The sequence below is a fragment of the Corynebacterium sp. 335C genome (assembly GCF_053525695.1).
Map to the genome: position 1 here is coordinate 1,370,726 of NZ_JASTTB010000001.1, position 230,686 is coordinate 1,601,411.

Sequence of the window (230,686 nt, forward strand, 5' to 3'; positions counted from 1 at the left end):
CGGGCTTCCTGATCACCTTCATCCTCATGCTGGTCATCGCCGGCATCCTGGCCCTCATCGGCCTGAAGAAGGTCAAGTCCGTGAAGAAGCCGGAGAAGACCATCGAGTCCGTCCAGGAGCTGAAGACGGTCATCCCGTCCAAGGACGGCTCCGCCCGCGGCGTCGCGCACCGCGACACCGACTACGGCATGTACACCTAAGCCGGATTCCTCCGGTTCTGACGCGCACCTGACCAGGTGAAGGCCCCGCACGTCGACGACCTGCTGCTCGAGGGACCCTGGCGCCACCGCATGGCGCACTCCCGCGGGCAGCGGTACCACGTCGCCGAGTGCGGGGCCCCGTCGTCTCCGCTGGTCCTCCTGCTGCACGGGGCGACCGGCGGCTGGTTCGACTGGCGCCACCAGCTCGAGCCGCTCGCCGACGCGGGCTTCCACGCCGTGGCCGCGTCGCTGCGCGGCTGGGGCACCTCCGACCGCACGCCGACCGGCTACCGCCAAGACGTCGCGGCCGACGACATGGCGGGGCTCATCCGCGCGCTGGGCCACGGGTCGGCGGTCGTCGCCGGCACGGGCCTCGGGTCGTTCGTCGCGTGGACGATGTCGATGCGCCAGCCCCGCATGGTCCGGGGCCTGGCGACGGTCGCCGGCGCCCACCCGCTGCTGTGGGCGCCGCGCTCCGCGAAGCGCAGGCAGCCGACGGCGGAGCTGTGGCGCCTCGGCCGCCGCGCCTGCCGGCGCCGCACCGTCGCCGCCGCGCTGCGCCGCCCCGGGCCGGGCGCGGAGACCTACGCCGACACGCTGCTCGCCCACGCCGGGGCGGGCTACCTGGACACCGACGACGGGCGGCTGACCCGCCGCCTGCACGTCACCTCGCTGGCGACCGGGGCGCTGGAGCCGATGCTCGCGCACGGGCGCTGGCTGACCGGCACCGTCGCCGCCCGCCGGACCCGCTGGCGCGACGCGATGGCGGAGGCCGCCCACGTCAACAGCACCGTCGGCGGCGCCCCACCCGTGCTCATGGTCCACGGCGCCGACGACCGGCTGCTGCCGCCGTCGCTGGCGCAGTCGACGCTCGACCTCACCGGCCGGGCGAACTGCCGCGGCATCATGACCGTCGACGGCGCGGGGCACTTCCCGCAGCTCGAGGCCCCGGACGCGGTGACGGAGGCGCTGGTGCGCTTCGCCGCGGCCCCGGGCCGGTAGCGCGGCCGGGCCTTTCCGCGCCGCCGCGCCGCCCGCGCCACGCCGCCGCACCGCCCGCGCTCGCTCCCCATCGGCACCCGTGCGCAACTGGCCAGCGAACCACCGCGCCGCGCAACGTTTCCCCAGGTCGGATCCGGCCGAACCGGTGACACGCTGACCACGAAGCGCAGTGTGCCCCGCCGACCCGGCAGCCGGGCGCCGGCGACCGGGCAATCCCGCCCCACGGGAAAGACGGCAGGGCACCCGTGCACAAGTGGCCAGAAATCCGCCGCGACAGCCCGCAAAACCCCAGGTCGCGTATCGGCCCGCGGCGACAGGATGGCACACAACGCACGAGTACCGCGCCCGGGCAGCTCCGGGCCGGCCTCGACCGCCCCAGACCGCCGGCCAACGTCGCGCCGTTCTTGCCGGACCGCCGTTAAGGCCGCCCCGGCCCGCAACGCGAGGGGCGCCGGGACCGTCATGGTCCCGGCGCCCTTGCCGCCGCCGCAGCCGCTACCGCACCACGCACTCCCCCGTGCCGACGGCCGCGCCGCCCGTCTGCGCCGCCGCGTCGAGGTGTCCGCGCAGCTCCTCGAGCGTCAGGGCGTAGCCGGTCAGGTCGACGCCGACGCCGGCGCCGAACACCAGGCCGAGCAGCCGCCCGCCGGTGTCGACGAACGGGCCGCCGGAGTTGCCCTGGCGCACGTCGGCGCGCAGGACGTAGACCTCGCGGTCGACGGACGACTGCGAGTAGATGTCGAAGCCGCGCAACATGACGCGGTTCTCGACGCGCGCCGGCACCGACGTGTACGGGCCGGCGCCGGGGAAGCCGAGCACGACGCCGCCGTCGCCCGGGTACGCCGGCTCGGGCGCGAACTCGAGGGCCGGCAGCGGCAGGCCGGGCGACCGCAGGATGGCGACGTCCTCGCCCGGGTCGAAGTGGACGACCTCGGCGTCGACGGTGCCCGCGACGGTGTCGAGGCGGACGGTGTCCGCGCCGGCGACGACGTGCGCGTTCGTGACGACGGTGTCCGGCGCGACGACGAAGCCCGATCCCTGCTGCAGGCGCTCGCAGCGCTGGGCCTCGCCGATGACCTGGACGACGGAGGGGCGGATGCGGTCGACCATCGCCGCGTCGACGAGCGACGGATCGGCGGCGGTCGTGTCCTCGACGCGGCGCTCCTGCTCGAACGGGGAGATGACCTGGGGGATGCCGGTCTCGTCGAGGCGGCGGACCAGCAGGCCGGGGACGCGGGTGAGCTCCGACGGGGCGAGGGCGTCGACGGTGCCCAGCACCTTGGAGCCGCGGATGGTGGCGCCGATCTGGCCGGGGACGGCGGCGGCGAGGGGCATGGCGATGATCCACACGACGATGAGGGGCATCAGCGCCTGGAACACTGAGCCGAGGCCGGAGTCGAGGCCGACGCCCATCGGCGATCGGATGGCGTTGCGCAGCGACTGGCCGGCCATGCCGCCGACGGCCTGGCCGATGACGATGAGGACGACGATCGTCGCGACGCCCACGAACAGCCGCAGGATGGGCTGATCGACGAGGTCCATGGTGGGCGGGGCCAGGAAGTAGCCGACGATGCCGCCGGCGACGACGCCGACGAACGACATGAGCGAGCTGGCGATGCCCTGCTTCCAGCCGGACCACATCGCCATGAGGGCGATGGCGACCAGCACCAGGTCGAGGATCACGGTCGGGGTCAACGCAGGGTGCCTCCCATCCCGAAGGACTCTCGGTTGGCGGACGCGGCGAGCGTCGCGCGGAGATCATGGACCGTCGCATCGTCCCACGGCTCGGACCATCCGGCGGCATCCAGCAGGAGGGCGAGTACGCCGCCGGTGAAGCCCCACACGATGAAGTCGCCGACACGGAAGGCGGGCCCGGACCACGGGCCGAAGCCGACGGTGAGCCGGTTCGACGGGTCGATGAGGTCGGCGAGCGGCACCTGCAGGACGGCGTCGGTCTCGGCGGGGTCGACGACGCGCAGGGGGTGCGGGTCGTGCCAGTACGCGAGGACGGGGTGGACGGCGAAGCCGGTGCGGGAGATGTCGATGGAGTCGAGGACGCGCAGCGGGGTCACGGAGGGGCGGGCGAGGCCCGTCTCCTCCTCCGCCTCCCGCAGGGCCGTGTCGACGGGGCCGTCGTCGCCGGGGTCGACCTTGCCGCCGGGGAAGGACATCTGGCCGGCGTGGCTGCGCAGCTCGGGCGAGCGGTGGGTGAGGACGACGAGGGAGTCCTCGGGCCGGTCGAGCGCCGCGGCGTCGCCGCCGAGCAGGACCAGCACCGCGGAGGCGCGGCCGGCGGGGTCGCCGGGCCGGCGGGTGGACGCGGCGCGGCGCAGGGCCTCGAGTCCGGGGTCGTCGCCGTCGCCGAGGACGGGCGCGAGCCACGGCGGGACGCGGTCGATGCCCCCGCTCATGCCAGGGCCTCGCGGACGGCGGCGTCGAGGTCGGCGGCCGACTCGAAGACGCGGGGCAGGACGGCGCGGACCTGTCCGCGTTCGTCGAGGACGACGGTGACGGGCTGGACGCGGGGCAGTTCGAGGGCGGGGCCGGCGACGTCGTCGGTGTCCTGGAAGCTCCAGCGGCCGATGCCGACGTCCTCCAGGAACACGGCGCCGCGGGCGGCGGACAGCGACTGGTGCACCAGCGCCAGCCCGATGTCCGGGTTGGCGGCGGCCCATTCCTCCAGCACGGGCATCTCCTCGCGGCAGGGTGCGCAGGACCAGGCCCAGAAGTTCACGACGGCGGGGCGGCCGTGCAGCGCGGCGCCGACGTCGATGCTCCCCTGCCCGCCGGAGCCGAGGCAGGGCAGTTCGACGCCGGCGAGGGGCCCGCCGTCGGCGGCCGCGGCCCCGGCGGCGCCGGGGGCGGGTTCGGGGCAGGCGGGGCGGGCGGCGACCTGCTCGGCCGGCGGCTCACCTGCGCCGACCGGCCCGCCGGCCCCGCCGCCGGCCCCGTCCGCGCCCGAGCCGGAGCCCGCGCCCGTCGTCTGCGCCACCGCGAACCACACGAGCGCGACGGTGCCCAGGACGGCGACGACGATCATCGCCCAGCGCGACGGGGAGAGGTTCACAGGTCCTCCTCCCCCAGTCCGGCCATGGCGAGCAGGTGCTCCCTGTTCTCCGCCTTGACCAGGCGCGCGGCCTCGGCGGGCTCCTCCGGCCCGGCGACGCCGTAGGAGGGGCAGTCGAAGGCGAGGAAGCACGCCCCGCAGGCTGCGCGGCGGGAGTGGCAGATGCGGCGGCCGTGGAAGATGAGCCGGTGGGAGAACCAGGTCCATTCGGGGCGTTCGATGACGTCCATCATCTCGCGCTCGACCTTCACGGGGTCGGTCTCCTCCGTGAGGCCGAGGCGCCGCACGAGCCGCCCGAAGTGCGTGTCGACGGTCAGGCCGGGCACGCCGAACGCGTTGCCGAGCACGACGTTGGCGGTCTTCCGCCCGACGCCGGGCAGCTTCACCAGGTCCTCGAGCCGCCCGGGGACCTCGCCGCCGTGGTCCTGGGTGACGCCGGTGGCGAAGCCGATGAGGTTGTTCGCCTTGGCGCGGTAGAAGCCGGTGGAGCGGATGACCTCCTCCAGCTCGGTGACGTCGGCGCCGGCGAGGGAGGGGGCGTCGGGCCAGCGGCGGAACAGCTCGGGCGTGACCATGTTGACGCGGGCGTCGGTGCACTGCGCCGACAGGATCGTCGCGACGCACAGCTGGTACGGGTCGCGGAAGTCGAGCTCGCAGTGCGCGTCGGGGTACGCGGCGGCGAGCGATCGGTTGACGCGGCGGGCGCGGCGGACCATGCCCAGGTGCGTCTCGGTGCCGCGGGCGGCCGGGTGCGCGCCGGGTCGCCGGCGCCGCGCGGGGGTGATGGAGCCCTCCGGCGCGGTCGGCGTCGGCAGGCCCATCCCGTTGCGGGCGGCGGGGGCTGGGGCGGCGGCGGGTGCGGGCATGTCCGCAATCCTAGCGGCCGCCCCGACATCGCCCGTCCGCGTGACGACGCGCCCCGCTTCGCATGTGGCCCGGGCCGCGCGCGGCGCGCGGCCGGCGCGGGGTCCCCGCCCTCCGCGTGACGACGTCCCCCGCGCCGCGTCCGGCCCCCTCCGGGCGAGGGCGGCGCGCGTGCAACAAAGGGGGAAAAGTGACCTGGATAACCCGGTGACGCATGTCCCTATGTAGACTCGCTCACATCGACAGCGCGGGCGCCGACCACGGCGCCGACGTCCGCCCGAACCGACGCGAAAACGGTGTTGTACCGTGGAAACCCCACAAGGGGTGACGTGTCCCCCAGACCGAACGGAGCAGTCGTGGATGATGTGAAGGATATTCTCTCGCGCGCAGGCGTGTTCCAGGGCGTCGATCCGGAGGCCGTGAACAGCCTCCTCGGCGAGCTGGAGACGGTGCGCTTCCCGCGCGGGACGACGATCTTCAACGAGGGCGAGCCCGGCGATCGCCTGTACATCATCATCAGCGGCAAGGTGAAGCTGGCCCGCCATTCGGCGGACGGCCGCGAGAACCTGCTGACCATCATGGGCCCGTCGGACATGTTCGGCGAGCTGTCCATCTTCGACCCGGGCCCGCGCACGTCGTCGGCGGTGTGCGTCACCGAGGTGACGGCGGCGTCGATGAACTCCGAGCTGCTGCACCAGTGGGTCGCGGATCACCCGGACATCACGTCGCAGCTGCTGCGCATGCTGGCCCGCCGCCTGCGCCGGACGAACAACTCGCTGGCGGACCTCATCTTCACGGACGTCCCGGGCCGCGTGGCGAAGGCGCTGCTGGGCCTGGCCAACCGCTTCGGCGCCCCGGAGGGCCCGAACCTGCGCGTCACCCACGACCTGACGCAGGAGGAGATCGCCCAGCTGGTCGGCGCGTCCCGCGAGACCGTGAACAAGGCGCTGGCGGAGTTCGCCCACCGCGGCTGGATCCGCCTGGAGGGCAAGTCCGTCCTCATCACCGACGCCGAGCGCCTGGCCAAGCGCGCCCGCTAGGCCGGGCCCGCTAGGCCGAGCCCGCGACACGGTCCCGCGCAGCTGGCGCCGGCCCGCACCGCGTCGCGGCACCTCCCCGCGCGCGCGGGCGGCGGGGCGCCGCCGCCCCGGCCGGGCCGCACGCCGTCGGCCCGCACCGCGTCGCGGACGCGACGGAGCCCCCGGACCACGTGGTCCGGGGGCTCCGTCGTCGCCGGGGCGGATCCCGTCGCAAAGAAAACGACGGGGACCGCGGGGCTACTCGCCCTGGCTCTCCAGGTAGCGCAGCGCGACGCGCGTCGACTGCTCCGCCGCGTGGCGCAGCACCGGGTCGACGTCGGTGTAGATCTCGTCGACGATGTCGCCCACCGTCGTATCCGGACCGAGCTTCGCCTTCGCCTCGCGCACCTGCTCCAGGCGCTGCTCGCGGCGCTCGATGTACTTCCGCGTCATCACGGTGATGTCCGGCAGATCCTCGCCGTGGCCCGGCAGCAGGCGGACGCCCTTGCCGCGCTCGTCGAGCATGCGCAGGGTCTCCATGTACTGGCCGAGGTCGCCGTCGGTCTCGGAGATCATCGTCGTGTGGCGGCCCGCGATGGTGTCGCCGGTCATGATGCCCTCCACGTCCTCGTCGCCGCCGTCGCCGGTGTGGACGAACAGGCAGGCGGAGTCCGCGGTGTGGCCCGGGGTCAGCACGACCTCGACCTGCGGCGTCACGCCCTCGACGACGACGCGCTCGCCGTCGGTCAGCGGCTCCGCGCCGGTGGAGCAGTAGCGCTTGTCGACGGCGCGGACCGGCGCCCCCGTCAGCTGGCGGAAGCGGCGCGCGCCGTCCGCGTGATCCATGTGGCGGTGCGTCAGCAGGATGAGGGCGACGTCGCCGGCGTTGCGGTGCAGGACGTTCAGGTGGCCCTCGTCCTCCGGACCCGGATCCACGACGATGCTGCGGGCATCGCCCTCCGCCCGGATGATGTAGGAGTTGGTGCCCTCCAGCGCGGCGTAGCTGGGGTTGGGGCACAGGACCACTCCGACGGAGGTCGTGATGGGTCGCAGCTGGCTGTACGCGGGATGCTCCATGCCGCCCATCCTACGACGCCGCGCGGGGGACGCGGCCACCCCCGGGGGCCGGGGCGCCCCACCCCCGCGCCGCGTGGGGCGCGGAGGGGGCGCCGGAGGCGCTCCGGCGGGGCGACTGCGAGTCGCCGTCGGGGCGCCGCGGCCGCCCGGGGCGCGCCCGTCAGGAGCGGACGCGGCAGACGATCTCCACCTCGACCGGGGAGTTCAGCGGCAGCTCGGCGACGCCGACGGCGGAGCGGGCGTGGACGCCCGCGTCGCCGAGGACCTCGCCCAGCAGCTCGGAGGCGCCGTTGACGACGCCGGGCTGGCCGTGGAAGCCGGGGGCCGACGACACGAAGCCGACGACCTTCACCACCTGGACGATGTCGTCCAGCGACGCGACGGAGTCGACGGCGGCGAGGGCGTTGAGCGCCGCGACGCGGGCGAGCTCCTTCGCCTTCTCCGGGTCGACCTCCGCGCCGACGTGGCCGGCGGCCGGCAGCTCGCCGTCGACGAACGGCAGCTGGCCGGAGGTGTGGACGAGGTCGCCGTCGCGCAGCGCCGGCACGTAGGCGGCGACGGGGGCGGCGACGGCGGGCAGCTCGATGCCGAGCTCCTTCAGCCTCTCGGAGTGGGACGTCATCTACTCGCCGTCCTTCTGCAGCGGGCGCTTGAGGTAGGCGAGGTGCTGCTCGCCGGTCGGGCCCGGCAGGACGGAGACGAGCTCCCAGCCGTCGATGCCCCAGCTGTCGAGGATCTGCTTGGTGGCGTGGGTCAGGAGGGGGACGGTGGAGTATTCCCAGGCGGTCTTCTCGGTGCTCATGCCAGCCGAGCCTAATGGCCCGGCGGCCCGCGCGGGAGGGTCCGGCCGATGCGGGGCGGCGGGGCCGGTGCGCGGACGGGAGCGGACCGGCGGGGGCCGCCGTGCACGACGGCCCGCGCCGCCGCACGCCGAAGCCGCCTCCGCGCGCGGCGGGCGTGGTCTACGGTGGGACCCGTGCATCAGGAGGCGCGGGGAAGCGCGATGGCGGGGCCGAGGGTCCACGTCGTGACGGGCAAGGGCGGCACCGGGAAGTCCACGGTGGCCGCCGCGCTGGCCGTGGGGCTGGCCGCCGGCGGGGGCCGCGTGCTGCTGGTCGACGTGGAGGCCCGGCATTCGGCGGCGGCGCCGCTCGGGCTGGCCTCGCTGCCGGCGACGCCGGGCCGCATCGCCGCCGCGGAGGGCGGCGGCGAGGTCCACGGCTGCGCGCCGACGGGCGAGGCGGTGCTGGAGGACTACCTGCGCACGAACTTCGCAGGCGCCGTCGCCGGGTCGGCGATGCGCCGGCTGGGGGTGCCGGAGTTCGTCACCGCCATCGCGCCCGGCCTGAAGGACGTGCTGCTCAGCGGCTTCCTGGTGGAGGAGGCGCGGCGCGGCGGCTGGGACGCCGTCGTCGCCGACGCGCCGCCGACGGGCCGCATCGCCCGCTTCCTCGACGTCACGCGGGCGCTGACGGACATCGCCGCGGCGGGTCCCGTGCACCGGCAGGCGCGGGAGACGGCGGCGTACCTGCGCTCCGGCGAGGTGGCGGTGCACGTCACGGCGCTGGCGGAGCCGCTGCCGGTCACCGAGTCGCTGGAGGCGATCGGCGAGCTGCTGGGCATGGGCCTCACGGTCGGCACGATCGCGGTGAACAAGGTGCTGGACGCGGACGTCGCGGCTGCGGCGGAGCGCGTCGCGATGCGTGACGACGCCCCGGGCGCGGCCCCCGTGCCGGGGCTCGGCGCGGAGGCCGGCGCGGCGCTGGTGGAGGAGGCCCGCGACGCCGCGGCGCGCGCGGCGGTGCAGCGGGAGGCGCTGGCGGAGCTGGAGTCCGGCTGGGACGGCCGCCTGGTGCGGCTGCCGGCGATCCCGGGCGGCGTGCGCGTCGAGGGGATCTACCGCATCGCGGAGCTGCTGATGGGCGGCGAGGACGGCGCGGCCGACGCAGCCGGCTCCGCGGATGCCGAGGGCGGCTCGGACGACGCGACCCGGGAGGAGCGGCAATGACGCGCGTGGTGGTGCTGACGGGCTCGGGCGGCGTCGGCAAGACGACGACGGCGGCGGCGATCGCGGTCGGCCTCGCGGACGCGGGGCTGCGCACGGCGGTACTGACCATCGACCCGGCGCTGCGGCTCGCGCAGGCCCTCGGCGTCGGCGAGCTGGGCGGCGCCCCGGCGGAGGTGACGGAGGTGCCGGGCCTGTCGGCGCTGATGCTGGATCAGTCGGAGCGGTTCGGCGCGATGCTGGCGGAGGCCGGCGCCCCGGAGCTCGCCGGCAACGCCGTGACACGGGCGATGGCCCGCAGCTTCGGCGGCCTGCAGGAGTACCTGGCCATGGATCTGCTGGGGGCGCTGCACGACTCCGGGGAGTGGGACGCGATCGTCGTCGACACGCCGCCGGCGCTGTCGGCGCTGGAGTTACTCGACTCCGCGGAGCGGATGGGCCGGCTGCTGGATCACCCGCTGATGCGGCTGCTGACGTCGTCGTCGGCGCTGGTCGGCGCGGGCGTCACCGTGGTCGGCAAGGTCATCGGCAGCGCGATGCTGGCGCAGGTGGCGGCGTTCGCGAAGGGCGCCCGCCCCGTGATGACGTCGGTGCTGGACCGGTCGCGGCGCATGCGCGCGACGCTGGAGTCCTCCGGCGAGTTCCTCGTCGTCGGCGCGCCCGCGGCGGAGGCGCTGCGGGAGGCCCGCGGCTTCGCCCGCACCCTCGGCGACCAGGGGCTCGCGCCGAAGGCCCTGGTGGTCAACCGCGTCCATCCGGTCGCGGAGGTGCTTGACGACGTCCCCCTGCCCGATCTGGAGGCCGCCGACCCGGATGCCGCGGCCGTCCACCGCTCGCGCGTCGAGCTGGCGGAGGCGGAGGAGAAGCAGATCTGCCGCTTCGCCCGCCGGGTGCCGGGCGTGCCGGTGACGCGGGTGCCGTCGCTGCGCGGCGGCGTCGACGGCGTCGGCGACCTGCGGCGGATGGCGGCGCTGGTGCTGCCGGCCCTCGGCGGCGCGGGCGAGTAGGCGGCCCCGGACGCGACGACGGCCCGGTCCCCGGACGGGGATCGGGCCGTCGTCACGCATCATCCGCGCGGAACCCCGCGCGGACCGTGCGACGCGCGCCTAGCGGGCGTCGAACTGGCGGGCGGCGTAGAAGTCCGCCCAGCTGGTGATCTCCGGATGCTCCTTCAGCAGCGCGCGGCGCTGGCGCTCCGTCATGCCGCCCCACACGCCGTACTCCACGCGGTTGTCCAGCGCGTCCGCGCGGCACTGCAGCGCGACCGGGCAGTGGCGGCAGATGACCGCGGCCTGGCGCTGGGCGGCGCCGCGGACGAACAGCTCGTCCGGGTCGATGTCGCGGCACTTCGCCTGCGGCACCCACTCGTGCCGGTTGCGGAAGCTCTCCGGGCCGAGCTCGCGTACGGGCGCGGTGGCCGTGGCCTGCGTTCCGGCGGTGGTCGGCTGGGAGATGGTCGCGGTCATTGTCGCTCCTCGTAAACCGTGGCGTACGGGGTGGTCGGCATCACTATTGAGCGGTAAGTGTAATCACATAGTCTTCGGACTGTCTACTGCGTCACATTTCGGGCAGGCGTACGCGGCCCGTCACGGCGTGCGATAGGCTCCCCGCCCCTCCGGCGCGACACGTCCACCATCCCCGGCCATCCCCCGATCCACCCCCGGATCCGCGCACGTCACGCGGCCGAGCCGCCCGACGGCGCCCTCCGTCCCGGGGCCTCCCCCGGCCGATCCCCGGCGCTCCCCCCGCATGAGGGAATGCCGGACGATTCCGGGTGCACGCCGCGCACCTATATCGTGGAGCGCGTGAACACAGGAAGGCACCTCGCAGCCCTGGTGGCCGCCACCGTCGTCGGCGGGCTCCTCGTCGCCCTGGCGCTGTTCCCCGTCGTCGGCGGGACCGGCGCCGTGCTCGCCCGCACCTCCGACGAGCTGGCCTCCTCGACCGAGTCGATCACCTCCGGCCGCGCCCCCGGCGTGACCACCATCAACGACGCCTCCGGCAAGCCGATGGCCTGGCTCTACGAGCAGCGCCGGTTCCCCGTCCCCTCCGACCGGATCTCCCCGGCCATGAAGGACGCGATCGTCGCCATCGAGGACCGCCGCTTCTGGGAGCACTCCGGCGTCGACTGGAAGGGCACCGCCCGCGCGGCGCTCACCAACTTCACCGCCGGCTCCGTCCAGCAGGGCGCGTCCACCATCGAGCAGCAGCTGATCAAGAACCACGCGTTCCTCGTGGAGGCGGAGAACGAGGCCGAGCGCCGCGCCGCCGTCGCCACCGACTACGGCCGCAAGCTCCGCGAGATCCGCCTGGCCCAGGACCTCGAGGGCCGCATGAGCAAAGACCAGATCCTCGCCGCGTACCTCAACCTCGTGCCCTTCGGCAACGGCGCCTTCGGCATCGAGGCCGCCGCCCAGACCTACTTCGGCATCCCCGCCGCCGACCTCACCGTCGCCCAGTCCGCCCTGCTGGCGGGCATGGTGCAGCAGACCTCCGGCCTGAACCCCTACACCAACCCGGAGGGCGCCCGCGCCCGGCGCGACGACGTGCTGAACGCCATGGCCGACGTCGGCGCCGTCAGCCACGCCGAGGCCGACGCCGCGAAGGCCACCGAGCTCGGCGTCCTGCCGCAGCCGAACATCCTGCCGGAGGGCTGCATCGCCGCCGGCGACAACGGCTTCTTCTGCGACTACGTCATCCAGTGGCTCGAGGGCCACGGCCTGCCCGCCGAGGAGCTGACCCGCGGCACCTACACCGTCAACACGACCCTCGACCCGGAGGTCCAGGCCTCCGCCGAGGCGGCGCTGGAGAAGAACGCCTCCCCCACCGCCGACGGCGTCGCCGAGGTCATGAACGTCGTCCAGCCCGGCGAGGACTCCCGCCGCGTCCTGGCCATGGCGTCGTCCCGCCACTACGGCCTCGATCCCGCCGCCGGCCAGACCGTCCAGCCGCAGCCGTACACCATGGTCGGCAACGGCGCCGGCTCCGTGTTCAAGGTCTTCGCCGCCGCCGCGGCCGTCGAGCGCGGCATGGGCATCGACACCACCCTCCAGGTCCCCCGCCGCTACGAGGCGCAGGGTCTCGGCGACGGCGGCGCCGAGGGCTGCCCCGCCGGCATGTACTGCGTGGAGAACGTCACCTCCTACAAGCCGTCGATGACGCTGTCGGAGGCACTGGCCCACTCCCCCAACACGACGTTCGTGATGCTCGCCGAGCAGCTCGGCGTCCCCGCCATCGCCGACATGGCCGTCCGCCTGGGCCTGCGCTCCTACGCCGAGCCCGGCACCTGGGACGCCGACACCTCCATCAAGGACTACGTCTCCGAGGCCACCCTCGGCTCCTTCGTCCTCGGCCCCACGCCGATCAACGCCCTCGAGCTGTCCAACGTCGGCGCGACGCTGGCGTCCAAGGGCCGCTGGTGCGAGCCGTCGCCCGTCGACGCCGTGCTCGACCACGCCGGCAACCCGGTCGAGCTGGACCTGAAGCCCTGCGAGGACGCCATGGACCCGGGCGCCGCCTCCGCCGTCGCCAACGCCATGGGCCTCGACCACGTCGAGGGCACCGCGGAGGGCGCCGCCGAGGCCGCCGGCTGGTCCGGCCCGATGGCCGGCAAGACCGGCACCACCGAGTCCCACCAGTCCGCCGCGTTCCTGGGCTTCACCTCCGGCCTGTCCTCCGCCGTGTACGCCTACAACGACGGCCCGACGACCAGCGAGCTGTGCACCTCGCCGCTGCGCCAGTGCGGCTCCGGCGACCTGTACGGCGGCCGCGAGCCCGCCCGCACCTGGTACGACGCCGTCAACCCGGTCATCGGCCGCTTCGACGGCGCCACGCTGCCGGAGATGGACCCGAAGTACCGCTCCAACCACACGGCCATCCCGTACGTCGCGGGCCTCAAGGAGGACGAGGCGCGGAAGAAGCTCGAGGAGGCCGGCTTCAAGGTCACCACGACGACCGCGTCCGGCACCGGCCGCCCGGCCGGGGAGGTCACCGGCGTCACCAACGCCAACACCGTCCTGAAGGGCGGCCTGGTGGTCATCGCCGTCTCCGACGGCTCCCGCCCGGCGCCGCCCCCGCCGCCGGCGCCGGCGCCCGGCCCGGCTCCGGCCCCGGATGAGGCGCCGCGGCCGGACAACCCGTCGAACAACGAGCCGCCGCCGGTCGCGCCGCTGCCGGACTCGATCGACATCCCGGGCATCGGCACCATCCCGCTGCCGGGCTAGGCGCGGGGCCGGATGCCAGCCGGCCTCCCCGCCCCTCCCGCCAAACGGAGCGGACAACGCGAAAGGGACCCAGGTAGACCTGGGTCCCTTTCGCCGTAACGGGGTCCCGCCGCGGCCCCGGCGACGGGGCCCGCAGCGGCGCGGCCGGCGGCGCCGCGACGAGGCGAGGGCCCCGTCGTCACGCACCGCGCACGCGCCCGCGCGCTACCCCTGCAGCTTCGCCTTGACGGCGTCGGACAGGCGGCGGCCGTCGACGGCGGCGCCGGCCTTCTCCTTGGCGGCCTTCATGACCTGGCCCATGTGCTTCATGGACGGGGCGTCGTCGCCGCAGACGTCGGCGACGACGCCGTCGACGAGGGCGCCGAGCTCGGCGTCGTCGAGCTGCGCGGGCTGGTACCGGGCGAAGACCTCGGCCTCGCCCTCCTCCTTCTCCGCCAGCTCGGGACGGCCGGCGTCGCGGTAGGTCTCCGCGGACTCGCGGCGCTTCTTCACCTCGCGCTCGATGACGCGGAGGATGTCGTCGTCGGTCAGCTCGTGCTTGGCGCCGGTGGCCTCCTCCGCCTGGATGGCGGCCTTGAGCTGGCGCAGCGCGGCGAGGGTGTCCTTGTCGCGGGCCTTCATGGCGGTCTTCATGTCGGCCAGGATGGTGTCCTTCAGTTCGCTCATGCGGCCAGCGTAGTGCGGCGGCCGCCCGCGGCGAGGGAGCCGCGGCGGGGGAACCGCCCGGCCGGGCTGCCGTATCGTGGCCATGTGATGGACGGGAATGCGCGACGAGGCGATGACGGGCGGGCCCGCGGGGCCCTGGCGACGGCGGCGCGGTGGGCGCTCGGGACGATGGCGGCGGGCGCCGCGGCGGGCGCGGCGACCGCGTACTACGCCAACCAGGTGGAGCTGACGGATTTCCGGCTGCACCGGGTGACGGTGCCGTCGGATCCGTCGCGGCCGGGCCCGCGGGGCGCGGCGCCGCTGCGGATCCTGCACGTGTCGGATCTGCACATGACGCCGACGCAGCCGGAGAAGGTCCGGTGGGTGCGGGCGCTGGCGGATCTGGAGCCGGATCTGGTGGTGAACACGGGCGACAACCTGGGCGGCGAGGCGGTGCCGCAGGTGCTGGAGGCGCTGGAGCCGCTGCTGCGGTTCCCGGGGGCGTTCGTGTTCGGCACGAACGACTACTTCGCGCCGAAGAAGGTGAACCCGTTCATCTACCTGACCGGGAAGAAGCGGAAGCCGTCGGAGGTGGAGCTGCCGTGGCGGGGAATGCGGGCGGCGTTCATCGAGCACGGGTGGCAGGACGCGACGCACCGGCGGCTGGGGTTCACGGCCGGCGGGTGGCGCGTGGCGATGGCGGGCGTCGACGATCCGCACCATCACCTCGACGACTACGACCGCATCGCGGGCGCGCCGGAGGACGGCGCGGACGTGGCGATCGGCCTGTCGCATTCGCCGGAGCCGCATGTGCTGGACTGGTTCGCGGCGGACGGCTACCGGCTGGTGATGTCGGGGCACACGCACGGCGGACAGGTGTGCCTGCCGGGCGGGCATGCGCTGGTGACGAACTGCGGCATCGACCGGTCGCGGGTGAAGGGCCTGTCGCGGTGGACGGAGGGCACGTGGCTGCACGTGTCCAATGGGCTGGGGACGTCGCCGTATGCGCCGGTGCGGTTGTTCTGCGCGCCGTCGGCGACGCTGATCGAGGTGCTGCCGTAGGCCCCCGGAACGGGCGTTGACCCGGCGTTTTGCCTTTATCGGGCGGGCCGGGTTAATGTGTACGACGTTGCCGACAGGGTTCGGCACGGACCGGGGTATGGCGCAGCTTGGTAGCGCGCTTCGTTCGGGACGAAGAGGCCGTGGGTTCAAATCCCGCTACCCCGACCAGAACACGAGGACCCGCCGCTCATCTGAGCGGCGGGTCCTCCGTCGTGCGCGGGGTTGCGGTGCGCAGGTGGTGCTTTGCGACGGTCACCGCCGCGGCTCCCCGCCGCCCCGGCGCCGGGGTCCGGGCCGGGTGCGGCGGGGCGGGCGTCAGCCGTCCGTGCGACCGGGGGCGGGGTCGGTGCCGGCGTCGGGGGCGTCGGCCGTGTCGGCGTCGGCGGCGGTGTCCGCCTCGTCGGCCTTGTCGGCGGTATCCGCCTCATTCGCCCGCGCCTCGACGGCGTCGAACTCCGCGGTGTCCGCCGCCTCGGTCTCGTCCACGGCGTCGTATTCGGCCGGCTCGTACTCGGCCGGCGCATGCTCCGCGGGCGCGTACTCCGCCTCCGCGTAGCCGGCTCCGGCCCCGCCGGCCGCCACGGCGGCCAGCTCGCGCCGGTCCCCCGCCCCGGCGGCGAACGCCAGCAGGAGGCCGAGGATCAGGACGGCGCCGAGCACGGCGGCGGCGAGCAGCAGGCCGGGGGCCATGGCCCCGCCGCCGGAGCCGAGGGAGGCGAAGGCGGTCATCGGGTAGTGCAGCGGCATGACGCCGGACAGGACGGCCATCCAGGCGGGGACGGGCTCGCCGCCGTCGAGGGCGGTGCGCCAGACCCAGCCGACGACGCCGACCTGCGCGGCCAGGCCCAGCAGCACGGCGACGGATCCGACGGCCCGGCCGAACAGCCGCACGGCGGCGGCGGTGGCGGCGGCCGTCGCGGCGACGGCGAGGACGAGGATGCCGCCGGCCAGGGCGATCGCCCCGGCGGGCACGCCCGCGGCGTCCGCGGCCGCGTCCGCGCCGGCCGCGGCGCCCGGCCCGGTCTCGCCGGCCAGCAGCAGGCCCAGCAGGGCGGCCGCGGCGACGGCGACGACGCCGCCGGCGGTCAGCAGCGTGCGGGAGACGCGGCCCGCCCCCGCGGCGACGGCGGCGGCGCGGACGCCCAGCCGCATGCCGGCGGGCAGGAGCATGAGGGCGGCGCCGGCGACGGCGGCCAGGGCGGCGGCGAGGAACGCCGCGGCCGGGGAGACGCCGAGCTCCGCGAAGCCGCCGGCCGTCCCGGCGTCGTCGGCGGACGGGGCGAGGCCGGCGGCCTCCAGCTGCGCCATGGTCGGGGCGGGAGCGGTGGTGCGGGCGGCGGCGACCTCCCGGTCGATGGTGGCGGCCATGCCCTCGATGCGGCCGTGGCCGTCGCGCAGCTCGCCGAGGCCCTCGTGGAGCTTCCGGGAGCCCTCGGTCGCCTGCCAGACGCCGTTGCGGAAGTCGCCGTTCGGGCTGTTCAGCTGGGTGGCCATGTCGTTGACGCCGGTCTTCAGCTCGTTGAGCTTCCCGTCCAGCGCGGCGAAGTCGACGGTGTCGAGCTGGCGCTGCAGGCTGTCGAGGTCGGCGATGATGCCGGCGGCCGCCGGGTCGTTCGACGCTCGCAGGGATTCGCGGGTGCGGTCGATGGCGCCGTCGACCTGGCCGGCGGCGACGGCGGCGACGCTGATGTTGCCGACGGTGGCGTTGACGCCGTCGGCCAGCGCCTGGGCGCCGCGGCCGAGCTCCCTGGTGCCGTTCTGGATGAGGATCATGCCGTCGGCCAGCTCCTTCGAGCCGTCGTGCAGCCGGTTGATGCCGTCGCGCTCCTGCGCCAGGCCCATGGTGAGGAAGCCGGTCTGCCCCGCCGCGGCGTTGACGTGGCCGCGCGCGGTCTGCAGCGCGGCGACGTCGACGCCCGCGGCGGACGACGTGCCCGTCCAGCCGCCCGGCACCGCCGGGGCCGACGCGCCCTCTCCCCCGGCGCCCGCGCCGCCCGCGGCACCCCTGGCGGCGCCCTCCGGCGCACCCGCCGCGCCCGCCGCGTCCGCGACGGCCGGGCCGCCGGGCTCCCCCGCGACGCGGGCGCCGGCGAGGATCCCGCCCGCCAGGAGCGGGAGGAGGACCAGCAGGGCGATGACCGCGGTGAGCGGCCGTGGGCGGTGTCCGGTGCGGGGTTCCATGCCCGGAAAATACCCCGGTCAGCGCCGGTGCCCGGCCGCGCCTCGCCGGGGGGCGCCTTGGTAAAGTCGTGGGGAAAGCGTCGGCGCCCGATCGGCGGCGCTTTGCGCGCCCCGCCACCCCCGGCACGACGCCGAGGCGGGCCGTCGCCTCACCGGCCCCGGCCGGGTCGCGCGGCCCCGTCGGAGGCTCCCCGGCGCCGGACGGCCCTCACCCGGGCCGCGGGTCGCGTGACCGACAACCGACCGCGACAACGGAAAGCGACCCAGCCGTGACACTGCTCAGCGTCCCCGCTCTGGTTGCGTGCGGTCTCGTCCTCACCCCCCTGTTCGTCAAGCTGCTGGGCCGGCATGCCGGCTGGCCGCTGACGGCGTTCTTCGTCGCGGCCGGCGTGCAGCTGGCCCGCCTGGCGCCGGAGGTCTTCGGCGCCGGCGGCGCGGACGGGGCGGGCTCCACGACCGCGGGCGGCGCGCCGCCCGGCGGGGTGCTGTGGAGCGTCGACTGGACGGGGCCCCTGCTCCCCGGCGGGCAGGGCGTGGACTTCGCCCTGCGCCTCGACCCCCTCTCGTTCGTCTTCGCCATGCTCCCGCTGGTGATCGGCTCCGTGGTGTTCATCTACTCCACCGCCTACCTGCCGCCGAAGCGCGGGAACATGAGCTTCTACGTGCTCATGACCGCGTTCATGCTGGCGGTGCTGCTGCTGGTGCTGGCCGATGACGTGGTGCTGCTGTTCGTCGGCTGGGAGCTGGTCTCCCTGGCGTCGTTCATGCTCATCGCCCGGTCGGGCCGCTCCGGCTGGGCCGGCTCGCTGCGCACGCTGTTCCTGACGTTCACCGGCGGCCTGCTGCTGCTGGCGGCGCTGGGCGTGGCCGTGTGGGCGACGGGCACGACGCGGGTGTCCGAGCTGCTGGTCCACCCGGTGTGGGCGGAGCGGCCGGGCGTCGCGGCGACGGCGGCGGCGCTGACGGCGTTCGCGGCGTTCTCGAAGGCGGCGCAGATCCCGTTCCACCCGTGGCTGCCGGAGGCGATGGCGGCGATCACGCCGGTGTCGGCGTTCCTGCACGCGGCGGCCGTCGTCAAGGCGGGCGTCTACCTGCTGCTGCGCTTCTCGACGGCGTTCGCGGACGTCCCGGCGTGGCAGCTCATCCTCATCGTCGTGGGCATGGCGACGGCGGTGTCGACGGCGTTCTTCGCCATCGCGCAGACCGACATCAAGCGCCTGACGGCGTACTCGACGGTGTCGCAGCTGGGCTGGATCGTCGCGACGATCGGCGTCGGCACGCACTTCGCCATCATGGCGGCGGTCGTGCACACGCTGGCCCACGCGCTGTTCAAGTCCTCGCTGTTCATGCTCGCCGGCGTCGTCGACCACGAGTCGGGCTCGCGCGACATCCGCCAGCTCGGCGGGCTGGCGAAGAAGATGCCGTGGACCTGCGGCTCCATGGTGCTGGGCGCGGCGTCGATGGCCGCGGTGCCGCCGACGCTGGGCTTCCTGTCCAAGGAGGGCATGCTGACGGCCTTCGAGGAGGCGCCGCTGCCCTCGTGGGGCGTCGTGGTGCTGCTCGCGGCCGCCGGCGTCGGCGCGCTGGCGACGTTCACGTACTCCGCGCGCCTGGTGTTCGGCATCTTCGTCGACCGCCACGACACGGACCGCTGGGGCGTGGAGCCCCACGACCTGTCGCACGCGCACGAGGCGCCGGTGCCGCTGTGGCTGCCGGCGGCGCTGCCGGGCGTGCTGTCCCTGCCGCTGGCGTTCGCCGCCGGCGTCATGGACGGCCCGCTGGACCGGGTGGCGCAGTCCGTGCTGGGCGGCGACTGGGCGGAGACGCACCTGACGCTGTGGCACGGCTTCACGGTGCCGTTCATCATCTCGCTGGTCGTGCTGGTGCTCGGCGTCGTGCTCATCGTGGTGCGCCGCCCGCTGTACGACTGGTTCACGGCCCGTGACCTCACCCCGTTCACCGGCGTCGACGCGCTGGAGGCGGTGCAGGCCGGCGCCGATCGGTTCGGCCGCGTCCTGGGCGCCCCGGCGAAGTCGCATTCGCCGAGCCGCCACATGGCCCCGATCCTCATCGTCCTGGCCGTCTACGCCCTCGTCGTCACGCTCGCGCCGGGTCTCGGCGGCGTGCCGGCGGCACCGAAGGTGGAGGGCATCGACAACCTCATGGACCTCATCCCGCTGGCCGTCGTCCTCGTCGGCACATGGGCGACGATCCAGGCGCGCAACCGCCTGCAGGCGGCGGTGCTGCTGGGCGTCACCGGCACGGGCGTGACCATGCAGGTGCTCCTGCTGGGCGCGCCGGACGTGGCGATGACGCAGTTCCTGGTGGAGATCCTCACCGTCGTGCTCATCATGCTGGTGCTGCGCCACCAGCCGCGCTCCTTCCCGGAGACCACGAGGAAGCGCCGCATCGGCGCCGCGGCCGTCGCGATCGCGGCGGGCCTGGCGACGTTCGGCGCCGTGTGGATGCTGACCGGCCGCCGGGGGAAGACGGACCTGGCGCACTGGTACCTGACGCAGGGCCCGGAGATCACCAGCGAGAACAACGTGGTGAACACCATCCTCGTCGAGTTCCGCGCCTTCGACACCATGGGCGAGCTGGCCGTGCTGGGCATGGCGGGCATCGCGATGGCGGCGGTCGTGAACTCTGTGCCGCGCTGGCCGCACGTGGCGGGCCGGCCGGGTCCGCTGCCGCAGCCGCAGCTGGCGTCGGATCCGATGACGGGCCTGAACAAGTGGATGATCCCGATCCTGTGCGTCATCTCGTTCCTCGTGCTGTGGCGCGGCGGCAACGAGCCGGGCGGCGGCTTCAACTCCGCCCTCATCGGCGCCTCGATCCTCATGCTCGTCTACCTGGCCCGGCCCACGGACGCCCCGGTGCTGCCGAAGAACGTGCCGTACTACCTGTCGGGCCTGGGCATCGTCATCGCGATCGTCACGGGCTACGTCGGCTACGCGAAGGGCTCGTTCCTCGCGCCGCTGTACGGCTACGTCGGCGACAAGCACCTGACGACGGCGCTCATCTTCGACGTGGGCGTCTACCTGGCGGTGCTGGGCATCATCGCCGCGTCCCTCAACCACCTGGGCGGCCCGTCGCGGCCGGGCTCCCCGAAGGAGCGGGAGCAGCTGGCGGACGGGATCGTGCACCGCACGGGCCTGCACGTTCCGCCGCCGCAGCGCGAGGCCCGCGCGGCGCTGGCGCACCGGGACTCCGGTGGCGCGGGCGGCGCGCACGGCGACCACGGCCCCGGGGCGCACGGCACGGACGCCGGCGGCCCCGACGATTCCGGACGGAAGGAGGTGCGGGCGTGATCATCGCGATTCTCGCGGGAGTGCTGGTCGCGGGCGGCGCCTACCTGGTGATGCAGCGCGGCATGGTCCGCATCATCATCGGCATGACGCTCATCTCGCACGCGGCGAACCTGATCCTGCTGTCGACGGGCGTCGGCGCGTGGCGCGCCGAGCCGCTGATGCAGTACTCGGACGCGGCGGAGGCGGCGGACGCCCTTCCGCAGGCGTTCGTGCTGACGGCCATCGTGATCACGATGGCGGTCACCGCGCTCATGCTCGCCCTGGCGGGTCTGGGGCGTGACGACGAGACCCGCGTCAGGGAGGACGCCGACGCGAACTCCCTGATGACCACGGCCGGGCGCCGGGCGTGGGACGGGTACGAGGGCGACTCGGATGACATCGAGAACGCCCCGACGCCGGACGGCGTCACGGACACGAGGGGAGGTGGCGCCCGATGAGCCCGGAGACGATTTCGGCGGCACTGCCGCTGTTCGTGGCCGTGCCGCTGATGCTGGCGGCCGTCGCGGCGATGCTGCCGTGGCACCGGGCGCGCGTCGCCCTGTCCGTCGTCGTGCCCGCCGGCGTCGCCGGCTGCGCGTTCGCGCTGCTGGGCTGGACGATGGCGAACGGGGCGGTCGGCCACAACGTGGGCGACTTCCCGGGCGGCGTGTCCATCCCGTTCGTCGCCGACCCGATGTCGATGCTCATGCTGGGCGTCGCGGCGTCGGTGGTGCTGGTGGCGTCGTGGTACGCGGAGGCGGTCGGCGAGAACGACTCGCGGTTCTTCTCCGCCCTGACGCTGATGATGCTGTCGGGCGCCGCGGGCGCCTTCCTGACGGCGGATCTGTTCAACTTCTTCGTGTTCATGGAGGTCATGCTCCTGCCGTCGTACGGCCTGACGGCCGTGTCGGGCACGTGGCGCCGCCTGGCGGCGGGCCGCTCGTTCATCCTGGTGAACATCCTGACCTCGACGGTGCTGCTGGTCGGCGTCGGCCTCCTGTACGGCGCGGCGGGCAGCGTGAACATCGCGCTGCTGGGCGGCATGGCGTCGGAGGGCGGCGCGGGCGCCGTGGCGCTGGGCATCGTCGTCATCGCGCTGAGCGTGAAGGCGGGCCTGGTGCCGGTGCACACGTGGCTGCCGCGCACCTACCCGGGCACGTCCTCGGCGGTGATGGGCATCTTCTCCGCGGTGCACACGAAGGTCGCGGTGTACATGCTGTTCCGCATCTACGTGGTCATCACGGGCATGAACCCGTCGTGGAGCTGGGGCATCATCGCGGTGATGGTCGTGTCCATGCTGGTCGGCGGCTTCGCCGGCCTGGGCGAGCGCACGATGCGCGAGATCCTGGCGTACCAGATGGTCAACGGCATGCCGTTCATCCTGGTGGTGCTGGCGTTCACGGACGGCGACCCGGCGACGGCCCTGGCGGCCGGCGCGTTCTACGCGGTGCACCACATGGTGACCGTGGCGTCGCTCATCATGGCCACCGGCGCGGTGGAGGAGACGTACGGCACGGATTCGCTGGCCCGCCTGTCGGGCCTGGCGTCGCGCGACAAGCTGGTCGCGTGGGTGATGGCGGCGATGTCGCTGTCCATCGTCGGCTTCCCGCCGTTCTCCGGCGTGTTCGGCAAGGTCGCCATCGTGTTCACGGCGGCGGAGGCCGGCGACGCCCGGTCGTGGGTCGTCATCGCGGCGATCATCGTCGCGTCGATCGGCGCGCTGCTGTCGATGATCCGCCTGTGGGGCGGCGTCTTCTGGGGTCCGCCGATGGCGGGCGTGCCGGAGGGCCGCCGGGTCTCCGCGGCGAAGGTCGCGCCGTCGGCGGCGCTGGCCGTCGTCAGCGTGCTGATGTTCGTGTTCGCGGGCGTCGTGGCGGCGTGGACCGGCGCCGCCGCCGATGCCCTGCTCGACGTGGGCGGCTACCAGGCCGCGGCCCTGGGGCCGTGGGAGGACGTCGTCCCGGCGGGCGTTGACGGGGGAGGTGCCCGATGAAGGTGCTCCATGTGCTGCGCTACGGCCTGTGGCTCGTCGGCCAGGTGATCGTGGCGGCGACGGAGGTCATCGTCGACAACTTCCGCATCCGGCAGGATCAGCACCCGGTGCTGGTGGGCCTGCCGCTGCGGGTGAGTTCGACGACGGAGGTGACGGCGTTCGGCGCCTCCATCACCATGACGCCGGGCACGCTGGTGTGCGGCGTCCGCGAGGCCGATCCGTCGGACGCGGATCTGGTGCCGGCCGTGGACGGGGAGCCGCCGCGGTTCTTCGTCGTCCACTGCATCTTCGGCGGCGATCCGGCCGCCCTGGTGGAGTCGTTCCAGGAGATGGAGGAGAAGCTGGCGCCGCGGGTGCGGGACATCCCCCGCCCGGGCGGGTTCCTGTTCGACGAGTACGACCCGGAGGTCCAGCCGGATCCGAGGGCGTACATCGGCACGAGGCTGGAGGCGGAGGAGCCGGGGTTGTGGCGTGACGCCGTGACCCCGATCGTCTCCGGCGACGAGGAGGTGCGGCCGTGAACGAGACGGCGGTGCAGGTGATCTCCGGCATCGGGATCGTGATCTGCGGCCTGGCGTTCGTGCTGGGCGCGGTGATCGTGTTCAAGGTGAAGGAGAACGTGAGCCGTGCGGTGCTGGCCGACGCGGCGTTCTATCCGATGGTCGGCGTCTTCCTGACGACGGCCCTGCTGCGCGAGACGGCGATCCGCTTCGACATCGCGATGCTGGCGGGTCTGCTGGGCATCCTGTCGACGGTGGGCCTGTCGCGCGTGCTGTCGAAGGGCAGGAGGTGATCGGCGTGGACTTCATGGGAATCGTGCTGACGGTCCTGTTCGGCGTCTCGGTGGTCCTGGGTTCGACGTATCTGCTGGGCGCGGTCGTCGCGATGTGGCGCAGCCCGGATGCGCTGTCGCGGCTGAATCAGCTGTCGGCGGGCATCACGGTGGGCATTCCGCTGCTGGTGGGCGCGAACCTGATCCTGGAGTTCGATCAGGGGCTGCTGACGTGGTCGAAGGTGCTGACGGCGGTCGTGGCGATCGCAGCGGTGCTGGTGGTCGCGACGGTGGCCTCCGAGGTGCTGGCGCGTGCCGTGCTCGGCGTGCGCGACGGGTCCTCGCGGGATCGTCTCCCGTTCGTGGATTCGCGTGACGACGGGGACGGCGACGGCTCGTAGTCCCCGGCGCATGCCCAGCGCATGGCCCCCGCCGGCGTCGCCGGCGGGGGCCTCGTCGTGTTCCGGGGGAGGGCGCCGCGTCACATCCCGGGGCGCAAAAGGGGTTCGGCGCGTTGCGGCACGTCAGATGCACTGACGCGCATTCACTTTTAACGCAGCCGGGCCTTCGTCGATTTGTTACGCAATGGAGATCGAGTACCCCCCTTCCGGGGGTGGCGCGAAAAACCGGGGCAAACGGCGATAGGCCGGGATACGACTCGTCACCACCTGGGCTTATTCATATCCTCGCAACAAAACATTAAATAAGTGAACGGAGGTTTTGACCTGCAAAAACATCCCTCCATTGCCCTAATCCAAGGCGATCCTTAATATGCGATGCGAACACGGGGATCGCCTATCAGGAGGTTCCCGGCCCATCATCATCTGGAAGGACCTTCAGCATGGATTGCACCGCCTGCAACCTCCCCGAGATCATCGCCGCGTTCGGCGAGTGGAACGCCCCGCAGCTCGACGTCGCCCTGCCGTGGGGTGCGGTCGAGGAGATCGGCGGCAACGTCGACTTCGTCGACATCGGCGACGTGAACTTCGGCTCCTCCGACATCCTGGACGTCTCCGACATCGCCGACGTCCAGTGGGACGAGTCCACCGACGTCTCCGACATCGCCGACGTCGAGGTCTCCGGCATCGGCACCTAAGGGCCGAGTCGCGCGCCCGCCACCGCGCGGGCGCCGTTCCCTTCCTCCCTCTTTCCCTCCTGGCCTGAAAGGAACACCACCATGGAGAACCTGCCCGAGATCATCGCCGCCTTCGGCGAGTGGGACGCCCCGCAGCTCGACGTCGCCCTGCCGTGGGGTGCGGTCGAGGAGATCGGCGGCAACGTCGACTTCGTCGACATCGGCGACGTGAACTTCGGCTCCTCCGACATCCTGGACGTCTCCGACATCGCCGACGTCCAGTGGGACGAGTCCACCGACGTCTCCGACGTGATCGACGTCTCCGTTTCCGGCGTCGACGCCACCCCGGCCTGATAACCGGAATCGGCACTAGACCGAATCCTCGAGCCGTCACGGCTCACCCGGCGCCCCTCCCCCGTCCCCTGCCGGGGGCGGGAGGGGCGTCGCCGCGTAGCGGGGCCCCGGGCCATCGCCACCCGCCGCAGGCGGGCGGCGGTCGCCGGAGTCCCGGACGACGCCCCCACCCGTTTACACTGCACACAGCATTTCCGACTTCCCGAGGGGACACATCGTGGACGAGACCCAGGCGTTCATCGACGTCGCGTCCGGCACCGAGCTGGACGGCATCACCATCAACATCAACTTCCCGTACTCCGCCGTCGAGGTCATCGAGGGCGACGTGAACTTCGTCGAGGTCGGCGACATCGGCTTCCCGCAGCCGCACGCCGAGGTCTCCGACGTGGTCGACGCCGATCTGCCGGGTGACGGCGACAATGCCGGCGAGGGCGCGGGCGACGGCGCCGGTGAGGGTGCCGGTGACGGTGCCGGTGACGGCGCCGGCGACGGCGCTGGCGAGGGCGCTGGCGACGGTGCCGGTGACGGCGCCGGCGAGGGCGCTGGCGACGATGCCGGTGACGGTGCCGGTGACGGTGCCGGTGACGGCGCCGGCGACGGTGCCGGCGAGGGCGCCGGCGACGATGCCGGTGACGGCGCTGGCGAGGGCGCCGGCGACGATGCGGGCAAGGACGACGAGGGCGAGTCCGGCGACGACGCCGGCAAGGACGGCGCCGACGACGCGGGCGTCGACCAGTCCGATGAGAAGGCCGAGGCCGCCGACGACGAGGGCGACTCCGGCGACGACGCCGGCAAGGACCAGTCCGAGGAGAAGGCCGAGAACGAGGACACCACCGGCCGCGACCAGTCCGAGGAGACGGCGGAGGCCGCCGACGAGAACTCCGCGGGCAAGGACCAGTCCGCCGAGGAGGCCGAGGCCAAGGACGAGCCGGGCCTGGACCAGTCCGAGGAGAAGGCCGAGGCCGCCGACGAGAACTCCGCGGGCCAGGATCAGACCGAGGAGAAGGCCGAGAACGAGGACAAGCCGGGCCGCGACCAGGTCGAGGAGACGGCCGAGGAGGCCGACTCCAACGGCGCCGGCCGCGACGACGTCTCCGACTCCAAGCTCAAGGAGGCCGTCGAGCGCATCTTCAACCCGCAGCTGCGCTCCGCCGACGCGTGGATGGCCAACCAGGAGGGCATCGACACCCTCTGGGCCTAACCGCCCCCGGGCCGCACGGCCCACCGCGCACGCCGCCGTCGCCTCCGGGCACGGCGGCGTCGCCGATCCCGGCACCCGCACGCCCCCCGGCCCGCCCCGGCTCCGGCCACGCCCGTTCACGCGCCGTTCACCGGCCCGACCGCGGGCGGCACCGGCCGGCCGCCCCGGCATACCCTTCAATCAGGCGCAGCGTCCTCACCCCTGCGCAGCGCCTACCGAGGGGAGGGCCGCCCGCCAGGCGGGGACCCGGGGGACATCACCTCTGTTCCCCGGGCCCACCGACGGGCGGCCGCACGACACGCCCCTCCGCCCCCGCACATGAAGAGGACCCCGCCGCACCACTCGGGTGCGGCGGAGTCCGGCCGATCGGGGCGTCGTCACGCATCGCGAGGGCGACCCCGCACCGGCCCGCAGGGGGCCGGCGGGCGGGGGGCTACGCCTCCTCCTTCAGCTCCGCGAAGCGCTTGCGGACCTCGGAGCCCAGCCACTCGTCGACGTTGGTCCAGTACTCGTAGACCTTCTCCTCGACCTCCGGGGAGACGCCCTGCATGGCGCGGGAGATGTTGCCCGCGAGGCGGTCGCGCTCGTCGTCGTTCATGACGTTGCGGACGAGGTCGCCGGCCTGGCCGAAGTCATCGTCCTCGGCGTGGGCGACGTAGGCGCCGCGGAACGGCTCCTCGCCCTCGGAGGCCCACAGGCCCAGGTCGCCGGCGTCGGACGTCTGCTGCGCGCCGCGGCCCTCGATGTTGGAGCCGTGGACCGGCAGCTTCGGGTCCGCGAAGCGGTAGGTGCCGAAGCCGTCCTGGGAGAACGTGTTGACCTGGTTGCGCGGCTGGTTCACCGGCAGCTGGTCGGAGTTCGCGCCGAGGCGGTAGCGGTGGGCGTCCGCGTAGGAGAACGCGCGGGCCAGCAGCATCTTGTCCGGCGAGAAGCCGATGCCCGGGACCAGGTTCGACGGGGCGAACGCGGCCTGCTCGATCTGGGCGAAGAAGTTGCGCGGGTTCTCGTTCAGCGTGAAGTGGCCGACCGGAATCAGCGGGTAGTCCTTCTGCGACCAGGTCTTGGTCAGGTCGAACGGGTTGAAGCGGTAGTCCGCCGCCTCATCGAACGGCATGATCTGCACCTTGACGTCCCAGGTCGGGAATTCGCCGCGCTCGATCGCCTCGAACAGGTCCTTGCGGGAGTGGTCGGTGTCCTGGCCCACCAGCTCCTCGGCCTCGGCGTCGGTGAGGTAGTCCCAGCCCTGGCGGGTCTTGAAGTGGTACTTCACCCAGAAGCGCTCGCCGGCCTCGTTGATCCACTGGTAGGTGTGCGAGCCGAAGCCGTCCATGTTGCGCCAGGTCTTCGGGATGCCGCGGTCGCCCATCAGGTAGGTCACCTGGTGCGCGGACTCCGGGGACTGCGTCCAGAAGTTCCACTGCATGTTCGCGTCGCGCAGGCCCGTGTCCGGGAGGCGCTTCTGCGAGTGGATGAAGTCCGGAAACTTGATGCCGTCGCGGATGAAGAACACCGGGGTGTTGTTGCCGACGAGGTCGTAGTTGCCCTCCTCCGTGTAGAAGCGGAGGGAGAAGCCGCGGACGTCGCGCCAGCCGTCCGGGGAGCCCTGCTCGCCCGCGACGGTGGAGAAGCGGGCCAGCATCGGGGTGACCTTGCCCGGCTGGAACAGATCCGCCTTCGTGTACTTCGAGACGTCCTCGGTGACCGTCAGCTCGCCGAACGCGCCGCCGCCCTTGGCGTGGACGACGCGCTCCGGGATGCGCTCGCGGTTGAAGTGCGTCAGCTTCTCGATGAGGTGGACGTCATGCAGCTGCACGCCGCCCTGCGGGCCGGTGGTGACCGAGTGCTGCTCGGAGGAGACCGGCGCGCCGTTGAGGCGGGTGGTGTCGCCGTTGGAGGTGCCCGTGTCCATGCCGCGGTCGGCGATGTCCTTGGAGGAAGTCATTGATGAGGCTCCTTGTCCTGATGGGTGATTCGCTTTTGTTTTTCCGGTTGTGCGGGGCGGCGCCGGTGGCTGATGCGCCAACATCCCGCTTACAGGGATTGACCATACACGCCCTATCAGTTCGGCGCAATTGATACTTTTCTACAATCGCAACGGATACTGACTTAGGCAAGTTCTCCCTATCCCCTCCCTACCAGCGCACCGGCTGCCCCGCAGGGCCGGGCGGATGGGCGCATAAGCCGGCCGCGGGGGCCGTCGTCACGCGCAAAACCCCTGGTATGGTCACTGACCATGACCACGCACCGCAGCGACGACGACCGCGTCACCGCCCTGGCCCTCAAGGCCGGCCGCGGCGACCGCGCCGCGCTGACGGAGTTCATCCGCGCCACCCGCACCGACGTCTGGCGCCTGCTCGCCCACCTGGCGAACACCGACGTCGCCGACGACCTGACGCAGGAGACCTACCTGCGCGTCATGTCGGCGCTCCCCCGCTTCGCCGCCCGATCCTCCGCGCGCACCTGGCTGCTGTCGCTCGCCCGCCGCGTCTGGGTCGACTCCGTGCGCCACGACATGGCCCGGCCCCGCAAGTCCGCCGTCGAATGGGACGACGCCCGCGAAAGCGCCGAACCCCACCCCGCCGACGGCGCCGACACGTGGTCCGAAATCGTCGACGCCCGCGCCCTCCTCGACCGGCTCGACCCCGACCGGCGCGAGGCGCTCATCCTCACCCAGGTCCTCGGCTACACCTACGCCGAGGCCGCCGCCATCGCCGGCTGCCGCGTCGGCACCATCCGCTCCCGCGTCGCCCGCGCCCGCAAGGACCTCGTCGACGCCACGGACGCGGGGCGCGCCGGGGGCGCGGGGTCCGGGGCCGGCCCGGGCTCCGACGCGGCGGGCGCCGACGGCGAGGGCGAACAAGGCCGCGCCGCCCGCCGCTTCCGCGCGGTCTGACGGAGCGCCGGCGGGCGACGGCACGCGACAGCCCGCGGACGCCGCCGCACGACGGCCCGCGGACACGCGAAACGGCCGCCGCCCCGGAAAGCCGGGGAGGCGGCCGTCGTCACGCAAAAACGCGCACACCGCGCGCACCGCACGCGGCGCACCGCGCGGGCGACGCGCCCGCGGGGGCTACACCAGCAGCTCGGCGATCTGGATGGTGTTCAGCGCCGCGCCCTTGCGCAGGTTGTCGCCGGACACCACGAACACCAGGCCCCGGTTGTCCGGGACCGACTGGTCCTGGCGGAAGCGGCCGGCCAGGGAGTCGTCGACGCCGGCGGCCTCCAGCGGGGTCGGCACGTCGACGAGCTTCACGCCCGGGGCGTCCGCCAGCAGCTCGCGCGCGCGATCCGGCGTGATGGCCCTGTCGAACTCCGCGTGGATGACCAGCGTGTGGCCCGTGAAGACCGGCACGCGGATGCACGTGCCCGCCACCGCCAGCTCCGGGATGTCGAGAATCTTGCGGGACTCGTTGCGGAGCTTCTGCTCCTCGTCCGTCTCCTCCGACCCGTCGTCGACCAGGTTGCCCGCCATCGGCAGGGCGTTGAACGCGATCGGCTTCACGTACGGGCCCAGGTCGCCGGCGGTGAAGGCGGAGCCGTCGGTCGTCAGCTGCTCCATCACGTCGAGGTTGCCGCGCACCTGCTCCTCCAGCGTGCGCACGCCCGCCAGGCCCGAACCCGACACCGCCTGGTAGGAGGCGACGCGCAGGCGCTGCAGCCCCGCCTCGTCATGCAGGGGCTTGACGACGGGCATCGCCGCCATCGTCGTGCAGTTCGGGTTCGCGATGATGCCCTTCGGCGTCCGCTTCGCGGCGTCCGGGTTCACCTCCGACACCACGAGCGGGACCTCCGGGTCCTTGCGCCACGCCGACGAATTGTCGACGACGGTCGCGCCGGCCGCCGCGAACCGCGGGGCCTGCTCCTTCGACAGCGTGCCGCCCGCGGAGAACAGGGCGATGTCGATGCCCTTCAGATCCTCGTCCGACGTCGCGGCGACGTCCTCGACGACGACCTCCTTCCCGCGGTACTCGAGCGTCGTGCCCGCCGAACGGGCCGACGCGAAGAAACGGACCTCGTCGGCCGGGAACTCCCGCTCGGCGAGGATGGAGCGCATCACGCGGCCGACCTGGCCGGTGGCGCCGACGACGGCGATGGTGGTCATGGGGTGATTCCTCCTGGTGGGGTGGCGGCTCGGGGCGGTGCGTGACGACGGCCGCCGCGGCGGCGGGGCCTGCTGGCGGCGGCGTCGGGCGGGTGCCGGGCCTAGCGGCCGGTGCCCGCGTACACGACGGCGGCCTCGTCGCCGCCGAGGTCGAACGCCTCGTGGAGCGCGCGGACGGCGTCGTCGAGCTCGGTGTCGTGGACCAGCACGGAGATGCGGATCTCGGACGTCGAGATGAGGTCGATGTTGATGCCGTGGTCCGACAGCGCCTCGCAGAACGTGGCGGTCACGCCCGGGTGGGACTTCATGCCGGCGCCGACCAGCGACACCTTGCCGACGTGGTCATCGTACGTCACGTCCGCCCAGCCCTCGTCGTCCTGGAGCTTCTTCAGCAGCTCCATCGCGCGCGGGGCGTCCTCCTTCGGGCAGGTGAAGGTGATGTCCGTGCGGTTGTCGCTCAGCTTCGACACGTTCTGCAGGACCATGTCGATGTTGATCTCCGCGTCCGCGACGGCGCGGAACATCTTGGCCGCGTGGCCCGGCTCGTCCGGGATGCCCAGGACGGTGACCTTGGCCTCGGAGCGATCGTGCGCGACGCCGGTGAGAACTGCTTCTTCCATGGGGATATCCTCCACTGATCCGTTGACGAGGGTGCCGGGTTCGTTGCTGTACGACGAGCGCACCCGCAGCGGCACGTCGAAGGCCCGCGCGTACTCCACGCAGCGCAGCTGCAGGATCTTCGCGCCGACCGCGGCCATCTCCAGCATCTCCTCGAAGGAGATGGTGTCCAGCCGCTGGGCGTCCGGGACGATGCGCGGATCGGCGGTGTAGATGCCGTCCACGTCCGAGTAGATCTCGCACACGTCCGCGTTCAGCGCCGCCGCCAGCGCGACGGCCGTGGTGTCGGAGCCGCCGCGGCCCAGCGTCGTCACGTCGCGGGTCTCGCGGTTGACGCCCTGGAAGCCGGCGACGAGGCAGATGTGCCCCTCGTCCAGCGCCTCCTGCACGCGGCCCGGCGTCACCTCGACGATGCGGGCGTTGCCGTGGCGCTCCGTCGTGATGACGCCGGCCTGCGAGCCGGTGAACGAGCGCGCCGACGCGCCCAGCGAGGAGATCGCCATCGCGACCAGCGCGTTCGAGATGCGCTCGCCCGCGGTGAGCAGCATGTCCATCTCGCGGGCCGGCGGCACCGGATTGACCTCGTTGGCCAGATCCAGCAGCTCGTCGGTCGTATCGCCCATCGCGGAGCACACGACGACGACGTCGTTGCCGCGCTTCTTCGTCTCGACGATCCTCTCCGCGACGCGGCGGATGCGTTCGGCGCTCTCCAGCGACGAACCTCCGTACTTCTGCACGACAAGTGCCATAGGTGGGGTCCTCCGATCCCCGCGGACCGGCGTCGCCGGCCGCGTCCTAGCTCGCGGGCTCCCGCGGACGGCGCCGCGGAAGGATTGCTGCGCATACGATACACCAGCCCACCCCGCGGTTAACGACGGGAACCGCCCGCCGGGACCTGCGGCGACGCCCGGCCACGCGCGTCCACATGGTGGGATCGCGCGGCCGTGCGGCGGGCGCCGCCGCCCGCTCCGCGGTGCTGTGCGACGGGGTCGCGCGGCGGCCGGTCGCGCGCCGCGCGCGGCGGCCGTCGTCACGCGATGCGACGCGATTCACGCAGGCCGCCCCCGGGCGCACCCCGGCCGGGCGACTAGGGTGGTGAACCGTGCTCAGCATCGTCGTCGCCGTGACCCTGGGCCTGCTGTCGGCCCTGTCCGTCGCGGCCGGCACCGTCATCCGCCACCAGCTCGCCGACATCCTCCCCGAGGAGGACGCCGGCCTCCGCGGCGTATGGGCCGTCATCAGCCGGCCGGCGTGGTGGGGCGGCGTCGGACTCGCCATCCTGGGCTACGTCTTCCAGGTCGGCGCCCTCGCCTTCGGCTCCCTCCTGCTGGTGCAGCCGCTGCTGGTGATGAAGCTGATGTTCACGCTGCCGCTGTCCGCCCGCGTCAACGGCCGCCGCATCAGCATCTTCGAGACCGCCTGGGCCGCCGTCCTCACCGTCGCCGTCGGCGTCCTGGTCATCCTCGGCCGGCCCACCGAGGGCTCCGGCGCGCCCGGCCTGCACGTGTGGATCCCGTCGCTGGTCATCGGCACCGTCGTGTTCTGGGGCATGTTCCTGCTCGCCCGCACCCGCCTGCCCGGCGACCGCGCGCTCATGCTCGGCCTGGCGACCGGCTTCCTGTACGGCTTCTTCGCCGTGCTGGGCAAGGCCGTCGTCGACGTCGCCGTGCACGAGGGCCTCGGCGCCGCCGCGATGGCGTGGCAGCTGTGGCTGCTGGTGGCGCTGATGGTCATCGGGACGATGGCGCAGCAGGCCGCGTTCAACGCCGGGCCGCTGTCGAACTCGCTGCCCGCCATGACGACGGCGGAGCCCGTCACCGCGTTCGTCCTGGGCTACGCGATCCTCGGCGAGCGGTTCCAGGTCGAGGGCGTCGGCTGGATCTGGATGGGCCTGGCGCTCGTGGCGATGATCGCGTCGACGGTCGTCCTCGCCCGCCGCGAGACGTAGAGCGGGCTGGCGGGCATCTCCGCCAGCCGCCCACCGGCCGCCCGTCGGCCGCCCGCCGGCCGCCCACGACAGCTCCGGCCACCTACAACAGCGGCGGCCGCCCACGGCAGCGCCGGCCGCGCTGGCCGGCCCGGGTCCTGCTGCCCGCCGAGCGAGGGCACTCGTGCACTGTGTGCCATCCAGCCGCCGCGAGCCGACACCCGACCTGGGCTTTTGCCGGACGTCGCGGCGGAAATCTGGCCACTTTCGCACGAGTGCCCTACCGCGTCTCATCCGTCAGCCCGATTCTCCGGTCCTGACGCCCGACCGAACCGGTCCCGCCGCCCGGCCGAGCCGCAGCCGGCGCCCCAACCGGCCCAACTAGATCGCCCAGGGGAACGGCACGAGCATGTGCCAGCCGACCCACGCGCCGACGAACACCCACGCCGCGACGAGCGCCCAGGCGGTCGGGCGGCCGAGGCGTCGCAACGCGGGCACGACCAGGACCAGCACGAACACCGCGCCGAGCAGCAGCCGCGGGCGCGAATGCATCAACCCGCCGGACAGGAGGATCTGCCCCGCCGTCAGCGTCGAGAACACCAGCACCGGCCACAGGCGGAGGAACGGGCCGGCGGCATCGGCCGCGGCGGCGGCGCGCGGACGGGATGCGGCGGAGCCGGAGGAGGCGGCGGCATCGGCGTGAGAACGGCCCGCGCCGCCCCGCGCCCGCCGCCCCAGCACCTCCGCGACGAGCGCGCACCACGCCCACGCCAGCGTCGCCGCCGCCGCGAGGATCACCCACGCCGTCACAACGTACCCCGACTCCCGCGACTCGCCGAGCGCGTGGCGGAGGAACTCCAGCGTCGACGCTCCCCAGTCGACGCCCGTGTCCCAGCCGCGGCGCTGCGCCCCGAACCAGCCGCCGACGTCCGCCAGGTGCGACGACGCCCACGCCAGGTACGCCACCCACCCCACCGGGGCGACGCACGCCGCGATCCACGCGCGGACGTCGCGCCGCCCGAACACCGCCGCCGCGGCGAACAAGGTGAGGAACAGCGCCAGCGCGGTCGGGCGCGTCAGCCCGGCGAGGAACGCGAGCGCGCCGGCGGCCCACCAGCGGCGGTCGAGCATCGCGACGAGCGCCCAGCCCGCCAGCGCGAGATACGGGCCCTCGGTGTACGGCATGAGGAACGTCAGCGCCATCGGCGCGCACGTCACCAGCACCGACGCCATGACCTGCCCGCCGGCGCCGAACCCCGCCCGCCGCGCGAGGTCCAACGCCGCCCACGCCGCAGCGAATCCGCACAGCGCCGAGATCGCCGACCCCGCGAGGAACGGGTCCAGCCCGGTCACCAGGCTCACGCCGCGCACGAGCGACGGGGTTCCGGGGAAGAACGCCATCGTCGTCCAGTGGGCGGGTTCGCCGCCGACGTCGCCGCCGCCGAAGTACCCGTACGACGCGATGCGCACCATCCACTGCGCGTCCCACTCGGCCAGCTGCTCACGGAGGGTGGTTCCGGCCGCGCGCGCCGTCCAGGCGAGTCCCGCGAGATGCAGCAGTCGCGTGACGACGTAAGCCGCCGCCATCGCCGCCACCGCTCCCCATGCGCGCGGGGCGACCGGGCAGGCGGCGGCAGCCGCGGGTGCCCCGGCGGCCGCGCGTCCGCGCGGGCCGCGGAGCCCCGTGCCGCGGCGCGGGGAGGGCGGGCCGGGGATCGGGGCGTCGCCACGCGAATCGGCGACCACGTGCCGGGCGTTCCCCTCGTCCATGCGCACCAGTGTCCCACGCGCCCCACCCCGCCCGGGGCGAAGCGGCGCCGCGCCCGCCGTGGCGCGGATCACCCCCGCATCACGCGGAGCATTGGTGACCGCCCGGGCGGAAGTGTAGGGTGCATCACATGCAGCGCGCACTCCTCCTTCTTCGCCGCGGCGGGGCCTGACAGCGACCGGCTCCCCGTCGCGGAGTCGTTCGTGCCGGTCACACCAGCCAGAACAGAGCCGAAACACCGTTTCCGGCCGTAGTTGACCGGACCGCGAACCTAAGGAAGAGTTTCCCGCCATGAACCCCACCGACGCCTTCATCTCCGCCCCCGCCCGCATCACGACCCCGGACGGGGAGATCCCCGAGGGCCAGCCGGCCTGGAACAAGCAGCGCAACTCCTCGATGCCGGTATCCCGGTACGAGCCGTACGACGTCGAGGTGCAGGACTTCCAGCTGCCCGACCGCACCTGGCCTGACAAGCGCATCACGAAGGCCCCGCAGTGGTGCGCCGTCGACCTGCGCGACGGCAACCAGGCGCTGATCGACCCGATGAGCCCCGAGCGCAAGCGCCGCATGTTCGACCTGCTGGTGCAGATGGGCTACAAGGAGATCGAGGTCGGCTTCCCGTCGGCGTCGCAGACGGACTACGACTTCGTCCGAGAGATCATCGAGAAGGACCTGATCCCGGACGACGTCACCATCCAGGTGCTGGTCCAGGCGCGCGAGCACCTGATCCGCCGCACCTTCGAGGCGTGCGAGGGCGCGAAGAACGTCATCGTGCACTTCTACAACTCCACCTCGGTGCTGCAGCGCCGCGTGGTGTTCAAGAAGGACCGCGACGCCATCAAGAAGATCGCCACCGACGCCGCCGAGCTGATCAAGTCCATCGCCGTGGACTACCCGGACACGAACTGGCGCTGGGAGTACTCCCCGGAGTCCTACACGGGCACCGAGGTCGAGTACGCCAAGGAGGTCGTCGACGCCGTCACCGCCGTGATGGAGCCGACCCCGGAGAACCCGATGATCGTCAACCTGCCGTCGACGGTGGAGATGATCACCCCGAACGTCTACGCCGACTCCATCGAGTGGATGGACCGCAACCTGGAGCGCCGCGACAGCATCATCCTGTCGCTGCACCCGCACAACGACCGCGGCACCGGCGTCGCCACCGCGGAGCTGGGCTACATGGCCGGCGCGGACCGCATCGAGGGCTGCCTGTTCGGCAACGGCGAGCGCACCGGCAACGTCTGCCTGGTCACGCTGGGCCTGAACATGCTGACGCAGGGCGTCGACCCGCAGATCGACTTCAGCGACATCGACCAGATCCGCCGCACCGTCGAGTACTGCAACCAGCTGCGCGTCCCGGAGCGCCACCCGTACGGCGGCGACCTGGTGTTCACCGCGTTCTCCGGCTCCCACCAGGACGCGATCAACAAGGGCTTCGACGCGCTGGCGGAGGCCGTGCGCCCGGGCGCGACGACGAAGGACGTCACGGACGAGGAGTTCCGCTCCGTCACGTGGGAGGTCCCGTACCTGCCCATCGACCCGAAGGACGTCGGCCGCTCCTACGAGGCGGTCATCCGAGTGAACTCGCAGTCCGGCAAGGGCGGCGTCGCGTACATCATGAAGACCGACCACGGCCTGTCGCTGCCGCGTTCGATGCAGGTCGAGTTCTCGTCCGTCGTCCAGCACGTCACCGACGCCGAGGGCGGCGAGGTCAACTCCAAGGCGATGTGGGACATCTTCGCCGGCGAGTACCTGGACCGGGAGGCCCCGGTGGAGGTCATCGCCCTGACGGTCGACGCCCCGCAGGTGGAGTCCGACGAGACGCGCATCAAGGCGCGCATCACCTACCGCGGCGCGGAGCAGGTCATCGAGGGCCACGGCAACGGCCCGCTGGCCGCCCTGGCCAACGCCCTGGAGTCCCTGGACATCGAGGTCGAGGTGCAGGAGTACGTCCAGCACGCCCGCACCGCGGGCGACGACGCGGAGGCGGCGGCCTACGTCCGCGCCGACGTCAACGGCCACACGGTGTGGGGCTGCGGCATCGCCGGCTCCATCACCTACGCCTCGCTGAAGGCCGTGGTCAGCGCCGTCAACCGGTCGCTGGGGGCGTAGCCGCCGGTGTCGGGTTCGCAGCCGGGTCCGCAGCCGGGCCCCCGCCCCGGTGCGGCGCAGCGTCCGCGCCGGGACGCCGCCGCGCGTGACGACGCCCAGGGCGCGCCGTCCGGCCGCGCCCCGTACGTCGCCGTCGTGGTCCGCGCGTCGGGCATCCATCCCCGGACGTCCCGGCTGGTGGCGCTCGGCATGGTCGCCTACGACGCCTCGGGCGAGGTCGAGGGGACGTGGCACTCCACGTTCACCGTCGGCGAGGACCCGGGTCCGGCGCACCTGCACGGGCTGACGCCGGAGGACCTGGAGGGCTCGCCGCGCTACGGCACGAAGCTCGCGGAGATCGCGGCGTTCGTGGAGGGGCGGCGCGTCGTCACGCACAATCTGCCGATGAAGTGGGGCTTCGTCATCGAGGAGGCCCGCCGCGCGCGGCGCCAGGCCGGCCGGGCGGGCCGCAACCGCCGCGGCCGGGGGCGCCGTCCCCGGTCGGGGCCGATGCCGTCGCCGGCGACGGTGACGGACACGCTGGCGACGACGCGCCGCCAGGGCGTGCGCCCCGACGATCGCCGCCTGCTGGGCGTCGCCCGCGCCTACGGCGTCGCGGCGCCGTCGCCGGTCGCGTCCGTCGACAACATCGGCGTGCCCGAGCGGGAGCGCACGATGCTGGAGGCCGACGTCCTGCGGCAGCTGCACCTGGCGCAGGTCGCCCGCGCGGAGTCGGATCCGGCGCTGGCGGGGACCGTCGCCACGTGGGACGCCGGGGACCTGCGGTCCGATTCGTTCGGGCTGCAGCGCTCCACCGTCCGAGTCGACGCGATGTCCGCGCCGCGCCCCGTGCCGAATCCGGGCGTCTACGAGCGCGGCGGGTCCCTGAAGCCGGGCATGGAGTTCGCGCTGGCGCCGGAGGTCCTCGCCCCGGCCGACGAGCTCATCGCCGCCGGCGTCGCCGCGGGCCTGGCGTACTCCGAGAAGGTCACGCGCGAGACGTCGGTGCTGGTGTGCAACCAGCCGGCCGACGTGACGCCGGACCAGCTGCACGGCAAGGCGATGCACGCCCACCGCAAGGGCATCCCGCTGGTCAGCGACGAGGCGTTCCTCCGTCTGGCGGAGCGGCTGCGCGAGCGCACGGAGCGCGAGGAGCGGGAGGCCCGCGGCGGGGACGCCGCGGAGGGCTCCGCGGACGGCGCCGCGGGCTAGACCCCGCCACCCCCGTTTTCCCGGGCGCACCTGCGCGTTCCCGTTGATTTTTCGCACCCCCGCAACCGGGCCTTCCCCCGGTGCGGGGGTGTGGCGTATCCTCGGGGCCGTAATGGTGATGACAATTCAGGGATAAGTGATGAGTGAATCAACGTTCCCGTCGCCCGGCGCCCCCGGCGACGGCTCCGCATCCGTTGCACCGGCCGCCGCGGGCGGCCCCGACCTGGTCCTCGACGTCCGGGGGCTGAGGTGCAACCTGGGGAAGGGAAAGAAGCGGGCGGAGATCCTCCGCGGCGTCGACCTCGCCATCCCCCGCGGCGGCATCGTCGCCGTCCTGGGCGCCAACGGCGCCGGCAAGACCACGCTGGTCAACGTCCTGGCGACGCTGCTGCCGGCCTCCGGCGGCACCGCCGTCGTCGACGGGCACGACCTGGCGGAGGACCCGGCCGGCGTCCGCGCCTCCATCTCGCTGACCGGCCAGTACGCGGCGGTCGACGAGGAGCTGACGGGCCGCGAGAACCTCGTGTTCTTCGGGCGGCTGGCGGGCCTGGCCAAGCGCGACGCCGGCGCCCGCGCCGACTCCCTGCTGGAGGCGTTTGACCTCGTCGCCGCCGCGAACCGGCTGGTGTCCCAGTACTCGGGCGGCATGCGGCGGCGCCTCGACATCGCCGCCAGCCTCATGGTGCCGCCGGCGCTGCTGTTCCTCGACGAGCCGACGACGGGCCTCGACCCGACCGCCCGCGCCGGCGTGTGGGACATGATCCGGGCGCTGGCCGACGACGGCACCGCCATCCTCCTGACCACCCAGTACCTGGAGGAGGCGGACCGGCTCGCCGACCGCGTCGCCGTGCTGGCGGAGGGCCGCGTGCTCGACGAGGGCACCCCGGCCGACCTCAAGGAGCGCTACGGCACCGCCGTCTGCCTGGTCACCATGGCCGACCCGGCCGACGCCCCGCGCTTCGCCGACGCGCTGGCCGGCCGCGGGATGAGCGCCCGCGCCGACGGCTCCGTCGTCCGCGTCGAGGCCCCCGACGGCCACCGCACCCTCGTCGCCGCCCTCGGCGCGTGGGACGGCCCGGACGAGTCGATCGCCGACGTGGCGCTCGCCGCCCCGACGCTCGACGACGTGTTCTTCGCCATCGCCGGCTCCGGCGACGTGGCGGGCTCGGCCGGCGACCCGGCCGCGGACGGCACCTCCGCGGGCGCCCCCGCCGACGCCGCGGCCACCGCCACCGCCGGCTCCACCGCCGATGCCGCCGCGCCCGCCCCGGGCGGTGACCCCCGATGACCGCCCCGGCCGCCACCCGGCACGCCCCGGCGCCGGCCGGCCACCGCCCGGCGCCGTCGGCGGGGCCGCTGAACGCCGTGTTCGCCGTCGCCAAGCGCGACACGATGCGCACCGTGCGCAACCGCGCGGTGATGGTGAGCGCCATCGTCATCCCGAGCCTGTTCATGGCGGCGTTCTACGCCACGTTCTCGAAGGCGGCGGACGCGATGGGCATCGACTACGCGTCGTTCCTCTTCCCCGCCGGCATCATCCAGGCCATCGTGTTCACCGCCGCAGGCTCCTCCCTGCCGGTCGCGCTGGACCACGAGCGCGGCATCCACGACCGCGCCCTGACGACGCGCTGCCCCGCGTGGGCCATCGTCGCCGGGCGGCTGCTCGCCGACCTGGGCCGCATGGTGTGGTCGGGCGGCATCGTCCTCTTCGTCGCGCTGCTGCTGGGCGTGCGGTTCGAGGGCGGCCCCGCCGCCACCGCCGCCCTGTTCCTGCTGTTCGCGCTGCTGACCATCGTGTTCTCCGCCGCCGCGGACGGCCTGTGCCTGCTGACCCGCAAGCCGTCGTCCACCGCGACGACGCTGCAGGGCCTGGTCCTGGTCATCATCATGTTCTCCACGGCGTTCGTGCCCGCCGACGCGCTGCCCGACGCCGTCGCGCCGATCATCCGGCACGTCCCCCTGTCCCCCATCCTCGACACCGCCCGCGACCTCATCGCCGGCAACGAGCTCGGCGGCACCGCCGTCGAGGCCGCCTGCTGGCTCGTCGCCCTGACGGCCGTCGCCGCGTGGGGCTTCACCACCGCGCTCTCGAGGAGGAGCGATGCCTGACGCCACCGGAGCCACCACCGCGACCGCCGGAGCCACCGCGATCCCGGCGGCCCGCGCCGGCGCGACCGCCGTCGCCCCGCACGCCGCCGTCCGCGACGGAGCCCCCGCCCCCGGCCGCCCGTCCTTCGGCGCCGCGGTCGCCGCGAACCTGCGCCGCTTCCTGGCGGGCGCGCTGCGCGACCGGGCGGCGCTGGCGAACGTACTCGTCACCCCGGCGCTGATGTACGGCATCATGCGCGCCCTGTTCGGCGATCTCATGGCCGCCGCCCAGGGCCTCCCTGAGCTCGACCCCCTCCCGCTCGCCGTCATGCTCGTGCTGGCGTCGCAGCTGATGAACGGCATCAGCGCCTCCGCCCACGACATCCGGGAGCGCGACGGCGGCATCGCCGCGCGCGTGGCGACGACGCCGCGCGGCACCGCCCCCATGATCGCCGCGACGTGGGTCGTCTCCATCCTCCGCTCGCTGGTCACGGGCCTGTCCGTGCTGCTCATGGCGGTTATCCTGGGCCTGCGCCTGCACAGCTGGGCGGGCTTCCTGTGGCTGCTGGCGGTCCTCGGCATCGGCGCGCTCGTCGCGGCGTCGCTGACCGTCCTCATCGGCGCGGTCGGCGCCGCCCCCGAGTCCGCGATGGGCGCGATGCCGCTGGTCATGGCGGCGACGTTCCTCAACGGCGGCATGGTGCCGGTCGACCGCTTCGTGGAGGTCGTGCGCCCCATCGCCCGCCACAACCCCCTGACGCGGTTCGCGCAGGCGGCCGTGGGGTTCGACGATTCGCCGGCGCGGGCGGTCCTCGACGCCGGCGTCCCCGCCCATCAGGCGTGGATCTGCCTCGCCTGGGCGGCCGGCCTCGTCATCGTGTTCCTGCTGGGCGCGAAGCTGGGCAGGCGCCGCCCCGTCATGTCGTGACGCACGCGTGACGACGGCCCCCGGGGCCGCGCGGGAACCGTCCCGCGCGGCGCCTCGCCATGTCACCCCGTTCGCGTGACGACGGCGCCCGCCGCGGCCGATGGGCCGCGGCGGGCGCGGGGGACGTCGTCACGCATCAATCACGCGATGACGTCGCGGCGGCCCGCGGCCCACGCCCCGGCGAGCGCCATGAGCAGGCCCGCCGTGACGAGGACGACGGCGCCGGTCCAGTCGAACTCCCCGTCCAGGTGGCGCGGGGCGTGGGCCAGCAGCGACCAGTCGAGCATCCAGTCGGGGAAGCCGAACAGCTCGCCGAGGTAGGAGTCGATGCCCGACCACACGACCACGACCCACGCCAGCCACGTCAGGCGGGGCAGCGCGCCGGCCAGCAGGGCCGCGACGCCGGCGGCGCACACCAGGGCCGGCCAGTGCCCGCCGATGGTCCACAGGCCGTGGGCGAAGACGTCGTCCCCGGAGCTGCCCTGCTGCGCGACGGCGGAGCCGACGAGGGCGGAGACGGCGAGGATGAGCGTCGACGCGGCCAGGCCCGTCGCCCACGACACCAGGAGGGGCCGGTGGCGGGGCGCGCCGACGGCGAGCTCGTGGACCAGCCGGCCGGAGGCCTCGTCGCCGTGGACCGCCAGCACCGTCTGGATGACGGCGCACAGCACGATGACGGCGGTCACCGTGCCGACGGCGTTGACGTAGGCGTCGGCATACGACGCCCCCGAGCCGCCCGCGATGGCCGCCATGTAGGCGGCGGACTCCGGCGACGACTCCGACAGGTCGGCGACCTCGCCGGTCAGCATGAGCATCGCCGCGGTGATGGCCACCGCCGCGGCACCCCAGCCCAGCAGCGCCGGGCGGTCCAGCCGCAGGCGCAGCGCCCACGGCCCGAGGCCCGCGGGCGCCCGGCGCGCGGTGCGGCGGGCCCGGCGCGTCCCCGGCCACGCCGCCCCGGTGTCGCGACGGGCGTGGACCGCCAGCGCGAAGCCGGCGACGCCGAGGACCGCGGCGGCCATGAGGGCCAGCGGCCAGGCGCGGGCGTCGTCGCCGAAGGGGCGCAGCACGTCGCGCCAGCCCAGCGGGGAGACCGCCCGCAGGACGGCCCAGTCCTTCGCGTCACCGACGGCGCGGACGAGGTAGGCGACGCCGACGGCGGACAGCGCCGCGATGCGGGCGCTGCGGGCGGTGGCGCAGAGCTCCGCGGCCAGCAGGCCGCCCGCGCCGGCCGCCGCCGTCGTGGCGGCGGTGGCGGCGCCGGCGAGGACGCAGTCGGCGGCCGGCAGCCCGTCGACGGTGCCGGAGCGGTACAGGAACGCCCCGGCGTGGATGGCGCCGAGCAGCAGCGCGGCGAACAGCACGACGACGCCGGCGGCGGCCGTGCGGGCCCGCGGCCGCAGGCCGAGGGCGCCGGTCAGCTCGGCGACGCCGGCGTCCTCGCCGGCGCGCGTGAGCTTCACGGCCAGCAGCACCGCCATGACGCTGCCCAGCACCGCCACCTGCGACGCGGACTGCCAGTTGGACACCGACCCGTAGGTGTACGGCGGCTTCAGCGGCCCGTAGAGGGCGGCCATGGCGGTGCTGGAGCCCATCGGCACCGCGTAGCCCAGCAGCTGCTCCTGCGTCGGGAACGTCTCCCGGTAGCCCTCGGGCGTGGCGGCGAGGATGCCCGCCATCGGCAGCAGCCATCCGACGAGGAACCAGCCGCACGTCCGCAGGTGCAGCCGGATGAGGGTGATCATCGGGGGCCGCCGTCCGGGTCGGCGGGGACGGCGCCGTCCCCGTAGTGCCCGAGGAAGATGTCCTCCAGGCCCGCGTCGACGACGGAGACGTCCGTCGCGCCGCGTTCCAGCAGGCCGCGCAGCGCCTCCGGCACGTCGGCGCGCGGCAGCATCCGCTCCACGGCCCCGCCGCCGGGCAGCGTCGCCCGCAGCGTCGAGCCGCGCAGGTGCGACAGGTCGCGCAGCCGGCCGGCCTCCACCAGGCGGCCCTCGCGGATGATGGCGACGTCGTCGGCGAGGCCCTCGACCTCCGACAGGATGTGGCTGGACAGCAGGACGGAGGCGCCCTCGGCGACGCGCTCGCGCACGCACGCCGCGAACTCGCGCTCCATCAGCGGGTCGAGGCCGGACGTCGGCTCGTCGAGCAGCAGCACGTCGGCGTCCGCCGCGAACGCCGCGACGAGCATGACCTTCTGCCGGTTGCCCTTCGAGTACTCCCGGATGCGCTTCGACGGGTCCAGCCGGAACCGCTCGATGAGCTCCTCCCGCCGCTTCGGGTCGTCGCCGCGGGAGCCGCGGGCGTGCGGCCCGGAGGCGCGCAGCCTCGCCAGGGTCGCCAGCGCCCGGGCGCCGGTCAGCTGGGGCCACAGGGCGACGTCGCCGGGGACGTACGCCACCCGCGCCGTCGCCGCCGCGGGGTCGCGCACGGGGTCGTGGCCCAGCACGTCGATGCTCCCGGCGTCGGGACGCAGCAGGCCGAGCACCGCCCGGATCGTCGTGGACTTCCCCGCCCCGTTGGGGCCCAGGAAGCCCAGCACCGTGCCGCGCCGCAGCGTCAGGTCGAGCCCGTCGACCGCGGCGACGCCGCCGAACCGCTTGACCAGGCCGCGGACCGCGATGGCCGCATCGTCGCCCATGGGGGTCTCCCGTCGTGCCGTGGGCGGGGTCCGGCGCCGGCGGCGGCCGATCCCCCGGCCCTCCTGCAACGATGATGCGCTTTCAGGGTTGCCGCGCGAAAGCCCCACCCGCCATCGGGTGGAGCGGGTCCCCGGTCCCGCGCGCGGGGACCGTCGTCACGCACCGCACGCGCCCGACGGCGAGTGCGCGTCCCGCGGCGGGGCGCGCGCACTAGACTCGCCGCCATGTCATCGAACGAACCACGACCCGGCGGACGCCCCCGCCGCGGCCTGCGCACCCGGCTCGCCGTCGGCGCCGCACGCACCGCGACCTGGGCCTCACGGAAGACGGGACGCGGCGCGGGCGGCATGATCGGCGGCCTCATCGCCGAGAAGATCGACCCCCGCATCCTCGCGAACCTCGGCGCAGGCCGCCCCGCGGCCATCGTCACCGGCACCAACGGCAAGTCGACGACCACCCGGATGCTGGCCACCGCGATGCGCGCCTCCGGCCGCTCCGTCGCCACCAACGAGGGCGGCGACAACATGGACGCCGGCGTCATCAGCGCCCTGATGGCCACCCCCGACGCCGACGCCCTCGTCCTCGAGGTCGACGAGCTGCACGTCGCCCACATCAGCGCCGCGCTGAACACCCGCGTCCTCGTGCTGCTCAACCTGTCGCGCGACCAGCTCGACCGCGTCGGCGAGATCAACAAGATCGAGCGGTCCCTCCGCGACGCGGTGAACGCCAACCCCGACGCCGTCATCGTCGCCAACTGCGACGACCCGCTCATCGCCTCGGCCGCGTGGGACGCCCGCAACGTCGTGTGGGTCTCCGCCGGCGGCGGCTGGACCAACGACGCCACCTCCTGCCCCCGCACCGGCGGGCCCATCATCCAGTCCGACGGCGACTGGTTCGCCGTGAAGAAGCTGCCGGACGGCTCCGAGTTCCGCCGCCCGCAGCCGACGTGGCGCATCACCCCGGACGGCGTCGTCACGCCCTACGGCACCACCGAGGCGCTCAACCTCACGCTGCCGGGCAACGCCAACCGCGGCAACGCCACCCTCGCCACCGCCGCCGCCGTCGAGATGGGCGCCGACGCCCGCGACGCGCTGCGCGCCACCGAGACCGTCGACAACGTCGCCGGCCGCTACTCCACCGTCCGCGTCGGCGACCACGAGGTCCGCATGCTCCTGGCCAAGAACCCGGCCGGCTGGCAGGAGGCCCTCTCCATGGTCGACCGCACCGCCGACGGCGTCGTCATCGCCGTCAACGGCCACGTCGCCGACGGCGAGGACCTCTCCTGGCTGTGGGACGTCGTCTTCGAGGACTTCGGCGACACCGAGGTCAAGGCCGCCGGCGAGCGCGGCACCGACCTCGCCGTCCGCCTCTCCTACGGCGGCATCGTCAACGAGCTCATCCACGACCCGCTGGCCGCCATCGCCGCCTGCCCCGCCGGGCGCGTCGAGGTGCTGGCCAACTACACCGCGTTCCGTGACCTGAAGAAGGCCATCGAGAAGCGCGCCGACGACAGGAGGAGCGCATGACCCGCACCGGCGACGCCGACCTCTCCATCGGCCTCATCCTGCCCGACGTCCTGGGCACCTACGGCGACGACGGCAACGCCCTGGTCCTGCGCCGCCGCGCCGAGATGCGCGGCATCTCCGCCGAGGTCGTGCCCGTCCGCCTCGGCGACGCCGTTCCCGAGGGCCTGGACATGTACACCGTCGGCGGCGGCGAGGACGTCGCCCAGGCCATCGCCGTCGAGCACCTCGCCGACGACGGCGGCATCATCCGGGCCGCCAACGCCGGCAAGCAGATTCTCGCCATCTGCGCGGGCTTCCAGATCATGGGCCGCACCTTCCGCGCCGGCGGCCGCGTCGTCGAGGGCCTCGGCCTCGTCGACTGCGAGACCGACTCCCTGCCCGTGCGCGCCATCGGCGAGATCCGCACCGTGCCCGTCACGGACCTGCTGGAGCACCGCCTCACCGGCTTCGAGAACCACCAGGGCGCCACGCACCTCGGCCCCGACGCCCGCCCCCTGGGCACCGTCGTCCGCGGCTGGGGCAACGAGGGCCCCGAGCTGGTCGTCGACGCCGACGACCCGGGCCGCGACCTGCCCGGCGGCGGCGCCGAGGGCGCCGTCCAGGGCAGCGTCGTCTGCACCTACCTCCACGGCCCCTGCCTGGCCCGCAACCCCGAGCTGGCCGACCTGCTCCTCGCCCGCGCCATGGGCGTCGACCCCGGCTCCCTGCAGCCGCTCGACCTGCCGGTCATCGACCGGCTGCGCGAGGAGCGCATCACCGCCAAGCCGCGCCCGAAGTCGGAGCGGTAGGCGGCGGCTGCCGCGGCGCCCCGGGCGGCCGGGCAGCCGTCCGGGGCGTGGCGGCGTGGCCGGGGCGCCCCGCGCGGCGCCGCCCGCGCACGAAAAAGGGCGGGGCGGGAGATGATGCCCGCCCCGCCGCACGGGGTGCCGTCGTCACGCACGACGCGACGACGCGGAGGCCGAGCTAGAGCGTCAGCCGGCCGGTCAGGGCGCGCGACAGCGTCAGCTCGTCGACGAACTCCAGGTCCCCGCCCAGCGGCATGCCCGACGCCAGGCGCGTCACCGTCAGCCCCGGGAAGTCCCGCAGGAGCTTCGCCAGGTACGTGCTGGTCGCCTCGCCCTCCGTGTTCGGGTCGGTGGCGATGATGACCTCGTGGATGTCCGGCGCGTCCTCCATCGTCTCCGGATCATCCGCGGACGGGATGTCCGGCAGGACCCCGCCGATGCGCTGCAGCAGCGTCCGGATGTTCAGCTGGTTCGGCCCGATGCCGCCCAGCGGATCCAGCGCCCCGCCGAGCACGTGGTAGCGGCCGCGGAACTCGCCGGTGCGCTCGATGGCCTGGATGTCCCGGGCCTCCTCGACCACGCACACCAGGCCCCGGTCGCGTTTGCGATCGAGGCAGTGGCGGCACACCTCCCCCTCGGAGATGTTGCCGCAGATCCGGCAGAAGTGGACCCCCTCGCGCACCCGCGACAGGGCGCCCTGCAGCCGCGCCACGTCCTCCGGCTCCTGCTTCAGCAGGTGGAACGCGATCCGCTGGGCGCCCTTCGGGCCGATGCCCGGCAGACGGGACAGTTCGTCGATGAGGTCCTGGAGCGGTCCTTCGAACACGGTCGGCTATCGGCCCCCGACTAGAAGCCGAGGCCCGGCATGCCGCCGCCGAGATCGCCGAAGCCCTGGGACAGCGGGCCCATCTTCTGCTCGGCGAGCTGGCCGACCTTGCCGGTGGCGTCGGAGAACGCGCCGACGATGAGGTCCTGGAGCGTCTCCACGTCCTCCGGGTCGACGACCTGCGGGTCGATGGAGATGTCCTTGACCTCGCCGCCGCCGGTCATGGTGACGCGCACGAGGCCGTTGCCGGCCTCGCCCTCGACGGTGGAGTTGACGATCTGCTGCTGGGCGGCCTGCAGCTGCGCCTGCATCTGCTGGGCCTGCTGGAGGATGGCGTTCATGTCGGGCTGGCTCATCGAGCTGGTCCTTCCGTGGTGTCGGTGCGCCCCGTTCCCTCCGCGCGGGCCGTCCCCGCGCGGCGACGGTGCCGGGGCGCCGTTCGCTGCCGCGAGTCTACCGGCGGGGCCGACATGAGCCGCCCGCGGATCGCGGGTCGTCGCCGACGGCGATCACGGGCGGGTGCCGGGCGGGCGGCGGGCCGGCGGCTACATGAGCCGGGCGCCGAGCTCCTTCTCCAGCATCTCGATGACGACCTCCCGCTGCGAGCGGTGGTCCAGCGAGCCCGGCTGGGAGTGTGCGGCCTCGATGTACTCGCGCTCCTCGTCCTCCGGCGACGCCGGAGCCTGCGGAGCGGACGGCGACGGCGCCGCCGGGGCGGCCTGTGCTGCCTGGGCCGCCTGCTGCTCCGCGCGCTCCCGCGGCGACGGGCGCTGCGCGGCCTGCGGCGCCTGCTGGGCCGGGGCCTGCTGCGGGGCCCGCGGGGCGGGCGCGGACGGGCCGGGGCCGCCGAAGTCCTCCGGCGGCGGGGCGTCGTCCCACGGCTCCGGCGGGGGCGGCACGTCGTCGTAGGGCTCGGGCGGCGGCGCGTCGTTCCACGACGGCTCCGGCGGCGGGGGCGCGGAGTGGTCGCGCTGCGGCATCGCCGGGCGGTTGGTCGCGGCGGCGGCGCGGCGGCGCTCCTCGGCCTCCTGCTTCGCCTTCTCCTCCGCCTCACGGCGGGCCTGCTCCTGCGCGTCGACGCGGCGGCGCTGCTGGGCGAGCTTCTTCCACCGGGGGATCGGGCGGCCGGACGACTCGTCGCCCGAGCCGGTCGCCGGGGTCGCCGACTCACCGCCGGTGCCCGCGTCCATCGTCGACGGGGCCGGCTTCGACGGCTGCTGCTGCGCCTGCTGCGGCTCCGGCTGCGTCGGCTGCGGGGACGGCTCCTCGCACGGCGCGTTCTGCGGCGCAGCCTGCTCGCGCGGCGCCTCCTGCCTCGACTCCTCGCGGCGCGGCGGCGCGGACTGCTCCCCCGGCGCGGGGCGCGGGCCAGGACCGGAGGTGCCGTCCGAGGACTCCCCGGACCGCTCCGACGGCGCCGCGTTGCGCTGCCGCGGACGCGACCCGCTGCGATGGCCGACGACGAACCGCACCGTCAGGTCCACGCCGTGGACCTCCCGGATGGCCGCGCCGATGGCCGCAACGTTCTCCTCCGCGTTCAGGCGGTTGGCCAGCGCGCCGGTGTGGTGGCCGACGATGAGCTCGTCGCCGTCCAGCTCCAGCGGCGTCGCCTGGGCCGCCATGACGCGGGCGGCGCGGCGGTCGGACGACACCGCGTCCATGACATCGCCCCAGGTGGCGCGGAGCTTATCGACGTCGACCGCCGGGCTCCGATCCTCCTGCCGCGGCTCCGGCGCGCGGCTCTCCATGGGCTCCGGCTCGGGCTCCGCGACGACCTCGGGCTGCGGCTCCGCGAGCACCTGCGGGCGCCGCTCCGGGTCGGCGGACTCGGTCGGCTCGGCGTCGCCGGCCTCGGCGCGGTCGGCGCCGGCGGGCTCGGCCGAGGAGGCGGGCTCGGTCGCCGCGGGTGCGGCGGGCGCCTGCTCCGCGGCGTGGCCGTCGTGCGCCGACGGGTCCGCCGTCGCATCGGGCGCGGCGGACTCGGAGGCGTCCTCCGGCTCCTCCGGCAGGCCCTCCGCACGCCGGGCGGCGCGCTCCTGCTCCATGGCGATGCGCTCGCGCTCCGCGCGCTCCTGCTGGCGGGCGACCTCCTGCATCCGGCGGGCGGCCTGCCGGGCGGCGAGGAGCCCCTGGACCGGGTCATCCGGCGCCGCCGCGTTCTCCTGCTGCTGCCCGTCCCGCGCATTCTCGGGCTCGGCGGGGCGCTGCTGCTCCGGCTGCGCCTGGGGCTCCGGCGCCTGCGCCTGCTGCGCGGGCTGCGCCTGCTGCGGCGCACCGCCCGACGCCTTCGCCGCGCGGCGGCGCCGGTACTCCTCCAGCGCGCGGCGGCCCGAGCCCGGATCCGCCGGCGCCTCCGGCTCCTCCTCCGTGAAGCCGCCGCCGTGGGCGGGCTCCCCGGCCGGCGCCGGGGCGGGGGCCGGGGACGGCGCGCGGTCGCCGTCGTCACGCACGACCTGCGCACCCGCGGCGGGCGCCGGCAGACCCCGCTCCAGCGCCTCCACCCGCTGCACCAGCGACTCGACGTTGCCGTCGACGCCGGGCAGCAGCATCCGCGCGCACAGGACCTCCAGCAGCAGACGCTGCGACGTCGCGCCGCGCATCTCCCCGATGCCCCGGTGCAGCACCTCCGCGTACCGCGTCAGCGCACCCTGCGGAATCGACTGCGCCTGCGCAGCCAGCACCTCCGCACGATCCCCCGGCACCTCCACCAGGCCCGCGGAGACCGCGTCCGGAACGGCGGCCATCACCATCAAATCGCGGATCTGCGCCAGCAGATCCTCCGCGAACCGGCGCGGATCCAGGCCCGAGTCGATCGCCCGATCCACGCACGCGAACAGCCCCGCGCGGTCGAAGCCCGCCAGGGCCTCCACCGCCTCGTCCAGCAGCGCCTGGTCCGTCACGCCCAGCAGCGCCGTCGCCAGCTCGTACGTCACGCCCTCCGGGCCCGACCCGGCCACCAGCTGATCCAGGATGGACAGCGAATCACGCGGCGAGCCGCCGCCGGCCGCGATGACCAGCGGATACACCTGCGGGTCGACGACCACGCCCTCCTCCGCCACGATCCGCTCCAGCAGACCGCGCATGTCCTTCGGCGACAGCAGGCGGAACGGGTAATGGTGCGTGCGCGAGCGGATGGTCGGGATGACCTTCTCCGGCTCCGTCGTCGCGAAGATGAAGATCAGGTGCTCCGGCGGCTCCTCCACCACCTTCAGCAGCGCGTTGAAGCCCTGGTTGGTCACCATGTGGGCCTCGTCGATGATGAAGATCGTGTACCGCGACGACGTCGGCGGGTACATCGCCTTGTCGCGCAGCTCGCGCATGTCCTCCACGCCGTTGTGCGACGCCGCGTCCAGCTCCACCACGTCCAGGTGGCCGACGCCGCCCGGCGCCAGCGCCAGGCACGAATCGCACTTCCCGCACGGCGTCGCCGTCGGCCCCTCCGCGCAGTTCAGGCTGCGGGCCAGGATGCGCGCCGACGACGTCTTGCCGCAGCCGCGCGGACCCGAGAACAGGTACGCGTGGTTGATGCGGTCGGGCCGGCCGTCCGGCCCGCGCGACGCCAGGGCGTTCGACAGCGGGACGGTGACATGCTCCTGCCCCACCACCTCGGCGAACGTCGCCGGACGATACTTCCTGTACAGAGCCACGGGCCCAGCCTACCGGGGCACCCGACACCCCGCGGCCGCCCGGGTCGGCCCTCCGGGAGGGCCGTGGACGCCGCCGGCGAGGACCCGGCGCCGCTCCCGTGCCGCGTCACCCGCCCCCGCGCGGCGCCGGCCGTGGACGCCGCGCGGCGGACGTCGTCACGCGAACCCGCGCGACCCCGCGGAACCTAGACGACGGACGCGCGCCGCAGGTCGCGCAGATCCGCCCCGCGCTCCTCCAGCAGCGCCGTCAGCTCCGCGACGCCGTGCTCCGCCGCGAACGCCGCCTCCGCGTCGGTGACGGTGATGAGCTGAATGACCGTCGTCACCCGCGTGTCCGGCGTCCCCTCCGGCTCGCCGTCGTGGCGGGAGACGGTGTCCGGCGTCTCCGTCACCATCGGCGTGCCCTGCGGCCACAGGTACGGCACCACCAGCAGCCCGTGGGACACGGTCAGCGCCGCCAGCTCCTCCGGCACGTCCGCCACCGCCAGCTCCACCAGGTCCGGCAGCAGCGTCCCCGGCGTCGGCGGCAGCTCCCCCGGCGCCGCCTGCGCCAGCATCGTCGCCGCGGCGGCGACGCAGTCCGACACCGGCTCCTCCGCGAAGCCCGCGGAGAACACCTCCACCCGCACGTCCGCCCCCTCCGGCGTGCGCAGCCCCGCGTCGAAGCGGCCGAGGTCCAGGGTGCACCACAGATCCTCCTCCGGATCCGTGCCCGGCAGCGCGAAGCCACCGAGGGTGAACGGCGCGCCCTCCACGTCCCGGCCGTGCCGGCCGCGGGCGGGCACGACGACGGCGACCTCCTCCACCGACATCTCGCCGGGGAACAGGTTGGCGATCCAGTACTCCGTCTCCTGGTAGTTCACCCCACGGAGGGTACCCGCGGACGCGGGGTTGCTTGACGACGGCGACCCCGCGCGGCGGGCGCGCCGCAGCCCGGGGGCGCGGGGCGGCGGGCGCGTGCGCGGGGCCGGGCACGCGGACGGGCCGCCGTCGTCACGCGATGGACGACGGCGGCCCGGATGCCGCGCGGAGGGCGCGGGACTAGCCGGCGAGCTTCTCCGCGGCGGCGAGCAGGACGCACGTGGCGACGCCGTCCATCGCCGTCTCCAGCTCCTCGATCGGCGGCAGCGACGGGGCCAGGCGGATGTTGCGATCGTTCGGGTCGTCCTTCAGCGGGAACGAGGAACCGGAGCCGGTCAGCGCGATGCCCGCCTCCTTCGCCAGCTGGATGACGCGGCGGGCCGTGCCGTCCATGACGTCCAGGGAGATGAAGTAGCCGCCGGTCGGGCGGGTCCAGTCCGCCACCTCGTACTCGGCGAGGCGCTTGTCCAGGATCTCCAGGACGCGGTCGAACTTCGGGGCCAGGGAGCCGGCGTGGCGGCGCATCTGCTCGCGGACGCCGTCGGCGTCGCCGAAGAACTTCGCGTGCGCCAGCTGGTTGACCTTGTTCGGGCCGATGCCGCGGATCTGCGCGTGCCTGCAGTAGTCCGCGATGTTGTCGACGGAGGACGCGAAGAACGCGACGCCCGCACCGGCCAGCGTGATCTTCGACGTGGAGGCGAACTCCCACACGCGGTTCGGGTGGCCGGCCTGCTCCGCCAGGACGACGGCGTTGGTCGGCTCCGGGAACTCGTCGGTCAGGGTGTGCACCATGTAGGCGTTGTCCCAGATGAGGCGGAAGTCCGGCGCGGCGGTCTCCATGGCCAGCAGGCGGGCGATCGTCTCCGTGGAGTAGGTGACGCCCGTCGGGTTGGAGAACACCGGCACGTTCCACATGCCCTTGATCTGCGGGTCGGAGGCGACGAGGCGCTCGACGACGTCCATGTCCGGGCCGTCCTCCAGCAGCGGGACGGGGATCATCTCGAAGCCGAAGTGCTCGGTGATGGAGAAGTGGCGGTCGTAGCCCGGCACCGGGCACAGCCACTTGAGGACCGGCTCGTCCTTCCACGGGCGCTCGGAGTCCTGGGTGCCGAACTGCATCGCCCAGCTGATGAGGTCGAACTGCATGTTCAGCGACGACGCGTCGCCGGCGATGACGTTGGCCTCCGGGTAGCCCAGGAGGTTCGACCAGATGGTGCGGATGTCGGCGATGCCGGTGAGGTTGCCGTAGTTGCGGACGTCCTCCCCCGACTCCGTCAGGTAGTCCGGCGCGGGCAGGCCCAGCACCGGGTTGGCGAAGTCGAGCTGCTCCGCGGACGGCTTGCCGCGGGTCAGATCCAGCTTCAGTCCCTGCGCCTTCAGCTCCTCGTACTGCGCGGCGAACTTCTCCTTCGCCTCCGCGAGCTCGCGGGCGTCGTATGCGTCCAGCTTCATGTCGGCCTTTCCCGTGTCGTCCGAATGCGGGCCGGCCGCAGGTCACGGCGAACGCCGTTCCTGCCGTGCCTACGTCGTGCGGGCCGCCGGCCGCCGCGCGGTAGCCGGAACGGGGTTCGCCCGGGGCGCGGTCACCTGCAGGATAGTGCAGCGGCGCCCCCGTCCGCGAGGGGCGATCCCGGCTCCGGGCATAAAAAAGGGACCCCACGCACCCGTCAGAGCCCGCTTACCCTTGCTGCATTCCTGCCCTGGGGGAGTTCACGAGGTACACGCCGCGTGGGATCCGCCATCACCATACCCGGCGGCCCCGCGCCGGTGTCAAACACGGGGCCGGTGCCGGGCGGTGCGCGTCGTTCGCGTCGTTTGCTTGGCGACGGGCACCGCCCCGGCCCGATGCCCGCCGCCGCGGCGGCGCGGGCGGCGGGGCCCGCCCGTCGGCGCGGGCCGGTGCCGCGAGCGAGCGAACCACCCCGGACATGCGGAACGGCCCCGGGTCGTGAAACCCGGGGCCGTTCCCATTGGCGGAGGATAGGGGATTTGAACCCCTGAGGGATTGCTCCCAACTCGCGTTCCAGGCGAGCGCCATAGGCCGCTAGGCGAATCCTCCGCGCATTAGGTTACACAACCGGTCAACGCCGACAAAATCCCTGGTCACGGCACCGAACGACGCGGAAGGACCCGGGAGGCGCCGCAACGGATGCCCCTCCTCGGGCCGCACGGTCAGGACTTCACCAGGCGGGTGATGGCCTGCTGGGCCTCCGCGAGCTTGCGGTCCAGCTCCTCCGGGCCGCCCTCCGCGGCGCCGAGGACGCAGTGGTGCAGGTGGTCGTCGAGCAGCGTCAGCGACAGCGACCGCAGCGCCGAATTCACGGCGGAGATCTGCGTGAGGATGTCGATGCAGTACTGCTCCTCGTCCACCATCCGGTGGATGCCGCGGACCTGGCCCTCGATGCGCTTGAGCCGCGCGAGGTAGCGCTTCTTCTCGCTGAGGTAGCCGTGGGCGGAGTGGTCGCCGTCGGCGCAGCAGGAGCGGACGGCGGCCTCGGCCGGGGAGTCGGCGATGTCCGTGGCGTGGGTGCCGGTCATGGGGAGGGTCCTTCCGGTTCGGCCGGGCGCGGCGCGCCCCGGGCGGGGGCGGGCCGGACCGGCGGGGTCGGGCTGGGGATGGGCGGACGATTCGGCGGCGGCGTCAGGCGTCCGCGTCGACGGCCGGGGCGACGGAGCGGAAGCCCCGCAGGCGCAGGCTGTTGCTGACGACGAAGACGGACGACAGGGCCATCGCCGCGCCGGCGAGCATCGGGTTCAGCAGGCCGAAGGCGGCCAGCGGGATGGCGGCGACGTTGTAGGCGAACGCCCAGAAGAGGTTGCCGCGGATGGTGTTCAGCGTGCGCCGGGACAGGCGGACGGCGTCGACGGCGGCCAGCAGGTCGCCGCGGACGAGGGTGACGTCGGCGGCGGCGATGGCGGCGTCGGTGCCGGTGCCCATCGCCATGCCCAGGTCGGCCTGGGCCAGCGCGGCGGCATCGTTGACGCCGTCGCCGACCATCGCGACGGTGCCGCCGGCGTCCTGCAGTCGGCGCACCTCGGCGACCTTGTCGGCGGGCAGCACCTCGGCGACGACGTCGTCCGGGTCGATGCCGGCCTGCTCCGCGACGGTGCGGGCGACGGCGGCGTTGTCGCCGGTCAGCAGCACCGGCCGCAGGCCGAGGTCGCGCAGCCGGGCGATGGCGTCGGCCGACGTCGGCTTGATCTCGTCGGCGACTGTCAGCAGGCCGCGGGCGCGCCCGCCCCAGCTGACCAGGACGGCGGTGGCGCCGCCGGCCTCCGCGCGGGCCTTCGCCGCGGCGAGGTCGTCGTCGATCACCACGCCCTCGGGGAGCTTGCCGACGATCACCTCCTCGCCGTCGACGACCGCGCGCACGCCGTGGCCGGCGATGCTGCCGAAGTCCGTGACGGCGGGCAGGGGCCGCGGGGCGGCCTGCGCGATGGCGCGGGCGATGGGGTGCTCGGAGGCGTCCTCCGCCGCGGCGGCGCGGGCGAGCACCACATCGCGGCCCTCCCCGGCGGCGGGCACGACGTCGGCCAGCCGCATGTCGCCGCGGGTGACGGTGCCGGTCTTGTCCAGCACGACGGTGTCGATGCGCCGCGTGGACTCCAGCACCTCCGGCCCGGAGATGAGCACGCCCAGCTTCGCGCCGCGGCCGGTGCCGACCAGCAGCGCCGTCGGCGTCGCCAGGCCCAGCGCGCAGGGGCACGCGATGATGAGGACCGCGACGGCGGAGGTGAACGCGCGGGCGACGTCGCCGTCGACGAGCAGCCAGGCGATGAGCGTGACGACGGCGATCGCGATGACCGCCGGCACGAACACGCCGGAGATCCGGTCGGCCAGGCGCTGCACCTCGGCCTTGCCGGACTGCGCGTCCTCCACCATCTTCGCCATCTGCGCCAGCTGCGTGTCGGAGCCGACGGCCGTGGCCTCCACGACCAGGCGGCCCGACGCGTTGACGGTGGCGCCGGTGACGTCGTCGCCCGGCGCGACCTCGACGGGCACGGACTCGCCGGTCAGCATCGACCCGTCGACCGCCGACCGGCCGTCGACGACGCGGCCGTCGACCGCGATCTTCTCGCCCGGCCGGACGACGAAGCGGTCGCCGACGGCGAGCTCCGCCACCGGCACGCGCTCCTCGCGCACCGCGTCGCCGGAGCCGCGCAGCACCGCGACGTCCTTCGCGCCGAGGTCCAGCATCTCCCGGATCGCGTCGCCGGCGCGGTGCTTCGCGCGCTTCTCGAAGTAGCGCCCGGCCAGCACGAACAGGATCACGCCGGCGGCGGTCTCCAGGTAGATGTGGCTCGACGGGTCGCCGTGGAAGTGGAACGGGTTGATGGAGTGCGTGAGCCCCGGCCGCCCGGCGGTGCCGAGGAACAGGGCCCACAGCGACCACAGGAACGCCGCGCCGGTGCCGACGGTGATGAGCGTGTCCATCGTCGCCGCGCCCTGCGTGACGTTCTTCCAGGTCGCGCGGTGGAACGGCCAGCCGGCCCACACCACGACCGGCGCGGTGAGGGTCAGGCACAGCCACTGCCAGTTCGTGAACTGCAGCGCCGAGATCATCGAGATGATGATCACCGGCACCGTCAGCCACGCCGCGCCGATGACGCGGGTGCGCAGCGACGCGAGCTCCGGGGGCAGCTCCCCCTCGCCCGCGCCGTCGTGGTCGGGGTCCGCGTCGCGCTCCGGCTCCGGCACGTGCGCCGTGTAGCCGGCCTTCTCGATCGTCTCGACCAGCGTGGCGACGTCGTACCCGGCCGGCGCCGTGACGTGCGCCCGCTCGAGGGCGTAGTTCACCGACGCCGTGACGTCGTCGAGCTTGTTGAGCTTGCGCTCCACGCGGTTCGCGCAGGAGGCGCAGGTCATGCCCCCGACGTCGATGTCGAGTTCGAGCCCGGCGGCGCCGGGCGCGGCGGCCCCCTGGGACATTCCTAGACCACCGGCTCCGACTCGTAGCCGGCCTCCTTGATGGCCTGCGTGACCAGGTCGGGCTGCAGCGCCGTCTCGGAGTGGATCTCCACCAGGTTGTTCTCGCGGTCGACGTCGACGCGCTCGACGCCCTGCAGCTCCTCCAGCTCCTCGCGGACGCTGGCCTCGCAGTGGCCGCAGGTCATGCCGGTGACGGTGTACTTGGCGCTGACGGACATGGGGGTTCCTCCTCGGAATCGGTTGCCCATACCCCTGACGGGTATGCGCACGTCCCCGAGGCTATACCCCCTCCCCCTATGCCGCAAGGGTCCGCGCGCGGCCCGGCGCGGCCGCGGCGCGGCACTCGTCGTCACGCACATGCGCGGCACCACGCGCCGCGCGACGCGCGTCGTCACGCACCGCGCACCGCACGCGTCACCGCGCGGCACCCGCGTGACGACGCCTCCCGCGCCGCTACCGGAACGCCACCTCGCCCACCGGCCGCCGCAGCTTCCGCGAATGCAGCGACTCCGGACGCGCGGCCATCGCCTCGCACGCCCGCACCGCCGTCATGAGGTGCTCCACCTTCGACGCCTGGTAGAACCGGCGCGCCGACCGCGGCAGCTTCGGCTTGTCGTGCAGCGGCATGTCGCTGACGCTCAGCAGCGCCCCGTACGGCACCCGGAAGCGGTAGCCGTTCGCCGCGATGGTCGACGACTCCATCTCCACGCCGATCGCCGTCGACTTCTGCAGCTCCCGGTAGATGTCCGGCTGCGGCCGCCACTCCCAGTTCCGGTCGGACGTCGACAGCACCGTGCCCGTCCGCAGCCGCTTGCGCAGCGCCTCCCCGCCCAGGCCGCTGACCTCGCCGAAGGCCTTCGTCACGGCCTGCTGCACCTCCGCGATCGGCGGAATCGGCTTCTCCAGCGGCACCAGGTCGTCCAGCACCCCGTCCGCCCGGTCGTACGCGTTGGCCAGCACCATGTCGCCGATGCGCATCCGGCCGTCGAGGCCCGCGCAGTGGCCGACCATCATCCAGCAGTGCGGGCGCAGCACCGCCAGGCAGTCCGTGATGGTCTTCGCATTCGACGGGCCGACGCCGATGTCGATGATGGTCACGCCGCAGCCGTCGTCGCGCACGAGGTGGTAGGCGGGCATCTGGCACGCGTGCGCCTCCGCCCGCAGCACCTCCGCCTCCGGCACCTCGCCGATGGGGTGCACGTGCCCGCCCGGCGTCACGAACGCCCGGTAGCCGTGCGGGTTCAGCGCCCCGTCCGGCACCTCCTCGGCGCCCTCCTGGCCCGGCGCGTCCGCGGTCTCCTCCCCCGGCGCCGGCACGTCCGCCACGCCGACGGAGTGCGCGTACTCCAGGAACACGTCCGTGTGCAGCTGGTAGTTCGTGAACAGCACGAACCGCTGGATGTGCTCCGCCGGGGAGCCCGTGTAGTGCTCCAGCCGCTGCAGCGCCAGGTCCACCCGGTGCGCGGAGAACAGCGACAGCGGCTTCACCGGCAGCGACAGGTAGTCCGCCTCGCCGTCGGCGACCGCGTCGTCGACGAACGCGCTGTCCACCGGCGTGAACATCCGGTCCACCAGCGCGAGGTCCGCCGCGTCGAGCCCGCCCGTGTCGACGTCGTCCGCCCCCGGCGCGAATCGCACCGGAATCGGCTGGTCGGAGACGCGGACCTCGACCTCCCCGCCGTGGCTGTCCAGCAGGTCGCGGATCTGCGCCTCCAGGTAGCCGCGGAACAGCGCCGGCCGGGCGATGGTCGTGCCGTAGACGCCCGGCCGGTCGACGAACCCGTGCGACAGCGCCGGGTCGACCTGCCCCAGCGCCGCGACGGTGAACCGCAGCTCCGGGTAGCAGCGCGTCACCGGCCGCAGTTCGTCCTCGCGGCCGTCGCGGACGGCCGCGCAGGCCGCCGCGTAGTGCTCCACCAGCTCGCGCGTCGCGTCGTCGTACAGCTCGACGAGCTTTGCGACGGCACCCTCCGGATCGGCGAACATCCAGCTCACGTCGCTCACGCCCCCATCAGCCCGGCGGCGTGGGCGGCGACCGTGCCGCCGAGCTCGCGGAGCTCCGCCATCGTCGCGTCGTCCGGGGCGCCGACGAACGTCACGGGCGCGGCGACCTGCGACCAGCCGTAGCCGCCGGTGATGGACTCCATTGCGTTGACCGCGCCGGTGACGTCGTGGCCGCCGCGGATCCAGTACGCGAACGGCAGGCCCTTCCCCGCCTCGTGGCACTCGCGGAACGTGACGTCGAAGAAGTGCTTCAGCGCCCCGCTGATGTACCCGAAGTTCGCCGACGTGCCGCAGATGACGCCGTGGGCGCCCAGCAGGTCGTCGGACGTCGCCTCCAGCGGGGAGAGGGCGCGGACCTCGAACGTCATCCCGGCCTCCCCCGCCGCGTCGGCGACGTCGGGGTCGCGGGCGCCGTCCTCCACCGCCGCGGCGAGCTCCGCGAGCAGGTCGGACGGCGCGTGCTGGACGATGAGCAGGCGTCGTGTCTCCGTCATGGCCCCAGGCTAGGGCAAAAACACCACGGGGTCGCGGGGAAGATTGTCCGGGTCGAGCAGGTCCGGCAGCTCGTCGACGCGGGCGCCGGGGAACCCGAGCGACTCCGCGATCCACGCGCGCGCCGCCCCGGCGGTGACGTCGCGCAGCGTCACGGCGCCGTCGCGCTTCGCCAGCCGCTTCCCCTCCTCGTTGAGCACCAGCGGGACGTGCACGTACTCCGGCGCCCGCCCGCCCAGCAGGTGCGCGAGGTGCGCCTGCCGCGGGGCGCTGGACAGCAGGTCGTCGCCGCGCGTGACCTGCGTGACGCCCTGCTCCAGGTCGTCGACGACGACGGCGAGGTTGTACGCCCACGCCCCGTCCGCCCGGCGCAGCACGAAGTCGTCGACCATCCCCGCGACCTCCCCGTGCAGCGCGTCGGACGCCGTCCACTCCGCGACCTCGGCGCGCAGCCGCGTCGCCGGGCCCAGGCCGAGCGCCGCCCGCTCCGCGCGCCGCCGCTCCCGCTCCTCCGGGCCCAGGTCGCGGCACGTGCCGGGGTAGGCGCCCGGCGCCGCGTGCGGCGCCGACGCCGCCTCCTGGATCTCCTTCCGCGAGCAGAAGCACGGGTAGGTGGGGAGCTTCGCGACGGCCGCCTCGTACAGCCCCGACCTCTCCGACTGCCGCACGGGGACGCCGTCCCAGTCGAGGCCGACCGCCGCGAGGTCCTCCAGCTGCCGCGCCTCGAACTCCGGCTTCGACCGCTGCCGGTCGCCGTCCTCGACCCTCACCACGAACCCGCCGCCCGCGCCGCGCGCCAGCGCCCACGCGGCCACTGCCGTCCGCAGGTTCCCCAGATGCAGGTCACCCGTGGGACTGGGGGCGTATCGGCCGACGACGGCGGGGCTGGCGGACATGCGGCCAGCCTATCCGGCGGGGGCAGGGGCGCCGCGGTGCGGGTAATCCCCCGAATTGACCCTGGTCCGGGTCCGGGGAACGCACGTAGCATCGGACCATGAGCCACCACGTCATCCTCGTCGGCGCCCTCCACGCCGGCTCGACCAACCGACGCCTCGCCGAGGCGTACATCCGCCACCTCCCGGACGGCGACACCGCCGCGATCCACGAGGGCCTCCGCGACGTGCCCTTCTACGACGCGGACCGCGACGTCCCCGGCGCCGAACCCGAGGCCGCCGCCGAGCTCCGCCGCGCGGTCTCCGACGCCGACGCCGTCGTGTTCGTCACCCCGGAGTACAACCACACCGCCCCCGCAGTGCTGGTCAACGCCATCGACTGGCTCTCCCGCCCCGACGGCAAGGGCGCGCTGGTGCGCAAGCCCGCCCTCATCCTCGGCGCCACCCCCAAGCCGACGTCCCTCGAGGGCGCCCGCCGCGCCCTCCTCTACGCGCTCCAGGGCCTCCAGGCCCACGTCGTCCCGACCGTCTACACCTGGACCGACGTCCACACCGTCTTCGGCGACAACCATCCCGCCGACGTCGACGAGGTCGCCGCCGTCCTGCGCAAGGCCCACCGCGAACTGGGCAAGCGCATCGAGGAGGCCCGCCACGACCCCGAGAAGCCGCGCGGCGAATTCGCCACCGACTAGCCGCGGGGCGGCCCCGCGCCCGACTGGCGGAGCCCACCGCGCCGGCGCCACCCGCGCGGGGCAGCCCGCGAAGCCCCCGCCCCTCCGGCGCGCCGCCCGGCCGGGCCGCACGCCGCGGACGGGGCGGGAACCGTCGCAAAGCACACGAACGCGCACTTCGCCGGTACCATCCCCCGGGTGACCGACAACGACAACCGGCCCGGGCCTGGGCCGGGCGCTGCCGGGGCGCACGACGCCCCGCCCACGCCCGCGAACCCCCGCCCCGCCGCGCACCACGCGACCCCCGCACCCGGCGACCTCCCCCCGCGCGGGGAACCACGCCACATCCCCGTCCCCCGCAGCCTCTACCCGACCATCGTCGCGGTGTTCTGCGGCGTGCTGATCATCAGCAACATCACCGCCACCAAGGGCGTCCAGATCGGGCCCGCCGTCACCGACGGCGCCTTCTTCCTCTTCCCGCTCAGCTACATCCTCGGCGACGTCCTCTCCGAGTGCTACGGCTTCCGCGCCACCCGACGCGCCATCTGGACCGGCTTCGGCGTCCTCGCCCTCGGCCTCCTGTCCTTCTGGATCGCCATCCAGCTGCCGCCCGCCGACTTCTACGCGAACCAGGAGGCGTTCGCGACCGTCCTCGGCACCGTGCCGCAGCTCGTCCTCGCCGGCCTCGCCGGATACGCCGTCGGCCAGCTGCTCAACGCCTGGTCGCTCGTCGCCATCAAGCGGCGCACCGGCGAGAGGACCCTCTGGGCGCGGCTCATCGGCTCCACCGTCGTCGGCGAACTCGCCGACACCGTCATCTTCTGCGCCATCGCCGCGAGCGCCATCGGCATCGTCGAATGGACCGACTTCGCGAACTTCGTCATCGTCGGGTTCCTGTGGAAGGCCGGCGTCGAGGTCGTCTGCCTGCCGTTGACCTACGCCGCCATCGGCTGGGTCAAGCGGCACGACGGGTACTGGGGGCGGCGCGAGACCGTGGGGGCGTAGCGACGGGCCCGCGCGGGTGCCGTGCCGCCGCGTCCGGGTCGGTTTCCGGGGCCGTTTTCGGGGCAGGCCGCCATATGCGCCGGAGAGGCGTTTTCGGCGGGCTCCTGGACCTCGGGTCCGGAACGGCCCTCGACGCGTCTGCGGGGCGCTGAGCGCGTTTTCGGCCTTGGACCGGTCAAGCCCTGTTTTTCAGCGTCATTCGGCGCTTCGCGGAGGCTGCTGCATCCCGGTCAAACGCAGGTTTTCGGCCGGATTGTCTGCGTTTGACCGGCATACGGCGTGCCCGCCGAGCCCGCGAATCACGCTCAAACGCAGGTCCGGGCCGAAACGGGGCCCGGCGAGGCCCGGCGGGGCCTGCCGGAGGCCCGGCGGGGGCTCGGCGAAGGTCCGGGACGGTTACGAACGGTCCCCGAGGGGGCTGGCCGACGGTCGACGGGCCCCGGCGGGGAGCGACGAGCCGGAAAGGACGACCCCGGACCGCCGAACGGGGCCGCGACGGGCCGCGCGTACCGACGGATGCCCTTCGGCCGGCCGGACCACGCGCCGGAGGGCATCCGTCCGTACGTTTCGGGCCCGATTTCGTACCGGCCAGTGCCATTCGCCGCGCATCGCAGACCGCCCAAGGGCGCTCGTCGGGACGCGTGGACGCGCGGGCGGGCAGACCACGCTCGCGGGCATGCGCGCGAGGGGACGGGCAAGCCGTCGGGGCCGCAGGGCGCCGGCGGGACGGACGCGCGAAGCGGGCAATCTGGCGGGCAAGCCGGCGGGCGCGCCTCGTGCGCGGGCAGGACGGCCCGGCGCCGCGCCCCTCCCCTAGTTCGTCCGGGCGCGGCGGGCGGCCTCGCCCGCGTAGTACCGGCCCAGGAACTCCTCGCGGAACGCCTCGAAGTCGCCGTTCGCCAGCGCCGCGCGGATGTCGTCCACCAGCTTCACCATGAAGTACAGGTTGTGGATGGTGCACAGCGTGCCGGCGAGATACTCCTTCGCCTTCAGCAGGTGGTGCAGGTAGGCGCGCGAGTAGTTGAGCGACGCGTACGACGGCGTCTCCGGGTCGATGGGCCCGAAGTCCCGCTTGAAGCGCGCGTTCGTCAGGGTCATGCGGCCGTCGCGCGTGTACACGCCGCCGCGGCGGGCGAGCCGCGTGGGGGCGACGCAGTCGAACGTGTCGGCGCCCGCGGCGACGCCGGCGAAGACGTCGTCGGGCTCGGAGATGCCGAGGAGGTGGCGGGGCCGGTCCTCGGGCAGCTCGTCGGTGACCCAGCCGACGATCTCGCCGAGCCGCTGCTTCTCCAGCGCGCCGCCGACGCCGTAGCCGGCGAAGCCGAGGCGGCCGTCGGCCTCGAAGCGGTCGGACAGGTCGACGAGCCCGCGGGCGGCGGATCGCCGCAGGTCCTCGTACTGGGCCCCCTGGACGACGCCGAAGAGCTGCTGCCGCGGCCGGTGGGCGCGCTCGATGGTGAGGCGGTTGTGCTCCTCGAGGCAGCGTTCGGCCCAGCGGCGGGTCCGTTCGACGGAGTCCTCCTGGTAGGGCCGGGTGTTCATGAGGGTGGTCAGCTCGTCGAACGCGAAGATGATGTCCGCGCCGAGGCGGTGCTGGATGCCCATGGACACCTCGGGCGTGAAGCGGTGCTCGGAGCCGTCGATGTGGGAGCGGAAGGTGACGCCGTCCTCGTCGACGAAGGCGTTGCGCTGCTTGCCGGGGGCGACGACGTCGTCGTTCTGCAGCCCGGAGACGTCCATGGCGAGGGTCTTGCGGAAGCCGACGCCGAGGCTCATCACCTGGAAGCCGCCGGAGTCGGTGAAGGTGGGGCCGTCCCAGTTCATGAAGCGGGACAGGCCGCCGGCCTCGTCGACGATGTCGTCGCCGGGCTGGAGGTACAGGTGGTACGCGTTGGACAGGACGGCCTGGGCGCCGAGGTCGCGGACCTGCTCGGGGGTCAGGGTCTTGACGGTGGCCTTGGTGCCGACGGGGATGAAGGCGGGCGTCGCGATGTCGCCGTGCGGCGTCGTCAGGACGCCTGCCCGCGCCTTGGGCGCCGACTCGTCGCGCGCGGTCACCGTGAATCCGGTGGCCCACGGGTCGCGTGACGACGGCTGCCGCTCCGGCGCGGCCGCCTCCGGGCGAGGCGCGCCGCCCGGCCGGCCCGCGTCGGAGGACATGCCCGGCCGGCCCGCGTCGGCGGGCGTGCCCGGCCGCCCGGTCTCGGCGGGCGTGCCCGGCCGCCCGGTCTCGGCGGGCCCGCCCGTCCGGTCGGCGTCGGTCGTGTCGGTCATCAGCGGCTCCCCCTGCTGCCCGGTCCGCGGCGGCGGTCGCCGCGGTGGCGGGCGCCGTCACGCGTCCGGTTCCGGTCGTCGTGGTCCCGGGCATTATCGCGCGGGGCGGCGCCGGAACCCGAATCGCGGCCGTCGGCCGGGCCGGAGTCGCGGCCGTCGCGGCCGCCGGCGGACTCCGGCGGCACGCCGCGCCCCGGGTCCTCGCCGGCGGCGGGGCCGGGCTCGGCGGCCGCGCCGAGGTCGCCGTCGTCGCCGCGGGAGGCCTCGCCGGCCTCCATGTCGTCGCGGGGGCCGACGGCGACGAAGGCCCCGTCGTCACGCGCATCGCGCTCGTCCTCCCGGGCCTCGGCGACGAGCTCGCGCCGGCGGTCCCCCAGGCCCTCGCCCTCCACGTCGACGGACGGGAGGATGCGGTCCAGCCAGCGGGGCAGCCACCAGGTGGCGCGGCCGAGGAGGAACATCGACGCCGGGATGAGCGTCATGCGGATGAGGAACGCGTCGAACAGGACCATGACGCCCATGGCGAAGCCGAAGATCTTCACAAACGGCAGCGGCTGCCCCATGAACGCGAAGAACACGATGATCATGATGAGCGCCGCCGCGGTGACGACGCGGGCGCCGTGCGAGAAGCCCTCCACGATGGACTCCTCCACCGCGTTGAACCTCGACTTCGGGTTCTTCCGGCCGCCGGAGTGCGTGTAGTGCTCGCGCATCCGGGACACGAGGAACACCTGGTAGTCCATGGCGAGGCCGAAGGTGACGCCGATGAGGAAGATCGGCATGAACGACACCAGCGGGCCGGGGGTGTCGATGAACCCGCCGAAGCCCTGCTGCCACACCGCCACCGTCACGCCGAACGCGGCGCCGACGGACAGCAGGAAGCCGAGGCCCGCCGTCAGCGGCACGACGATGGACCGGAAGACGAGCAGCAGCAGGACGATGGCCAGGCCGACGACGATGCCGAGGTACATCGGCATGACGTCGGAGAGCTGCTGCGTGACGTCCATCTCAATGGGCACCAGGCCGGTGACGCCGGTGCGGACGCCGGTGGCGGCGGAGATGTCGTCCAGCTGCTCGCGGACGGCGGTGAGCATCTGGGAGGTGCGTTCGTCGAGCGGGCCGGTCGCCGGGGTGATCATCAGCTGCGCGGCGGTGCCGGGCTCGTTGATGCCGACGATCTGGACGTGCGCGACGTCGACGTTGTTCTCCAGCTGGTCGAGGACCTCGACGAACGACGCCATCGCCGGGGCCTTGCCCGGGTCGACGTCCATGCCCTCCATCGCCTGCACGAGCGGGGCGAGCAGCGGCGAGTCGGGGTTCACGTCCTCCGCGTTGACGACGGCGACCATCTGGGCGTTGCGGCCGGGACCGAAGCCCTCCTCGATGATCTGCACGGCCTGGCGCTGGGTGGTGTCCAGGTTGGCGGTGGAGTCCGACGGCAGCGCGAGCCGCAGGTCCTTCGCCGGCAGCGCCAGGGCCAGCAGGCCGATGACGACGACGGCGAGGAAGAGGCCGGGGACGCGGTGGACCAGCTCGACCCAGCGGCGGCCCATGGTCTTGCCGCGGAACAGCGGCCGGCGGGCGCCCTTGAGGGGGTTGCCGGCGATGCCGGGGATGGCGGCGCCGAACACCTTTCGCCCGACCAGCGCCATGATGGCCGGCAGCAGGGTGAGCGAGATGATGACCGCGACGGCGACGGTCGCCGCCGCCGAGACGCCCATCCAGGACAGGAACGGGATGCGGGCGACGACGAGGGCGGCGAGGGCGATGAGGACCGTCGCGCCGGCGAAGACGACGGACGATCCGGCGGTGCCGGTGGCCAGGCCCATCGCGTCGGGCCGGGAGATGCCGGTGCCGAGCTCCGCGCGGTAGCGGGCCATGATGAACAGGGCGTAGTCGATGCCGACGGCCAGGCCGATCATGACGGCGAGGACGGGCGTGACGGTGTTGAGCTCCGCGAAGGCGGTGAGCAGGACGACGCCGAGGGCGCCGACGCCGACGCCGATGACGGCGGTGATGAGCGGCATGCCGGCGGCGATGAGCGAGCCGAACGTCACGATGAGCACGATGAACGCGACGACGACGCCGATGATCTCCGACAGGGCGGTGATTTCGACGGGGTCCATGAAGCCGGGGCCCATCGCCTCGACCTCGAGCCCGGCGTCGCGGCCGAGCTGCATCGCGTCGAGCACGGCCTGGCGGTTCTGCGGCTCCAGGTCGGCGGGGGCGGCGATGTCGAAGGTGAAGGTGGCGGTGCCGATGCGCCCGTTCTCCGACAGCACCGACAGGTACTTCGCGTCGAGTTCGGCGACGTCGCGGGGCATGCCCATCGACGTCGACGCGTCGACGATGGCCTTCGTCATCTCCGGTTCGACGTCGACGGGGTTGGCCAGCTGGAGGGTGGAGCCGAGCTGCCCCGTGTCCTCTTCTATGGCCTTCACCACCCGGTCGACGGCCTCCTTGTTGGCCGGGTCGGACAGCTTCTCGCCCTCCGGCGCGCGGAAGGCGACGGTGACCATCATCTGGTTGACGGGGTTGGGCTGGCCGGGGAACGACTCGTCGAGCAGCTCGGAGGCCTGCGTCGACGGGGCGCCGGGGATGGCGAACTGGTCGGAGAACCCCTTCTGGAAGGCGGCGGCGGAACCGCCGAGTCCCGCGAGGATGATCACCCACGCGATGATGACCTTCCACTTGTTGAGGTAGGACCAGCGGCCGAGCGCGAACAGCGCCTTCGCCATGACGACTCCCCTTCCTTCGCGCGGCCGGGCCCGGGGGTCGGGCGGCGGCCGTCCACCCCTCCCAGTCTACGGAAGGGGGCGGCATCGGGCTGGCCCGGTTCGGGGCCTCCGCGGGGTCCGGCGGGTGCGCGGAGGGGGTGCCGCGGGGTCGCCGGGGTGCGCCGGGGCGGGTGCGGGACGCGGCGCCGGCGGGGTCGCGCCCGCCGCGGGAGGTGCCCGCGCGGGTCGCGCGGGGTGCGGCGCCCGTGGTGGCGCGGTGTTCGCGTGACGACGCCCCGATCCCGGTTCTTTCCCCCACATAATCACCCCCGGGCGGAATGACATCGGTGGAACCGGGCCCGTTTTGGCGGGGAACCCCTCCGAGTAGCACCCCCTTTCGGGGTCGATCTATTTCTGACAGATATTCACGTACATATATTCGGCTTAGGTTAGCCGCGCTTTTCAGGGGCGCGGCGCGAGAGGCGGGGACCCGCCCCGCGGAGAGGACGGACGAGATGGCCTTCGGGGACGGCGGGCGCGGCCCGCGGGATGCGGGCTCCGGCGACGGGGAGGTCGGGCTGGGCGCCCCGCCGGGCGGTGCCGGCCCCGACCCCGACTCCGCCGACACCGCCGTCCACCGGGAGGTGAACTGACATGGGCCGCATCCTCATGCGCCAGATCCGCGCCGAATGGGTGAAGGCGTCGTCCCTGCCGGGTCTGCGCTGGGCCGCCCCGCTCGCGCTGCTGCTCGGCGTCGTCGCGGCGCTGGCGATGTGCGCGCAGGCCGTCGTCGCGAAGGAGCTCCTGGAGGCCTCCGCGGCCGGGTCCGCCGGCGGCGGCGCCGCGACGTCGTGGGAGCCGGTGCAGGTGCTGCACTGGATCCGCCTGGCGACGGCGACCGTCATGGCCCTGTGGGCCGTCGGCACCGTCACGGGCGACTACCGGGGCGGCACCCTCGGCCTGACGCACCGCGCGTGCCGCCGGTGGTGGGTCGTGCTCGCCGCGAAGTGGGCGGTCACGGGCCTTGCGACGGCCATCGTCCTCGCCGTCGCCGTGCCCCTGTGCATCCTGCCCGCCATGGCGGTGTTCCCGTCGGTGACCGGCGGCTGGTCGCTCGGCGACCCGGAGGTCCTCCACGGCTGGTGGACCCTGGCGGTCTACGGGTTCCTGCTGTGCGGCATCGCCGTGGGCCTCGGCGCCGTGTCGCGCACGGCGACGCTGGGCGTCGGCGGGCTGCTGACGTGGCAGTTCGTCGTCGAGCCGATGCTCGTCCTCGCCCCCGGCGGCGCGACGCTGCACGCGCTGCTGCCGTTAGCCAACGGCGCGACGTTCATCGGCGAGGAGACCCAGTTCCCGCTCCCCTTCGGCGGGCCGATGCTCTCAGGCCTGTGGGTGCTGCTGTGGGCGCTGGCGCTGCTGGCGCTCGGCCGGTGGGCCATGGCCGCGCGGCACCGCTGAGGCGCGGGCGAACGGGCCGCGGCGGGCGCCGTCGCAACGCAACGAAAAAACCGGGGCCGGCATCCCGTCTGGGATGCCGGCCCCGGCGCCCGCGGTGGCGGAGGGATTTGAACCCTCGGTTGGTATTACCCAACACTCGCTTTCGAGGCGAGCACCTTCGGCCGCTCGGACACGCCACCGCCGGTGAGGTTACCGAACGCCCGTCCGCGGCGACAAATCCCCAGGCCCGCGCCATGTGCTCCGCATCGCGTGACGACGGGACCCGCGCCGCCCGCACCCCCGGCGCACCCGCGTCCGCGGGGCCCGCGCATGACGACGCCCCCGCCGGCGGCCGGTGCCGCCGCGCGGGGGCGCGATCGGAAGGGGACTAGTCGTCGCCCTTGAGCTTGCCGAGGGCCTCGGTGGCCTTGTCCTTGGCGTCCTCGATGCCCTGCTTGATCTGGGACTTGGCCTGATCGCCCTTGCCCTCGTTCTGCAGGTCCTGGTTGTTCGTGGCCTCGCCGGCGGCCTCCTTGGCCTTGCCGCCCAGCTCCTCGGCCTTGTTCTGGAAGTCGCCCATGGAGTTCTCCTTCTGTCGAGTGACGTTAACTCCGTCGAGGCTAGTCCCGTCCGCGGCGGTGCGCCATGGTCTTCCGGGCGGCCGATCCCGAATCGTCACCTCCGCCCGCCCGCGGGCCACCCGGCCGCGGCGGGCGCCGTCGTCACGCGACGACCGCGGGCGGCTACCTCCGCCCGCCGAAGAACGCCGGCAGCAGCCCCGCGCACTCGTCGGCCAGCACCCCGCCGGCGACCTCCGGCACGAAGGGGTGCGCGGGCTCGCGGACGACGTCGGCGATGGAGCCGCATGCCCCCGTCTTCGGCGACCACGCCCCGAACACGATGCGGCCCACGCGCGACATGACGGCGGCGCCGGCGCACATCACGCACGGCTCCAGCGTCACGTACAGGGTGCAGTCCTCCAGCCGCCAGCCGTCGCCGTGGCGCAGCGCCGCCTCCCGCAGCGCCAGCACCTCCGCATGCGCCATGGGGTCGGCGTCGGCCTCCCGCCGGTTCGCCGCCTCGGCGAGCACCTCGCCGCGGGAGTCGACGACGAGGGCGCCGACGGGCACGTCGCCCTCCGGCGTCGCGGCGGCGACGGCGATGGCGCGGCGCATCCACGTCTCGTCGGCCGCCCGCCGCTCCGGCGTCGGGAGCGCGGGCATCAGTCGAGGTCGTCGAGGTCGTCGACGTCCACGCCGGTGACGTCGGCCAGCTCCTCCTCGAAGCCGAGGGCCTCCGCGATGGCGTGGAGCTGCTCGCACGCCCACAGGGACTGGTCGTCGCAGATGACCGACAGGACGTCCTCCGGCAGGCCGACGTCGGCGAGGATGCCGAGGTCGCCCTCCGGCCACGCGTCGACGTCGTCCAGCTCGTCCTCGTCGAGGTCCGGCACGTCGACATCGAGCTCGTCGAGCACGTCCGCCGCGATGTCGTCCGTCACCGCCGCCGTCGCATCGGACAGCACGGCGCGGACCTCCCCGCCGGGGGCGGGGCGCAGGAGGATGAAGTAGTCGTCGTCGATGTTCAGCATCGCGAACGACGCCCGCTCCGCCCGCAGCCGGCGGGTCCCCGCGACGGCGGCGTCCAGGTCGTCGAGGGCCTCGTCGTCAAGCTCGGTGACGGTCCACCCGTCGTCGCCGCGGGCCACGGCGACGGCGTAGGAGCGGTCGTCGTCGCGGTCATCCCCGAAGTCGTCCTTCATGCCGCACAACGTTAGCGCGGCTGTGCCATGCTTGGCAGATGAGCACTCACGCCCCCTCGACCCCGACCTGCATCCTCGGCCTGGGCCTCATCGGCGGCTGCCTGCTGCGCGACGTCGCGGGCGCCGGCGGCGCGGCCTTCGGGTGGAACCGCTCCCCGGGCGCGGTGCGGAAGGCGGCGAAGGAGGGCTTCGACGTCTCCGGCGACCTGGAGGCGACGCTGCGCAGGGCGGAGGCCGAGGGTGCGCTCATCGTCATCGGCGTGCCCATGCCCGCGGTGCCGGCGATGCTCGACGCCATCAAGGAGTACGCCCCGACGTGCGGCGTCACCGACGTCGTCAGCGTGAAGCAGGCGGTGTACGACGAGGTCCGCGCCCGCGGCATGCAGGAGCGCTACGTCGGCGCCCACCCGATGGCGGGCACCGCGGAGTCGGGCTGGGAGGCGACGTTCACCGGGCTGTTCGACGGCGCCCCGTGGGTCGTCTGCTACGACCACGCCGACGACGAGCGCCGCGCCGGCCGCAAGACCTCCCCCGAATGGAGGGCTGTGTTCCGCGCGGTCGCGGAGCTCGGCGAGTCGGTGGGCTCGGAGGTCATCGCCGCGCGGGCGCGCCACCACGACCGGGCCGTCGCCCGCATCTCCCACCTGCCGCACCTGCTGGCGGAGGCGCTGGCCGTCGTCGGCGACACCGGCGGCGTGCTCACCCTGTCGCTGGCCGCGGGGTCGTTCCGCGACGGCACCCGCGTCGCCGGCACCGCCCCGCACCTGGTCCGCGCGATGTGCGAGAACAACTCCGCCGCCGTGCTCGACGCGCTGGACGAGGCGCTGCGGCTGCTGTCGTCGGCGCGCGAGGAGCTCGCGGTGGGCGGCACGGTGGAGAAGCTCGTCGACGCCGGCTACGTCAGCCGCCAGCGCTACGAGGCCCGCTCCGGCCCGCGCGAGGCGCCCGGCGGCGTGCAGCTGTCGCACCGCCCGACCATCCGCATCCGCCCGGGTGACCGCGGGTGGGTCGCGCAGCTCGAGCACGCCGAGCACCTCGGCGCCCGCATCGAGATCGCGTAATTGCGTGACGACGGCCCCCGCCGCGGCTCACCCGCCGCCGCGGGGGCCGTTCGGCTGCCAACCCTCCCACGTTCCGGCCAGACCCGGTTACGGCCAGCCCGTCTCCCCGTCAGACCCACTTCCGGCCCGCCCGCATTCCCGCCAGACCCACTTCCGGCCCGCCCGCATTCCCGCCAGACCCACTTACGGCCATTCCGACCCAGTTAGAACAGGGTCGGAATGGCCGTAAGTGGGTCTGACCCCGCGAGCCCGCGCATCCAACCGGGTCGAAACGACCCCGCGGGCACCGCGGAGACCGCCGGTTGGGGGTCAGCGGTGCGTTGGAGGGTGCCGTGGAAGGCCGTTTCCGGGTCCGGGCGTGCGGCTACCACGGACAATCACGGGGACGGCCTTCCCTTCTTCGCGCCCTTCGCCATCGCCGTCACCGGGTATGGCGATGCCCCGGCAGGCGGCGTTCGCAACCTACTGGAGCACTGCGGCTACGCCTTGAGGACGTAGCGCAGGATCTCGACGACCTGGTCCGTCGTCGTGCACCACGCCTGCGCCGCCGCGTCGACCTCCTTGAGCGGGTGGACGACGGACTCGTCGTGCAGCGTCACGTACGGGGTGTTCAGCGCCGCGGCGTAGCCGGCGTCGAAGGCGGCGTTCCACTGGCGGTACTTCTCGCCGAAGCGGACGACGACCATGTCGGCGTCCTCGATGAGCGTGCGGGTGCGGATGGCGTTGACCTTGGCGGACTGGTGGTCGCGCCAGAAGCCCTCCTCCTCGCCGAGGTGGTCGCCGGCGGCGTCGCTGGCGTCGTGGTCGGTGACGGGGGCGGTGAACGTGACGTCCAGGCCGGCGGCCTCGGCGCCGCGCTCGATCTCCTCGCGCCAGTTCGTGTGGATCTCGCCGGACAGGTACACGGTGAAGCTCATGGGCTCGGTCTCCTTCGCGTCGTCGTGATCAGCGGCCGGGGCAGCGGGGCCGCGCCGCCCGGTGCACCGCCGAGCCTAACGATTCCCCGCGGCGCCGCATCCGGGCCGCACGCGAAAAAAACCGCCCCGCCCGGAATTCCGGCGGGGCGGCTGAAGAAGTGGTGCGCCCGAAGGGATTCGAACCCCTAACCTTCTGATCCGTAGTCAGATGCTCTATCCGTTGAGCTACGGGCGCAGTCCGCTGCGGTCGGGACGTTGTCCTTCCCTGCAACGGGGAGTTACTTTACCCCCGGACCCGGATTCGTCAAAATCCCCAGGTCACGCCCCGAAAACGCCCTGCGAAGCGCGGGCGAACGGGCGGCGATGACGCCGCCGCGGGGAGGCGTCGCAACACACCGCCGCGGACGGCACCGCGCCCCGGCCGGCGGATGCGGGCCGGAGCGGGAACCGTCGCAAAGCACAGCCACGCGCAACCGCGCGCACACCCGCGGACCCCGCCCCGCCGCGCACCCCCCGGGCACGCGAAAACGCGGCCACCGCATGGTGACCGCGTCGCTGGTGCGCCCGAAGGGATTCGAACCCCTAACCTTCTGATCCGTAGTCAGATGCTCTATCCGTTGAGCTACGGGCGCGTGGCGGAGGCGAGAGGATTCGAACCTCCGGCCCGTCGCTAGACAGGCAACTCCTTAGCAGGGAGCCCCATTCGGCCGCTCTGGCACGCCTCCGCGCTCCGGCAATCCTAGCGCCAACCTCCCCCGCCTGGCAAAACCCGTTCGCCGCCCCGGTAGGATCCGCCCCATGATCCGCCCCGACCTCGCCGACATCCCCGCCTACGTCCCCGGCAAGGACCGGCCGGGCGTGCTGAAGCTCGCCAGCAACGAGATGGCCCACGGCCCGCTGCCGTCGGTCGTCGACCGCATCCGGGAGGTCGCCGCCGGAGCGAACCGCTACCCGGACATGGGGGCGTCGTCGGTGCGGGAGGCGCTGGCGGAGTACCTGGGCGTCGACGCCGCCGAGGTCGCGGTCGGCACCGGCTCGTCGGCGCTGTGCCAGCAGCTGGTGCTGGCGACCTGCGCCGACGGCGACGAGGTGCTGTTCCCGTGGCGCAGCTTCGAGGCGTACCGCATCTTCGCGCGGGTGGCGGGCGCGGTGCCGGTGCCGGTGCCGCTGACGGCCGACCACCGCCACGACTTCGACGCGATGGCCGACGCCATCACCGACCGCACCCGCCTCATCTTCGTGTGCAACCCCAACAACCCGACCGGCACGGTGTCGTCGACCGCCGAGCTGGAGGCGTTCCTGGACCGCGTGCCGGAGGACGTCGTCGTCGCGCTGGACGAGGCGTACATCGAGCTCGTCGACGGCTTCGACCCCGCCGACCCGTCCCGCACCGGCCTGGACACCCCCAATGCGCTGGAGGTCATGCGCCGCCGCCCGAACGTCGTCGGCCTGCGCACGTTCTCCAAGGTGTGGGGCCTGGCGGGCCTGCGCATCGGCTACATGTTCGGCGCCGCCGACCTCGTCGAGGCCGTGAACAAGGTGTGCATCCCGTTCTCCGTCACCGCGGTGTCGCAGGCCGCCGCGGAGGCGTGCCTGGGCGCCCGCGAGGAGCTGCTGGAGCGCGTCGCGGAGGTCCGCGAGGAGCGCGTCCGCGTCACCGACGCCATCAACGCGGCCGCCGGGGAGGACGTCGTCGTGCCCGGCACGCAGGCGAACTTCCTGTGGATCCCGGAGGCGCGCATCGCGCCGCTGGCCGCCCGCGTCCCCGGCGCCGGGGAGGGCGCCGACGCGGCGGGCGTCGCCGCCGCCGTCGCCGAGCGCGGCGTGATGGTCCGCTGCTTCGTCGGCGAGGGCCTGCGCATCACGGTCACCACCCGCGAGGAGGGCGACCGCCTGCTCGGGGCGTTCGGCATCGCGTAGCGCGCGGGGTGCGGCGCGCGGGTGCGCGCCCCTTGCGTGACGACGGGGCCCCGGGCCGGATCGGATCCGGCCCGGGGCCCCGCCGCGTGCGGGTGCGTCGTGCGTGACGACGTCACCCGCGCCTCGGGCTTCGCGACGTCACCCGCGCAGCAGCTCGTGCGCCAGCGCCGCGCGGAGATCGGCGCGGCGGAAGCGGTGGCCGACGGCCTCCAGCGCCGCGGGCACGGCGCGCTGCGAGGCCATCGCGAACTCGTCGGCGCCCCGCCCGCCCAGCAGGGCGGCGGGCCCGAGGCGCGGGACGCGCAGCCACGACGGGCGGTGCAGCACCCCGGCCAGCGCCCCCGCGTAGCCCTCGTTGCGCACCGGCTCCGGGGCGGTGGCGTTGACCGGTCCGGACAGGCGCGGGTCGACGACGGCGCGGTGATAGACCTCCAGCAGGTCGTCGAGGGCGATCCACGACATCCACTGCCGGCCGTCGCCCAGCGGCCCGCCGCCGCCGGCGAACGTCGCCGCCGCGAGCAGCGGCAGCATCCCGCCGGCGCCGGCCTGCACCAGGCCCGTGCGGACCGTGACGACGCGCAGCCCCGCCTCCCGCGCCGGGTCGGCCGCGGCCTCCCAGCCGGCGACGATGCCGGCGAGGTCGCCGCGGCCGGCGGGCGCCGACTCGTCGAGCGGCTCGTCGCCGCGCCCGCCGTTGTCGGGGCCGTACCAGCCGACCGCCGACGCGGAGACGAACGTCCCCACGCCGGAGGCGGCGGCCAGCTCCGCCAGCCGGCGGGTCGGGCCGATGCGGCTGGCCCGCACCGTCGCCAGGTGGCGGTCCGTGAACCGGCCGAAGATCGGCGCCCCGGCCAGGTGCACGACCGCCCCGACGCCGTCGAGGAGATCGGGCGCCGGGGACTCCGGGTCCCACTCGCGGACCTCGCCGCCGGGGATCGGGCCGGGCTCGCCGGAGCCGGGCCGCGTCAGCTCCACGACGCGGTGCCCGCGGGTGCGCAGCAGCGCCGCCAGCTGCGTGCCGACGGTCCCCGTCGCCCCCGACACGGCCACCGCCGGGGCGTCCGGCCCCGGGGCGGCGGCGGGCGCGAGGCCGGCGTCGTCAAGCGACTCCCGCAGCAGACGGTGACCCTCGATGTCGCCGGCGACCACCGCGGCGCGGTGGCGGAACACGGGGCGCAGCGCCGCCTCCGGCACGCGCGCGTCGACGTCGTCCGACAGCAGCGTGCCGCCGGCGCCGTCGGGCGCGACGAGGTGCTCGTGGCGCCACCGCACCGCCCGCTTCACGACGGCGTCGCCCACGCAGTCGTCCGCGAACCGCAGACGGTCCGGCGCGACCTCGTGGAACGACGGGTCGTGGCGCGCCACCCAGCGGCGCCCGGCGGGCAGGCGCAGCACCGTCTCACCGCCGGCGAGGTCGCAGGTGCCGCGCTCCACCGACATCGGGGCGAGGCCCGGGGTGAGCCTGACGACGGCACCCGGCGCGGCGAACCACGCCGCCACCTCGGCGGGGTCGGCCGCCACGGATTCGCGGGAGCGGATGCCCGTCGCGGGGCGGATCACAGGTCGACCGTGCCGGACTCGCCGGCGTCCGGGCGCTCGCCCGTGACCTTCGCCTTCACCAGCTCGACGACGGTGCCGACGCGCGACTCCGTCGTCCAGTACTGCGCCGAGTCGGCGTCGACGCGCACCAGCACGGCCCTCGAATCCTCCGGGCCGCCGTCGAACCACGCGCCGACGGAGTCGGACCACAGGCGGGCCAGCGCGCCGGCGTCGTCGTCGATGCGCGCGAAGCCCGACACCGACGCGAAGCCCTTCGAGGACTGGACGGTCACGCCGACCGGGGCGCCCGGCCGGTCCGCCCCGGCCTGCCCGGCCAGGCGCGTGACGTCGGCGACCAGGTCGGAGTCGGCGCCGGCGATGAAGGTCAGGGCTGCGTCCGACTGGTCGTCATCGCGGCGCGTCATCGGGTGGGCGACGAGGGTGCCGTCCTCCCGGACGGTCGTCACCAGGCAGATCGGGGTGGAGTCGAGCAGCTCGCGCACGGGCGCGGCCTCGTTGCGGGCGGTCTCCGGGGTCTGGTCGTGGCCGGACATGATCGTCCTCCTCACCGGGCGCGATGGGCGCGCCCGTCATCGGGTGACCGCCACGGTACCGGCGTGAGCGCCGTTCATCGACCCCCGTTTCCGCAGGCCGGGGCGTGCGGGCCGTGGGGGCGGGCGGGACGGCGGCCGCCGGCGCGGCTACTCGCCGGCGTCGTCGCGGCGCCCGTCGCGGGACGGGGCCGCGGACTCGCCGGCCGGCTCGTCTCCGCCGGAACCGCCGTCGCGGGCGGGCTCGCCGGCGTCCGCGGACTCCCCGGCCGACGCGTTCCCGTCACCGGACGGGGCGGCGGACTCGCCGGAGCCCTCGCCGCCGGAGGCCCCGTCGTCACGCGAACCACCCTGCGGGCACTCCCCGCCCAGCGGCGGATGCTCCGCGATGACCTCCGCGAGCTCGTCGAGGACGTCCATGCCCGTCTGGTACGTGCCGTCCTCCGGCTCCACCGCCACCGCGACGCCCGCGAAGGCGCCGTCCGCCGCATCGCCGTCGTTGCCGAACGCCGGGACCACGCCCAGCTGGCGGACCAGGTACTCGCCCGTCTCCGGATCCGGCGCCCAGCCGCCCTTGAAGTGCGCGCCGTCGACGCGGCCCAGGCCGTACGACTGATCCTCGGCGATCTGGCCCATGACCTCGTAGACCTCCGGGCCGCCGTCGATGCACAGCAGATTCGCGCCCATCACCGACTGGCCGGCGACCGTCCAGTCCGTCATGCCGAAGATGCCGTTGTAGACGCCGTCCTCCGTCGTCTGCATGTGCGTGTGATGATCGCCGGCGTCCGCCAGCACCTCATCGACGGCATCGCGCGAGGCCATGCCGCCGCCCAGCGAATCCCACATCGCCGCCGCCGCGTCGTTGTCGGAGACCGTCAGCGCGGCCTCCACCGTCTCGTCGACCTCGCCCGTCGCCCGCTGGTACGCCACCGCGATCGGCACCTTCGCCGTCGACCACGCGTAATCCACGTCCAGCTCGCCCGTCAGATCCGGGCCGAGATCGCCGACCGCCTCGCCGTCGGCGTCGACCTCCGCACCCGGGCGGGACAGGGCCACGCCGATGCGGGCGTCGTACTCCCCCTCCAGCTCCTCGACGGCCTTCACCCACTCCGGCGGCAGGCCCGGCGCGGGCGGCTGCGCCGCCGCCTCCTCGACCGCCGGCTCGCCCGGGGGCCCGCCGATCGTGCAGCCGGCCAGGGCGAGGGACGCGACGGCGGAGACGGCGCACGCCGCCGCGGCACGGGACCGGCGCCGGGCCGGGGCCGCGCACGCGTGACCAGGGGCGGAGGCGGCGGGATTTGAACCCGCGGTCCCGTTGGGGACGCTCGCTTTCAAGGCGAGTGCATTCGGCCGCTCTGCCACACCTCCCCGTCGCCGGGCGCGCCCGGCGACGCGCCAATCCTATCCCCTCCCCCGCGCGGCCCCCGAAACACCCGACCGTCTATAGGGTCGTGCCCATGAAGGCGATCATCCAGACCGACCCCGACGACCCCCGTTCGCTGGAGTGGACCGACGTCGACACCCCGACGCCCGGCGACGGCGAGGTCCTGGTCAAGGTGACGGCCACCGCCGTCAACCGGGCCGACATCCTCCAGGCCCGCGGCCACTACCCGCCGCCCAAGGGCGAATCGGACATCATCGGCCTCGAATGCGCCGGCGTCATCGAATCCATCCCCGACGGCTACGCCGGCGGCTGGCAGGTCGGCGACGAGGTGCTCTGCCTCCTCTCCGGCGGCGGCTACGCCGAATACGTCGCCGTCCCCGCCGGCCAGCTGATGGCGCTGCCCGACGGCCTCACCCCGCAGGAGGCCGTCGCCCTCCCCGAGGTCGCCTGCACCACCTGGTCGAACCTGGTCATGGTCGCCGGCCTGCAGATGGACGACCTCGTGCTCATCCACGGCGGCGCCGGCGGCATCGGCACCTTCGCCATCCAGCTGTGCAAGCGCCTCGGCGCCACCGTCGCCGTCACCGCCGGCTCGGCGGCGAAGCTGGAGCGGTGCCGCGAGCTCGGCGCCGACATCCTCATCAACTACCGTGAGGAGCAGTTCGAGGACGTCATCGCCGAACGCGGCGGCGCCGACGTCATCCTCGACATCATGGGCGCCAAGTACCTCGACCGGAACGTCAAGGCGCTGGCCAAGGACGGCCGCCTGGTCATCATCGGCCTGCAGGGCGGCGTCAAGGGCGAGCTCAACATCGGCCGCCTGCTGTCGAAGCGCGGCAGCATCCACGCCACCGGCCTGCGCTACCGCGACCGCGACGACAAGGCCCGCATCGTCGCCGACACCGAGGACAACGTGTGGCCGATGATCGCCGAGGGGATCATCCGCCCGACCGTCCACGAGACGATGCCGCTCGCCGAGGCCGCCCGCGCCCACGAGCTGCTGGACTCCGGCGAGGTCACCGGCAAGATCGTGCTGGTGCCGTAGGGCGGGGTCCTGGGCGGCGGCCGACCGGTCCGCGCCGTCCACGCAGTTCGGCGCCCGCATCCACCCGGCGCCGACCACGCACTCTCCGTCCGGCGCCCGCATCCACGCGATGCGGGCGCCGTCGCATGTTCAGGGTCCGCGGCCGGCCGATCCGGTGGCGGTTTCGGGCTGCCGCGGCGGGCACCCATGCAAAAGTGGCCAGAAATCCGCCACTCAGGCCCGCAAAAACCCAGGTCGGAATCCCCGCCGCGGCGGCAGGATGGCACACAACGCACGAGTACCCCGCGCGGGCCGAAAAACTGCGCTTCCTGGCCAGCGAACCACCGCGGCCGACGGCGTTTCCCCAGGTCGGATCCGGCACACGCGGTGAAACGATGGCCACGAAGCGCGGTATGCCCCGGGCGTCATCACACGACGACCGGGTGGGAACCGGGATCGCGGCAAGGCGGTCAGGAGGTCCGGGACAGCGCGGACATGACGACGGCGCCGCGCACATGCGATGCGCGACGCCGGACAAGGAACCGGACGGGCCGGCGCGAGCGCGCGGGCCGGAAAGGGCGCGCGCGGGAAGGAAAGGGCGAGGGCGCGGGCAGGAAAGGGCGGGCGCGCGGGCCGGGACGGCCGGTGCGGGCTCGGAACCCCTACCCGAACGAGGCGACGGCGCGGACCAGCTGGTCCACATCATGCGGCGTGTTGAACGGCTGCAGGCCGACACACACCGCGCCGCCCGCCTCGAACACGCCGACCGCCTCCAGCAGCGCCGACTCGCCGCGGCGCACCGCCGACGCGACGACGCCGTTGTCCAGCAGGCGGCGCACGACGTCCGCCGCGTCGACCGGACGGCCGCCGGCCTCCACGCAGAACGCGACGCGGCCGATGCGGTCGGCCGGCGCCGCCGCCGGATCCTCGTCGACGCCCAGGACGTGCACGGCGCCGAGCGCCGACAGCGAATCGACCAGCCGCTGCGTCAGGCCGCTGAGGTAGTCGGCGACCTGCGGCATCGCCCGCTCGATGCGGGCGCGGCGCCGGCCGTGCGCCGCCCGGTCCATCTCCGCCAGATGATGCACCGAGGCGGAGACGCCGCCCAGCAGGCCCGGGGCCACCGTCGACGTCTCGATGCGCGCGACGCCGCGGGCGTCCGGCCGCACCGAAATCGAATGCAGGCGCTCCAGCATCTCCTCGCTCCGGAACGCCAGGGCCGCGACATCGGGGCCGCCCCACGCAGTCGCGTCGAGCAGCACGGCGTCCGCGCCGAACTCGTCGATGTCGACGACCCGGTGGGCGGCGTAGTCCGTCGCGTCGACCAGCACCCACGCACGCGACCGGGCGTGCACGCGGTCCGCGATCTCGCGCACCGGGGCCACCGTGCCGACGTGCGGGTCGGCGGCCGGCACGACCACGACCCGCGTCGACTCGTTCACCAGGTCATCGAACTGCCACGCCGGGACGTAGCCCGTCGACAGCTCCGCCTCCGCCACTCGCACGCGGGCGCCGTACATGTCGGCGGCGCGGCGCAGCGGCTCCCGCAGCGACGGGCGGCCGGTGCGGGTGATCACGATCTCCGAGCCCAGGGTGATGCGGCGGCTCAGCGCGTCGCACAGCTGATTCATCAGCGCCATGCGCGACGGGCCCAGCGCCACGCACTGCGCGCGGCAGCCCGCCACGTCGGCGAACGAACGGCGCGCCGACCGCGTCATCTCCGCGGCCGCCGACCCGCCCGTCTCCTGAGAGCGGGCGTGGGAGCCGGAGGCCGGCTCCGCCGCCAGCTTCTTCGGGGCGGTGCGGAAGGCGGTGGCCACGGCCGCGGAGACCCGCTCCGGGATCTGCGCGCGCTCCACGCCGTTCAGGTACGTCCACCCGTCGGACAGCGACGTGTACGCACCGCGCGTGACCGGCACATCGAAGGCCATGTGTCCTCGGACCCCTTCCGCGCCCGACCGGGCGCCCTGCGTTCGTCGGCCGGCCGCGGGGGCCGGCGCACGGGTAACCAGTATGCCCCGAAAACCGGGTGCCGTACACCACCGCCCGGGAGCTGCGAACACCATAGCCGCCCACCCGACACCGCCTTCGCCGCACCGGGTCCGCGGCCGCACGCGGACGGTCCCGCGGCCCGGCGCGAGTGGCTCCGCGGCCCCTCGCGGACGGTCCCGCGGCCCGGCGCCGGTCGACCGCGGCACAACCCACGGCACGCTCCGCGGCCGCGCCGGCGCGGCCGCGGGTCCGCGCGTACGGCCGTCGCAAAGCAACACCCGTCACACGCGCAACACGCGCACCCGCCGCGCCTGGCCTGCCCCGCACCACCCTGCGGGTAAGTTCGGGACCGTGACTGAACCCGACGCGACCGATCACGGAGCCGGCGCCCCGCGCGACACGGCGGCCGCCGTCGCCCGCATGACCTCCCCCGGCGGCGGCGAACGCCCGCCCGCCTCCCGCAGCCGCACCATCGCGGCGGCGTGGGAGGACCTCGTGCGCGGCTACGGGCAGCGGGAGCTGTGGCTGCAGCTGGGCTGGCAGGACATCAAGCAGCGCTACCGGCGCTCCACCCTGGGCCCGCTGTGGATCACCATCGCCACCGGCGCCATGGCGCTGGCGCTCGGCCTGCTGTACTCGCTGCTGTTCCAGCAGGACCTGGCGTTCTTCCTGCCGCACGTGACGGTGGGCCTCATCATCTGGGGCTTCATCTCCGGCTGCGTGCGCGAGGGCGCGCAGGTGTTCATCGAGAACGAGGGGCTCATCAAGCAGCTGCCGTCGGCGCTGTCGGTGCACGTCTACCGCCTGGTGTGGCGCCAGCTGCTGTTCCTCGCCCACAACATGCTCATCTGGGTGATCCTCGTCGCCGTGTTCCGCCCCGACCTCGGCTGGGACTTCCTGCTCGTCGTCCCGGGCATGGCGCTGCTGGTGGCCAACGGCGTGTGGGTGACCATGTTCTTCGGCATCGTCGCCACCCGCTACCGCGACATCGCCCCGCTGCTGGAGTCCCTCATCCAGCTGGTCTTCTACATGACCCCGATCGTGTGGACGACCCGCACGCTGGAGGAGCAGGGCGGCGCCGTCGCCGAGCGCGCCCGCATCGCCGAGGTCAACCCGCTGTACCACTACCTCGAGATCGTCCGCGCCCCGCTGACCGGCCAGCCGGTGGAGGCGTACCACTGGTGGATCGTGCTGGCCTGCACCGCCGTCGGCCTGCTGCTGGCGCTGCTGGCCATGCGCCAGTGGCGCGCCCGCGTGAGCTACTGGGTGTAGGGAAGGAGACGACATGACCGCCGCGAAGCCGAACGGCCGCGCCCGCGCCCTCTCCCGGGACCGGGACGGGGGCGCCGGGCCCGACGTCAGCATCGACACGTACGGGGCGTGCGTGGACTTCCCGATCTTCGACGCGAAGTCCCGCTCCATGAAGAAGGCGTTCCTCGGCGCCGCCGGCGGCGCCATCGGCCGCAACGAGTCCAACGTCGTGGTCGTCGAGGCGCTGCGCGACATCGACCTGCACCTGCGGCGCGGCGACCGCGTCGGCCTGGTCGGACACAACGGCGCCGGCAAGTCGACGCTGCTGCGCCTGCTGTCGGGCATCTACGAGCCGACGCGCGGCTCCGCGGAGGTCCGCGGCCGCGTCGCGCCGGTGTTCGACCTGGGCGTCGGCATGGACCCCGAGATCTCGGGCATGGAGAACATCATCATCCGCGGCCTGTTCCTGGGGCAGACGCGGAAGCAGATGAAGGAGAAGCTCGACGACATCGCCGAGTTCACGGAGCTGGGCGACTACCTGCAGATGCCGCTGCGCACGTACTCCACCGGCATGCGGGTGCGCCTGGCGCTGGGCGTGGTGACGTCCATCGAGCCGGAGATCCTGCTGCTCGACGAGGGCATCGGCGCCGTCGACTCCGCCTTCATGGAGAAGGCCCGCGACCGGCTGCGGGACCTCGTCGCCCGCTCCGGCATCCTCGTGTTCGCGTCGCACTCCAACGAGTTCCTCGCGCAGCTGTGCGACACCGCCCTGTGGATCGACCACGGCACCATCCGGCAGGCCGGCGCCGTCGACGACATCGTCGAGGCGTACGAGGGCCCCAAGGCCGCCGAGCGCGTCCGCCGCGTCATGCGCGACAAGGGGATGTAGCGCGTCCACGCGGATCGCGTGACGACGCCCTCCGCGCCCGGGTCCGCGCCGCGGGCCCGGGCGCGCGCCATGTGGCGGGTGCGGTGCGTGACGACGTCCGCCGCGCGGCTTCCGCGCCGCGGGCCGGCGCCGCGGGCCGGGGCCGGCCTTCGCGTCCGCGCGACTGTTATGCGCCGGGTCTTGATCCCCGGCACCGGCGCCGATAGCCTCGTCGCACCCTCCCGGTAAGGAGAATGCGATGAGCATCACGATCGGAGCACGAGACCTCGTCGGCGGGGGCTCCCGCCGCCCCCTCCTCCGCGGCCCCGGGCGCGGGACCGCCGGTCCGGTGACCCCGTCGACGCGGGGCGCGCCGCCCGGGGAGGCCCGCGGGCGGGTGGCCCGCCGGCGCCGGCCGCGCCTCCGCCGCCTCGCGCCGCTGGTCGCCTCCGTCCTGCTGTCCGCGGCGGCGATGGCGCTGGCGACGCTCATCTTCCTGGTGCGGGCCGAGCCCTCCGTCGCCGGCTGGCGCTGGGTCGCCGGGCCCGCCGTCCTGGCCCTGCTGTTCGCCTGGCCGGCGCGCAGCTCCGGCGCCGCGTACCTGGCGCTGGTGGCGCTGCTCGCCCCGCCGATCCTCATGGCGGGCGGGTGGCTGATGCTCCAGATGGGCGCGCTCGGCGGCTGACGCGGGCGGACGCGCGGCCGGGGCGCCGCGCCCCGGCCCATGCGGCCGCCGGCCCGCACGGACGTCGCAGTCGGGCGGGCGGCCCGGCCCGCCCGCCACCGCGCGCCGCGCCCGGAGGCGCCCCCGCCGTGTGGGAACATGGGCCCCATGACGGACACCCCCGACACCACCGGAACGTCCGCCGCCGACGGGGACGTCGCGGCGGTCGTCGTCACGCACGACCGGATCGGCCCGCTGGCGGAGTCGCTGCGGATCGTGGCGGGCCAGACGCGGGCGCCGCGCTGGCTCATCGTCGTCGACAACGGCGACGACCACCGCGTGAAGGCGCTGCTGGAGGGCACCTGCTCGGAGCACCCGGGCGTGGAGCCGGTGTACGTCGGCTCGAAGACCAACCTGGGCGGGGCGGGCGGCTTCGCGCTGGGCATGCTGACCGCCCTGTCGCTCGGCGCGGACTGGGTGTGGTGCGCCGACGACGACGGCCGCCCCGACGGCCCCCGCGTCCTGTGCGAGCTCATGGCCTGCGCGGACCGCCACGGCCTGGAGGCCGTCTCCCCCGTCGTCTGCGACATCGACGACGCCTCGATGCTCGCGTTCCCCCTGCGCCGCGGCCTGGGCTGGCGCCGCGAGCGCGCCGAGCTGCACCCCGACGGCAACCCGCGCCCGCCGGTGGCGGAGGACGCCGACGGGTACCGCTGGTTCGTGAACTTCGCCGACCACCGCGCCGCGACGGGCCGGGACCTGCCGGAGGGCGTCGAGCTCGTCGACCCGGAGCACGACCTACTGCCCGGAATCGCCAGCCTGTTCAACGGCGCGCTGCTGTCGGCGCGGACGCTGCAGCACGTCGGCGTGCCGGACTACCGCCTGTTCATCCGGGGCGACGAGGTGGAGTTCCACCGCCGCCTCGTCCGCTCGGGGCTGCCGTTCGGCACGTGCCTGACCGCCGCGTACCTGCACCCCAACGGGCGCGACGAGTTCCGCCCGATCCTCGGCGGCGCGATGCACGCCCAGTACCCGGACAACGAGTTCAAGCGGTACTTCACGTACCGCAACCGCGGCTACCTCATGAACCAGCCGGGCATGCGCCGGCTGCTGCCCCAGGAGTACGCCCGCTTCGCGTGGTACTTCCTGGTCCAGAACCGCGACGTCCCCGGCTTCGTGCGCTGGGCGGCGCTGCAGCGGCGCGGCCGGAAGGAGCGCTTCGCGCCCTTCGTCCCCCAGCGCAAGCGCGGGTAGGGGGCCCGGGCGGGGAGCGTCGTCACGCATCGCGCGGGGCACGCCCCCGCGCGTGACGACGCACACCGCCCCGGCCCCGCGCCCGCGGCGGGCGGCGGGGGCTACCCGGCGAAGTGGCGCTCCCAGTTCGCCGGCGCCGACAGGCCCGGCGCGGCCGCCGACCAGCGGCGGCAGTGGTCGTCCCACTCCTTCGCCACGCGGCGCAGCAGGCCGGCGAGCTGGTCGCGCAGGGCGAGCTCGCGGTCCCGGTCGCGCGTCAGGTGGCGGACGCCGGACTGGGAGCCGTCGGTGACCCACACGTCGTCGAAGGCGGAGATGTGCCACCAGAAGGCGTCCTCGTAGGAGATCGCCACGGGGCCCGGCCGCGCCTTGCCCAGCTGCGTGTACGCGGCGCGCTTGGCCAGCACCTTGTCGACGGAGGCGATCTCGCGCGTCGGCGGGCGCACCGGCCGCAGCTCGCCCGGCATCTCCGACAGCGGCAGGAGGCGGGTCTCCGGGTGGGCGGCGCGCAGCGCGGCGGCGCGGCCGAAGTCGCCGGCCGACGCGTCGTCCAGCACCTCCGGGCCCGACAGGGCGTCGCGGACGGCCTCCAGCTGGATGGCCGCGAGGCCGTAGCGCATGGACACGATGTTGGAGCCGATCATGCGGCCGACCGTCGCCGCCATCTGCCGGCCCGTCTGGCCGCCGTGGATGCCGTTGGCGATGAGCCCGTTGCGCAGGCTGAAGTAGCCGGCCGGGGAGTCGACGTCCTTCCAGTAGAAGTCCGCGTGCCACACCGCCGCACCCGGCAGCGTCTCCGTCGGGTAGCCGGCGCGGCGGGCGCGGAAGCCGAAGTCGATGTCGTCGTACTGGAAGAACAGCGGCAGCGCGAGGCCGATGTCCTCCACCACCTCCGACGGCACGAGGCACGACCACCAGGCGTTGTAGTCGACGCCGAGGCGGCGCAGCTGCGGGTTCTCGCGGACGTCGACGTCGGACTCGCCGTACAAGGGGTCGTTGAGGTGGACCGTCAGGCTGGACCAGTCGTAGGTCTCGCCCGTGCGGAACAGGTGCGTCGGGTTGTAGAGGAACAGCATCTGCGCGCCGAACAGCATCGGCTTCGCGGTGCAGCAGGCGATGGCGGACAGACGCAGCGTCGTCTCCGGCTCCGGGCGGATGTCGTCGTCGGTGAGCAGCACCAGGCAGTCGCCGGCCGCCGTCGCGTCGCGCATGCCGCGGGAGAAGCCGCCCGCGCCGCCGAGGTTCGGCTGCGTGACGACGGTGAGCCGGTCGCCCAGCGCCTCCTTCGCGGCGGCGAAGTCCGCCTCGTCCTGCGGGTGCCGGTCGCCCTGGTCGACGACGCGGACGGCGCGGACGCGCTCCAGCGCGCCCGGGTCCGCCGCCAGCGTCGCGACGGTGTTCGCGCAGTCCGCCGGGCGGTTGTAGGTGCAGATGACGACGTCGGTCGGCAGGTCGCGGACGACGTGCTCGCCCTTGACGGTGAAGCGGACGTCGCGGACGCCGCCGGCGGCGTCGCCGGTGGAGACCCGCACGTGGATCGCGCCGCCGTCGGCGTACGTCGACAGCGGCACCTCGATGGCGATGTCCCGGGGGCCGCCGGCGTCCGCCGGGACCTCCGCGACGCCGGCGTGGCCGACGTGCGCGCCGATGTCCTCCGAGCACGCGACGACCCGCACGCCCGGGTCCGCCGTCGCCCGCAGCGTCACCGACGGCACGTCGGTCCAGCGCTGCCAGTGCGAGGCGCGGAAGCGCCCGAAGTAGGTGTCCGTGCGCACCACCGTGTGGGGACGCAGCGTCAGGCCCGTGCGGGACACCGCGTCGACGGCGCCGTCGTGGCCGCCGGTGCCGTGCACCGTGAAGTACAGCTCGGGGTCCACCCAGCCGGCCGGCGGCGCGAAGAGGACGCGGTGGGCGACGATGTCAGGGGCAGCGTGGGTCGTGGTCACGGCCCCCAGGGTAGACCCGGACCCGGCCCGGATCGCGGAGGCCGCCGGGCCCGTCGGGCGGGCGCGCGGCGGCGGAGGGGCGCGGTGCGGCGGCCGCGGCGGGGCGCGGCGGGCGGTCCCGCGCCCGCGGCCCGGCCCGGGGGCGAGGGCGGGGTGCGGCGGCCGGCGCGGGTCAGCGCACGCGGAAGATGACGGTGCGTTGCACGACGAAGTTGATGGCCGTGGCGACGCCCTGCGCGACGACGAACGCCGCCGTCTGCGCGATCTCGAAGTTCCAGCCCAGCGTGCCGTCCAGCCACGGCACCATCACGCGGAAGATGCCCAGCTGCGTCGCGAAGGTGATGACGTACAGCACCGCCACCGCGGCGGCGCGGCGCCAGGAGTGGCCGCCGTCGAACGTCCACCGGCTGTTGATGACGTAGGCCGTCAGCGTGCCCAGCACCCAGCCCGCCGTCTTGCCCAGCGCGATCGGCGTGCCGAGGAGGCTGTTGCAGATGAGCGTCGTGCCCAGGTCCACCACCGCCGAGATGACGCCCGAGATGATGAACCGGATGAGCTGCACCCGCAGGCCCAGGTCGGATTCCGCGCGCTCCGCCAGCGGGGCCTCCGCCGGCGCGTGGGTCAGCGCCTCCACGTCGCGGTCGGCCGCCGGGTCGCGGTCGGCCCACCGGGCGCGATCGTCGTCGTGATGGGGTTCGTGCACGGGCCGCATCCTACCCCGGGGACCGGGCGCGACGGCGCGGCGCCGCCGGGGCCGGCGCAGCATCCGGCCGGCCGCGCGGCATCGCCGGTGCCGCCGCGGTCAGCGGCGCAGCGCCTCGCGCAGCAGATCCAGCCGCGTCACCGGCGCCACCCGGTCCGACCCCGTGATGCCCGCGGCGCGCAGCGCCGTCCACGTCGCCGGGCACAGCTCCTCCACGTCCTCCCCCGACAGCGGCAGGCCGTCGCGGCGCCGCCACCCCAGGCGGTCCATCGTGTGGGAGGCGATGTCGCGCCGCACGTCATCGTCCGCCAGCGCCGACAGGCACAGCAGCTGCAGCAGCCCCGCGTCGTGCCCGGCCGGGTCGGACTCCGGGTCCTCCGCAGGCAGCGCCCGCATCGTCCGCGCCGCCGCCGGCGCCAGATCCGACTCCCGCCGCAGGTCCAGGGCCTGCAGCAGCGGCACGAACTCGTGGGCGCCCGCCCGCTCGATGAGGTCCACCAGGTCCCGCCGCGCGGTGCCCAGCGTCCGGGCGATGGACTCCGAACCCGTCAGATCCCTGTTGATGGCGGCGATGTCGACCTCCGCCGACGACCGCATCACCATGCCCCGCGACGCCCGCCGCACGGACGGCGCGTCCGGCCCGGCCGGGCTGATGGCCGTCCCCGGCCCCGGCTCCGCCTCCCCCGCGTCCGGGCCCAGCGCGTCGGCGCCGTCGATGGTCCCCGACGCCGCGATGCACAGCACGTCCGGCGTCGCGTCGTCGCGCAGGAACGCCTCCCGCACCCGCAGCCGGTGCGTCCACAGCCCCCAGTGCCAGGTCAGCACGTCCCCCGGCTCCACCAGCACCTCGCCGATGAGCCAGTCCGGCGGCACCTCCGGCGCCGGATCCGCGCCCGGCGCTCCGAGGGTGAACCGCGACGGCGGCTCGTCGTCCGGCCAGCCGAACATGCGCCGCAGCGCCGCCCCCAGCCGCCGCACCGGCAGCCGGTCGTTGATGCCGAAGGTGCGGACGACGGTTTCGGGCTCGCCGAGGAGCGTCGCCCCGATGACCAGAGTCGCGGGTTCCTGGGCGACGCGCACGCCCGGGAAGGCGATGACGTTGTCCGAATCCGTCGGCATGGGGCCGATCCTATGTGCGTTCGCGCATCCGCGTCGGCGGGCGCGGGCCGTGCTAGCCCTCCCGCGGCGCCATGACCAGCGGCATCGGCCGGGCGGGCGCCTTCGGGCCGCCGCCGAGCCACTCGCGGCGGCGGCGCTGGGAGTCGATCTCCTCCCACGTCTCCAGCAGCTCCTCCAGGCCGCGCGCCCAGCCCAGGGCCCGCTCCGCCGCGGGCAGGCCCGCGTAGCCGACCTCCACCGGGCCCGGGTCCGCGACCGCCGGGAGGCGCGGGGCCGTCAGCTTGCCCAGGCCCTCCGCCTCGCGGCGCGCCTTCTCCGCCGACGCCGCCTTCCGGATGAGCGACGCGAAGCCGCGCACGCCCTCCGCCGTCGCCGCCGGGTCGACCACCGGACGGGCGGCGAGCTCCGCCGCCACGTCGTCCGGCAGCTCCCCCAGCGCGGCCGGGCCCTTCGCCGGATCGTCGGCGGCGACGAGGATCGCGCAGCCGGACAGGAGGTTGCGCAGCGTCGCCGCGGCGTCCTCCGGGGCCGGGGCCTCCGGGGCGTCGCCGACGGCCTCATCCGCGTCACCGGAATCGGCGCCGGCATCGCCGGCATCCGCGTCCGCGTCGCCGTCGACCGGCACCCGCCACGCGCCCGACAGGCGGCCGCCCGACTCCGCCGGATCCAGCTGGACGTGCCAGACGACGACGGCGCCGTCCGCCGCGTCGACCACCGCGACCGTCTCCGGCGCGCCCTCCAGCAGCGCCTCCAGCTCGCGCGCGACGTCCACCGGCGCCGACCCGTCCTGCTTCCCCTGTCCGGAACCCATGCGGCACAGGATAGTCTCGCGATCATGTTCGGATTCCTGAGGAAGAAGACCCCGGCGAAGGACCAGCCCCACATGGCCGGCGAGTACGCCACCGTCCCCATGAACAACGCCATGGTCATGCTGTTCGCCGAGGAGCTGCCCATGCTCGACTCCACGTCGCGGCGGCGCGTCAACGCCCTCCTCAAGGAGTACGACGGCCCCGTCATCGAATCCGTCGAGGACCTCCCCTCCGAAATCCGGGAGCTCATGGACCTCTGACGGCGGCCACCGCGCCGCGGCGGTGACCGTCGTCACGCGAACCCCCGGCGACCCGCGCGAACCACCCTCCCGCACCCGCGCGCCGGAGCCTCCCCCCGCCGGGCCCGCGGGTACCCTTGCCCCTGATGTCGAACAACACCACGGGCACGACCAGCACCGGCGCTTCGAACGGTGCCCACGGGGCCCTGAACACAGAAGCCAGGACTCTCACCGGCTGGGGGCGCACCGCGCCGTCGCCCGCCGAGGTCCTGTCCACCGCCGACGTCTCCGAGATCCAGGCGGCCGTCGCCGCCGTCGCCGAGCGCAACGACGGCAAGCCCCGCCACCTGCGCCGCGGCGTCATCGCCCGCGGCATGGGCCGCTCCTACGGCGACCCCGCCCAGAACTCGGGCGGCCTCGTCGTCGACATGCAGCCGCTCAACCACATCCACAGCATCGACACCGCCACCGCGATCGTCGACGTGGACGCCGGCGTCACCCTCGACCAGCTCATGAAGGCCGCCCTGCCGTACGGCCTCTGGGTCCCCGTCCTCCCCGGCACCCGCCAGGTCACCATCGGCGGCGCCATCGGACCGGACATCCACGGCAAGAACCACCACTCCGCCGGCTCCTTCGGCGACCACGTCGTCTCCATGGAGCTCCTCGTCGCCGACGGCCGCGTCCTGCACCTCGAGCCCGAGGGCAGCGAGGACGATCCGAAGGGCGAGCTGTTCTGGGCCACCGTCGGCGGCATGGGCCTCACCGGCATCATCCTGCGCGCCCGCATCCGCATGACGCGCACCGAGACGGCCTACTTCATCTCCGACACCGTCCGCACCGACACGCTCGACGAGACGATCGCCGCCCACTCCGACGGCTCCGAGGCGAACTACACCTACTCCTCCGCCTGGTTCGACGCCATCAACCCGCCGCCGAAGCTCGGCCGCGCCACCATCTCCCGCGGCTCCCTGGCCACCCTGGCCCAGCTCGAGGAGCTCGCGCCCAAGCTGGCGAAGAACCCCCTGAAGTTCAACGCCCCCCAGCTCATGACCGTCCCCGACGTCTTCCCGTCCTGGACCCTCAACAAGCTGACCCTCAACATGGTCGGCGAGCTGTACTACGCCATGGGCGCCCCCGCGGAGAACAAGGTCAAGAACCTCACGCAGTTCTACCAGCCGCTCGATCTCATCGGGGAGTGGAACCGCGGCTACGGCTCCAAGGGCTTCCTGCAGTACCAGTTCGTCGTCCCGCCGGAGGCCGTCGAGCCGTTCAAGGACATCATCCGGGACATCCAGAAGTCCGGGCACTACTCCGCGCTGAACGTCTTCAAGCTGTTCGGCCCCGGCAACCGCGCCCCGCTGTCCTACCCGATGCCCGGCTGGAACGTCTGCGTCGACTTCCCCATCCGCCCCGGCCTCGGCGCCTTCCTCGACGACCTGGACCGCCGCGTCCACGAGTTCGGCGGCCGCCTATACCTGGCCAAGGAGTCCCGCACCTCCGCGGAGATGTTCCACGCCATGTACCCGGAGATGGAGGGCTGGCTGAAGACCCGCAACGGGATCGACCCGACCGGCGTCTTCGAGTCCGACATGAGCCGCCGCCTCGAACTGCGCTAGCCCGCGCGCCACCGCAGGAAGAACCAACAAGGAGAAACCGCATGATCAACGCAGTGGGCAAGCCCCAGTCCATCCTGGTGCTCGGCGGCACCAGCGAAATCGGCCTCGCCATCACCGCCGAGTTCCTCACCCGCGGCCCCGCCCGCGTCATCCTCGCCGCCCTGGCCGACGACCCGGGCCGCGACGCCGCCGCCGAGCAGATGCGCGCCGCCGGCGCCTCCGCCGTCGAGTTCGTCGACTTCGACGCCACCGACTTCGGGTCCCACCCGGAGGTCGTCGAGAAGGCGTTCTCCTTCGGCGACGTCGACGTCTGCATCGTCGCGTTCGGCATCCTGGGCGACCAGGAGGAGCTGTGGCAGGACCAGCGCAAGGCCGTCCTCGCCGCCAACATCAACTACACCGGCGCCGTCTCCATGGGCGTGCTCGTCGGGCAGAAGTTCCGGGAGCAGGGCCACGGCCAGTTCATCGCCATGAGCTCCGCCGCCGGCGTCCGCGTCCGCCGCTCCAACTTCGTCTACGGCTCCACCAAGGCGGGCCTCGACGGCTTCTACCTGTGCCTCGGCGAGGCGCTGGAGGAGTACGGCGTGAAGACGCTCGTCATCCGCCCCGGCCAGGTCCGCACCCGCATGTCCGCGGGCGTGAAGGAGGCCCCGCTGACCGTCGACAAGGAGGAGGTCGCGCGCCTCGCCGTCGACGCCGTCGACAAGGGGAAGGACCTCATCTGGGCGCCGCCGGCGTTCGGCGCCGTCATGGGCATCCTCACCCACATCCCGCGGCCCGTCTTCCGCAAGCTGCCGATCTAGCGCGGCACTCGGGCGGTGGGCCGCGTCCCGGCCGACCACCCGCCCGCTCCCGCCACGGTCCCCCGTCCCCCGCGCGCCCGCGCCGCGGGGGCCGGGGGCCGTCGCTTAGATTGGTGGGCATGAGCACCGCCGACGCGAAGCCCGCCCCGCACCCGACTCCGCTGACGGAGCCGCACGGCGAGATCTTCGCCGACGACCAGCTGTCGACCCGCGCGGCGATCGTCTCCGTCGCCGCGGCCGCCGCCGGCGGCGCGCTGGCGATGCTGGTCGCGTGGTTCGTGCTGAAGCGCACCTCGCTGCCCGCGTTCGGCGGCTCGAACGTGTCGCGGGCCGTCGCGTCGGCCGTCATCGTGGCGCTGCTGGCCGCGGTCGTCGCGGCGATGGCGTGGTGGGCGAACCGCGGCCCCGGCAACCGGCCGCGCTGGGCGGAGGCCCTGGCCACCGTCCTGGCGTACCTGTCGCCGGCGGGCCTGGTGGCGGGGGCGCTGGCGGTGCCGCTGTCGTCGACGCGCCTGTACCTGGACGGCATCAGCGTCGACCAGGAGTTCCGCACGGAGTACCTGACGCGCATGGCGTCGGAGTTCGGCCTGCACGACATGTCGTACATCGACGTGCCGCCGTTCTACCCCGCCGGCTGGTTCTTCCTCGGCGGCCGCCTGGCCAACGTGCTGGGCATGCCGGGCTGGGAGGTGTTCCAGCCGTGGGGCCTCATGACGCTCGCCGCCGCGGGCTGCGCGCTGGTCCCGGTGTGGCGCCGCCTGTGCGGGTCGCTGGTGGTCGCCGCCGCCATCGGCTTGACGACGACCGCCGTGGCGCTGTCCACGACCGCGGAGGAGCCGTACGCGGCCGCCGTCGCGATGGGCCTGCCGGCGCTGGCCGTCATGGCGCGCCGCGCGCTCGCCGGGGCGTGGTCCGCGATGGCGGGCGTCATCGTGTTCCTCGGCGTCTCCGCCACCTGGTACACGCTGCACACCGCGGTCGGCGCCGCCATCGTCGCGGTGCTCGCCGTCGTCGTCGCGGCGGTGGCGCGGACCTGGCTGCCGCTGCTGCGCCTGGCCGTCATGGGCGCGGGCTCCGGCCTCATCGCCCTGACGACGTGGGGCCCGTACCTGTGGGCCCGCGTCACCGGCGCCGCCGCCTCCGGCGCGACGGCCACGCACTACCTCCCGGAGAACGGGGCGCGGCTGCCGCTGCCGATGCTGTCGTTCTCCGTCATCGGCGTGGTGTGCCTCGCCGGCGTCGCCTGGCTCGTCGTCCGCGCCCTCGACCCCGACGCGCGGGCGCTGGGCATCGGCGTGCTGACCATGTACGGCTGGGCCGTCGCCTCCATGGCGGCGACGCTGCTGGGCGGCACCCTGCTGGGCTTCCGCCTCGACGCGCCGGTGGCCATCATGCTGGCCACCGCGGGCGTGCTGGCCATCGCCGACGTGCGGCTGACCGGGGTGGAGCGGCTGTGGCCGCAGTTCGCCCCCGCCGACGTCGCCCGCCGCGTCAGCGCCGTCGCCGCGGCGTTCGTCCTCGTCGCCGGCGTCGCCTACGCCCAGGCCATCCCGTCGCGCCTGCACGGGCCCATCGACCTGGCGCACACGGACACCGACGGCTACGGCGAGCGCGCCGACCGCTTCGCCCCCGACGCCGGCGTGCACTACGCGGAGATCGACCGCGTGCTGCGGGAGAAGGGGCTGGAGCCCTCCGAATCGGTGGTCCTCACCGACGAGCGGAACTTCCAGGCCTACTGGCCCTGGTACTCCTTCCAGGCGCTGACCAGCCACTACGCGAACCCGCTGGGCGAGTTCGACCGCCGCAACGCCGCCATCGCGGAGTGGGCGGCGCTGCGCGACCCGGCGGCGTTCGACGCCGCGATCGACGCCTCCCCGTGGCGCGGGCCCGACGCGATGATCCTGCGCGGGGACCTCTCCGACCCGGAGCAGCCGCTGATGCTGGACCTGGCGGACGACATCTACCCGAACGACCCCAACGTCCTGTTCCGCGGAATCGCCTTCGACCCCGCCGTGTTCGCGGAGGGCTGGGAGGGCGTCCAGGTCGGCCCGTTCGCCGTCCTGGTCCGGCGATAGTTTTCCCGTGCCGTAGAATCGTCTGGCGTGACAGACGAACGACAGGCACCCGACGACCATCCCGACGACGGTGCACGCCGGCCGCGGCGGCGGTCCTCCGCCCGCCCCGGAGACCCCGGCGCGCGGACCGGCGGCCGGCCCGGCGGCGTTCCCGGGGGACGGCACCGCGCCGCCCCGGGCGACCCGGAGACCGTCGACACCGACGTGCGGGAGGAGGACGGCACCCTCACGGTGACCGAGAGCGTCATCCGCCCGGAGGACGCGATCGAGGCCGGCGCCGTCGAGACCGACCGCGTGGCGCGGCCCGCCCTGGACGGCCCGAAGCCGTCGAAGGCGGTGACGTGGACCGCGATCGTCGGCGGCGTCCTGGGCTTCCTGCTGTTCGTCCTGACGCCGTTCATGCCGGTCGACCAGTCGCAGACGTCGCTGTCGTGGCCGCAGCGCGGCTCCATGAACTCCGTCGACGCCCCGCTGGTGGCGTACGCGCCGACGGAGCTGGAGATCGACGTCCCGATCTCCCTGTCGGAGCAGCTGCCGGAGGGCAAGGGCGTTCTCGTCGGCACGATGCCGCCGTCGGCGGAGAACGCCACCTCCAACGGCCTGCAGGTTCTCACCCGCGACACCGGCCTGTCCGTCATCAGCAGCGACCGCGTCCTGCTGTCGCTGAGCGCCGAGGAGCTGGAGGCCAACCGCGGCGGCATGGTGATCATCCGCTCCGACGCCGACACCACGACCGTGGAGGTGCCGGGCGCCGTCGACTCCGAGGGCAAGCCCATCCGCACCGTCGTCGACTACGACGCCCGCCCGCAGGTCACCGGCGTGTACACCGACCTGCCGTCGGGCTCCGACGCCGCGGCCGCGCAGGCCGCCGGCCTCGACGTCCAGATGCAGATCGACTCGCGCTACACCTCCTCGCCGACCACGGTGAAGATGCTGGTGATGGGCGCGGGCGTCGTGCTGATGGTCGCGTCCCTGTGGGCCCTGTCGCGCATCGACCGGGTCGACGGCTCCCACCGCCTGCGGTGGATGCGCCGCGGCTGGTGGAAGCCGACCGCCCTCGACGGCGTCGTCGCGCTCGTCCTCGTGTACTGGCACTTCTTCGGCGCCAACACCTCCGACGACGGCTACATCCTGACCATGGCGCGCGCCGCGGACCACGCGGGCTACATGGCGAACTACTACCGCTGGTTCGGCGTGCCCGAGTCGCCGTTCGGCTGGCCGTACTACGACCTGCTGGCGCTGATGACGCACGTGTCGTCGACGTCGGTGTGGGTGCGCCTGCCCGCGACGATCGCGGCGCTGGCCGCCTGGTTCGTCATCTCCCGCCTGGTCATCCCGCGCCTGGGCAAGGGCATCGCGGGCCGCCGCGTGGCCTACTGGTCCGCCGCCGGCGTCCTGCTGGCCTTCTGGCTGCCGTACAACAACGGCCTGCGCCCGGAGCCGGCCATCGCCCTGGGCGCCCTGCTGACGTGGGTGTTCATCGAGCGCGCCATCTACACGCGCCGCCTGCTGCCCGCCGCCATCGGCGTCATCATCGCGACGCTGTCGCTGGGCTCCGGCCCGACGGGCCTCATGGCCGTCGCCGCGCTGCTGGCGGGCCTGCCGGCCCTCATCCGCATCGTCGTCCAGCGCCACCGCGCGCTCGGCGGCGGCTGGGCGGCGCCGGTCATGCAGATCGCCCCGTTCCTGGCGGCCGGCACGATGATCCTCATCGGCGTGTTCGGCAACCAGACGCTGGCGTCGGTGCTGGAGGCGGTCCGCGTCCGCGGCGTCATCGGCCCGAACAACGGCTGGTACCAGGAGCCGATCCGCTGGTACTTCCTGATGATCCAGACGGTCGACGGCTCCATCACCCGCCGCTTCGCCGTCGTCATGGCGCTCGTCGCGCTGGGCATCACCATCGCCGCGCTGCTGCGCCACCGCACGGTGCCGGGCGCCCTGGCGGCCCCGGCGACGCGCCTGGTCTTCATCTTCCTGGGCACGATGTTCTTCATGACGTTCACGCCGACGAAGTGGACCCACCACTTCGGCGTGTACGCCGGCATCGCCGCGGCGCTGGCCGCCCTGGCGGCCATGGCGGTCAGCCACTGGGCCGTCGGCTCCCGCCGCAACCAGGTGCTGTTCGCGGGCACGATGATCTTCCTGCTCAGCTACTGCCTGATGACCATCAACGGCTGGTGGTACGTGTCGGCCTACGGCGTGCCGTGGTTCGACAAGACCCCGCAGTTCCGCGGCTTCGAGTTCGGCAACCTGGTGCTGTTCATCGCCCTGGCCGTGCTGGGCCTCGGCGCGGTGCTGACGTTCGTCGACGAGTACCGCCGGAAGCGCCGCCCGTCGACGCTGGCGCGCCGCCTGCGCGTCGGCTCCATCGCGGCGTCGCCGTTCGCGGTGGCGACGTTCCTCATCGTCGCGTTCTCCATGGCCAGCCTGGGCAAGGCCGTCGTCGACCAGGCGCCGGCGTACTCCGTCGGCATGGGCAACATCCGCTCCCTGAAGGGCGAGACCTGCCAGCTGGCGCAGGACGTGCTGATGGAGAAGGACCCGAACGCCGGGTACCTGCGGCCGGAGGGCGGCGACCTGGGCCGCTCGCTCAACCCGCGCGACGAGGCGACGGGCTTCACCCCGGACGGCCTGCCGGAGTCGATGACCGCCGACCCGGTGTGGGCGGACGAGGGCGCCCCGGGCACCGACGAGGAGCAGATCGAGTCGAACCGCATGGTCTCCGACCAGAACGCGGGCACCGAGGGCGGCTTCGCGTCGGGCGAGAACGAGGAGCGGGCGCGCAACGAGAACGCCAACGGCTCCACCGCCCGCCTGCCGTTCGGCCTGGACCCGAAGAAGGTCCCGGTGCTGGGCTCCTGGCGCGAGGAGGCGCAGCAGCCGTCCAAGGTCGTCACCGACTGGTACGAGCTGCCGGCGGAGTCCGAGGACAAGCCGCTGCTGGTCATCACCGCCGCGGGCCGCATCGCCCACCACGACATCAACGGCGTGTTCCAGCCGGGCCAGGTGGTCATGCTGGAGTTCGGCCGCAACACCCCGGAGGGCTACCAGGTCATCGGCACCGCGGAGCCGTACGACGTCGGCCCGCAGCCGGTGTGGCGCAACCTGCGCTTCCCGATGGACCAGGTGCCGGACGAGGCGGAGACGGTCCGCATCGTCACGGAGGACAACAACCTGGCGGGCGACGAGTACGTCGTCATCACCCCGCCCCGCATCCCGGAGATGGCGACCCTCGCGGAGACCATCCCGGAGTCGGTGCCGACGCTGCTGGACTGGCCGGTCGGCCTGCAGTTCCCGTGCCAGCGCCCGTTCGACCACTGGGGCGGCGTCGCGGAGACGCCGGAGTACCGCATCATGGCGGATCACCCGCTGACGGTGCAGGGCCCGAACACGTGGCAGAACGACGTCGGCGGCGGCCCGCTGGGCTGGTCCGAGGCGATCACGCACGAGGTGCCGGTGCCCGCGTACCAGCGCTGGGACTGGAAGCGCGACTGGGGTTCGGTGAGCCGCCTGGTGCCGCGCGAGAACGAGGAGGGCGTCGCGCCGGATGACGCGGAGATCGTCGTCCGCACGGTCACCCGCTCCGGCTGGTGGAGCCCCGGCAAGATGATCGTCACCGAGCCGTAGCCCGCGGCGCGGCGCGACCGGCCCCCGCCGGCCGCCCGTAGCATGGGCCCCGGGCCCCGGACCTTCCACGAGGTCCGGGGCCCGTCGTCGTGTCAGCGACCGGGAGGAGAGCCGGGGCCATGTCCGATACCGAGCGGGATCCGTCGAGCGGGGCCGCGCCGATCGTCGTCGCCGCGTGCGTCGTCCGCCGCGCGGACGGCCGCGTGCTGGCGGTGCGCAAGCGGGGCACGGGGCGGTTCATGCTGCCGGGCGGCAAACCGGAGCCGGGCGAGCGGCCCCTGGCGACGGTGCTGCGCGAGGTGCGCGAGGAGCTGGGCCTGGAGCTGGCCCCGGGCGACGTCGCGGAGTGGGGGACGGTGTCCGATGCGGCGGCGAACGAGCCGGGCCGCCGGGTGACGGGCCACCACTTCCTCCTGAAAAAGATGCTTGACGACGGGACCGCCGCGGCGATCCGCCCGCATGCGGAGCTGGAGGAGCTGCGCTGGGTGGATCCGTGGGCGCCGACGGGACGGCTGGCGCCGATGCTGGAGAACCGGACGCTGGCGCGGCTGCGCCGGGAGGACCGGGAGCGCGCGGCGGCCGGCAACCCCTCCCCCGCGGCCTCCCCGGCCGCCTCCCCCGCCCGCGTCCTGCCCGGCCACGAGCCGCGGGCGATCCGCTCCGTCACCGTCTTCGCGGGTTCCGTCGAGGGCGCCGATCCGGCGTGGCGGGAGTGCGCGGAGGCGCTGGGCCGGGAGCTGGCGCGGGAGCGTGTGACGCTGGTCTACGGCGGCGCGTCGACGGGCCTGATGGGCGCGTCGGCGGATGCGGCGCTGGCCGCGGGCGGGGAGGTCGTCGGCGTGATGCCGGGCCTGCTCGTCGACAAGGAGATGGCGCATCCGGGGCTGACGCGCTTCGAGCGCGTGGACACGATGCCGCAGCGCAAGGACCGCATGTACGCGCTGGGCGACGCGTTCGTGGCGCTGCCGGGCGGCGGCGGGACGCTGGAGGAGTTCTTCGAGGTGTGGACGCGCCAGCACATCGGCATCCACCAGCAGCCGGTGGCGCTGGTGGGCCCGGCGGGCTTCTGGGATCCGCTGACGGCGCTGCTGCGGCGGCTGTCGGACGACGGGTTCATCCAGGCGCGCCACGTGGATTCGCTGGTGGTCGTGGAGGATCCGGCGGATCTGCTGCCGGCGCTGGCGGCGTGGCGGCCGCCGGGGTCGAAGTGGGCGCCGTGATCCGCGTGTTCGCGTGACGACGGGGCCCGGCCGCGGCTTCCCCGCCGCGGCCGGGCCCCGTCGTCGTCCCCGGTCCGCGCGCGGCGCGCGCGGGCGTCGTCCGGGGGCGGGCCCGTTCGCGCGCATGCGGCTTCCCCTCCGCATGCGCGGGCCCCGGCGGCGCGCCGGGGCCGGTCGCCGGCCGTCTAGCGGCCGACGGAGTTGAGGGCGGCGATGACGTCGGAGAGCGTCACCGGCACCGCATCCTCGCCGTCGACGGAGGAGCCGGAGGCGGCGGCCGCCATGTCCTCGAGCGTCGCGATGAGCTCGGCGACGTCGCGGGCGGAGAGCTCGCGGACGGGCGCCGGGCCATGCTGGGCCATCGTCTCGGTGCGGACGACGTCGCCGAGCACGGCGGCGAGCAGCTGGGACTGGCCGTGGGCGAGGCCCTCGGTGCGGCCGGCGTCGGCGGTCTCGCCGGCGGCGTCGCGGCCGGCCTCCGCGGCGGCGTCGGCCGGGGCGGAGGCGGACAGGGAGCCCTCGATGAGGGAGAGGATGAGCTCCAGCAGGGAGTCGGAGACCACCGGGGAGCCGCCGATCGTGTCGGGCTCGTCGACGCCCTCGGGCGTGTCGACGCGGCCGGCGTCGTTGGTGGTGCCGGAGTCGCCGTCGCCGTCGACGACGGTCACCGGGTCGTTCGGCACCGGGCGGCCCTCGTCGGCCGGGTCCAGCTGGGACGGGTCGAAGGAGCCGGGCAGCTGGCCGGCGCCGTCGCCGCCGCGGCCGGCGCCCGGGATGCGGCCCGCGCCGGAGTCGCGGCCGGCGGCGTCGGAGTCGCCCTTGGCGAAGGCCTCGAGGTCGGCCTGGGAGCCGTTGAAGGTGTTGAGGTCGACCGGGGTGATGATGCCGTCGACGCGGCCGGAGCCGGAGCGCTGCCAGACGGAGACCTCGTCCCAGCCGCCGGGGATGTCGGTCGGCGGGGTGTCCTGGTAGGCGGCGAGCCACAGCGGGTAGTCGGCGAACTTCTCCGTGTTCGCCATCTGCTGCCGCCAGAACCAGCGGTAGGTGTAGATCATCGGCTTCTCGCCGGTCTTCTCCTCGACGCGGTCGAGGAACTTCTGCGCCCAGTCGGAGACCTTCTCCGCGGACAGGCCCTCGTCGACCTCCATGTCGAGCACCGGGGGCAGCTTCGCGGCGCCCTCGGGCTGCAGCTCCAGGGCCTTCACGAACTCGTCGGCCTGCTTGACGGGGTCCTTGGTCGGGCGGCCGTAGTGGTACGCGCCGATGATGAGGCCCGCCTCGTGGGCGCCCTTCGAGTCCTCCTCGAAGTGCTTCGACAGGGGCGCGTGGCCGTCGGTCGCCTTGATGATGGCGAACTTCGTGCCCGCGTCGGCCACGGTCTCCCAGTCGATGCCGGTCGACGGGGTGTGCTGCCACTTGGAGACGTCGATGCCGTCGGGGGAGGTGGCGGTGAACGCCTGGGCGGGGACGGCCATGCCGGTGAACGCCAGGGTCATGGCGGTGGCGGCGGCCGCGATGCCGGTCCGGTGTCGTGCTGCGCGTCGGGACATGCCGACAACCATACATCTCCAGCCCCATTAGTCACACTTTTCACACGAGCAACAGTCGTCACGTCGGCGCAGCGCACGCGCCCGGCACGCGGAAGCGCCCCGCATCCCGGGGACGGGACGCGGGGCGCCGGAGCGGACGGGGTCACGCGGAGGCGGGGGCCTCCGCCTCGCGGGCGGCGCGCACGAGGCGCGCGGTGCGCACCCACGCCCAGGCGAGCAGGCCGGCGGCCAGCACCCACAGGACGACGTGGACGATGACGCCGGCGGCGTCGGACCACTCGTAGTTCCACGGGAAGTGGATGACGAAGGCGGTGACGAAGCCCGCGGCGGCGACGCCGATGCGGCGGCCGCGCGTCCAGCCCTGCGCGAGCATCGCCATGCCCAGCGCCCAGCCGGCCAGGCCCGTGAAGAACACGTGCAGGCCCGGGAACGCGACGCCGCGGGCGAGCCACGTGCCCAGGAAGCCGGCGAGGTCGGAGTTCGGGTCGTCGACGGCGCCGACGGCGGCGTACTGCACCGTCTCCACCAGCTCGAAGCCGAGGCCGACGAGGATGCCGCACAGCAGGCCGTCCCACGGGCGGTGCCAGCGGGCGCCGAACACCAGCAGGATGAGCGCGACGCCGGCGAGCTTGCCGACCTCCTCCGGCCACGCGCCGCCGAACGCGTACTCCGCGTCGGCCCAGCCGAGGTTCGCGACGGCGGCGGTGGTCGCGTCGCCCGCGGCCAGCACCATCGTCATGGAGGCGAAGCCGCCCCACAGGAACGGCACGATCGGCCGCCACCCCATAGGGGTCCACAGCACGGAGCGGGTCATGAGGAACCACACGATCGCGGTGACCGCGGCGGTGATGGCCACGCCGCCGAGGACCGCCATCGGGGTCAGGCGGATCATCGGCAGGAACGTGATGGCGGAGAAGCCCAGGCCCACGAGCGTCGCGGCGACGACGAGGACGAGGGCGAGGACGTTGGTCCGGGACGGCTGCGCCGGGGTGACGGCGGGCTCCCGGACGACGGTGGCGGAGCTCATCGGCCCTCCTCCTTCGGGTCGGCCTTGACGGTGGACAGGAGGTGGTCGGCCTCCGCGGCGATCCCCTTCTCGGGGCCGGACAGGATGACGGCGACGGCCTCGGCGTCGGCCGGCTGCCCCTCCCCGCCCTGCCCGGCCGGGTCGGCGACGCCGGACTTGCCCATCGTCGTGACGGTCACGCCCGTGTCCTTGCAGCGGAACTCGCGGGCGCCGATGGTCGCGGACGACACGCGGTCGCACTGCGCGCCCTCGGGGCGCGCCGGATACGACGCGGTCCACGACGAGTTGTCGCCGCCGAGGGCGACGGTGGAGGTGGTCTCGTGGACGGCGTCGCCGCCGCCGGTGGCCGCGGCCACCGCATGGGGGATGAGGGCCGCGAGCGCGGCCAGCAGGACGACGACGGCGACAGGCCGCCATCCCGCCCGGGTATCCGCATCGGTCATGAACGCCGATTCTGCCAGCGGAGACGCGGACGTGACGATCCCTCACCATCTACCCCCGCGATTCCACCCCCGCAGTGCCCGATCGGGCATGCGGGCGGCGGCGCATCCGCCGGCGGACCGCGGGAGGAGCGCGGGCGGGGCGGGGCTCGGACGGCCGCGAACGCGGGAGGGGCGGACCGCGGACGGGCGCGGCCGCCGGCGAGGCCGGGCGCGCGCCCGGGGGCGGAGGCGGGCGCCCCGCGCCGTGTCGGGTCCGTCCCTACACTGTGGCCCATGAACGACGCCCGGAACCCAGCCCACGACGACTCCGCCCGGCCGGCCGCCGCGCAGCCGGCCCCGTCGCCCGCCGAGGACCTGTACCGCCACGTCAACGGGGAGTGGATCGACTCCCACGAGATCCCGTCCGACCGCCCGATGGACGGCGCCTTCCACGCCCTGCGCGACCGGGCGGAGGAGGACGTCCGCGACCTCATCGCCGACATCGCGGAGGAGGATCCGGGCAGCCGCATCGGCCGCCTGTACGCGTCCTTCATGGACGAGGCGGCGGTGGAGGCCGCCGGCGTCGACGCGCTCGCCCCGGACCTGGCGGACGTCGCCGCGGCGGAGGACCGCGACGCGCTGGCCCTGGCGCTCGGCCGCCTCGACCGGACGGGCGTGACGGGCCCGGCCGGGTTCTTCGTCGAGAAGGGCCCGGACGGCCCGGACGCGGTGCTCTACCTCCTGCAGTCCGGCCTGGGCCTGCCGAACGAGGCGTACTACCGGGAGGAGGGCCACGCGGAGACGCTGGCCGCCTACCGGGAGCACGTGGCGGACATGTTCGCCGTGTTCGAGGACGCGACGGTGGCGGCGAACGACTTCGCCGGCTCCGACATCGCGGACGCCTTCGACCTGGGCGACGTCGCCGACGCCGCCCGCCGGGTCGTCGACCTGGAGACCCGCATCGCGGCGGGCCACTGGGACGTCGTCGCCAGCCGCGACGCGCTGAAGACCACCAACCCGACCGCCGTCGCCGACCTGCCGTCCGGCTTCCCGTGGGCCCGCTGGTTCGCGGAGATGGGCGTGGAGGCGGAGGCCGCCGGGCGCATCAACGTCAACCAGCCGTCCTACCTGGAGCACTGGGCGCAGCTGTGGAACGACGCGGACCTGGAGGACCTGCGCCTGTGGGCGCTGTGGCGCGTGCTGCACGCCCGCGCGGGCCTGCTGCCGGACGCGTTCGTCCAGTCCGACTTCGAGTTCTACGGCCGCACCCTCACCGGCGTGGAGTCGCTGCGCGACCGGTGGAAGCGGGGCGTCGCGTTCGTCGAGGGCGCCGTCGGCATGGACGTCGGCCGCCGCTACGTGGAGCGCCACTTCCCGCCGGAGCACAAGGCCCGGATGGAGGAGCTGGTGGACTACCTCATCCGCGCCTACCGGGAGCGCATCGGCGCCCTGGGCTGGATGACAGAGGAGACGCGGGAACGGGCGCTGGAGAAGCTCGGCATGTTCACCCCGAAGATCGGCTACCCGGACGAGTGGCGCGACTACTCGGCGCTGGAGGTCGGCGACGATCTGCTGGCCAACGCGCGTGCGACGGCGGCGTTCAACCACGACCACGAGGTCGGCAAGCTCGGCGCGCCGGCCGACGCCGGCGAATGGCACATGACCCCGCAGACGGTGAACGCGTACTACAACCCCGTCTTCAACGACATCTGCTTCCCCGCCGCCATCCTGCAGCCGCCGTTCTTCGACCCGGACGGCGGCGCGGCGGCGAACTTCGGCGCGATCGGCGCGGTCATCGGCCACGAGATCGGCCACGGCTTCGATGACCAGGGCTCGCAGTACGACGGCCACGGCGACCTGCGCCAGTGGTGGACCGACGAGGACCGGGCGGCGTTCGAGGGCCTCACCGCGAAGCTGGTCGACCAGTACGAGGGCCTCGTGCCGTCGGTGCTGCGCGAGGCCGGGAGGACCGATGCGGGCGTCAACGGGCGCTTCACCCTCGGCGAGAACATCGGCGACCTCGGCGGCCTGGGCATCACCGTCGCCGCCTACCGCCTGTGGCTCGCCGACCACGGCGAGGAGGACGTGCCGGAGGCCTACCGGGACCTGTTCCTGTCGTGGGCGACGGCGTGGCGCCTGGCCATCCGCCCGGAGGCGGCGGCGCAGCTGCTGGCCGTCGACCCGCACTCGCCGGCGGAGTTCCGCTGCAACGAGACCGCCTCCAACATCGACGAGTTCCACGCCGCGTTCGGCGTGGAGCCGGGCGACGGCATGTGGCGCGACCCCGCCGACCGCGTCGCCATCTGGTGACGCCCGGGCCGCGGGCGGTCGCCGTCGTCACGCGGCATGCGCAACGCGGGTGATGCGTGACGACGGCGACCCCGCGCCCTCCCGCCCCCGTCCGGGGCCGGGCGGGGACGCCGGCCGGGCGGCGACCGGGCGGGCGCCCCTAGCATCGGGGGCATGAGCGAGACGAACGCCGCCCCCCGCATCGCCCTGTTCCCCGGCAACGGCATCGGCCAGGAGGTCGCCTACGGCTCCCTGCCCCTGCTCCGCGAGCTGTTCCCGGGGTGGGAGATCACGGAGGGCCGCATCGGCTGGGACTGCTGGTGCTCCGGCGGCGACGCCGTCCCGCCCGAGTCGTGGGAGCTCGCGCGGGCCTCCGACGCGCTGCTCGTCGGCGCCATCACCTCCAAGCCCGCCCGCGAGGCGGAGCTGGAGCTCGTGCCCTCCCTGCAGGGGAAGGGCCTGCAGTACCGCTCCCCCGTCGTGCAGCTGCGCCGCGAGCTGGACCTGTACGCCAACGTCCGCCCGACCGTCGACCCGACGGGGCGCGTCGACGTCACCGTCGTCCGCGAGAACACCGAGGGCACCTACGTCCACGACCTCGACGCGGGGCATCTCGGCGACCTGCGCGACGTCATCGGCGACGACCCCACCGTCCGCCAGTCCGACCCGTCCGACGTCGCCGTCGCGCTGCGCGTGACGACGGGCTTCGCGTGGCGGCGCCTCCTGCGCACCTGCGGCCGGCTGGCGCGCCGCTCCCGCGGCCACGTCACCGTCGCCGACAAGCCGAACATCATGCAGGCCACCGGCGAGATCGTGCGGGCGGCGATGGAGGCGGCCGCCGCGGAGTTCGACGACGTCGACTTCGTCATGGGCAACGCCGACGCCGTCGCCATGCGCATGGCCGCCGACCCGGAGTCGCTGGACGTCGTGGCGGCGGAGAACCTCATCGGCGACATCCTCTCCGACCTCGGCGCGGGCCTCGGCGGCGGCATGGGCGTCACCCCGTCCGCCAACCACGGCGACGGCCCCGCCATGTTCGAGCCCGTCCACGGCTCGGCGCCGGACATCGCCGGCCGCGGCATCGCCAACCCGACGGCGTTCCTGCTGTCGGCGGCGATGTGCGGGACCCACGTCGGCGACGTCGACGCGGCCACGCGGCTGCGCACCGCGGTCGGCGAGATGCTGCGCGACGGCGACCCGGCGGAGCTGACGCCGGACCTCGGCGGCCACGGCACCACGGAGACCGTGCTGCGGGCGGTCGCGAACCGGCTGGGCTGAGCCGCGGCGCGGACGCATGACGGCGCCCCGCGACCTGGATGGCCGCGGGGCGCCGTCGTGCGCGGGGGCGCGGGGTGGCCCGGGCGTCAGCCCTTCGGGCCGAAGCCGAACTCCGAGAGGTCGATGCCCTCCAGCGGGTCGGACTCGTGGATCTCCTCCACCGGCGGCGGCGGGACCTCGCACAGCACGGTCACCGCGCCGGCGGGGTCGGCGACCGTGGCCAACGGGCCGAAGTCCGTCAGCTGCGGCTCGACGATGACCTCGCCGCCGGCGTCGGCGGCCTTCCGCACCGCGCCGGCCAGGTCCTCGACGCCCAGGTAGGCGAGCCAGCCGGCCCAGTCGCGGCCGGCGCCCTCGCCCGCGGCGCCGGCGCCCGCGGCGATGCCCGCGAACGCGGCGTCCTCCTCCACGGCGACGGCGTAGCCGCCTCCGCCGTCGCGGGCGTGGACGACGATCTCCCAGCCGAATAGCTCGTGGTAGAACCGCACGACCTCGTCGAAGTCGGCGCCGGGGCCGGCGATGAGCTCGAACCAGACGGGGGCGCCGGGCTCGCCGGCGACGTAGAGGCGCGGTCCGTCGGCCGGGCCGAGCAGCCCCACCAGGGCGCCGCCCGGGTCGGCGACGATGGCCATGGCGGCGCCGTCGGGAAGCGTCACCGGCTCCTGCGCGACCTCCGCGCCGAGCTCCCGGGCGCGGTCGACCGCCCCGGCGACGTCGTCGACGTGGAAGGACACGCGCCACTGGGAGCCGCCGTCGCCGGCGGGCTGCACCGCCGCCAGGGGCATGCCCTGCAGCAGCGCGACGCGGCCGCGCTCGCCCTCGCCGGCGAAGCGCCAGCCCAGGACCGAGCGCAGGAACCGCTCGGACGTCCGCGGCGCCGACGACTCCAGGTCGACGCGCACCGGCATGCCGAATTCCGCGGGGAAGGCGGGCATTACATGTTCCTCCACTTCTCGTAGTCGAAGTCGTCGTCGGCGGTCGCCTCGTCGAAGTAGTCGTCCTCCGCCTCGTCCGCGGCGGCGACGCGCGCCTCCACGCCGGCGAGGCCGACGACGTCGCCCGGCCGCAGCTGCCGGCCGCGGCGGGTCTCCGTCTCGCCGTTGACCGTCACCTGCCCCTCGGCGATGAGCTCCTTCGCCAGCCCGCCGGTCTCGGCCAGGTTCGCGAGCTTCACGAACTGCCCCAGCCGGATCTCGTCGTCCCGGATCGCCACGTCATATGCCATGGGGACAGTGTCCCACACCCCGCCGCGGACCGGGCGGGGCGATCCCGCGCGGCCGGCGCGGCCCGCACGGCGGCGGGTGCGGGCCTCCGCCCGCCAGTTGACAGACAGCTCTGTCTATATGACCATGTGCGCATGCCCCGCCGCCCGATCCCCCGCCTGAGCCTGCCCGGCTCGCCGGCGGGGCTGGTCCTCCACGAGACCCGGGTGCGCGGGCCCCTCGGCCGCGCCGTCGCGCTGGTCGCCGACGTGGTCGATCCCGGCCGCGTCATCCTCGCCGGGGCCGCGTTCACCGACGACCCGGGCGCCCTGCGGCACGTCGCCGCGGCCCTGCACCGCCACTCCCCGGTGCGCCGCGACGTCCGCGTCTCCCGCGCCCGCGGCCGCATCACCCGCGACGCCGCCGCGGCCGTCGCGCTCGACGCCCTGCACGCCGACCCCCTCGCGGTCGCCGCCGCACCGGCCCCGCCCGACCGACCCCGCAGCCGTCCGGCGCCGGCCCCTCCCCCGGGCCGCCCCCGGGCCGCCCCCGGCCCGCCGCCGCCCGGCGAACGGGCGTAGCCTCGCCCGGAACCACGAAGGAGAATCACCGATGACCGCGCAGCCCTCCGCCGACGCCGCCCCCGGCCGCACCCACGCGCCCGGCGGGATGCGCGGGGTTCCGTCGCTGCGCGGAATCGGCCGCGGCCTCGCCGGCTTCGCCCGGCCCCTGCGCTCCCGCGCGCCGGAGCGGCCGCCGGTCCGCCACATCCTCGCCGCGACGTCGCTCCTGGCCGCGGGCCTCGCCCTCATCGGCCTGCTCGCCGACACCTCCGCCGACCACCTGCTCATCCCCTCCCTCGGCGCGTCGATGGCCCTCATCGTCGGCGCCCCCGAACTGCCCCTGTCGCAGCCGCGCAACGTCGTGCTCGGCCACCTCATCGGCTTCGGGGTCGGCTGGGCGCTGTCGCTCGCCTGGCCCGGATCGCTCACCGCCGGGGGCGTCGCCGCCGCCCTGACGTTCGGGCTCATGCTCGCGCTGCGGTGCGCCCACTCCCCCGCCACCGCCACCGCGCTGTCCCTGGTGTGGCTGCCGACGGCCGCCCCGCTCCACGACCTCCTCATGGTCGGCGCCGGCGCCGTCCTCGTCGTCGCCTGCGGCTGGGCCGCCGTCCGCTCCCGCCGGCTGGAGTACCCCGTCTACTGGTGGTGACGGGCGCCGGGCGGGGACCGTCGTCACGCGAACGACGGCACGATGCCGCGCGGGTCCCGTCGTCACGCGAACGCGCACCCCGCGCATGCGCGAACCCCCGCGCGCGCCGGCGACCCGGCGCGGACGGGGGACGCCGCCACGCGGAGTGCGGGCACCGCGCGCGGAGCGCGGCCAGCTACTTCAGCGTCACCGCGGTGCCCGACACGGACACCATGAGCATGCCGTTGTCGGCGCCCAGCACCTCGTAGTCGATGTCCACGCCCACGACGGCATGGGCGCCCATCTGCTGCGCGCGCTCGTAGATCTCGCGCAGCGCCTCCTCGCGCGTGTTCGCCAGCTCTCGCTCGTACGTCCCCGCACGGCCGCCGACGAGGTTGCGGATGCCCGCGCCGAAGTCCTTGAAGAGGTTCACGCCCGAGATCGCCTCGGACGACACGATGCGGAGGTACTGGTCGATGTCCCGGCCCTGGACGGACTGCGTGGTCGTCATGATCATGGGCCCGAGTATACGGAAACGGGGCGTCCCGGGAAGGCTTCCCGGAACGCCCCGTACCGCGCCGATGCGCGGTGCGCGGCGGGGGCGGCGGTGCGGCGCCGAATTGTCACGCCCGGCGCCGCCCCGCCCTCCGCGCTACACGCCGATCGGCTGGTCTTCGGGTTCGACCGCGCGCGGCAGGTTCGACTCGCCCATCAGGTGGCGGTCGACGGCCTCCGCGCACGCGCGGCCCTCTGCGATGGCCCACACGATGAGGGACGCGCCGCGGCCGTTGTCGCCTGCGACGAACACCGGGCGATCGAAGCCGGCGGTCGGGCGGCCGGAGCGATCCGGCGCCGCGCCCGTCTGCGCGCGGTAGTCGCCGTCGCGCACCATGCGGCCGCGCTCGTCGAAGCGCAGGCCCAGCTCGTGCGCCAGGCCGCCGCGCTCCGCACCGGTGAAGCCCAGCGCGATGAGCACCAGGTCCGCCTCCAGCTCGAAGTCCGTGTCCTCCACCGGGACGCGGCGGCCGTCGACGACGGCGACCTCGTTGGCGGACAGGCCGGTCACGCGGCCGTCCTCGCCGTGGAACGACACCGTGTTCGCGCTGAACACGCGGTTGCCCAGCGTCGCGCCCTCCGTGCGGGCGGACAGGCCCAGGGCCTCCACCTGCTCGGCGGTCTCCGAGCCGTCGACGACGTACTCGCCCTCCTCGTGGGCCGTGGCGACGCGCCACTTCAGCGGGTGCATCGGCCACGGGGTCGACGCGGCGCGGGACTTCGGGGCGCGCGGGCGGATGTCCAGCTGCGTCACCGACGCCGCGCCCTGGCGCAGGGCGGTGCCGAAGCAGTCGATGCCCGTGTCGCCGCCGCCGATGACGACGACCTTCTTGCCGCGGGCGTCGATCTCCGGGCGGCCCTCGCCGCCGTAGTCGCCGGCGACGCGGCGGTTCTCCTGCGGCAGGTACTCCATCGCCTGGTGCACGCCGTCCAGGTCGCGGCCGTCGACCGGCAGGTCGCGCGGCACCGGGGCGCCGGTGGCCAGGACGACCGCGTCGAACTCCGCCAACTGCGCCGCGTTCGGCGAGACGCCGGTGACGAAGACGGTGCCCTCGGCCTCCATCTGCTCCAGGCGGCGGTCCAGCCAGCGGGCCTCCATCTTGTAGTCCGGCACGCCGTAGCGCATGAGGCCGCCGATGCGGTCGTCGCGCTCGAAGACGGTGACGGCGTGGCCGGCGCGGGTCAGCTGCTGCGCGGCGGCGAGGCCCGCCGGGCCGGAGCCGACGACGGCGACGGACTGGCCGGTGTCGAACGAGGCCGGGATGGGTCGCACCCAGTTCTCCTCGAAGCCGCGCTCGGCGATGGCCAGCTCGATGTTCTTGATGGTCACCGCGTCGTCGTTGATGGCCAGGACGCAGCCGCCCTCGCACGGCGCCGGGCACAGGCGGCCCGTCCACTCCGGGAAGTTGTTGGTGGCGTGGAGGCGGTCGAACGCCTCCTTCCACCGCTCCTGGCGGACCAGGTCGTTCCACTCCGGGATGATGTTGCCCAGCGGGCAGGCGGCGTGGCAGAAGGGCACGCCGCAGTCCATGCAGCGGCTCGCCTGCTCGCCGATGAGGCCCTCGCGGGCCGTCTCGTAGACCTCGCGCGAGTCCATGAGCCGCAGCGGCACGGGGCGGTGCGCCGGCTCCTCGCGACGGTGCTTGAGGAATCCCTTGGGGTCAGCCATTGTTCACAGCCTCCATGATCGCGTCGTTGACGTCCTGGTCGGTGGCCTCGGCGCGCTCGATGACGTCGAGGACCCGTGCGTAGTCGCGGGGCATGACCTTGACCATGCGGTCGGCGGTCACGTCCGCGTCGGAGCCGGTGAGCTCCCGGTGGCGGGCGATGAGCTGGTCCAGCCAGGCGATTTCGTCGGCGGCGGGCTCCATCATGTCGACGAGGCCCGCGTTGACCTTCTTGTCCAGCGTCTTGTCGTCCAGCAGGTAGGCGATGCCGCCGGACATGCCGGCGCCGAAGTTCTCGCCGACCGGGCCGAGCACGACGGCGCGGCCGCCGGTCATGTACTCGCAACCGTGGTTGCCGATGCCCTCCACGACGGCGGTGCAGCCGGAGTTGCGGACGAGGAAGCGCTCGCCGACGGTGCCGCGGACGAAGATCTCGCCCGAGGTGGCGCCGAAGCCGAGGACGTTGCCGGCGATGGTGTCGCGGGCGACGTCGGCGGTCGGCGGGGCGGACTTCGACGGGCGGACGACGATGCGGCCGCCGGAGAGGCCCTTGCCGACGAAATCGTTGGCGTCGCCCTCCAGGCGCAGGTCGATGCCCTTCGGGACGAAGGCGCCGAAGGAGTTGCCGGCGGAGCCCGTCAGGTTGACCGTGATGGTGCCGTCGGGCAGGCCGTCGGCGCCGGTGGCGCGGGTGACCTCGTGGCCGAGGCGCGTGCCGACGGTGCGGTCGACGTTGGTGATCGGGTAGTCCAGCGCGACCGGCTCCGGGGTCTCGCCGCGGGCGGCGGAGCGGATGAGGTCGGCGGTGTCCGCGATGAGCGTGCTGTCGAGGGTGCCCTCGAGGCCGTGCTCCTGCTCCTTCGTGCAGCGCGGGTCCTGGTCCGGGAAGAACGGGGACTTCGCGGCGTGGAGGATGCGGTCGAGGTTGAGCTTCGCGGCGCGCGGCAGCGCGTCGAGGTCCTCGCGCGGGCGGAGGCACTCGACGTGGCCGACGGCCTCGTCGATGCTGCGGAAGCCCAGCTCCGCGAGGTACTCGCGGATCTCCTCGGCGATGAAGGTGAAGAAGTTGACGACGTGCTCCGCCCGGCCCGTGTACCGCTTGCGCAGCTCCGGGTTCTGGGTGGCGATGCCGACGGGGCAGGTGTCCAGGTGGCAGACGCGCATCATGATGCAGCCCTCGACCACCAGCGGGGCGGTGGCGAAGCCGTACTCCTCGGCGCCGAGCAGCATGGCGACCATGACGTCGCGGCCGGTCTTCAGCTGGCCGTCGCACTGGACGCGGATGCGGTCGCGCAGGCCGTTGAGCATCAGGGTCTGCTGGGTCTCGGCGAGGCCGAGCTCCCACGGGCCGCCGGCGTGCTTCAGCGACGTCAGCGGGGAGGCGCCGGTGCCGCCGTCGTGGCCGGAGATGAGCACCACGTCGGCGTGCGCCTTCGAGACGCCGGCGGCGACGGTGCCGACGCCGAGCTCGGAGACGAGCTTCACGTGGATGCGGGCGCCCGGGTTCGCGTTCTTCAGGTCGAAGATGAGCTGCGCCAGGTCCTCGATGGAGTAGATGTCGTGGTGCGGCGGCGGGGAGATGAGGCCGACGCCCGGGGTCGTGATGCGGACCTCGGCGACCCACGGGTACACCTTGTGCGGCGGCAGCTGGCCGCCCTCGCCGGGCTTCGCGCCCTGCGCCATCTTGATCTGGATGTCCGTGCAGTTGGACAGGTAGTGGCTGGTGACGCCGAAGCGGCCGGAGGCCACCTGCTTGATGGCGGAGCGGCGCCAGTCGCCGTTGGGCTCGACCTCGAAGCGGGCCGGGTCCTCGCCGCCCTCGCCGGAGTTCGACATGGCGCCGAGGCGGTTCATGGCGATGGCGAGGGTCTCGTGGGCCTCGGCGGAGATGGAGCCGTAGGACATGGCGCCCGTCGAGAAGCGCTTGACGATCTCGCTGACCGGCTCGACCTCGTCGAGCGGCACCGGGGCGCGGTCGGAGCGCAGCTCGAACAGGCCGCGCAGCGTCGCCAGGCGCTTGGTCTGGTCGTCGACCTTGCGGGTGTAGTCGCGGAACACCGCGTACTGGCCCGTGCGGGTGGCGTGCTGGAGCTTGAAGATGGTCTCCGGGTTGAACAGGTGGTACTCGCCCTCGCGGCGCCACTTGTACTCGCCGCCGAGGTCGAGGTCGCGGTGGGCCTGCTCCTCCGGGCGCGGCAGGAAGGCGCTGCGGTGGCGGGCCTCGACGTCCTCGGCGACCTCCGGCAGGCCGATGCCCTCCAGCGGGGAGGTGGTGCCGGGGAAGTACTCGTCCAGGAAGTCCTGGGCCAGGCCGACGACGTCGGCGAGCTGGGCGCCGCGGTAGGACTGCACGGCGGCGATGCCCATCTTGGACATGACCTTCAGCAGGCCGGTGGAGGCCGCCTTGCAGTAGTTGCGGCAGGCCTCGTCGAGGGTGAGGTCGCCGAGCTGGTTCTTCATGCGCAGCTCGTCGATGGTCTCGAAGGCCATGTAGGGGTTGATGGCGTCGGCGCCGAAGCTGACCAGCATCGCCATGTGGTGGACCTCGCGGGCGTCGCCGGCCTCGATGATGAGGGACGCGCGGGAGCGGGTCTTCTCCTCCACCAGGTGGTGGTGGACCGCGGAGGTGAGCAGCAGCGACGGGATCGGCGCCTTGTACTCGTCGGACTCGCGGTCGGACAGGATGATGAGGGAGGCGCCGCGGTCGATGGCCTCGGAGACCTCGCGGCGGACGCGGCGGATGGCGTTGCGCAGGCCGCGGCCGCCCTGGGCGACCGGGTAGAGGCCGGAGATGGTCTCCGAGCGGAAGTCGCCGTAGCCCTCGTGCTCGCCGCAGTTCTGCAGCGTCAGGAAGTCGTGGTTGTCGAGGATGGGGTGGTCCAGCCGGATGCGGCGGGCGGCGCCCTCCGTCGGGTTCAGCACGTCGGCCTCGGCGCCCAGGAGGGTGTAGAGGCTGGTGACGGACTTCTCGCGGATGGAGTCCAGCGGCGGGTTGGTGACCTGCGCGAAGCGCTGGGCGAAGGAGTCGAACAGCATCCGCGGGCGGTTGGACAGCGCGGCGATGGGGGTGTCGGAGCCCATGGAGCCGATCGCCTCGGCGCCGTCGAGCGCCATCGGGCGGATGATGAGGTCGACGTCCTCCTCGGTGATGCCGAAGACGCGCTGGCGCAGCACGGCGCGCTCGTGCGGCATGTACTGGTAGCGGGTCTCCGGGATGTCGCGGGGGTCGACCAGCTGGTTGCCGACCCACTCGGAGTACGGGTGGTCGGTGGCGAGCTTCCGCTTGATCTCCTCGTCGTCGAGGATGCGGCCGGCGGCGGTGTCCACGAGGAACATGCGGCCGGGGCGGAGGCGGGTGCGCTGGACGACGTGCTCCGGGGCGATGTCGAGGACGCCGGCCTCGGAGGCCATGACGACGAGGCCCTCGTCGGTGACCCAGATGCGGCCCGGGCGCAGGCCGTTGCGGTCGAGGGTGGCGCCGATGAGGGTGCCGTCGGTGAAGCAGATGGCGGCGGGGCCGTCCCACGGCTCCATGAGGCAGGCGTGGTACTCGTAGAACGCCTTGACCTCGGGGTCCAGGGACTCGTCGTGCTCCCAGGCCTGCGGCACCATCATCATGACGGCGTGCGGCAGGGAGCGGCCGCCGAGGTGGAGGAGCTCGAGCGCCTCGTCGAAGCGGGCGGTGTCGGAGCCCTCGGGGTCGCAGACCGGCAGGACGCGGTCGATGTTGCCGAGCTCCTCGGAGCGGATGAGGGACTCGCGGGCGCCCATCCAGTTCTCGTTGCCGCGGACGGTGTTGATCTCGCCGTTGTGGGCGACCATGCGGTACGGGTGCGCGAGCGGCCACGACGGGAAGGTGTTCGTGGAGAAGCGGGAGTGGACGATGGCGAGCGCGGAGGTGAGCTCCGGGCGCTGCAGGTCCAGGTAGAAGCGCTCCAGCTGCGGCGTCGTCAGCATGCCCTTGTAGACGATGGTGCGCGCCGACAGGGACGGGAAGTAGACGGTGTCGCCGCCGGCGCCCTCGCCGGCGCCGCGGTCGCCGAGCTCGCGCTCGCAGCGCTTGCGGACGAACCAGACCTTGCGGTCGAGGCCGATGCCCGTGAGCTGGTTGCCCTCGTGGTCGGAGGCGCGGACGAACAGCTGCTTGAACACGGGCATGGCGTCGCGGGCCATGTCGCCGAGGGAGGACGGGTCGACCGGCACGTCGCGCCAGGCGATGATCTCGACGCCCTCCTCGGCGCAGATGTCCTCGACGGCGCGGATGGCGTCGAGGGTGGCCATGCGGGCCTTGGGGAGGAAGGCGATGCCGGTCGCGTAGGCGCCGGGCTCGGGCAGCAGCACTCCGGCCTTGGACAGCTCGGCGCGGTAGAAGGAGTCCGGGACCTGGAGCAGGATGCCCGCTCCGTCTCCGGTGTTCTTCTCGGCGCCGGCTGCGCCGCGGTGGTCGATGTTCACCAGCGCGCGGATGGCGTGGTCGACGATGCTCCGGCTGGCGCGGCCGTGCATGTCCGCGACGAACGCGACGCCGCAGGCGTCGTGCTCGTTGGCAGGGTCGTAGAGACCCTGGCGGATGGGCGTGGTCATGGGCTGCGGCCCCCTTCTCTCTCTCGTTCCGGCCGCCCCGGCGGGCCCGGCGCCGTGGCGTGGCGCTCGGGGTCCGGCGGGGTTCCGGTTGGGCGTGACGTGCATTACCTTTCAGGGCGCCGGAGGCTCGCGAAAATTCAGGGTGGGCTCATTTTCGCAGGTCACGACAGCAGTGTGACCTATGCCACATTGCATAATGTCATTATGAACGTATGCGAAAAGGTGATGTAACACGCCCGAAACACGTGGCGCGGGTCACGTCCCCCGCCGTCGCCCCCGGGGGTGGCGGCGGTTCCGGGCGCTCCGCGGGGGCGTGACGACGGGACCCGCGCGGCGCCGTGACCGCCGGCCGGGCGGCGCGGGGATCGCGCCCGGGAGGCGCCTGGGACGGCGCCCGGGCGGCGCGCCGGAGGGGCGTGTCGGGTGCGGTTATATCCTCGGGGGCATGTTCCCGAGCACCGGCCCCGCACCCTCCCGCGCCGCGGGCGGGCGGCGCCGCGCGCGCCGGCTGCGGCGCCCCGCCGCCCTGGCGGCCGCCGCGCTGCTGGCCCTCGGCGCCGCCGCGTGCGGCCCGGCCGGGGACGGCGCGGTCCCGGGGGCGGCCGGGGACATCGGCGCGGAGCTCTCGGAGCGCGCCCGCGCGGGCCTGGAGAAGGGGCGGGAGTTCTACGACTCCCTGCCGCCGCTGGGGGATCCGGGGCCGGGGCTGGACGGCTCCGGCGCCTCGGACGGCGAGCCGTGGCCGTCCGGCGCGGAGCGCGCGCCCGGGGCCCCGGCGCCGGCGCCCCCTCCCCCGCCGGCGGATCCGGCGGCGCCCAGCGTCCACGCGGCGGCGTTCCGCGGGATGCTGGCGGAGCTGCCGGTGAAGGGGCGCGCCCCGAAGACGGGGTACGACCGGGATCTGTTCGGCCAGCGGTGGTCGGACGACGTGCCGGTGGCCTACGGGCGCAACGGCTGCGACACGCGCAACGACATCCTGCGCAGGGATCTGGCCGAGGTGCAGGTGAAGCCGGGGACGAACGGCTGCGTCGCGCTGTCGGGCGTGCTGCACGATCCTTATACGGGACGCGACATCCCGTTCACGCGCGGCCGAGGCACGTCGGCGGACGTGCAGATCGATCACGTCGTGGCGCTGGCGGACTCCTGGCAGAAGGGCGCGCAGCAGCTGGGCCCGGACGAACGGAGGGCGCTGGCCAACGATCCGCTGAACCTGCTGGCCTCCGACGGGCCGGCGAACCAGGCGAAGGGCGCGGGCGACGCGGCGACGTGGCTGCCGGCGAACTCCGCGTTCCGCTGCCGCTACGTCGCCCGGCAGACCGCCGTGAAGCACCGGTACCGCCTGTGGGTGACGCAGGCGGAGCGCGACGCCGTCGACCGCTGGCTGGGCACGTGCACGGCGGCCGACGACGCGGGGCTGGCGGCGCTGCTCGCCGGCGCGGAGGCGCCGCGCGGCTGAGGCGGCGCGGGGCCGAGCGGGTCCCGTCGTCACGCGACGCACGGACCCGGCCGCGCACCCGGGCGCGGCACCCCGAATCACCCCCGGGGAAAAATTTAGTGTTGCCCGCATCACATCTTTCCTATGCTCGTGACATGGACCGCACCGACAGCACCACCGACGCCACCACCGACATCGCCGCCACCGACGCCGCCGTCCCGGGCGCGGGCGGCCCCGCCGATTCCGCCGCCACCGCCGTCGAGCGCGAGCGCACCGCCTCCGGCCGCCCGCCGAAGCTCCCCCGCGAGGCCGGGGCCGCCGAGGGGCGGGAGATCGCCGCCGAGCTCCAGCGCGTGCTCGACGGCCGCTGGGCCGACACCCGCGCGACCATCCGCGAGGCCCTCGACGACCCGTACTTCCGCCCCGAGGTCGGCCTGCCGCTGGAGGAGATGCGCGACCGCCTCATCGGCCGCCTCGAGCGCGTCCGCGACATGGGCACCCCGGCCGGCGCGTTCTCCGTCGCCCACGGCGGCACCGGCGAGACCGGCGCCACGCTGACCGGCATGGAGATGATCGGCCACGCCGACCTGTCCGTCATGGTCAAGTCCGGCGTCCAGTGGGGCCTGTGGGGCGGCGCCGTCGACGCCCTGGGCACCGACCCGGAGGCGCACGGCGCCCCGGTGAAGGACATCATCAACCTCGACCTGCTCGGCTGCTTCGCCATGACGGAGCGCGGCCACGGCTCCGACGTCCAGAACCTGGAGACCACCGCCACCTACGACCGGGAGACCGGCGAGTTCGTCGTCCACTCCCCGTCGCCGTCGGCGCAGAAGACCTACATCGGCAACGCCGCCCGCCACGGCCGCATGGCCGCCGTGTTCGCCCAGCTGCACACCCCGGACGAGAACGGCGAGCCGGGCGAGAGCCACGGCGTGCACTGCCTCGTCGTCCCCATCCGCGACGCCGACGGCAACCCGATGCCGGGCGTCACCATCGGCGACCACGGCCACAAGGGCGGCCTCGTCGGCGTCGACAACGGCACCCTGCTGTTCGACAACGTCCGCGTGCCGCGCACCGCGCTGCTCAACCGCTTCGGCGACGTCGACGAGGAGGGCAACTACTCCTCCCCGATCGACTCCCGGAACCGCCGCTTCTTCACGATGCTGGGCACCCTCATCCGCGGCCGCATCTCCGTCGGCGCGGCCGCCGGCGCCGCGACCCGCTCCTCGCTGACCATCGCGCTGCGCTACGCCCTGCGCCGCCGCCAGTTCGAGGGCGTGCCGGGCAACGAGAAGCGCCTCATCGACCATCGCGCCCACCGCCTGCGCCTGCTGCCGCGCCTGTCCCGCAGCTACGCGCTGGCGCTGCTGCAGAACCAGATCATCGAGCGCATCCACGAGCAGGAGGCGGCCGTCGCCGCCGGCACCTGGGACATCGCGAACCCGACCGAGGAGCAGCAGTGGAAGCAGCGGGAGATGGAGTCCCGCGCCGCCGCCGTGAAGGTCGCCGCCACCGCCCACGCCACCGACACCATCCAGGAGTGCCGCGAGGCCTGCGGCGGCGCCGGCTACATGTCGGAGAACCTGCTGACGACGTTCAAGGCCGACTCCGACGTCTTCACCACCTTCGAGGGCGACAACAAGGTCCTCATCCAGATGGTGGGCAAGGAGCTCATCACCGCCTACGCCCGCGGCCTGTCCGACATGGACCCGATGGACATGCTGCGCTTCGGCGTGGAGAACGTCGGCGACATCTTCCGCCGCCGCACCCCGGTGCCGAAGGCCGTGCAGGCGCTGCTGGACCGCGTCACCGACCGCGACGAGGAGTCCCTGTTCGACGCCGGCTACCAGCTGAAGCTGCTGGAGGACCGCGAGCAGTCGCTGCTGCGCTCGCTGGCGGGCCGCCTGCGCCAGGCGAAGAAGGCCGAGATCGAGGAGGCCGTCGAGATCGTCGACGGCGCCCAGGACCACCTCATCGCCTGCGGCTGGGCGCGCATCGACGCGATGCTCATGGAGGCGATGGTCCAGGCCGAGCAGGAGCTGCCGAAGGGCCCGGCCCGCGACGTGTTCACCCAGGTCCGCAACGTCTTCGCGCTGTCGACCATCAACGAGCACTCGGGCTGGTTCCAGGAGCAGAACGTGCTGACGGGCGGCCGCACGAAGTCCGTCCGCGCCGCGCTGAACGACCTGGTCGACTCGCTGGGCCCGTGGTCCGGCGTCCTCGTCGACGCGTTCGCCATCCCGCAGTCGCTCGTCGACGTGCCGCTGCTGAACGACGCCGGCGTCGACCCGCTGGAGGCGTAGCCGCCGCGGCGGCCGCCTCCGCCGTCGCCGCGCATCGCGCGACGACGGCCCCCGCGCGGCGCCCCGGGCGCCGGCGGGAGGCGGGAGCCCGCACCCCCCTACGGGTGCGGGTTCTTGTCATTCATTCGGTTTTCTTTCGCGAACGGTTGGGACCGCTGTTACCATCCGTCCCTACGGTCACACGGATACCATCCGGGGCCCGGCCGAAGCCGCCGCGGGACATCCCCCGCAGGACGACTTCGTGACCGGGCCGTAACATTCCGGGGCGGGCCGCCGATGTAGCGGCCGTCACCCGGGACGCGGACCGCGTCGGCCCGGCGTCGGCGACAAATGAACGACCTTCGCAGGTCAGGGACGTGACAACGGCCCGGAGCGCGCTCCGGAGCCGGCGCCCCCGCACCTGCTTTGACGTTCTTCAACAAAAGAAGTTACGGTAACGAGACCTGACGCCGGCCGCGCGCCAGCGGAGAACGAACCACATTCGGAGGACAACGACCCATGAAGGCGGAAACCAACGTCACGCCCGTCAATTCGCTGGGCTTCCAGCTGAAGGCCGCGGCGCGGTCCATGAAGCCGCTGCTGAAGTCGGGCTCCCTGCACATGAAGCCGCACCAGGTGCCGACCATGCTCAAGTACCTGGTCCGGTGGCGCTTCGCCGTCTGCGGCCTCATCCACATGAGCGCCTACCGCTACCCGAACCGCCTCGCCCTGGTCGACGAGTACGGCGAGCTGACCTACACCGAGCTGCGCGACGAGATCGTGTCGCTGGCCAAGGCCATGATGGACCGCGGCATGGAGTCGAAGACCGCGTTCGGCGTCATGGCGCGCAACGGCCGCGGCATCGTCGAGCCGATGGCCGTCAAGGGCCTCATCGGCGCCGAGATCATGCTGATGAACACCGGCGCCTCCCCGGCCCAGATCGAGGGCCTCATCAAGCAGAACGACATGAGGTTCCTCTTCATCGACGAGGAGTTCCTGGGCCAGCTGCCGGAGAACCTCCACGGCTGCCGCGTCATCGTCTCCCACCTGGAGGACCGCTCCGACCGCTCCGCCGTCCCCGCCGGCGCCGAGGTCATGGAGGACCTGGTCGCCGAGGGCGGCTCCGCGGAGCTGCCGTTCAAGCCGAAGCAGGGCCGGATCATCATCATGTCCTCCGGCACCACCGGCCTGCCGAAGGGCATCCTGCGCGACGAGCCGCGCACCCCGGCGACCCTCGGCGCCGTCGCGGACCGCATCCCGTGGCGCCGCAACATGGTCATCCACCAGTCCGCCACCATGTTCCACGCCTGGGGCTGGGCCAACGTCATCATCGCCATGGTCACCGGCGCGACGCTGGTCACCCACCGCAACATCGACGGCCAGAAGATGGTCGACCAGTGCGAGAAGTACGGCTGCAACGGCATGATCGGCGCCGCCGTGTGGATGCGGAAGATGCGCGACGTCCTCGTCGCCGACCCGTCCCGCAAGGTCGGCCCGTTCGAGTTCATGGTCTCCTCCGGCAACGCCATCCCGCCGTGGCTGGTCATGGAGCTCACCGAGCGCTTCGGCCCGGTCGTCTGCAACTTCTACGGCTCCACCGAGGCGGGCCTGACCTCCATCGCCACCGGCCCGGAGATGGCCCAGCGCCCGGAGACCGCCGGCCGCCCCGCCATCGGCGTCCGCATGGCCATCGTCGACGACGACGGCAACGAGGTCCCGCGCGGCGAGATCGGCCGCCTGGTCACCGTCCAGGAGCTGACCTTCAACGGCTACCTGTCCGACAAGGACAAGTTCCACACCTACGACGGCATGTTCGAGATCGGCGACCTCGCCAAGCAGGACGAGGACGGCTACATCTACATCTGCGGCCGCTCCGACGACATGATCATCAAGGGCGGCGAGAACGTCTTCCCGCGCGAGGTCGAGGAGCTCGTCGGCCCGGTCGACGGCGTCGGCGACATCTTCGGCCGCGGCGTCCACGACGACGAGCTGCTGGCGGAGCTGCACCTCTACGTCGTCCGCTCCGACGACCACCACGGCGCGAACCTGACCGAGAAGGACATCCAGGACTACGTGGCCGAGAACCTGGCCTCCTGGTCCGTCCCGGACAAGGTCATCTTCGTCGACCACCTGCCCCGCAACCCCGCGGGCAAGGTCGTCCCGCGCGACCTCGACGCCCTGGTCGCCGCCGGCCGCACCTCCTAGGCCCGGCGGGCGGCGCCCCGCAACCACGCGGGGCGGCGGCCGGCGTCGTCACGCGGCCCCTCCGCGACCGCATCGACGACCTCCGCAGCGCCCTCCGCGACCCCTTCCCGGCGCCGCGCACCCCCGACAGGCCCGGCACCCGCCGGAGGTCACGAAACGGCGAAACCACGTGCCACCTGCGCCACTGCATAAAACAACAGTCACGCAAGTCACATTCATCACACGATGAATCGGACCCCGATGAGACGGTTTCGTTATGCCCGCGTAGGATCTTCCAGGTCGGGCGGCCCCGGCCCCGCGCGAACCCGCGCGCCCCGCGCCGCCACCGCCGGTGAATTCGACCACGGAAGCTGCACACCTGAGATGAAATCCGAAATCAACGTCGCCCCCAGCAACTCCTTCGCCTTCGAGGCGAAGGCCTTCGCCCAGACCCTGGGCCCCCTGCTGAGGACGGGCGCCTTCTGGATGACCCCGAAGATGGTCCCCGGCGTCGTCGACTGCCTCTACCGCTGGAAGTTCGCCATCTCCAGCCTCGTGTCCCTCGGCGCCGTCCGCTACCCGGACCGCCTCGCCCTGGTCGACGACGAGGGCGAGCTCACCTACACCGAGCTCCGCGACCTCAGCATCTCCCTCTCCGAGGCGATGATGGACCTCGGCCTCGCCGAGCACACCCCCTTCGGCGTCATGGCCCGCAACGGCCGCGGCATCATCATGCCGATGGCCGCGAAGTCCTTCGTCGGCGCCGAGATCCTGCTGATGAACACCGGCGCCTCCTCCGCGCAGATCGAGGGCCTCATCAAGCAGAACGGCATGAAGTTCCTCTTCATCGACGAGGAGTTCCTCGGCCAGCTGCCGGACGACATGCACGGCTGCCGCGTCGTCGTGTCCCACATGGCGGACTACTCCACGCGGGATCACCTGCCCGAGGGCGCGCTGGTCATGCGCGACCTCGCCGAAGCCGGCGGCTCCTCCGACATCCAGCGCAAGCCCGAGCAGGGCCGGATCATCATCATGTCCTCCGGCACCACCGGCCTGCCGAAGGGCATCCTGCGCGACGAGCCGAAGACCCCGTCGCCGCTGGGCGCCGTCGCCGAGCGCATCCCGTGGCGCCGCAACATGGTCATCCACCAGTCCGCCACCATGTTCCACGCCTGGGGCTGGGCGAACGTCATCATCGCGATGGGCACGGGCGCGACGATCGTCACGCAGCGCAACTTCGACGGCGCGCCGTGCATCGACCAGTGCCGCAAGTACGGCGTCGACGGCATGATCTCCGCCGCCATCTGGCTGCGCAACTTCCGCGACGCGCTGAAGGAGCGCCCGGAGCTGCAGTCCGAGCTCGGCCCGTTCGACTTCCTCGTCTCCTCCGGCAACGCCATCCCGCCGTGGCTGGTCACGGAGCTGACGGAGCGCTTCGGCCCCGTCGTCCACAACTTCTACGGCTCCACCGAGGCCGGCATCTGCACCATCGCCACCGGCGAGGAGATGGCCCGCAACCCGGAGACCTCCGGCCGCCCGGCCCTCGGCGTGCGCACCGCGATCCTGGACGAGAAGAACCGCCCGGTGAAGACCGGCGAGATCGGCCGCCTGCACACCGCCATGGCCATGACGTTCAACGGCTACCTGTCGGCGGAGGACAGCTTCCGCACCGTCGACGGCATGTTCGAGATCGGCGACCTGGCCAAGCAGGACGAGGACGGCTACATCTACATCTGCGGCCGCTCCGACGACATGATCATCAAGGGCGGCGAGAACGTCTTCCCGCGCGAGGTCGAGGAGCTCGTCGGCTCCATCCACGGCACCGGCGACGTCTTCGCCCGCGGCGTCCAGGACGACGACCTCATCGCGTCGCTGCACGTCTACGTCGTCCGCGCCGACAACGAGGACGGCCGCGGCCTGTCCGAGGAGGGCATCAAGAAGTTCGTCGCCGACCGCCTCGCCGCGTGGTCCGTGCCGGACGAGGTCTTCTTCGTCGACTCCCTGCCGCGCAACCCCGCCGGCAAGGTCGTGCTCCGCGAGCTCGACGCCCAGATGGAGGCCCGCGGCAAGTAGCCGCCGGGTTTCCGCCTGACGACGGCCCCCGCGCGCACCGGTTGCGGTGCGCGCGGGGGCCGTCGGCGTGCGCGGGGTCGCGTGACGACGCCCCGGGCGGCGGCCATGGCTCCGCCGTGCACGGAGGCCGGCCGGCCCTCCCCGGGCGGCGGCCCGGGCCCCGGCGCGGCGCGGGAGGCGGCCGCGGCGGGGGACGTCGTCACGCCCCGGGGACTAGTCGTCCGCGGAACCCGAGCCGCGGTACCCGCCCGCGGCGGCGTCCGCGTCGCGGAGGATCTTGTACACCAGCTGGTTGTGGACGCCCGCGGCCTTCGCCAGCGGGCCCGCCGTGGCGCCGCGCCCGTACGCGGCGACGATGGCGGCGTCGCGGCGGGCCAGCGCCTCGTCGAGGCGGCGGCGGGCCTCCGCGACGTCCGCGGCGGCCTCGGCGATGGCCCGGGCGTCGTCCTCCGACGGGGGTCGCGACACGGCCATGGCTACAGCACCACCGGTCGGACGCTGACTTCCTCGACGATCGCCTCGTCCGTGCAGTCGACCGCCATCCGCACCGCCGCCGCGATGGACTCCGGGCGGACGTACACGCCGGCGTCGTACGTGTCCGGGCCGTTGCCCCGGTCCGCCTGGATCACGCGCTGCATGTCCGTGTCCGTCTTGCCCGGGTGGACGGCGCTGACGCGGACGACGCCGCGCTCCTCCTCCCGCAGCGCATCCGTCATGGCGCGCAGCGCGAACTTCGTGCCGGAATACAGCGCCTGCCCCGGGTTCGAGCGGTAGCCCGAGCCGGAGTTCAGCATGACGACGGTGCCGCGGGCCTCCCGCAGCATCGGCAGCAGCAGGCGGGTCAGCTCCGCGACGGCGAAGACGTTGACCTCGAAGATCCGGCGCCACTGCGCCTTCGTCGCCTCCCCGACCGGGGCCTTGTCGCTCATGCCCGCGTTGTTGACCAGGACGTCCAGGCGGGTCAGGCCCGCGTCCCGGAGCGCGGCGACGGCGGCCTCCGTCGCCGCGTCGTCGGTGAGGTCGCAGACGAACGTCGACGCCGACGGCAGCCGATCCGCGGCGGCGCGGGCCGACTCCTCCGACGTCGCGCCGCAGATGACGTGGTGGTCGCGGCCGAGGATCTCCGCGACGGCGAGGCCGATGCCGCGGGACGCCCCGGTGACCAGCGCAATCGGCCGGTCGAGGGCAGCGTAGTCGGGTGCATGCATGTCACCATCGTGCACCGCCCGGCGCGCTCGCGCATGCCGAGCGGCGCGGCGGGGCCGGTGAGCCAGAACCCGAGGCCGCCGGTCGGCACGTCGGTCAGCTCCCACGGGAAGTGGCGCTCCAGGGCGTCGATGGTCGCCTCCCACTTGCCGCGCAGCGCGACGCGGTGCCGGCGCAGCTGCACGTCGTGGTCGCCGGAGTCGAGGAAGAGGGCGAGCGCGCGCTCGCATTCCTCCGCCTCCGTCGTCGCCTTGTAGGCGGTCGGTAGAGGAACGGCCCGAAGAAGTGGACGTTGCCGCCGACGCCGTAGTCGTTGGCGAAGCGGCGGGGGTCGCCGGACGTCGTCATGGCCTGCTGGGTGGCGCCGTGGTAGCCGCGGTAGGCGGACAGGACCTTGTAGCGGCCGGTGTGGAGGCGCGCCATGCGGATGGCGTGCTCGACGGCGTCGGCGCCGCCGTTGGTGAAGAAGACCTTGTTCATGCCCTCCGGGAGGTGCTTCGCGACGAGCCGCGCCGCCTCGGACCGCGACGCGACCGCCATGGACGGCTGGATCGTCGCGAGGCGCCCGGCCTCCTGCTCGATGGCCTCCGCGACGCGCGGGTGGCCGTGGCCGACGTTGACGTAGACCAGCTGGCTGCCGAAATCGAGGTCGTCGCGGCCCTCCGAGTCCGTGACGACGGTGCCCTTCGCGGCCTCGACGACCATCGGGGCGAGGCCGGTCTGCTTGGACCAGGGGCGGAAGACGTGCGCCGCGTCGTGGTCGTATGTCGCGCGGGCGGCGGGTGAGGTCGGTGCCGGCATCGTGGGCCTCCATCGGGTCGGTGTCGTGGACGACTCCACCGTCCCCCGGCCCGCGGCCTGCGGAAACACCCACGGGCGGCGCCGCTGCGGGGCCCAGTGGTTACGCAGCCGACACCGATGGGGCCCGCCGGGTGACCTCGGTGAAACACGGGGCCGCGCCGGGCCCGGGCCGGTTACCGGGCGGTTTCCGGGTGCGCGGATCGGTGGCGCGCGCCACATCCCGACCGATTGTCACGTTTCCATAACGGCCTGGCTCCTCGTGGCGCCTTCCCGGGGCGGCACGACCCGCCGTCCGACGCGCCGGCCCGTCCCCGGCACCCCGTCGACGGCCTGCTCGGCCCCGCCCCCGTCGACGGAGCGCGGCGCCCCGTCGCACGGCCCCCTAGATGCTCGTCTGATCGATCGGCGTGACCTGTACGAAGTCAATGTTGACGTGCGCGGGGCGGGTCGCGGCGAACGCGATGATCTCGGCGACGTCGGCGGCCGTCAGGTTCTCCTTGCCGTCGTAGACGGCGTCGGCCTTCTCGGCGTCGCCGTCGAAGCGGACGAGGGAGAAGTCGGTCTTGACGCGGCCGGGGTCGACCTCGGTGACGCGGACGCCGTCGTCGGCGATCTCCTTGCGCAGCACCTCGGTGATGGAGCGCTCGCCGTGCTTGGCGGCGTTGTAGCCGGCGCCGCCGACGTAGTTGTAGCGGCCGGCGACGGAGCCGACGTTGACGACGGCGCCGCGGCCGCGCTTCAGCGCCGGCAGCAGGGCGCGGGTGACGCGCAGCGTGCCGAGCACGTTGACCTCGTACATCCAGCGCCACTTCTCCTCGACGGCGTCCTCGACGCTCTCGAGGCCCCACGCGCCGCCGGCGTTGTTCACCAGCACGGCCAGCGGAGCGTCGCCCATCTCGGCGGCGAGCGCGTCGACGGAGTCCTGCGAGGTGACGTCGAGCTCCACGACGCGCGCATCGCCGCCGGCGTCGCGGATTCCGGCGGCGACCTCGTCGAGCTTGTCGACGCGCCGGGCCGCGGCGACGACCTCGAACCCGGCGGCGGCCAGGGCGGCCGCGGTGGCGGCGCCGATGCCGGAGGAGGCGCCGGTGACGACTGCGATGGGCTTGCTCATGGGGATGTCTCCGTCCGTCGGGTGCGGTTTCCCCCTTGTCTACCGGCGGCCGGGCCGGGCCGCACGGCCCCTCCCCCGCGCGGCGGCCCGTCCGGGCGGCCGCGGATGCCCGCGCGTCCCGCGTGGATGGGCCGGCGCCGCACCGTCGCCCAGCCGGCCGCGCCCCGCGACCCGTCTACGGCCGCGCGAGCGTCGCGTACCCGGCCAGCTGCGTAGAGGCGTGCGTCGGCCAGTTGGCGCGCGTCCACTCGGGCATGTCGCGGGCGGCCTGCTCGGCGGCGAGCTGGTTGCCGTGCAGCTCGAACTGCAGGTCGCGGCGGCGCTGCAGGATCTCGTCCTCCCCGGCGCCGGCGAGACGGGCGTCGGCGAGCTCGTCGACGGCGCGGTGGACGCGGGATTCGGTGAGCTTCAGGGCCTCGGCGGACCCGCGGCGCAGGACCAGCCACAGGGCGGCGAGGGCGCAGAGGACGCCGACGATGATCTCCAGGATGCGGGCGGCGACGATGTCGCCGAGCGGCGCGTCGAGCGCCCCGCCCATCAGCAGCGCCAGCGGCGTCGTGGCGGACACGGCGATGGCGTAGTTGCGGACGATGGTGAGCTCCGCGGTGAACGACAGGCAGGCGAGGACGACGAGCAGCGCCAGCGGGGCGTCGACGAGGACGTGGATGAGCGCGAACAGCGCGACGCCCGTCAGGGATCCGAGGAAGCGGTGGACCGCCCGCACGGAGCCGGAGATGCGGTCCGGGCCGCGCTGCAGCACCAGGACGGCGGAGATGACGGCCCAGTCGGGGCGGTCGAGGCCGACGGCGACGGACAGGACGCCGGCGGCCAGCGCGGAGACGCCGACGCGGGTGGCGGTCAGCCCGGCGTGGGAGCGGAACCCCGCCGAGCGGAGGATGCGGTACCACCACGTCGGCCGCGCCAGCGGCGGCCGGTTGGTGTGGGGGCGGGCGATGTCGGCCTGCGCGGCGTCCGCGATGTCGTCGGGGTCGACGCCGGCGGCGACGGCGGCGTACATGCGGCCGCGCAGGCGCAGCGCCGTCTCGGCGAGTTCGCGGCGGGGGCCGGGGAGGATGCGGCCGCCGCGGACGGCGCGGGCGTCGTGCAGCGCGTGCCAGGCGGTCTGCATGGCGCCGGCGGCGCGGTTGCGCAGCACGCCGTCGTTGGGGTCGGCCTCGTAGGCGGCGACGGCCTCCTCCGCCGCGGCGACGGCGGCGCGCTCCGGCCCGAACCTGTCGACGAGCACGCCGGACATGCCGACCAGCCACGCCCAGGCGGCGCCGAGGAGGATCCGGCCGCCGACCTCCAGCGGCGTGGTGCCGGTGCGCCCGGTGAGGGTGACGGCGCCGAAGGTCATGACGAAGAAGAACGGCCCCGGCGGCGGCAGCCGCAGCGCCGTGGATCCGTAGACCACCACCATGCCGACCAACGCGGACAGCACGGCGCTGATGAGCAGCGGCCACTGCGCGCCGCCGTGGGCGTCCATGAGCCCGTAGACCACGTGGCCCGTGAGGGATCCGAGGAACGCCAGGCCGGTCAGCAGCGCCGCCGCCCAGCCGAGCACCGCGGCGCGCGCCCGGTACGCGTTGCCGTCGCCGTAGAGGACGACGCAGAAGCCGCCGGCGACGAGCAGCATGCCGTCCTCGTGGCCGAGGTTCAGCGTCAGCACCGCCGGCACGAACAGCGCGATGGCCGCCCGCAGCGCGACGGGCCACCGGCGCACCGGGGAGCGGGCGTCGAAGAACAGGCGCCGCACCGACGGCGGGGGCGGCGGCGCCGGGTGCGCAAAGTCGGGTGCGGCGTGCGGTGCCATGGGCCGGGGCTCCTCCTTCATGGGGTGGCGGTCGGGTGCGGGAATGGCCGCGGCCCCGCCTCCGGCGCCGCGGCCGCACGCCGCGGGACGGCGGGTGCGGGAGGGCGCCGGGCCGCGGGGCCTGGCCGCCCCGACCCCACCGCGACCGTCCGCCGCATCGCCGCGCAGCTGCGCGCCGACCCGCGGACCGTGGCGCTCGTCCTCGTCGTCCCCGCCCTGCTGCTGACGCTGCTGTACTACGTCTTCTCCGACGTGCCGGTCCCGCCCGGGCGCCCCTCGCCGTTCGGCGCCATCGGCCCGATCATGCTGGCGGTGCTGCCGATGATGCTGATGTTCATCGTCACGTCCGTCGTCATGCTGCGGGAGCGCCGCGACGGGACGCTGGAGCGGATCCTCACCACCCCGCTGCACCGGACGAACCTCATCGTGTCCTACGCCGTGGTCTTCGGCGGCCTCGCCGTCGCCCAGACCCTCGTCCTCGCCGCCCTGATCCTCGGCCCAATGGACGCGGACCTCGCCGGACCATGGACGGCGCTCATCCTCGTCGCCTTCCTCGACGGCCTCGTCGGCGTCGCGTTCGGCCTGCTCGCCAGCGCCTTCGCCGGATCCGAGTTCCAGGCCGTCCAGTTCATGCCGGTGTTCATCGGTCCCCAGCTGCTCCTGTGCGGGCTCTTCGTCCCGACCGGGCAGATGCCCGACGTCCTCGGGGACTTCTCCCGCATCCTGCCGATGACCTGGGCGGTCGACGTCGTCCGCGAACTGCTGGCGGATCCGTCGATCTCCGGGGATTCGTGGCTGCGCATCGGGCTGCTCACCGCGCTCGTCGTCGCCGTGCTCGCCGTGGCCTCGGTCACCATGCCCCGGGCGACGAAGTAACCGGGCGGTGCGCGAAGATGGGCGGATGAGGAGGACACGATGACCGACCACCCCGCCGCGCCCGCGACCAAGGGCGAGCGCACCCGCGCGCGGATCCTCGACGCCGCCACCGGGCTGTTCGCCGAACGTTCCTTCGGCGCCGTCCCCGTCCGGGCCATCGCCGCCGCCGCGGGCGTCGACCCGGCCCTCGTCAACCACTACTTCGGGTCGAAGGAGGGCCTCTTCCGCGCGGTGCTGGAGGGCATCTCCCGCCCCGGCGACATGGTCGCGCAGCTCGCCGCGCTGCCGCCGGAGGACCGCGGCCACGCCATCGTCGCCCACGCCGAGTCCGTGTGGTCCGGCCCCGGGGGCCCCGCCCTGCTGGCCGTGGCCCGGCGCGCCTTCGCGGACGAACCGGAGCTCCTCCGCACGGTCGTCGGCGGGGCGATCCTGGATCGCGTCGTCACGCTCCTCGACGGACCCGACGACGAACGGCGGCTGCGGGCGGCGCTCGCCGGCTCCCAGCTGGCCGGGCTCTTCGTCGCCCGCCACATGGTCCGCATTCCCGCGCTCGCGGATCTCCCCGGCGACCGGATCGCCGATCTCGTCGGCCCCGCCGTCCAGCGCCACCTCACCGGCCCGCTCGCCGACGGCGGCCCCGGCGTCGGCTGAGCGGCGTTTGCGGGCGAATCGCCGCCGTGGCGCACGTCAACCGCGATAATCGGGGCATGCCCCAGCCCAGCCCCTCCGACGGGGGCGCCGTCCGGCCCGACGGCGCCGCCTCCCCGTTCCCGCACCTCACGTCGCCGCTCGACGTCGGCCCGTTCACCCTGCGCAACCGCGTGGTGATGGGGTCGATGCACACCGGCCTGGAGGAGCGCGTCGCCGACGTCCCGAAGCTCGCCGCCTACCTGGGCCGGCGGGCCCGCGGCGGCGCCGGGCTCATCGTCACCGGCGGCTACTCCCCCAACGTCACCGGCTGGCTGCTGCCCGGCGGCTCCATGATGCGCACCCGCCGGATGGCGGACGCGCACCGCGCCGTCACCGACGAGGTCCACGCCCACGGCGGGCGCGTCGTCCTGCAGCTGCTGCACGCCGGCCGCTACGGCTACCACCCGTTCATCCGCACGGCGTCGACGTCGCAGTCGCCGATCACGCCGTTCCGCGCGTTCGGCATGACCGGCTGGGACGTCCGCCGCACCGTCGACGCGTACGCCCGCGCCGCGGAGCTGGCGAAGCGCGCCGGCTACGACGGCGTGGAGATCATGGGCTCGGAGGGCTACCTGCTCAACCAGTTCCTCGCCGAGCGCGTCAACCATCGCTCCGACCACTGGGGCGGCTCCGCGGACCGGCGGATGAACCTGCCGGTCGAGGTCGCCCGGCGCGTGCGCGAGGCCGGCGGGGATGACTTCCTGGTGCAGTACCGCATCTCCCTGGCGGACCTCGTGGAGGACGGCCAGTCCTGGTCGGAGACCGTGGAGCTCGCCCACCGGCTGGAGGACGCCGGCGTCGACGTGTTCAACACCGGCATCGGGTGGCACGAGGCGCGGGTGCCGACCATCGTGACCTCCGTGCCGCGCGCCGCGTTCGCCGAGTACACCGGCAGGCTGCGGCGGGAGGTGTCCGTCCCCGTCACCGCGTCGAACCGCATCAACGACGCGCACGTGGCGGAGGGCATCCTCGCCGACGGGCACGCCGACCTGGTGTCCATGGCCCGGCCGCTGCTGGCCGACCCGGACTTCGCGGCGAAGGCCGCGGCCGGGCGCGCCGACGAGATCAACGTCTGCATCGCCTGCAACCAGGCCTGCCTGGACCGCACCTTCGCCAACAAGAAGGTGTCCTGCCTGGTCAACCCGCTGGCCGGCCGGGAGATCGAGCTGCAGCCGCTGCGCGACTCCCGCGCCGTCGCCCCGAAGCGCGTCGCCGTCGCCGGCGCGGGCGTCGCGGGCCTGGCGTTCGCCGAGGCCGCGGCCGCGCGCGGCCACCACGTCGAGATCTTCGAGGCGTCCTCCGAGGTCGGCGGCCAGTTCCGCCTCGCCGCCCGCGTGCCGGGCAAGGAGGAGTACGGCCGGTCGCTGGACTTCTTCCGCCGCCGCCTGGAGGTCCTCGGCGTGCCGGTGCACCTCGACGAGCGCGCGGACGTCGACGATCTGCTGGCCCGCGGCTTCGACCGCGTCGCCGTCACCTCGGGCGTCCGCCCGCGGGTGCCGGACATCGAGGGCCTCGACCACCCGAGCGTCATGACGTACGACGAGCTGCTGTCCGGCGCCCGCGAGGCCGGCCGCCGCGTCGCGGTGATCGGCGCCGGCGGCATCGGCGTCGACGTCGCGGAGTTCCTCACCCGCGAGCCGGACCAGGACCTGGCGACGTGGCGGCGGGCGTGGGGCGTCGCCTCCCCCGACGAGTTCGCCGGCGGCGCCCGCGCGGCGCTGGCGGAGACGACGCCGCACCACGAGCTGCCGGGCGCCATCGACCGCGAGGTGCACCTGCTGCAGCGCCGCCCGGGCCGCATGGGCCGCGGGCCGGGCAAGACGACGGGCTGGGTGCACGCCGCGGAGCTGAAGAAGGCCGGCGTCATCATGCACCCGGGCGTGACCTACCGGCGCATCGACGACGAGGGCCTGCACGTCACCGAGCCGGCCGAGCCCGCGACGGGCACGGGGAAGGGCAAGGCCAAGGCCAAGCGCGGCAAGGGGAAGGCCGCCGACGCCGCTGCCACCGTCGACCGCGTCATCCCCGTCGACACGGTCGTCATCTGCGCCGGCCAGGAGTCCGAGGTCGCCGACGGCGCCCGCGACGCCGACGGCGGCGAGCGCGACGGCGTGCTGATCCTCGGCGGCGCCGACGTCGCCGCGGAGCTCGACGCCGAGCGGGCCATCCGCCAGGCCGTCGCCGCCGCGCTGCGGCTGTAGTCCCCGCGGTCGCGTCGTCCGCGTGACGACGGGTGCCGCGCCGGCCGCGCGCCCCGGCGCCCGGCGCGGCCTCCCGCACCCGGCGGTCGGCGCCGCCTACCCCGCCGCGCGGGCGAGGCCGCGGATGGACGCCGCGACCGCCGCCGGCTTCTCCCCCATGACCATGTGGCCGCAGTCGCGGAGCTCCACCTCGGCGCAGTCGCCGGCGAGCTCCGCCCAGCGGCGGGCGATGCCGTCGGCGTGGCCGGACCAGCCGAGCCGCCACGCCAGGTCCCAGAGCGCGGCGCCGAACGGCAGGGCGGCCAGGACCGCGGGGGCCTTCGGGTAGGCGGTGAGGACGAGCGCCCGGGGGACGGCCGGGGCGCCGGCGGCGTCGTCACGCTCCCCGCGATCGCGCCGCAGGGCGCGCAGATCCCGGGCCCAGTACCGGAACAGCGCATTCTCCAGCAGGAGGGTGCGCCAGCGGCCGGCCGCCGCGTCGCCGCGCAGGCGGCGCACCAGCGGCGCGGTCGCCGCGGCCAGCCACCGGGAGGGGGCGACGAGGCCCGGGAACGCCGGCAGGGCGGCGGAGGTGGCGGAGACGTCGAGCAGGACGACGCCGTCGGCGAGCCCCGGCTCCTCCAGCACCGCGGCCTCGGCGAAGAAGCCGGCGGCAGAGTGGGCGACGAGGACGACGGACGCGGCGCCCTCGTCGCGGGCGCGCCGGCAGGCCCCGGCGATGCGGGCGGCCTCGGACTCCAGCGTCGGGCCCTCCCCGCCGTCCCAGGCGGGCAGCCAGGAGGTGCCCGGCCGCTCCACCAGGACGTGCGGCATCCCGGCGGCGTCGAGGGCCTCCGTCAGCGGGGCCCACTCGTCCCTCGGCACGCCGACGCCGCCGGCGAGGACGGCGATGGGGCGGCCCGGTTCCGCGCCGGCGGGTATCACCGCTCGGCCCTCACGAACGGGAACGGCAGGGACTCGCGGATGGTGGCGCCGGTGATGAGCATGACGACGCGGTCGACGCCCATGCCCAGGCCGCCGGTCGGCGGCATGCCGAACTCGAGGGCGCGGAGGAAGGCTTCGTCGACCTCCATGGCCTCCGGGTCGCCGCCGGCGGCCAGCCACGACTGCTCCTCCAGGCGGCGGCGCTGGTCGACGGGGTCGGTGAGCTCGGTGTAGGCGGTGCCGAGCTCCACGCCCCACGCCACCAGATCCCAGCGCTCGGTGACGCCCGGCGAGGAGCGGTGCGTGCGGGTCAGCGGGGACACCGACAGCGGGAAGTCGGTGTAGAACGTCGGCGCCTGCGTGCGGTCCTCGACGAGGTGCTCGTACATCTCCAGGGCCACCTGGCCGGCGTCCCAGTCGGGGCGGTGCGGCACGCCCACCCGGTCGCACAGGCGGCGCAGCACGTCGACGTCCGTGGTGCCGTCGAGGTCCGGGCAGTCGACGCCCTCGCCGCGCAACGCCTCGGTGACCGCCTCGTGCAGCGTCTTGACGGGCCAGTCGCCGGAGATGTCGACCATCTCCCCGTCCGGGCCGGGCACCGCGCACACGCCGTTGGCGGCGATGGCGGCCCGCTGGATCATGGTCTGGCACATGCGCCGCATGGTGACGTAGTCGCCGTGGGCGGCGTAGGCCTCGAGGATGGTGAACTCCGGGTTGTGGGTCGCGTCGACGCCCTCGTTGCGGAAGGTGCGGCCGAGCTCGAAGACGCGGTCGACGCCGCCGCACATCAGGCGCTTGAGGTACAGCTCCGGCGCGATGCGCAGGTACAGGTCCGTGTCGTAGGCGTTGATGTGGGTGCGGAACGGGCGGGCGTTCGCTCCGCCGTGGATCTGCTGCAGGATCGGCGTCTCCACCTCCAGGAAGCCCTCCTCCACCAGCGTGGAGCGCAGGGTGTGCAGGACGGCGGAGCGGGCGCGCAGCACCCGGCGGGAGTCGTCGCCGACGGCGAGGTCGACGTGGCGGTTGCGGGCCCGGGCCTCCGGGTCGCGCAGGCCGCGGCGCTTGTCCGGCAGCGGGTGGAGGGACTTCGCCTCCATCGACCAGCGGGACGCCAGCAGGGACGGCTCGCCGGAGCGGGACTCGCCGCGCACGCCCTCGGCGTAGACGAGGTCGGCGAGGTCGACGTCGCCGAGGCGGTCGAACCCGCCCGTGGCGTCGCGCTCCAGGATGATCTGGCAGTCGCCGGTGAAGTCGCGGACGTCGAGGAAGACGACGCCGCCGAAGTCGCGGCGGGCCATGACGCGGCCGGCGACGGACAGGGCCGCGCCCGGCTCGGCGCCGGCGACCTCGTCGCACCGGTTGGCGGGCTGCCCGGCGACGGGCCACGGGTCGCGGCCGGCGGCGCGCATCCGCTCGGCCGACGCCATGCGGACGCCGGTCTGCTCGGAGACGCGGCGCTCCGGGCGCCGCTCGCGGCCGGCGAGGATCTCCGGGATGGCGGCGTAGGCGGCCTGGGCGCCGGGGCTGGCGTCGTCGGTGCCGATCAGGTCGCGGAGGCGGCGGCGCTCCGGCCACGGGATGAAGCCCTCGGCGATGCCGGAGGCGAGGGACACCTGCAGGGCGGAGCGGGGCGCCAGGTAGCAGAGGTAGCGCGGCACCCACTCCGGGCCGTAGCGGTCGTTGGAGCGGTAGAGCGCCTCCATCTACCAGAAGCGGGAGAGGAACACCAGCATGCCGCGCCAGACGCGCAGCAGCGGGCCGACGCCCAGCTCGTCCTCGGAGGCGAAGACGCTGCGGAAGACGGCGAAGTTGAGGGACAGGCGGGTGACGCCCAGCTCCTCGGCGGCGCCGCACAGCTCGGTGACCATCAGCTCGACGCAGCCGTTCGGGGCCTGCGGGGAGCGGCGCATCAGGTCGAGGGAGGCGCCGGTGCGGCCCCAGGGGGAGAAGGACAGGACGGCGACGCGCTCGCCGTCGTGCAGCGCCTCCACCAGCAGACAGTCGCCGTCGGCGGCGTCGCCGAGGCGCCCGAGGGCCATGGAGAAGCCGCGCTCGTCGGTGGTGTCGCGCCAGCGGTCGACGTCGGCGGAGATGGACTCGAACTCCTCCGGGGCGACGTCGTGGTGGCGGCGGACGCGGACCTCGACGCCGGCGTTGCGGGCGCGGTGGACGGCCTGGCGGACGGACTTCCGGTCGGGGCCGGTGATGCGGTACGTGGCGGTGTGCAGCACGGCCTCGTCGCCGAGGTGGATCTCGGTCAGGCCGTGGCGGCGCCAGGCGCGGGCGCCCTCCTGGGAGGCGCCCATGACGGCGGGGTGCCAGCCGTAGACCTCGGCGCGGTCGAGGAAGGCGGCGATGGCGCCGTCCCAGTGCTCCGGGTCGCCGACCGGGTCGCCGGAGGCCAGCGCCACGCCGATCTCGAGGCGGTAGGTGACGGCGGCGAGGCCGGTGGGGGCGTAGACGACGGACTTGTCGCGGCGGGTGGCGAAGTAGCCCAGGGAGTCGTTGTCGCCCCAGCGGGACAGCATGGCGCGCAGCGCCTCCTCGTCGCGGCCGGACAGGGCGTTGCGGTCGCGCTGGGAGCGCAACAGCGTGAAGACGGTGGCGACGAGGACGACGGCGCCGAGCAGGCCGGCGACTCCGCCGACCCACGTCGGCGGCCGGCCGTCGAAGTACTGGGGGCCGAAGAGGGCGAAGCCGGCGACGCGGTCGAGGGACCACCACGGGGCGTCGGCGGCGGGCAGCGGGTTGCGGCCGTGGGCCTGCGGCAGCGCCAGCGCCAGGCACGTCACCGCGAGCGTGGCGACGGCCATGCCGGCGACGTAGACCAGCACCGCGCGCCAGATGGCGCCCGGGCGGACCTTCGCCCGGAAGCGGCCGCGGGCGAGGATCAGCAGCACGAGGATGACGGCATGCACGGCCAGGCCCAGCCAGTACAGGCCGAGGTCGACGCCCATGACCGGGCTGATGATCAGCACGTCGAGGTTGAACAGGTTCACCACGACGGTCAGCGCGACGATGATGATCCAGGCCAGCCTCTTGCGGGCGAAGACGCCGGCGGCGAGCACCGCCAGGGCGACGGCCCATGCGGCGTTGTTCGGCGGCAGCGGCAGCAGGACGATGTCCAGCATGGTCCGCAGCGCGTGCAGCGGGTACCGGAGGCCGGGTATCAGCGCCAGCAGCAGGGCGACGATGGCGTAGAAGGTCAGCAGCCATCCGTATAACGGGGGGACGGCGTCGAGGAACCGCCCGAATCGCGTCGTGCTCATAGGGGAAATCTACTCCGGGGGAAGGCCCCCGCGACGGTGCCGCGGCGGCCCCGCGAAGGGGTGTCGCGGATGCCGGCACCCCGGCCCCCGGGAGGCACCCGGGGGTGTGACCTGGGCCACCGGATCAACTTGTTTCCGCGAGGCGGAATGGTGAATCATGGGCGCACGCACCCAGACCCCCGGCCCCGTGAAAGGCGGCGCAAGTGACCATCGTGCACTCCGTGGACAAGGCCCTGGCGCTGCTGCAGCACCTCCGCGACGTCGGCCCGCTGCGCATCACGGAGGCCGCGGAGCTCATCGGCGCCTCCCCGTCGACGGCGCACCGGCTGCTCAACACGCTGGCCAACCGGGGCTTCGCGGATCAGGATCCGAGCCGCCGGTACACGCTGGGCCCGGGGGCCATCATCACGGAGCGGCCGATCGACAGCGCTCTGCCGCTGTACCGGGCGTGCCGGCCGGTGGTCGACGAGCTGCGCTCCGCCACGGGCGAGACGGTCCACCTGAGCATCCGCCGCAAGGACAAGGTGCACTTCATCTACAGCGCGGAGTCGGACGCGGCGCTGCGCATCGGCTCGCGGCAGGGCCACATGCTGCCGGCGGCGGACACGGCCTCCGGGCGGATCCTGCTGGCGGAGCTCGGCCGATCGGAGCTGCGCGGCCTGTACCCGTCGATGTCGGACGAGACGTTCGACGCGCTGCGCAAGCAGCTGTTCCTGGGCCGGCAGCAGGGCTACGCCGTCAACCGCTCGGGGGCGGAGAAGGGCGTGTGCGCGATCGCGGCGGCGCTGTCGAACAACCTCGGCGACCCGCTGGGGGCGGTGTCGGTGTCGCTGCCGGAGACGCGGTTCCGGGCGGCGCTGGACGACGGCCTGCCGGCGGCGCTGCTCGACGCCCGCCGCCGGATGCGGGAGCAGGTCGCCCACCTCGAGCCGGCCTGAGGGCGGTCCGCGGCGCGGGTGCCGTCGTCACGCGAAAGACACGACGCGGACCCCGCCGCGCCCCGCGCGACCCGGAACCCGCGCCCCGCGCGCTACCAGCGGTCGAAGCGGACGCGGCGCTCGACGGGCAGGCGGCCGGGGTGCGCGGGCTTCTCCGCGCCGCGGCCGACGGCGAGCAGCAGACCGACGACGGCGTCGCCGGGCAGGCCGAGGACGTCCTTGACGGCGGCCTCGTCGAAGCCGGTCATCGGGGAGGTGGACCAGCCGAAGGCGGGGGCGGCGGCGATGGCGTAGCCGGCGGCGAGCATGGCGTTGCGCAGGGCGAACTCGCGGGCGAGCCCGGCGCGGGCGCGCTGCTCCTGGAAGCCGGAGACCTTCTCCCACTTCGCGTCGGCGGCGGCGCGGTCGAGGCGCCCGGCGCGGACGTCGGACTCGAGGACCTCGCGCAGCGTACGGCGCCAGGCGTCGGGGCCGGCGACGAACACGAGCGTCATGGGCGCCTGCTCGACCTGCTTCTGGCCGTTGGCGGCCTCGGCGAGGCGGCGGCGCTGCGCCTCGTCACGCACGGCGACGATGGTGGAGTCCTGCATGTTGAACGCGGACGGCGCCTCGAGGACGAGGCCGAGGTACTCGCGCACGTCCTTCTCCGGCAGCGGGGCCGGGTCGTAGGCGCGGGTGGCGCGGCGGGTGCGCAGCATCTCGGCGAAGCGGCGGCGGAACGCCAGGTCGGAGGCGGCGGGGATGTCGGTGGTGCGGATGTCGGGGGACGTCATGCGCTCACGGTAGACGCGCGGGGCGCGGCGGCGCATGCGGCGTGCGCCGCAGCCGGGTCGCGGGTTGCGCGTGACGACGTCCGCCGACCCGGCCCCGCGCCCCGGACTTCGGCGGATCCGGGCGAACCCGCCCGGCGGCGGCCGCGGATCCGGATCTGCTGGTGGTGCTGGGCGGGCCGGTCGGCGTGCACGACGCCCCGGCGTACCCGTGGCTGGACGACGAGCTGGCGGCGGTGCGCGATCGCCTGGACCGCGGCCGGCCGCTGCTGGGCGTGTGCCTGGGCGCGCAGCTCATCGCCCGCGCCGCCGGCGGCGACGTGGAGCCGGCCGGGGACCGGCCGAAGGAGATCGGGTACTTCCCCGTCGACCTGGTGGCGGAGGGGCCGGACGCGGGCGGCGCGGATGCGGGATCGAGCGGGGTACCGCCGCGTCGGCCGGGCGGGCGCCGCGAACCGCCGCGGCGCCGGCGCCGATTAGGATCGCGGGCATGGCCAGGGGCGCCTCCGCGCGGGTGCGGGACAGCAGGATCCGGCCGCGGCTGCGCGGCGGGCGGGTCGACGCCGCCTTCTCCGTCATCGGGGGCCTGGGGGCGGCGTGGTTCACGCTCCTGCTGCTGTTCAACTCCTTCACCTCGCCGAAGCTGCTGGTGCTGCTCATCCCGTTCTGGGCGGTGACGGCGTACCTGACGCTGCCGCGGCTGCACCGCATCCTCACGGCGGTGTACGTGCCGGACTACTTCATCGGCCGCACCCGCACCTCGGAGGGGATGCTCGGCGACCCCGTGAACCTGGCGGCCGACGGCACGGCGGCGCAGATCCACGCGGCGATGACCGCCGCCGGATGGAAGCTGGCGGACGACGTGACGTTCGCGTCGTCGGTGCGGATCATCGTCGCGTCGGTGCTGCGCCGGTCGTACCCGGAGGCGCCGGTGAGCCCGCTGATGCTGTTCGGCCGCCGCCAGCAGCTGGCGTACCAGCAGGAGGTGGAGGGCGATCCGCGGCAGCGCCACCACGTGCGGTTCTGGCGGTGCCCGGACGACTGGCCGCTGCCGGGCGGGCGGCGGGTCGGCTGGCTGGGGGCGGGCAGCTTCGACACGGCGGTGGGGCTCAGCCTGTTCACGCTGCAGTTCACGCACCGCATCGACGCGGACATCGACGTTGAGCGCGACCACATCGTCGGCACCGTCACCGCCGCCGACCCGGCGGTGCAGGTGGAGGTGCTGGAGGACTTCTCCACCGGCTACCACCACCGCAACGGCGGCGGGGACCTGGTGCGCACCGACGGCGACCTGCCGGTGCTCGACCTGACCGCCGTCGACGCGGAGGTGCTGCAGGAGCTGCCGCACCAGGTGGTGCGGGCGGCGCACGGCTACGCCATCCCGGACGGGCCGGCGGCCTCCCCGGACCCGGGGTTCGAGGAGGAGCTGGAGACCACCGTCGCCGGCTCCACGGTGCGGCGGCCCCGGTCGCTGTCGCTGGCGATGTCGATGCTGGTGGCCTCGGTGCTGGCGCAGGTGGCGGTCATCGTGGCGGCGCTGGCGTCGCACCGCCCGGCGACGCTGGAGGTCATCGGCCTGCCGGGCATCACGCTGGCCGGCGGGTTCGAGGGGCTGGCGCCGTGGCTGCTGGCGGCGGGCACGACGGCGATGGCGGTGCTGGCGCTGCTGACGTGGGTCGGCTTCCAGGTCCCGCGCACGCTGCTGATGCTTCTGGTCACGGTGGTGCTGGCGCTGAAGCTCGTCGACGATCACATCCCGGAGGTCGGGGTGCTCACCATCCACCTGCTCATCACGGCGGTGGATCTGGTGGCGCTGCTGGCGCTGTCGTCGACGGAGGTGCGCATCTGGTCGCGGCGCGGCAGGCCGTCGTGGGGCGCGATCACGCAGTGGATCCGCTGACGCGCACCGGGTCGTCGCGTGACGACGGCGCGGGGCGCCGCCGGCGCCTCACCGCCGCACCTGGCGGACGGTGACGTTCAGGCGGCCGCCGAGGCCGATGCCGGCGGGCCCGGTGCCCGGCAGGACCTTCGGCACGCCGTGCGGCATGGCGCGGGCGGGGCCGCCGAAGACCAGCACGTCGCCCGACAGCAGCTGGAGGCGGTGCCAGACCGGCTCCGCGGCGTCGGTGCCTTCTACGGGCGCGCCGTGTTCCTCCCCCGCCGAGCCACCGTACCGTTCCTCCGCGAAGCGACCGTGCCGTTCCTCCGCGAACCTGAACACCGCCGAGTCGCCGAGGGAGATGCTGACGACGGGCGCGTCCGCCTCCTCGTCGGCATCCCGGTGCACGCCCATCGCCGCGCCGGGGCCGTAGAAGTTCACCAGCGCCGCGTCCGGCCGGATGTCCCCCACCGACGGGTCGACGTCGCGGGCGGCCGCCGCGGCGCCCGACGCCAGGTCCGCCAGCCAGCCGGGCAGGGGCGGCACCTCGGCGCCGTTCACGTCGACGGCCCGCCGGTGGTAGCCGTACGGGCGGGCGCACCAGTGCCAGCCGAGCGACAGCGCCGACACGCTCATCGCCCCGCCGGCGGTGACGGGCCGGCGGTACGGCACCGGCCCGAGGCCGAGCTCCCGGCACTCCGCGACGATGCGGGCCTGCTCCCCCACCGGAATGCGCCCCGGCAGGTGGACCACGCCCGGGGCGGGGTTGGCGGGCGGCCGCGGCAGATCGTCGAAGAGGACGCTCACGGCTCCCGCCCCTCCGCGGCGAGCAGAGCGCGCTTCATCGCCGGGCCGCCGCCGAAGGCGCCGACGGCCCCGGAGGCCGGCAGCACCCGGTGGCACGGGATGATGAGCGGCACCGGGTTGGTCGCGCACGCCGACCCGGCCGCCCGGGCGGCGCGCGGGGAGCCGGCGCGGGCGGCGAGCTCCCCGTAGCTCACCGTCGACCCCCACGGCACCTCCCGCAGGGCCGCCAGCGTCCGCAGCCGGAACGGCGCCCCGCCCGGATCGGATCCGGCGGCGGCGCGGGAGGCGTCGTCAAGCCCCGGCACGTCGAGCGGAACCCCGAACGACCGGCGCTCCCCCGCGAACCATTCGCGCAGCTCCGACAGGGCGCGCTCCAGCATCGCGGCGGCCTCCGGCGACGCGTCGTCCGCCCCGTGCGCGCCCGCCGCGGAGCCGGTCAGCTCGATGACGGAGACGCCGCGGGCGGTGGCGGCGACGCCGAGGTCGCCGACCGGGGTGGGCAGCATCGCGTGGGCCATGCCGTCAGGGTAGCCGCGGCCAATCCGGGGCCCGCGTCCGGCAACCCGGCCCGCGGCGGGCGGCGGCGGGGCACAATCGGGCCCATGACCGACGACGCCCGCACCCCGTCCACCACCTCCCCCGCCCGCGTGGCGGTCCTCGGCGCCGGCGGCGTCGGGGGCGTCCTCGCCGGGCTGCTCGCCCGCGCCGGCCACGACGTCACCGTCGTCGCCTCCGAGCGGTCGGCGGAGGCGCTCGCCGCCCGCGACGGCCGCCTCACCGTCGCGTCGGGGGCGCTGGGGGACGCGGATGAGCGGGTCCGCGTCGTCACGCGGCTCGACCGCGACGTCGACCTGACCCTGGTGACCGTGAAGCACACCGGCATGCCGGACGCGCTGGACCGCATCCCCGCGGAGCTCGCGGGCACGGTCGTGCCGTTCCTCAACGGCGTCGAGCACGTCGCCGTGCTGCGGGAACGCTACGGCGACGACCGCGTTCCCGCCGCGACCGTGCAGGTGGAGGCCACCCGCGTCGGCGACGGCGAGTTCGAGCACACCTCGACGTTCCTGCGCATCTCCCTGTCCGACCACCCGGCGGCCGAGGCGGCGGCGGAGGTGCTGCGCGACTGCGCCACGGAGGTGAACGTCGGCGGCGGCGACGGCGAGGTGATGTGGAACAAGCTCGCGCTGCTGGCGCCGATGGCGCTGCTGACCGGCGGCCTGGACGCCACGATGGGCGACGTCCTGGAGGACCACCGCGACGTCTACGACGCGGCGGTCGACGAGTCCGCCGCCATCGCCGCCGCGGAGGGCGCGACCAACGGCCGCGAGGGCATCGACGCGGTGATGACGGCGTTCCCGGCGGCGGGCACGACCTCGCTGGCCCGCGACCTGGACGCGGGCCGGCCGACGGAGGCCGACGCCATCGCCGGCGCCGTCATCCGCGCCGGCCGCGCCCACGGCCTGCCGACGGCGACGCTGGAGGGGCTGCTGGAGCGCGTCCGCGACCGCGAGGCCGCGGGAAGGTAGGGGCGTCTACGCGCCCCGCGGCGGCCCGCTCCCCCGCGCCGCCGCTCCCCCGGGCGAACGCCCGCCCTACGCCGTCTGCGGCACCACGACGACGAGCCAGATGGCGACGTGGTGCAGCACCGCGGCGACGATGGTCGCGGCGTGGAAGACCTCGTGGAACCCGAACCACCGCTCCGACGGGTTCGGCCATTTGAGGCCGTAGACGACGGCGCCGAGGCTGTAGACCACGCCGCCGGCGGCCAGCAGGACGGTGACGGCGGGACCGGCGCCGGTCCACAGCGCCGGGGCCTCCCAGATGATGAGCCAGCCGAGGAAGAGGTAGACGACGACGTCGAGCCATCTCGGGTGGCCGATCCAGAACATGTTGAGCGCCACCGCGGCCAGCGCGAACGCCCAGCACAGGGCGAGGATCACCGCCGCGGTGCCGGGGTCGAGCGCCACGGCGACGACGGGCCCGTAGGTGCCGGCGATGAACACGGCGATCATGGCGTGGTCGGCGCGGCGCCAGCGGCGCACGGCGGCCATGCTGCGCCACCGGCCGCGGTGGTACAGGGCGGAGACGGCCATCGCGCCGACGAGGCAGGCGACGTACAGGGCAGTCAGCCACGTCGCGGCGCCGATGCCGTGGCGGACGGCGGCGACGGCGATGAGCGCGCACCCGGATCCGGCGAAGGCCCAGGCCGCGCGGGCGTGGAGCGTGCCGCGCAGCAGCGGCCGGGGCCCGCGGTCGACGGGCCGGGGGCGGCTGCGGGGCGCGCGGTGGCGGCGTCCGCCCTCGGCGGCGCGGGGCGTGGTGCGGTTCATGCCGCGCATCCTACGCTGCCGTAGGTTACGCCGCGCGGGTTAACGCGTGACGACGATCCCCGCCCCGCCGCGGGGCCCCGGGGCCGCGGCGGGCCCCGTCGTCATGCGACCGGCGCACGCGGGCGGTGAGGCGGGAGACGTCGCCGGGGCGGGTGGAGAAGATCTCCTTCGCGTCGGCGTCGAAGCGGTCGGCCCAGTCGTAGCCGCGGCCCGGGGCGCGCCAGTCGACGGCGCGGAGGTTGTGGACGATGTTGCCGGAGCCGATGACGAGCACGCCGGAGTCGCGGAGCTTCGCCAGCTTCGCGCCGATGCCGACGTGGGCGTCCAGCGGCTTCGTCGCGTCGACGGAGACCTGCACGACCGGGATGTCGGCGTGCGGGAACAGGTGCAGCAGCACGGACCAGGCGCCGTGGTCGAAGCCCCACTGCTCGCGGTCCTCGCCGACCCACTGCGGCTTGACCGCCTCGGCGACCTCGCGGGCCAGGTCCGGGGAGCCGGGGGCGCCGTAGCTCTGCGCGAACAGCTCGTCGGGGAAGCCCCAGAAGTCGTGGATGGTCCGCGGGTCGCGCATGGCGGTGACCATCGTGGCGCCAGCGCACCAGTGCGCAGAGACGACGACGATGCCGCGGGGCGGGGTGCGGCGCAGGCGCTCGCCGAGGGAGGCCCACGCGCGGGAGTGGGCGTTGTCCTCGATGGCGTTCATCGGGGAGCCGTGGCCGAGGAACAGGAGCGGCTGCTTGTTGGTTGACGTATCACACATGTTGGCCATACATGGCGTGACACGTCAACCTATCGGCGCCGGATCGCCCGGCCGACCTGCGCCGCAGCGGGTTCCGGGCCGCGCGCGGCGGGCGCTACTTGCCCTCGAACCAGTCGACGAAGCCGTCGAACAGCGCCTCGTTGCCGGCGGCGAGCACGCCGGCGTGGCCCAGCTCGCCGTCGCCCGGCTCCAGGACGCGCTTCTCGACGGACGCGCCGAACATGCGGTCGGTGATCTCGTCGGAGCCGCGCTGGTTGCACCACTCGTCGTCGAGGATGCGCACGGACAGGTAGCGGCCGTTGGCGCGGGCGTAGCGGGCGGCGAAGTCGTGCTCGGAGTCGCCGAAGAAGTAGTCGCGGTTGCGGGCCCAGCGCGCCCACTGGCGGACGACGCCGACCGGCGGCTCGACCTCGAAGCCGAACGGCTGGCGCGGGATGCGGCCCATCGTCTCGGCGGTGACCGGGCAGACGACGGTCAGCAGGGAGAACAGCTTCGCCCGGTTGGCCAGGCCGCTGATGGCGCGCAGGCCGCGGGTGCCGACGCCGAGCAGCACGGCGCCGTCGTACAGGCCCTCGGAGCCGGCCCAGATGACGCCGTGGCCGCCGGTGCCGTGGCCCAGCGCGTAGGCGGGGACGTCCGGGAAGTGCTCGCGGGCCCACTCCATGACGCCGGGGGCGTCCTGGGTGATCCAGTCCGTCATGGACATCGTGTCGTTGCGGCGGTCGGACTCCAGGCCGGAGCGCTCCATGCCGCGGTAGCAGTACGTGACGACGGCGTAGCCGCGCTCCGTGAAGCGCTTCGCCATCGGCTCGTAGGTCTTCTCCGAGCGGCCGGTGCCGCCGTGGATGGTGATGACGCCGCGGACGTCGGCGGGGTTCTCCTCCGGGCGCCACAGGGTGCCGCGCAGCAGCAGGCCGTCGCCGCGGGCGGGCAGGATGACGGAGCGCCGCGGCCGCGGGCTCCGGTCCATCGGGTCGTTCACGGGACGGGCGGTGCCCCGCACGTCGTCGGTCGTCGCATCTCCGGCCACGGTCGCCTCCGGTTCCTTCGTCGTGTTCGCTTCGTCCCGCTGCTCGCGGTGGCCGCGGTCGCCGTCCACCCGGGATCGGCCCGCGGCCCGTCGGGCACATCGTATGCCCCTGTGATCGCGGTCACCCGCACCGCCCCCGGAATCGCGCCCGTTCACCCCCTTTTGGTACGCCGTTTTCCACCGAAACGGAAAGGATCGGGGGCGCGGCCCCCGGACGCGGGGTCCCCCGAGGAGGGGGCCGTCGTCACGCGGACGCGGAAACCCGCGCCGACCAGCGACCCGCACGCGCACCGCGGGCCGCACCGGGCCCGCGGCGCGCACCCCGCCGCGGGCTCACAGGTGCACGTCGCCGTAGGCGCGCTCGTCCTCGATGGGCTCCAGGTGCGTGGCCAGGTGCACGCCGGGGAACCGCTCGCGCAGCTCGTCCTCCATGGCGGTGAGCACCTCGTGGCCGTGCTCGACGCTCCACGCGCCCGGCACGAGGACGTGGAACTCGATGAACTTCTGGGAGCCGGCGACGCGGGTGCGGATCTCGTGGACGTCGACGCCGGCGGCCGGGTCGCGGTGGCGCTCCAGGATGCGGTCGACGTCGACGCGGTCGTGGCCCTCCATGGCCGCGTCCATGAGGCCGGCGCCGGACTCCTTCACCAGCGACCAGCCGGCCCACAGGATGTTCACCGCGACCAGCAGGGCGACCACCGGGTCGAGCCACTGCCAGCCCGTGATCGCCACCAGCGCGATGCCGACGACGACGCCCACGGAGGTCCACACGTCGGTGAGCAGGTGCTTCCCGTCGGCGCGCAGCGTGATGGAGTCGTGCCGGCGCCCGGCGCGGATGAGCACGAGCGCCACGGCGCCGTTGATGAGCGACGCGATGACGGAGATGACCAGGCCGAGCCCGACCTCCTCCACCGGCGCCGGGTTGACCAGGCGCTCGAAGGAGGTGACGACGATGAAGCCGGCGGCGATGAAGATCATCGCGCCCTCGATGCCCGCGGAGAAGTACTCGGCCTTCGCGTGGCCGTACTCGTGGCCCTCGTCGGCGGGCTTCATCACCAGGTTGAGGACGATGAGCGCCACGACGGCGGCGACGAGGTTGACCGACGACTCCGCCGCGTCGGCCAGCAGGCCGACGGAGCCGGTGACGACGTAGGCCCCCGACTTCAGCAGGATGGTCACGATGGCCGCCGCGACGGACAGCCACGCGTACTTGGTCAGATCGCGCATGCCCCGCATTTAACCCCGCCCCCACGGGTTCCACAAAGGCGTTGCGGATGCGCAAAACCACCTTCGGACCTGCGTAAACATCGGTTTCAGGGGTCCGCGGGGCGGGGTTGCGCGGGTGCGTGCGCGCCGCGTCCGCGGGTCCGTCCGCGGGGCGCGCGGTGGTGCGTGACGACGGTTCCCGCGCGGCGTCCGCGCCCGCCGCCCGGCGCGGCGGGCGGCACGGCGGGGTGCGCGGCCCGGGGACGGACGCGCGCGGCGACCCGCGCGGCGCGGGCCGCGTCGTCAGGAGAAGTCGTGGAACGCGAAGGCGTTGGCGTGCATGACGCGCGGCATCTCCCAGTCGCCGAGGACGTCGAGCAGCACGTCGACGTCGCCGGCGTTGAGGCGCCGGTACGAGCGGGAGCCCGGCAGGTCCGTGCCGAACATGAGCGCCGCCGGGTTGGCCTCGTGGACCCGCCGCAGGGCGTCGGCGACGGGGAAGTCGACGCGGCTGAAGCCGGTGGCCTTCACGCCCGCGCCGGCGGCGGCGAGGTCCACCAGCCGGTCGACGCCGGCGCCGCTCATGCCCATGTGATCGACGGCGACGTGGACGCCGTCGCGGGCCAGGCGGCCGACGGCGTCGGCGACGTCGGGGCGCTCCGCGATGTCGGCGGCGACGTGGACGGCCCAGCCGGCCTCGTCGTGGACGCGGCGGGCCAGCGCCTCGACGTCGTCGCCGGTCACGTCGGCGTCCCGGTCGCGCAGCAGGTTGAAGCGGATGCCGCGGATGCCGTCGGCGTGCAGGCGGGCGATGCGGTCTCCGCCCAGGTCGGCGCGGTGGGCGATGACGCCGATGAAGTTGCGGCCGCCGCGCAGCGCGGCGCCCCGGTCGGAGGTGGCGTCCTCGAGCTCCGCCAGCGCCTCGGCGAGGGTCTCCTCCCGGGTGTCGCGGCTGCCCCCGACGACGACGCCGCCGGCGACCCGGCTCCACCTCCCCGAGGCCGCAAAGCGGTCGATCGCGCGCAGGTACCTGTCGACCGTGAAGGGCCGCGGACCGTCGGGCGCGTCGGATCGCAGATCGCGCGGGGCGATGATGTGGAAATGGGCGTCGATGATGTCCATGTCCGTATCCACGGTAGCCAACCTCCCCTCCCCGGCCGCACACCCGGGGTCCCCCGCCGGGCTGGCAGGATGGCGCCCATGACCGACGACGCGCCCTTCGACATCGCCGCCATCGGGGCCGGCCTACCCTTCGCCGCGGCCGCCGCCGACCTGGCCGCGGCCGTGGAGGGCACGGGCCTGGCCGTCATCCAGGCCCCGCCCGGCACGGGCAAGACGACGGTCGCCCCGCCCGTCGTCGCCGCGGCCGTCGCGGCGCGGGCGGCGGCCGGCGCCGGGGAGCCCGGCCGCGTCGTCGTCACCGCCCCGCGCCGCGTCGCCGTGCGCGCCGCGGCCCGCCGGCTGGCGCAGCTGGCGGGCGTGCGCCTCGGCGAGGAGGTCGGCTACGCGGTCCGGGGCGACGCGCGGGTGTCGGAGCGGACGCTGGTGGAGTTCTGCACCCCGGGCGTGCTGCTGCGCCGGCTGCTGCGCGACGCGGAGCTGCCCGGCGTCGCCGCCGTCGTCCTCGACGAGGTCCACGAGCGCAACCTCGACACCGATCTCGCGCTGGGCATGCTGCGCGACCTGCGGGATCTGCGGGAGGACCTGGTGCTGGCGGCGATGTCCGCCACCGTCGACGCCCCGCGCTTCGCCCGCCTGCTGGGCGATGACGCCGCGCCCGCCCCCGTCGTCGACGTCCCCTCGGTGCTCCACCCCCTCGAGATCCGCCACCGCCCCGCACCGGGGCCGCGGCTCGGCGCCCGCGGGGTGGAGCCGGCGTTCCTCGACCACGTCGCCGCACAGGCGGCGGACCTGTCGGCGGAGCTCGCGGCGGGCGACGGCGGCGACGTGCTCGTCTTCGTCCCCGGCGTCCGGGAGGTCGACCACGTCGCCGCGGCGGCCCGCGCCCGCGCGCACGGCGCCGCCGAGGTGCTGCCCCTGCACGGCCGGCTGGAGGCCGCCGACCAGGACCGCGTCGTCGCCGGCCGCGACCGCACGCCGGGGGTGCCGCGCATCATCGTGTCCACCGCCGTCGCCGAGTCCTCCCTGACCGTGCCCGGCGTCCGCGGCGTCGTCGACGCCTGCCTCGCCCGCGGCCCCCGCCTCGACGCGGCCCGCGGCATGAGCGGCCTGGTCACCACCTCCTGCGCGAAATCGTCGGCCGACCAGCGCGCCGGCCGCGCCGCGCGCCTCGGGCCCGGCGTCGCGGTGCGCTGCATCGCCGAGGGCGAGTGGGCGGGCCTCGACGCGTGGCCGGCGCCGGAGATCGCGGTCGCCGACCTGACGCCCGCCGCACTGGATCTGGCGGCGTGGGGCACCCCGGGCGGCGAGGGGCTGCGGCTGCCCGACGCCCCGCCGGCCCGGCATCTCGCGGCGGCGCACGCGACGCTGCGCGCCCTCGGTGCGCTTGACGACGGCGACCAGGTCACCGATCTCGGCCGCCGCCTGGCGTCCCTGCCGGTCGACCCGCGCCTGGGGCGCGCGCTGCTGGCCGCGGCCCCGGTGGTCGGCGCGCGGGCGGCGGCGGACGCGGTGGCGCTGCTGGGCGACGAGCCGCGCGGCGACGTCACCCGGGCGCGGCCGACCGGGCCCGCCCGGAGCGAGGCCGACCGGCTGCGGCGGCTGCTGGAGCGGGCCGGCGGGGACGGGGGCGCGGGCGGCGAGGGCTCGGATGGCCCGGCCGGCGGCCACCCCTCCCCCGGCGTCGCCCCGGTGGCCCTCGTCGCGGCGCTGGCCTGGCCGGACCGCATCGCCCGCCGCCGCGCGGACGGCTCGGACGAGTACCTCACCGTCGCCGGCACCGCCGCCACCGCGCCCGCGGAGCTGCGCGGCCACGAGTGGCTGGCGGTGGCGGAGGTCTCCCGCGCCGCGGGCCGGGCCGCGGGCCGGGCCGGGGCCGTCGTCCGCGCCGCGGCGCCCGTCGACCGGGACGTCGCCGAATGGGCCGCCGCCCCGGCGCTGCGGGAGGACCGCGACGTGCGATTCACCGGGCGCCTCGGCTCCGGCCGCGTCACCGCCCGGCGGGTGGAGCGCCTCGGCGCCATCGAGCTGGGCTCCCACCCCCTGCGCCCGGAGGGCGCCGACTGCCGCGACGCGGTGCTGGCGGCGATCGCCGCGGACCGGGAGGTCGTCACGCTCACGGACGACGCGCGGGCGCTGACCCGCCGCCTCGCGCTGCTGCACCGCACGCTCGGCGACCCGTGGCCCGACGTCTCCGCGGACGCGCTGGCGGCGCGGGCGGAGGAGCTGCTCATGGGCGCGCTCGACCGGCCGGACCCGGGGCCCGTCGACGTCGACCGGCTGCGCGCCATCCTGCCGTGGCCGGAGGCCGGGCGGCTCGACGAGCTGGCGCCGGAGCGCATCGCCGTCGCCTCCGGCAACTCCCACCGCGTGGAGTACCCGGAGCCCGGCGCGGACGGCCCGCCGGTGCTGGCCGTGAAGCTGCAGGAGTGCTTCGGCATGGCGGAGACCCCGGCGGTGGCGGGCGGGGCGGAGCCGGTGCTCATGCACCTGCTGTCCCCCGCCGGCCGGCCGCTGGCGGTCACCGCCGACCTGCCGGGCTTCTGGGACGGCGCCTACGCGCAGGTCCGGGCCGAGATGCGCGGCCGCTACCCGAAGCACCCGTGGCCGGAGGACCCGTGGGCGGCGCCGGCGACGGCGCGGACGTCGCGGGCGGCGCGGCGGGGATAGGACGCCGCCCGGCGCGGCCCCGCTCGTCCGGCCCCGCCGCTCCCCCGCGCATGCGGCGGCCCCGCCTCCCCCTGCGGGGACGGCGGGGCCGCGCGAAACCCGGGACGGGTCAGAACAGGCCGGTGGCCTGGCCGGAGTAGGAGACGAGCATGCACTTCGTCTGCTGGTAGTGCTCCATCATCATGAGGTGGTTCTCGCGGCCGATGCCGGACTCCTTGTAGCCGCCGAACGCCGCGTGCGCGGGGTACTGGTGGTAGTTGTTCACCCACACGCGGCCGGCCTGGATGGCGCGGCCGGCGCGGTAGGCGACGGAGCCGTTGCGGGACCACACGCCGGCGCCGAGGCCGTAGATGGTGTCGTTGGCGATCTCCATGGCCTCGTCGAAGTCGCGGAACGTCGTCACCGCCAGGACCGGGCCGAAGATCTCCTCGCGGAAGCACTGCATGGAGTTGTCGCCCTTGAAGATGGTCGGCTCGATGTAGAAGCCGTCCTCCAGGCCGTCGAGGCTGGCGACGTTGCCGCCGGTGAGCACCTCGGCGCCCTCGGCCGGGCCGGACTTCAGGTAGCCGGTGATCTTGTCCATCTGCTCCTGCGACGCCTGGGCGCCCATCTGCACGTCGGTGTCCAGCGGGTTGCCGCGCTTCAGGGACTCGACGCGGGCGACGGCGCGCTTGAGGAACTCGTCGGCGATGTCCTCGTGGATGAGGGCGCGGGACGGGCAGGTGCACACCTCGCCCTGGTTGAGGGCGAACATGGCGAGGCCCTCGACGCACTTGTCCAGGAACTCGTCGTCGTGGTCCATGATGTCCGGGAAGAACACGGACGGGGACTTGCCGCCGAGCTCCAGGGTGACCGGCAGGACGCGGTCGGAGACGGCGGAGTGGATGATCTTGCCGACGGCGGTGGAGCCGGTGAACGCGATCTTCGACACGCGGTGCGAGGCGGTGAGCGCCGCGCCGGCCTCGCCGCCGAGGCCGTTGACGATGTTGAGGACGCCGTCGGGCAGCAGGTCCTGGATGATCTCCACGAGGTAGAGCAGCGAGGCCGGCGTCTGCTCGGCGGGCTTCAGTACGATGCAGTTGCCGGCGGCCAGGGCCGGGGCGATCTTCCACGCCGCCATGAGGATGGGGAAGTTCCACGGGATGATCTGGCCGACGACGCCGAGCGGCTCGTTGAAGTGGTACGCGACCGTGTCGTCGTCGATCTGGGAGATGCGGCCCTCCTGGGTGCGCACGACGCCGGCGAAGTAGCGGAAGTGGTCGACCGCCAGGGGCAGGTCGGCGGCGAGGGTCTCGCGCACGGCCTTGCCGTTGTCCCAGGTCTCGGCGACGGCGATCTCCTCGAGGTGCTCCTCGATGCGGTCGGCGATGCGGTGCAGGATGAGGGCGCGCTCGGCGGCGGCCATGCGGCCCCAGGCGTCCTTCGCGGCGTGCGCGGCGTCGAGGGCGAGCTCGATGTCGGCGGCCTTGCCGCGCGCGACCTTCGTGAACACCTCGCCGGTGACGGGCGTGACGACGTCGAGGTACTCCCCGTCCACCGGCGGCACCCACTTGCCGCCGATGAAGTTGTCGTACCGGTCGCGGTAGGTGACGATGCTGCCCTCGGTGCCCGGGTTCGCGTAGACGGTCACTGGCGTGCTCCCTTCGTGGCCGGGCGCGCCCGCGCCCGGGTCGGTTCGGACCTCCCGTCCGGGAGGGTGCCACCGACCGTAACCGCGTCATGAAGTGGCGTCAATCACATTCGCATGCAAATGCTTTCATGCGTTCATGTGCGCCGCTCCCGCACGTGTAACGCCGTTTCGCGTGACGACGGACACCGCCCCGGCGACCGCTCCCCCACGCCCGCGGCGGCTCCTCCCCGGCCGGCGCGTCAGCGCGCGCCCGGTCCTCCCGGCGGGTCCGACCGCCGCCCGCGCGCGCCGCGCGCACGACGACGGCGCCCGCCCCGGGGATCGGGGCGGGCGCCGGAGCGGGTGCCGTCGCAAAGCAGATGCGGGCGACGGCGGCGGGGACGCTACTTGTTGTCGTCCTCGTAGGCGGCGGCGTCCATGAGGTCGCCGACCTCGGTGACGCGGACCTCGTAGATCCAGCCCTCGCCGTACGGGTCGGAGTTGATGATGCCGGCGTCGTCGGCCAGGTCCTCGTTGACGGCGGTGATCTCGCCGGAGACCGGGGCGTAGATGTCGGAGACGGTCTTCGTCGACTCGACCTCGCCGCACGGCTCGCCGGCCTCGGTCTCGTCGCCGACCTCGGGCAGCTCGACGTAGACGATCTCGCCGAGCGCCTCGGCGGCGATGTGCGTGATGCCGACGCGGACGACGTCGCCCTCGTTGACGTCGGACGAATTCACCCACTCGTGCTCGGCGGAGTACAGGTAATCGGCGGGAAGGGCGGTCATGGGGGTGTCCTCCTGGGTGACGGTGGCCGCCGGGCGGCCGGGGGAAACGGGATGACGGGGGTCGATTATGCGCGCGGCGCGGGCCGCGTGCGCGGGAAACGCCGGGACGGGGGCGGGTGATGCGGGAGCCGGCCGGGACCGGGCGGCGGGGATGCCGCCGGCCGGGGCCGGCCGCGCGACCGCCCGGTCAGCGGGAGCGGCGGTAGAACGGCGTCTCGACGACGCGGAACGCCAGGCGCTTGCCGCGCACGTCCACCTCCACGTCGGCGCCGGGCGCGAGCGGCCCGCCCTCGGCGGCGGCGGAGGCCTCCACGGACGCCAGGGCAATGGGGTGGCCGAGGGTCGGCGACAGCACGCCGGAGGTCACCTCGCCGACCGGGGCGTCCTCGCCCGGCAGGTGCACGGCGTAGCCCTCGCGGGCGGCGCGGCGGCCCTCGCCGGCCAGGCCGACGAGCGCCCGGCGCGGGCCCTCCTCCTTCGCGGCGAGGATGGCGTCGCGGCCCACGAACTCCTCCTTGGACTTCGTGGCGGCCAGGACGCCCAGGCCGGCGTCGACCGGCGTGATGTCCCGCGTGAGCTCGTAGCCGTACAGCGGCATGCCGGCCTCCAGGCGCAGCGTGTCGCGGCAGGCCAGGCCGCACGGCACGGCCGGGCCGCCGTTGGCCTCGGCGGCCGCGGCGACGGCGTCCCACACCGACTCGGCGGAGCCGGCCGGGCAGAACAGCTCGAAGCCGTCCTCGCCGGTGTAGCCGGTGCGGGCGACCAGCACGGCGACGTCGGCGACCTCCGCCGGCAGGCACGCGTAGTAGCCCAGGGCGCGCACGCCGTCGGCCGCGTCCCCGCCGACGGCGGCGACGATGTCCTCCGCCCGCGGGCCCTGCACGGCGATGAGCGCCGTGTCGCGGGTCTCGTCGGCGAGCTCCACGTCGAAGCCCTCCGCCCGCTCGCGCAGCTCCGCGACCACGGTCGGGGCGTTCGCGGCGTTGGGCACGACGAGGAACTCCTCGTCGCCCAGGCGGTAGGTGATGAGGTCGTCGATGACGCCGCCGTCCGGCGCGCAGATCATCGAGTACTTCGCCTTGCCGACAGCGATGGCCGACAGGCGGGAGATGAGCGCGTGGTCCAGGAACGCCGCGGCGTCCGGGCCGGTGACGCGGACCTCGCCCATGTGGGACAGGTCGAACACGCCGGCGTCGGTGCGCACGGCGGCGTGCTCCTCGAGCTCCTTGCCGTAGCGCAGCGGCATCTCCCAGCCGCCGAAGCCGGTGAAGCGGGCGCCGAGGCGCTCGTGGACGGGGTGCAGGGGGCTGCGCAGCAGCTCCGCGGTCTCGTTGGCGTCGGTCATGGGGTCACTCCTCGGTCTCGTCGCCGGCGCCGCCGGCGGTGATGTCGAACGCCTCGATGGGCGGGCACGAGCAGACCAGGTTGCGGTCGCCGTGGGCGTTGTCGATGCGGCGCACCGGCGGGAAGTACTTGTCGCGGCGCAGCGACGGCACCGGGAACGCGGCCTGCTCGCGGGTGAAGCGGCCGCGGCCGACGGCCTCGTCGAAGTCGTCGCGCAGCACGGACTCCACGGTGAACGGGGCGGCGCGCAGCACCGACTCCTCCACCGGCACGTCGCCGGCGATGACGGCGTCGATCTCGGCGCGGATGGTGCGCATCGCCTCGATGAAGCGGTCCAGCTCCGCCTTGTCCTCCGACTCCGTCGGCTCCGTCATCAGCGTGCCCGCCACCGGGAACGCCAGGGTCGGGGCGTGGAAGCCGAAGTCCATGAGGCGCTTGGTGACGTCCTCCGCGGTGACGCCCGACTGCTTCGTCAGCTCCCGCAGGTCCAGGATGCACTCGTGGGCGACCAGGCCGTTCTCGCCGACGTAGAGCGTCGGGAACGCGTCGGCCAGCTCGTGGGAGACGTAGTTGGCGGTCAGCAGCGCCATCTCGGAGGCGGCGGTCAGGCCCTCGTCGCCCATCGCGGCGATGTACGCCCAGGAGATGGGCAGCACGCCGGCGGAGCCGAAGCGGGCCGCGGACACGGCGCCGGCGCCGTAGCCGTCGGCGGCCGACGGGTCGTCGTCGAGCGCGTCACCCGGCAGGAACGGGGCGAGGTGCTCCTTCACGCACACCGGGCCGACGCCCGGGCCGCCGCCGCCGTGCGGGATGGTGAACGTCTTGTGCAGGTTCAGGTGGCTGACGTCGCCGCCGAAGGAGCCCGGGCGCGCCAGGCCCACCAGGGCGTTGAGGTTCGCGCCGTCGATGTACACCTGGCCGCCGGCGGCGTGGACCTTGTCGCACACCTCGCGGACCTGCGGCTCGAACACGCCGTGGGTCGACGGGTAGGTGATCATGATGCCGGCGACGCGGTCGCCGTGCTCCGCCAGCTTCGCGTCCAGGTCCGCGACGTCGACGGAGCCGTCGTCCGCGTTGGCGACGGCGATGACGCGCAGGCCCGCCAGCGCCGCGGAGGCGGCGTTCGTGCCGTGCGCCGACGCCGGGATGAGCACGAGGTCGCGGTCGTGGTCGTCGCGGGACTCGTGGTAGCGGCGGATGGCCAGCAGGCCGGCGAACTCGCCCTGCGAGCCGGCGTTCGGCTGCACCGACACCCGGTCGTAGCCGGTGATGAGCGCCAGGCGCTGCTCCAGGTCGGCGATGAGGTCGAGCCAGCCGCGCGCCTGGTCGTCCGGCACGTGCGGGTGGACGCCCGCGAAGCCCGGCCAGGTGATGGCCTCCATCGACGCCGCGGCGTTGAGCTTCATGGTGCAGGAGCCCAGCGGGATCATCGTGCGGTCCAGCGCCAGGTCGCGGTCCATCAGGCGGCGGAGGTAGCGCATCATCTGCGTCTCCGAGCGCACCGAGGAGAAGATCGGGTGGGTCAGGATGTCGTCGGAGCGCAGCAGGCCGGCCAGCGGGCCGTCCGCCGGGTCCGGGACCTCCGCGACGGCGGCGCCGCCGTCGGCCGGGGCGCCCGCCGCGTCCGCGTCGGCCTTCGCCGGGGCCGCGCCGGCGGCCTCCGCCAGGATGGCGGCGATCTCGTCGACGTCGGCGTCGGTGGCGGACTCGCCGACGGACACGCCGACGGCGCCGCCGCCGAGGCGGCGGAGGTTGTAGCCCGCGTCGCAGGCGGCGTCGATCGCGGCGTCGGCCGCGGCCTCGCCGCCGAGCTCCGCGGTGACGGTGTCGAAGACGGACGCGGTGCGCGTGGCGACGCCCGCCTCGGCCAGGGCGGCCGCCAGGCGGCGGGCGCGGCCGTGGACGGCGGAGGCGATCTCGCGCAGGCCGGCCGGTCCGTGCCACACGGCGTACAGGCCGGCGCACATGGCCAGCAGCGCCTGGGCGGTGCAGATGTTCGAGGTCGCGCGGTCGCGGCGGATGTGCTGCTCGCGGGTCTGCAGCGCCAGGCGGTAGGCCGGGGCGCCGTCGGCGTCGACGGACACGCCCACCAGGCGGCCGGGCAGCTTGCGCTGCAGCGACTCGGTGCAGGCGATGAACGCGGCGTGCGGGCCGCCGTAGAACAGCGGCACGCCGAAGCGCTGGGCGGAGCCGACGGCGATGTCGGCGCCCGCGTCGCCCGGCGCGGCCAGCAGCACCTGGGCCAGCGGGTCGCAGTCGACGGTGACCAGGCCGCCGGCGTCCCTCACCGCGGCGATGATCGGGTCGACGTCGCGGACGCGGCCGTCGGTGGTCGGGTTGGCGACGACCGCGCCGACCACGGCGGCGCCGCCCGCCGCCTCGGAGGCGGCGGCGACGGCGGCGGCCGGGTCGGAGTCCTCGATGGCGGCGACGTGCAGCGGGATGCCGGCGGCGCGGGCGCGGGCCCGGGTGACGGCGACGACCTGCGGGTGCAGCTCCGCGTCCAGCAGGACGGCGCCGCCCTTCTTCGCGGCCTTCGCGTTGCCGCGGGCCATCATCTGCACGGCCTCGGCGACCGCCGTCGCCTCGTCCAGCAGGGACGCGCCGGCCACCGGCAGGCCGGTGAGGTCGGAGACCATCGTCTGGAAGTTCAGCAGCAGCTCGAGGCGGCCCTGGGAGATCTCCGGCTGGTACGGCGTGTAGGCCGTGTACCAGCCCGGGTTCTCCACCAGGTTGCGGCGGATGACGGCCGGGGTGACCGTGTCGTGGTAGCCGGCGCCGATGAACTGCTTCTTCACGACGTTGCGGTCGGCGAAGCCGCGCAGCGCCGCCAGCACCGCCGTCTCGTCGAGCGCCGGCGGCAGGCCGATGGGCCCGTCCTGGGCGATGGAGGCCGGCAGGGCCGCGGCGGCCAGCTCGGAGACCGAGCCGTGGCCCAGCCTCTCCAGCATGGCGGCGGCGTCGCCGTCGTCGGGTCCGATGTGGCGGTGGGGGAACGCGTCGTGCGGTGTGGCCATGGGGCGGGTCTCCTGCGGGGCGGGATCGGTGCGGACGCCGCGCGGGCTTCGCGCGGCCTCCCCGCTCTGTCAGGGTGCCTGAGAGCTTCGGCGGGCGGCCGGGGCCGTCGCGCCTTTCCCCGTCGGCGGCGCGCCCGCCCCGGTGCGTGCCGGGGCCGCGCGCTCTTTCCAGAGGTGCCTCGCCGATGCGGTGCTGGTGCCTGAGAGAGTCCCGGGGAGGGGTTGCCCCTACGGCGGCCGGGCGGGCCGGCCTCTCCCGCATCGGCTGCGGGCGGCTATTGGGTTGTGATGCACAACATAGGCGACGCGCGGCGCCGCCCGGCGCGTTTCCACCCCCTTTTTCCCCCGCGGACGCCGCACGCCGGGCGGGGATTCACGTCCCGGAAACACGCGGCACGTGACGACGGGGCGATCCGCGGCCTCCCCCGCGGACGCGGCGGGGCGTCCCGCGGGCGGCCCGCGGCCGTCCTTCCGCCGCACCCCCGCCGCACTCCCGCCCGAGCCCCCGCAGACGCGACGGGGCGCCGCCGGCCCCCGGCCGACGGCGCCCCGCCATGCGCGTCCCGTCGTCACGCGGACGCCGCGCCTACGCGCGCGCGGCCTCCGGCGCGGACGGCGACCCGGCGCCGTCGTCACGCGGCTCCCCCTCGCGCCACGCCTCGCGGGGCGCGTGCCCGCGGATGGCGGCCGCGGCGAGGACCACGAACACCAGCAGGCCGACGAGGCCGTGGAGGTTGCCCAGCAGCCACAGCTCCGGACGGCCCGTCGCCCACTGCGTCGGCGGGCCCATCGCGTCCGGCGCGAACAGCGTGTACGGCGACAGCGTCAGCGCCGCCCACAGCGCCACCGCCAGGCCCATCGCCCACGGCGCCCGCAGCGTCAGCAGCAGCGGCAGGCCGAGCACCACGATGGACCAGTGGTGGCTCACCGTGTACGGGCCGATGGCGCACACCGCCAGCGCCACCGTCAGCAGCGCCAGCACCGGGCGGCCGGCCTTCTCCAGCTTCCACGCGGCCACGCCCGCCGCGACCGCGCCGGCCACGAACGCGGCGTAGATGAGGACCTGCAGCAGCGCGCCCTCGACGCCCGCGCGGGCCAGCAGGCCCGACAGCGCCTGGTTCGCCTCGTACGCCGCGTCGCCGCCGCGGTTGGTGGCGAAGAACTCGTCGGTCCAGAAGTACAGCGACTCCTGCGGGCGGATGATCGCGCCGATCACGACGGTGACGACGAACCAGCCGAACGACCGCGCCACGTCGCCCCACCGGCCGCGCACCAGGAAGATCAGCGCGTACGCCGCGGGCGTGATCTTGATGCCCGCCGCGACGCCGATGCCCAGGCCCCGCAGCTGCCGCGGCAGGAAGCCCAGCACGTCGGCGACGATGAGCAGCGCCAGGAACACGTTGATCTGGCCGAAGCTCACGTTCTCCGTGATCGGGTCGATGCGCAGCGCCAGGCCCAGCAGCAGCGCCGCCCAGCCCCACGCCTGCGGCACCCGCAGCCGGCGCAGCACCATGAACAGGATGAGGTAGACCGCCGCGATGGTCGACAGCGTCCACAGCACCTGCAGCGTCACCGGCCCCGCCCACGTCATCGGGGCGAAGAGCAGCGCGGCGAACGGCGGGTAGATGAACCGGTAGCCCGAGCGCGTCGGGAAGTCGTCCGAGTACAGGTCCTGGCCGCGGCGCAGCGCCCAGCCGGCGTCCTGGAACACCTCGACGTCCATCATGTAGTAGGTGAACGCCTGGTGGACGAACTGGGCGACCATGACGGCGCTGAACAGGCCCAGCACGCCGTACAGGAGGCGCCGACGGCCAGCGGGCAGATCCCGGATCCAATCGAGCAGCATGGGATGACCGTACCGCGCGGGCGGTTACCCTCGGGTCATGAGCGCCTCCGACGTCCGCACCCGCCTCGACGGCATCCTCGGCCGCATCGCCGACGCCGCCCGCTCCGCCGGCCGCGATCCCGGCGAGGTGCGGCTGCTGCCGGTGTCGAAGGTCTTCCCCGCCGACGTCGTCATGGAGGCGTGGACCGTGCTGGCCGACGCCGGATGCGACACGCTGGCGGAGAACCGCGTGCAGGAGGCCTCCGGCAAGTCCGCGGAGATCGCCCCGCTGTGCGACGCCGTCGGCGTGGCGGCCCCGCGATGGGCGGTCATCGGGCCGCTGCAGACGAACAAGGCCGGGCAGCTCGTGGAGTTCGCCGACGAGTTCCAGGCGCTCGACCGGCCGAAGGTCGCCGCGGCGCTGCAGCGCCGGCTGGAGGCGGCCGACCGGGAGCTGGACGTGCTCGTGCAGGTGAACACGTCCGGCGAGGGCCAGAAGTCGGGCGTCGACCCGGCGGAGCTGGAGGCGTTCGTCGCGCGGTTCGGTCCCGGCGGCGACTGGCCGCGGCTGCGGCTGCGGGGCCTGATGACCATGGCGATGCGCGCCGACGGCACCGGCGCCGGCGACGCCGCCGTCCGCGGCTGCTTCGCCCGGCTGCGTGAGCTGCGCGACGATTTGCGCGACGCGGGCCTGCCCGAGGGCGTGTCCCTCGACGAGCTGTCCATGGGCATGTCCGGCGACTTCGAGGCCGCCATCGCCGAGGGCGCCACGACGGTGCGCGTCGGCCAGGCGATCTTCGGGCCGCGCCCGGCGCGGTAGGGGCCGCGCGTCCCCGGGTCGCGGGTGCTCCGCCGCCCGCGGATCCCGGCCGCTCCGCCGGTCCCGGATCACGCGGCCAGGGTCGCCTGACCAGGGCCGCGCGTGACGACGGGACTACCCTCGGGGGCATGACCTCCCCCACCCCGAACACCGCCCCGGCCGCGGCCCACGGCCGGGCATCCGCCCGCCCGGCCGGCTCCGCCTCCGGCGTCGGCCGCGTCGTCTGCTCCCGCCGCCGCATGCTCCTGGGCACCGCGGCCACCGCGGCCGGCGCCCTGCTCGCCGCCTGCGCCCCGAAGGAGACCGTCGAGCGCGTCGCCGCCGCCGACGTCCCCCTGGGATCGGGCCTGGTCGTCGGCGAGTACGTCGTCACGCACCCCGCGGAGGGCAAGTACCACGCGTTCTCGTCGCGCTGCCCGCACCAGGGCGGGCGCATCAGCCAGTTCGCCGACGGCGCGATGGTGTGCCCGGACCACGACTCGCACTTCGACCTGTCGACGGGCGAGGTGATCTCCGGCCCGTCGCGCAATCCGGCGTCGCCGGCCCCGTTGGCCGCCGAGGGCGGCGACACCCTCGTCGTCGGCTCCGGGGGATAGCGCGGAGACGGTCCCCGCCCGGCCACGCGCCCGACTGCCCGCCCCAACCGGGGACCTCCTTGGCCCCCGCACCCGCCCCATCCGCAGGCCGTCACGCCAAACCTGGACGTGGTTCGCCCCCGTACCCATCCGACCTGGACGTAGTTGGCCCGACCTGGACCTACTTGCATGTACGTCCAGGTTCGGCGAAGTACGTCCGGGTTCGCGCGCCGGCCGTGCGAAGTACGTCCACCTCGGCCGGCCCCTCCCCGCCCCATATGGTCAGACCCACTTTCGGCCGTTCCGACCCTGTTCTAACTGGGTCGAAACGGCCGAAAGTGGGTCTGGACGGACGGCGGCCCGGCTGGAAGTGGGTCGAGACGACCGCCCCGCCCCGCGCGCTACCCGCCCAGGTAGTGCGCCGCGACGAGCTCGTCGACGCCCTCGCGCTCGTTGCCCGCGACGAGGACGCCGTGGTTGTGGCCCTCGTACTCGTGCAGGTCGCCGCCCATCGTCGCCTGCAGCGCCCGGCCGCCGACGCCCGTCGTCGCGGAGTCGTTGGTGAAGTGCAGCAGCAGCGGCTCGACGTCCAGCTCCGCGCCGGTCAGGTCGATGGCCGCGCCCTGGCCGGGCCAGCCGGCGCACAGCTGGCCGGACTTCAGCAGGTCGGCGTTGACGCGGAACATGTCGCCGCCGGTGAACTGGTCAACGGTGCCGCGCGGGATGCGCGTGGGGTCGGCCGCGTTCCGGTTGTCGTTGCAGATGATCGCCCGCTCCACCGTCTGCATGGCGGTCATCTGGGCCAGGACGTCCTCCTGCGTGACGCCCTCCGGCAGCTGCGGGTTCGTCGCCGACTCGGGGGCGCCGTCGCGGATCGTCTCCGCCACCAGGGGCCACTGCCCCTCGGAGTACATGGCGTCGAAGGTCAGGGTCATCGTCGGCGACATCATCGCGACCTTGCCGGTCAGCGCCGCCGCCGCGGACTTGCCGCGCCACACGACGGGCGCGATGCGGTCGACCAGCGGCAGGATCTCGTCGGCGTTGCCCTGCACGGCGCCGGGCAGGTCGCCGACCTGCGCCGGCGGCGGGTACGCCTGGCCCGGCGCGCCCGCCTCCGCGTTCACCCGGTCGCTCCACGCGCGGTACACCTGCAGGGGCGTGGTGCCGAGGCCGTAGACGTCGTCACGCTCCGCGATCCACGCGAACATCGCCTCCAGCGACGCGCGGCGCCAGGGCTCGCGGGCGGCGCCGATGTCGAAGTAGCGCTGCGCCGGGTCGAGGCCCGAGTCCAGCACCAGGCCGGAGACGCGCTGCGGAAACAGCGTCGCGTAGGTCGACATGAGGTCGGTGCCGTAGGACAGGCCGTAGAGGCCGATGCGCTCGTCGCCCAGGCGTTCGCGGACGACGTCGAGGTCGCGGGCCGTGTTCGGCGTCGTCACGGTCGCGGCGTAGCCGAGCTGGTTGCCCTCGCAGGCGGCGTACATGAGGCCGACCTGGCCGGCGAGGACGCCGGTGTTCGGCAGGTCCGCGACGTTGCAGTTCAGCGGGGTGCCCCAGGTCAGGCCGCGGGGCTCGACGGCGATGAGGTCGTAGTGCTCCCGCACGGCGTCGGGCATCTCGACCATGCCGGGGGCGAACATGCCCAGGGCGTCGCCGCCGGGGCCGCCGGGGTTGCCGGCGATGGCGCCCCACCGTTCGCCGGTCGCGGGGACGCGGCTGACGGTGAGGGTGATGGTCTCCCCGTCCGGGTCGGCGTGGTCGCGGGGGACCTCGACGTCGGCGCAGACGGTGCCCGGGCCGGTGAGCGCCGCGGGCGGGCAGTCGCCCCAGTTCAGGGCCTTGTCGACGGCCGCCGCGTCGGCGTTGGCGGCCGCGGGGCCGGCGGCGGGCCCCGCCGAGGCCGCGGGTGCGCCGAGGGTCGTCGCCGCGAGCATCGCCGCGGCCAGCGCGCCGGCCGCGCGGGCGGTCCCCCCTCCGCCGGATCGTCGTGTGCGCCTGCCGGTCGCCGTGGTCACGCGGCCGCCCCTTTCCGTGGTCGTCTGGTGCGTCGCCCGCGGGCCCGGCGTCGTCGACGTCCGTCGTCCGCGGTTCCGTCAGGCCACCCTAGCCGACCGGACGGTCCACCGCCGGGCGGGGCCGGAGCCGGGCGCGCGGCCCGGGCACGTCCGGCGCACGTCCGGCCCCGGGCGCGCCCGCGACGCCCCGCGCTCCCCTACTTCCCCGCGATGTCCAGCGCGCGGTCGAGGTCGGCGAGCAGGTCCTCGACGTCCTCGATGCCGACGCTGATGCGCACCAGGTCGGCGGGCACCTCGACCTGCGTGCCGGTGTTGGCCAGGTGGGTCATGGCGGCGGGGACCTCGATGAGGGACTCGACGCCGCCGAGGGACTCCGCGAGCGTGAACTCGCGCGTCGACAGGCACAGCGTCTTCGCGGCCTCCGGGCCGCCGGCGAGGCGGGCGCTGACCATGCCGCCGAAGCCGCGCATCTGGCGGGCGGCGACGTCGTGGTTCCGGTGGGTCTCCAGGCCCGGGTAGAGGACCTCGGCGATGGCGGGGTGCTCCTGCAGGTGCTTCGCGACGGCGGCCGCGTTGGCGCAGTGGCGGTCCATCCGGACGCCGAGGGTCTTGACGCCGCGGGCGGCGAGGTAGGAGTCGAACGGGCTGGCGGCGGCGCCGGCGCCGGTGCGCAGGCCGTCGACGCCGCGGTCGATCTCCTCGTCGGCGGTGACGACGGCGCCGCCGATGACGTCGGAGTGGCCGCCGAGGTACTTCGTCGTGGAGTGGACGACGACGTCGGCGCCGAGCTCCAGCGGGCGCTGGAGGTAGGGCGACGCGAAGGTGTTGTCGACGGCCAGCAGGGCGCCGGCGGCGTGGACGGCATCGGCGACGGCGGCGATGTCGGCGATGGTCAGCAGCGGGTTCGTCGGCGTCTCGATCCACACGAGCTTCGTGGTCGGGCGGATCGCCGCGGCGACGGCGTCGGCGTCGGCGATGTCGGCGACGGACCACTCGATGCCCCACTGCGCGAAGGTCGAGGAGACGAGGCGGTAGGTGCCGCCGTAGACGTCGTCGGGCAGGACGATGTGGTCGCCGGGCCGCAGCACGGCGCGCAGCAGCGCGTCGGTGGCGGCCATGCCGGAGGCGAAGACGCGGCAGTACGGGATGGCGTCGAGGGCGGCGCCCTCCATCTCCGCGATGACGGCCTCGAGGGCGGCGACGGTGGGGTTGGCGCAGCGGGAGTACTCGAAGCCGCCGCGCAGGTCGCCCAGACCGTTCTGGACGAACGTCGACGACATGCAGATGGGCGCGTTGATGGCGCCGACGTGGTCGTCGGGCTCGTAGCCGGCGCGGACGGCGGCGGTGCCGGGACGGCGGTCGGGGCGCGGGGCGCCGCCGATGTTGGTGCTGGCGGCGCCGCTGTTGACGGTCCTCGCGCCGACGTCGCCGATGGGTGCGCCGTGGTGGTCGTGGTCGGTCATGGGGGCGCGCCTCTCCGTGTCGTGGCCGGTTCGCCGGCGGGTCCGTGTCGTGCGCGGCGGGTGCCGCGTTCCCGGACAATAGTGCATTACAGACCAAGCGGTCTACAAATCCCGGAATCGCGTGACGACGGCTCCCGCGCCACCCGGATCCACCCGCCCCGCCGCCGGTCCGGCGCGGCCCGCGGCGGGGCCGCCGCAGGTTCCCTCGAGCTCCCGATCCGGCCGCCCGGCGCGCTCCCCGCAAACCCCCGCGGGCCCCGGACCCGCCGAAACGCGGCGAAGCCGGAATAGTTCCATTAGCATTCCGAACACGCATTGATTCCCAGGAGAAAGGTCGGCGATGTCCATCCTCCCGTTCCGCACCCGCGTCACCCACGGGCCGTCGCTGCCGGCGGCGAGCGCCCTGCCCGGCATCACCACCGGCCGCGCCCTGGTCACCGGCGCGTCCTCCGGCATCGGCCGCGCGACCGCGGAGGCGCTGCGCGACGCGGGCTACGAGGTGTTCGGCACCTCCCGCCGCGGCGCCGACGCCCCGGCCCCGGAGGGCGTGACCATGCTGCCGCTCGACCTCGGCGACCCGGCCTCGGTCGAGGCGCTGGTGGCGTCCTTCTCCCCCGGCGGCGACTTCGCCCGGCGCGACTCCGGCCCGCTGATGGAGGTCGTCGTCTGCAACGCCGGCGAGTCCCAGTCCGGCGCCTTCGAGGAGCTGCCGCGCGAGGACCTCGAGCGCCTCTTCCAGGTCAACGTGCTGGGCCACGTCGACCTCGTCCAGCGGCTGCTGCCGTCGATGCGCCGCGCCGGCACCGGCCGCGTCGTGGTCGTCGGCTCCATGCTCGGTTCCCTGCCGCTGGCCTACCGCTCCTCCTACGTCGCGACGAAGGCCGCGCTGTCCGGCTTCGCCCGCGCCCTGCGCGGCGAGGTCGCCCGCTTCGGCATCGGCGTCACCGTCGTCGAGCCCGGCTCCATCAACACCGGCCTGTCCGAGCGCCGCACCCGCCTCGGCGGCGGCGAGGGCTCCCCGTACCGCACCGACGTCCACCGGATGCTGGAGAAGCTCGACGCCAACGAGGCCTCCGGCATCTCCGCCGAGGAGGTCGCCGCCGTCATCGTCGACGAGATCCTGTCCGACCGGCCCGCCGCCTACCGCGCCCGCGGCTCCCGCGCCGGCGTCGTCGTCCCGCTGACCCGCATCCTGCCGGAGCAGCTGCGCCTGGAGCTGCTCAAGCGCGTCCACGGCCTGAGCTAGGGCGGCGCCGCGGGGCGGAACCCGTCGTCACGCGGACGACGGCGACCCGCCGCACGCGCCGCACCGGCGCGCGGACTCCGCGCATCCCGGCGACCCGGCACGACCCCGCCCGCGCACGCGAACCGGCCCCGGTGTTCCACGTGGAACACCGGGGCCGGAGCCGATCCCGGCGGGGCCGGGGGCGGGTGCGCTACTGCGCGCCCTTCATGGAGCCGTGCTCGATCATGTTCTGGTGGAAGCTGAACGCCGTGGCCAGATCATGCGGGGTCTGGTGGAACGGCGTCGCCTTCAGCGCGCGCTCGTAGTACTCCTCCAGCAGGTTCTGGTAGTCCGGGTGCGCGATGGCGATCATCTTCTTCACGCGATCGCGCGGGGCCAGGCCGCGGAGGTCGGCGAAGCCGCGCTCCGTGATGACGACCATCGCGTCGTGCTCCGTGTGGTCGATGTGCGACGCGAACGGGACGATGGCCGAGATGGCGCCGTCCTTCGCCACCGACGGGGAGATGAAGGACGAGACGAAGCCGTTGCGGGTGAAGTCGCCGGAACCGCCGATGCCGTTCATCATGCGGGTGCCGTTGACGTGCGTGGAGTTGATGTTGCCGTAGATGTCCGCCTCGATCATGCCGTTGGTGGCGATGAGGCCCGTGCGGCGGATGACCTCCGGGTGGTTCGAGATCTGCAGCGGGCGGGTGATGATGTAGTCGCGGTAGCGCGAGGCCTCCTTGTTCATCTTCTCCGCGTACTCCGGGGACAGGGAGAAGGAGGTGGCGGACGCGACGGTCATCTTGCCGGCGTCGATCAGGTCGACCATGCCGTCCTGGATGACCTCGGTGTAGGCCTGGATGTTCTCGAACTTGGAGTCCAGCAGGCCCGCCATCACGGCGTTCGGGACGTTGCCGACGCCGGACTGCATGACGTAGCGGTCGTAGGCCAGGCGGCCCGCGGCGACCTCGCCCTCCAGGAAGTCCAGGAAGTGGCCGGCGATCTGCTTCGACGTGTCGTCGATCGGCTTGAACGGGGAGTTGCGGTCCGGGGCGTCCGTCTCGACGATGGCGACGACCTTGTCGGAGTTGATGTCGATGTAGGTCGTGCCGATGCGGTCGCCGGCGTTGTTGATCGGGATCGCGGTGCGGTTCGGCAGCGGCTGGATGCGGTAGATGTCCGCCATGCCCTCCAGGTCGAGGGACTGCCAGGAGTTGACCTCGATGATGATCTTCTCGGCCGCGTCCAGGTACTCGACGTTGTTGCCGACGCCGGAGGACGGGACGATGTGGCCCTCCTCCGTGATGCGGGTCGCCTCGACGATGGCGAAGTCCAGCTTGCCGAAGAAGCCCTCCTGCACCTGCTTGCCCGAGTGGGACAGGTGGATGTCCTGGTACTTCATGTCGCCGGCGTTGATCTTGTTCCGCATGATCGGATCCGACTGATACGGCATGCGGTAGTTGATCGCGTCCGCCTCGGCCATCACGCCGTCGCAGTCCGGGGCGGTGGAGGCGCCGGTGTAGACGTCGACCGCGAACTCGTCGCCGCGGGCGTGGGCGGCCTTCGCCTTCTCCGCGATGGCCGTCGGCATCGCCTTCGGGTAGGCGGCGCCGGTGAAGCCGGACATGCCGATCTTCGCGCCGTTCTGGATGAACTCGGCGGCCTCGTCGGCGGACATGATCTTGCCGCGCAGGGCGGCGTGGGCGATGCGCTCGGACATGTGGGTCCTCGTCTCCTCGATCGTCATGGGTTGAGCGGGGTGCACGTCAACGATATCGATCACCGGTTAACCGTGTTCCCGCGCAACATGTTTGCTTTCCGTTCCGAAGGGTACAGTGACCCGCGCCACTTCCGCCATGACCCCTCCCCCCGGACGCGCACGCGGGGAAGACGAAAAAGACCGGGGCCGGAAACCCTGTCGGATTTCCGGCCCCGGCCGTATCTGTGAGGGGTTTACGAATGCAGGTCAGGTGCGGCGCAGAGAGCACGACTCCCGTGGGTTAGTTCCAAAACTCCCGTTACTTTGCCATGCACCACCCATAACCCCTTCCTCAACTCAGGTTATGACTCCGTTTCACTCGCCGCGTCCGCTACCTGCTGTCTGAGGATGCTGATGTAGTCAGGGCGCAGCACCTTGTTACACCGAGGGCGCTTTCCAGCCTGAATTTCCTCGACGAATGTGGCGAGGAGGGATGGATTGCGTCCCGACCATCCATGCGCCAACGCCCACCCCTGGATGGCTTCACCGTCCATGGGGATTCCAGCATCGCGGAGTGCGAGAAGAACACTCACAACCTGGTCCTTCTCCCAGCCCACAGAAATGGTGTTGTTGTGGTTGACCGTCTTCGTCAGGCTCTTCAACGCTTCGACGACGATGGGATCAAGCTCTGGCGTGAGGCTGTCCCAATCCGTGCCGTCTCCAAGGATTTCGGGGTTCATCTGGGCTACCCACGGCCGAATCTTGTCTTCATCCCACGCAAGCACGCAGAGCCCCCGTATGCGACTCTCACCGAATCGGACAAGTTCTCCGATGTCGTCCATATCCGGCCAGGCCATAAGCACCGGCCCCGTGCTCCTGACCCCCGTTCCACCACGACCCACGATGTGCTCTACACCCGGGTACTGGCTCACGAGTTCTTCGAGGGCCTCGCAGTTTCCGAGGCTGCGCTTCAAAGGCGTCCATACCGAAAGGGCGTCCCCCCTCCTCCATTCGTTCAGCGCACCAAAGTATGGCCTGAGCAATTCCCTCGTCGTCGTAGCTCGCCACAGCTGTCGGATAGTTGACGCTTTTATCAAACATGTGTTCCCCCGCTAAATTCAAGTTCGCATGCGGGTCTTGATCGCCGGGAGCCACGCCTCGGCCCGTCGATCAGCACATCTCCAAGTGGGCCACTGGACACACCCGCAGTGACACTGCGCAGCGCTTACCCTGATGGCATGACCGCGCCTCCCGAGGCATCTGCATAGAGTCCGCTCGCCCTCTGGACAGGCATGAGCAGCCTATCTTGCGCCTTGGACTCGCCCCGTTCCTCAGCCGAAGTAAGCGTACAAACGTTCCAATTTGGGCTATGACGAGACAGGTGTTCCCAGTCTCCAGCATCCCTTCCGCTCTACTTCGCAGGTCACATCGCCGCAGATCGGACCAGTGGCCGGCAATCGAGCCAGCTTCGGCCAGAGTTCGGCCCAGAAGCCGTACCATCAAAGCCATGAACACGTCGAACAGCCAAGCGATGATCCGCTCGGCGGATCGTGCGGCGCTCGTCGATATAATCGCCGCCATCCGCGCCGCCTCACCACTGACCCAGCCCGCCCGCGCCGAGATTCTGCGCACCGAGGGCGTATCGGCGCTGACGACTGCGGTTTTCGATGACACCCTGTTCGACCCTCACTTGGAGCGGTCCCGCGCAGAAGCCGCAGCCGACCTCAATGACTGGGTTGCCGCCGGGGGCTGCCCGATTCCAGTGCTGCACGAAGTCCCAGGTCACTGAGACTTACAGCGATGATCAGCTGCGGATGATGCAGCCCCCGCACGGCGGGGCGCTTCCGACGTCCTCATTTTAGTGGACTCCAGTGGACTACATAAGGGGAATTTCACCCACGGGATTCGCCGTGCGCAGCCATCACATGGTGAATTCTCGGCCAGTGAAAGCCATGATCGAAGGCCTATTACGCCATCTTGGTTTGTCCGCGTGAGGCTTTCGGGGGTGCCTTGACCTCATTCGCCGGCGGCGGGCCCATGCACTCCACCGCGACCAGGTCACCGGTGACGACGCGATCGAGAAGCCGCGCACCGTCGGTTTCGGCGGCGAGGAAGAACTCAACCTGCCACAAAAGCTCCAGCAGTTCGCGGTCGAACTCCCAGCTTTCTGCCTGAATCTGATCCAACGGAGACGACGACTTACCCGCCGGCGTCTTCATCCGGTACCCCAACCACGATGCCACCACGTTCATCCCGGACACGTTGTAGGCCATCACCTCCGGGGCGACACTGGAGATGATGCCGCTGCCACCGATGTGCAGCGCGTGGGCTTCGGCGTCGTAGGCCCACTCGTCGGGGTACTCGCCGGTCGATGTCGGCTGATTGACGCGTGCTCGTCCCCGGAATCGCTGGCCGACGGGCTGACCGAACTCGTTCAACTCGCCGAAGCGCTCACCCCACGTCTGCTCGAAGACAAGGCGTCTGCCAAAGTCCCGCACCTCCTGAAAAAGTGCAAAATCGCTGGTAAACGGGACACGGGCGGGCGACTCGGCAAGTTCATCGGCGAACTTGGCCGTATAGGCCCCCGTACCAAGCAGCCCGAACACATACGATGCGACGTCCTCGGCCCCCACCGACCGCCCGTAGGTCTCGGCAAGAGCGCAGAGGAGAACTGAGGAGACGTTCGGTGCATCTGAACCGTCGGTCCGATACAGAGGATGGACGCTCTTCGCCCCAAAAGAACCCCGGAAGAAATGAAGATCGGGAACATAGGGGCTGACGGTCAATGCCGGTCCCGCGCTCATGCTGGTGGACGTGAGGGTCGCAAAATAGACCTGACGGTCGCTAAACGCATCCCACAGTTGCGGGCGGGGGCGATCGCAGAGCCTGCTGTCAGGGAAAGCGTACTGCCTGTCGAAACTTCGATAGCCGTACGGCACTGGCTCGACAGCAGAGATATTCTCGGCAAGCGCTGGCAGGGATGTTACCCGGACCAAATGAAGACCAGGGTTGCTGAGCTTCTTCTGGCCGGTCTCGCGGAAGTTTGCTCTACGACTGGGTTCATCGGCCTCCAGTTCACTCCAACGGCGCTCCAAAGCAGCCTTGCTGGTACCAATCGGCCACTTGCGTTTGAACTGAACTCCCGAGTGGGACCACGGGAATACCCAGTCCAGCGGCGCGAACGCAGTCATCGACGCCGCCGTATCCGGCACGAACTTCCCATGCCAGTCATCGGACTCCAGTCGCACCCAATCGGAGTCATCCTTCGGCTCGGTGACCGCAGACAACGCGGCGAGCTTTTCCTCCCGGGTGCCCTCCACGCGCAGATAGTGGACAGCCGCCTTCGACCTGATGCGATCACTGTGCTTCTTCACCGACCCCGTGCGCGTCTTCTCCCACTGAATCCCGAAAAAGATCGCCACCGGGGTCTGGATCGCGAAGACGTTCTCCTCCTTCCTCGCCCCGCGCCCCTCCCCACCGAGGTCGACGATCCACAGTTCATCGAACATGCGGCGCATGTACTCCCGCATGCCGGCGAACCCCGGTCCACGAAGGTACGACGACGAGGTGATAAACGAGACGACACCGGCTTCATCCCGGTGTTGTTCACATGCCTTCCAGATCGCCCAGCGAATGAAGTAAACGTAGCTGTTGTACAGGTTCTTTGCCTGCCCACCCGCGCCGATCGCTCTGAGTGGCTTGATGAAGTCGTCGAGCAGCGGAGCGCGGCGGTTGACCTCTTCGAGAATGACGTTGGGAAACCGCTCCGAGCCGACACCGAGGGTCTTTTGGCGCGAACCGCGATCGTATGGCGGGTTACCAAGGATCACCCGGATTTGCGTATCAGCCTTCTTCACCAGGCCCGCCCTGCGGGTTTCCTCGTTGAGGTTCTGCTCGATCTCCCAGAGGGATATCTGCTGGTTGGCGCCTGCGATGTCACCTGCGTCGGTGAGGGTGTTCGTCAAGAACACCTGAACTCCGTCGGTGCCCAACTCCGCGCCGGTTTGCTCCAACATCTGCGTCAACCGCAAATGGGCGACCGAATACGGCCCAACCAGGAGCTCGAACGCGAACATCCGCCGTGCCAGGCTCCTGGCGTCATCGACCGGGACCGGGGAATCCCGCAGAACATGTTCGGCCACGGCCAGCGGGTACGCACCCGTGCCGACCGCCGGATCGAGGAGCTGAATGTCATCGGCACCGAGCCCGCGTTGACGGCCAAAACGGGTTCGCAGGATTTCGTCAAGCAACCTCACCTGGAAGCGGACGACTTCCACCGGCGTGTAGTAGACACCGGCGTCGTTGCGCATCTTGGGGTCATAGGTGGCGAGGAAATCCTCGTAGAAGTACAGCCAGGGGTCCGACTTCGCGGCGAGCTTGTCGGGGTCGACGGCGCCGATAGTCGTCTCGAGAAGCCCCACCGGCCCCTCGACTGGCTCGCGGTAAGACTTCTGCGACATCATTTCCAGCACTGAGCCGATGAGCTTGTGCCCGTTTTTCAGCAGAGCGTTTGTCACAGCGGACGCCGTGAATTCATCGGCGGGCCGGTCGGACTCGATGCGGGCGAGAAGGAGGGCGTAGGTGAAGGTTTGGGCGAAACTGTCCGCGAAGTCCTTCACGGTTGCCCCCGGAATGAGGATTTCCTGCCACCGGTTGTAAAGACTGGGCAGGCCGGTCTTGCTTTCGGGCGTCGTTTCGAGGGCGTCGAGAACAGTGTCGCGCAGAAACGCCGTCAGCGGGGCCAACTGGTCGGCCAGAACCTTCGGAGTCGAAGGTGCCAATGGTTTCCACGACACGAACTGGGAAAACAGGTCCTCCATCTGGGCCACTTGGTCGGCCAACGCGGCCCCCGTCGCATCCGGGTTTAGAACCACGTGTGCCAATGGAGCTCCGGCGCCGGTGCGCAACAGCGTCCACTCCCAGCCGTTGGTGTAGATCAGGTTTGGGTGGTTGGACAGCTTTTCCCACTGGGCTCGGTCATGTTTGGACCAGCCAGCTTTGCGGTAGGGATTGGCGCTCTTTCCCGGTGCCTTCAATTCGACGTGGCCCAGAAGCTGGCCGCGGCCGCCCTTGACGGCCATGTCCAACCTCACGCCTTCGACGACGTCCCCGGAAACCTGACGGTGCTCCATCATCACGGTGATCTTGCGACTGAAGGCACGCGCAGCTTGGTTGAGGAACGTGCTGACGGGCACTTTCAGCTGGTCTTCTGGGTTGGATCGCTTGTCCGCGGCGAGTTGCTTGTCGACATCGGCAAGGCCCGTCATGAGCAATTCCAGCGACTCGCCGAACGCCATTTTCACAGACTCAGGCTCTGACATGAGGACCACTCCCACCGGATGTACATCGATCAGCTCCATTGTGCCTGGTCGATTGCTCCGAGGCTGCGACTGCGAGGTGGGTCGCCCGGCAGTTTGCGGGACTGGAGTTCGTAAGTCCCAAAACACGTCGGCCGACGACGAGCACACCTTCAGACACGAAAAAACCGGAGGTCACGAACCCTTTTCGAGTTCGTAACCTCCGGCCTTGCAGTTCATAGAACCGCTCTCTGTGGGCGAAGGGGGACTTGAACCCCCACGTCCCGAAGGACACTGGCACCTGAAGCCAGCGCGTCTGCCATTCCGCCACTCGCCCGTGGGGACTCGCATACATTAACACGTTGCTCGTCATCACCGTCAAATCGCCTGGTCAACCCGAGGATCGGCACGTCGCAAAGCACCGCGTCAACCACCCGCGCACCGCATCCCCGAGCACGACGCGCGCCGCGCGCCCGCGGAAGGCGTGCGGAGCCCCGTCGACCCGCATTTATACTGGGGCGCGCACGCCGGACGCGGGCCCACCGCCGTCCGATCCGACGAGAACGAACGACAGGGTGGATCAGGACATGGACTTCCTCGGACGCATCCGCAAGCTGGACAGCTCGCTGCAGCGCGGGCTGGACAACGGCTTCGCCCGCGTCTTCGGGGGCATGGTCGTCCCCAACGAGCTGGAGGAGTGCCTCAAGCAGGAGATCGACGACTTCCTCATGCAGGACGTCGACGGCCGCTCCCTCGCGCCGAACGACTTCCGCATCGGCGTCAGCCGCAAGGACTTCGCCAACCTCCGCGAGACCGAGCCCAACCTGCCCCACGAGCTCGCCAACCGCATGAGCCGCTACTGCCGCAACAACGGCTGGTCGCTCTCCGGCGCCGTGTCCGTGCGCCTCGAGCTCGTCGAGTCCCTGCACACCGGGCAGCTGAAGACCGCGTCCTCCTTCGTCGAGGGCTTCCGCGACCTCTCCGGCTTCGTCGGCGAGGGCGAGGGCGACGGCCGCGACGGCCGCTCCCCCGTCACCCCGGCCGGCGGGAACCCGGTGACGGGCCCGGATTCGGGTTCCGGCGCGGATTCGGGCTCGGGCGCGGGCGCCGGCTCCGGTGACGCGCGCGGCACGCAGTCCGTCGAGGTCGAGCCGCCGGCCGACGACCCCGCCTCCGGGTGGGGCTCCGGCGACGGGTCGGGCTCGGGCTCCGATTCGGGCTGGGGCTCGGGCAACGGCTTCGGCTCCGGCTTCGGCGCGGGAGCCGCCGCGGGCGCGGGCGCGGCCGGTGCGGCCGCCTCCGGGTTCGGCGCCCCCTCCGCGGAGTACGGCGACGAGCGGGACGGCGCCGCCGACGGCTCCCCCTCCCCCGACGCCCCGACCGAGCTGGCGCCCCAGTCCTCCCCGACCCCGCAGCGCATCGACCCCGAGCCCTCGGCGTCGGCGCGGCTGCTGCTGCAGGACGGCTCCAGCCGCACGTTCGACATCCGCCCCGGCTCGAACATCATCGGCCGCGGCACCGCCTCCGACTTCCGCCTGCCGGACACCGGCGTCTCCCGCCAGCACGCGGAGATCACGTGGGACGGCCGCGAGGCGACGCTGACGGACCTGCGGTCGACGAACGGCACCCTCGTCAACGACACCCCCGTGGAGAGCTGGCTGCTCGCCGACGGCGACGTCATCTCCATGGGCCACTCCGTCATGGAGTTCCGCCAGGGCTGATCCGCCCGGCGCGGGGCGTCGCGCGCGGCCGTTCCATCGGGCCGACGGGTCACGGACCCGTCGGCCCGCCGCGTATTGTGATCCCTGGACAAAGCAACCGACCGTCACGACCGCCCGGCTGCCGCCGCCGCGAACCCGGCGCCGGTCCAGCGTTAAGGAGGTACCCCCGACATGGAGGCGATCGTCTTCCTCTTGTCGCGCATCGCGCTGCTGGTGCTGCTGTGGTTCTTCATCTGGATGACCCTGCGCGCCCTGCGCGCCGACGCGAACACGGCCGCCGGCCTGCGCCCGGTGCGCGCCGCCGCCCCGGCCCAGAACCGCGGCCGCCCCTTCCAGCGCTCCCAGACGCCGCAGCAGCTGCTGGTGACGGCCGGGCCGCTCGCCGGTTCCCGCATGAACCTGAACAACCAGCGCGAGATCACCATCGGCCGCGCCGACGACTCCGCCTTCGTCCTCAACGACGACTACGCCTCCGCCCACCACGCGCGCATGCTGCCGCGTGACGGGCACTGGTACCTGGAGGATCTGGACTCCCGCAACGGCACGTTCCTCAACGGCCAGCGCGTGGACCAGCCGGAGAAGCTCGAGCCGGGCATGGAGATCCGCATCGGACGCACGACCCTGAGGTTGCAGCCGTGACTTTCGCACTCGATTACGTGACCGCCTCCGACCGGGGGCTGGTCCGGCAGAACAACGAGGACTCGGCGTACGCCGGGCAGCGCCTGCTGGCGCTCGCCGACGGCATGGGCGGCCACGCCGCGGGCGAGGTCGCCTCGCAGCTGATGATCGCCGCCGTGTCGAAGCTCGACGACGACGAGCCGGGCGACGACCTGCTCGACGCCCTGGCGATGGCGACGGCCGAGGGCAACGCGTCCATCGCCGAGGAGGTCGACGCGAACCCGTCGACCGCCGGCATGGGCACCACCCTGACCGCGCTGCTGTTCGACGGCGCCCGCGTCGGCCTGTGCCACGTCGGCGACTCCCGCGGCTACCTGCTGCGCGACGGCGAGCTGACCCAGATCACCCGCGACGACACGTACGTGCAGACGCTGGTCGACGAGGGGACGATCACGGCGGACGAGGCGAGCGTGCACCCGCAGCGCTCCCTCATCCTCAAGGCCCTGACCGGCCGGCCGGTGGAGCCGACGCTGAAGTACCGGGAGGCCCGCCTGGGCGACCGGTACCTGCTGTGCTCCGACGGCCTGTCGGACCCGGTGTCGCGCGAGACCATCGCGGAGACGCTGGCCGAGGGCACCCCCGAGCAGGCGGCCCGCCGCCTCATCGACCTGGCGCTGAAGTCGGGCGGCCCCGACAACGTCACGATCGTCGTCGCCGACGTCGTCGACTCCTCGGCGCAGGTGCCGTCGCAGCCGTCGCTCGCCGGCGCGCTCGGCGACCCGAACGTGGAGGCCCCGCGGCCGAACACGTCGGCCGGGCGGGCGGCGGCGTTCAACCCGCCCGCCGAACAGGAGCGGGCGGTGACGTCCGCTCCCGGGACCGACCAGTCCCCGGCGAAGGGCCGGTGGCTGGTCGTCGCGTTCGTGGCCCTCGTCGTCATCGCCCTCGCGGGCGTCGCGGCCTGGGGCTGGCAGCGGCTGCAGAACCTCTACTACGTCGACGTCACCGCCACCTCCGAGCAGCTGGTGGAAATCCGCTCCGGCGTGCCCGGCAGCTTCGCCGGCATCGAGGTCAACGAGCACTTCCAGTACGTGTGCCTGCAGGACGACGGCACCGCCCGGCTGCTCACGGAGTCGACGACCCCGGAGCAGGCGGACTGCCATCTGATGCGCGCCTCCGACCTCACCGACGCCGCGCGCAGCTCCCTCGACGGGCTGCCCGCCGAGTCGTACGACGAGGTCGTCGCGCAGGTCAACCGGCTCGCCGCGCAGGCGCTGCCGGTGTGCCTGACGACGGAGGGCGACGCCGCCCGCGGCGGCGGGGGCGATCCCGCCGGCGGGGACGGCGCGGCGGAGGGCTCCTCCGCCGCATCCGAGACGAACGACGCCGCCGCCGGAGGGGAGGCGGACGGGAAGGCCGCGCCCGCGGGCTCCCGGCCCGGAATCGACTGCAGGGAGGTGACCCGATGAGCCGCACGACCGACGCCGCCGTGAAGCGGCCGGCCCGCACGCGGGAGCTGCTGCTCCTGCTGCTGGCCGGCGTCATCACGCTGCTGGCCCTGGTGACCATGCAGATGGGCCAGGGCACCGCGACGACGACCGACACGCTGTGGATCCTGGGCGGCTTCATCGCCGTCTTCGGCTCCGCCCACCTGGTGCTGCGCTTCATGGCGCCGTGGGCGGACCAGGTGATGCTGCCCGTCGTCGCCGCGCTCAACGGCCTGGGGCTGGTGGTCATCCACCGCCTCGACGTCGCGAACGACACGTCCCTGGTGCGCAACCAGGTGATGTGGACCGTCCTCGGCGTCGTCATGTTCATCGCGGTGATCTCGCTGCTGCGCGACCACCGCTCCCTGACCCGCTACGCCTACCTGCTGGGCCTGCTGGGCCTGTTCCTGCTGGCGCTGCCGCTGGTGTGGCCGTCGTCCATCAACGCCGACGCCCGCATCTGGATCTCCATCGGCCCGTTCTCCGTCCAGCCGGGCGAGTTCGCGAAGGTGCTGCTGCTGATCTTCTTCGCGCAGCTCCTGGTCAACAAGCGCTCCCTGTTCAACGTGGCGGGCAAGCGGGTCCTCGGCCTCGACTTACCGCGCCTGCGCGACCTGGGCCCCATCCTCGTGGTGTGGTTCATCGCGCTGCTCATCATGGCGGCGCAGAACGACTTCGGTCCGGCGCTGCTGCTGTTCGGCACCGTGCTCGCGATGCTGTTCATCGCGACGTCCCGCGCCTCCTGGCTGCTCATCGGCTTCGGCCTCGTCGCCCTCGGCGGCGTCGCCGTCTACCAGGTGTCCGCGAAGATCCAGGACCGCGTCACCAACTTCGTCGACCCGATCGGCCACTACGACTCGGGCGGCTACCAGCTGTCCCAGGCGCTGTTCGGCATGAGCTGGGGCGGCCTGACGGGCACCGGCCTCGGCGCCGGCTACCCGCAGAACGTGCCGGTCGCGCACTCCGACTTCATCCTCGCCGCCGTCGGCGAGGAGCTCGGCTTCGTCGGCCTCGCCGCCGTGCTGCTGCTGTTCGCCGTCCTCGTCTCCCGCGGCATGACCGCGGGCCTGCAGGTGCGCGACAGCTTCGGCAAGCTGCTGGCCGCCGGCCTGGCCATGACCCTGGCCATCCAGATCTTCGTCGTCGTCGGCGGCATCTCGAAGCTCATGCCGATGACGGGCCTGACGACGCCGTTCATGTCCGCCGGCGGCTCCTCGCTGCTGGCCAACTACATCCTGCTGGCCATCCTGCTGCGCGTCTCCAACCTGGCGCGCACGCCGTGGGAGACCCCGGCGCCCGGGGTGCCGGCCCCCGACCACGGGGAGGTGACCGCCCGATGAACCGCTCGATCCGCCGCGCGGCGATGTTCGCGCTCGTCCTCATCGTGATCCTGCTGGCCAACCTGACGTGGGTGCAGGTGTTCCAGCGGGAGGAGTACGCGGAGAACCCGCTCAACAACCGCCAGTTCATGGAGGAGAAGTCGCGCCCGCGCGGCCAGATCTCCACCGGCGGCGTCGTGCTCGCCCACTCCGTGCGCGGCGAGGGCGACTACTACGTCCGCCAGTACGGCGACGAGCCGGAGGTGTACGGCCCCGTCGTCGGCTACCTGTCCGACGTGTACGGCGCGGCCGGCCTGGAGTCGTCCCGCAACGGCATCCTCAACGGCACCGACCCGTCGCTGGCGACGACCCGCATCATGGACACGCTCACCGGCAAGGGCGCCCAGGGCGCCGACCTGGAGCTGACCATCGACCCGGAGGCGCAGCGCACCGCCTACCGCCAGCTGGCGGACAAGGGCTACGTCGGCGCCGTCGTCGCGATGCGCCCGTCGACCGGCGAGATCCTCGCCATGGCGTCGACCCCGTCGTACGACCCGCGGCCCATCGTCGCCGGCGACCAGGACACCTGGTCCCAGCTGAACGCCGACCCGGACGCGCCGCTGCTCAACCACGCGCTGCAGCGCCCGCTGCCGCCCGGCTCCACGTTCAAGGTGCTGACGACGGCCGCCGCGATCGAGAAGGGCGCCAACCCCTCGACCCCCGTGACCGGCGCCCCGTCCATCACGCTGCCGAACACCACGACGACGCTGGAGAACTACGGCGGCTCGGCGTGCGCCGGCGGCGGGCAGGTGACGCTGGAGGAGGCGTTCCGCCGCTCCTGCAACACCGCCTTCGTGGAGCTCGGCATCAACACCGGCGCCGACGCGCTGCGCGACGTCGCCAAGCGCTTCAACGTCGGCGAGACGTTCGAGGAGATCAAGGCGCCGCAGGATCCGTCGACCATCAGCGAGATCCCGGACGACGCGGCGCTCGGCCAGACCGCCATCGGCCAGCGCGACGTCATGTTCACGCCGCTGCAGAACGCGGTCATCGCCGCGACCATCGCCAACGACGGCAAGATGATGTCGCCGCACATCGTCGACAAGGTCGTCGGCAAGGACCTCCGCGTCCTCGACGAGTTCGAGCCCGACGAGATCCGGGAGGCCATCCACCCGGACACCGCCGAGATGCTCACCGGCCTCATGCGCAAGGCCGAGTCCTGGTCCGGCGGCAACGGCTCCCGCATCGCGTCGAAGACCGGCACCGCCGAGCACGGCACCGTGCGCGGCGAGCTCGCCCCGCACGTCTGGTACATCGCGTTCGACGAGCAGGCCGACGTGGCCGTCTCCGTCGTCGTCGAGAACGGCGGCGGCCAGGGTAACTCCGCGACCGGCGGCTCCGTCGCCGCGCCCGTCGGCAGGGCGGTCATGCAGTCCGTGGCCGCCTCGGGGCGGTGATCCCCGATGACCCGTGACCTCACCGCGGACGCCGCCGGCGTCCAGGAGATGATCGCCGACGACCGGTACCGCGTCAGCCGCGTGATCGGCCGCGGCGGCATGGCGACCGTCTGGCTCGCCGACGACGTCGTGTCCGGACGGCCCGTCGCCGTGAAGGTGCTGAAGTCCGAGCTGTCGGGCGACCCGGAGTTCCGGCAGCGCTTCCGCAACGAGGCGTCGGCCGCCCGCTCCGTCGACAGCCCCAACGTCGTCACGATCCACCGCTACAACGAGGGCACCGCGGGCGGCCGCGACTTCTGCTTCATCATCATGGAGTTCATCCGCGGCGAGGCCCTCGACGAGGTGCTGCGCCGCCGCGGCGACCTGCCGGAGCACCTGGCGGTCGACGTCGTGCTGCAGACCGCCCACGGCCTGTCCGCCATCCACGCGGCGGGCCTGGTGCACCGCGACATCAAGCCGGCGAACCTCCTGGTGACGCCGGAGGGCCTGGTGAAGATCACCGACTTCGGCATCGCCAAGGCCGCCGAGGCGGTGCCGCTGACGCGCACCGGCTTCGTCGTCGGCACCGCCCAGTACCTGTCGCCGGAGCAGGCGGCGGGCCGGGACGTCGACCCGGCGACCGACATCTACTCCCTGGGCTGCGTGGCCTACGAGATGACGTGCGGCCGCCGCCCGTTCGGCGGCGACTCCACCGTCGCCATCGCGCTGAAGCACCTCAACGATCCGCCGCCGCCGCTGCCGCGCACCGTGCACCCGCACGTCCGCGAGCTCATCGGCATCATGCTGCGGAAGAACCCGGGCGACCGGTACGCCGACGGCCGCGAGCTGGCGCTGGCGGTCGAGCAGGTGCGGATGGGCCGGCGCCCGCCGCAGCCGCGCGGCTCCAAGCCGGCGGTGCACCGCCAGTCCGACGCCGCCGACCCGGGCACCCGGGAGCTGGGCCGCATGACGCGCACCCCGGCGGGGCGCACCGCCTCGCCGTCGGCGCCGCCGGCGCCTGCGCGGGGCGACCGACCCGGCGCCGGATACCCGGGCCGCCCGGCCGGGCCGGACCCGCGCCGCGCGCGCCCGCCGGCGCGCGACCGGCGCGACGAGCCCGCCCGGCGGCCGCGCCGCGAGCCCGCACCCCGCTCCGGCGGCTGCTGCGCCGGCTGCCTGGCGTGGTCGGTGCTGGTGGTGGTCATCATCATCGCGCTGCTGGCCATCGCCGGCGTGGCGCTGCAGCAGGCCGGAGGCGCCGCCTGGTGGCAGGTTCAGGAGTGGATCCAGCAGGTGCAGGCGTGGCTGCGGGGCATCGGGGGCACGGCCTCCGGCGCCGCCGGCGTGAACGACATCCCCTGGACGCAGATCCCCTGGACGGAGGTGACCCGATGAGCGGGCATGGCACGTTGCTCGGCGGCAGGTACCGCCTGGGCGACGCGATCGGCATCGGCGGCATGGCGGACGTGTACGCCGCATCCGACGAGCTGCTCGGCCGCGACGTCGCGGTCAAGATGATGCGCGCCGACCTGGCGCGCGACCGCAGCTTCCTCGAGCGGTTCCGGCGGGAGGCGCAGAACGCCGCCCGGCTGAACCACCCGTCGATCGTGGCGGTGTACGACACGGGCGAGATGGAGGACGCGGGCGGCACCGTCCCGTACATCGTCATGGAGCTCGTGCAGGGCGAGACGCTGCGCGACATCATCCGCCGCGACGGCTCCGTCGCCCCGACGCGGGCGGCGGCGATCCTGGCGGACGTGTGCGACGCCCTCGAGGCGTCCCACGAGGCGGGGATCATCCACCGCGACATCAAGCCGGCGAACATCATGCTGACCAACACCGGCCAGGTGAAGGTCATGGACTTCGGCATCGCGCGCGCCCTGTCGGACACGACGACGATGACGCAGACGTCCGCCGTGATCGGCACGGCCCAGTACCTGTCGCCGGAGCAGGCGCGCGGCAAGAACGCCGACGCCCGCTCGGACATCTACGCGATCGGCTGCGTGCTGCACGAGGCGCTGACGGGGCAACCGCCGTTCTCCGGCGAGACGCCGCTGTCGGTGGCGTACCAGCACGTGCAGGATCCGCCGCCGTCGCCGTCGACGGAGATCCCCGGCCTGTCGCCGGCGGAGGCCACCGCGGTCGACGCGGTGACGCTGACGGCCCTGGCGAAGGATCCGGCGGAGCGGTACGACTCCGCCCGGGAGATGGCCGACGATCTGCGGCGCCTGACCCGCGGCGAGGTGCCGCTGGCCGCGGCGGCGCACATCCCGCCGGCCCACCACGACGGCGTCTTCGACGAGGGCGAGGCGGCGACGACGTCGTTCGCCGCCCCCGCCGGGGCGACCGCGGCGTACGGGCAGGCGTCGCGCTCCCGCGGCGCTGACTTCGCCGGCGGCGACGACTACGGGGACTACGACTACGACGGGTACGACGGCTACGACGACTACGGGTACGACGACGCGGACGCCGCGCCGCGCCGGCGCAACCGGCAGGCCCCGTCGCGGCGGGCGCCGAGGAAGCGCCGCCGCAGCCGCGCGCCGAGGATCATCGCGCTGGTCGCGGTGCTGGCGCTGCTCTTCGGCGGCGGCGCGTTCGCGCTGTACCGCCTGTCCGGCGGCAGCGGCGGCGGGCCCGCCGCGCCGACGTCGGAGATGACCGCCATCCCGGACATCGTGGATCTGCCGGCGGAGGAGGCGGAGCGCCGCCTCGTCGCCGCCGGGTTCTCCGTGACCCGCGTCGACCGCCCGCACCCGGAGATCGCCCGCAACAACGCCATCGGCACGGAGCCGGCGATCGGCTCGCAGCTGCCGAACGGCGCGCAGGTGCAGCTGCTGGTCAGCACCGGCCCGGAGCTGACGCAGGTGCCGGACGTGCGGAACATGGCCGCCGAGCAGGCGCGCGCCACGCTGGAGCGCGCCGGCCTGGAGGTCGATCCGGTGCTGGCGGAGGAGCCGTCGCACTCGGTGCCGCAGGGCTCCGTCATCGAGCAGTCCCCGGCCGCGGGGTCGCAGGTGTCGAAGGGCACGGTCACGAAGCTGACGGTCTCCTCGGGCGTCGAGGTGCCGCGCGTGTCCGGGCAGACCCTGGAGTCGGCGCGGGCGACGCTCGAATCCGCGGGCTTCGTCGTCCAGGTCCGCGAGGTCGACTCCATCGAGCCGGCCGGCACCGTGCTGTCCTCCCCGCAGGAGGGCTCGCGGCAGCCGAAGGGCTCGACGGTGGAGCTGGAGGTCTCGCGCGGCAACCGGATGCGGATGCCGGATCTGACGCGGGCCCCGGCCTCGGAGGCGGAGTCGCAGCTGCGGTCGGCGGGCTTCACGGGCCGCGTCGAGAAGCGCCCGATCTCCACGATCGTCCCGGATGACCTGGGCCGCGTCGCCGGGCAGCAGCCGGCGCCGGGCACGGAGATGCCGACCGACGGCGTGGTCGTGCTGGAGGTCTACGAGCTGGGCCTCATCAACTAGGCCCGGCCGGCCGCCCGCATGCGACGGGGCGGCGCCGCACTCCCGGAGGGTGCGGCGCCGCCCCGTTCGTCGTCACGCGATCGGGTGGCGCGGGTGCGCGCCGTGCGGTGCGCGCCCGCGCCGGCCCGCGCCCGCGCCGGCCCGCGCCCGCGTCGTGCGTGACGACGGCGACCGCGCGGCGGGGCGCCGTCAGCCGACGGCCTCCCAGGCGTCGTGGTAGGCCGCGAGCTCGCCCTCCAGGCGCGCCAGCAGCTCCTCGGGGTGCTCGGCTCCGGCGTCGGCGAGCCAGTTGGCCAGCATGCGGTGGCCGTAGCGGGTGAGCACGGACTCGGGGTGGAACTGGACGCCGTGGATGGGCAGGTCCCGGTGGCGCATGGCCATGAGCATGCCGGAGTCGGTGTGGCCGACGGCGACGAGCTCGTCGGGCAGGGTCGACTCGTCGACCGTCAGCGAGTGGTAGCGGGTGACGGTGAACGGGGAGGGCAGGCCGCGGAGGACGCCGGTGCCGTCGTGGTGGACCGGGGAGGTCTTGCCGTGGAGCAGCTCGCCGGCGCGGACGACGTCGGCGCCGAAGACCTCTCCGATGGCCTGGTGGCCGAGGCACACGCCGAGCAGCGGGGTGCGGGACTCGGCGGCGGCGGCGATGACTTCCTTGGTGCGGCCGGCGTCGGCGGGTGCGCCGGGGCCCGGGGAGACGAGGACCGCGTCGAAGTCGGCGATGGCGGCGGCGGGGTCCGAGAGGCGCTCGTCGTCGTTGCGCCAGACGACGGTCTCCTCGCCCAGTTGGCCCAGGTACTGGACCAGGTTGAAGACGAAGCTGTCATAGTTGTCGACGACGAGGATGCGCATACCGCGAAATCTTACTGGTAGATTGAGCGCCGACCCCCATCAACCGTCGGACCGGACGAGGACCGGAAGAGAGGCTGGACATGCCCAAGGCAAAGGTCAACCGCAGCACCGCGCAGGCGCCGAGCTCGTCGTCGGTGAGCCGCACCCCGGTCAAGATCAACACGACGTCGACGCCGCTCTGGTACAAGATCCTGATGTTCGGCCTCATCATCGTCGGCATGCTGTGGCTGGTGGTCAACTACATCGCCGGCCCGCAGATCCCGTTCATGGTGGAGCTCGGCGCGTGGAACTACCTCATCGGCTTCGGCCTGTTCATCATCGGCCTGCTGATGACGATGGGCTGGCGCTGACGCCGCCCCCTCCCGGCGCCCCGCGCCAGTCGCCCCGGTCCCCTGACCGGGGCTTTTTCATGCCCTCATGCGGGGGTGGGACACGTGTTCCGAATACCCCCGTTTCCCACGCCATTGCGGAGCGTTGCGACGAGCGGGGTCGGCGAGTTGTCCACAGGCATTGTGGTGCACCGTCGCCGATCCGGCGGCCGGAACTCGATGAGCCGTCAACGGTTGTCCCCCGAGTTATCCACATCGGTGGACAAGTGTTGTGGATGACGGCGGTGGAATTCGCGTCCACATTATCCACAACCCGTGGATAACCCTGTGCACAACTTCGTTCGAACATCGTGATCCGGGGGTTTTCGGCCCCAACCCGGTCGATCCGGGCCAGATCCGGGCCCTCATTCGAATTACAAGATTGGGATTATCCCCAAGTGTGGATCCCGATGTGCACAACCGTGGACGTCGTGGATACGTGTGCACTGCGGTGGACAACGTGTGGACCAGCCGTGCACGGAGCAGTGAATCACCAGGTTGTCATTCGTTTCCGGGTTGTCCACAGGGGTGTGGATACCTGGACAACTCCACCCCCGCCGGACCCCTGAACCCGACATTGAGGGTACGGGAGGGTTCGTCGAGGGTTCAGGAGGGTTTCGGCGCGTTCCGGCGGGGCCCCGGACGGTGCCGGAGAAGTCCCCGGCACCGGACACGGCGGTGCCGGAACGCCCCCGGCGCCCGCGCCGGCGGCGACGGAGCCGGGGCGGCGGGCGTCGTCACGCGCGGCGGCGGGCGACCGCAACCCGCAACCCCGGACGCGGCGCGCACCCCGCACCCGCACCGGCCGCCGCGCCCGCCTGCGGGCGCGAAAAAGCCGCGGGCGGCCCGGACGCGAATCCGGGCCGCCCGCGGCGGCGTGGAGGAGCGGGGAGGCTAGGCCTTCTCGATGTCCACGGAGGTGATGACGACCGGCTCCAGCGGGCGGTCGAAGTGGTCGGTGGCGACCTTGGACATGGCGTCGACGACCTTGCGGGACTCCTCGTCGACGACCTCGCCGAAGATGGTGTGGTTGCCGTACAGGTGCGGGGTCGGCGCGACGGTGATGAAGAACTGGGAGCCGTTGGTGCCGCGGCCGCCGCGCTTGCCGGCGTTCGCCATGGCCAGCAGGTACGGGCGGTCGTACTTGAGCTCCGGGTGGATCTCGTCGTCGAACATGTAGCCCGGGCCGCCGGTGCCGGTGCCCGTCGGGTCGCCGCCCTGGATCATGAAGCCGGCGATGATGCGGTGGAAGATCGCGTTGTCGTAGAACGGGCCCTCGTTGGTGCCCGACGCGTTCTCGGTGGTGTAGTCGGCGGAGCCATCGGCCAGGCCGATGAAGTTCTCGACGGTCTTCGGCGCGTGGTTGCCGAAGAGGTCGATCACGATGTCGCCGTGGTTCGTGTGCAGCGTGGCGGTGGCGGTCTTCATAGTCACCCCGCCGACGATACCGGGGATTCGGCGCGGGGGACAACGCGATCCGCTCTGAACACATAGGCTGTAAGGCGAAAACGCACACGACACGAGGAGCAGAGAGACATATGGCCATCCCGCTCACGCGCGCGCTGAAGGGCGCCAAGTCCGCCTGGGACGCGTACAGCGATTACAAGGACAAGAAGTCCGCCGAGATCTACGACACCCTCCAGGAGGCCAAGAAGCTCGCCGACGAGCGCACCTCCGAGGTCCGCGAGAAGGCCAAGGACGCCTCCGGCTCCCTGCGCGAGGACCTCCAGGCCCGCGCCGGCGACATCCAGGAGAAGGTCTCCGAGCTGCAGGAGAACGCCGCCAAGGACGTCGAGCAGCTGAAGAAGACCGGCGCCGCCAAGCGCAAGGAGGCCGGCAAGAAGGCCAAGAAGGCCCGCAAGCAGGCCGCCAAGGCCGCCGAGCAGGCCCGCAAGGAGGCCGCGAAGAAGCGCACCAAGGTCGCCAAGAAGGCCAAGAAGAAGGAGTCGGGCGAGAAGTCCGGCCGCGCCGCCACCGGCACCCTGATTTTCGCCGTCGTCGCCGCGGCCATCGCCGCCATCGTGTGGAAGCTCCGCAAGGACGACAAGCTCCCCGTCGAAAACGCCCCGGCCAAGGCGAAGGAGGCCGCCGCCGCCGCCGCCGACAAGACCAGGGCCGCCGCCGCCCAGGTCAAGGAGACCGCGCAGAAGGTCGCCGACGACCCGGAGGGCGCCGCCGACGCCGCCAAGGGCAAGGTCTCCGAGGCCGCCGACAAGGCCCGCGCCGCCACCGCCGACGCCGCCGCCAAGGCCGGCGAGGGCGCCGAGAAGGCCCAGGCGAAGGCCGAGGCCGGCATCGACAAGGCCGAGGCGAAGGCCGGCGAGCAGATCGACGCCAACAAGGACAAGGCCGGCGAGACCGCCCAGAAGACCGCCGACGCCGCCGACAAGACGGACAAGAAGGCCGACGAGGCCGAGGCGAAGGCCAAGCAGGGCGTCGACGAGGCCGAGAAGAAGGCCGCCGAGGCGAAGGCCAAGGCCGACGACGCCAAGAAGCAGGCCGAGGACAAGGCCGCCGGCACCAAGGCCAAGGCCGAGGCGAAGGCCGCCAACACCAAGGAGAAGGCGGCGCAGAAGGCCGACGAGGCCAAGGCGAAGGCGCAGTCCAACGCCAACCAGGTCGCCAACCAGGGCAAGGTCAACGCCCCGAAGCCGGGCGCCGCGCCGCGCCCGGGCCAGAAGCCGAACCGCAACGCCAAGTAGCGGTCCGCGCGGCCCGCGCCGCGCACGGCTCCTGCCGCACCTGACGACGGCCCCCTCCCGGACGACCGGGAGGGGGCCTTCGCATGCGCGGGGGCCGTCGCCGCGGCGCGACACCCGTCGTCACGCATCTCCCCCCGCGAACGCCGAAATCCCGGGCCGCGCATGCGACCCGGGATTTCGTGCCTCGTGGAGCGTAGGGGAATCGAACCCCTGACCTCCTGCTTGCAAAGCAGGTGCTCTACCAATTGAGCTAACGCCCCGGATACGGAAAACCCCGCGCCCCAGGGAACCCTGGTGGCGCGGGGCCCGTTCATGGTGGGCCTAGGAGGACTTGAACCTCCGACCTCTTCGTTATCAGCGAAGCGCTCTAACCGCCTGAGCTATAGGCCCGTGAACCGGGATATAACTTAACCCGCACGCCACGGTAACGCCAAATCCCCAGGTCATCATGCTTTTCGACGGCATCCTGGCCACCTTCGCGCCGCATGCGCGGCGGCGTCGGCGACGGGGCTGCGCCGGCGGCGCGGCGCCACCCGTCGCACGCTCCCCTCCCCCGGAGACGGCGGCGCCCCGCCCGCGCGTGCGTGCGCGGGCGGGGCGTGCGGTGCGGCCGGCCGGGGCGGGCCCGGGGCCGCGGGTCAGCTGCGCTCGACCTCCACCTCGATGCCGCCGGCGATGCCGGAGCAGGCGTTGAAGATGGCGGCGGCGACGACGGACAGCAGGACGCCGAGGACGGCCCACAGGAGGCCCAGTCCGGCTCCGCCGGCGAGGACGGTGCCGAAGGTCAGGCCCTCGAAGCCGCCGATGAGCTCGCCGATGCTGCTGAAGACGCCCATCGCCTGGAGGCCCGCGTAGAGGATCGCCAGCGCGATCATCCACACGAGGAACCAGATGACGCTGACGGCGGCGGAGATGCGCAGCACGGACAGGAGGTCGATGCGGCGGATCTCCAGGCGGGCGGGGCCGGGCCGGGCGGGGCGGCGGGAGCCGGTGCCCGCGCTGGTGCGGCCCGCGGTGCGGGCGCCGGTGCGCTGCCGGGCGGCGCCGGAGGGGGCGGCCGCGCCGGAGGCCGTCGACGTCGCGTCGTCCGCCTCGTGCGCGCCGTGGTCGGCGTCGTCGCCGACGACGGGGTTCACGGCGGTGACGGCGTCAGCGCCGGCCCCGGCGGAACCCGGCGCCGTGCCCGCCGGCCCCGACGACGGGGAGCCGAAGCCCCAGCCCTCGAAGCCGTCGCGGCCGTTTCCGGTGGTGTCGCTCATGCGGTGTCCCCCTTACTCCTTCTCGCCGTCACGGGCCGTCGTGCCGGGCAGGTCGCCCTGGCCGGAGGCGGAGGTGCCGCCGGGGCGTCCCTCGACGACGTCGAGGCTGCCGGTCTCGGACACCTTGACGGCGGTCTCCTCGCCCTCCTGCTCGACGTTGCGGTCGATGGCCAGGAGCTCGACGCCCTCGGCCAGGTTGACCAGGCGGACGCCCTTGGTGGCGCGGGAGGTGGCGCGGATTTCGCGGACGTTGGTGCGGATGATGTCGCCGGCGGAGGTGACGGCGAAGATCTCGTCGTCGTTGGAGACGACCAGGGAGCCCATCAGCGGGCCGCGCTTCGGGTCGTACTTCAGGGTGAGCACGCCCTGGCCGCCGCGGCCCTGCGCGGTGTACTCGGACAGCGGGGTCTTCTTGCCGTAGCCGCCGGTGGTGGCGACGAGGAGGTGCTGGCCCTCCTCGACGACGACCATGGACAGCAGCTTGTCGTCGCCCTTGAAACGCATGCCCAGGACGCCGGCGGTGGCGCGGCCCATGGGGCGCAGCACGTCGTCGGAGGCGGTGAAGCGGATCGCCTGGCCGCGCTCGGAGACGAGCAGCAGGTCGTCGTCGGCGGAGCAGAGGCGGGCGCCGATGAGGCTGTCGCCCTCCTTGAGGTTGATGGCGATGAGGCCGGCGTGGCGGGCGGACTCGTAGTCCTCCAGCTTCGACTTCTTGACGCGGCCCTCGTGGGTGGCCAGGACGAGGTAGGGGCTGTCCTGGTAGCTGGAGATCTGCAGGATCTCGGCGATGCGCTCGCCGGGCTGGAACTCCAGGAGGTTGGCGACGTGCTGGCCGCGGGCGGCGCGGGTGGCCTCGGGCAGCTCGTAGGCCTTGAGGCGGTAGACGCGGCCGCGGTTGGTGAAGAAGAGGATCCAGTCGTGCGTGGAGCAGACGAAGAAGTGGCGGATGATGTCGTCCTGCTTCAGGTCCGCGCCGCGCACGCCCTTGCCGCCGCGCCGCTGGGACTTGTAGGCGTCGACCTTGGTCCGCTTGGCGTAGCCGGTGGAGGTGATGGTGACCACGACGTTCTCGCGGGCGATGAGGTCCTCCTCGGACACGTCGCCGACGGCGCCGATGATCTGGGTGCGGCGGTCGTCGCCGTACTTGTCGACGATCTCGCCGAGCTCGTCCTTGACGATCTGCCGCTGGCGCTCGGGCTTGGCCAGGATGTCCTTGTAGTCGGCGATCTGCTCCTCGATGGCGGCCAGCTCGTCGATGATCTTCTGGCGCTCGAGGGCGGCGAGGCGGCGCAGCTGCATCGCCAGGATGGCGTCGGCCTGCGCCTCGTCGATGTCGAGGAGGCCCATGAGGCCGGTGCGGGCCTCGTCGACGGTGGGCGACCGGCGGATGAGGGCGATGACCTCGTCGAGGGCGTCGAGGGCCTTGACCAGGCCGCGGAGGATGTGGGCGCGCTTCTCGGCCTCGTCCAGGCGGTACTGGGTGCGGCGGACGATGACCTCGATCTGGTGCGCGACGTAGAGGCGCACCAGCTGGTCGAGGCGCAGCGTGCGCGGGACGCCGTCGACGATGGACAGCATGTTGGCGCCGAAGCTGGTCTGCAGCTGGGAGTGCTTGTACAGGTTGTTGAGCACGACGCGCGGGACGGCGTCGCGCTTGAGCTTGACGACGATGCGCATGCCCCACTTGAGGTCCGTCTCGTCGTCGATGGAGGCGATGCCGGCGAGGCGGCCGTCGCGGACCTGCTCGGCGATGCTGGCGATGAGCCGGTCGGGGTTGACCTGGTACGGCAGCTCGGTGATGACGATGGACTGGCGGTTGCCCTCCTGCTCGATGGAGGTGACGCCGCGCATGCGGATGGAGCCGCGGCCGGTGGTGTAGGCGTCGCGGATGCCGTCGTCGCCGACGATGAGGCCGGCGGTCGGGAAGTCGGGGCCCTTGATGCGGGCCATGACGGCCTCGAGGGTCTCCTGCTCGTCGGCCTCGGGGTTGTCGAGGCACCAGTTGATGGCGTCGCCGATTTCGCGGAGGTTGTGCGGCGGCATGTTGGTGGCCATGCCGACGGCGATGCCGCCGGAGCCGTTCATCAGCAGCTGCGGGACGCGGGAGGGCAGGACGACGGGCTCGGTGGTGCGGCCGTCGTAGTTGGGCTGGAAGTCGACGGTGTTCTCGCGGATGTCGCGGACCATCTCCATGGCCAGCGGGGTGAGCTTGGCCTCGGTGTATCGCATGGCGGCGGCGCCGTCGTCGCCGCGGGAGCCGAAGTTGCCCTGGCCGTCGACCAGCGGGTAGCGCATGGCCCACGGCTGGGCCATGCGGACCATGGTGTCGTAGATCGCCGCGTCGCCGTGGGGGTGGTAGTTGCCCATGGTGTCGGAGACGGGCTTCGCGGACTTCACGTAGCCGCGCTCGGGCCGGTAGCCGTTGTCGAACATCGCGTAGAGGATGCGGCGGTGCACCGGCTTGAGGCCGTCGCGCACCTCGGGGAGGGCGCGGCCGACGATGACCGACATCGCGTAGTCGATGTAGCTCGACTGCATCTCCTCGTTGATGTCGATGGGGCGGATCTCGTCGCCGCCGCCGGGGCCGCCGGGACCGAACAGGTCGTCGCTGCCGTTGTCGCTCACTGAAGGCGCCTGCTTTCCGTTGGGTTGATGGTCGTCCCCTCCATCTTAGGCGCCCTGGGGGCGTTTTCCGCGGTCCGCGGCCCCGATCGCGGTATCATCGTGGTATCGCTTGACGACGCCCACCGCCCCGGCGCCGCTCCCCCGGCCCCGGCGGCGCACCCCGCCGAGCCCCGCGGTCGGCGCCGCGCGACGTTTCACGTGACACCGTCCGGCGCGCCCGGATCACGGGGACGGAACGGGAAGAAGGTCCGGACCGCCGTGAAGGAACCGGGAAACGGCCCCGGACGCGGAAGCGGAACAGGAAGAAGGAGAAGGAGGAGGACGGCATGGCGATGACGCTGCGCCTGACGGAGGCCCAGGACGCCGCGCTCGCGCTGCTGGCGGAGGCCCAGGGCACCTCGAAGCAGACCGCCGCGGCGCGGGCCATCGTGGCCGAGGCCGCCCGGCGCGTCGCGTCCGCCGAGGTCAGGGACCTCGCCCGGCGGGAGTGCGAGGAGTACCGGGCCCTCGAGCGCCGCATCCGCCGGGGGCGGTGACGCGCGTGGACCCGGAGATCCTGCTCGCCGCCGCCGACGAGATCTGCGCGGAGACCGGCGCCGTCGTCCGCTCCCTGCCCGCCATCGTGGCGGTGGCGGCGGTGGCCGGCGGCCGCATCGGCGGCATCCCCCTCCACGCCACGGAGGCCGCCCGCCGGATCGCCGTCGAGGAGGCGATCGCGGCGCTGCGGCCCCTGGACGGCCCCGGCGGGCCCGGCGGCGACGGCGCGAACCGCGTCCTCGCCCGCGTCGTCCTCTCGATGTCCGGCGCGGAGTAGTCCGGCCCAGCGGTCGCCGGCCTGCCGAACACCGGCCCGGGGGACGGCGGACCGGCGATGTCCGGCGGGGACCGGCGCGGTGCGGGCCCCGTCGTCACGCGATCACGCGGCGGGCGCGTGGGCGCCGGCGACCGCGGCGGTGATGTCCGTGCGCAGACGGATGTACCCGGGGTCGGCGGCGACGTCGCGCATGGCGTCGATGAGGTCGCCGGGGTCCCGGGAGTCCGTGCGCGACGCGGGGCGGAGATGCTCCGGGACGTCGACCTCCCGGATGACGCGGCCGGGCTTCGCGGCCATGACGACGACGCGCTCGCCGAGCAGGATCGCCTCCTCCACGGAGTGGGTGACGAAGACGACGGTCGGCCGGCGTCCGGCGCGGGTCGACAGGAGCTCGGCCTGCAGCCGCTCGCGGGTGAAGGGGTCGAGGGCGCCGAACGGCTCGTCCATGAGGACGATCGGCGGGTCCGCGGCGAGGACGCGGGCGATCTGGGCGCGCTGGCGCATGCCGCCGGACAGCTCGTGCGGCAGGCGGTCGGCGGCGTCGTGCAGGCCGACGGTCCAGATGAGCCGTTCGGCGCGCTCCTCCGCGCCCTCTCCCCCGGCGCCGTAGCGGGCGGCGAGGCCGACGTTGCCGCGGACGGACAGCCACGGCAGCAGCGTCGGGGCCTGGAACACCACGCCCCGGTCCACGCCCGGGCCGGTGACCGGCGAGCCCGCGGCGCGGACGGATCCCGCGGTCGGGTCGAGGAACCCGGCGAGGATGCCGAGGACCGTCGACTTGCCGCAGCCCGACGGGCCGACGAGGGTGACGGACTCCCCCTCCACGACGTGCAGGTCGACGCCGTCGAGGGCGACGACGAGGTCGCCGGCGGCGGTGCGGAACTCCTGGCGGACGTTGTCGAGCTCGATCATCGGTCGTGGTCCTTCCGGTCGGTGGCGGGTGCGGGGGCGTCGTCGTCCGGGGCCGCGGGGGCTTCGCCGGCGGGGGCCGCGGCATCCGCGGCGGCCGCGGGGCGGATGACCGCGGCGTCGTAATGCGACGGATCCGCGGCGGCGGGGACGTCCCCCTGCCCGTGGAGGAAGCCGGCGGTGTCGTGGAGCGCCCCCGCCAGGCGGTCCAGCTCCGCGGGTTGGTCCGCGGCCGGCACCAGCTGGAGGCCCTCATGATGCTGGGCGACGACCGCGCCATCCACGCGACGTGGGCGGCGGGGCGGCCCGCGATGGCCCCGGTCGGGACGTTCGGGGCGTTCTAGGCCCGGGCGCTACTCCCCGGCGCGCCACTCCCCGGCGTCGATCTCCCGCACCATCTGCTCGAACCTGTCGGCGACGGGCAGCGGCTCGCGGGCCCAGCGGTTGTGGCCGAGCTCCACCGGGATCTCCTCCACCCGGGCGTTGCCCAGGCGGCGGGCCAGATCCCGGGCGCTGTCCATCGGGCAGTCCGCGTCGCCCAGGCAGCGGGTGAGCAGGACGGGGACGTCGACGGCGGCGAACTCCTCCGTCAGATCGCGGCCCTCCGGCTCGAAGCGGCCGGTCAGCGCCATCGTCGACCACTCGCGGAGGTGCTTCCACGGCTGGCGGCCGTAGCCCGCCAGATCCATCTTCCCCGCCGGCCAGTAGCCCAGGACGCGGGAGACGACGCGCATCAGTGGCGCGCCCCACAGCAGCCGCAGCTTCTCCTTCATCTCGAAATTCCGGAACCACGGGGTGCCGGAGCCGACGAACATGCACGCGTCCGGGCGGATGATGCCCAGCGCCATCGCGACGCACGTGATCTGGCCGCCCATGGAGTGCGCGACGACGCGGACCGGCACACCCGGGGCGAGCTCGCGGACCAGCGCGTCGACGCGAGCGTACTCCACGCGGGACTGGTCGGCGTAGCCCCAGCGGTGGCCGCGCTCCGCGACGGCGGTGGAGCCGCCCTGGCCGCGCAGCTCGCCGACGGCGACGAGGTGCCCGCGGGAGGCCAGCTCCTCCGCCAGCGGCCGGTAGTAGCGGCCGCCGACGCCGAACCCCGGCCACAGCATCACCGCGCCGACCGGCTCCCCCTCGGACCGGTAGACGGCGACGGGCGTGGTCGACCCGTCGGGAAGCTGCAGGTCATGGCGTTCTGCGGATTCGGGCACGGAGCTGGCGTCGCTGGCTGTCACGTCACGGGAGCCTAGCGGCCCGGCGGCCCCCGGGCCCGGCGAACGGCGGAACACGGCCTCCCCGGCAGGTTTTCGCGGGAAACGGAGGTTCATTTTTTATCCGTTTGATAGAAGAACGAGTCATGACGCTTCGACGATTCCCCAGGGCCGCCTACGGCGCCGCCGCCGCGGTCCTGCTGCTCGCCTCCACACCCGCCATCGCCTCCGCGGGCCCGAACGACGGGCAGGGCTCCGGCCCCGACATCGGCATCTCCGTCGGCAGCTCCGGCGGGGCCGTCGGCCAGGACGGCGCCGACGCCTACGACCCCTTCTACGACACCTCCGGCGTCGCCGCCGGCGCCCCCGGCACCATCCTGCGCACCCAGGACGCCCCGATGGCGCCGATGCCGCAGGGCATGGACTTCCCGCTGCCGTCGTCGGTGACGAAGGTCCTGTACTCCACCACGACCCAGCACGGCGAGGCGATCCCGGTCTCCGGCTACATGGTCGAGCCGTCGGTGCCGTGGACCGGCGCCGGCGAGCGCCCGACCATCGTCATCGGCCGCGGCACCATCGGGCAGGGCGACCAGTGCGCCCCGTCCCGCAACTGGCCGCTCGACGGCCAGCCCGACCCGTTCTCCTCCGGCCGCCTCGTCGCCCTGGAGGGCCTGTACGACTGGGTGTACTCCGCCGTCGGCGTCCGCGTCTTCGTCACCGACTACGTCGGCATGGGCACCCCGGGCATGCACACCTACATGAACCGCGCCGAGCAGGCCCACGCCATGCTCGACGGCGCCCGCGCCGCCCACGAGCTGGTCGCCTCCCGCGGCGGCGCCCCCGGCAAGGTCGCCTTCTACGGCCACTCCCAGGGCGGCGGCGCCTCCGCCGCCGCGGCCGAGTCCGCCCCGGAGTACGCCCCGGAGCTCGACGTCGCCGCCGCCTACATGTCGGCCCCGCCGGCGGACCTCGACGCCGTCCAGCGCGGCATCGACGGCTCCGACCTCGTCGGCGCCATCGGCTTCACCATCAACGGCCTCCTGGCCCGCTATCCGGACCTGGAGCGCCACCTGACGGAGCACATCTCCCCCGAGGGCCGCGCCGTCCTCAAGGACGTCTCCACCATGTGCACCGATGAGATCACCGAGGCGTTCGGCAACCAGACCACCGACATGTGGACCGTCGACGGCCGCCCGCTGGACAAGATCCTCGACGAGATGCCGGAGGGCCGCGCCGCGATGGAGGACCAGCGCATCGGCAACCGCACGCCCACCGCGCCCGTCATGGTCGTCTCCGGCAGGTACGACGCCAACGTCGACTACCAGCAGGCCAAGGACCTGGCGAACCGCTGGTGCTCCGCCGGCGCCCAGGTCGTCTACCGCGACGACATCCTCCCGGAGATCGAGGGATACAACCACTTCCTGCAGGCCGTCTCCGGCGCACCGTTCGGCCTCGGCTTCCTGCTGGCCGCCTTCAACGGCGCCCCGGTCGGCGGCTGCAACTCCGGCGGCTCCTCCGACGGCTCCGTCGAGCTGCCCGGCTCCATCGAGCTGCCGTCCGGCGGCGAGACCCCCGACATCGACGCCATCCTCGGCGGCGGCTCCTCCGACGCCGCCCCGGTGACGCTGCCGGGCGCCGGGTCGTCCTAGGCCCCCGACGGGGACGGCGGCGGAGCCGGAACCCCCGACGGCGCCGCGGTCCAGCCGGGCCGCGGGCCGCCGGGCGGCCCTCCCCTCCCCCGCACGAACGACGACGGGCCCCGCATGGTTTCACGTGAAACCGTGCGGGGCCCGTCGTCACGCGAACACCGGAGCGCGGGGGAACCGGTGACGCGCGGCGCGGTCGCGGGCGACGCGACCGCCTGCGGCGCTAGACGTCCAGGAAGCGGACGTCCTTCGCGTTGCGGGTGATGAAGGAGCGGCGCGACGCGACGTCGTCGCCCATGAGGACGGTGAACAGCTCGTCGGCCTTCTGCGCGTCGTCGAGGGTGACCTGTCGCAGGACGCGGTTCGACGGGTCCATCGTCGTCTCCCACAGCTCCTCGGCGTTCATCTCGCCGAGGCCCTTGTAGCGCTGGATGCCGTCGTCGACGTTGATCTTGCGGCCGGAGTCCAGGCCCTCCTTCAGCTGCGCGTCGCGCTCGGCGTCGGAGTACGCGTAGCCCGGCTCGCCCTTGCCCCACTTCAGCTTGTACAGCGGCGGCTGGGCGAGGTACACGTGGCCCTCGTCCACCAGCGGGCGCATGAGGCGGAACAGCAGCGTGAGCAGCAGCGTCGCGATGTGCTGGCCGTCGACGTCGGCGTCGGCCATCAGCACGATCTTGTGGTAGCGGAGCTTCGAGATGTCGAATTCCTCGTGGATGCCGGTGCCCAGCGCCGTGATGATCGCCTGGATCTCCGCGTTCTTCAGCGTCTTGTCCAGGCGCGCCTTCTCGACGTTCAGGATCTTGCCGCGCAGCGGCAGGATCGCCTGGAACATCGAGTTGCGGCCCGACTTCGCGGAGCCGCCGGCGGAGTCGCCCTCCACGATGAACAGCTCGGACGCCTTCGGGTCCTTCGAGCGGCAGTCGGCGAGCTTGCCGGGCAGGCCGCCGATGTCCGTCGCGGACTTGCGGCGCACCAGGTCACGGGCCTTGCGGGCCGCCTGGCGGGCGTGCGCCGACGCGATCGCCTTATTGACGATGACCTTGGCCTCCGCCGGGTTGGCCTCCAGCCAGTGGGCGATGTGCTCGTTGGTCATCTTCTGGACGAAGGAGCGGACCTCCGTGTTGCCCAGCTTCGTCTTCGTCTGGCCCTCGAACTGCGGGTCGGAGACGCGCACGGAGATGACGGCGGCGAGGCCCTCGCGGCAGTCGTCGCCGGTGAGGTTCGCCTCCTTCTCCTTCAGCAGCTTGTGCTCGCGCGCGTAGCGGTTCATCAGGGACGTCAGCGCGGAGCGGAAGCCCTCCTCGTGCGTGCCGCCCTCGATCGTGTTGATCGTGTTCGCGAAGGTGTGGACCGACTGGGAGAAGCCGTTGTTCCACTGCATCGCGATCTCGACCTCGTGGCCCTCGCCGGCGGCCTCGAAGGTGATGATCGTCGGGTGGATCTCCTTCTTGGACTTGTTGAGCGCCTCGACGTAGTCCTTGAGCCCGTTCGGGTAGTGGTAGGTCTTCCGGCGCTCGCGCGGCTTCGGGGCCTTCTTCTCGGCCTCGTCCTCCTCGCCGGACTTCGCGGTCGCGGCGGACTCCTGCTCGGCCTGCTCCGCCAGCGCCTCGGCCTCCAGGTCCTCCTCCGTCACCCGCTCGTCGATGAGCGTGATGGTGAGGCCCTTGTTGAGGAACGCCATCTCGCGCAGGCGGCGCGCGATGGTGTCGAAGTCGAAGTCGACCGTCTCGAAGATCTCCGGGTCCGGCCAGAAGCGCACGGTCGTGCCGGAACCGCGCGCCTTCTTGCCCTGCACCAGCTCGTCCGGGATGGCGTTGGTGAAGTTCTGGTGCCACACGTGGCCGTCGCGGGTGATGTCCGCCTCCACGCGCGTCGACAGCGCGTTGACGACGGAGATGCCGACGCCGTGGAGGCCGCCGGACACCGCGTAGGACTCGGAGTCGAACTTGCCCCCGGCGTGCAGCTGGGTCATGACGACCTGCACGGTCGGGGCGCCCGACGGGTGCATCTCGACGGGGATGCCGCGGCCGTCGTCGACGACCTGCACGCCCCCGTCCTTCATGAGGGTCACGTCGACGTGGGTCGCGTGCCCGGCCATCGCCTCGTCGACCGAGTTGTCGACGACCTCCCACACCAGATGGTGCAGGCCGCGGATACCGGTGGAACCGATGTACATGCCGGGACGCTTCCGCACGGCCTCGAGGCCCTCGAGGATCGTGATGGATGACGCGTCGTAATTGTGTTCGGTGGCAGCCACTGTGGAGCCGGTCTCCTTCTTCTTAGGCTTGAGTACCGCCCCATCTTACCCGTGGTCCCCTACCGGTGGCGCATCCCGTGCCGTCCACGGCCAACACAGGGCCGTTTTTCGGGGACGTATCCCGGAGACGGCCCCCTGCGGCGGCGGCCGGCGGCGGGGATCCGGCCGGCTCCGGGCGCGGATCCGGCCGCGCCGGCGGCTCACCCGTACGTGTCGCGCGGTCCGCGGCCGCGGACGTGCAGCCGCCCCTTCCGCCAGCTCGGGGCCTTCGGCCCGTCGATGCGCACCTGCTCCACGACGCCGTCGCCGACCTCCCGGGCGATGCGCGCGATGATGTCGCCCGCCATGAGCCGCAGCCGCGTCGCCCAGGCCGTCGACGACGCCGCCAGGTGCAGCGTCCGGTCCTCGAAGCGGACGACGGCGACGTGCTCCGCCAGCGTGTCGCCGACGATCTCCGGCCAGCGCGTCATGATGACGCCGCGCGCCATGTCCGCCCGCCAGCCGCGCTCGACGACGTTGCGCAGGAACACCGAGCCCAGCTTCTCCGGCTCGTCGCGCCGGCGCCGCCGGATGCGGATGGACCGGTCGCGCAGCAGGTGCTCCGGCACCGGGGTGCCCGCCGCGTCGACGACCTCCGCCCGCGCGTCGGCGAGGCCCGGCAGGTGCCGCTCCATCGGGTCGGCCGGCTCGCCCTCCCCCGTCGCCGGGCGGTCGGCCAGCAGGTCGCGGGCGGTGCGCCGCGGCGGCCGCGTCAGCGACGGCAGCCGGCCGCGCGTGCCCGCGACCTCGCGCGTCAACCGGAAGACCTCGTCGACCAGGCCGCCGTCGGCGATCGCCGCCGCGCGCGCGTCCGGCACGACCGTGCGTTCGCCGTGCGTGACGACGTCACCCTCCCCCGCGTCGCCGCCGGCGGCGGCGTTGGCTTCCCCGGCCTCCCGCGGGGCCGCGGGGTCGGCGGACGGCTCCGGAGCGGCCGATCCCCCGGCGCGATCCTCCGCGCCATCAGGGGTTTCGGGGTTCATCGGGGATCCCCGCCGGAATGGTCGCCGTCGTCACGCGACTCCTCTTCCCGCTGCTGCGCCGCGTCGGACGCGGCGGGCGACCCCGCGCCGGCGTCTCCCGCGTCGTCACGCGCGCCGGCGTCCGCGTCGTCGGACTCCGCGAGGTGCTCGTCCAGCAGCGACTCGCGGCCGCCGTCGGGCAGATCGCGGACGGTGACGACGTGCTCCGTGAAGCCGCCGTCGGTCAGCGACTCCGGCAGCTCCTCGCCGACCGCGGAGGTGATGAGCACCTGCTCCGCCTCCCGAGCGATGCCGACCAGCGCCTCGCGGCGGTGCCGGTCGAGCTCGGAGAACACGTCGTCGAGCACCAGGACGGGGTCCGGACCGTCCTCGCGGAGCAGGAAGTACGACGCCAGGCGCAGCGCCAGCGCGAACGACCACGTCTCGCCGTGGGAGGCGAAGCCCTTCGCCGGCTCGTTGCCCAGCAGCAGCTCCAGATCGTCGCGGTGCGGGCCGACGAGCGAGCGGCCGCGCTCGATCTCCGCGCGGCGGCGCTCCGCCATGCGGGTCAGCAGCATCGCCTCCAGGACCTCGGGATCGTCCGGCACCTGGTCGGCGGGCGTGCCCTCCGGCACCACCCGCGGCCGGTAGGCCATGGACGCGGGGCGCGACGACGGCGCGAGCGTCCGGTACGCCTCCGACACGTGCGGCACCAGCTCGCGGGCGAGCTTCACGCGCTCCGCGGTCACCAGGGCGCCGACGCCGGCCAGGCGGCCGTCCCACACGTCGAGCGTCGCCAGCGCCGCCTCGCCGTCCGCGGAGGAGTAGCCGCGGCGCAGCGCCGACCCCGCCGTCTTCAGCAGGGCGTTGCGCTGCCGCAGGATCTTCTCGTACTCGATGCGCGCCCCGGCCAGTCGCGGACGGCGCACCGCCAGCAGATCGTCCAGGTAGCGGCGCCGCTTCGCCGGCTCCCCCTTCACCAGCTCCAGGTCCTCCGGCGCGAAGAACACGCTGCGGACGGTGCCCAGGATGTCCCGCGGCGACTTCATCCGCGTGCGGTTCAGCTGCGCCAGGTTCGCCGCATGCGGCGCGATGAGCAGGTGGGCCGTCAGCTCGCGGCCGTCGTTGACCGCCGTCGCCGACACCCGCGCGTTCTCCGCGCCCGCGCGCACCAGCGGCGGATCGCCGGAGACGCGGTGCGACGACAGCGTCGACAGGTAGCCCACGGCCTCGACGATGTTCGTCTTGCCGTAGCCGTTGCGCCCCGTGAACACGGTGATGCCCGGCTCCAGCTCCACGGCGAACTCGCGCCAGGAGCGGAAGTCGCGCAGCGACAGCGCCCGCAGGTGCATCGCGGACCCCCTCCCCGGCCTAGCCCGGCAGGCGGACCGGCATCAGCAGGTAGGTGTAGTCCGTCTCCGGGGTCGGGAACATGCCGTCCTCGCCGGCCTCCGGCATCTCCTCCGGCTCCGGCACGAGGATCGCCGGGCGCGAGGACTGGGTGAAGCCCATGACCACACGCGGGGTGTGGATGGCACCCAGGCCGTCGTTGAGGTAGCCCGGGTTGAAAGCGATGAGCAGCGGCTCGCCGGAGAACGCGCAGTCCAGGACCTCCTCGGCCCGGCCGGTCTCCTCCGCCTGCGCCGACAGGCGCACCTGGCCCTCCGAGAAGTCCATGCGCACCTGCGCGCCGCGGTCCGCGACGACGGAGACGCGGCGGATGGCCTCGCGCAGCGGCTCGATCTCGATGGACGCCAGCGACGTGTGCTGCTTCGGCAGCAGCGGGCGGAACTTCGGGAAGTCCGCGTCGAGCAGGCGGGTGGTGGTACGGCGGTCGCCGGCGAGGATGCCCAGCAGGCCGTCGGCGCCGACCGGGCGGCCGTCCGAGCCGTCGCCGACGGCGATGGTCACCGGATCCGTCGAATGCGGATCGAGCGAGCGGGCGGTCTCCGACAGGGTCTTCGCCGGGATGAGCAGCTCGGTCGCCGCCTCGCCCGCCGGATCCCACCGAAAGGTGCGCACAGCCAGGCGGAAGCGGTCGGTGGCGGCGAGGGTGACCTCGTCGCCCTCGGTCTCCATGCGGATGCCCGTCAGCATCGGCAGCGTGTCATCGCGGCCGGCGGCGACGGACACCTGGCCGATGGCCTCAATGAACGTGCCCGGGTCGACCGTCGCGGTCGTCGACGGGGTCTCCGGCAGCGCCGGGTAGTCCTCCAGCGTCATCGCCGGCAGCTCGAAGCGGGACGAGCCGCAGGACAGGTGGACCTTCGAGCCGTCGTAGTGCAGCTCGATCGGCTTGTTCGCCATCTTCGCCACGATGTCGGCGACGAGGCGGCCGGACACCGCGAAGCGGCCCAGCGTCTCGATCTCCGCGGGCACGCGCACGCGCGTGGAAACCTCGTAGTCGTAGCCCGCGATCTCCAGGCCCTCGTCCCCCGCGTCGAAGATCATGCCGCGCAGGATCGGCTGCGTCGTGCGCATCGGGAGGTTCCTGGCCACCCAGCCGACGGCCTCCGCGAGGTCGTCCTTCTCGGCGCGGAAGCGCACGTCGGTCTGCTCCATCGTCCCTCCAGGCCCTGTTGTCCGGTGAATTCGTGCAATCTGCGTTGCGGTGCCCCGGCCGGCGGCCGGGACGGGCGCTGGCGCCGGCCGTGCGGCGGGCGCGCGCCCGTGCCCCGCGCGAGGGCGCGGGGATCCTGGGATTAACCGTACCCCAGCCGGACCGGCGCCCGTAGCGGCGGCGGGGAACATGGGATGACGGGAATCCGGCGGTGCGGGGACGGGGCGCGGGAGCGGGCACCACTCCCCTGACCGAGGCTCCGGTCCTCGAATGACAGGTTCCGCGCGGCCCGGCCCTCCGGCGCCGGCCCGGGTCGTGTCATTTCCGTCTCGGCCGCGCCGCCCGGGCCCGGAGGAGGTCCGGAACGGTTCGCGCACACCCCCTCCCTTTACGTGATGATCTGGGGAAAATTAAGGAAGTAGTGGTGATAGGGCCCGTGCACATCGTGGAATTCCACGATCGCCGCAGCTTATCGCCCGGATCCGATCGTTGACGGGATCGTGGGCCGACGGTGGACAACCCGGGGCCGATTGTGGATGGACGTCTCCGGCGGAAGTTGTCCACAGGATCCGGGCCGCCTCCCCACCACCTGCCCACCGGTTGTCCACCGGATCCGCGCCGATCGTTTCCGCAGGTCGCCCATTTTCGTCATTCGCGTGACGACGCCACCCGCCCCGGCGCGCCGCCGGACGCCCCGCGGGCCCGGCCCGCGGCGCCGGAGCACGCGCCGGAGCCCGCCGGATCCGGGGATTCGCGGACGCCCTCGCCCCTCGTCGCCCCGCGGCCGCCGGACCGCGGGGCCGGAGACGACGAGGCGCCCGCCGGACGCGTGACACGTCCGGCGGGCGCCGGGTCGCCGTCGTCACGCAAACGACGGCGATGCGGGATCAGCGGCCGGCGGCGCGCTCCCGCGCGAGCTTCGCGATGTCGTCGAGCTCCTGGTCCAGATCCTTCTCCTCGCCCTTGCGGGCGGAGATCTTCTTGTCGGCGTTGATGACCGTCGAATGGTCGCGGCCGCCGAACTCCTTGCCGATGGCGGCGAGCGACAGATCCGTCAGCGACCTGGTCAGGTACATCGCGATCATGCGGGCGTTCGCGATGGGCCGGCGCTTCACCGTGCCCTCCAGATCCGCGACGGTCAGGCCGTAGTACTCGGCCGTCGCGGACTTGATGGCGCCCGGCGTCAGCTCGACGTCGTCGTCGTCGGCGCCGAGGACCCGCTCCGCCAGCTCGACGGTCAGCGGGATGCCCAGCAGCTCCGAATGCGCCGTGATGTCCAGCAGCGCGCCCTCGAGCTTGCGCACCGACGTGCGCGCCCGCTCGGCGATGAGGTGCAGCACCTCGGTGGGCACCTGGATGCCCTCCATCTCCGCCTTCTTCGACACGATGGCGATGCGGGTCTCCAGATCCGGCAGCTGCAGGTCCGCGGTCAGGCCCCACTCGAAGCGGGTGCGCAGCCGCTCCTCCAGCGTGCGCAGCTCGGCCGGCGGGCGATCCGACGCCAGCACGATCTGCTTGTTGACCTGGTGGAGGGCGTTGAAGGTGTGGAAGAACTCCTCCTGCGTGCCCTCCTTGTCGATGAGGAACTGGATGTCGTCGACCAGCAGCACGTCGAGCTCGCGGTAGCGGCGGCGGAAGTCCTCCATCCGCTTCTCCTGCAGCGAGTTGATGAAGTCCGAGACGAACTCCTCGCACGACATGTACTTGACGACGAGGTCCGGGTACAGCGTGTTGATCAGGTGACCGATGGCGTGCAGCAGGTGCGTCTTGCCCAGGCCCGGGCCGCCGGCGATGAACAGCGGGTTGTACGTGCGCCCCGGCGCCTCCGCGACCGCGATGGACGCCGAGAACGCCAGCTGGTTCTGCGCGCCCTGCACGAACGTGTCGAAGGTGTACTTCGGGTTCAGCGTCGGCGACTCCGCCGTCTGCGCGATCGCCGCGTCCGGGCCGGCGGAGACGCGGCCCGGAACGTGGGCCGTGCCGTGGTGGCGGTCGCCGTGGTCCCGGTCCCGATCGCGATCGCGGTCGCGGTCGAAGTCGGCGGCGAAGCCGCGGTCACCGCGCGGGTCGCGGGAATCCCGCGCGTCCCGGCCGTCCCGGTCGCGGTCGTACGGGTCGCGGGCGTCGCGCTCGTAGCCGGCGTCCCCGTCGCGGCCGTCCCGGCCGTCGCGCGGGTCGCGGGATTCGCGCTGGTCGCGCGGAGCGTAACCGTCGTTCGCCGGGTAGCCGTCGCGCGGGCCGAAGCCGCCGCGCTCACCGCGGTCTCCCCGGTCGCCGTAGCCGTCCCGATCGCCGCGGTCGTCGCGGTCGCCGCGGTCGTCGCGCGGCCGGCCGTCGTCGAAGTTGATCCCGTGCTGCTGGCCGGGGCCCGGCGTCGGGTAGCGGCGGCGGTTCTCCGCCTCCTCCAGCGGGTCGCCGCCGCGGGGATGCCCGCCCGGGCGGCCGCGCTGCGGGCGGCGGTCGTCGCCGTAGCCGTCGTACGGGTCGTACGCGTCGTAGCGGCCCCGCGCCTCGTCGCGGTACCCGCGGTGATCGTCGCGCGGGTCCCGCTCGTCGCGGTACGCGTTGCGACGGTCCCCGCCCCGGCCGCCGTCGCGATCGCCGGCGTCGGCCGCTTCGCGCGGCCCGCGGTCGTCGGCGTCCTCGAACACGGTGTCGGCGCCGTCCTCCGGGTCGTCGCCGACGGCGACGACGACGTGCATCGGCTTGCCGGTGACGTCGCGGATCGCCTGGTCGATGGCGTCGGAGAGGTCGTTCTCCAGGGCCTTCTTCGCCATGCGGGACTCCACGGTGACCAGGATGAACCCGCTCATCTGGCCGACCGGGATCGCCGAGCGGAGGTAGGCCCGGTTGACGCCCGCCAGGGGGCGCCCGCCCTCCTCGGCGTCGGCGATCACGCGATCGACGATGGCGTGCCAGTCGTGGGACCCGCGGGGATCGTCGCTCATGGGGCTCCTGTCCTGAAGTCGTTCCGGCTCGGCGGGTTCTCCGCCGGCCCGTTGCCGGGCCCTCCCCCGCGTGCATCGCCGACGGAACCGGGATCCCCGGTCCCGTCGGCCCGTGCACGATCCGATGACAGGATCGTCCACACCCGGGAAAGCCCGTCGCCTGGTCTTCCACACATGTGTGCACAGTTGTGGATAACTTGTGCGGCGAGTAGTCCCCAACAGTTTATCCACAGCCCTCGATCCCGGGGCAAGTCGGCCGAAAACGGTCACCACCTGCGAATACCCGCCTCGTTCACCGGATCTGGCCTTCCGGTGGAACACCGCGGCGGGCGCCCGTCAAGTCTCCACAAGCGGTCGAGGGTTGTGGATAACCGCCGGGAACTGGGGATATCCGTCCACCGCCGCCGCGGGATGTGGGATTTCCCACGCCCCGCCGCCCCGGTCGGCGGGTGGCTGCGGCCCGCGCGCCGCCGGGGCGGGATTTGAAATCCGCCGGTCGCAGCACGTACTCTGATCGGGTCTATCGCATCGCGGCCGGACCGCGCGCCCACCCGGCGCCGTCCCGGACCCCGGTGCGTCCCCGCCGCGGCGACGGCGCCGGATGCCGGCGCCCGGTCGCCCGTGCTCAGCCGGGCCCGCCCGGCCGCACCGGGGTGTCATATCGTCCATCAGAACTTCAAGGAGTGGTTTCCGTGGCCAAGGGCAAGCGGACGTTCCAGCCGAATAACCGCCGTCGCGCTCGCGTGCACGGCTTCCGTACCCGCATGCGCACCCGTTCCGGCCGCGCGGTCGTCGCCGCCCGCCGCCGCAAGGGCCGCGCCCGCCTGACCGCCTAGCAGTCGGGCACCCCGTGCTCCCCACGCAGCATAGGCTGCACCGCCCGTCCGACTTCACGTCGGTCGTGCGAGGGGGACGCCGCGTCGGACGCAGGCACCTGGTCCTGCACATCCGGCGCACCGCCGAGGCCGACGCGCCACTCGCCCGCCAGGGCGGACCGCGCGTCGGCCTCGTCGTGTCCAAGGCCGTCGGCGACGCCGTGACGCGCCACCTCGTGTCGCGCCGCCTCCGCCACGCCGCCGCGGACCTCCTCCCCCACCTGCCGGAGGACCTCGACCTGGTCATCCGCGCCCTGCCGCGCTCCGCGACCGCCACGTCCGCCGAGCTGGCCGGCGACCTCGCCTCCGCCCTCCGCAAGGCGGGCATCGACCCCGCGGCGGGCCCCGGTGACCGCTGACGGCCGCACCGGCGGACCGTGCGACTACGGCGACGACGCGCACGGCACCCGTCGCCACGCGCACCCTCACGACGCGGAACCCCCCGCGTCCGCGCAACCCCCGCACGCGCATGGGCGTTGCGACGGCGACCCCGCCGGCGACGACGCCTACGCCGCGATCCTCCACCCCGACCCCGCCCCGCGGGCCGGCGGGCCCGCCGCCCGGGCGCTGGAGAAGGGCGTCCTGTTCTACCGGCGGCGCATCTCACCGCTGAAGGGCCACGGCTCCTGCCGCTTCGAGCCCACCTGCTCCGCCTACGCGCTCACCGCCATCCGCCGGTTCGGCGCGGTGCGCGGCGGCTGGCTCGCGCTGCTGCGGATCCTGCGGTGCGCCCCGTGGCACCCCGGCGGCTGGGATCCGGTTCCCCGCGACTACCCGGGCCTCGGTGCCTGGATGCGGCGCATGCACGGGTAACCTCGGGGAAGGCCCGTGTGGACGGCCTCCCGCGCACCCGGCGACGGGGCCCAGCCCCTCGTCGCGCGCGGCCTCCCGGACTTCCCCAAAGGAGACACCCCAGACCGTGCTCAATTTCGTCTACTACACGATCTCGGCGATCCTGTGGTTCTGGCACAAGGCCTTCGGCCTGTTCCTAGACCCGGCGTCCGGCGTGACGTGGGCGCTGGCGATCATCCTCCTCGTGGTGACGCTGCGCATCCTCCTGTTCCGCCCGATGCTGAAGCAGCAGCGATCCGCCATCAAGATGCAGCAGATGCAGCCGCAGATGCAGGCCATCCGCAAGAAGTACGCCAACGACCAGCAGGCGCAGGCGCTCGAGATGCGGAAGCTGCAGAAGGAGATGGGGGTCAACCCCCTCGCCGGCTGCATCCCGATGCTCGTCCAGATCCCGGTGTTCATCGGCCTGTTCCACGTCCTCCGCTCGTTCAACCGCACGGGCGAGGGCATGGGCATGGTCGGCCTGAGCGTCGAGGAGAACTGGAACACCCCGAACTACATCTTCGGCGTCGACGAGGTCCGCTCGTTCCTCGAGGCCCGCATCTTCGGCGCCCCGCTGGCCGGCTCCATCGGCATGGGCGAGGACCAGTACGCGGCGTTCACGGCGCCGGGCACGCCCGTCGACTTCGGCCGGATGGACATCATCGTCGTGGCCGTCCCGCTGATCCTCATCTCCGCGTTCGCGACGCACATGAACGCCCGCATCTCCGTCGAGCGCACCCGCCGCCGTCAGGAGGAGGGCTTCCAGCAGCGTGCCGAGGGCATGATGGGCCAGCAGATGGACATGATGAACAAGATGATGCTCTGGTTCATCCCGATCATGATCCTCGTGTCGGGCGCCATCTGGCACATCGGCCTCCTCGTCTACATGCTGACCAACAACGTGTGGACCTTCTTCCAGCAGAAGTACATCTTCAAGAAGCTGGACCAGGAGGAGCGCGAGGAGCGCGAGGCCGAGCAGGAGGCCAAACGCATCTCCCAGCAGAAGCTGGCCCCGAAGGTCGGCCAGAAGCCGGTCAACCCGAAGAAGGGCGGCAAGAAGGCCCAGCAGGACCGCAAGCGCGGCGACTTCGACCTCAAGGCCGACGCCCCGGCCGACGGCGATGCCACCGCGCAGGCCGGAGGCACCGCGGCGCAGGCCGCCGCCGACCCGGCCCCGTCGAAGCCGAAGCCCGGCGCCAAGCCGGCCGGCTCGCGGAAGAAGAAGCGCAAGCGCTGACCGCAGAGGCCGTCCACACGCCGACCGCCCGTCCCCTCCCCGGGGGCGGGCGGTTTCGTTGTCTCCGGGTCCGCGTGCGCGGTTGTTGCGTGACGACGGGGCCCGCCGCCGCTCCTCGGGCGCCGGGAGACGCTGAGGGCCGTGTGGCGATTCGAATGACATGGGTGGAATTCCCTGCCGCCTGCTGGGCGTGGCGTCGGGTCCGGTAGAGCGGTGGCGACAGGGGTATCTGGGTGGATGGGGTCCCGCCCGGACGGCGGGTCGGGCGTTCGGCTCCCGTCCGGTGGTGTGGTTTGATCGGGGCGTCGGGGGCATCGCCTCCTGGCGCGGCCGACCCGGCCGCGCCCCAACCCTTCGGAGAGGTTTCACGTGGAACATCAGGATGGTCAGCCGACCGAGGCGAAGGATCCGCGCGAGGACGCCCAGACACCGGCGGTCGACGTGCAGGAGCCCGTCGCCGATGTCGAGCAGCGCTTCGGCGACCGCGCGGATCTTGCGCGGCGGTACCACGGTTGGCTCGCCGGCGACGGCATCGTCCGCGGTCTCATCGGCCCGCGCGAGGTCCCCCGGCTGTGGGAGCGCCACATCCTCAACTCCGCAGTTGTCGCCGAGGTCATTCCGGAAGGTGCGACGGTCGCCGACATCGGATCGGGTGCGGGTTTGCCGGGCATTCCCCTCGCCATCGCCCGTCCCGATCTGTCCGTGACGCTCATCGAACCGCTGCTGCGCCGCACGACGTTTCTGGAGGAGGTCGTCGAGGACCTCGGCCTGACCAACGTCACGGTCGTCCGCGGGCGTGCCGAGGAGAAGGCCGTCCGCAACAAGGTCGGTCTCTTCGACTACGTCACGAGCCGCGCCGTCGCCCCGCTCGGCCGGCTCGCCGGGTGGTCGCTGCCGCTCGTGAAGAACGGTGGCCACATGGTCGCCCTCAAGGGCTCGAGCGCACCCGAGGAGATTGCGCGGGACGCGAAGGAGATCCGGAAGGCGAAGGGCACCGGACCGGAGGTGCTCGAGGTCGGCGTCGAGGCCGGGTACCCGACGCACGTCGTCCGCATCCGGAAGAACTGACGCAGGCCCTGACGCCGGAACGGCCGTGGGCGGTGTTTTACGTGAAACACCGCCCACGGCCCGTCTTCTGTCCGGCGCCGGGCGGTTCGTGTCCTGTGCACCCGAATCCCGGCGTTTCACGTGAAACATCCCCGGGGTGCGTCACGGGTTTCGTGTCCCGTTGATGTCCCGGCCGCTGTTTGCGAGGTTTCACGTGAAACCGATCCCGGTTGCTTCACCGGCGCCCCGGTTCTGCGCTGGGACGCCTGCGAGACCCGCGCACGCGGTGGGCGCATCGAGCGGTGGAGGCACCGGAGAACAGGTTCGGCGACCGCTGCGTTACGGCGGATCGAACCCCTCCCCTCCCCCCACCGGGGACGATTGAGGGGGTGTCGGGCCGGGTACTAGAGTCGGACGGGACACGGGGCGCGCACGATCACGGCGCGCCCCCGGCAACGACCGCCCCGGCCACGGGGCTGGAGGGGAAGCACATGGCCCGGAACTCGTGGGACGACTCGCCCATCGCGGCGGCGGCGCGTCGCGCGGCGCAGTTGAAGTCGAACAGCGCCGCGGCGCTGCCCCGGCCGGAGCGCACCCGCCGCATCACCGTCGCGAACCAGAAGGGCGGAGTCGGCAAGACCACGTCGGCGGTCAACATCGCCAGCGCCCTCGCGCACCACGGGCTGAAGGTCCTCGTCGTCGACGCCGACCCGCAGGGCAACGCGTCGACGGCGCTCGACGTCGAGCACCTGTCCGGCACCCTGTCGACGTACGAGGTGCTGCTGGGAGAGGCGGGTCCGGAGGAGGCGATGCAGCAGTCCCCGGAGTCGGAGAACCTGTGGTGCATCCCCGCGACGCTGGACCTCGCCGGATCCGAGATCGAGCTCGTGAACCTCTTCAACCGAGAGTCCCGGCTGCGCCAGGCGCTGACCGACGACTTCCTGGAGGAGCACGGGTTCGACTATCTCATCATCGACTGCCCGCCGTCGCTGGGCCTGCTCACGCTGAACGCGATGACGGTGTCGGACGAGGTCCTCATCCCCATCCAGTGTGAGTTCTACGCGCTGGAGGGCGTCACGCAGCTGCTCAACAACATCGGCATGATCCGCCAGCACCTCAACCCCGATCTGCACGTGTCCGCGGTGCTGCTGACGATGTACGACGGCCGCACCAAGCTAGCCGACGAGGTGGCCCGCGAGGTCCGCAGCCACTTCGGCGACGCCGTGCTGCGGAACCTCATCCCGCGGTCGGTGAAGGTGTCGGAGGCGCCGGGATACGGCAAGACGATCATCTCCTACGACCCGGGTTCCCGCGGCGCCCTCGCCTACGTCGACGCGGCGAAGGAGCTCGCCGAGCGCGGCGACTACCTGCCCGACGGTTCGCGCGGACCCATCGGCGTCGCCCCCTACTCCCCCACCGCGGACCATGGTCAGAACGGAGGCCGTTGACGATGGCGGATCAGGACAAGAAGGAGGCCCCGCGGCGGGGCGGACTCGGCCGCGGTCTTGCGGCGCTGATCCCCACCGCACCGGAGGGTCGGCCCCGCATGGGCGACGGCGCCGCCGACGAGATCTTCGGTCCGTCGCGCGGTGGGCGCACCGGCGGAGGCTCCGACAAGAATCGTCACCGTGACGTTATCGCCCCGCCCTCGACTGCCCGGGATTCCGATCGGGATCCGGCCGGATCGGGCCGTCGGGACGACGTGGTTTCACGTGAAACCGATCGCCCGGCTCCCCGACGCTCCGGCGCCCGGCGGGCCGAGTCGGGTGGCGTCGGTGCGACGTACCGCGAACTCCCCGTCCCGGTGATCATCCCGAACCCCCGCCAGCCGCGGCACGTCTTCGACGAGGAGCCGCTCCAGGAGCTCGCGCACTCCATCCGGGAGTTCGGCCTCATGCAGCCGATCGTCGTGCGCGCGATCAATCGGGCCGATCGTCCGGCCGCCCTCGAGCGCGCGCGGGAGACCAACCCCGAGGCGCCGCAGCCCGAGTTCGAGATCATCATGGGCGAGCGCCGCTGGCGCGCCGCCCAGCTGGCCGGCCTCGACGTGCTGCCGACCATCGTCCGCGACACCGACGACACCGCGATGCTGCGCGACGCGCTCCTGGAGAACATCCACCGCGTGCAGCTGAACCCGCTCGAGGAGGCGGCGGCCTACCAGCAGCTCCTCGAGGAGTTCGACGTGACGCAGGCGCAGCTCGCCGAGCGCATCGGCCGCTCCCGGCCCGTCATCACGAACATGATCCGGCTCCTCGGCTTGCCCGTCGAGGTGCAGCGACGGGTCGCCGCCGGAGTCCTCTCCGCCGGCCACGCCCGCGCCCTCCTCGGCGTGAAGACGGAGGAGAAGACGGCCGACCAGCAGCGGCTCGCCGAGCGCATCGTCACCGAGGGCCTCTCCGTCCGCGCGACCGAGGAGGCCGTGACCCTGCTCAACCGCGGCGACGCGAAGGCGGCGGGCCGGAAGCCCCGGATCGCCCCGCCGCAGCCGGAGCAGCTGACCACGTGGGCCGACCGCCTCGCCGACGACTTCGACACCAAGGTCACGGCGACGATGGGCAAGCGCAAGGGCAAGATCGTCATCGAATTCGGCGATCTCGACGATTTCGACCGGATCATGCACATCATCCGGCCCGACGGCGACTGACGGCCACGCCATGCACGACGACGGACCGGGCGGCGGCGACTGGCTCGGCGGGGACTGGGGCGACGGCGGATACGGCGCCGACGCCGGCTTCATCGAACCCATTTCCCCGCACCACCTGGGCGAATGCCACCCGGCGATGCTCCGGTCCGTCTTCTGGCAGTTCGGCCCGCCCGACCTCGTCGGCGACCTCGCGGAGGACGACGCCCTCCTGGAGAAGGAGGCGTGGCTGAGCCGCGTCATGCTCGAATGGGGCTCCTGCGGCTTCAACCTCATGGGCGATGGCATGCCGCCGGCCATCGCCACCGTCCTCTACGGGCCGCCGCGCCTCGCCCCCACCGCCCGCCGCTTCCCCACCGGGCCCGTCTCCCCCGACGCCGTGCTGCTCATGAGCCTCCACATCGACTCGTTCGCCGCCGGGCAGGGGTGGGAGCAGGTCCTCATCGGGCAGGTGGCGGCCGACCTCGCGGCCCGCGGCGTCCGCGCCATCGAGGCGTTCGGGTGCTCCGGCACGATCCCCGACGCTCCCGGCATCTTCGCTGATGGCGCGGGGGATTCGCTGCTGCTGTCGACCGCCGACGAGCTCGACGTCCTCGAGGCGGCGTTCGCCGAGGCCGCCGATGCGGCGGCCGTCGACAAGGACTGCGAACCCCGCACCCTCCGCGACATCGGGCACCGCGCCGGCGAACTCCCCCAGGCCCGCTGGCTCCTCGACGCGGGCTTCACCGTCGTGTCCCCCCACCCCCGCCATCCGCGCCTGCGGATGGAGCTGACCCCCGACCTGGACTGGTCGGAGGTCGTCGGCCGCGCCCTCGACGAGCTCGCGGCCCGGCAGTACTACCTGTCGCTCTCCTCGGCCAGCAGTTCCTTGAAGCTGTAGGTGCCGGTCGGAGCGTCGTCGCGCTCCATGAGGTACAGGCGCTTGACCGCCACGACGATCGCCTCGCCGATGGCGTCGCGGCGATCGCGGTCCGTCAGCACGCTGACGTCGACCGGGCTGGTGAGGTAGCCGAGGGAGATTTCCACCGTCGGCATCCGCGTCAGCCGCAGCGTGTCCCACGTCTTCGCGTGCGTGCGGCAGTCCTGCAGGTCCGTCCGGGCGACGATCTCGCGCTGGACCAGGCCGCACAGGTGCTCGCCCACGATGGAGTTCGTGCCCATGCTGGAGCCGAAGTAGAAGCTGGCGACGCCGTTCGCGCGGTCGTTCGGGTAGCGATCCGCGCGCAGGCAGATCATCAGGTCCGCGCCGAACGCGTTGGCCAGGTCGGCGCGCTCCGCGTCCGTCGGGTTCGCCGTGCGCTGGCGCGACAGGATGGTCTCGACGCCCGCGGCGACCATGCGGCCCTCCACGCGGGTGGCGAGATCCCAGAGGATCTCCTCCTCCGTGATCGGCCCGTAGGGGCCGGCGACCGTCATGCCCGGATCGCCGTTGCCCCGGCCCGGATCGATGACGACGCGCTTGCCCGTCAGCTGCGGGCCGGCGCGGCGCACCATCTCCCGCTCGTGGAACGACGACGCGGAGCCGCCCGTCACGCGCCGGCCCAGGTACGCCAGGGCCTTGAGGGTGCGGGGGCCGCACACGCCGTCGACGCGCAGGCCGTAGTTGAGCTGGTAGTCGCGCACCGCCCGGTCCGTGTCCGGCCCGTAGTGGCCGTCGACGCGGGAGGTGTAGAAGCCCAGCTCCGAGAGGGTGCCCTGCAGCTGGCCGACGTCGTCGCCGGTCATCGTCAGCTGCGGGTCGTAGGACAGGACGCGCGCGCCGAGGGTGTACGACGCGTCGCGGAGGATGCGCAGCGTGCGCTCGCGGATCTCGCCGTCGGCGATGATGCCGCGGGACTGCTGGAAGGCGCGGAGCGCCTCCGCCAGCTCCTCGTCGAAGACCGCATCGTCGCCGCCCCACTGGGGCGACGACGTCGCCGTCGCGTCGCCCCCGTAGTGCGGGAGCAGTCCGAGGCGGGCCAGCTGGGCCCGGACCTCGGCCACCCGCGGGTCGACGTCGCCGATGCGAAGCCTGTCGGTCAACTTCCCGGTGCCCCTTCCGTCCGTCCTACATGCGGAAACGCGCACGTTTCCGCCTCAGGGGCCCAGGCTACCAGCTAGGCGTGGGCCTCGACCTTGGCGCGCAGCTCGGACTTCGGGCGGACGCCGACGATCTCCTCGACCTTCTGGCCGTCCTTGAAGACGAGAACGGTGGGGATGGACATGATCTGGAACATCATGGCCAGCTCGCGCTGCTCGTCGACGTTGACCTTGGCGAAGACGGCGGCGTCGCCCATCTCCTCCGCCAGCTCGTCGATGACCGGAGACAGCTTCTTGCACGGGCCGCACCACTCGGCCCAGAAGTCGACGAGGACGGGCTTGTCGGACTCGATGACGGTGGACTTGAAGTCGTCGGCGGTGACGGTCAGGACGCTCATGGTGCTCTCCTCCGGTGCCGCGCCGGCCGCTCGGGACCGTGGACGCAACAACCGTTTATCTATCGGGTGCGATTTATGGGATGAGAATATCAACAGCCCGTGGGGCCCCGTCAAGGGCTCCGCGGGCCGCTGGCCGGAACGGGGGCGCCTACAGCGCGGCCAGGAAGTGCTCCGCGTCGATGGCGGCGCGGCAGCCGGTGCCGGCCGCGGTGACGGCCTGCTGGTAGTGCGAGTCGACCAGGTCGCCGCAGGCGAAGACGCCCGGCAGGGACGTCCGGGTCGACGGATCCTCGACCTTCACGTAGCCGTTGCCGTCGCACTCGACCTGGTCGCGGAACATCTGCGAGCGCGGGTCGTGGCCGATGGCGACGAACATCGCGGTGACGTCCAGCGTCGAGATCTCGCCGGTGGCGGTGTCGGTCAGCTCCAGGCCGGAGACCTTGCCGGACTCCTCGCCGAGGACCTTGGAGACGACCTTGTTCGTCGCGAAGCGGATCTTCGGGTCGTTCTGGGCGCGCTCCAGCATGATGCGGGAGGCGCGGAACTCCTCGCGGCGGTGAATGAGGGTGACGGACTTCGCGAACTTGGTCAGGAAGGTCGCCTCCTCCATGGCGGAGTCGCCGCCGCCGACGACGGCGATGTCGTGGTCGCGGAAGAAGAAGCCGTCGCAGGTGGCGCAGGAGGAGACGCCGTGGCCCTGCAGGGCCTCCTCGCCGGGCACGCCGAGGTAGCGGGGGGCGGCGCCTGTGGCCAGGATGACGGTCCGGGCGCGGTGCTCCTCGTCGCCGACCCACACGGACTTCACGTCGCCGGTGAGGTCGACGCGGTCGACGGTCTCCATGCGCAGGTCGGCGCCGAAGCGCTCGGCCTGGCCGCGCATCTGGTCCATGAGGTCCGGGCCCATGATGCCGTCGGTGAAGCCCGGGTAGTTCTCCACCTCGGTGGTGTTCATGAGGGAGCCGCCGAACTCGATGCCCTCGAAGACGACGGGCTTGAGGTCCGCGCGCGCGGCGTAGAGCGCGGCGGTGTAGCCGGCGGGGCCGGAGCCCACGATGATGACGTCGTGGACGATGGCGCTGGGGTTGATGTTCTCGGTCATGGTGCCTCCTGCTGGGCGGATTTATCGGCGCAACCGTTTACAGGGCCGCTGTCAGGAGGCCAAGCCTACAGGCATCGCCCGCCTGTCCGCGAGGGGTGCCCCGGAGCCGCCCGCGTCCGGCCCCGCGAGCTCCCGCCGCAGCCGCTCCCGCGCCCGCGACCTCCGGGACTTCACCGTCCCCAGCGTCAGCCCCAGCCGCCCGGCCGCCTCCCCGACGCTGAGGCCCGCGAGGTCCACCTGCTCCACGACGACGCGCTGGTGGTCGGGCAGCGTCCGCACCGCGTCGCGCACCACGATCGCCAGCGTCCGGTCCGGGTCCCGGTGCGCCGCGGACCCGCCGGCCCCCTCCCGCCACGTCCCGGGGGCTCCCCCGGTCCCCGCGCCCCGGGGCCCGTCGAACGCGGCGTGCCCGGCGACGTGCTCCGGCCGGTTCGCCTCGCGCCGCCGGCGGTCGAGCACGCAGTTGCGCGTGATCGTCGTCAGCCACGTCGCCGCCGCGCAGTCGCCGCGGAAGGCGGACGCCGACCGGTGGGCCCGCAGCAGCGCCTCCTGGAGCACCTCCGCCGCGACGTCGTCGTCGCCCGTCATCTGCCGCGCGGTCTTCCACATCTGCCCGGCGTACCGCCGCACGAGCAGCGGGAAGGCCCGCGCGTCGCCGCTGCGGTGCGCCGCCAGCACGTCCCCGTCGGCCGGCGCCCCGGCCCCGTCCCGCGCCGCGCGCGGCCCCCGTCGTCCCCGTCCCCCGAAGTCCATGCCCGCATCCCATCACGCCGGCGCCGGGGTCCGTGAGGCGTCGCGCGGGGGCGTCCACACCGCCGCCGCGCGGGCGTGGACGCGGCCCCGGACGCGGTTGCGCCCCCGCCGGCGCGGGGCTAGCGGGGGCGTGCGGCGCGCGGTGCGCGCGGGGTGGAGGGGTCGCGTGACGACGCCCCGATCGGGCGCCGCGCCCGCCGGTCAGCGGAGCGCGACCTCCGCCACGGAGGCCTGGCCGGACTGCGGCAGGCCGGTCACCCACACGAGCACCCAGGCGGTGCGGCGGCCGTCGAGGGCGATGTCGGTCGGGCCCTCGCCGAGGGTCCCGGTGCCCAGCAGCGGCAGCGCGGCCGGGTCGACGGACGCGGGCCCGTCGGCGGCGCGGATCTCCACGACGGTGCCGGGGGCGCCGGTCACCGTGGCGGCGGCGACGTCGGCCTCGTCGTCGAGCTGCAGCATGAGGCCGACGCCGGACTTGAAGCCGGCCGGCGGCGGCGCGAACGGCGCCAGGTAGGCGGACGTCGACCACGCGGTGGCGGGGTCGCCGTCGACGGCCAGCGGGGCCTGGTCCGGGTTGTCGGCCCCGGCCTGCGGGTTGGGGTTGGGGGCCTGCCACTCGGCGGCGTCGACGACGACGGGCTCCGACTCGATGACGCGCTCGACGGCGCTGCCGCCGCGGCGGACCGAGTCCGGGTTCACCGGCGCGTCGGTGCGCTTGTCCAGCATGGCGAACAGCACGACGGCGACGACGGCGGCGACGAGCACGAGGCCGACGACGAGGGCGCCGACGCCCCACGCGCGGCCGCCGGCGGCGGCGCCGGCGAGGCGGCTGCGGCCGGTGGCGGCGCGGGCGGCCTCCGCCTCGACGGACATGCCGGCGCGGACGTCGTCGTCCTCGTCGGCGTAGGCCGCCTCCCGCAGGCCCTCCGCGATCGCGGCGGGATCGCCGCCGTCGCGGGCGGCGCGCAGCTGATCCGCGATGGAGTCGGGCACGTGGCCGCAGCGGCCGAGCATGCCCTCCAGGAGGTCGGCGGCGGCGACGGCGTCGTCGTCCGCCCCGGCGCCCGCCAGCGGGGCCGGGAAGGCCAGGCGCAGGCGGCCGTCGACGGTCACGCGCATGCGGTCGGGGCCGTCGAGGCCGAGCACCGCGCCGGATTCGCGGGCGGCGGCGACCGCCTCGAAGACGTCGGAGACGGCCAGCGCCACGGCGGCCGGGTCGAGCTCGCCGGGGCGGGCGTCCCGGTCGTCCGCCGCGACGGCGCCGGCCGCGTCGGCCGCGGCGCCCCGGGAGGGGCCGGCGCCGGCGCCGCGGAGGGACTCCAGCGGCACGCCCGGCACCCACTCCGTGATGACGGTGACGTTGGTGCGGGTCGCCCGCACCTCCAGGACGCCGGCGACGCCCGGCAGGTCCGCGTCGCGCAGCGTCCGCGCGGCGGAGGCGATCTCCGCGGCGGCGGCGGGCACGGTGCGGCCGACGTGCGGGGCGGCGACGGCGTCGATGAACGCCATGCCGACCTCGCGGCCGCCGGCGGCGGCGCGGGCGCGCCAGAAGCGGACGCCGGGGCGCGCCGACTCCTCGGAGATGAGGCGGAAGCGGCCGCCGCCGACGATCTCGCCGGGCACGAACCGCGGCGGGCGGGAGCCCTCGGACGGCATCGGCGGCAGGACCGGGGAGGCGATGAAGCCCTCGCCGGCCATCGCGTTGGACTCGCCGATGGCGGAGGCGGCCTCCGCCTCCGGCAGCCCGTCCGGGGTCTCCTCCGGGGCCGGGGCGAAGCGGCGCAGGCCCGGGATGCGGCCGAGGACGCGGCCGACGATCGCGACCTCCGCGAGCCCGGAGCGGGACAGCACGACGCCGGCGACGGCGAGGAACGCGACGCCGGCGACGACCATGCGGACGAGGAAGCCGACGGAGCCGAGCGCCATCACCGGGGTGCGGGACAGCGCCCAGTCGACGACGGCGGCGACGGCCGCGCCGGCGGCGGAGGCGCCGAGCGCCCACAGGCAGGTGCGCAGCACCGCGCCGCCGCCGAGGGGGCCGAGGACGCGGCGCAGCAGCAGCACGCCGATGACGGCGCCGGCGACGAAGCCGAAGCCGTTGGCGGCGCCGAGCAGCACGACGACGACCTCGCGGGAGGACGCGACGAGGGGCGACAGCGACGACAGCAGGACCTTGACGACGGTGATGCCGAAGATGATGAACGTCGGCGTCCACGCCTCCTCGCGGGCGTAGAACACGCGCAGGTGCAGCAGCACGAGGGCGTACGGGATGAGCGTGAACGCGGAGAAGCTCAGCGTCCAGCCGAGGATGTCCGCCGTCGACGCGGGGAAGGCGCCGTAGGCGAACAGGGCGTTGGCGATCTGGGTGCCGAAGGCCGTGAAGAACACGACGACGGGGATGAGCGCCAGCATCGTGAGCTTCGTGCCGACGGTGAGATCCCGGACGACGGCGTCGTCGTCGCCGTCGGAGGCGTTGCGCGACAGGCGCGGCATGATGGCCGTCAGCAGGGTGACGCCGATGATGCCGTAGGGCACCTGCAGCAGCAGCCACGCCTGCTGGTACACCGTCGGCGCGGCGGCGTCCGCGGTCGACGCGATGCGGGTGGTGACGATGTAGCCCAGCTGCGAGATGGCGACGTAGGCGACGATGGCCACGCCCATGCCCGCGAACTGCTTGATGCGGTCGTCGATGCCCCACATCGGCTTCAGGTTGATGCCGGCCTTCAGCAGCGGCGGCAGCATGATGAGCGCCTGCACGACGACGCCGAGGGTGGTGCCCAGGCCGACGAGCAGGATGTGCGGATCCGTCAGCGTGCCCGCCGCGTCCTCGTGGATGCGGCCCGGCACGGTCCAGTACAGCAGGAGCGTCGCGATGGCGATGACGTTGTTCGCCACCGGCGCCCAGGCCCCCGGCCGGAACACCCCCTTGGTGTTCAGCACCGCCATGAACAGCGAGAATATGCCGTAGAAGATGATCTGCGGCAGCAGCAGGAACGCGAACGCCGTCGCAAGGGGGACGTTGACCCGGCCCTCGTCGTTCAGCTGGATCCGCGTCAGCAGCGGCGCGCATATGATCGCCAGGACGGTGATGACGCCGAGCAGAGTCAGCGACATCGTCAGCAGCCGGCGGATGAAGGCCTCGCCCCGGTCGGGGTCCTCCTTCTCCGCGCGCACCAGCACCGGCACCACCAGCGAGGTGAGCACCGCGCCGAGCACGATCTCCGTGATGAGGTTCGGCAGCGTGTTCGCCGTGTTGAACGCCGACGCCACCGCCGGGCCCAGCGTCGCGCCGATGAGCACGTTGCGCAGGAAGCCCGTGATGCGGGAGATGAGCGTCGCGACGGCCATCGAGCCGGTCGAGCGGACGACGTCGGCGTCGGACGCCGGCGCCCCGGACCCGTCGCCGTCGCGCGCCGCGTCGAGGGCGGCGTCGCGCGGCGAGCGGGACAGGTCGGGGGCCGGCTCCGCGCGCCTCGGCGCCCGCGGCGCCGGCACCGGCGCCGGGGGCGCCGGCACGCGGATGCGGCCGCGCTGGCCGGTCGTCTGCCCGGAGGGGGACCTGTCGGAGTCTGTCACCCCTCCATCATGGCCGAATCGGGTCCGGCGCCACGAATCATCCGCGGCGATCCGCGCCGCCGTCCCGGCGGTCCCGGCCGCCCCGGCCCCGCCCGCGGGCGCGGTCCCTGCCATGGTCCAGGCGTCCGCCGCGGCCCGCGCGGAACGCGCGGCCGGTGCGCTCCGGCCCGTCGTCACGCGGATCGCGGCGGCCCCGCGCCTCCCGCGGGCCCGCCTGACCGGCCGCGCGACGGCGGCGGCGCGTGCGGGCCACCGCGGCGACGGCGACGCCGAAGCTCAGCAGGCCGATGGCCGACAGCGCCGCGACGACGCCCGCCGACGGGCCCGAGCGGACGACGACCTCCACCGGATCGGAGATTGCGGTGCCCTCCGGCGTGCGCAGCCACATCGTCAGCGTCGCCCGCCGATCCCGGCCCGGGTCGATGTCGGGCTGCAGCTGCAGCGTCAGCGCGCCCTTCGCCGGCAGCAGCGTCGGCTCCGACAGCGGCCGCGCCAGCGCGTCGCCCTGGACGACGACCTCCGCCTCCACCGGCAGCGGCAGCCCGTTGCGGGCCACCACCGCCACCGGCGACGCGCCCGTCGTCCGGGTGTACAGGCCCGCCGGCGGCAGCAGCCGCACGGACTGGCGCAGCTGCTGCAGCATCGCGCCCGTCGCCGCCTGCCGCTCCCGCGTCCTGTCCACCGCCCGGTCGTAGTGGGCCCGCGACCGGCGGTGCAGCGTGCTCATCGCCCGCAGCTCGTCGCGCAGCAGCGGCCGCGTGAACTCCGCCGGGGTCAGGGCGATGTCCGGCGCCGGCGACATCATCGCCGTCAGCTCGCCGACGTAGCCCGCCTGCATCGCGCCGCGGCGCACCTCCGTGCCCGTCAGCGCGCCCGGATCGGACACCGGCTCCACGGTCTCCGCCGCGCCGGCGGCGGGCGCGTCGACGAGATCGACGAACGACGCCGGCTCCACCGCGCCGCGGACCCGCAGATCGGCCACCGACTGCGCCCACGCCCGCGCGGACTCCGGCGACGGCGACCAGCCCGCCGGCGGCACGGCGAGGATCGGGCCCGCGTCGCGGCCCGCCCCGGCCCGGTCCACGATCTCCTGGTGCAGCACGCCGACGGCCGCCTGCATCCGCGCCGGGCCCGAGTCCGAGTCCAGGCGGTGGCGGCCCACCAGCGGTGCGAAGCCCGGGGTCTCCGGCAGCGCGCCGGTGCCGGCCAGCGCCGTCGTCAGCGCCGTCGGCGCCCCGACCGCCCGCAGCCCCGGCGCGAGATCCGCCGGCTGGCCCGGCTCGCCGCCCGACAGCGTGTTGCCCGCCACGATGGCGGTGCGCGGCAGCGAGGGATCCGACGCCCCGGACACGGTCCGCACCGCGTCGGCCGTCAGGTAGCCCTCCGGAGGCAGCAGCAGGCGCGGCAGCCCGGGCCGCTCCAGGACCTCCGCGACGATGCGCTCGCCGCCGTCGAGCCAGCCGCCCGTCATCGCCGGCTGCGCCGCCACGGCGACGGCGCCGGCGTCGGCGGCGCCCCACGGCATGGCCACGACGCACATCCCGTCGGTCGCGTCGCGCAGCCGGTCCAGCCACGCGGCCGCCTCGTCGGCGCCCTCTCCCTCGGCGCCGTCGGCGCGGTTGCCGCCGCCCCAGGAGTCGCGCAGCCGCGTCGAGTCCTCGACCGGGCTCGGCCGCTCGTCGGCGACGAGGTAGCCGCCCGCCATCCGGTGGGCGGTCAGCAGCAGCTCCGGCTCCACCGCCACGCACGTCGCCGGGCGCAGCGGGGAATCGGGCCCGATCTCCTGCTCCAGCACGTCGAGCATCCCGTCGAGGCGCCCGCCGTCGGCCATCGACTCCGCCAGGGACTCGTCGGCGAGGATGAGCTGCGGCCGGTCCGGGGCCTCCCCGGTCTCGCCGGGCACCAGCGGGATGTCCTGGGCCAGCGGCCACAGCATCGACAGGCCCACCGGCCGGGTCCCGCGGTCCGGGGCGCCCGCGGAGGCGCCGTCGCCGTCGGCGTCGACGTCGCCGGAGGGGGTCCCGTCGTCACGCGCGGCGGCGTCCTCCCCGTCCGCCGCACCGTCGCCCGACGCGTCGTCGCCCGAGAGCACTGGCACGAGGGTGCGGGTCTCCGCCAGCAGGGTCACGATGCCGTCGCCCAGCCGCCCGTTCGCGTTGATCAGCACCGGGTACACGCCGTCGCCGGGGACCCCCAGGCCCTCCGGCGCGGCGGCGCCGAGCGGCACCGTCAGCGACACCTTGCGGGACTCCCCCGCCGGCACGTCGACGGGGTCGCCGAAGGAGGTGGCGACGCCGAACGCCGACTCCGGATCCGCCATCGCGGGGCCCGCGTCGCCCGCCGACTCCAGCGCGTCGCGGCGCTGCGCGCGCAGGCGGACGTCCGTCAGATCGGAGTTCGACCGGTTCACCAGCGTCAGGCGCACCGTCAGATCGCCGTCCGGGGCGGGCGTGCGCGGCGACACGGCGGTCATCCGCAGTTCCAGGGGGCCGTCGGCGCCGATGCGGGCGTCCTGGCCGACCCACTCCTCGGAGATCTCCGGCGCGGACGGGGAGATGGGGAACGGCGGGGCCATCGCCTCCGCCGTCGCCGCGCCGCCGGCGCCCGCCCCCGCCACCAGCGCGGCGGCGCAGGCCACGGCGGCCCCGCGCACGATGCGCCGCGGGCCGTCCGCGCGCACGGTTCGCTGCGGACGGCCCTGGCGGAGGGGGCGGCGGGTCACCGCGGCGTCCCCCGTCCCGCGTCGCGCTCGGCGCGGGCGACGTCGGGCAGCATGTCGTGGGCGCGCCGGGCGAGCTTGCGCTCGTCGGCGTACGCCAGGCGCTCCACCAGGCCCTCGGCGGGGACCCACTGCACCTCGGTGACCTCGGGGTCCTCGTCGTTGAGGTCGCCGTCGACGTAGCGCAGCAGGTGGTGGTGCACCGTCTTGTGGATGCGCCGGCCGTCGAGGACGAACCAGTAGTCGATGGTGCCGAGCTCCGCGACGACGGCGCCGTGGACGCCCGTCTCCTCCCAGACCTCGCGCTCGGCGGTCGCGGCGTGGTCCTCGCCGGGCTCGACGTGGCCCTTCGGCATCGACCACAGCAGGCGGCCGCGCCGGTCGAGGCGGCCGATGAGGGCGACGTGGATGCGGTTCAGGTCGACGGAGCCGTCGTCGCGCACGGCCTCCGCGAGGCCGGAGACGACGAGCCCGCCGGCGGACGTCTCCAGCGACGTCCTCATCTGATCGTGGCCCTGGCCGCGGCCGCGCGCGGGCGAGCGCCGCCCGTCGCCGCCCCTGCCGTTCCCGCCTGCGCTTGACGACGGCCGCCGCCCCTGGCGGCCGCGCCCCCGCCCGCCGCGGCGCCGGCGGTTCTGCCGGCCGTCGCCGGAGCCGGAGTCGGGCCCGTTGCCGCCCCCGCGGTTGCCGCTGACCCTGGAGCCGTTGGCGCTGCCGTTGCCGTTTCCGGAGGAGGAGCCGCCGTTGGAGCCGTTGCCGGAGCCGCGGCCCGAGCGGCGCCGGCCGGACCCGCGGCGCCCGCCGCCGGAGCCGGAACGGCCGCCGCGGCCGTTGCCCGGGCCGGAGCCGTTGCCGCCGCGGCCGTTGCCCGGGCCGGAGCCGTTGCCGGAACCGGAGCCGCCGCCGTTCGAGCCGCCGTTCCCGCCGTTCCCGGCGTCGCCGGCGGCGCGGTTGCGCCGGTTGTCCCCCTGGCCGCCGCCCTGGGCGCCCTGGTCGCGTCCCCCGCGGCCGCGGCGACGCGAACGGGGACGGCGCCGCCTGCGCGGGCCCGCCGTCGATTCGTCGCGTTCGCTGTCGCTCATAACGTCCATAGCCTAGCGGTCCGCCGCGCCGCCGCGGGTATCGTGGCCGACGTGAACGAACCGCATCCCGAGACCGCCGAAGCAGACCTCGCCCGCACCGCCATGCTGGCCGTCGCGGATCAGGCGATCGGCCGGGAGGCGGAGCTGCTGGCGCCGCTGGCCCGCGCCTTCGAGGAGGAGGGCCACGAGTTGTACCTCGTCGGCGGCTCGGTGCGCGACGCGCTGCTGGGCCGCCTCGGCAACGATCTGGACTTCACCACCGACGCACGGCCCGACGTCGTCAAGCGCATCCTCGACGCGTGGGCGCCGGTGACCTGGGACACCGGCATCGAGTTCGGCACCGTCAGCGCCGAGAAGGCCGGGCGGCAGGTGGAGATCACGACGTTCCGCGCCGACCAGTACGACCAGGTCAGCCGCAACCCCGAGGTGACGTTCGGCGACACCCTCGAGGGCGACCTCGTCCGCCGCGACTTCCGCTGCAACGCCATCGCCGTGCGCCTGCGCGCGGACGGCACGCGGGAGTTCGTCGACCCGCTCAACGGCTTCGACGACGTCGTCGCCGGCGTGCTGGACACCCCGGGCGCCCCGGAGACCAGCTTCGGCGACGACCCGCTGCGCATGCTCCGCGCCGCCCGCTTCGCCGCCCAGCTGGGCTTCGGCCCCTCCCCCCGCGTCGTCGACGCGATGACGCGCATGAGCGCCGAGATCCGCCGCATCACCGCCGAGCGCATCGCCGCGGAGCTGGACAAGCTCATCCTCGGCGCCCACCCGCGCCGCGGCATCGACCTCATGGTCGACACCGGCATCGCCGACCACATCCTCCCGGAGATCCCGGCGATGAAGATGACGGGCGACGAGCACGGCCGGCACAAGGACGTCTACGAGCACTCCCTGACCGTCATGGAGCAGGCCATCGACCAGGAGGAGCCCGGCGAACCCGACCTGGAGCTGCGGTGGGCGGCGCTGCTGCACGACTGCGGCAAGCCCGACACCCTCGCCTTCGGCGACAACGGGCAGGTGACCTTCCACCACCACGAGGTCGTCGGCGCGAGGAAGATGCGCAAGCGCTTCCGCCGCCTCAAGTACCCGAAGAGGACGGTGGAGCGGATCACGCACCTCGTCTACCTGCACATGCGCTTCCACGGCTACGGCGAGGGCCGGTGGACCGACTCCGCCGTCCGCCGCTACGTCACCGACGCCGGCGACCAGCTGGACCAGCTGAACAAGCTGGTGCGCGCCGACTGCACCACCCGCAACCGCCGCAAGGCCGCCCGCCTGGCCCGCGCCTGCGACGACCTGGAGGCCCGGATCCAGGAGCTGGCGGAGCAGGAGGACCTCGCCGCCGTCCGCCCCGACCTGGACGGCAACGACATCATGACCATCCTCGACGTCGCCCCCGGGCCCGTCGTCGGCCGCGCGTGGGCCCACATGAAGGAGCTGCGCCTCGACAACGGCCCCATGGAGCGGGAGGACGCCATCCTGGCGCTGAAGCACTGGTGGGCGGAGCAGCCGGAGCAGGCGGGACCGGACGGCCCGGCCACGGGGGCGGGGAACTAGGATTCCCCCCATGACCCCCGACGATCTGTACGGCGACCGCCCGTTCACCGGCCTCGAGCGCCGGGACCCCGCCCCGGGATGCCTCCTGGTGGCGGCCCCCGACATGGGTGCACCGGAGTTCGCGCGCAGCGTCGTGTTCGTCATCGACCACGACGCGTCGGGCACCCTCGGCGTCGACCTGACCCGCCGCTCCGACACCCCGGTGATGAACGTGCTGGAGGAGTGGGCGCACCTCATGGCGAAGCCGCCGGTGGTGCACCTCGGCGGCCCGGTGAACCCGACGCAGCCGATCTGCCTCGCCGTCGTCGAGCACGGCCGGGAGCTGCCGGAGGAGCCGCGCGCGGACCTCGACGGCGCGCCGGTGGCGCAGCGCCTCGACGGCCGCTTCGCCATCGTGAACCTGGGCACGGATCCGGAGGAGTTCGAGGGTGAACTGACCGGCGCCCGCCTGTTCGCGGGCTACGCCGGCTGGGGCCCGGGTCAGCTGCACGACGAGCTGGAGCGCGGCGACTGGCTGGTCGCCCCCGCCCTGCCGTCCGATCTGCTGGCGCCGGCGGGCGTCGACGTGTGGGGCGACGTCATGCGCCGCCAGCCGTGGCCGCTGCCGCTGTACGCCACGCACCCGGGCGACGTCCGGGAGAACTAGGGGGCGCGCGATGGTGGAGTTCCTGAGGAGCTGGACCGGGCTGATGATCGTGCTGGTCCTGTGGTGCGCCGTGCGCCTGCTCATCGGCTGGGACGAGTCGTTCAACGTGCGGCATCTGGCGAACCTGGCGCTCATCGGCACCGTCGCGATGGCGGTGCTGGCCGCGCTGCGGCGCTTCCGCGGGTACTGACCGCCGGCGCATCCGCCCCGCCGCGACGCGGGACGGGATCGCGGCCGGCACGCGGGACGCCATCGCGGGGCCGGGGGGCCCGCGCGGACCCCGATCTAGACAGAGCTGTCCGAAATGCGGCGCCGCGCGTGTAGCCTCGTCCCCGTGAACGCCACCGAGATCCGCCGCGGCATCGCGGACACGTGGGCCGTGGGCCTCGGCCTCGTGCCGCTGGGCCTGGCGTTCGGCCTGCTCGTGGCGCAGTCGGGCTTCGCGTGGTGGTGGGCGCCGGTGTTCAGCGTCATCGTCTACGCCGGCTCGATGGAGTTCCTCGCCGTCGGCCTGGTGCTGGCGCACACGGGGCTCATCGGCTCGGCCGTCACGGCGTTCCTGGTGAACTTCCGCCACATCTTCTACGGCCTCACCTTCCCCCGCGACGCCGTCGCCTCCCGCGTCGGGTGCGCCTACTCCACGTACGCGCTGACCGACGAGTCGTGGGCCATCGTCTCCGCCGTCCAGGCGCGCGGCGTGCGCCCGTCGGGGCCGCGCACGCTGACGGTCCAGATCCTGTGCCAGCTGCTGTGGGTCGTCCCCGGCATCCTCGGCGCGCTGCTGGGAACGGCCATCCCGGACGACGTCCGCGGCGTCGACTTCGCCCTCACCGCCCTGTTCGCGGTGCTGGCGGTCGACGCGTTCCGCTCCCACCGCGACTGGTCGCTGCCGATCACGGCGCTGGCGTGCGCGGGCGTCGGGTGGTGGCTCTCCCCCGAGCACATGCTCGTCATCGGCTTGCCGATCTACGTCGCCACGCTCGTGGCGCGCACGTGGTCGCCCGCGCTCGATCGGGCGCTGACGTGGACGGGGGCCCGGCGGTGAGCGCGGGGCCCGGGTCCGCGGCGATCGCCGCCGCGCGTGACGACGCGACCCTCGCCGCCGGCGTCTGGGGCCTGCCCCCGTCCCTGGAGGGCATGGGCGGCTACGTCCTCGCCTCGCTGCTGGTGATGGGCGCGGTGACCCTGGCGCTGCGCTGGGCCCCGTTCGCGTTCGTCCGGGTGCTGCGCGACTCGGAGGTCCTGCGGGTCCTCGGGCGGACGATGCCGGTGGGCGTCATGGTCGCCCTCGTCGCGTTCACCCTGGCCGGGGCGGCGGAGGCGCCGGGCCCGTTCTGGCCGGCGCCCGTCGCCCTGGTCGCGACGGTGGCGCTGCAGCTGTGGCGCCGCAGCATGGCCCTGTCCATCTTCGCGGGCACGGCGCTGTACATGGTCCTGGTGAACCTCGTGGCGTGAGCCCGCTCCCGTGGGCGGCATCCCCGCCCGCCGCGGCCCCGGAGCCGGGGCGGGGCTCGTCGTCACGCGCACCCCGCGCGGCGCGAACCCGCTACACGCGCAGGTGGCCGACGCGGAGCCAGCCCGGATCGGCGGCGGCCAGCACGTCGTGCTCGCCCTCCGACCAGCGGGCCGCGCAGGAGCGCAGCCGCGCCTCCGCGTCGGTCTCCCCGTCGACGTAGAAGTGCAGCAGCCGCACGCCGTCGGCGGTCTCGGCGGCGACGAACACGCCGTCGTCGCCCAGCGAATCCGCCAGCGCCCGGCCGAGCTCGTCGAGCGCCGCCAGCGACTCCTCCGTCGGCATGCCCTCCGCGTCGACGCCCGAGTACAGCAGCTGCACCGCCACGTGCGTGTTCCACAGCGGGTTGACCAGCGGGGTCAGCGGGCAGCGGGCGGTGACGTGCACCGGCGCGCCGGGCTCGCCGCCCTCGATGCCGTACCAGGCGGGGGCGGACTCGGCGACGGCGGCGACGTGGTCCGGCAGCTCCGGCAGCGGCACCGCGTCCGCCGGCGGCTCCGCGGAGAACGCGACGCCGCGCAGCCACACCGCCCGGCCCTCCTCGCCGAGGGTCTTCTGCAGCAGCGTGAAGCCGACCTGCGCGACCTCCGCCTCCGGCAGCTCCGCGAAGGCGGGGTGGAACAGGCGCACGTCGCAGACGGTGGTGCCGGCGCCGATCTCCACCAGCGCCTCGCGGGCGTCGATGTCGCGCGGGGCGGTGCCGCCGCCCGGCCAGCGCAGCACCGGATCCGGGTCCGGCAGCACGACGTCGAGGAACTCCCACGTGCCGTCCGGCTCCGGGGCGGCGTGCAGCCAGCGGCGCGCGGCGGCCAGCAGCGGCGGGGTGCCGCCCGCGGTGACGGTCAGGCGGTGCGTCGCGGTCTCCCCCGGCCCCGCCGCCCACATGAGGCCCGGGTCGATGGCGGCGATGCGGCCGCCGACCTCCGCGCGCACGTCGATTCCGGCGTCCTCGCCGCGGAACTGCCGGTCCAGGGACTCGGCCCCGCCGGAGGCCCACCACCCCCAGAACTCCGCGATGGCGGCGTCGCGGGCGGCGGGGTCCACGGCGGGCGCGGCCTGCGCCTCCGCCGCCTCCGCGGCCTGCACCTCGGCGGCGGCCTCCGCGCCCTGCTCGTCGTGGCTGGTCTGGTCGTTCGTGCCGGTCATGCCCCCGTGTCTAGCACGGCGGGCGCGCACCGCGTCGCGGGGCGGGGCACGGGCCGGATCGGGGCGTCGTCACGCGCATGGCGGGCGACCCCCGCGGCGCCGGGCCTCACCCGGCGGCGGCGACCCGCTCGTGGCCCCTGCCCCACCGGGCGGCGTACACGGCGCACATCATCAGCTGGATCTGGTGGAAGATCATCAGCGGCAGGATGATGACGCCCGCGGAGCCGCCGAAGATGACCGCCGCCATCGGCAGACCCGTCGCCAGCGACTTCTTCGAGCCGCAGAACTGGATGGCGATGCGGTCGCCGCGGTCGAAGCCCAGCTTGTCCGCCGCGAAGCCGGACAGCCGCAGCATCGCCTCCACCATCACCACCGACAGCACGCACAGGACGACGAGGTCGACGACCGGGACGCTGGACCAGATGCCCTCGACCATGCCCTGCGAGAACGCCGAGTACACGACCATCGCGATGGAGATGCGGTCCACGTTCTTCGTCGTCTTCGCCGCCGCGAACCGCTGCGTCCACCGCCGCGTCAGCTGGCCGACCAGGAAGGGCAGCAGCAGCTGCAGCGAGATGTCCCGGAACACGGTGGCGTCCACCGTGACGCCGTCGCCGGTGGCCATGAGCAGCATCACCAGCACGGGCGTGACGACGATGCCCAGCAGGTTCGACGCCGACGCCGACACGATGGACCCCGCCACGTTGCCGTGCGCGATGGACGTGAAGTTCACCGACGACTGCACGGTCGACGGCACCAGCGTCATGTACAGGATGCCCAGGTAGATGCCCGGCGCCAGCACCAGGTCCAGCGGCTTCAGCGCCAGGCCGACCAGCGGGAACACCACGAACGTGAACGCCAGGATGGTGAGGTGCAGCCGCCAGTGCTTCAGGCCGTCGAGGGCCTGCCGGGGGCTGAGCCGCGCGCCGTACAGGAAGAAGAGGAAGGCGATGGCCACCTTCGTCGCCACGGAGAAGCCGTCGGCGAACGCGCCGCGCGCCGGCACCAGCAGGCCGAGCACGAGCGCGATGACGATGAGGACGATCAGCGGGTCGGGGCGCCAGTTGCGCAGGCGGTCGAGCATGGGTGCAGCGTAACGGCCCCGCCCGGGTGGGCGGGGCCGTTCGGGGCTCCGGGGGTGCGGCGCGCGGGTCCGCGTGCGGTCGCCGACGCGGTGCGTGACGGCGGGTGCCGCGCCGGGCGGGCTACCCGCGGTCGGCGCGCTCGGCGGCGCGGCGCAGGGCGTCGCGGTCGACGCCGGGGCCGGACGGGGCGGCGGGGGTGGAGGGTGCGGCCGGGGCGTCGTCATGCGAATCGCAGGACGTGCACGTCGAGCAGTCGCCGCCGCAGTCGCCCGCGCTGTGGTCGTGGGCCGGCTCGGCGGCGCCGCCGGAGGAGCAGCAGCCGCCGCCGGCCTGCTCCTCCAGCACCTTGCGGCGCACGTCCCACGCGGCGATGGCGTTGGCGCCCATGGCCGCGCCGACGCCGATGAAGCCCAGCGACAGCAGGACGGCGACGACGGTCCACAGCCACAGCCAGCCCGACGTGCCCGGGCGGGCGGCGAGGAAGCCGAGCGCGGCGGCGCCGAACATCGCCAGGGCGGACACCGCCCACGGCGGACCCGCGATGCGGTGGGTCAGATCCCAGTTCTCCTTCGACTTCCGGGCCTCGGGGGCGCGGATGCCGATCCAGTCGTTGCCGGGCAGGTTCCGGGTCCACGCGAGACCGGCGACGACGGCCAGCGCGACGGCCAGGACCAGCAGGATCACGGGGATGACGATCATGGTGCCGAGTCTACGGCCCCCGGGTGCGGCGGCGGAAAACGGCGCCGGGCATGGCTCGGTGACGGGCGTGGGGACGGGGCGCCGGCCGCCCCGTGGAGGTTCCGCGGCGGCCCGGCGTTGGCTGCACGGCGGCCCCGCGACAGTCCCGCGGCGGCCGCGCCGGGCGGGGCCGGACCATGCGCGGCCGGGCGCTCCCCCGCCGGTTAGACTGTCTGACCATGACTGACAGCGCGAACTACAACTACACGCCGGAGTGCGCCGCGGCGATCGAGTCGAAGTGGCAGGGCTGGTGGAGCAACCAGGGCACCTTCCACGCCCCGAACCCCGTGGGCGCGCTGGCGCCGGCCGGCGGCGGCGAGCTGCCGGCCGACAAGCTGTTCGTGCAGGACATGTTCCCCTACCCCTCGGGCGTCGGCCTGCACGTCGGCCACCCGCTGGGCTACATCGCCACCGACGTGTTCGCGCGCTTCCACCGCATGCGCGGCGTCAACGTGCTGCACACGCTGGGCTACGACGCCTTCGGCCTGCCGGCGGAGCAGTACGCCGTCCAGACCGGCACCCACCCGCGCACCACCACCGAGGCGAACATCGCCAACATGGAGCGCCAGCTCGGCCGCCTGGGCCTGGGCCACGACAAGCGCCGCGCCTTCGCCACCACGGACACCGACTACTACCGGTGGACGCAGTGGATCTTCCTCCAGATCTTCAACTCCTGGTTCGACGAGCGCGAGGGCCGCGCCCGCCACATCGACGAGCTGGTCGAGGCGTACGTGTCCGGCGACGTCGCGCTGCCGGAGGAGTTCGACGGCCGCACCTGGGAGGACCTCGACCGCGTGGAGCGCGCCCGCGCCCTCGAGGCCCGCCGCCTGGTGTACCGCTCCAACTCCACCGTGAACTGGTGCCCGGGCCTCGGCACCGTGCTGTCCAACGAGGAGGTCACCGCCGAGGGCAAGTCCGAGCGCGGCAACTTCCCCGTCTTCCGCCGCCGCCTGGGCCAGTGGATGATGCGCATCACCGCCTACGCGGACCGCCTCACCGACGACCTGGAGCTGCTGGACTGGCCGGAGAAGGTCAAGTCCATGCAGCGCAACTGGATCGGCCGCTCCCGCGGCGCGGAGGTCGTCTTCACAGCGACGGGCAACGACGGCCAGGAGCAGGCCATCGAGGTCTTCACCACCCGCCCGGACACCCTGTTCGGCGCCACCTACATGGTCCTGGCCCCGGAGATCGCGCTGGTCGACGCCCTCGTCGCCCCGGTCTGGCCGGAGGGCACGCCGGAGGCGTGGACCCTGGGCATGGCCACCCCGGCGGAGGCCGTGGAGGAGTACCGCCGCCGCGCCGCCAACAAGTCCGACCTGGAGCGCCAGGAGAACAAGGAGAAGACGGGCGTCTTCACCGGCACCTACGCGGTGAACCCGGTCTCCGGCGCGCAGGTCCCGGTCTTCGTCGCGGACTACGTCCTGTCCGGCTACGGCACGGGCGCCATCATGGCGGTCCCGGCGCACGACGACCGCGACCACGAGTTCGCCACCGCCTTCGGCCTGCCCATCGTGGAGGTCGTCTCCGGCGGCGACGTCTCCGAGGCCGCCTACACGGGCGACGGCGCCGCGGTGAACTCCGCGAACGACGACGGCCTGGACCTCAACGGCCTCGCCGTCGCGGAGGCGAAGGCCCGCACCATCGAGTGGCTGGAGGCCCGCGGCGCCGGCCGCGGCACCACCCAGTACAAGCTGCGCGACTGGCTGTTCGCCCGCCAGCGCTACTGGGGTGAGCCGTTCCCGGTGGTCTACGACGAGGACGACGTGGCCCACCCGCTGCCGGAGCACATGCTGCCGGTGGAGCTGCCGGAGGTCGACGACTACAAGCCGGTGACCTTCGACCCGGACGACGCGGACACCGAGCCGCAGGCGCCGCTGGCGAAGGCGAAGGAGTGGACGACCGTCGAGCTGGACCTCGGCGACGGCCCGCGCACCTACCGCCGCGACACGAACGTCATGCCGAACTGGGCCGGCTCCTCCTGGTACCAGCTGCGCTACATCGACCCGCTGAACGACGAGGCGATGTGCGACGTCGAGAACGAGCGCTACTGGACGGGCCCGCGCCCGGAGGTCCACGGCGAGGGCGACCCGGGCGGCGTCGACCTGTACGTCGGCGGCGTCGAGCACGCGGTGCTGCACCTGCTGTACTCGCGCTTCTGGCACAAGGTGCTGTTCGACCTCGGCCACGTCACGTCGAAGGAGCCGTACCGCCGCCTGTTCAACCAGGGCTACATCCAGGCCTTCGCCTACACCGACTCCCGCGGCGTCTACATGCCGGCGGAGGACGTCGTCGAGCGCGACGGGAAGTTCTTCGTCGGCGACGTCGAGGTGTTCCAGGAGTACGGCAAGATGGGCAAGTCCCTGAAGAACGCCGTCTCCCCCGACGACATCTGCGACAACTACGGCGCGGACACCCTGCGCGTCTACGAGATGGCGATGGGCCCGTTGGACACCTCGCGCCCGTGGGCGACGAAGGACCTGGTCGGCGCGCAGCGCTTCCTGCAGCGCGCCTGGCGCCTGGTCGTCGACCAGTCCACCGGCGGCCTCGCGGTCTCCGACGCGGAGCTGGACGAGGCGGACCTGAAGGCCCTGCACCGCACGGTCGACGGCGTCACCGGGGACTACGAGAACCTGCGCGACAACACCGCGATCGCCAAGCTCATCGAGTACGTCAACCACCTGACCAAGCGCTACGCGGAGTCCTCCGCCCCGCGCGCCGCGGTGGAGCCGCTGGTGCTCATGCTCGGCCCGGTGGCCCCGCACATCGCGGAGGAGCTGTGGCAGCGCCTCGGCCACGACGGCTCCCTGGCCCACGGCCCCTGGCCGGAGGCCGAGGAGAAGTGGCTCGTCGACGACACCGTCGAGCTGCCGGTCCAGGTCAACGGCAAGGTCCGCGCCCGCATCCAGGTCGCGGCCGATGCCTCCCGCGAGGAGCTGGAGGCCGCCGCGCTGGCCGACCCGAAGGTGGAGGCGCACACCGCGGAGGGCACCGTCGCGAAGGTCATCGTCGTGCCCGGCAAGATGGTCAACGTCGTCGTGAAGAAGTAGCGCCGCTCCCCCGCGGCCGCCGCGCCGCCCCTCCGGGCGGTGCATTGCGCCGGAAGGTGCGCAGGTGGCGCGGGGAATGCTGAAAGAGGGGGCGCACCCATCATGGGTGCGCCCCCGCTGTGCGACGGTCCCTCCCCCGGCTCCCCGGCCAGCGCCGGGCCCCGGGTCCCCCGCCGTGCCGGGTGGCGCCGCCGGGGCGCGGCGGACGCACCGTGCCGGGCCGCGGGCTCCGCGTCAGGGGGCGACGCCGAGCATGAGGATCGGCATCGTCGACGTCATCCAGATGAGCGTCCACGGCAGCAGGATCCACACCATCGCGATCCACGGGCGCCACCGCTCGAATCGCCTCCACTTCGAGTAGCACTGCCAGAACCCGCCGAGGGCGCCGACGAGCGACACGGCGCTGGGCACGAGCGGGAACACGATCTCCCACGTGCGCGAGCAGATGAAGGACGAATGGCCGGCGTCGCACAGCGGCCCGCCGGAGACGGCGCCCGCCACCGCCACGACGATCGCGGACAGGATCGTGAGGACGATGACCGCGCCCGTGTACCAGTAGGCCATCCGGCCGGAGCGGACGTTCCTCTCGAGGCGATCGAGCGGGTCCTCCCCCGCCGTGCGGTCCCGCCGCGCGCGGTCGGCGCGGGCTCGGGGCTCGTCGGGCGGCTGCGGGGCTGCGTGCGGATCATCGGCGGACATGGGCCCCAGCCTAGGCAAGCCGCCGCGGCCGGGGCGACCCCGCCGGGCGCGGCCGCCGCCGTCGGACACCCGGCGGGCCCGCGGCTCCGCGGGCGGCGTCGCCGCGGCGCGGGCGGCGTCGTCACGCGACCACGCGGAACCCGCAGGCACCCGCGGGCGCGCGCGGCGGGCGACCCGGGCTACGCCGGGGTGATGAGCATCGGCGACGGGACGTGCTTCACCATGTGGTTCACCGAGGTGCCGGTGAACACGCGGCCGAAGGGGCCGAGGCCGGAGGAGCCGATGACCGTCAGGTCGCCCTTCTTCCACTTCACCGAGCCGACGGCGCCCTCCCAGCCGTGGCCCGAGCCGACCTCCAGCTGCAGCCGCAGCTCCGGGTGGCGCGTCAGCGCGCGGTCCTGGCCGCGATCGAGCAGGGCCATCGCCTGCTCCTGCCACTCGATGATGAGGTCCTCGTCGCTGCCGAAGCCCGAGTCCGTCGGGTACATCGTCGCCCCGCGCGGCGTCAGCGCCAGCAGCCGCAGCGGCACGTCCCACGCCATCGCCAGATCGGCGGCGCGCTCCAGGGCCCGGTGCGACTGGGCCGTGTCCAGGTACGTGCACGTCACGCGGGTGACGCCGTTCTTCGACAGCTTCGGCGCCCGCGGCGTCAGGCCGACCGGAACCGGGCTGTGGTGCAGCAGCGCATCGGCGGTCGCGCCGGCGCGGAAGTGCCCCGACGGGGAATGCGCGCGGGTGCCCAGGAGGACGACGTCCGCGCCGAAGTCCCGGGCGGCGTCCGCGATGGTGCCCGCCTCGTTCGCCGCCTCGACGACCAGCGTCGGCGACTCGTCCAGCATCCCCTTCCGGATGCCGTGCGCCTTGCCGGCGGCGCGGATGGCCTTCTCGGTGGCGCGGATCTCCGTGCGGGCCCACGAGTCGTCGTCGCCGAGACGGGCGAGCGACGTCAGGGGCCAGCCGCGGGACAGGACGGCGACGGTGCGGATGCGGACGCGGCAGGTGCGGGCGAGCCAGGCCGCATGGGCCATGACCTCGCCGCCGGCGGCGCCGGGGCGCCACGCCACGAGAACGCGCAGGGGCGTCGACGACATCGGTGTGCGTCTCCTCGGGGTCGTTCGGGGACAACTACGGGGCCGTG

General features: G+C 73.7%; 184 protein-coding genes, 10 tRNA genes, 1 other RNA gene, 2 pseudogenes and 1 riboswitch (1 of these 198 only partly in view). Of the genes and pseudogenes, 90 read left to right on the forward strand and 107 right to left on the reverse strand.

Features of this window, described 5'->3' with window-relative positions; translation table 11 throughout:
• Both QQS41_RS05955 and QQS41_RS05960 read left to right on the forward strand, forming a co-directional pair.
• Nucleotides 1-200: the 3' end of a phage holin family protein gene (locus QQS41_RS05955; protein ID WP_448851728.1), read on the forward strand. Its footprint begins 346 nt before the window's first position; 200 of the gene's 546 nt are visible here — the last part of the coding sequence; its start codon lies off the left edge, out of view; its stop codon occupies nt 198-200.
• Between the two features lie 36 nt (nt 201-236).
• On the forward strand, nt 237-1,202 hold the full coding sequence (locus QQS41_RS05960; RefSeq protein WP_448851729.1) for an alpha/beta fold hydrolase: 966 nt from the start codon (nt 237-239) through the stop codon (nt 1,200-1,202).
• A 495-nt stretch (nt 1,203-1,697) separates the two neighbouring features.
• Here QQS41_RS05960 and QQS41_RS05965 read toward each other — a convergent pair whose 3' ends face one another.
• The 4 genes from QQS41_RS05965 to nth are packed head-to-tail and all read right to left on the reverse strand — an operon-like array spanning nt 1,698 to nt 5,090.
• Nucleotides 1,698-2,897 (reverse strand): MarP family serine protease, encoded by a 1,200-nt coding sequence (locus QQS41_RS05965; protein WP_448851730.1) that lies wholly within the window; start codon nt 2,895-2,897, stop codon nt 1,698-1,700.
• Nucleotides 2,894-3,613: an NUDIX hydrolase gene (locus tag QQS41_RS05970; protein WP_448851732.1), complete on the reverse strand. Its 720-nt coding sequence runs from the start codon at nt 3,611-3,613 to the stop codon at nt 2,894-2,896. The genes QQS41_RS05965 and QQS41_RS05970 overlap by 4 nt, the downstream gene beginning before the upstream one ends.
• The gene (locus QQS41_RS05975; RefSeq protein WP_448851733.1) at nt 3,610-4,269 is read right to left on the reverse strand and encodes a TlpA family protein disulfide reductase; all 660 of its coding nucleotides are present in this window, start codon (nt 4,267-4,269) and stop codon (nt 3,610-3,612) included. Before QQS41_RS05975 ends, QQS41_RS05970 begins: the two co-directional genes overlap by 4 nt.
• On the reverse strand, nt 4,266-5,090 hold the full coding sequence (gene nth / locus QQS41_RS05980; protein WP_448851991.1) for an endonuclease III: 825 nt from the start codon (nt 5,088-5,090) through the stop codon (nt 4,266-4,268). The genes QQS41_RS05975 and nth overlap by 4 nt, the downstream gene beginning before the upstream one ends.
• Before the next feature lie 399 nt (nt 5,091-5,489).
• Here nth and glxR point away from each other — a divergent pair, with 399 nt between their 5' ends.
• Entirely contained in the window at nt 5,490-6,173 is a 684-nt protein-coding gene (gene glxR, locus QQS41_RS05985; protein WP_448851734.1) for a CRP-like cAMP-activated global transcriptional regulator GlxR, read from the forward strand.
• A gap of 237 nt (nt 6,174-6,410) precedes the next feature.
• On the opposite strand, the gene QQS41_RS05990 is transcribed toward glxR, so the two are convergent.
• The 3 genes from QQS41_RS05990 to QQS41_RS06000 all read right to left on the reverse strand — a co-directional run bounded on the left by QQS41_RS05990 (nt 6,411) and on the right by QQS41_RS06000 (nt 8,031).
• Nucleotides 6,411-7,229: an MBL fold metallo-hydrolase gene (locus tag QQS41_RS05990; RefSeq protein WP_448851735.1), complete on the reverse strand. Its 819-nt coding sequence runs from the start codon at nt 7,227-7,229 to the stop codon at nt 6,411-6,413.
• Between the two features lie 160 nt (nt 7,230-7,389).
• Nucleotides 7,390-7,851: a RidA family protein gene (locus QQS41_RS05995; protein ID WP_448851736.1), complete on the reverse strand. Its 462-nt coding sequence runs from the start codon at nt 7,849-7,851 to the stop codon at nt 7,390-7,392.
• A complete protein-coding gene (locus tag QQS41_RS06000; RefSeq protein ID WP_448851737.1) occupies nt 7,852-8,031 on the reverse strand; it encodes a hypothetical protein in 180 nt (59 codons plus the stop codon).
• 225 nt (nt 8,032-8,256) lie between these two features.
• Between QQS41_RS06000 and QQS41_RS06005 the strand changes: the two genes are divergently transcribed.
• Together QQS41_RS06005 and QQS41_RS06010 are read left to right on the forward strand one after the other, a co-directional pair.
• Entirely contained in the window at nt 8,257-9,237 is a 981-nt protein-coding gene (locus tag QQS41_RS06005; protein ID WP_448851738.1) for an ArsA-related P-loop ATPase, read from the forward strand.
• Nucleotides 9,234-10,241, forward strand: coding sequence for an ArsA family ATPase (locus QQS41_RS06010; RefSeq protein WP_448851739.1), 1,008 nt, complete (start codon nt 9,234-9,236; stop codon nt 10,239-10,241). The genes QQS41_RS06005 and QQS41_RS06010 overlap by 4 nt, the downstream gene beginning before the upstream one ends.
• A gap of 99 nt (nt 10,242-10,340) precedes the next feature.
• Here QQS41_RS06010 and QQS41_RS06015 read toward each other — a convergent pair whose 3' ends face one another.
• Nucleotides 10,341-10,700 carry a WhiB family transcriptional regulator gene (locus QQS41_RS06015; RefSeq protein WP_448851740.1) on the reverse strand — a complete coding sequence of 120 codons (360 nt, stop codon included), beginning with the start codon at nt 10,698-10,700 and terminating at the stop codon, nt 10,341-10,343.
• Between the two features lie 330 nt (nt 10,701-11,030).
• Here QQS41_RS06015 and QQS41_RS06020 point away from each other — a divergent pair, with 330 nt between their 5' ends.
• Nucleotides 11,031-13,457, forward strand: coding sequence for a transglycosylase domain-containing protein (locus QQS41_RS06020; protein WP_448851992.1), 2,427 nt, complete (start codon nt 11,031-11,033; stop codon nt 13,455-13,457).
• A 204-nt stretch (nt 13,458-13,661) separates the two neighbouring features.
• Here the strand turns inward: QQS41_RS06020 and QQS41_RS06025 are convergent, their stop codons facing one another.
• The gene (locus tag QQS41_RS06025) at nt 13,662-14,123 is read right to left on the reverse strand and encodes a GatB/YqeY domain-containing protein (protein WP_448851741.1); all 462 of its coding nucleotides are present in this window, start codon (nt 14,121-14,123) and stop codon (nt 13,662-13,664) included.
• 168 nt (nt 14,124-14,291) lie between these two features.
• Here QQS41_RS06025 and QQS41_RS06030 point away from each other — a divergent pair, with 168 nt between their 5' ends.
• Both QQS41_RS06030 and QQS41_RS06035 read left to right on the forward strand, forming a co-directional pair.
• Nucleotides 14,292-15,164, forward strand: coding sequence for a metallophosphoesterase (locus QQS41_RS06030; protein WP_448851993.1), 873 nt, complete (start codon nt 14,292-14,294; stop codon nt 15,162-15,164).
• A 91-nt stretch (nt 15,165-15,255) separates the two neighbouring features.
• Nucleotides 15,256-15,332, forward strand: a tRNA-Pro gene (locus QQS41_RS06035).
• A 147-nt stretch (nt 15,333-15,479) separates the two neighbouring features.
• Here the strand turns inward: QQS41_RS06035 and QQS41_RS06040 are convergent.
• Nucleotides 15,480-17,345, reverse strand: coding sequence for a hypothetical protein (locus tag QQS41_RS06040; RefSeq protein ID WP_448851742.1), 1,866 nt, complete (start codon nt 17,343-17,345; stop codon nt 15,480-15,482).
• Between the two features lie 269 nt (nt 17,346-17,614).
• Between QQS41_RS06040 and QQS41_RS06045 the strand changes: the two genes are divergently transcribed.
• The 9 genes from QQS41_RS06045 (at nt 17,615) to QQS41_RS06085 (ending at nt 26,030) form a co-directional block, all read left to right on the forward strand.
• A complete protein-coding gene (locus tag QQS41_RS06045) occupies nt 17,615-20,656 on the forward strand; it encodes a DUF4040 family protein (RefSeq protein WP_448851743.1) in 3,042 nt (1,013 codons plus the stop codon).
• Nucleotides 20,653-21,093, forward strand: coding sequence for a sodium:proton antiporter (locus QQS41_RS06050; RefSeq protein WP_448851744.1), 441 nt, complete (start codon nt 20,653-20,655; stop codon nt 21,091-21,093). The genes QQS41_RS06045 and QQS41_RS06050 overlap by 4 nt, the downstream gene beginning before the upstream one ends.
• Nucleotides 21,090-22,628, forward strand: coding sequence for a monovalent cation/H+ antiporter subunit D family protein (locus tag QQS41_RS06055; RefSeq protein ID WP_448851745.1), 1,539 nt, complete (start codon nt 21,090-21,092; stop codon nt 22,626-22,628). The genes QQS41_RS06050 and QQS41_RS06055 overlap by 4 nt, the downstream gene beginning before the upstream one ends.
• Nucleotides 22,625-23,149 (forward strand): Na+/H+ antiporter subunit E, encoded by a 525-nt coding sequence (locus tag QQS41_RS06060; protein WP_448851746.1) that lies wholly within the window; start codon nt 22,625-22,627, stop codon nt 23,147-23,149. The genes QQS41_RS06055 and QQS41_RS06060 overlap by 4 nt, the downstream gene beginning before the upstream one ends.
• Nucleotides 23,146-23,421, forward strand: coding sequence for an MnhF protein (locus tag QQS41_RS06065; protein ID WP_448851747.1), 276 nt, complete (start codon nt 23,146-23,148; stop codon nt 23,419-23,421). Before QQS41_RS06060 ends, QQS41_RS06065 begins: the two co-directional genes overlap by 4 nt.
• A gap of 14 nt (nt 23,422-23,435) precedes the next feature.
• Nucleotides 23,436-23,801: a monovalent cation/H(+) antiporter subunit G gene (locus tag QQS41_RS06070; RefSeq protein WP_448851994.1), complete on the forward strand. Its 366-nt coding sequence runs from the start codon at nt 23,436-23,438 to the stop codon at nt 23,799-23,801.
• A 440-nt stretch (nt 23,802-24,241) separates the two neighbouring features.
• Complete coding sequence (locus QQS41_RS06075) at nt 24,242-24,496, forward strand: hypothetical protein (protein ID WP_448851748.1); 255 nt, start codon at nt 24,242-24,244, stop codon at nt 24,494-24,496.
• 81 nt (nt 24,497-24,577) lie between these two features.
• Nucleotides 24,578-24,829: a hypothetical protein gene (locus QQS41_RS06080; RefSeq protein ID WP_448851749.1), complete on the forward strand. Its 252-nt coding sequence runs from the start codon at nt 24,578-24,580 to the stop codon at nt 24,827-24,829.
• Nucleotides 24,830-25,046: 217 nt separating this feature from the next.
• On the forward strand, nt 25,047-26,030 hold the full coding sequence (locus QQS41_RS06085) for a hypothetical protein (RefSeq protein ID WP_448851750.1): 984 nt from the start codon (nt 25,047-25,049) through the stop codon (nt 26,028-26,030).
• Nucleotides 26,031-26,463: 433 nt separating this feature from the next.
• On the opposite strand, the gene QQS41_RS06090 is transcribed toward QQS41_RS06085, so the two are convergent.
• Nucleotides 26,464-27,972 carry a catalase gene (locus QQS41_RS06090; RefSeq protein WP_448851751.1) on the reverse strand — a complete coding sequence of 503 codons (1,509 nt, stop codon included), beginning with the start codon at nt 27,970-27,972 and terminating at the stop codon, nt 26,464-26,466.
• Between the two features lie 291 nt (nt 27,973-28,263).
• On the opposite strand from QQS41_RS06090, the gene QQS41_RS06095 reads away from it, so the two are divergent.
• Nucleotides 28,264-28,923, forward strand: a complete 660-nt coding sequence (locus QQS41_RS06095; RefSeq protein ID WP_448851752.1) for an RNA polymerase sigma factor — start codon at nt 28,264-28,266, stop codon at nt 28,921-28,923.
• A gap of 177 nt (nt 28,924-29,100) precedes the next feature.
• Here QQS41_RS06095 and QQS41_RS06100 read toward each other — a convergent pair whose 3' ends face one another.
• Both QQS41_RS06100 and QQS41_RS06105 read right to left on the reverse strand, forming a co-directional pair.
• On the reverse strand, nt 29,101-30,132 hold the full coding sequence (locus QQS41_RS06100) for an aspartate-semialdehyde dehydrogenase (RefSeq protein WP_448851753.1): 1,032 nt from the start codon (nt 30,130-30,132) through the stop codon (nt 29,101-29,103).
• Between the two features lie 101 nt (nt 30,133-30,233).
• On the reverse strand, nt 30,234-31,499 hold the full coding sequence (locus QQS41_RS06105) for an aspartate kinase (RefSeq protein WP_448851754.1): 1,266 nt from the start codon (nt 31,497-31,499) through the stop codon (nt 30,234-30,236).
• Between the two features lie 353 nt (nt 31,500-31,852).
• On the opposite strand from QQS41_RS06105, the gene QQS41_RS06110 reads away from it, so the two are divergent.
• Nucleotides 31,853-32,698 carry a DMT family transporter gene (locus tag QQS41_RS06110; RefSeq protein WP_448851755.1) on the forward strand — a complete coding sequence of 282 codons (846 nt, stop codon included), beginning with the start codon at nt 31,853-31,855 and terminating at the stop codon, nt 32,696-32,698.
• A 360-nt stretch (nt 32,699-33,058) separates the two neighbouring features.
• Here QQS41_RS06110 and QQS41_RS06115 read toward each other — a convergent pair whose 3' ends face one another.
• Nucleotides 33,059-34,264 (reverse strand): glycosyltransferase 87 family protein, encoded by a 1,206-nt coding sequence (locus QQS41_RS06115; RefSeq protein ID WP_448851756.1) that lies wholly within the window; start codon nt 34,262-34,264, stop codon nt 33,059-33,061.
• A 472-nt stretch (nt 34,265-34,736) separates the two neighbouring features.
• Between QQS41_RS06115 and leuA the strand changes: the two genes are divergently transcribed.
• The 5 genes from leuA (at nt 34,737) to QQS41_RS06140 (ending at nt 40,764) form a co-directional block, all read left to right on the forward strand.
• A complete protein-coding gene (leuA, locus tag QQS41_RS06120; protein ID WP_448851757.1) occupies nt 34,737-36,557 on the forward strand; it encodes a 2-isopropylmalate synthase in 1,821 nt (606 codons plus the stop codon).
• A 6-nt stretch (nt 36,558-36,563) separates the two neighbouring features.
• Complete coding sequence (locus QQS41_RS06125; RefSeq protein WP_448851758.1) at nt 36,564-37,748, forward strand: DNA polymerase III subunit epsilon; 1,185 nt, start codon at nt 36,564-36,566, stop codon at nt 37,746-37,748.
• Between the two features lie 139 nt (nt 37,749-37,887).
• Nucleotides 37,888-39,036: an ATP-binding cassette domain-containing protein gene (locus QQS41_RS06130; protein ID WP_448851759.1), complete on the forward strand. Its 1,149-nt coding sequence runs from the start codon at nt 37,888-37,890 to the stop codon at nt 39,034-39,036.
• Entirely contained in the window at nt 39,033-39,857 is an 825-nt protein-coding gene (locus QQS41_RS06135) for an ABC transporter permease (protein ID WP_448851760.1), read from the forward strand. The genes QQS41_RS06130 and QQS41_RS06135 overlap by 4 nt, the downstream gene beginning before the upstream one ends.
• On the forward strand, nt 39,850-40,764 hold the full coding sequence (locus QQS41_RS06140; RefSeq protein WP_448851761.1) for an ABC transporter permease: 915 nt from the start codon (nt 39,850-39,852) through the stop codon (nt 40,762-40,764). The genes QQS41_RS06135 and QQS41_RS06140 overlap by 8 nt, the downstream gene beginning before the upstream one ends.
• A 140-nt stretch (nt 40,765-40,904) precedes the next feature.
• On the opposite strand, the gene QQS41_RS06145 is transcribed toward QQS41_RS06140, so the two are convergent.
• Nucleotides 40,905-42,509, reverse strand: coding sequence for a hypothetical protein (locus QQS41_RS06145; RefSeq protein ID WP_448851762.1), 1,605 nt, complete (start codon nt 42,507-42,509; stop codon nt 40,905-40,907).
• Complete coding sequence (locus QQS41_RS06150) at nt 42,506-43,405, reverse strand: ABC transporter ATP-binding protein (RefSeq protein WP_448851763.1); 900 nt, start codon at nt 43,403-43,405, stop codon at nt 42,506-42,508. Before QQS41_RS06150 ends, QQS41_RS06145 begins: the two co-directional genes overlap by 4 nt.
• 225 nt (nt 43,406-43,630) lie before the next feature.
• Here QQS41_RS06150 and QQS41_RS06155 point away from each other — a divergent pair, with 225 nt between their 5' ends.
• Nucleotides 43,631-44,932 (forward strand): MurT ligase domain-containing protein, encoded by a 1,302-nt coding sequence (locus QQS41_RS06155; RefSeq protein WP_448851764.1) that lies wholly within the window; start codon nt 43,631-43,633, stop codon nt 44,930-44,932.
• The gene (locus tag QQS41_RS06160) at nt 44,929-45,720 is read left to right on the forward strand and encodes a type 1 glutamine amidotransferase (RefSeq protein WP_448851765.1); all 792 of its coding nucleotides are present in this window, start codon (nt 44,929-44,931) and stop codon (nt 45,718-45,720) included. Before QQS41_RS06155 ends, QQS41_RS06160 begins: the two co-directional genes overlap by 4 nt.
• Nucleotides 45,721-45,895: 175 nt before the next feature.
• Here QQS41_RS06160 and recR read toward each other — a convergent pair whose 3' ends face one another.
• The 13 genes from recR to gluQRS form a co-directional block, all read right to left on the reverse strand.
• Nucleotides 45,896-46,543, reverse strand: a complete 648-nt coding sequence (recR, locus tag QQS41_RS06165) for a recombination mediator RecR (RefSeq protein WP_448851766.1) — start codon at nt 46,541-46,543, stop codon at nt 45,896-45,898.
• A gap of 20 nt (nt 46,544-46,563) precedes the next feature.
• Nucleotides 46,564-46,899 carry a YbaB/EbfC family nucleoid-associated protein gene (locus QQS41_RS06170; protein ID WP_448851767.1) on the reverse strand — a complete coding sequence of 112 codons (336 nt, stop codon included), beginning with the start codon at nt 46,897-46,899 and terminating at the stop codon, nt 46,564-46,566.
• Nucleotides 46,900-47,088: 189 nt separating this feature from the next.
• Complete coding sequence (locus QQS41_RS06175; protein WP_448851768.1) at nt 47,089-50,190, reverse strand: DNA polymerase III subunit gamma and tau; 3,102 nt, start codon at nt 50,188-50,190, stop codon at nt 47,089-47,091.
• Between the two features lie 185 nt (nt 50,191-50,375).
• A complete protein-coding gene (locus tag QQS41_RS06180; RefSeq protein WP_448851769.1) occupies nt 50,376-51,053 on the reverse strand; it encodes a hypothetical protein in 678 nt (225 codons plus the stop codon).
• A gap of 178 nt (nt 51,054-51,231) precedes the next feature.
• Nucleotides 51,232-52,503 carry an aminotransferase class I/II-fold pyridoxal phosphate-dependent enzyme gene (locus QQS41_RS06185; protein ID WP_448851770.1) on the reverse strand — a complete coding sequence of 424 codons (1,272 nt, stop codon included), beginning with the start codon at nt 52,501-52,503 and terminating at the stop codon, nt 51,232-51,234.
• A 193-nt stretch (nt 52,504-52,696) separates the two neighbouring features.
• Nucleotides 52,697-52,791, reverse strand: an RNA gene (ffs, locus tag QQS41_RS06190) — signal recognition particle sRNA small type.
• Nucleotides 52,792-53,022: 231 nt separating this feature from the next.
• Nucleotides 53,023-53,110 (reverse strand) — tRNA-Ser (locus QQS41_RS06195).
• A 113-nt stretch (nt 53,111-53,223) separates the two neighbouring features.
• Nucleotides 53,224-53,589: a metal-sensitive transcriptional regulator gene (locus QQS41_RS06200; RefSeq protein WP_448851771.1), complete on the reverse strand. Its 366-nt coding sequence runs from the start codon at nt 53,587-53,589 to the stop codon at nt 53,224-53,226.
• A gap of 103 nt (nt 53,590-53,692) precedes the next feature.
• Nucleotides 53,693-55,981: a heavy metal translocating P-type ATPase gene (locus tag QQS41_RS06205; protein ID WP_448851772.1), complete on the reverse strand. Its 2,289-nt coding sequence runs from the start codon at nt 55,979-55,981 to the stop codon at nt 53,693-53,695.
• A 2-nt stretch (nt 55,982-55,983) separates the two neighbouring features.
• A complete protein-coding gene (locus QQS41_RS06210) occupies nt 55,984-56,199 on the reverse strand; it encodes a heavy-metal-associated domain-containing protein (protein ID WP_448851773.1) in 216 nt (71 codons plus the stop codon).
• Nucleotides 56,200-56,434: 235 nt separating this feature from the next.
• Nucleotides 56,435-57,967: an AMP nucleosidase gene (locus tag QQS41_RS06215; RefSeq protein WP_448851995.1), complete on the reverse strand. Its 1,533-nt coding sequence runs from the start codon at nt 57,965-57,967 to the stop codon at nt 56,435-56,437.
• A 14-nt stretch (nt 57,968-57,981) separates the two neighbouring features.
• Nucleotides 57,982-58,479, reverse strand: coding sequence for a flavodoxin (locus tag QQS41_RS06220; RefSeq protein ID WP_448851774.1), 498 nt, complete (start codon nt 58,477-58,479; stop codon nt 57,982-57,984).
• A gap of 9 nt (nt 58,480-58,488) precedes the next feature.
• The gene (gene gluQRS / locus QQS41_RS06225) at nt 58,489-59,373 is read right to left on the reverse strand and encodes a tRNA glutamyl-Q(34) synthetase GluQRS (protein ID WP_448851775.1); all 885 of its coding nucleotides are present in this window, start codon (nt 59,371-59,373) and stop codon (nt 58,489-58,491) included.
• Nucleotides 59,374-59,471: 98 nt separating this feature from the next.
• Between gluQRS and QQS41_RS06230 the strand changes: the two genes are divergently transcribed.
• Both QQS41_RS06230 and QQS41_RS06235 read left to right on the forward strand, forming a co-directional pair.
• Nucleotides 59,472-60,062, forward strand: coding sequence for an NAD(P)H-dependent oxidoreductase (locus QQS41_RS06230; protein WP_448851776.1), 591 nt, complete (start codon nt 59,472-59,474; stop codon nt 60,060-60,062).
• Nucleotides 60,063-60,239: 177 nt separating this feature from the next.
• Nucleotides 60,240-61,046 carry a queuosine precursor transporter gene (locus QQS41_RS06235; RefSeq protein ID WP_448851777.1) on the forward strand — a complete coding sequence of 269 codons (807 nt, stop codon included), beginning with the start codon at nt 60,240-60,242 and terminating at the stop codon, nt 61,044-61,046.
• Between the two features lie 813 nt (nt 61,047-61,859).
• Here QQS41_RS06235 and tgt read toward each other — a convergent pair.
• The gene (gene tgt / locus QQS41_RS06240; protein WP_448851778.1) at nt 61,860-63,320 is read right to left on the reverse strand and encodes a tRNA guanosine(34) transglycosylase Tgt; all 1,461 of its coding nucleotides are present in this window, start codon (nt 63,318-63,320) and stop codon (nt 61,860-61,862) included.
• Nucleotides 63,320-66,058: an MMPL family transporter gene (locus QQS41_RS06245; protein ID WP_448851779.1), complete on the reverse strand. Its 2,739-nt coding sequence runs from the start codon at nt 66,056-66,058 to the stop codon at nt 63,320-63,322. Before QQS41_RS06245 ends, tgt begins: the two co-directional genes overlap by 1 nt.
• A 494-nt stretch (nt 66,059-66,552) precedes the next feature.
• Between QQS41_RS06245 and QQS41_RS06250 the strand changes: the two genes are divergently transcribed.
• Complete coding sequence (locus QQS41_RS06250) at nt 66,553-66,690, forward strand: hypothetical protein (RefSeq protein WP_448851780.1); 138 nt, start codon at nt 66,553-66,555, stop codon at nt 66,688-66,690.
• Between the two features lies 1 nt (nt 66,691).
• On the forward strand, nt 66,692-67,495 hold the full coding sequence (locus tag QQS41_RS06255) for a hypothetical protein (protein WP_448851781.1): 804 nt from the start codon (nt 66,692-66,694) through the stop codon (nt 67,493-67,495).
• A 92-nt stretch (nt 67,496-67,587) separates the two neighbouring features.
• On the opposite strand, the gene QQS41_RS06260 is transcribed toward QQS41_RS06255, so the two are convergent.
• From QQS41_RS06260 to QQS41_RS06275, 4 genes are all read right to left on the reverse strand, one after another.
• Nucleotides 67,588-67,674: transfer RNA gene (locus tag QQS41_RS06260), tRNA-Ser, on the reverse strand.
• Between the two features lie 188 nt (nt 67,675-67,862).
• Nucleotides 67,863-68,054 (reverse strand): CsbD family protein, encoded by a 192-nt coding sequence (locus tag QQS41_RS06265; protein ID WP_448851782.1) that lies wholly within the window; start codon nt 68,052-68,054, stop codon nt 67,863-67,865.
• Nucleotides 68,055-68,217: 163 nt separating this feature from the next.
• On the reverse strand, nt 68,218-68,697 hold the full coding sequence (gene tadA, locus QQS41_RS06270) for a tRNA adenosine(34) deaminase TadA (protein ID WP_448851783.1): 480 nt from the start codon (nt 68,695-68,697) through the stop codon (nt 68,218-68,220).
• Complete coding sequence (locus QQS41_RS06275; protein WP_448851784.1) at nt 68,697-69,236, reverse strand: tRNA adenosine deaminase-associated protein; 540 nt, start codon at nt 69,234-69,236, stop codon at nt 68,697-68,699. Before QQS41_RS06275 ends, tadA begins: the two co-directional genes overlap by 1 nt.
• Before the next feature lie 38 nt (nt 69,237-69,274).
• Here QQS41_RS06275 and QQS41_RS06280 point away from each other — a divergent pair, with 38 nt between their 5' ends.
• The gene (locus QQS41_RS06280) at nt 69,275-70,297 is read left to right on the forward strand and encodes a prephenate dehydrogenase (protein ID WP_448851785.1); all 1,023 of its coding nucleotides are present in this window, start codon (nt 69,275-69,277) and stop codon (nt 70,295-70,297) included.
• A 479-nt stretch (nt 70,298-70,776) separates the two neighbouring features.
• On the opposite strand, the gene QQS41_RS06285 is transcribed toward QQS41_RS06280, so the two are convergent.
• The 4 genes from QQS41_RS06285 to QQS41_RS06300 form a co-directional block, all read right to left on the reverse strand.
• A complete protein-coding gene (locus QQS41_RS06285) occupies nt 70,777-71,214 on the reverse strand; it encodes a YtoQ family protein (RefSeq protein ID WP_448851786.1) in 438 nt (145 codons plus the stop codon).
• A 159-nt stretch (nt 71,215-71,373) separates the two neighbouring features.
• Nucleotides 71,374-71,449: transfer RNA gene (locus QQS41_RS06290), tRNA-Arg, on the reverse strand.
• Between the two features lie 321 nt (nt 71,450-71,770).
• Nucleotides 71,771-71,846: transfer RNA gene (locus QQS41_RS06295), tRNA-Arg, on the reverse strand.
• 1 nt (nt 71,847) lies between these two features.
• Nucleotides 71,848-71,939: transfer RNA gene (locus QQS41_RS06300), tRNA-Ser, on the reverse strand.
• A 73-nt stretch (nt 71,940-72,012) separates the two neighbouring features.
• Here QQS41_RS06300 and QQS41_RS06305 point away from each other — a divergent pair.
• Nucleotides 72,013-73,134 (forward strand): histidinol-phosphate transaminase, encoded by a 1,122-nt coding sequence (locus QQS41_RS06305; protein ID WP_448851787.1) that lies wholly within the window; start codon nt 72,013-72,015, stop codon nt 73,132-73,134.
• A gap of 138 nt (nt 73,135-73,272) precedes the next feature.
• Here QQS41_RS06305 and QQS41_RS06310 read toward each other — a convergent pair whose 3' ends face one another.
• From QQS41_RS06310 to QQS41_RS06325, 4 genes are all read right to left on the reverse strand, one after another.
• Nucleotides 73,273-74,694 (reverse strand): TIGR01777 family oxidoreductase, encoded by a 1,422-nt coding sequence (locus tag QQS41_RS06310; RefSeq protein ID WP_448851788.1) that lies wholly within the window; start codon nt 74,692-74,694, stop codon nt 73,273-73,275.
• Entirely contained in the window at nt 74,691-75,227 is a 537-nt protein-coding gene (locus QQS41_RS06315) for a pyridoxamine 5'-phosphate oxidase family protein (protein ID WP_448851789.1), read from the reverse strand. Before QQS41_RS06315 ends, QQS41_RS06310 begins: the two co-directional genes overlap by 4 nt.
• A 147-nt stretch (nt 75,228-75,374) precedes the next feature.
• Nucleotides 75,375-76,328: a hypothetical protein gene (locus QQS41_RS06320; RefSeq protein ID WP_448851790.1), complete on the reverse strand. Its 954-nt coding sequence runs from the start codon at nt 76,326-76,328 to the stop codon at nt 75,375-75,377.
• A 179-nt stretch (nt 76,329-76,507) separates the two neighbouring features.
• Nucleotides 76,508-76,592 (reverse strand) — tRNA-Ser (locus QQS41_RS06325).
• Nucleotides 76,593-76,681: 89 nt separating this feature from the next.
• Here QQS41_RS06325 and QQS41_RS06330 point away from each other — a divergent pair.
• Nucleotides 76,682-77,653 carry an NAD(P)H-quinone oxidoreductase gene (locus QQS41_RS06330; RefSeq protein WP_448851791.1) on the forward strand — a complete coding sequence of 324 codons (972 nt, stop codon included), beginning with the start codon at nt 76,682-76,684 and terminating at the stop codon, nt 77,651-77,653.
• A gap of 641 nt (nt 77,654-78,294) precedes the next feature.
• Here the strand turns inward: QQS41_RS06330 and QQS41_RS06335 are convergent.
• Nucleotides 78,295-79,563 (reverse strand): aminotransferase class V-fold PLP-dependent enzyme, encoded by a 1,269-nt coding sequence (locus QQS41_RS06335; protein WP_448851792.1) that lies wholly within the window; start codon nt 79,561-79,563, stop codon nt 78,295-78,297.
• 481 nt (nt 79,564-80,044) lie between these two features.
• Here QQS41_RS06335 and wzm point away from each other — a divergent pair, with 481 nt between their 5' ends.
• The 4 genes from wzm (at nt 80,045) to QQS41_RS06355 (ending at nt 83,661) form a co-directional block, all read left to right on the forward strand.
• Nucleotides 80,045-80,896, forward strand: a complete 852-nt coding sequence (gene wzm / locus QQS41_RS06340; protein WP_448851996.1) for a galactan export ABC transporter permease subunit Wzm/RfbD — start codon at nt 80,045-80,047, stop codon at nt 80,894-80,896.
• Between the two features lie 13 nt (nt 80,897-80,909).
• Nucleotides 80,910-81,764, forward strand: coding sequence for a galactan export ABC transporter ATP-binding subunit Wzt/RfbE (gene wzt, locus QQS41_RS06345; RefSeq protein WP_448851793.1), 855 nt, complete (start codon nt 80,910-80,912; stop codon nt 81,762-81,764).
• A gap of 238 nt (nt 81,765-82,002) precedes the next feature.
• A complete protein-coding gene (locus tag QQS41_RS06350) occupies nt 82,003-82,428 on the forward strand; it encodes a hypothetical protein (protein WP_448851794.1) in 426 nt (141 codons plus the stop codon).
• A gap of 147 nt (nt 82,429-82,575) precedes the next feature.
• Entirely contained in the window at nt 82,576-83,661 is a 1,086-nt protein-coding gene (locus QQS41_RS06355; protein WP_448851795.1) for a glycosyltransferase, read from the forward strand.
• Nucleotides 83,662-83,762: 101 nt separating this feature from the next.
• On the opposite strand, the gene QQS41_RS06360 is transcribed toward QQS41_RS06355, so the two are convergent.
• The 4 genes from QQS41_RS06360 to QQS41_RS06375 all read right to left on the reverse strand — a co-directional run bounded on the left by QQS41_RS06360 (nt 83,763) and on the right by QQS41_RS06375 (nt 88,240).
• Nucleotides 83,763-85,607: a glycosyltransferase gene (locus QQS41_RS06360; protein WP_448851796.1), complete on the reverse strand. Its 1,845-nt coding sequence runs from the start codon at nt 85,605-85,607 to the stop codon at nt 83,763-83,765.
• Nucleotides 85,608-85,779: 172 nt separating this feature from the next.
• Complete coding sequence (locus QQS41_RS06365) at nt 85,780-86,310, reverse strand: GtrA family protein (protein ID WP_448851797.1); 531 nt, start codon at nt 86,308-86,310, stop codon at nt 85,780-85,782.
• Between the two features lie 99 nt (nt 86,311-86,409).
• The gene (locus tag QQS41_RS06370; protein WP_448851798.1) at nt 86,410-87,429 is read right to left on the reverse strand and encodes a hypothetical protein; all 1,020 of its coding nucleotides are present in this window, start codon (nt 87,427-87,429) and stop codon (nt 86,410-86,412) included.
• A 52-nt stretch (nt 87,430-87,481) separates the two neighbouring features.
• A complete protein-coding gene (locus tag QQS41_RS06375; RefSeq protein ID WP_448851799.1) occupies nt 87,482-88,240 on the reverse strand; it encodes a hypothetical protein in 759 nt (252 codons plus the stop codon).
• A gap of 24 nt (nt 88,241-88,264) precedes the next feature.
• On the opposite strand from QQS41_RS06375, the gene QQS41_RS06380 reads away from it, so the two are divergent.
• The 6 genes from QQS41_RS06380 (at nt 88,265) to QQS41_RS06405 (ending at nt 97,818) form a co-directional block, all read left to right on the forward strand.
• Nucleotides 88,265-88,498 (forward strand): hypothetical protein, encoded by a 234-nt coding sequence (locus tag QQS41_RS06380; RefSeq protein WP_448851800.1) that lies wholly within the window; start codon nt 88,265-88,267, stop codon nt 88,496-88,498.
• Nucleotides 88,499-88,623: 125 nt separating this feature from the next.
• On the forward strand, nt 88,624-90,093 hold the full coding sequence (locus QQS41_RS06385) for an FAD-binding protein (protein ID WP_448851801.1): 1,470 nt from the start codon (nt 88,624-88,626) through the stop codon (nt 90,091-90,093).
• 41 nt (nt 90,094-90,134) lie between these two features.
• Nucleotides 90,135-90,896: a decaprenylphospho-beta-D-erythro-pentofuranosid-2-ulose 2-reductase gene (locus QQS41_RS06390; protein ID WP_448851802.1), complete on the forward strand. Its 762-nt coding sequence runs from the start codon at nt 90,135-90,137 to the stop codon at nt 90,894-90,896.
• Nucleotides 90,897-91,015: 119 nt separating this feature from the next.
• Complete coding sequence (locus QQS41_RS06395; protein ID WP_448851803.1) at nt 91,016-92,971, forward strand: galactan 5-O-arabinofuranosyltransferase; 1,956 nt, start codon at nt 91,016-91,018, stop codon at nt 92,969-92,971.
• Between the two features lie 27 nt (nt 92,972-92,998).
• A complete protein-coding gene (locus QQS41_RS06400) occupies nt 92,999-96,598 on the forward strand; it encodes an arabinosyltransferase domain-containing protein (RefSeq protein ID WP_448851804.1) in 3,600 nt (1,199 codons plus the stop codon).
• A 119-nt stretch (nt 96,599-96,717) separates the two neighbouring features.
• Nucleotides 96,718-97,818 carry a TIGR00730 family Rossman fold protein gene (locus QQS41_RS06405; protein WP_448851805.1) on the forward strand — a complete coding sequence of 367 codons (1,101 nt, stop codon included), beginning with the start codon at nt 96,718-96,720 and terminating at the stop codon, nt 97,816-97,818.
• A 185-nt stretch (nt 97,819-98,003) separates the two neighbouring features.
• Here the strand turns inward: QQS41_RS06405 and QQS41_RS06410 are convergent, their stop codons facing one another.
• From QQS41_RS06410 to QQS41_RS06420, 3 genes are all read right to left on the reverse strand, one after another.
• Complete coding sequence (locus tag QQS41_RS06410; RefSeq protein ID WP_448851806.1) at nt 98,004-99,368, reverse strand: glycoside hydrolase family 25 protein; 1,365 nt, start codon at nt 99,366-99,368, stop codon at nt 98,004-98,006.
• A 142-nt stretch (nt 99,369-99,510) separates the two neighbouring features.
• Nucleotides 99,511-100,395, reverse strand: a complete 885-nt coding sequence (locus QQS41_RS06415; protein WP_448851807.1) for a PrsW family intramembrane metalloprotease — start codon at nt 100,393-100,395, stop codon at nt 99,511-99,513.
• Complete coding sequence (locus QQS41_RS06420) at nt 100,392-100,838, reverse strand: hypothetical protein (RefSeq protein ID WP_448851808.1); 447 nt, start codon at nt 100,836-100,838, stop codon at nt 100,392-100,394. The genes QQS41_RS06415 and QQS41_RS06420 overlap by 4 nt, the downstream gene beginning before the upstream one ends.
• A gap of 273 nt (nt 100,839-101,111) precedes the next feature.
• Here QQS41_RS06420 and QQS41_RS06425 point away from each other — a divergent pair, with 273 nt between their 5' ends.
• A complete protein-coding gene (locus QQS41_RS06425; protein WP_448851809.1) occupies nt 101,112-103,127 on the forward strand; it encodes a M13 family metallopeptidase in 2,016 nt (671 codons plus the stop codon).
• A 153-nt stretch (nt 103,128-103,280) separates the two neighbouring features.
• Nucleotides 103,281-104,384: an isocitrate/isopropylmalate family dehydrogenase gene (locus tag QQS41_RS06430; protein WP_448851810.1), complete on the forward strand. Its 1,104-nt coding sequence runs from the start codon at nt 103,281-103,283 to the stop codon at nt 104,382-104,384.
• Nucleotides 104,385-104,470: 86 nt separating this feature from the next.
• Here the strand turns inward: QQS41_RS06430 and QQS41_RS06435 are convergent, their stop codons facing one another.
• The gene (locus tag QQS41_RS06435) at nt 104,471-105,319 is read right to left on the reverse strand and encodes a VOC family protein (protein ID WP_448851811.1); all 849 of its coding nucleotides are present in this window, start codon (nt 105,317-105,319) and stop codon (nt 104,471-104,473) included.
• Complete coding sequence (locus QQS41_RS06440) at nt 105,319-105,609, reverse strand: RNA-binding S4 domain-containing protein (protein ID WP_303143482.1); 291 nt, start codon at nt 105,607-105,609, stop codon at nt 105,319-105,321. Before QQS41_RS06440 ends, QQS41_RS06435 begins: the two co-directional genes overlap by 1 nt.
• A gap of 132 nt (nt 105,610-105,741) precedes the next feature.
• Here QQS41_RS06440 and QQS41_RS06445 point away from each other — a divergent pair, with 132 nt between their 5' ends.
• Both QQS41_RS06445 and QQS41_RS06450 read left to right on the forward strand, forming a co-directional pair.
• Complete coding sequence (locus tag QQS41_RS06445; protein ID WP_448851812.1) at nt 105,742-106,167, forward strand: hypothetical protein; 426 nt, start codon at nt 105,742-105,744, stop codon at nt 106,165-106,167.
• A 31-nt stretch (nt 106,168-106,198) separates the two neighbouring features.
• Nucleotides 106,199-106,798, forward strand: coding sequence for an HPP family protein (locus QQS41_RS06450; RefSeq protein ID WP_448851813.1), 600 nt, complete (start codon nt 106,199-106,201; stop codon nt 106,796-106,798).
• 175 nt (nt 106,799-106,973) lie between these two features.
• Here the strand turns inward: QQS41_RS06450 and QQS41_RS06455 are convergent, their stop codons facing one another.
• The 3 genes from QQS41_RS06455 to gltB form a co-directional block, all read right to left on the reverse strand.
• Nucleotides 106,974-107,294, reverse strand: coding sequence for a heavy metal-binding domain-containing protein (locus QQS41_RS06455; protein ID WP_448851814.1), 321 nt, complete (start codon nt 107,292-107,294; stop codon nt 106,974-106,976).
• 135 nt (nt 107,295-107,429) lie between these two features.
• Nucleotides 107,430-109,001, reverse strand: a complete 1,572-nt coding sequence (locus QQS41_RS06460; RefSeq protein ID WP_448851815.1) for a glutamate synthase subunit beta — start codon at nt 108,999-109,001, stop codon at nt 107,430-107,432.
• Nucleotides 108,994-113,583, reverse strand: a complete 4,590-nt coding sequence (gltB, locus tag QQS41_RS06465; protein WP_448851816.1) for a glutamate synthase large subunit — start codon at nt 113,581-113,583, stop codon at nt 108,994-108,996. Before gltB ends, QQS41_RS06460 begins: the two co-directional genes overlap by 8 nt.
• A gap of 445 nt (nt 113,584-114,028) precedes the next feature.
• Here gltB and QQS41_RS06470 point away from each other — a divergent pair, with 445 nt between their 5' ends.
• The 4 genes from QQS41_RS06470 to QQS41_RS06485 all read left to right on the forward strand — a co-directional run bounded on the left by QQS41_RS06470 (nt 114,029) and on the right by QQS41_RS06485 (nt 121,557).
• Nucleotides 114,029-115,039: an HNH endonuclease family protein gene (locus QQS41_RS06470; protein WP_448851817.1), complete on the forward strand. Its 1,011-nt coding sequence runs from the start codon at nt 114,029-114,031 to the stop codon at nt 115,037-115,039.
• A gap of 134 nt (nt 115,040-115,173) precedes the next feature.
• Nucleotides 115,174-117,321, forward strand: coding sequence for an acyl-CoA dehydrogenase family protein (locus tag QQS41_RS06475; protein WP_448851818.1), 2,148 nt, complete (start codon nt 115,174-115,176; stop codon nt 117,319-117,321).
• 498 nt (nt 117,322-117,819) lie between these two features.
• Nucleotides 117,820-119,505 carry an AMP-binding protein gene (locus QQS41_RS06480; RefSeq protein ID WP_448851819.1) on the forward strand — a complete coding sequence of 562 codons (1,686 nt, stop codon included), beginning with the start codon at nt 117,820-117,822 and terminating at the stop codon, nt 119,503-119,505.
• A gap of 363 nt (nt 119,506-119,868) precedes the next feature.
• Nucleotides 119,869-121,557 carry an AMP-binding protein gene (locus QQS41_RS06485; protein WP_448851820.1) on the forward strand — a complete coding sequence of 563 codons (1,689 nt, stop codon included), beginning with the start codon at nt 119,869-119,871 and terminating at the stop codon, nt 121,555-121,557.
• A 213-nt stretch (nt 121,558-121,770) separates the two neighbouring features.
• Here the strand turns inward: QQS41_RS06485 and QQS41_RS06490 are convergent, their stop codons facing one another.
• The 5 genes from QQS41_RS06490 to QQS41_RS06510 all read right to left on the reverse strand — a co-directional run bounded on the left by QQS41_RS06490 (nt 121,771) and on the right by QQS41_RS06510 (nt 126,491).
• Entirely contained in the window at nt 121,771-122,025 is a 255-nt protein-coding gene (locus QQS41_RS06490) for a hypothetical protein (protein ID WP_448851821.1), read from the reverse strand.
• Between the two features lie 8 nt (nt 122,026-122,033).
• On the reverse strand, nt 122,034-122,765 hold the full coding sequence (locus QQS41_RS06495; RefSeq protein ID WP_448851822.1) for an SDR family oxidoreductase: 732 nt from the start codon (nt 122,763-122,765) through the stop codon (nt 122,034-122,036).
• Between the two features lie 94 nt (nt 122,766-122,859).
• Complete coding sequence (locus QQS41_RS06500) at nt 122,860-123,564, reverse strand: aminotransferase class III-fold pyridoxal phosphate-dependent enzyme (protein ID WP_448851823.1); 705 nt, start codon at nt 123,562-123,564, stop codon at nt 122,860-122,862.
• Nucleotides 123,565-123,946: 382 nt separating this feature from the next.
• A complete protein-coding gene (locus tag QQS41_RS06505) occupies nt 123,947-124,678 on the reverse strand; it encodes an SDR family NAD(P)-dependent oxidoreductase (protein WP_448851824.1) in 732 nt (243 codons plus the stop codon).
• Nucleotides 124,679-124,853: 175 nt separating this feature from the next.
• Nucleotides 124,854-126,491 (reverse strand): FUSC family protein, encoded by a 1,638-nt coding sequence (locus QQS41_RS06510; protein ID WP_448851825.1) that lies wholly within the window; start codon nt 126,489-126,491, stop codon nt 124,854-124,856.
• Between the two features lie 24 nt (nt 126,492-126,515).
• On the opposite strand from QQS41_RS06510, the gene QQS41_RS06515 reads away from it, so the two are divergent.
• Genes QQS41_RS06515 through QQS41_RS06525 form a run of 3 tightly spaced genes read left to right on the forward strand, consistent with a single transcriptional unit; the run spans nt 126,516 to nt 130,258 of the window.
• The gene (locus tag QQS41_RS06515) at nt 126,516-127,367 is read left to right on the forward strand and encodes an ABC transporter permease (protein WP_448851826.1); all 852 of its coding nucleotides are present in this window, start codon (nt 126,516-126,518) and stop codon (nt 127,365-127,367) included.
• A gap of 39 nt (nt 127,368-127,406) precedes the next feature.
• Nucleotides 127,407-128,018, forward strand: coding sequence for a TetR/AcrR family transcriptional regulator (locus tag QQS41_RS06520; RefSeq protein ID WP_448851827.1), 612 nt, complete (start codon nt 127,407-127,409; stop codon nt 128,016-128,018).
• 56 nt (nt 128,019-128,074) lie between these two features.
• Nucleotides 128,075-130,258 (forward strand): oxidoreductase, encoded by a 2,184-nt coding sequence (locus tag QQS41_RS06525; protein ID WP_448851828.1) that lies wholly within the window; start codon nt 128,075-128,077, stop codon nt 130,256-130,258.
• A gap of 96 nt (nt 130,259-130,354) precedes the next feature.
• Here the strand turns inward: QQS41_RS06525 and QQS41_RS06530 are convergent, their stop codons facing one another.
• Complete coding sequence (locus QQS41_RS06530) at nt 130,355-131,182, reverse strand: alpha/beta fold hydrolase (RefSeq protein ID WP_448851829.1); 828 nt, start codon at nt 131,180-131,182, stop codon at nt 130,355-130,357.
• Nucleotides 131,179-134,451, reverse strand: a pseudogene (lysX, locus tag QQS41_RS06535) (bifunctional lysylphosphatidylglycerol synthetase/lysine--tRNA ligase LysX). Before lysX ends, QQS41_RS06530 begins: the two are co-directional and overlap by 4 nt.
• Before the next feature lie 203 nt (nt 134,452-134,654).
• Here lysX and QQS41_RS06540 point away from each other — a divergent pair.
• On the forward strand, nt 134,655-135,389 hold the full coding sequence (locus QQS41_RS06540; protein ID WP_448851830.1) for an IclR family transcriptional regulator: 735 nt from the start codon (nt 134,655-134,657) through the stop codon (nt 135,387-135,389).
• 92 nt (nt 135,390-135,481) lie between these two features.
• Here QQS41_RS06540 and QQS41_RS06545 read toward each other — a convergent pair whose 3' ends face one another.
• Nucleotides 135,482-136,162, reverse strand: coding sequence for a nitroreductase family protein (locus QQS41_RS06545; protein ID WP_448851831.1), 681 nt, complete (start codon nt 136,160-136,162; stop codon nt 135,482-135,484).
• A 152-nt stretch (nt 136,163-136,314) separates the two neighbouring features.
• On the opposite strand from QQS41_RS06545, the pseudogene QQS41_RS06550 reads away from it, so the two are divergent.
• Nucleotides 136,315-136,503, forward strand: a pseudogene (locus QQS41_RS06550) (glutamine amidotransferase-related protein); the annotation flags it as partial.
• Between the two features lie 146 nt (nt 136,504-136,649).
• Nucleotides 136,650-138,059 (forward strand): LssY C-terminal domain-containing protein, encoded by a 1,410-nt coding sequence (locus QQS41_RS06555; protein ID WP_448851832.1) that lies wholly within the window; start codon nt 136,650-136,652, stop codon nt 138,057-138,059.
• A gap of 48 nt (nt 138,060-138,107) precedes the next feature.
• On the opposite strand, the gene QQS41_RS06560 is transcribed toward QQS41_RS06555, so the two are convergent.
• Both QQS41_RS06560 and QQS41_RS06565 read right to left on the reverse strand, forming a co-directional pair.
• Entirely contained in the window at nt 138,108-138,845 is a 738-nt protein-coding gene (locus QQS41_RS06560) for an alpha-ketoglutarate-dependent dioxygenase AlkB (RefSeq protein WP_448851833.1), read from the reverse strand.
• Nucleotides 138,842-139,363 carry a methylated-DNA--[protein]-cysteine S-methyltransferase gene (locus QQS41_RS06565; RefSeq protein ID WP_448851834.1) on the reverse strand — a complete coding sequence of 174 codons (522 nt, stop codon included), beginning with the start codon at nt 139,361-139,363 and terminating at the stop codon, nt 138,842-138,844. The genes QQS41_RS06560 and QQS41_RS06565 overlap by 4 nt, the downstream gene beginning before the upstream one ends.
• An 84-nt stretch (nt 139,364-139,447) precedes the next feature.
• Between QQS41_RS06565 and QQS41_RS06570 the strand changes: the two genes are divergently transcribed.
• Nucleotides 139,448-140,371 (forward strand): ketopantoate reductase family protein, encoded by a 924-nt coding sequence (locus QQS41_RS06570; RefSeq protein WP_448851835.1) that lies wholly within the window; start codon nt 139,448-139,450, stop codon nt 140,369-140,371.
• A gap of 66 nt (nt 140,372-140,437) precedes the next feature.
• Here the strand turns inward: QQS41_RS06570 and trhA are convergent, their stop codons facing one another.
• From trhA to QQS41_RS06595, 5 genes are all read right to left on the reverse strand, one after another.
• The gene (gene trhA, locus QQS41_RS06575) at nt 140,438-141,175 is read right to left on the reverse strand and encodes a PAQR family membrane homeostasis protein TrhA (protein ID WP_448851836.1); all 738 of its coding nucleotides are present in this window, start codon (nt 141,173-141,175) and stop codon (nt 140,438-140,440) included.
• Between the two features lie 25 nt (nt 141,176-141,200).
• Nucleotides 141,201-141,935, reverse strand: coding sequence for a 4,5-DOPA-extradiol-dioxygenase (gene ygiD / locus QQS41_RS06580; RefSeq protein ID WP_448851837.1), 735 nt, complete (start codon nt 141,933-141,935; stop codon nt 141,201-141,203).
• Nucleotides 141,936-142,029: 94 nt separating this feature from the next.
• Nucleotides 142,030-142,965, reverse strand: a complete 936-nt coding sequence (locus QQS41_RS06585) for an alpha/beta hydrolase family protein (RefSeq protein ID WP_448851838.1) — start codon at nt 142,963-142,965, stop codon at nt 142,030-142,032.
• Between the two features lie 333 nt (nt 142,966-143,298).
• Nucleotides 143,299-144,192, reverse strand: a complete 894-nt coding sequence (locus tag QQS41_RS06590; RefSeq protein WP_448851839.1) for a cation diffusion facilitator family transporter — start codon at nt 144,190-144,192, stop codon at nt 143,299-143,301.
• Nucleotides 144,193-144,474: 282 nt separating this feature from the next.
• The gene (locus QQS41_RS06595) at nt 144,475-145,305 is read right to left on the reverse strand and encodes an amidohydrolase family protein (protein ID WP_448851840.1); all 831 of its coding nucleotides are present in this window, start codon (nt 145,303-145,305) and stop codon (nt 144,475-144,477) included.
• A 66-nt stretch (nt 145,306-145,371) separates the two neighbouring features.
• Between QQS41_RS06595 and hrpB the strand changes: the two genes are divergently transcribed.
• On the forward strand, nt 145,372-147,960 hold the full coding sequence (gene hrpB / locus QQS41_RS06600) for an ATP-dependent helicase HrpB (protein ID WP_448851841.1): 2,589 nt from the start codon (nt 145,372-145,374) through the stop codon (nt 147,958-147,960).
• Between the two features lie 109 nt (nt 147,961-148,069).
• Here hrpB and exaC read toward each other — a convergent pair whose 3' ends face one another.
• From exaC to QQS41_RS06625, 5 genes are all read right to left on the reverse strand, one after another.
• Nucleotides 148,070-149,590, reverse strand: a complete 1,521-nt coding sequence (gene exaC / locus QQS41_RS06605; RefSeq protein ID WP_448851842.1) for an acetaldehyde dehydrogenase ExaC — start codon at nt 149,588-149,590, stop codon at nt 148,070-148,072.
• Between the two features lie 383 nt (nt 149,591-149,973).
• Complete coding sequence (gene gcvH / locus QQS41_RS06610) at nt 149,974-150,357, reverse strand: glycine cleavage system protein GcvH (RefSeq protein WP_448851843.1); 384 nt, start codon at nt 150,355-150,357, stop codon at nt 149,974-149,976.
• Between the two features lie 187 nt (nt 150,358-150,544).
• Nucleotides 150,545-151,702: a glycine cleavage system aminomethyltransferase GcvT gene (gcvT, locus tag QQS41_RS06615; protein WP_448851844.1), complete on the reverse strand. Its 1,158-nt coding sequence runs from the start codon at nt 151,700-151,702 to the stop codon at nt 150,545-150,547.
• Between the two features lie 4 nt (nt 151,703-151,706).
• On the reverse strand, nt 151,707-154,718 hold the full coding sequence (gene gcvP / locus QQS41_RS06620; RefSeq protein ID WP_448851845.1) for an aminomethyl-transferring glycine dehydrogenase: 3,012 nt from the start codon (nt 154,716-154,718) through the stop codon (nt 151,707-151,709).
• A gap of 178 nt (nt 154,719-154,896) precedes the next feature.
• Nucleotides 154,897-154,987, reverse strand: a riboswitch (glycine riboswitch).
• 317 nt (nt 154,988-155,304) lie between these two features.
• The gene (locus QQS41_RS06625; RefSeq protein WP_448851846.1) at nt 155,305-156,564 is read right to left on the reverse strand and encodes a glycosyltransferase 87 family protein; all 1,260 of its coding nucleotides are present in this window, start codon (nt 156,562-156,564) and stop codon (nt 155,305-155,307) included.
• 37 nt (nt 156,565-156,601) lie between these two features.
• Here QQS41_RS06625 and QQS41_RS06630 point away from each other — a divergent pair, with 37 nt between their 5' ends.
• Entirely contained in the window at nt 156,602-157,363 is a 762-nt protein-coding gene (locus QQS41_RS06630) for a YggS family pyridoxal phosphate-dependent enzyme (protein WP_448851847.1), read from the forward strand.
• Between the two features lie 128 nt (nt 157,364-157,491).
• On the forward strand, nt 157,492-157,959 hold the full coding sequence (locus QQS41_RS06635) for a Rieske (2Fe-2S) protein (RefSeq protein WP_448851848.1): 468 nt from the start codon (nt 157,492-157,494) through the stop codon (nt 157,957-157,959).
• 380 nt (nt 157,960-158,339) lie between these two features.
• Here the strand turns inward: QQS41_RS06635 and QQS41_RS06640 are convergent, their stop codons facing one another.
• Nucleotides 158,340-159,953: an alpha/beta fold hydrolase gene (locus QQS41_RS06640; RefSeq protein ID WP_448851849.1), complete on the reverse strand. Its 1,614-nt coding sequence runs from the start codon at nt 159,951-159,953 to the stop codon at nt 158,340-158,342.
• Between the two features lie 197 nt (nt 159,954-160,150).
• Nucleotides 160,151-161,416 carry a cystathionine gamma-synthase gene (locus QQS41_RS06645; protein ID WP_448851850.1) on the reverse strand — a complete coding sequence of 422 codons (1,266 nt, stop codon included), beginning with the start codon at nt 161,414-161,416 and terminating at the stop codon, nt 160,151-160,153.
• 340 nt (nt 161,417-161,756) lie between these two features.
• On the opposite strand from QQS41_RS06645, the gene QQS41_RS06650 reads away from it, so the two are divergent.
• Entirely contained in the window at nt 161,757-162,662 is a 906-nt protein-coding gene (locus QQS41_RS06650; protein ID WP_448851851.1) for an SDR family oxidoreductase, read from the forward strand.
• A 190-nt stretch (nt 162,663-162,852) separates the two neighbouring features.
• Here QQS41_RS06650 and QQS41_RS06655 read toward each other — a convergent pair whose 3' ends face one another.
• Both QQS41_RS06655 and QQS41_RS06660 read right to left on the reverse strand, forming a co-directional pair.
• Nucleotides 162,853-164,364 (reverse strand): acetyl-CoA hydrolase/transferase family protein, encoded by a 1,512-nt coding sequence (locus tag QQS41_RS06655; RefSeq protein WP_448851997.1) that lies wholly within the window; start codon nt 164,362-164,364, stop codon nt 162,853-162,855.
• A gap of 341 nt (nt 164,365-164,705) precedes the next feature.
• Nucleotides 164,706-165,317 (reverse strand): hypothetical protein, encoded by a 612-nt coding sequence (locus QQS41_RS06660; protein WP_448851852.1) that lies wholly within the window; start codon nt 165,315-165,317, stop codon nt 164,706-164,708.
• Between the two features lie 533 nt (nt 165,318-165,850).
• On the opposite strand from QQS41_RS06660, the gene QQS41_RS06665 reads away from it, so the two are divergent.
• The gene (locus tag QQS41_RS06665; protein WP_448851853.1) at nt 165,851-166,132 is read left to right on the forward strand and encodes a hypothetical protein; all 282 of its coding nucleotides are present in this window, start codon (nt 165,851-165,853) and stop codon (nt 166,130-166,132) included.
• A gap of 178 nt (nt 166,133-166,310) precedes the next feature.
• Here QQS41_RS06665 and QQS41_RS06670 read toward each other — a convergent pair whose 3' ends face one another.
• The gene (locus tag QQS41_RS06670) at nt 166,311-169,703 is read right to left on the reverse strand and encodes a type ISP restriction/modification enzyme (protein WP_448851854.1); all 3,393 of its coding nucleotides are present in this window, start codon (nt 169,701-169,703) and stop codon (nt 166,311-166,313) included.
• A 191-nt stretch (nt 169,704-169,894) separates the two neighbouring features.
• Nucleotides 169,895-169,977, reverse strand: a tRNA-Leu gene (locus QQS41_RS06675).
• 250 nt (nt 169,978-170,227) lie between these two features.
• On the opposite strand from QQS41_RS06675, the gene QQS41_RS06680 reads away from it, so the two are divergent.
• The 7 genes from QQS41_RS06680 (at nt 170,228) to pknB (ending at nt 179,685) form a co-directional block, all read left to right on the forward strand.
• Nucleotides 170,228-171,361 carry a DUF3662 and FHA domain-containing protein gene (locus tag QQS41_RS06680; RefSeq protein WP_448851855.1) on the forward strand — a complete coding sequence of 378 codons (1,134 nt, stop codon included), beginning with the start codon at nt 170,228-170,230 and terminating at the stop codon, nt 171,359-171,361.
• A 171-nt stretch (nt 171,362-171,532) separates the two neighbouring features.
• Nucleotides 171,533-172,000 (forward strand): FHA domain-containing protein FhaB/FipA, encoded by a 468-nt coding sequence (locus tag QQS41_RS06685; RefSeq protein ID WP_448851856.1) that lies wholly within the window; start codon nt 171,533-171,535, stop codon nt 171,998-172,000.
• Nucleotides 171,997-173,448 (forward strand): PP2C family protein-serine/threonine phosphatase, encoded by a 1,452-nt coding sequence (locus QQS41_RS06690; RefSeq protein ID WP_448851857.1) that lies wholly within the window; start codon nt 171,997-171,999, stop codon nt 173,446-173,448. Before QQS41_RS06685 ends, QQS41_RS06690 begins: the two co-directional genes overlap by 4 nt.
• On the forward strand, nt 173,445-174,806 hold the full coding sequence (locus tag QQS41_RS06695) for an FtsW/RodA/SpoVE family cell cycle protein (protein ID WP_448851858.1): 1,362 nt from the start codon (nt 173,445-173,447) through the stop codon (nt 174,804-174,806). The genes QQS41_RS06690 and QQS41_RS06695 overlap by 4 nt, the downstream gene beginning before the upstream one ends.
• Entirely contained in the window at nt 174,803-176,242 is a 1,440-nt protein-coding gene (locus tag QQS41_RS06700) for a peptidoglycan D,D-transpeptidase FtsI family protein (RefSeq protein WP_448851859.1), read from the forward strand. The genes QQS41_RS06695 and QQS41_RS06700 overlap by 4 nt, the downstream gene beginning before the upstream one ends.
• Before the next feature lie 6 nt (nt 176,243-176,248).
• Nucleotides 176,249-177,616, forward strand: coding sequence for a serine/threonine-protein kinase (locus tag QQS41_RS06705; RefSeq protein WP_448851860.1), 1,368 nt, complete (start codon nt 176,249-176,251; stop codon nt 177,614-177,616).
• Complete coding sequence (gene pknB / locus QQS41_RS06710) at nt 177,613-179,685, forward strand: Stk1 family PASTA domain-containing Ser/Thr kinase (protein WP_448851861.1); 2,073 nt, start codon at nt 177,613-177,615, stop codon at nt 179,683-179,685. The genes QQS41_RS06705 and pknB overlap by 4 nt, the downstream gene beginning before the upstream one ends.
• Nucleotides 179,686-179,874: 189 nt before the next feature.
• Here pknB and QQS41_RS06715 read toward each other — a convergent pair whose 3' ends face one another.
• On the reverse strand, nt 179,875-180,534 hold the full coding sequence (locus tag QQS41_RS06715) for an aminodeoxychorismate/anthranilate synthase component II (RefSeq protein WP_448851862.1): 660 nt from the start codon (nt 180,532-180,534) through the stop codon (nt 179,875-179,877).
• An 80-nt stretch (nt 180,535-180,614) separates the two neighbouring features.
• Between QQS41_RS06715 and crgA the strand changes: the two genes are divergently transcribed.
• Nucleotides 180,615-180,884 (forward strand): cell division protein CrgA, encoded by a 270-nt coding sequence (gene crgA / locus QQS41_RS06720; protein WP_448851863.1) that lies wholly within the window; start codon nt 180,615-180,617, stop codon nt 180,882-180,884.
• Nucleotides 180,885-181,796: 912 nt separating this feature from the next.
• Here the strand turns inward: crgA and QQS41_RS06725 are convergent.
• On the reverse strand, nt 181,797-182,330 hold the full coding sequence (locus QQS41_RS06725) for a peptidylprolyl isomerase (RefSeq protein ID WP_448851998.1): 534 nt from the start codon (nt 182,328-182,330) through the stop codon (nt 181,797-181,799).
• A 110-nt stretch (nt 182,331-182,440) separates the two neighbouring features.
• On the opposite strand from QQS41_RS06725, the gene QQS41_RS06730 reads away from it, so the two are divergent.
• Nucleotides 182,441-183,604: a hypothetical protein gene (locus QQS41_RS06730; protein WP_448851864.1), complete on the forward strand. Its 1,164-nt coding sequence runs from the start codon at nt 182,441-182,443 to the stop codon at nt 183,602-183,604.
• A gap of 187 nt (nt 183,605-183,791) precedes the next feature.
• Here the strand turns inward: QQS41_RS06730 and QQS41_RS06735 are convergent.
• The 4 genes from QQS41_RS06735 to gyrA form a co-directional block, all read right to left on the reverse strand.
• A tRNA-Ala gene (locus tag QQS41_RS06735) sits at nt 183,792-183,864 on the reverse strand.
• A 53-nt stretch (nt 183,865-183,917) separates the two neighbouring features.
• Nucleotides 183,918-183,994 (reverse strand) — tRNA-Ile (locus QQS41_RS06740).
• 248 nt (nt 183,995-184,242) lie between these two features.
• Nucleotides 184,243-184,863, reverse strand: coding sequence for a DUF3566 domain-containing protein (locus QQS41_RS06745; RefSeq protein ID WP_448851865.1), 621 nt, complete (start codon nt 184,861-184,863; stop codon nt 184,243-184,245).
• Between the two features lie 12 nt (nt 184,864-184,875).
• On the reverse strand, nt 184,876-187,401 hold the full coding sequence (gene gyrA / locus QQS41_RS06750; protein WP_448851999.1) for a DNA gyrase subunit A: 2,526 nt from the start codon (nt 187,399-187,401) through the stop codon (nt 184,876-184,878).
• A gap of 413 nt (nt 187,402-187,814) precedes the next feature.
• Between gyrA and QQS41_RS06755 the strand changes: the two genes are divergently transcribed.
• Nucleotides 187,815-188,024 carry a CopG family transcriptional regulator gene (locus QQS41_RS06755; RefSeq protein ID WP_448851866.1) on the forward strand — a complete coding sequence of 70 codons (210 nt, stop codon included), beginning with the start codon at nt 187,815-187,817 and terminating at the stop codon, nt 188,022-188,024.
• Nucleotides 188,021-188,302, forward strand: a complete 282-nt coding sequence (locus tag QQS41_RS06760) for a TetR family transcriptional regulator (RefSeq protein ID WP_448851867.1) — start codon at nt 188,021-188,023, stop codon at nt 188,300-188,302. The genes QQS41_RS06755 and QQS41_RS06760 overlap by 4 nt, the downstream gene beginning before the upstream one ends.
• A gap of 102 nt (nt 188,303-188,404) precedes the next feature.
• Here the strand turns inward: QQS41_RS06760 and QQS41_RS06765 are convergent, their stop codons facing one another.
• Nucleotides 188,405-189,214, reverse strand: a complete 810-nt coding sequence (locus QQS41_RS06765; protein WP_448851868.1) for an ABC transporter ATP-binding protein — start codon at nt 189,212-189,214, stop codon at nt 188,405-188,407.
• 122 nt (nt 189,215-189,336) lie between these two features.
• On the opposite strand from QQS41_RS06765, the gene QQS41_RS06770 reads away from it, so the two are divergent.
• Nucleotides 189,337-189,555 carry a hypothetical protein gene (locus tag QQS41_RS06770; RefSeq protein WP_448851869.1) on the forward strand — a complete coding sequence of 73 codons (219 nt, stop codon included), beginning with the start codon at nt 189,337-189,339 and terminating at the stop codon, nt 189,553-189,555.
• A gap of 9 nt (nt 189,556-189,564) precedes the next feature.
• Here QQS41_RS06770 and QQS41_RS06775 read toward each other — a convergent pair whose 3' ends face one another.
• The gene (locus tag QQS41_RS06775) at nt 189,565-190,449 is read right to left on the reverse strand and encodes an alpha/beta fold hydrolase (protein WP_448851870.1); all 885 of its coding nucleotides are present in this window, start codon (nt 190,447-190,449) and stop codon (nt 189,565-189,567) included.
• A gap of 122 nt (nt 190,450-190,571) precedes the next feature.
• Between QQS41_RS06775 and QQS41_RS06780 the strand changes: the two genes are divergently transcribed.
• Nucleotides 190,572-192,074, forward strand: a complete 1,503-nt coding sequence (locus tag QQS41_RS06780) for a lipase family protein (protein ID WP_448851871.1) — start codon at nt 190,572-190,574, stop codon at nt 192,072-192,074.
• 220 nt (nt 192,075-192,294) lie between these two features.
• Here the strand turns inward: QQS41_RS06780 and gyrB are convergent, their stop codons facing one another.
• From gyrB to dnaA, 5 genes are all read right to left on the reverse strand, one after another.
• Nucleotides 192,295-194,265 carry a DNA topoisomerase (ATP-hydrolyzing) subunit B gene (gene gyrB, locus QQS41_RS06785; RefSeq protein ID WP_448852000.1) on the reverse strand — a complete coding sequence of 657 codons (1,971 nt, stop codon included), beginning with the start codon at nt 194,263-194,265 and terminating at the stop codon, nt 192,295-192,297.
• Nucleotides 194,266-194,528: 263 nt separating this feature from the next.
• The gene (locus QQS41_RS06790) at nt 194,529-195,350 is read right to left on the reverse strand and encodes a DUF721 domain-containing protein (protein ID WP_448851872.1); all 822 of its coding nucleotides are present in this window, start codon (nt 195,348-195,350) and stop codon (nt 194,529-194,531) included.
• Nucleotides 195,347-196,681, reverse strand: coding sequence for a DNA replication/repair protein RecF (gene recF / locus QQS41_RS06795; RefSeq protein WP_448851873.1), 1,335 nt, complete (start codon nt 196,679-196,681; stop codon nt 195,347-195,349). The genes QQS41_RS06790 and recF overlap by 4 nt, the downstream gene beginning before the upstream one ends.
• Nucleotides 196,682-196,700: 19 nt before the next feature.
• Nucleotides 196,701-197,891, reverse strand: coding sequence for a DNA polymerase III subunit beta (gene dnaN, locus QQS41_RS06800; protein ID WP_448851874.1), 1,191 nt, complete (start codon nt 197,889-197,891; stop codon nt 196,701-196,703).
• A gap of 885 nt (nt 197,892-198,776) precedes the next feature.
• On the reverse strand, nt 198,777-200,837 hold the full coding sequence (dnaA, locus tag QQS41_RS06805) for a chromosomal replication initiator protein DnaA (RefSeq protein ID WP_448851875.1): 2,061 nt from the start codon (nt 200,835-200,837) through the stop codon (nt 198,777-198,779).
• 692 nt (nt 200,838-201,529) lie between these two features.
• Here dnaA and rpmH point away from each other — a divergent pair.
• From rpmH to QQS41_RS06845, 8 genes are all read left to right on the forward strand, one after another.
• Nucleotides 201,530-201,673 (forward strand): 50S ribosomal protein L34, encoded by a 144-nt coding sequence (gene rpmH / locus QQS41_RS06810; RefSeq protein ID WP_303143575.1) that lies wholly within the window; start codon nt 201,530-201,532, stop codon nt 201,671-201,673.
• Between the two features lie 14 nt (nt 201,674-201,687).
• A complete protein-coding gene (rnpA, locus tag QQS41_RS06815) occupies nt 201,688-202,071 on the forward strand; it encodes a ribonuclease P protein component (RefSeq protein WP_448851876.1) in 384 nt (127 codons plus the stop codon).
• Entirely contained in the window at nt 202,061-202,525 is a 465-nt protein-coding gene (gene yidD, locus QQS41_RS06820; protein WP_448851877.1) for a membrane protein insertion efficiency factor YidD, read from the forward strand. The genes rnpA and yidD overlap by 11 nt, the downstream gene beginning before the upstream one ends.
• A 106-nt stretch (nt 202,526-202,631) precedes the next feature.
• Nucleotides 202,632-203,783 (forward strand): membrane protein insertase YidC, encoded by a 1,152-nt coding sequence (gene yidC / locus QQS41_RS06825; protein WP_448851878.1) that lies wholly within the window; start codon nt 202,632-202,634, stop codon nt 203,781-203,783.
• Between the two features lie 441 nt (nt 203,784-204,224).
• Nucleotides 204,225-204,851 (forward strand): 16S rRNA (guanine(527)-N(7))-methyltransferase RsmG, encoded by a 627-nt coding sequence (gene rsmG, locus QQS41_RS06830; protein WP_448852001.1) that lies wholly within the window; start codon nt 204,225-204,227, stop codon nt 204,849-204,851.
• A gap of 470 nt (nt 204,852-205,321) precedes the next feature.
• Nucleotides 205,322-206,278, forward strand: a complete 957-nt coding sequence (locus tag QQS41_RS06835) for a ParA family protein (protein ID WP_448851879.1) — start codon at nt 205,322-205,324, stop codon at nt 206,276-206,278.
• A gap of 2 nt (nt 206,279-206,280) precedes the next feature.
• The gene (locus QQS41_RS06840; RefSeq protein WP_448851880.1) at nt 206,281-207,474 is read left to right on the forward strand and encodes a ParB/RepB/Spo0J family partition protein; all 1,194 of its coding nucleotides are present in this window, start codon (nt 206,281-206,283) and stop codon (nt 207,472-207,474) included.
• 10 nt (nt 207,475-207,484) lie between these two features.
• Entirely contained in the window at nt 207,485-208,351 is an 867-nt protein-coding gene (locus QQS41_RS06845) for a GNAT family N-acetyltransferase (protein ID WP_448851881.1), read from the forward strand.
• Here the strand turns inward: QQS41_RS06845 and QQS41_RS06850 are convergent.
• From QQS41_RS06850 to QQS41_RS06880, 7 genes are all read right to left on the reverse strand, one after another.
• The gene (locus QQS41_RS06850; protein WP_448851882.1) at nt 208,309-209,493 is read right to left on the reverse strand and encodes an N-acetylmuramoyl-L-alanine amidase; all 1,185 of its coding nucleotides are present in this window, start codon (nt 209,491-209,493) and stop codon (nt 208,309-208,311) included. The genes QQS41_RS06845 and QQS41_RS06850 overlap by 43 nt on opposite strands.
• Nucleotides 209,494-209,567: 74 nt before the next feature.
• Nucleotides 209,568-209,888, reverse strand: a complete 321-nt coding sequence (gene trxA, locus QQS41_RS06855) for a thioredoxin (RefSeq protein WP_448851883.1) — start codon at nt 209,886-209,888, stop codon at nt 209,568-209,570.
• A 148-nt stretch (nt 209,889-210,036) separates the two neighbouring features.
• Nucleotides 210,037-210,987, reverse strand: coding sequence for a thioredoxin-disulfide reductase (trxB, locus tag QQS41_RS06860; RefSeq protein ID WP_448851884.1), 951 nt, complete (start codon nt 210,985-210,987; stop codon nt 210,037-210,039).
• Nucleotides 210,988-211,038: 51 nt separating this feature from the next.
• Nucleotides 211,039-211,740, reverse strand: coding sequence for an RNA polymerase sigma factor (locus tag QQS41_RS06865; RefSeq protein WP_448851885.1), 702 nt, complete (start codon nt 211,738-211,740; stop codon nt 211,039-211,041).
• Nucleotides 211,741-211,941: 201 nt separating this feature from the next.
• Nucleotides 211,942-215,316, reverse strand: a complete 3,375-nt coding sequence (murJ, locus tag QQS41_RS06870) for a murein biosynthesis integral membrane protein MurJ (protein ID WP_448851886.1) — start codon at nt 215,314-215,316, stop codon at nt 211,942-211,944.
• Nucleotides 215,317-215,353: 37 nt separating this feature from the next.
• Nucleotides 215,354-217,954: a hypothetical protein gene (locus tag QQS41_RS06875; protein ID WP_448851887.1), complete on the reverse strand. Its 2,601-nt coding sequence runs from the start codon at nt 217,952-217,954 to the stop codon at nt 215,354-215,356.
• An 80-nt stretch (nt 217,955-218,034) separates the two neighbouring features.
• A complete protein-coding gene (locus tag QQS41_RS06880; RefSeq protein ID WP_448851888.1) occupies nt 218,035-219,117 on the reverse strand; it encodes an NUDIX hydrolase in 1,083 nt (360 codons plus the stop codon).
• Between the two features lie 102 nt (nt 219,118-219,219).
• Between QQS41_RS06880 and QQS41_RS06885 the strand changes: the two genes are divergently transcribed.
• From QQS41_RS06885 to QQS41_RS06905, 5 genes are all read left to right on the forward strand, one after another.
• Nucleotides 219,220-220,674, forward strand: a complete 1,455-nt coding sequence (locus QQS41_RS06885; RefSeq protein ID WP_448852002.1) for a CCA tRNA nucleotidyltransferase — start codon at nt 219,220-219,222, stop codon at nt 220,672-220,674.
• 10 nt (nt 220,675-220,684) lie between these two features.
• Nucleotides 220,685-221,320 carry a YqgE/AlgH family protein gene (locus tag QQS41_RS06890; protein ID WP_448851889.1) on the forward strand — a complete coding sequence of 212 codons (636 nt, stop codon included), beginning with the start codon at nt 220,685-220,687 and terminating at the stop codon, nt 221,318-221,320.
• A 10-nt stretch (nt 221,321-221,330) separates the two neighbouring features.
• Nucleotides 221,331-221,510 (forward strand): hypothetical protein, encoded by a 180-nt coding sequence (locus QQS41_RS06895; RefSeq protein ID WP_448851890.1) that lies wholly within the window; start codon nt 221,331-221,333, stop codon nt 221,508-221,510.
• A 144-nt stretch (nt 221,511-221,654) separates the two neighbouring features.
• On the forward strand, nt 221,655-222,365 hold the full coding sequence (locus QQS41_RS06900; protein ID WP_448851891.1) for an AzlC family ABC transporter permease: 711 nt from the start codon (nt 221,655-221,657) through the stop codon (nt 222,363-222,365).
• 92 nt (nt 222,366-222,457) lie between these two features.
• Nucleotides 222,458-222,775, forward strand: coding sequence for a branched-chain amino acid transporter permease (locus QQS41_RS06905; protein ID WP_448852003.1), 318 nt, complete (start codon nt 222,458-222,460; stop codon nt 222,773-222,775).
• Between the two features lie 91 nt (nt 222,776-222,866).
• Here the strand turns inward: QQS41_RS06905 and QQS41_RS06910 are convergent, their stop codons facing one another.
• From QQS41_RS06910 to QQS41_RS06920, 3 genes are all read right to left on the reverse strand, one after another.
• A complete protein-coding gene (locus tag QQS41_RS06910; RefSeq protein WP_448851892.1) occupies nt 222,867-223,979 on the reverse strand; it encodes a DUF695 domain-containing protein in 1,113 nt (370 codons plus the stop codon).
• A 106-nt stretch (nt 223,980-224,085) separates the two neighbouring features.
• Nucleotides 224,086-225,063 (reverse strand): bile acid:sodium symporter family protein, encoded by a 978-nt coding sequence (locus QQS41_RS06915; protein ID WP_448851893.1) that lies wholly within the window; start codon nt 225,061-225,063, stop codon nt 224,086-224,088.
• Nucleotides 225,064-225,184: 121 nt separating this feature from the next.
• On the reverse strand, nt 225,185-225,763 hold the full coding sequence (locus QQS41_RS06920; protein WP_448851894.1) for an SdpI family protein: 579 nt from the start codon (nt 225,761-225,763) through the stop codon (nt 225,185-225,187).
• A 218-nt stretch (nt 225,764-225,981) separates the two neighbouring features.
• Between QQS41_RS06920 and leuS the strand changes: the two genes are divergently transcribed.
• Nucleotides 225,982-228,849, forward strand: a complete 2,868-nt coding sequence (gene leuS, locus QQS41_RS06925; protein ID WP_448851895.1) for a leucine--tRNA ligase — start codon at nt 225,982-225,984, stop codon at nt 228,847-228,849.
• A gap of 234 nt (nt 228,850-229,083) precedes the next feature.
• Here leuS and QQS41_RS06930 read toward each other — a convergent pair whose 3' ends face one another.
• A complete protein-coding gene (locus QQS41_RS06930) occupies nt 229,084-229,548 on the reverse strand; it encodes a hypothetical protein (RefSeq protein WP_448851896.1) in 465 nt (154 codons plus the stop codon).
• A gap of 179 nt (nt 229,549-229,727) precedes the next feature.
• The gene (locus QQS41_RS06935; protein ID WP_448851897.1) at nt 229,728-230,639 is read right to left on the reverse strand and encodes a universal stress protein; all 912 of its coding nucleotides are present in this window, start codon (nt 230,637-230,639) and stop codon (nt 229,728-229,730) included.
• Nucleotides 230,640-230,686 lie beyond the last annotated feature (47 nt).

Bases quoted from the DNA above. Each gene is read 5' to 3' on its own strand.
- QQS41_RS06780 (WP_448851871.1), top strand. From the start codon at position 190,572: ATGACGCTTCGACGATTCCCCAGGGCCGCCTACGGCGCCGCCGCCGCG.
- QQS41_RS06665 (WP_448851853.1), top strand. From the start codon at position 165,851: ATGAACACGTCGAACAGCCAAGCGATGATCCGCTCGGCGGATCGTGCG.
- QQS41_RS06230 (WP_448851776.1), top strand. From the start codon at position 59,472: ATGAGCCACCACGTCATCCTCGTCGGCGCCCTCCACGCCGGCTCGACC.
- QQS41_RS06845 (WP_448851881.1), top strand. From the start codon at position 207,485: ATGCACGACGACGGACCGGGCGGCGGCGACTGGCTCGGCGGGGACTGG.
- QQS41_RS06905 (WP_448852003.1), top strand. From the start codon at position 222,458: ATGGGCGGCTACGTCCTCGCCTCGCTGCTGGTGATGGGCGCGGTGACC.
- QQS41_RS06335 (WP_448851792.1), bottom strand. From the start codon at position 79,563: ATGGCCTTCGATGTGCCGGTCACGCGCGGTGCGTACACGTCGCTGTCC.
- QQS41_RS06390 (WP_448851802.1), top strand. From the start codon at position 90,135: ATGATCAACGCAGTGGGCAAGCCCCAGTCCATCCTGGTGCTCGGCGGC.
- QQS41_RS06470 (WP_448851817.1), top strand. From the start codon at position 114,029: ATGTTCCCGAGCACCGGCCCCGCACCCTCCCGCGCCGCGGGCGGGCGG.
- QQS41_RS06880 (WP_448851888.1), bottom strand. From the start codon at position 219,117: ATGAGCGACAGCGAACGCGACGAATCGACGGCGGGCCCGCGCAGGCGG.
- QQS41_RS06670 (WP_448851854.1), bottom strand. From the start codon at position 169,703: ATGGAGCTGATCGATGTACATCCGGTGGGAGTGGTCCTCATGTCAGAG.
- QQS41_RS06285 (WP_448851786.1), bottom strand. From the start codon at position 71,214: ATGAGCTTCACCGTGTACCTGTCCGGCGAGATCCACACGAACTGGCGC.
- QQS41_RS06680 (WP_448851855.1), top strand. From the start codon at position 170,228: ATGGACTTCCTCGGACGCATCCGCAAGCTGGACAGCTCGCTGCAGCGC.
- QQS41_RS06430 (WP_448851810.1), top strand. From the start codon at position 103,281: ATGAGCGAGACGAACGCCGCCCCCCGCATCGCCCTGTTCCCCGGCAAC.
- QQS41_RS06480 (WP_448851819.1), top strand. From the start codon at position 117,820: ATGAAGGCGGAAACCAACGTCACGCCCGTCAATTCGCTGGGCTTCCAG.
- QQS41_RS06245 (WP_448851779.1), bottom strand. From the start codon at position 66,058: ATGGCGAAGGCGCTGTTCGCGCTCGGCCGCTGGTCCTACCTCAACAAG.
- QQS41_RS06695 (WP_448851858.1), top strand. From the start codon at position 173,445: ATGAGCCGCACGACCGACGCCGCCGTGAAGCGGCCGGCCCGCACGCGG.
- trhA (WP_448851836.1), bottom strand. From the start codon at position 141,175: ATGAACCGCACCACGCCCCGCGCCGCCGAGGGCGGACGCCGCCACCGC.
- gltB (WP_448851816.1), bottom strand. From the start codon at position 113,583: ATGACCACGCCCATCCGCCAGGGTCTCTACGACCCTGCCAACGAGCAC.
- recF (WP_448851873.1), bottom strand. From the start codon at position 196,681: ATGCACCTGCGGGCGCTGTCGCTGCGCGACTTCCGCTCCTGGCGCGAG.
- QQS41_RS06415 (WP_448851807.1), bottom strand. From the start codon at position 100,395: ATGAGCTCCGCCACCGTCGTCCGGGAGCCCGCCGTCACCCCGGCGCAG.
- QQS41_RS06185 (WP_448851770.1), bottom strand. From the start codon at position 52,503: ATGAAGCTGGACGCATACGACGCCCGCGAGCTCGCGGAGGCGAAGGAG.
- QQS41_RS06070 (WP_448851994.1), top strand. From the start codon at position 23,436: ATGGGAATCGTGCTGACGGTCCTGTTCGGCGTCTCGGTGGTCCTGGGT.
- dnaA (WP_448851875.1), bottom strand. From the start codon at position 200,837: ATGAGCGACGATCCCCGCGGGTCCCACGACTGGCACGCCATCGTCGAT.
- QQS41_RS06910 (WP_448851892.1), bottom strand. From the start codon at position 223,979: ATGACCGGCACGAACGACCAGACCAGCCACGACGAGCAGGGCGCGGAG.
- QQS41_RS06380 (WP_448851800.1), top strand. From the start codon at position 88,265: ATGTTCGGATTCCTGAGGAAGAAGACCCCGGCGAAGGACCAGCCCCAC.
- hrpB (WP_448851841.1), top strand. From the start codon at position 145,372: ATGACCGACGACGCGCCCTTCGACATCGCCGCCATCGGGGCCGGCCTA.
- QQS41_RS06790 (WP_448851872.1), bottom strand. From the start codon at position 195,350: ATGAACCCCGAAACCCCTGATGGCGCGGAGGATCGCGCCGGGGGATCG.
- QQS41_RS06565 (WP_448851834.1), bottom strand. From the start codon at position 139,363: ATGGCCCACGCGATGCTGCCCACCCCGGTCGGCGACCTCGGCGTCGCC.
- QQS41_RS06405 (WP_448851805.1), top strand. From the start codon at position 96,718: ATGTCCGATACCGAGCGGGATCCGTCGAGCGGGGCCGCGCCGATCGTC.
- QQS41_RS06040 (WP_448851742.1), bottom strand. From the start codon at position 17,345: ATGGAACCCCGCACCGGACACCGCCCACGGCCGCTCACCGCGGTCATC.
- gcvP (WP_448851845.1), bottom strand. From the start codon at position 154,718: ATGGCCACACCGCACGACGCGTTCCCCCACCGCCACATCGGACCCGAC.
- QQS41_RS05995 (WP_448851736.1), bottom strand. From the start codon at position 7,851: ATGACGTCCCACTCCGAGAGGCTGAAGGAGCTCGGCATCGAGCTGCCC.
- QQS41_RS06155 (WP_448851764.1), top strand. From the start codon at position 43,631: ATGTCATCGAACGAACCACGACCCGGCGGACGCCCCCGCCGCGGCCTG.
- QQS41_RS06685 (WP_448851856.1), top strand. From the start codon at position 171,533: ATGGAGGCGATCGTCTTCCTCTTGTCGCGCATCGCGCTGCTGGTGCTG.
- QQS41_RS06330 (WP_448851791.1), top strand. From the start codon at position 76,682: ATGAAGGCGATCATCCAGACCGACCCCGACGACCCCCGTTCGCTGGAG.
- QQS41_RS06080 (WP_448851749.1), top strand. From the start codon at position 24,578: ATGGAGAACCTGCCCGAGATCATCGCCGCCTTCGGCGAGTGGGACGCC.
- QQS41_RS06655 (WP_448851997.1), bottom strand. From the start codon at position 164,364: ATGTCCGAGCGCATCGCCCACGCCGCCCTGCGCGGCAAGATCATGTCC.
- QQS41_RS06370 (WP_448851798.1), bottom strand. From the start codon at position 87,429: ATGCCGACGGATTCGGACAACGTCATCGCCTTCCCGGGCGTGCGCGTC.
- QQS41_RS06475 (WP_448851818.1), top strand. From the start codon at position 115,174: ATGGACCGCACCGACAGCACCACCGACGCCACCACCGACATCGCCGCC.
- QQS41_RS06095 (WP_448851752.1), top strand. From the start codon at position 28,264: ATGACCACGCACCGCAGCGACGACGACCGCGTCACCGCCCTGGCCCTC.
- QQS41_RS06090 (WP_448851751.1), bottom strand. From the start codon at position 27,972: ATGACTTCCTCCAAGGACATCGCCGACCGCGGCATGGACACGGGCACC.
- QQS41_RS06450 (WP_448851813.1), top strand. From the start codon at position 106,199: ATGACCGCGCAGCCCTCCGCCGACGCCGCCCCCGGCCGCACCCACGCG.
- QQS41_RS06150 (WP_448851763.1), bottom strand. From the start codon at position 43,405: ATGGGCGACGATGCGGCCATCGCGGTCCGCGGCCTGGTCAAGCGGTTC.
- leuA (WP_448851757.1), top strand. From the start codon at position 34,737: ATGAACCCCACCGACGCCTTCATCTCCGCCCCCGCCCGCATCACGACC.
- QQS41_RS06590 (WP_448851839.1), bottom strand. From the start codon at position 144,192: ATGCGCGATCTGACCAAGTACGCGTGGCTGTCCGTCGCGGCGGCCATC.
- QQS41_RS06305 (WP_448851787.1), top strand. From the start codon at position 72,013: ATGATCCGCCCCGACCTCGCCGACATCCCCGCCTACGTCCCCGGCAAG.
- QQS41_RS06055 (WP_448851745.1), top strand. From the start codon at position 21,090: ATGAGCCCGGAGACGATTTCGGCGGCACTGCCGCTGTTCGTGGCCGTG.
- QQS41_RS06650 (WP_448851851.1), top strand. From the start codon at position 161,757: ATGTCCATCCTCCCGTTCCGCACCCGCGTCACCCACGGGCCGTCGCTG.
- QQS41_RS06705 (WP_448851860.1), top strand. From the start codon at position 176,249: ATGACCCGTGACCTCACCGCGGACGCCGCCGGCGTCCAGGAGATGATC.
- QQS41_RS06410 (WP_448851806.1), bottom strand. From the start codon at position 99,368: ATGTCCCGACGCGCAGCACGACACCGGACCGGCATCGCGGCCGCCGCC.
- QQS41_RS06030 (WP_448851993.1), top strand. From the start codon at position 14,292: ATGGCGGCGGGCGCCGCGGCGGGCGCGGCGACCGCGTACTACGCCAAC.
- QQS41_RS06025 (WP_448851741.1), bottom strand. From the start codon at position 14,123: ATGAGCGAACTGAAGGACACCATCCTGGCCGACATGAAGACCGCCATG.
- QQS41_RS06425 (WP_448851809.1), top strand. From the start codon at position 101,112: ATGAACGACGCCCGGAACCCAGCCCACGACGACTCCGCCCGGCCGGCC.
- QQS41_RS06770 (WP_448851869.1), top strand. From the start codon at position 189,337: ATGCGACGGATCCGCGGCGGCGGGGACGTCCCCCTGCCCGTGGAGGAA.
- QQS41_RS06835 (WP_448851879.1), top strand. From the start codon at position 205,322: ATGGCCCGGAACTCGTGGGACGACTCGCCCATCGCGGCGGCGGCGCGT.
- QQS41_RS06865 (WP_448851885.1), bottom strand. From the start codon at position 211,740: ATGGACTTCGGGGGACGGGGACGACGGGGGCCGCGCGCGGCGCGGGAC.
- ygiD (WP_448851837.1), bottom strand. From the start codon at position 141,935: ATGTGTGATACGTCAACCAACAAGCAGCCGCTCCTGTTCCTCGGCCAC.
- QQS41_RS06210 (WP_448851773.1), bottom strand. From the start codon at position 56,199: ATGTCCGTCAGCGCCAAGTACACCGTCACCGGCATGACCTGCGGCCAC.
- QQS41_RS06895 (WP_448851890.1), top strand. From the start codon at position 221,331: ATGGTGGAGTTCCTGAGGAGCTGGACCGGGCTGATGATCGTGCTGGTC.
- QQS41_RS06435 (WP_448851811.1), bottom strand. From the start codon at position 105,319: ATGCCCGCCTTCCCCGCGGAATTCGGCATGCCGGTGCGCGTCGACCTG.
- QQS41_RS06100 (WP_448851753.1), bottom strand. From the start codon at position 30,132: ATGACCACCATCGCCGTCGTCGGCGCCACCGGCCAGGTCGGCCGCGTG.
- QQS41_RS06315 (WP_448851789.1), bottom strand. From the start codon at position 75,227: ATGTCCGGCCACGACCAGACCCCGGAGACCGCCCGCAACGAGGCCGCG.
- QQS41_RS06160 (WP_448851765.1), top strand. From the start codon at position 44,929: ATGACCCGCACCGGCGACGCCGACCTCTCCATCGGCCTCATCCTGCCC.
- QQS41_RS06755 (WP_448851866.1), top strand. From the start codon at position 187,815: ATGGCGATGACGCTGCGCCTGACGGAGGCCCAGGACGCCGCGCTCGCG.
- QQS41_RS06145 (WP_448851762.1), bottom strand. From the start codon at position 42,509: ATGATCACCCTCATCCGGCTGCACCTGCGGACGTGCGGCTGGTTCCTC.
- QQS41_RS06440 (WP_303143482.1), bottom strand. From the start codon at position 105,609: ATGGCATATGACGTGGCGATCCGGGACGACGAGATCCGGCTGGGGCAG.
- QQS41_RS06555 (WP_448851832.1), top strand. From the start codon at position 136,650: ATGGCCAGGGGCGCCTCCGCGCGGGTGCGGGACAGCAGGATCCGGCCG.
- QQS41_RS06135 (WP_448851760.1), top strand. From the start codon at position 39,033: ATGACCGCCCCGGCCGCCACCCGGCACGCCCCGGCGCCGGCCGGCCAC.
- QQS41_RS06170 (WP_448851767.1), bottom strand. From the start codon at position 46,899: ATGAGCCAGCCCGACATGAACGCCATCCTCCAGCAGGCCCAGCAGATG.
- QQS41_RS06015 (WP_448851740.1), bottom strand. From the start codon at position 10,700: ATGACCGCGACCATCTCCCAGCCGACCACCGCCGGAACGCAGGCCACG.
- QQS41_RS06625 (WP_448851846.1), bottom strand. From the start codon at position 156,564: ATGCTGCTCGATTGGATCCGGGATCTGCCCGCTGGCCGTCGGCGCCTC.
- leuS (WP_448851895.1), top strand. From the start codon at position 225,982: ATGACTGACAGCGCGAACTACAACTACACGCCGGAGTGCGCCGCGGCG.
- gcvH (WP_448851843.1), bottom strand. From the start codon at position 150,357: ATGACCGCCCTTCCCGCCGATTACCTGTACTCCGCCGAGCACGAGTGG.
- QQS41_RS06505 (WP_448851824.1), bottom strand. From the start codon at position 124,678: ATGAGCAAGCCCATCGCAGTCGTCACCGGCGCCTCCTCCGGCATCGGC.
- pknB (WP_448851861.1), top strand. From the start codon at position 177,613: ATGAGCGGGCATGGCACGTTGCTCGGCGGCAGGTACCGCCTGGGCGAC.
- QQS41_RS06885 (WP_448852002.1), top strand. From the start codon at position 219,220: ATGCTGGCCGTCGCGGATCAGGCGATCGGCCGGGAGGCGGAGCTGCTG.
- QQS41_RS06200 (WP_448851771.1), bottom strand. From the start codon at position 53,589: ATGACCGGCACCCACGCCACGGACATCGCCGACTCCCCGGCCGAGGCC.
- QQS41_RS06060 (WP_448851746.1), top strand. From the start codon at position 22,625: ATGAAGGTGCTCCATGTGCTGCGCTACGGCCTGTGGCTCGTCGGCCAG.
- QQS41_RS06525 (WP_448851828.1), top strand. From the start codon at position 128,075: ATGCCCCAGCCCAGCCCCTCCGACGGGGGCGCCGTCCGGCCCGACGGC.
- QQS41_RS06215 (WP_448851995.1), bottom strand. From the start codon at position 57,967: ATGTTCGCCGATCCGGAGGGTGCCGTCGCAAAGCTCGTCGAGCTGTAC.
- QQS41_RS06130 (WP_448851759.1), top strand. From the start codon at position 37,888: ATGAGTGAATCAACGTTCCCGTCGCCCGGCGCCCCCGGCGACGGCTCC.
- QQS41_RS06460 (WP_448851815.1), bottom strand. From the start codon at position 109,001: ATGGCTGACCCCAAGGGATTCCTCAAGCACCGTCGCGAGGAGCCGGCG.
- QQS41_RS06280 (WP_448851785.1), top strand. From the start codon at position 69,275: ATGAGCACTCACGCCCCCTCGACCCCGACCTGCATCCTCGGCCTGGGC.
- QQS41_RS06375 (WP_448851799.1), bottom strand. From the start codon at position 88,240: ATGGGTTCCGGACAGGGGAAGCAGGACGGGTCGGCGCCGGTGGACGTC.
- QQS41_RS06745 (WP_448851865.1), bottom strand. From the start codon at position 184,863: ATGAGCGACACCACCGGAAACGGCCGCGACGGCTTCGAGGGCTGGGGC.
- tgt (WP_448851778.1), bottom strand. From the start codon at position 63,320: ATGACCGACACGACCGACGCCGACCGGACGGGCGGGCCCGCCGAGACC.
- QQS41_RS06205 (WP_448851772.1), bottom strand. From the start codon at position 55,981: ATGTCCCAGGGGGCCGCCGCGCCCGGCGCCGCCGGGCTCGAACTCGAC.
- QQS41_RS05970 (WP_448851732.1), bottom strand. From the start codon at position 3,613: ATGAGCGGGGGCATCGACCGCGTCCCGCCGTGGCTCGCGCCCGTCCTC.
- gluQRS (WP_448851775.1), bottom strand. From the start codon at position 59,373: ATGTCCGCCAGCCCCGCCGTCGTCGGCCGATACGCCCCCAGTCCCACG.
- wzt (WP_448851793.1), top strand. From the start codon at position 80,910: ATGACCGCCGCGAAGCCGAACGGCCGCGCCCGCGCCCTCTCCCGGGAC.
- QQS41_RS06115 (WP_448851756.1), bottom strand. From the start codon at position 34,264: ATGGCGGCGGCTTACGTCGTCACGCGACTGCTGCATCTCGCGGGACTC.
- gcvT (WP_448851844.1), bottom strand. From the start codon at position 151,702: ATGACCGACGCCAACGAGACCGCGGAGCTGCTGCGCAGCCCCCTGCAC.
- QQS41_RS06355 (WP_448851795.1), top strand. From the start codon at position 82,576: ATGACGGACACCCCCGACACCACCGGAACGTCCGCCGCCGACGGGGAC.
- nth (WP_448851991.1), bottom strand. From the start codon at position 5,090: ATGGGCCTGCCGACGCCGACCGCGCCGGAGGGCTCCATCACCCCCGCG.
- QQS41_RS06495 (WP_448851822.1), bottom strand. From the start codon at position 122,765: ATGCATGCACCCGACTACGCTGCCCTCGACCGGCCGATTGCGCTGGTC.
- QQS41_RS06000 (WP_448851737.1), bottom strand. From the start codon at position 8,031: ATGAGCACCGAGAAGACCGCCTGGGAATACTCCACCGTCCCCCTCCTG.
- QQS41_RS06395 (WP_448851803.1), top strand. From the start codon at position 91,016: ATGAGCACCGCCGACGCGAAGCCCGCCCCGCACCCGACTCCGCTGACG.
- QQS41_RS06630 (WP_448851847.1), top strand. From the start codon at position 156,602: ATGAGCGCCTCCGACGTCCGCACCCGCCTCGACGGCATCCTCGGCCGC.
- QQS41_RS06485 (WP_448851820.1), top strand. From the start codon at position 119,869: ATGAAATCCGAAATCAACGTCGCCCCCAGCAACTCCTTCGCCTTCGAG.
- QQS41_RS06510 (WP_448851825.1), bottom strand. From the start codon at position 126,491: ATGGCACCGCACGCCGCACCCGACTTTGCGCACCCGGCGCCGCCGCCC.
- tadA (WP_448851783.1), bottom strand. From the start codon at position 68,697: ATGCCCGCGCTCCCGACGCCGGAGCGGCGGGCGGCCGACGAGACGTGG.
- dnaN (WP_448851874.1), bottom strand. From the start codon at position 197,891: ATGGAGCAGACCGACGTGCGCTTCCGCGCCGAGAAGGACGACCTCGCG.
- QQS41_RS06915 (WP_448851893.1), bottom strand. From the start codon at position 225,063: ATGCTCGACCGCCTGCGCAACTGGCGCCCCGACCCGCTGATCGTCCTC.
- QQS41_RS06570 (WP_448851835.1), top strand. From the start codon at position 139,448: ATGACCGACGACGCCCGCACCCCGTCCACCACCTCCCCCGCCCGCGTG.
- QQS41_RS06455 (WP_448851814.1), bottom strand. From the start codon at position 107,294: ATGATCATGACGACCACGCAGTCCGTCCAGGGCCGGGACATCGACCAG.
- QQS41_RS06275 (WP_448851784.1), bottom strand. From the start codon at position 69,236: ATGAAGGACGACTTCGGGGATGACCGCGACGACGACCGCTCCTACGCC.
- QQS41_RS06730 (WP_448851864.1), top strand. From the start codon at position 182,441: ATGGCCATCCCGCTCACGCGCGCGCTGAAGGGCGCCAAGTCCGCCTGG.
- wzm (WP_448851996.1), top strand. From the start codon at position 80,045: ATGACCTCCCCCGGCGGCGGCGAACGCCCGCCCGCCTCCCGCAGCCGC.
- QQS41_RS06840 (WP_448851880.1), top strand. From the start codon at position 206,281: ATGGCGGATCAGGACAAGAAGGAGGCCCCGCGGCGGGGCGGACTCGGC.
- QQS41_RS06645 (WP_448851850.1), bottom strand. From the start codon at position 161,416: ATGACCGACCACGACCACCACGGCGCACCCATCGGCGACGTCGGCGCG.
- QQS41_RS06445 (WP_448851812.1), top strand. From the start codon at position 105,742: ATGCCCCGCCGCCCGATCCCCCGCCTGAGCCTGCCCGGCTCGCCGGCG.
- QQS41_RS06930 (WP_448851896.1), bottom strand. From the start codon at position 229,548: ATGTCCGCCGATGATCCGCACGCAGCCCCGCAGCCGCCCGACGAGCCC.
- QQS41_RS06420 (WP_448851808.1), bottom strand. From the start codon at position 100,838: ATGACCGATGCGGATACCCGGGCGGGATGGCGGCCTGTCGCCGTCGTC.
- QQS41_RS06385 (WP_448851801.1), top strand. From the start codon at position 88,624: ATGTCGAACAACACCACGGGCACGACCAGCACCGGCGCTTCGAACGGT.
- crgA (WP_448851863.1), top strand. From the start codon at position 180,615: ATGCCCAAGGCAAAGGTCAACCGCAGCACCGCGCAGGCGCCGAGCTCG.
- QQS41_RS06725 (WP_448851998.1), bottom strand. From the start codon at position 182,330: ATGAAGACCGCCACCGCCACGCTGCACACGAACCACGGCGACATCGTG.
- trxA (WP_448851883.1), bottom strand. From the start codon at position 209,888: ATGAGCGTCCTGACCGTCACCGCCGACGACTTCAAGTCCACCGTCATC.
- QQS41_RS06500 (WP_448851823.1), bottom strand. From the start codon at position 123,564: ATGCCGGCACCGACCTCACCCGCCGCCCGCGCGACATACGACCACGAC.
- trxB (WP_448851884.1), bottom strand. From the start codon at position 210,987: ATGACCGAGAACATCAACCCCAGCGCCATCGTCCACGACGTCATCATC.
- QQS41_RS05990 (WP_448851735.1), bottom strand. From the start codon at position 7,229: ATGGAGCATCCCGCGTACAGCCAGCTGCGACCCATCACGACCTCCGTC.
- QQS41_RS06935 (WP_448851897.1), bottom strand. From the start codon at position 230,639: ATGTCGTCGACGCCCCTGCGCGTTCTCGTGGCGTGGCGCCCCGGCGCC.
- QQS41_RS06350 (WP_448851794.1), top strand. From the start codon at position 82,003: ATGAGCATCACGATCGGAGCACGAGACCTCGTCGGCGGGGGCTCCCGC.
- QQS41_RS06250 (WP_448851780.1), top strand. From the start codon at position 66,553: ATGGCCTTCGGGGACGGCGGGCGCGGCCCGCGGGATGCGGGCTCCGGC.
- QQS41_RS06105 (WP_448851754.1), bottom strand. From the start codon at position 31,499: ATGGCACTTGTCGTGCAGAAGTACGGAGGTTCGTCGCTGGAGAGCGCC.
- QQS41_RS06255 (WP_448851781.1), top strand. From the start codon at position 66,692: ATGGGCCGCATCCTCATGCGCCAGATCCGCGCCGAATGGGTGAAGGCG.
- QQS41_RS06715 (WP_448851862.1), bottom strand. From the start codon at position 180,534: ATGCGCATCCTCGTCGTCGACAACTATGACAGCTTCGTCTTCAACCTG.
- QQS41_RS06890 (WP_448851889.1), top strand. From the start codon at position 220,685: ATGACCCCCGACGATCTGTACGGCGACCGCCCGTTCACCGGCCTCGAG.
- QQS41_RS06920 (WP_448851894.1), bottom strand. From the start codon at position 225,763: ATGATCGTCATCCCCGTGATCCTGCTGGTCCTGGCCGTCGCGCTGGCC.
- gyrA (WP_448851999.1), bottom strand. From the start codon at position 187,401: ATGCAGTCGAGCTACATCGACTACGCGATGTCGGTCATCGTCGGCCGC.
- QQS41_RS06765 (WP_448851868.1), bottom strand. From the start codon at position 189,214: ATGATCGAGCTCGACAACGTCCGCCAGGAGTTCCGCACCGCCGCCGGC.
- QQS41_RS06220 (WP_448851774.1), bottom strand. From the start codon at position 58,479: ATGACGGAGACACGACGCCTGCTCATCGTCCAGCACGCGCCGTCCGAC.
- QQS41_RS06075 (WP_448851748.1), top strand. From the start codon at position 24,242: ATGGATTGCACCGCCTGCAACCTCCCCGAGATCATCGCCGCGTTCGGC.
- QQS41_RS06700 (WP_448851859.1), top strand. From the start codon at position 174,803: ATGAACCGCTCGATCCGCCGCGCGGCGATGTTCGCGCTCGTCCTCATC.
- QQS41_RS06520 (WP_448851827.1), top strand. From the start codon at position 127,407: ATGACCGACCACCCCGCCGCGCCCGCGACCAAGGGCGAGCGCACCCGC.
- QQS41_RS06010 (WP_448851739.1), top strand. From the start codon at position 9,234: ATGACGCGCGTGGTGGTGCTGACGGGCTCGGGCGGCGTCGGCAAGACG.
- QQS41_RS06140 (WP_448851761.1), top strand. From the start codon at position 39,850: ATGCCTGACGCCACCGGAGCCACCACCGCGACCGCCGGAGCCACCGCG.
- QQS41_RS06545 (WP_448851831.1), bottom strand. From the start codon at position 136,162: ATGACGTCCCCCGACATCCGCACCACCGACATCCCCGCCGCCTCCGAC.
- QQS41_RS06635 (WP_448851848.1), top strand. From the start codon at position 157,492: ATGACCTCCCCCACCCCGAACACCGCCCCGGCCGCGGCCCACGGCCGG.
- QQS41_RS06265 (WP_448851782.1), bottom strand. From the start codon at position 68,054: ATGGGCGACTTCCAGAACAAGGCCGAGGAGCTGGGCGGCAAGGCCAAG.